The organism is Pseudomonas sp. HP_12 (assembly GCF_055283955.1).
On the sequence record NZ_JBTOQG010000002.1, the window covers coordinates 56,908 to 258,724 of the forward strand.

Sequence of the window (201,817 nt, forward strand, 5' to 3'; positions counted from 1 at the left end):
GAAGATTGCCAGTCTGTTGCAGGATCGCCAGACCTTCTGGACGCCCGAATATCGCGCCACCTACGACCATACCGAGCAGGCAGCGATTTCTCTGATTGCGGACCTGATGGCGCAGAGTACCCCTGATCAACGGCAGAAGTTGCTGGCGAAAATCGCCGATGTGCGCAAAGACTTCACAGATTTGAGTTGCTACAAGAGCATAAAAAAAGCGTCCTGATCAGGACGCTTTCAGGTCAGGCGATTTGCGCCTTGGAGGCCACCTCATCAAAGGTCGCCTGGTCCAGCGCATCGGCCTGTTCATCCAGCACCTGACGCGGATGGTCGTTGCCTGGAATGCTGCTGTCGATCATCGCCAGCAAGCTCGCGCCTCGAGGCGTAAGGGTCGCGCCTTCGCCATTCCCGCCATCACCACTCGTGTGGGCGGCAATGAACCCACGTTCGAGCAACAACGCTCTCAATTCTGCGGCAGACGCTTCTGATGCATCAGCGATTGCGACGCTGTTTTGTACGTGGTGCAACAGACGCTCGATCAGGTCCCAGTCGTATCGTTTAGACATGTTTCATCCTCCAGTGGGCCAACAGGGCAATACCCGTGACGTCCGGTCATCGGGCTTGATGCTCAGTGGTTGTGACCCAGTGGAGGGCCAGCCGTTCAGCGGGCTGGCCGGGAGGCAGAATGGGGTTATTCAGCGACTGGCGGACGCGTGACGCGCTTTTTCAGCGGCGCCATCCCGTCCTGGCTGACCAAAGGCTCGGCCTTCGGACGATTTACCGATTTGCGCTTGGTCGGGCCCTTGGCAACGGCTTTCTTTTTGTCGCCCTTCTTGTCACCTTTGCCATCGGTTTTTTTCTTCTTCACGCCGACCGCCTTGCCCGACGCCTTGACCTTCTTCGGCCCGGTGTAGGTGCCTTTGACTTCCTTGATCGTGCGGCGCTCGAACTTCTGCTTCAGGTAGCGCTCGATGCTGGACATCAGGTTCCAGTCACCGTGGGTGATCAGCGAGATCGCCAGACCTTCGCCGCCGGCACGGCCGGTGCGGCCAATGCGGTGAACGTAGTCGTCGCCCGTGCGCGGCATGTCGAAGTTGATGACCATGTCCAGGCCGTCGACGTCCAGACCACGGGCCGCGACATCGGTCGCCACCAGGATCTTCACGCCGCCCTGCTTCAGACGGTCGATCGCCAGCTTGCGATCCTTCTGGTCTTTATCGCCGTGCAGCACGAACGCCTTGTACTCGAGCGCCACAAGGCGACCGTAGATGCGGTCGGCCATGGCGCGCGTGTTGGTGAAGATGATTGCTTTCTGGTAGGTCTCGTTGGCCAGCAGCCAGTTCAGGACCTGCTCTTTGTGCACGTTGTGATCGGCAGTGATGATCTGCTGACGGGTGCCCGGAGCCAGTTCGCTGACACTGTTGACCTGCAGGTGCTGCGGGTCTTTCAGGACTTTGCCGATCATTTCGCGCAGGCCCGAACCACCGGTGGTGGCCGAGAACAGCATGGTCTGCTGACGGTTGGCGCATTCGCCGGCCAGACGCTCGACGTCTTCGGCAAAACCCATGTCGAGCATGCGGTCGGCTTCGTCGAGAACCAGCAGTTCGACCTGCTTGAGGTCGAGGTTGCCGGCGTTGAGTTGCTCAAGCAGGCGGCCCGGCGTACCGATGAGGATGTCCGGCACTTTGCGCAGCATCGCGGCCTGGACCTTGAAGTCTTCGCCGCCGGTGATCAGACCGGCCTTGATGAAGGTGAACTGGGAGAAACGCTCCACTTCCTTGAGCGTCTGCTGGGCCAGCTCGCGGGTCGGCAGCAGGATCACGGCGCGGATGTCGACGCGAACCTTCGCCGGGCCCATCAGGCGATTGAGCATCGGTAACACGAACGCGGCAGTCTTGCCGCTGCCGGTCTGCGCCGTCACCCGTAGATCGTGTCCTTCCAGCGCCAGCGGAATGGCCGCTGTTTGCACAGGCGTAGGCTCGACGAAATTGAGTTCGGCCACGGCTTTTAGCAGGCGTTCGTGCAGGGCGAATTGGGAGAACACGGGTGTTACCTCGGCGTAATACAAAAAAACAGTCGCATAGGGTACCGGTTTAAGCCGGATTCGCCGAGTCTCTTTAGCTCAAAGGGCCTATTTTGTTACCGGATTTGGCCTACCCTGCCCTCGCTTCCCTATCAATGCTCTAATCGCGCCCCCCATTTTTGATCAGGAGATCCAGCGCCCATGGACACCCATTCGCTTTGGCTACGTGCCCAGGAAATCTGGACGCTGCTGGAAAACCAGCCAATGCTGCGCACGATCACCGGATTGACGCTACTGCTCATCGCCGCCTTCGTGCTCGGGCGGCTGGCGCGATGGATGATCCTCTACGCCATGAAAGCCCTGAGCCGCCAGCCCTCGCTGTTCTGGCTCAATGACTTTCTGCACAACAAAGTCTTCCACCGGCTGGCCCAGGTCACGCCGTCGGTGGTTATTCAATTCGGGCTTAATCTGGTCCCGAACCTCAGCACTGCTGCCAACCACGTGCTCGGCAACATCGCGCTGGCGTTCACCATCCTCTTTCTCATGCTCACCGTCGGCGCGCTGCTCAACGCGTTGCTGGACATCTATGCTCGCACCGAACACGCCCGCACCCGCTCGATCAAGGGCTACGTGCAGCTCACGAAAATGATCCTGTACGTGTTCGCCGGAATCATCATCGTCGCCACGCTGATCGACCGATCGCCGTTATTGCTGCTCTCCGGGCTCGGCGCGATGTCGGCGGTGATTCTGCTGGTCTACAAAGACACACTGCTGTCCTTCGTCGCCAGCGTGCAACTGACCAGCAACGACATGCTGCGCGTCGGCGACTGGATCGAAATGCCACAAGTCGGCGCCGACGGCGACGTGGTGGACATCACCCTGCACACCGTCAAGGTGCAGAATTTCGACAAGACCATCGTCTCGATCCCGACCTGGCGCCTGATGTCCGAGTCGTTCAAGAACTGGCGCGGGATGCAGCAGTCCGGCGGGCGCAGGATCAAGCGCAGCCTGTTCATCGATGCCAGCGGCGTGCGGTTCGTCTCCGATGAAGAAGAACAGAAGCTGACCCAGGTCCGCCTGCTGACCGACTACATGGGCCGCAAGAAAGCCGAGCTCAAGGCATGGAATCAAGCCCAGGGCAACGTCGCCGAGATGTCGGCCAACCGCCGCCGCATCACCAACATCGGCACGTTCCGCGCCTACGCCCTGGCGTACCTGAAAAGCCACGCCGACATTCACCCGGACATGACCTGCATGGTCCGCCAGATGGAAGCCACGGCCCAGGGTGTTCCGCTGGAAATCTACTGCTTTACCCGCACGACCAGTTGGGGTGACTACGAGCGGATTCAGGGGGATATCTTCGATTACCTGCTGGCGGTGCTGCCGGAGTTCGGGCTGGGGGTTTATCAGCAGCCCAGTGGGGCTGATTTAAGAACAGGCTTGGCGAAGATGTCACACGAGCGATTGACTGAAGGCCTCTGACTACTCTCCTTCCACGTTTCTGACGCGCACCGCTCCTGGGGACATGCCCACCGACCGTTTGAACGCGCGGCTGAACGCGGCCAATGACCCATAACCCAGCTCGCTGGCGACGGTTTCAACCGGTTGACGTTGGCGACTCAACCGGAGAACCGCCAGACGCATTCTCAAGTCCGTCAGGTATCGAAGCGGAGTGACGCCGGTTGCGAGGAAAAACCGCTGAGCAAACACCGAGCGGGATTGCCCGGCTTCCTTTGCAAGCATTGCCACGGTCCAGTGTCTGCCAGGGTGTTTGTGCATCATGACAAGCGCCCTGCTGAGCCGGGGATCCTGTAACGCGCTCAACCAGCCCGAGGCGCCGCCGCATCCGCCAGCCACCCAGCCTCGTACGATCAGGGCGGCGACCACTTCGGCAAGGCGCGAGAGGATTCCCATGTGCCCCGCTTGCAGGGTCAGCGACTCGCGCTCCATCGCATCGAGCATGGGCCGGATCTCGGGCGATGATTCAAGCAGCATACTGACCTGCAACACCTCTGGCATGGCTGTCACCAGAGGCTGCATGCCACCGAGCTCCAGCGTCATGCAACAACTGAACATAGCCGGCGCCTGGTTCTTTCTGTCCTGATCAACGAGGGGCGTTTCACCGCAGTCACTGCCAGCCAAGGCGTCCAGGGTGAAGGGCTTCACATCGGTTGCGCGCGTCTCCTCCGAAGCCAATACCGCGTGCGGCCCTCCGTGGGGGATGAGCACGGCGTCCCCGGTATCGAGCCGATGAAGATGGCCGCCGGGGCTTCGCAACCAGAGCGGCCCGCGCCCGACGAAATGAAACTGAGCCCGGCCCACTTCGTTGCTGAAGCCAATGCCCGGCGTGCCTTCAACTTGCATTCTGCGGAACTGCACGCCGAACAAGCGCATGCCTGACAGCAATTCGCTTACAAGGGCATTGGAAGAAGGATGCATAAAAGGGGAGCCACATCAGGACGAATGATCAAGCAAGAATCGCTTTGGATCATAGAACGTCCCGACGACCCTGCCTAGACTTTGCTTCCCACTTTGAAGTCAGGAAGCAGTGCCATGAATTCCCCCCGTTTTACCCGACTGCTGCGCGGCACCTGTGCAGTCCTCTTGTTGGGAGGCCTCTCCTCGCTGACCATGGCCGCAGATCGCAGCTACACCGTCACCGCACCCGACGGCGTCAAGCTGGCGGTGCAGGAGTCAGGCAATCCGCAGGGCCCTGCCATCGTCTTTATCCACGGACTGCTGGGCAGCCGGCTTAACTGGCAGAAGCAGACCAGCGATCCCGAGCTGCAACGCTATCGCATGATCACCTACGACCTGCGCGGTCATGGCCTCTCCGACAAGCCGGAAAATACCGACGCCTATACCGACGGACGCCGGTACGCCGATGATCTGGCGGCCGTGCTCAAAGCGACCGGTACCAGAAACCCCGTATTGGTCGGCTGGTCATTGGGCGGCGTGGTCATGTCGAACTATCTTGCCGCCTATGGCGACGCTGATATCGGCGGGATGATGTACGTCGACGGCGTCATCGAACTCAACGCCGCGCTGATCACTGCCCACCCCGACGTGTACGCAGGCTTGGCGTCCAAGGATCTGAAAACCCATCTGGACGCCGTGCGCAGCTTTCTGGCGCTCTGTTTCCACACCCAGCCGGATGCACCTACCTTCGAGCGGCTGTTATCCAATGCTTCCATGGCTTCATGGCCGATGACCCGCGCCACGCCCTCAATGACCGTTGCCGTGGCGCAAGGACTGCCCAAGGCGCGTGTGCCGGTCCTGATGGTGTATGGCGATAAGGATGCGCTGGTTCAGGTTCAGCCCAGCATCGCCCGCGCCAAGCAGTTGAATGCTCGCATACAGACAAAGCTGTACCAGAACTCGGGCCATGCGCCGTTTCTGGAAGAGACCGCGCGCTTCAATCGGGATCTGGTTCGGTTCATGGACACCTCTGTGAACGCAGCCCGGGGTCGCTAGAGGCTGATAAGGAGGCTGCTTGATGTCAGAGCTGACACGTACAACACCCACACCCTTTTTTCCTGACTTCAGGCCACTTGACGTGGAAGCGGGGGGCGTTCGATTCGCCGGGGTCATCGGTGGTCATGGCCCGCCAGTCCTGCTGCTCCACGGATATCCGCAGACCCACATTGCCTGGAGGCGGGTTGCTCCAGCGTTGGCGCTGAGCCACACCGTGATCATCCCGGATCTCCCGGGGTACGGTTCGAGCCAAATCAGGCAAACAACGCCACGATGGACCAAGCGACGTGTCGGGGATGCACTGGTCGCCCTAATGGAAAAGCTTGGGCACGAGCAATTTTCAGTCGTGGGTCATGACCGAGGGGCGCGGGTGGGGTATCGCATGGCCCTTGATTACCCTGAACAGATCACCGCGTTCGCCTCCCTCGCCGTGGTGCCGACGCTGGATGCGCTGGCGTCAATGGATTTTCGCGGCGCCAGCAAGGCCTTCCACTGGTTTCTGCTTGCTCAGCAGGCGGACCTGCCAGAACGCTTGCTGGCTGCTGATCCGGATGCATTCATCGATTTTGCGTTGGAGAAAATGACGGCGGGCCAAGCAGTGATCGAGGCAGCGGCCATGGAGGCTTACCGGGCAGCATTCCGAAGACCTTCGGTGCGTCTGGCCATGATTGAAGACTACCGGGCTGCGCTGGATGAGGATCTTGCGATGGACGAGGCAGACTTCTCGGCGGGCCGGAAGCTGCGATGTCCGGTGTTGGTGCTATGGCCTGATGCTGACCACGCCGATGACCGCCCTACTCCGACCGAGATATGGCAGCGCTGGGCAACCGACGTTACCGGCAGCTCGACGCGGGGTGGGCATTTGCAGCCAGAAGATGCTCCGGAACAAGTACCGGCAGCACTCGCACCCTTCTTGCAGATACAGAAGATCCAATAACGTTCGAAGGGAAGTTGATATGAGTTGAGCGTGAATAAGGAGTAACCCGACGCAATTTAATTCAAACAACAAAAAGCCCGGCATCTGCCGGGCTTTTATTGTGGGTCTCGTTACACCCAACGACTTACTGATAACGCTGATAGCTCGAACCAAACTCTTTGCGGTTTTCAGCAACGGTTGCGGTGCCGGAAGTCTGAGTGGCGAAAGGCTTGGCCGCCTCTTTGCTGGCGACTTTGCTGTCCAGAACGATAGCGCTGGAAGCGTCGACGATGGCGCGTTGGTGGATGTGCTCAGGGCTGGCGAAGGCAGAACCGGCAGCCAGGATGGACAATGCGAAACCGAAGGCAATGGACTTTTTCATGATGTAGATCTCCGCGTAGTTGCTGGTAAGTGGGTTAAGTCGTTTCGTTGGGGCCAATCTATTCGCTTGATCCCAACATGAAAAACCACGCATGAAGATATCTAACATCACCCTCGCTGATGTCGGTGACGCGGGCGTCTAACCCGGCTGTTTCAGAGAATGGCCCGGCGTTGAACAAGACCGCGCCGACTGATCCACACCGAAGAAACAATCACCAGCCCGCCTAAAAACAGCTTGCCCAGGTCCTCGTTCTGCCCCCAGATCAACAGATTGATCAGCAGCCCCACCGGCACGTGCAGGTTATTCATCACCGCGAGTGTGGCGCCGTTGACCAGACACGCGCCTTTGTTCCACCAGTACATGCCGAGGGCGGTGGAACACAGGCCGAGGAACAGCAGCACAACCCACTGTTGAGGCGCGTCCGGCAGATGCTGCGGATTGCCGAACAGCAGAAATGCTGGCAACGCCACGGCCAGGGCGCCGAGGTAGAAATAGCCGAAGCGACGGTAATGCGGGAGATCGCTGGGGTAACGGGCCACCAGGTGTTTGTAGAGCACCTGCCCAGCGGCGTAGGTGAAATTCGCCACCTGCAGCAGCAGGAAGCCGCCGAGGAAATTCGGATCAACCCGGTCGTAACGAATGATCACGGCGCCGAGCACCGCGACCATGGCCGCCAATAGGCCCCACGGATTGAAGCGCCGGTTAAGAGCGTCTTCGATCAGCGTGACGTGGAGCGGCGTGAGGATGGTAAACAGCAGCACTTCTGGGACCGTCAGCACGCGAAAGCTCAGGTACAGGCAGACGTAGGTGACGCCGAACTGAAGCGCGCCAATCAACAGCATGCCGCGCATGAATTGAGGCTCGACGCGACGCCAGCGCGTCAGCGGGATAAACACCAACCCAGCCAGCACGACGCGCAGCAGCACGGCAAAGTAGCTGTCGACGTGCCCGGCCAGATAGACGCCGATCAGGCTGAAGGAAAACGCCTGAATCAGCGTCACGAAAAGTAGATAGCCCATGGTTGCCCCTTTTTTGAAGGCGGCGACCTTAGCCGGTTGGCCATGGCCTGTCTATTAAGCAGTCGGCTCGCCACCGTTTGCGGCGACTCGGGACACGGAAAGAAAAAACCCGATCGACCCGGCGCAGTCCTGCGGGTCGATCGGGCAATGCACTCAGGAGCGAACGAGTGCCAATGGAGTGTCGATGAACGCGAGCATCTTCAAGGGGTGGGATTAACGGGCGATTAAGGCGTCCAGGCGGATGCCGCGCCAGCGTTCGGAGGGCAATCCCCTCGCCGTACCGACGGCAGGCATATCGATCAAAGAAGCCAGCTTTCGCCCCGAACCCATCCAAGAATTTGTTTTATCGACGAAGCCGACGTACGCTCCGTCGACGCTGATGCGTGGGTTACAGAGGCTCGCAGCTCAGGGAGATGCGCAGTTTGACGATGTCGCGGGTGAATTTCGCGGTGACTTCGGTGCTGCTTTTCGGCGCGACCTGAACCCGGCGCGTGCGCGGGGCTTCCGGCCCGTTGCGAAAGACCACGCTGCACTTGGCAGGAACATCGCCAAAGTTATTCAGGGTGATGTTGCCGATGTCGTAGGCAACGTCATGACTGTTGTAGTCCACCTGCACGCCCTTGATGTCTTTCTCGACGTCAATCGGGTAGGCAAACGCGCTCAGCGGCAGCATCGCCAGCAGCACACAACAGATTCTTTTCATGGGGCAGTCTCCATTCAGGGACCGCCAGCTTAGGACAACAGGAGCGAGAGATGAAAGCGCCCCGCGTGACCCTTGATCAATGGCGCACGCTGCAAGCCGTTGTCGACCATGGCGGCTTTGCTCAGGCCGCCGAAGCGCTGCACCGTTCGCAGTCCTCGGTCAGCTACACCGTCGCCAGGATGCAGGACCAGCTCGGCGTTCCGCTGCTGCGCATTGACGGCCGCAAAGCCGTGCTGACCGAGGCGGGTGAAGTCTTGTTGCGGCGCTCGCGGCAACTGGTGAAGAACGCCAGCCAACTGGAGGACCTCGCCCATCATATGGAACAGGGTTGGGAGGCCGAGGTGCGTCTGGTGGTCGACGCCGCTTACCCGAACGCCCGGCTGGTGCGAGCGCTGACAGCTTTTATGCCGCAAAGCCGCGGATGTCGGGTGCGACTGCGTGAGGAAGTGCTGTCGGGGGTGGAGGAAGTGTTGCTGGAAGGTGTAGCCGATCTCGCCATCAGCGGCTTCAGCATTCCGGGGTATCTCGGGAATGAGATGAGCAAGGTGGAGTTCGTCGCCGTGGCCCATCCCGGCCATGCCTTGCATCAACTGCAACGTGAGTTGAATTTCCAGGACCTGGAAAGCCAGTTGCAGGTGGTGATTCGTGACTCCGGGCGCAATCAGCCGCGCGACGTCGGCTGGCTCGGCGCCGAACAGCGCTGGACGGTGGGCAGCCTTGCGACGGCCGCTGCGTTTGTAAGCAGCGGGTTGGGCTTTGCCTGGTTGCCGCGCCACATCATCGAGCGGGAGATCCAGGAGGGCGTGCTGAAAATCCTGCCTCTTGATAAAGGCGGCAGTCGGCATCCCACGTTCTATCTGTATTCCAGCAAGGACAAACCGCTCGGGCCAGCGACGCAGATCCTGATTGAGCTGATCCAGAGCTTCGACACCGCGCCGCTGGACGCGCCCTTCCCGGCGCCGCAGCAGATGCTGTAAACAACGCGTGCAGTCAGTGGGACCGGCTTTAGCCGGGAATGCGTCGGGTGTCACACCGCAAATATGAGGGTGCTCCATCCGGCCTCTTCCCGGCTAAAGCCGGTCCCACAAGAACAGCGCGTGCACCTGTAGGACTGGCTTTAGCCGGGAAGGCATCGGGTGTCACACCGCAGGAGTGAGGGTGATAAAGCAGGCCCCTTCCCGGCTGAAGCCGGTCCTACTGAAATCAGCGCGCGCCAAACCCCCCACTGTCCAAATCCGCGCAAACGTGCTTCCCTTACGCCTGTTTTTTCGCAGTCGACATCAATTTCAGGACTCTGCCCATGCTGAAGAAAATCGCCCTCTCCGCCGCTGCCGTGTTGTTCGCCGGCAATCTGATGGCCGCTCCGGCGCCTCACGTTGTGCTGACCACCAGCTTCGGCGATGTGGAAATCGAGCTGAACCAGGACAAGGCGCCCGTCAGCACCCAGAACTTCCTCAAGTACGTCGACAGCAACTTCTACAACAACACCATTTTCCACCGCGTTATCCCGGGCTTCATGGTGCAGGGCGGCGGCTTCACGGCGCAGATGCAACAGAAATCCACCAACGACCCAATCAAGAACGAAGCCGATAACGGCCTGCACAACGTGCGCGGCACCGTCGCCATGGCGCGGACCTCGGACGTGAACTCGGCCACCAGCCAGTTCTTCATCAACGTCGTTGACAATGCCATGCTCGACCACGGTGCCCGTGACTACGGTTACGCCGTGTTCGGCAAGGTCGTGAAAGGCATGGACGTCGTTGACCAGATCGTCAACGTCCAGACTGGCAACAAAGGCGGGATGCAGAACGTGCCGGTTGACCCGATCTACATCAAGACGGCCAAGCGCGTGAACTAAGCTTGCCGCAAGCGCAAAAGCCGGGCGTCTGCCCGGCTTTTGCATTTTCAGGCCCCGGCCCTTGAATCAGCGTGAGCAATCGCGTTTTCATGCGGTCTGAACCGAAGACTGTCATTGAGCTGCTCTCAAGCCGCTGTGTTCAATCCCCACCAAAAGGAGAGCCCGCTCAAGCGTGGGCGTCATTGCCAATGCTCTATCGCCGTTTTGAACAGCTGATCGATATCTTCCGCGAAGCCCCCACCGCCGCCCCGCCCAACACTGTCACGTCGTTCTACGTGTATTACCTGCGTCAGGTGTGGCCCAGCTTTGCCGCGTTGCTGGTAGTTGGATTGATCGGCGCGCTGATCGAGGTGTCGCTGTTCAGCTACCTGAGTCGCATCATCGATCTGGCCCAAGGCACACCCAACCCGAATTTCTTCCGCGAACATGCGTTCGAGCTGACGTGGATGGTCATCGTCGCGCTGGTGCTGCGCCCGATCTTCGTTGCCCTGCACGACCTGCTGGTGCATCAGACCATCAGCCCCGGCATGACCAGCATGATCAACTGGCAGAACCACAGTTACGTGCTCAAGCAGAGCCTGAATTTCTTCCAGAACGACTTCGCCGGGCGCATCGCCCAACGCATCGTGCAGACCGGTAATGCGCTGCGTGATTCCGCGGTGCAGTCGGTGGACGCGTTGTGGCACGTGCTGATCTATTCGATCAGCGCGCTGGTGCTGTTCGCCGAAGCCGACTGGCGCCTGATGATTCCGCTGCTGAGCTGGATCATCGCGTTCGTCCTCGCCCTCCGGTACTTCGTGCCGCGGGTGAAAGCGCGCTCCGTTATGTCTTCCGATGCGCGCTCCAAACTGATGGGCCGCATCGTCGATGGCTACACCAACATCGCCACGCTCAAGCTGTTTGCCCACACCAATTCCGAGCAGCAGTACGCCCGCGAGGCCATCAGCGAACAAACCGAGAAGACCCAGCTGGCCGGCCGCGTGATCACTGAAATGGACTCCGTGATCACCACGCTCAACGGCATTCTGATTGTCACCACCACGGGCCTGGCGTTGTGGCTGTGGACCCAGTCGCTAATTTCGGTGGGAGCGATTGCGCTGGCGACCGGTCTGGCGATTCGCATCGTCAACATGTCCGGCTGGATCATGTGGGTGGTCAACGGCATTTTCGAAAACATCGGCATGGTCCAGGACGGTCTGCAGAGCATCGCTCAGCCGGTGGGCATCACCGATCGGGACGCTGCGCCGAAGCTGACCGTCAGCCGTGGCGAAGTGAAATTCGAAGACCTCAACTTCCAGTACGGCAAGGGCAAGGGCGTGATTCACGGCCTGAACCTAGACATCAAGCCGGGCGAGAAGATCGGATTGATCGGGCCGTCGGGCGCCGGTAAATCCACGCTGGTGAATCTGCTGCTGCGTTTGTATGACGTACAAGGCGGGCGGATCCTGATCGACGATCAGGACATTTCCCACGTCGCCCAGGAAAGCCTGCGTTCGCACATCGGCATGATCACCCAGGACACGTCGCTGTTACACCGCTCGATCCGCGACAACCTGCTTTACGGCAAACCGGACGCGACCGACGCTGAATTGTGGGAAGCCATGCGCAAGGCCCGCGCCGATGAGTTCATCCCGCTGCTGACAGATTCCGAAGGTCGTACCGGGCTGGATGCCCATGTGGGCGAGCGCGGCGTGAAACTGTCCGGTGGTCAGCGTCAGCGCATCGCCATCACCCGCGTGCTGCTCAAGGACGCGCCGATCCTGATCATGGACGAAGCGACGTCCGCGCTGGATTCGGAGGTGGAAGCGGCGATTCAGGAGAGTCTGGAAACGCTGATGCAGGGCAAGACGGTGATCGCGATTGCTCACCGGCTGTCGACCATCGCACGGATGGACCGCCTGATCGTGCTGGAAAACGGCGTGATTGCTGAAAGCGGGACCCATGGCGAGCTGCTGGCCCACAAAGGTCTGTATGCACGGCTGTGGGCGCATCAGACCGGTGGGTTTGTCGGGGTGGATTGACCCTTGAAGAAATAGGCCCGGGGCGGATGTCCTGGGAGGTTCCGATGCCGCCTTCGTGAGCAAGCTCACCCCCACAAGGGTTGAGCTTGCCACGAGACAGCGTTGTCAGGGCAAAGCCAACAAAGCTGTTCACGCTTGATCGGACCCAGACAGATCGGGCTACTCCTGCCGATACGGCAAGGCCCCGCGCGCTTCTTCGGCGTACGCCAGAATTCCTGCCCGTTCCTGGGTCAGAAAATCCGCCACTGCCTCTCGCAATCCCGGGTGAGCCAGGTAGTGCCACGAGTGGGTGATGACCGGCTCGAAACCGCGAATCAACTTGTGCTCCCCTTGGGCGCCAGCGTCGAAGCGCTTGAAGCCATTGGCAATGGCGTAGTCCATGCCCTGGTAGAAACACGTTTCGAAGTGCAGCCGATCGAACTCGGCCAGGCAGCCCCAGTAGCGGCCGTAAAAGCTGTCGCCGCCGATCAGGCTGAACGCCATCGCCACCGGCCGTGAACCCTGTCGCGCCAGCACCACACGAATCGCGTCGGGCATGCGCTCGGCCACCAGGCTGAAGAATTCCCGCGTGAGGTACGGCGTTTGCCCACGCACTTCGTAGGTATTGGAATAGCAGGCGTAGACGAAATCCCAATGCGCTTCGCTCAGCTCGTGCCCTTCCAGCCAGTCGAAATCAAAGCCCTGACCCGCCACTTGCTCGCGCTCTTTGCGCATTTGCTTGCGCTTGCGTGAGCTCAAGGCATCGAGGAAATCCTGAAAATCCCGGTAGCCGCGGTTCTGCCAGTGGTACTGGCAGCCGATGCGCTGCAGCCAGCCGGGTTGTTCGGCAAGCAACGCGTCGGCGATCGGGTCGGTGAAGTTGACGTGAACGCTGGACAGCTCCTCGCCCTGGGCATAGCCCGGCAGGCAGGCGAGCAGTTCGCGGCCATCTTCGGGGGTCTTTGCCAATAGGCGCGGCCCGCTGACCGGACTGAACGGCACAGCCACCAGCAGCTTGGGGTAATAGGCCAGACCGGCGCGACGGCAGGCGTCCGCCCAGGCGTGATCGAAGACGTACTCGCCGTAAGAGTGCCACTTGCGGTACGCCGGCAGCGCGGCAATCAGCTGCTCGCCCTCGTAATGCAGCAAGTGCTCGGCGCGCCAGCCGGAACGGGGCCCGAGGCTGCCGCTGTCTTCCAGCGAACTGAGAAAGGCATGGCGCAGAAAGGGTGAGTCGCCAGGTATCAGGGCGTCCCACTGTTCAGGGGCAAGGTCCGACAATTTATCCAAACGGTGTAACGACATCTCGCCACTCCTGGTGCAGTCGTGTGGTCGCGCTAACGTCTGCGCAGTATCACTTATTCACAGGGTCTGCACGTGAATTTACTCGACAGAACGCTCTAGCCTGCGGCTTCAACAAAATTTTCACATGTCATCCACATGCCATCACCTTGCCACTGTTTCGTCATAAACGGCCGCAATACTGGCGCCTGTTTTCAGAACATCAGGTTCTAAGCGCTCTGACCTTTCCCCGCCCGCCAATGGTCGGTTGATTCCTGGATGATTCGGTCATCCCTTCTCAGTTACGGAGATTGATATGCGTCTTGCTTCCACGAAAACTGCGGCAGCCCTGTGTGGTGGTGTGCTGCTGGCCATGAGCGTTCCGGCCAGCGCCGCAGTCGACGCGAAACTGCTCGACATGCTGAAGGCCAACGGCTCGATTTCACCTGCCCAATACGCCGAACTGCAAACCGAGCTGACCAAAGACCAGCTGGCTCAGCAACAGGCCCAGAAAGCGACCTCCGACCAGATCGCCGCCGCCACCGCTGCCAAGTCCTCCGAACTGTCTGCCTTCGAGCAGAAAGTGGCATGGGCAGCGAAGACTCAATTCAAAGGCGACGTTCGCGTTCGGCAAGAGACGGTCAAGATCGACGACCAGAACAACAGCCAGGACAAAAACCGTCAGCGCATCCGTGTGCGTCTCGGCGCCTACAGCGAGATCAACCCGCAAGTCAGCACCGGTATCCGTATCGCCACCGGTGGCGACAACAAGGCCAACTCCACCAACGTTGACCAGAACGACTACTTCACCAAGAAAGACCTGTGGCTGGATCAAGGCTTCATCGACTACCACCCGACCGCCATCCAGAACCTGCACGTCATCGGCGGCAAGATGGCTCAGCCATGGGTCAGCGAAGGCGACGTGATCTGGGACAACGACATCAACCCTGAAGGTCTGGCCGCGACTTACAGCCTGCCGATCAACAAGGGCTTCGAGCTGTTCGGCAGCGCCGGTACCTACACCCTCAAGGACAACATCAGCGGCGAAGGGACGCAGTTCAAAAACGACCTGCGCCTGAACGCCGCTCAGTTGGGTACGCGGATCGCCATCACCGACAACGTGAAGATGACGGTCGGTGGCTCGGTCTACAACTACGAGAACTCCAACGACTGTAATCCGGCCGCTGCCAGCACCAGCACGACGTTCTGTGGCTTGAGCATCAACGGCAACAACACCACTGACTTCCGCCTGTATGAAGGCTTCGGGCAACTGGACCTGACCGGCTTTGTCGTGCCGGTCGGCCTGTACGGTCAGTACGTGGTCAACAGCGCCACCAACAGCGACGAAGACACGGCCTGGCTGGCCGGTGTGAAAACCAAGGTGTTCGGTTTCGGTCTGGACTACAACTACCGCGATACACAGCGTAACGCTGTGGTGGGTGCTTTCACCGACTCCGACTTTGCCAACGGCACTACCGGTTCGCGCGGTCACAAGCTGGCTATTTCCTACGACATCGACAAGAACTTCGCAGTCGGCGCGACGTACTTCCTGACCAAAGCGGACTTCGCGACTTCTGCGCTGCCGCGTGATCAGGATGCGAACACGCTGCAACTGGACGTGCTGGCGAAGTTCTAAGAAAGGCAGTTACGAGCTATAAGCTGCAAGTGACAAGCTGAAAGCTTCAAGCGGCGTGTTCTTGCCGTTTGGAGCCGCTACAGACCTCAAGCCCGCCGTTGCCCTGTCGGATCCCCATCATCCGTTCCGACAGAGCAGCGCCGGGCTTTTTTTGTGGACCCTAGGATCTTCTGCGGATCCCACAACTGTACGAGAGATTCCCTCTCGCGCAGCTGGCACAGTCCCACATGTTTAGCCGGCAGTCATGCCGCACGCATCACTTCTTGCGCAGAATCACGCTACCAATCGAATACCCCGCGCCGAACGAGCTGAGCACGCCCAGCGCGCCGCTTGGCAGGTCGTCCTGGTGTTCGTGAAACGCGATCACCGAACCGGCGGAGCTGGTGTTGGCGTAGCGGTCGAGGATCACCGGGGCTTCCTCGACCGTGGCGTCGCGGCCGAGCAGTTTCTTCACGATCAGGTGGTTCATGCTCAGGTTGGCCTGATGCAGCCAGAACCGTTGCACGTCGCCGACGTTCAGCTGGTTCTCGTCCAGGTGCGCAGCCACCAGTTCGGCGACCATCGGGCAGACGTCGCGGAACACCTTGCGGCCTTCCTGCACGAACAGTTTGTCCGCCTTGCCTTCGCCCTCTTCCGCCGTGCGGTTGAGGAAACCAAAATTGTTGCGGATGTTATTGGAGAACGTCGTCAGCAGCCTGGTGCCGACTATGTCGAACTGGTGCGCGGAAGTCGCCAGGTCAGCGCGCTCGACCACCACCGCCGTGGCTGCATCGCCAAAGATGAAGTGGCTGTCGCGGTCGCGGAAGTTGAGGTGCGCCGTGCAGATCTCAGGGCTGATGACCAACAGCGCCCGGGCCTGGCCCAGCTTGACGCTGTTGCAGGCGGTCTGAATGCCGAAGGTGGCCGAGGAGCACGCCACGTTCATGTCAAAGCCGAAGCCCTGAATGTCCAGCGCCGCCTGGATTTCGATGGAGATCGCCGGGTAAGCACGCTGCAGGTTGGAGCAGGCGACGATGACGCCGTCGATGTCAGCGGCGGTCTTGCCGGCACGCTGCAGGGCCTGTTTGGCCGCGGCAACGCCCATCTCGCAGAGAATCGACCATTCGTCATTGGAGCGCTCGGGCAGGCGAGGCTTCATGCGCTGGGGGTCGAGAATGCCGTCCTTGTCCATCACGTAACGGCTTTTGATGCCGCTGGCTTTTTCGATGAACGCCGCGTTGGATTCCGTCAGTGCCTGAACCTCTCCCGCTTCGATCGCGGCGGCATTTTCGGCGTTGAACTGGGCCACGTAGGTGTTGAAAGACTGCACCAGCTCATCGTTGGAAATACTGTTGACGGGGGTGAAAAGCCCGGTGCCACTGATCACGACTTCGTACACGGTCGTTCCTCTCGAGATAAAAGCAGCTCACTGACGGCAGCAGCTGAACAGCCAGCACAAGCAGGGCGTCGGTGGTTCTGGGACGAAAGTCCCAATGCAACGAGGCAGCAACCCGCTTGGCGGACGACGGATGTTTATGACGCTATGAAGTTTAGCCGCGAAGTTTGCCATAACGGCCGCCATTTCGCGCTATCGGGTAATGTAATCGGGACTGCGGGCCGAGGGGATCAACCCTCGACCTGGGTCCATTGCTTGTTCAGGCGCTTGTCCGAGATCGGTACTTTGGTACCCAGTTGCTGGGCAAACAGCGACACGCGGTATTCCTCCAGCCACCAGCGATACACCACCAGTTCCGGGTCGCGCTTACCTTCCTGAGCGTGTTTGTCGGCGCGGGTCTGGTACTGCGCCCAGAGATTGCCCAGTTCGATGCTCCAGACCCGGTCCTTTTGCGCCTGGCTGCCGAGCTTTTCAAGACGGATTTCAATGGCCTTGAGGTAACGCGGCAGTTCCTTGAGCCACACCGCCGGCGTCTCGCGGACGAAACCGGGATACACCAGCTTGCTCAACTGACCTTTGATGTCATTCAGCGCCACGGCCTGGGCCAGGTCGATCTTGCCCTTGAAGCGCTTTTGCAGGCCATGCCAGAGCTTGAGGATTTCCAGCGTCAGCCTCGCCAGCCGCTCGGCATGCTCGGTCAGACCGCCACGCTTGCGCTCGGCCAGGGACAGCAGGCCGGCGCCGTCTCGGGGCAACGTCGTTTCGCCTTCAAGAATGCAGCTGTCGAGGCTCGCCAGCAGGATGTCTTCGATCAGCCCATCGACCCGACCCAAGTCGCGGTACAGCAAGGCCAGCTCGGTCTGTCCCGGCAACTTGCTGCGCAGGAACTTGGTCGGCTCGGCCAGTTGCTGCAACAACAGCCGTTGCAGCGCTCGACGGTGTTGATATTCGGCTTCGGCCTGGGTCGAGAAACGCCCTTCCTTGACCGCGCCGCCCTCTTCCACCAGCGCCGGATACACCGTCATCGACAGGCCGGCGATCTGCTGTTGAGTCTTTTCGGCCACTGCCGCAAAGCCCTTGGCCTCGACCGGCTGCTGACCTTTCGCCGATTGAGGCACCGCCAACGCGGCTTGTCCGGCCTCGGCGAAACGGGCGGTCAGCTCATCCAGCTCACGGCCTTCACCGAGGAACTTGCCGTTGGCGTCGACCACTTCAAGGTTCATTTTCAGGTGGCTTTCCACCTGTTGTGCCGCTTCGGCCCAAGCTTCGTCGGTCACTCGCACGCCGGTCATGCGCAACAGCTCACGGCCCAACGCCTGGGGCAACGAGCCTTCGGCGAAGACCATCCGTTGCAACGCGGCTTTGACGAAGTCAGGCACCGGCACGAAATTCTTGCGCAGCGCCTTGGGCAGATTGCGCACCAGCGCCACGCATTTGGTTTCCAGCAGCCCCGGCACCAGCCATTCCAGGCGCTCGGCCGGCAACGACAGCAACAGCGGCGCCGGCACCCGCAGGGTCACGCCATCGCGCGGGTGGTTGGGCTCGAAGTGGTAAGTCAGCGGCAGGGTCAGTTCGCCGAGGCGCAAGGTGTCCGGGTACTGATTGGCCGTGACCTCGCTGGCTTCCCGGGCGAGCACATCTTCCTCGCGCATGATCAGCAACTGCGGGTTCTTCTGGCTTTCCATCCGGTACCAGGCGTCGAACGTCGCGGTCTGGTGAATCTCCGCCGGCAAGCGTTCGTCGTAATACCGATACAGGGTTTCTTCATCAGCCAGGATGTCGCGGCGCCGCGCCTTGGCCTCCAGTTCGTCGAGCTGTTCCAGCAGCTTGGTGTTGGCGGCGAGGCATTTGGCCCGGGACTGGATCTCACCGCGCACCAGCCCTTCGCGAATGAAGAACTCGCGGGACACCACCGGGTCGATCGGCCCGAAATGCACCGGCCGACGCCCCACGACGATGAGGCCGAACAGCGTGATCTGCTCGAAGGCGACGACCTGGCCGCGCTTCTTTTCCCAATGGGGTTCGAAGTGGTTTTTCTTGATCAGGTGCCCGGCGAGGGGTTCGATCCAGTCAGGCTCGATCTTCGCCACCATGCGCGCATACAGCTTGGTGGTTTCCACCAGCTCGGCAGCCATGATCCATTGCGGGCGCTTGCGGCCCAGCCCCGATGACGGATGCACCCAGAACCGCCGCTGACGGGCGCCCATGTAATCGCCGTCTTCGGTCTTCTGACCGATCTGACTGAGCAGGCCCGAGAGCACCGCCTTGTGGAATTTCGGAAAATCGGCGGGCTCTTTGTTGACCGTTAATTGCAGGTCGCGGCAGATCAGGCTCAGTTGGCGATGGGAGTCACGCCATTCCCGCAGGCGCAGGTAATTGAGGAAGTTGCGGCGGCACCAGTTGCGCAGCGGGCTGGCGGTCAGGGCCTGGCGCTGTTCTTCGAAGCCACGCCACAGATTGACCAGTCCGGCAAAGTCGGAGTCCTGATCTTTCCACTGCGCGTGGGCCTGATCGGCGGCCTGCTGACGCTCCGGCGGACGCTCGCGCGGGTCCTGAATCGACATGGCGCTGGCGACAATCAACACTTCCTGCAAGCTGCCCTGCTTCGCGGCTTCCAGCAACATGCGGCCCATACGCGGGTCCACCGGCAGGCGGGCCAGTTGTCGACCCATCGGCGTCAGGTTGTTTACGCGGTCGACCGCCGACAGCTCCTGCAACAGGTTGAAACCGTCGCTGATTGCCTTGCCGTCCGGCGGCTCGATGAAGGGGAAATCGGTGATCTGACCCAGTCGCAGATGCAGCATCTGCAGGATGACCGCCGCGAGGTTGGTGCGCAGGATTTCCGGATCGGTGAATTCAGGCCGCGAGAGGAAATCCTCCTCGCTGTACAGGCGCACGCACAGGCCCGGCTCGACCCGACCGCAACGGCCCTTGCGCTGGTTGGCGCTGGCCTGGGAAATCGCTTCGATGGGCAGGCGCTGCACTTTGGCGCGGTAGCTGTAGCGGCTGATGCGCGCGGTGCCGGTGTCGATGACGTAGCGAATACCCGGTACGGTCAGCGAGGTCTCGGCAACGTTGGTCGCCAGCACCACGCGACGGCCCGGGTGCGACTGGAAGATGCGCTGCTGTTCGGCCGGCGACAGGCGCGCGTACAGCGGCAGGATTTCGGTGTGCTTGAGTTGCGCCTTGCGCAGCATCTCGGCGGCGTCACGGATTTCCCGCTCGCCGGGCAGAAACACCAGCACATCGCCGGGGGACTTGCGCTCGCTGCGTTCGAAGGCGGCCAGCTCGTCCAACGCGGCGAGGATGGCCTGATCGACGGTCAGGTCTTCCTCAATGCTGTTGCCCTCTTCGTCCTGCTGGGCCGTCATCGGCCGGTACCAGGTCTCCACCGGGAAGGTCCGGCCCGAGACTTCAATGACCGGCGCCTTGTCGAAGTGCTCGGAGAAGCGTTCGAGGTCGATGGTCGCCGAGGTGATGATGACCTTCAGGTCCGGACGGCGCGGCAGCAGGGTTTTCAGGTAACCGAGGAGGAAATCGATGTTCAGGCTGCGTTCGTGAGCTTCGTCGACGATGATCGTGTCGTAGCGCTCAAGATAGCGGTCGTGCTGGGTTTCGGCGAGCAGGATGCCGTCGGTCATCAGCTTGATCAGGGTGTTTTCGTCGCTCTGGTCTTCGAAGCGCACCTGATAACCCACCAGACCGCCCAGCGGCGTGCCGATTTCTTCGGCAACGCGGCTGCCGACGCTGCGCGCGGCGATTCGACGCGGCTGGGTGTGGCCGATCAGCCCGTGCTGCCCGCGACCGATTTCCAGACAGATTTTCGGCAACTGCGTGGTTTTGCCCGAGCCGGTTTCGCCAGCGATGATCAAGACCTGATGTTCAAGAATCGCTTTCTTGATCTCGTCGCGCTTGGCGGCGATGGGCAGGTTTTCGTCGTAGCGCATCGTCGGCACGCTTTGGGCGCGACTCTGCACACGGGCGCACGATGCCCGCACGCGCTCGACCCATTGCGCCCGCTTCGTCTCGTCCGGTTTCTTGCGCAGCTCATGCAATTGCCGGCGCAAGCGATGACGATCGCTGATCATCGCGTGGTCGAGGTTTTTGAAGAGTTGGTCGATGGAAGTCGAATCGTCGGTCATCAGGGCGCGGAATCTTTCTATCTGAATGCAGGGCGCGGATTGTCGCAGATTTGGTGGGGTGGAGGCAGGTCTGCATATCTACGCCTTCATAGATCATGTGGCAGGCCACCCAATGTGGGACAACGCGAACCCTGTGGGAGTGAGCTCACGAAGGGGCCGGGGGCGTTCAGCCACTTTCTCCAGTGAATGAAACTAAGCCTTCGCGAGCAAGCTCGCTCCCACAGGATCGCATCCAATTCGAGGTCTTTTACCAACCCACAGGATGGGGATGGACTCAGTCTCGGGAAGGCCGCTGGACCAGTGGGAGTGAGCTTGCTCACGAAGGGGCCAGGGCATTCAGCGATACCGCCGTGACAATCCATGCCCGCCTTAAACAACAAACCCCGCACGCTGGCGGGGTCTGTGGTTGTCAGGGCTGACTTACGCCGGCTTTTTCAGCGCCAGCTTTTTCAGCTCTTCGTCACGCAGTTCGCGGCGCAGGATCTTGCCGACGTTGGTCGTCGGCAGGGCGTCGCGGAATTCCACGCTGCGCGGCACCTTATAAGCGGTGACGTTGGCGCGCATGTGCTCCATGACCTGATCCTTGCTCAAGGTCGTGCCCGGTTTGCATACCACGAACAGCTTGATCGCCTCGCCGGATTTCTCGTCCGGAATACCGATGGCCGCGCACTGCAGAACACCCGGCAGGGTCGCCAGTACGTCTTCCAGTTCATTCGGGTACACGTTGAAGCCGGAGACCAGAATCATGTCTTTCTTGCGATCAACGATGCGCATGTAGCCATCCGGCTGGATGATCGCGATGTCGCCGGTTTTCAACCAACCGTCGGCATCGAGCATCTCGTCGGTGGCGTCCTGACGCTGCCAGTAACCCTTCATCACCTGCGGGCCCTTGATGCACAGCTCGCCCACTTCACCCAACGGCAGCTCTTCGCCAGCGTCATTGATGGTCTTGCACAGGGTCGAGGGCACGGGAATGCCGATGGTGCCCATCTGGATTTTCTGGAACGGGTTGACCGACGCCACCGGGCTTGTTTCGGTCATGCCGTAACCTTCGCAGATCGAGCAGCCGGTCACTTCTTTCCAGCGCTCGGCCGCGGCGGTTTGCAGGGCCATGCCGCCCGAGAGGGTGAGCTTCAGCGAGGAGAAATCCAGGTGGCGGAAGTCGGCGTTGTTGCACAGCGCAACGAACAGCGTGTTGAGCCCGACGAAGCCGGAAAACTTCCACTTCGACAGCTCTTTCACCATCGCCGACAGATCACGCGGATTGCTGATCAGCACGTTGTGGTTGCCGCTCAGCATCATCGCCATGCAGTGAAAGGTGAACGCATAGATGTGGTACAGCGGCAACGGCGTGATCAGAATCTCCGTGCCTTCGTTGAGATTGGCCGCCATCAGCGCCCGGCATTGCAGCATGTTGGCGATCAGGTTGCGGTGGGTGAGCATCGCGCCCTTGGCCACGCCGGTGGTGCCGCCTGTGTATTGCAGCACCGCGACGTCGTTGCCGTTCGGCGAAACATCCTGCACCGGCTGGCCGTGACCCTTGGCCAGCACGTCGTTGAACTTGACCGCCTTGGGCAAGTGGAACGGCGGGACCATCTTCTTCACGTACTTGATGACGCTGTTGACCAGCAGGCGCTTGAGCGGCGGCAGCAGGTCGGCAACTTCGGTGACGATGATGTGCTTGACGCCGGTCTTGGGCACGACCTTCTCGGCCAGATGCGCCATGTTCGCCAGGCAGATCAGCGCCTTGGCACCGGAGTCATTGAATTGGTGTTCCATTTCCCGCGCGGTGTACAGCGGGTTGGTGTTGACCACGATGAGCCCGGCACGAATGGCGCCGAACACCGCGACCGGGTACTGCAGCACATTGGGCAACTGCACGGCGATGCGGTCGCCGGGTTGCAGGTCGGTGTGCTGTTGCAGATACGCAGCGAAGGCACCGGACAGCGTGTACATTTCGCCGTAGGTGAGGGTCTTGCCCAGATTGCTGAACGCAGGTTTGTTGGCGAAACGCTCGCAGGACTGTTTCAATACGGCCTGTACGTTCGGATACTGATCCGGATCGATATCGGCGGCGATACCTGTCGGATATTTATCCTTCCAGAAGTTTTCGAGCATAAAAGCCGACTCCTCAGCGACAGCGTTTCTACACACCGCTTGATGCGATGATTTCTTGTGTTTGGAATTTTGTAGTCACCGCTTTTTGTTGACCCATGGCACAAAAAGCGGGGCGAGCGTATCAGCTTTGCCAGAGGCCGCCTAGAGCCAAAAGCGGGCTCTCCAGTCACATATCTGACTCTTGAATATGCGACGGTCACGTTTAGAGCAATGAACCTAAATTTCGGAAATGTCCTACGTCGATGTTCATTTAACGCGGTCCGATTAAACCCAGCAGCAAAATACCAGGCAAAAAAAACGGCGTGATCAACACGCCGTTTTCCTGGGATTGAAGCTGATGAGCAATCGCCGCAGAATCAGGCGATATCCCGCAACTCCCGCCGCAGGATTTTCCCCACCGGCGTCATCGGCAACGACTCACGCAGCACGATCTGCTTGGGAATCTTGTAGCCGGTGAAGTTCTCCTTGCAGTATGCCTTCAACTCCTCGCTTGTCAGCGTTGCATCCCTCGGCACCACGAACAGCTTCACAGCTTCGCCCGAACGGTCGTCGGGAACGCCGATCACTGCACAGTTCGCCACTTTCGGGTGCCGCGAAACCACGTCCTCGATCTCGTTCGGGTAGACATTGAAGCCCGAAACGATGATCAGGTCTTTCTTGCGATCGACGATGCGGATGAACCCGTCCGGGTCGATCACCGCGACATCGCCGGTTTTCAGCCAGCCTTCGCTGTCCAGCACCTCGGCGGTGGCCTCTGGTTTGTTCCAGTAACCGCGCATGATCTGCGGCCCCTTGAGGCAAAGCTCGCCGCGCTCACCGACGGGCATTTCGATCCCGTCGTCGCTGATGACCTTCGCCGTGGTGCCCGGCACCGGCATGCCCACCGTGCCCAGCCTGGACTGATTGCCATAAGGATTGGCGGTGGCGACGGGAGAGGTTTCAGTCAGGCCGTAGCCTTCGACGATCGGGCAGCCGGTCAGTTGCAGCCAGCGCTCGGCGGTGGCTTTAACCAACGCGGTGCCACCGGAGTTGGTCAGGCGCAGCGTAGAGAAATCGAGGTTTTTGAATTCGGGATGGTCCATCAGCGCCACGAACAGCGTGTTCAGGCCGAGCATCGCCGAGAACTTCCACTTCTTCAGTTCCTTGATGAAGCCGCCGATGTCCCGCGGGTTGGTGATCAGCAGGTTGTGATTGCCGCTGACCATCATGCACATGCAATTACAGGTGAACGCATAGATGTGATAAAGCGGCAGCGGCGCCACCATGATCTCGCTGCCCTGCTTGAAGATCGGCTGCCCGTCCGGCCCATGCTGCTGCATGCAGGCATAGACCTGCTGCATGTTGGCGACCAGATTGCCGTGGGTCAGCATCGCGCCTTTCGGCGAACCGGTGGTGCCGCCGGTGTACTGCAATACAGCAACGTCTTTCAGCGCCAGCGGCATCTGCTGCAGACGATCGCCCTTGCCGAGCTTGAGCACACGTTTGAACGGGATGGCCTGGGGCAAGTGATACGCCGGCACCAGCTTCTTGACCTTCTCGACCACCGTGTTGATCAGCCAGCCTTTGGCCGCCGACTGCATGTCGCCCATTTTCACTTCGATGAGGTACTGAATATCGGTGTCCGGCAGCACTTCCTGCACGTTCTTGCCGAAAACGTTGAGGTAGACCAGTGCGCGCGCACCGGAATCCTTGAACTGGTGGCGCATCTCCCGGGCGGTGTACAGCGGGTTGGTGTTGACGACAATCAGGCCGGCGCGCATGGCACCGAACACGGCGATGGGGTACTGGATCAGGTTGGGCATCTGCACGGCGATGCGGTCGCCGGGTTTGAGGTCGGTCTGCTGTTGCAGGTAACCGGCGAACGCCGCCGATTGGCGTTCAAGCTCTGCGTAGCTCAGGGTGACACCCATGTTGCTGTAGGCTGGGCGATCGGCGTGTTTGCGGCAACTGCGCTCGAAGACCTCGACCACCGAATTGTACGCCTGAAGGTCCACCTCAGAAAGAACGCCAGCGGGGCGCTTGTCGTTCCAGAAGTCAGGTTGCATGTTGTTTTTATCCTCTTACCTGAGTGTGCTGGCCCCGTGGAATTTAAACGGGCGTTTGCCGGACGTTAGCAGCTATGGCATAGAAGGCAAATAGTCGTCGCCGCGTCATCACCGGTGTGAATCTTGCGGGTAACCAGCCTGCCATCCGGCTACCGCTATACACTCAAGCGAAGCGCTCGCCACTGCGTTTTTTGAGACAACTTTTTACAGGGGCCAGGGAACCGCGATGGAACACGAAGCTTTTTGGCTGGACGCTCAAGATCACAGTCGACTCTATGTGCATGCCTGGAGGCCGATGGGCAATGCCCGGGCGGTGGTCCTGTTTTCCCACGGCATGGCTGAGCACGCCGGGCGCTATGACAGATTGGGCAAGGCATTGATGCGAGCAGGTTTCGCCCTGTATGGCGCCGATCAGCGTGGCCACGGCCATTCGGCGACCTATGGCACCCTGGGCCATTACGCCGACCAGGACGGCTGGAACAAAGTGGTCGGCGACTTGGCCACGCTGAAAGCGTCGATTGCGGTGCGTCATCCGGGGGTGCCGGTGTTCCTGCTGGGTCACAGCATGGGCAGTTACATCGCCCAGGGTTATTTGCTGCACCACAGCGCCAGTTTGCAGGGCGTGATTCTCAGCGGTTCGAATTACCATCCCGTCACCTTCTATCGCTCGGCGGCGCTGGTCGCCCGTATTGAAAGCTGGCGGAAAGGCCCGACCGGGCGCAGTGCGCTGATCGAACACTTGTCGTTCGGCTCCTTCAACAAACGCTTCAAGCCCGCACGCACCTGCTATGACTGGCTCAATCGCGACCCGGCCGAGGTTGACGCCTACAGCAATGACCCGCTTTGCGGCTTTCGCTGCACTAATCAACTGTGGATGGACCTGCTCGGCGGCCTGCAGCAGATCAGCAAGCGTTCGAACCTGGCGCAGATCGATCCCGGACTGCCGATCCTGATTATCGGTGGCGAATGTGATCCGGTGAGCGATGGCAAGCGTCTCACGCATCTGGCCGACGCTCTGAGCGGCACCGACCACCCGTTTGTTACGCTGAAGGTCTATCCGCAGGCGCGTCACGAGATCCTCATCGAGACCAACCGTGAAGAGGTCACCCGAGACCTGCTCGCCTGGCTTGAACAGGCGCTGCAGAAGCCAAGGCCGCGCCGCAGCGAATGACGTCAGTGGTTCATCTTTCTTAATTGTCACAGGACACCCCATGACCCAAGTCACCAACACGCCGTACGAAGCCCTTGAAGTCGGCCAGACCGCCAGCTACAGCAAAACCGTTGAAGAGCGTCATATCCAGCTGTTTGCCGAGATGTCCGGCGACCGCAACCCGGTGCACCTGGACGCTGAATTTGCGGCCAAAAGCATGTTCAAGGATCGCATCGCCCACGGCATGTTCAGCGGCGCATTGATCAGCGCGGCGGTGGCTTGCGAACTGCCTGGCCCGGGCACGATTTACCTGGGTCAGCAGATGACCTTCCAGAAGCCGGTGAAGATCGGCGACACCCTGACCGTGCGCCTGGAAATCCTCGAGAAACTGCCGAAATTCCGCGTGCGCATCGCCACTCGCGTGTTCAATCAGAACGATGAACTGGTGGTGGATGGCGAGGCCGAGATCCTCGCGCCACGCAAGCTGCAGACCGTGACCCTGGCCGATCTGCCACCCATCACCGTGGGTTGAGCCGGCGCCAGCATCCTCCCGGCGCAGCAATCAGCACGCACAGCCATAACGCAAAAAAAATGGGCAACCGAAGTTGCCCAATATGCCTTGCGTGCTCTTTGTGTAGAAGACTCAGCGTCTTCCGCGCCGGGGTGAGTCTCTCCAGATGAACAGTCCGACGCTTGAATAAATCACCATCGTCAGCCCCACCGTCATGACGCCGGCTATCACTGCGTGGTCGAGAAACATGCGCACTCCTTCTGCCCGAGTCTGTTTGATGGGCGCAGAGTAATCAGTGGGGTGGCGAGAGGAATTGACTCAGGTCAATGCCGGCGTGAATCACAAACAGCAGCCGGCAGACGGGGGACGAACGGAAGGCGGGTCAGCGTTTTTTCGGTTTGCTCTTGGCTTTCTTCTTGCCCTTGCCCAGCGGCATAGCCTGCTCGAAAGCGCTGCGGACTTCGTTCAGGCGTTTGTCATTGAGGTCGTGAACACGCTTGGCGCGCTCGGCGCTCAGGTCTACCAGTTTTCCGTCATCGCTCATGGCGTATCGCTCGTGAATAGCTGTTGCCGCCAATAATGCGCAATCGAGGCGGCGCTGACCAGCGCCTCAGACTTTCAGATCGACCCACAAACCCTGACGCGGCTCGTCGTCGATGATCGGCACCACCGGCACGGTGTCGTCGGCATTGAGGAAATCCCCGGGAATGGCCGGGCCTTCTTGAAGATCAGGGTGACGGTCGGCCACGCGCCGGTCGCTGCGGCGGCGTTGGTGGCGACGTTGTTCTTCGCGCAGCAGCAATTCGGCCTGCTCGCGGTCACGTTCGCCCAGGTCGATGTTGGTTTCGCTCGAACTCTTTTGAATCGGCGTTACCGGCGGGATGTCCGGGGTGGGTTTGACCGGGTCCAGCTGCGAAGTCACGGGGGCCGCGCTCAGTGGGATCAGCGGTGGCAGCATGGTAATGGTCTCCTGTTATCAAGCTGTCGGCTGCCGTTTCGTCGACTTGAGCCGATTCAAGCGCGAGTTTCGACTATGTTTTTCGCAGCAAGTGCCCGCCTCAGGCGCGCTACCCACTATATACGGGCGTTTTTACAATGTGGCTTTGGCCTGGGCGCCTTGTTCCGTTAACATAGTCGGCTTTTTCAAGGCGGGAGTCAGGCAGCATGTCGCAGCAGTATCAACCGGGGCAACGCTGGATTAGCGACAGCGAAGCCGAGCTGGGTTTGGGCACCGTTCTGGCTCAGGACGGCCGCTTGCTGACCGTGCTCTATCCGGCCACTGGCGACACGCGCCAGTATGCTTTGCGCAATGCGCCGCTGACGCGGGTGCGCTTCTCGCCGGGTGACACCATCACCCACTTCGAAAACTGGAAGATGACCGTCCGCGAAGTCGACGACGTCGACGGCCTGCTGGTCTACCACGGCCTCAACGCGCAGAACCAGCCCGTGACCCTGCCGGAAACCCAGCTGTCGAACTTCATCCAGTTCCGTCTGGCCACTGACCGCCTGTTTGCCGGGCAGATCGACCCACTCCCGTGGTTCTCCCTGCGTTATCACACCCTCGAACACACCAGCCGCCAGCTGCAATCCTCGCTGTGGGGCCTGGGCGGCGTGCGCGCACAACCGATCGCTCACCAGTTGCACATCGCCCGTGAAGTCGCCGACCGTATCGCGCCGCGGGTCTTGCTGGCGGACGAAGTGGGGCTGGGTAAAACCATCGAAGCCGGTCTGGTCATCCACCGCCAGTTGCTGTCGGGCCGCGCTAACCGGGTGCTGATCCTGGTACCGGAAAACCTGCAGCACCAGTGGCTGGTGGAAATGCGCCGCCGCTTCAACCTGCAGGTCGCGCTGTTCGATGCCGAACGCTTCATCGAAAGCGATGCCAGCAACCCGTTCGAAGACACGCAACTGGCGCTGGTGTCGCTGGAATGGCTGGTTGAAGACGAGAAGGCCCAGGATGCGCTGTTCGCGGCGGGCTGGGACCTGCTGGTCGTCGACGAGGCCCACCACCTGGTCTGGCACGAAGAAAAGGTCAGCCGCGAGTACTCGCTGGTCGAGCAACTGGCCGAAGTCATTCCCGGCGTGCTGCTGCTGACCGCAACTCCCGAGCAGCTCGGCCAAGACAGCCACTTTGCCCGTCTGCGCCTGCTGGACCCGAACCGTTTTCACGACCTGCACGCCTTCCGCGCCGAGAGCGAAAACTATCGCCCGGTGGCCGAAGCCGTTCAGGAGCTGCTGGACCAAGGCACGCTGTCGCCAAAAGCCAACGAGACCATCCGTGGTTTCCTCGGCGCCGAAGCCGAAGCGCTGCTGACCGCTGTTGCCGCCGGCGACGCCGAAGCCAGTGCCCGCCTGATCCGCGAACTGCTTGACCGTCACGGCACCGGCCGCGTGCTGTTCCGCAACACCCGCGCCGCCGTGCAAGGGTTCCCGGAGCGCAAACTGCACCCGTATCCCCTGCCCTGCCCGGCTGAATACCTGGAGCTGCCGATTGGCGAACACGCCGACCTGTACCCGGAAGTCAGCTTCCAGGCCCAAAGCGAGCTCAGCGAAGAAGAGCGCTGGTGGCGCTTCGATCCGCGCGTTGACTGGCTGATCGACACCCTGAAAATGCTCAAGCGCGTGAAGGTGCTGGTCATCTGCGCCCACGCCGAAACCGCGATGGACCTGGAAGACGCCCTGCGCGTGCGCTCCGGCATCCCGGCGACGGTCTTCCACGAAGGCATGAACATCCTCGAGCGCGACCGCGCGGCAGCGTACTTCGCCGACGAAGAGTTCGGCGCCCAGGTGCTGATCTGTTCGGAAATCGGCAGTGAAGGCCGCAACTTCCAGTTCTCCCATCATCTGGTGCTGTTCGACCTGCCTGCGCACCCGGACCTGCTGGAGCAGCGGATCGGACGTCTGGACCGGATCGGCCAGAAGCACATCATCGAGCTGCACGTCCCTTATCTGGAAACCAGCCCGCAAGAGCGGCTGTTCCAGTGGTATCACGAGGCGCTCAACGCATTCCTCAACACTTGCCCGACCGGCAATGCGCTGCAACATACATTCGGTCCGCGCCTGTTGCCGCAGCTGGAAGGCGGCGACGAGGACGACTGGCAGGCGCTGGTGACCGAGGCGCGCAACGAGCGCGTGCGTCTGGAAAGCGAACTGCACACTGGCCGCGACCGTCTGCTGGAGCTGAATTCCGGCGGCGCCGGCGAAGGCGAAGCGCTGGTGGAAGCCATCCTTGAGCAGGACGATCAGTTCACCCTGCCGATCTACATGGAAACCCTGTTCGACGCGTTCGGCATCGACAGTGAAGACCACTCGGAGAACGCGCTGATCCTGCGGCCGAGCGAGAAGATGCTCGACGCCAGCTTCCCGCTGGGCGACGACGAAGGCGTGACCATCACCTACGACCGCAATCAGGCGCTGGCCCGCGAGGACATGCAGTTCATTACCTGGGAACACCCGATGGTGCAGGGCGGCATGGATCTGGTGCTGTCCGGCTCGATGGGCAACACCGCCGTGGCACTGATCAAGAACAAGGCGCTGAAACCCGGGACCGTGTTGCTGGAATTGCTCTACGTCAGTGAAGTGGTCGCGCCGCGCTCGCTGCAACTGGGCCGCTACCTGCCGCCGGCCGCGCTGCGTTGCCTGCTGGATGGCAACGGCAACGACCTGTCGGGCCGCGTGTCCTTCACCACCCTGAACGATCAGTTGGAGAGCGTGCCCCGGGCCAGCGCCAACAAGTTCATTCAGGCACAGCGCGACGTGCTCAACCCGCAGATCAACGCCGCCGAAAGCAAAATCGCGCCGAAGCACGCTGAACGTGTGGCGGAAGCCCAGCGACGTCTGGCGGCAGACACCGAAGAAGAGCTGGCGCGTTTGACCGCGTTGCAAGCGGTCAACCCGACCGTGCGCGACAGCGAACTGGCGGCATTGCGTGAGCAACGTGAGCAAGGCCTGGCCATGCTGGAAAAAGCCGCGCTGCGCCTGGAAGCGATTCGGGTGCTGGTCGCCGGCTAAACCCACGAGACTGGCCGTAAAAGGGGACTGATCTTATTTACAACGCTTCACCGTAAATAAATCTGTCCCCTTTTCGGTCACGCCACGGACGGCTTCACCCCCTGCCCCACCGGATCATCCGCCACCATCCCCTCGCGCATCCGCTGCGCATCAGCGCTGAAGCACTTCGACGCGCGCACCAGAAACACCAACACGAAAAACAACGCCACCGGTATCAAGTACATCGCGTCGTGCAGCCCCACCGCCTTGAACGGTTCGGTCATATACTCGACCTGCGCGGCGTACATGGCGGAGTGAGCGAAATGGTCCGACAGCAGCCCCACCACCACCGGTCCCAGCCCGCCGCCCAGCAGATACAGACCAGCAAAGAACAGCGCCATGGCCGTGGCGCGCAGTCGGGGCTGCACCACGTCCTGAATCGCAGTGTAAACGCAGGTGTAGAAGTTGTAGGAAAACAGCCAGCCCAGGCTGAAGACGCCAACGAACACGCCGATCTCGATGCGTCCGGCGTGCAGCGCATAACCGGTGCACAGCGTCGCGACCACCATGCTCATCGCGGCAAACATCAGGCGGCCGTTGCTCCAGCGTTGATGCAGCTTGTCCGCCACCCAGCCGCCGACGGTCAGGCCAACGAGACCGGTCACGCCGACGATCATGCCGGTGGCCATCGCGGCTTCCTGCAAGGGCAGTAAGAAGTAGCGCTGCAGCATCGGCACCATGAACGAGTTGCACGCGTAGGTGGCGAAGTTGAACGCCAGACCGGCGAGCACCAGCCAGCGGAACGTAGGAATCGACAGCACGCGGCGGATCGGCCGGTCGATTTTCTCCTGGGAAATGGCCACGCTTTCAGCGGCGCCCCGGGCCGGCTCGCGAATGAAGAACATGAACACCGCCAGCACTAGCCCCGGCACCGCGGCGATGAAGAACGGCGCGCGCCAGCTGCCGAACGCCTGCACCATCGCGCCGATGGTAAAGAACGCCAGCAGCAGCCCCAGGGGCAATCCCAGCATAAAGATGCCCATGGCTCGGGCGCGGCGGTGGGCGGGGAACAGGTCGCCGATCAACGAGTTGGCCGCGGGCGCATAGCTCGCCTCTCCGATCCCGACGCCCATGCGCACCAGCAGAAACGCCCAGAAGTTGCCGACCAGACCGTTTACCGCCGTCAGCCCGCTCCACACCGCCAGCCCCCAGCCCATCAACTTGCGCCGCGAGCCGTTGTCGGCCATGCGCCCCAACGGCAGCCCGGCCACTGCGTACACCAGGGTGAAGGCGGTGCCGATGATGCCGAGCTGAAAGTCGCTCAGCGACCACTCCTTGCGGATGGGCTCGATGATGATCGCGGGAATCGTGCGGTCGAAGAAATTGAACAGGTTGGCCAGAAACAGCAGAAACAGAACGCGCCAAGCGTTCCTTGCCTGAGTCGATTGATCCATGGGGCGCTCTCTTTCTTGTTATAGGAGGCTATCCCGGCTGACGCCTCCGGTTTGCCTGAAATCTAGTCACGCCTTGGCACTCTGTCTGTGAACATTCGCCCCGCTGATACCCATCCATTGAACGTCCGCCAGAAATCCCGGAGCGACCCTGATGGTTTTCCCAAAATGAAGCACCGATTCGGTGAGACATTCCGCTACCGACGACACACCGGCAGTTACCGCATTACCCACTTTGCCATCATCCGACGCACCATTTTTGAGCAGTGACCAGCGTCACGCCCTCTCGTGGATCAATACCCATGGCGCGACAACCACTGCCCAGAGGGGCGGATTGCGCTCGAAAAGATCCAGAGCCTTTGATTCAGAGACCTTGCCGACGTCCCCACTCTTGAGCCACGCCGCCACTTGCGCCTCACTGTTCTCGGCAAATGCCTGGGCCACGGCGATCAAATCCAGGCTGGGCTCGACCCACAACAGGGCACCCTTCGCAAAAAATGGTTGCAATTCATTCCACGTAATCGAAGCCGTTTCGCCAAGCAGTTTGGCATAGAGGGTGCTAGGTTCTTGCGTCATGGGTTTTCACCGTATTGGAAAATCGGCGCAATGATAGCGCCGCCCTCCGTACCGACAAACCCGGATTCAAGTGATTGATTGCAGGGAAGTTCGCCCAAGCCGACCGGTTCGTTGCCCGACAGGGTTATAGAGCTGGCTTGATTGTGTATCTTTCTGTCGATTAAGCGACATCCACAGGTTTTGCCCCCCGCAGACAGCTATTCAAGCGATCGACCGGCGCTCTAAACTGTTCCGGTACAGTTGCTGGGGGATGGGGCCTTAAGATTCAATCCGGTCCTGCAGCTTTGGCCGTCAGGATTATAAAAACGACAACGCAAGAGTGGAGCATCATGACTAAGGGTATTAATCAGATTTCCAAGCTGTTTGCCGCACTGGTTCTGGCGGGGGTTGCCAGTCACTCGTTCGCAGCTGACACAATCAAGATCGGCATTGCCGGCCCTAAAACCGGTGCTGTGGCCCAGTACGGCGACATGCAGTTCAGCGGCGCCAAGATGGCCATCGACCAGATCAACGCCAAAGGCGGCATCGACGGCAAGAAGCTTGAAGCGGTTGATTACGATGATGCCTGTGACCCGAAACAAGCGGTCGCCATCGCCAACAAAGTGGTCAATGACGGCGTCAAGTTCGTGGTCGGTCACCTCTGCTCCAGCTCCACTCAGCCTGCTTCGGACATCTACGAAGACGAAGGCATCATCATGGTGACCCCGGCGGCCACCAGCCCGGAAATCACCGCCCGCGGTTACAAAATGATCTTCCGCACCATCGGCCTGGACAGCGCCCAGGGCCCGGCTGCCGGCGACTACATCGCCAAGCAGGTCAAACCGAAGATCGTTGCGGTCATCCACGACAAACAGCAATACGGTGAAGGCATCGCTACTGCCGTCAAGCAGACCCTTGAAAAAGACGGCGTGAAAGTCGCCCTGTTCGAAGGCATCAATGCCGGCGACAAGGATTTCTCCTCGCTGATCGCCAAGATGAAGCAAGCCAACGTCGACTTCGTCTACTACGGCGGCTACCACCCTGAGCTGGGTCTGATCCTGCGTCAGGCACAGGAAAAAGGCCTGAAAGCCGGCTTCATGGGTCCGGAAGGCGTGGGCAACGCCTCCATCTCGCAGATCGCTCAGGACGCGTCCGAAGGTCTGCTGGTGACCCTGCCGAAATCCTTCGATCAGGACCCGGCCAACAATGAACTGGTCGCCGCGTTCAAGGCGAAGAAAGAAGACCCAAGCGGTCCGTTCGTGTTCCCGGCCTACGCTGCCGTGGAAGTGATTGCTGAAGCGATCAAGACCGCCAAGTCCGAAGACACCGCGAAAGTGGCAGCCGCCATTCACGCCGGTACGTTCAAGACCCCTACCGGCGATCTGAGCTTCGACGCCAAGGGTGACTTGAAAGACTTCAAATTCGTCGTTTACACCTGGCACAAAGATGGCACCAAGACTGAAGCCCCTGTGAAATAACGCAGCCTTCATGCTTACCCGAAGCCCACTGCAACCGCAGTGGGCTTTGTTTTAGCTGGGCAGCGAATTTCACAAGAATTCCGACCCCTGAACATCTTGAAACCGCACCAGTGAAGCACTGGGCTCGTGCCGGACGCGGACGTAGATCACGACGCGCGAGCGGGAAAGAGACACCACCAGTGAAACACCAGGCAGGTTTTTAGGAGCACTCAGCAATGCCGATAGATCTCTATCACTTTCTTCAACAGCTGGTTAATGGGATGACCATTGGCAGCACTTACGCCTTGATTGCCATTGGCTACACCATGGTTTACGGCATCATCGGCATGATCAACTTCGCCCACGGCGAGGTGTACATGATCGGCTCGTATGTGGCGTTTATCGCCCTGGCCGGTCTGACCATGCTTGGCCTGGACAGCCTGCCCCTGCTGATTACCGCAGCCTTCGTCGCCAGTATTGTGGTGACCAGCGCCTACGGTTACGCCATCGAGCGAGTTGCCTATCGCCCGTTGCGCGGCAGCAACCGTTTGATCCCTCTGATTTCCGCCATCGGCATGTCGATTTTCCTGCAGAACACCGTGCTGTTGTCGCAGGACTCGAAAGACAAATCGATCCCCAACCTCATTCCCGGCAACTTCGTTTTCGGCCCCGGCAGCACCCATGAAGTGGTGATCTCCTACATGCAGATCCTCATCTTCATCGTCACGCTGGTGGCCATGCTCGGTCTGACCTGGTTCATCTCCCGCTCTCGCCTGGGTCGCGCCTGCCGTGCCTGCGCTGAAGACATCAAGATGGCCAACCTGCTGGGGATCAACACCAACAACATCATCGCCCTGACCTTCGTCATCGGTGCCGCTCTCGCTGCGGTCGCTGCGGTGCTGCTGAGCATGCAGTACGGCGTGATCAACCCCAACGCCGGTTTCCTCGTCGGCATCAAAGCCTTTACCGCCGCAGTACTGGGCGGTATCGGCAGTATCCCGGGCGCGATGCTCGGCGGTCTGGTGCTGGGCATCGCCGAAGCCTTTGGCGCCGACATCTTTGGCGACCAGTACAAGGATGTGGTGGCGTTCGGTCTTCTCGTATTGGTGTTGTTGTTCCGGCCAACCGGCCTGCTCGGCCGTCCGGAGGTTGAAAAAGTATGACCAGGAATCTCAAATCGGCCCTCTTCAGCGCAGTGCTGGTGCTGGCCGTCGCTTACCCGATCCTCGGGCTCAAACTGGACATCGTCGGGATCAATCTCGCGGTGGTCGGCGCCAGCACCACCACCGTGCTGCTGATTTTTGCCGCGGCGTTGCTGATGTTCCTGCGCGTGCTGTTCAACGAACAGATCAGCGCCATGTGGCGCTCGCGTCCGCAGAAACAGCTGATGTCCGACAAAACCAGCAACTTTCTGACCCTGCCGTCGACCCAACGCTGGTTCCTCGGCGCGCTGGTGATTGCTGCGCTGGTGTGGCCGTTCTTCGGCTCGCGCGGCGCGGTGGACATCGCGACCCTGATCCTGATCTACGTGATGCTCGGCCTGGGCCTGAACATCGTCGTCGGTCTGGCGGGTCTGCTTGACCTCGGTTACGTCGGCTTTTACGCCGTGGGCGCGTACACCTACGCCCTGCTGCAGCACTACTTCGGCTTCGGTTTCTGGATCTGCCTGCCGCTGGCCGGCCTGGCGTCGGCGACGTTCGGCTTCCTGCTGGGCTTCCCGGTCCTGCGACTGCGTGGTGACTATCTGGCGATCGTGACCTTGGGTTTCGGTGAAATCATTCGCCTGTTCCTGCGTAACCTGACCGACATCACCGGCGGCCCGAACGGCATCAGCAACATCGAAAAACCGACGCTGTTCGGCCTGACGTTCGAGCGCAAGGCTGCAGAAGGCATGCAGACGTTCCACGAATACTTCGGTCTGGAATACAACTCCATCAACAAGGTGATCTTTCTCTACCTGATCGCCCTGCTGCTGGCGCTGTTGGCGCTGTTCGTGATCAACCGGCTGTTGCGCATGCCCATCGGCCGCGCCTGGGAAGCCCTGCGTGAAGACGAAATCGCCTGCCGCGCGCTGGGCCTGAATCCGACCATCATCAAGCTGTCGGCCTTCACCCTCGGTGCTGCATTCGCCGGTTTCGCCGGCAGTTTCTTCGCCGCGCGTCAGGGTTTGATTACACCGGAGTCGTTCACCTTTCTGGAGTCGGCGATCATCCTCGCCATCGTGGTATTGGGCGGCATGGGCTCGCAGCTGGGCGTGATCCTCGCTGCGGTCGTGATGATCCTGTTGCCTGAACTGCTTCGCGAATTCAGCGAATACCGGATGCTCGGCTTCGGCGCCTTGATGGTGCTGATGATGATCTGGCGTCCTCAGGGCTTCCTGCCGATGCAGCGTCCCGTCATGAAACTCAAGGGGGAGCGCTGATGAGCCGTCCACTTCTGCAAGCGTCCGGCTTGTGCATGCGCTTTGGCGGTCTGCTGGCCGTCAACGGCGTCGGTCTGACCGTCAACGAGAAGCAGGTCGTGTCGATGATCGGCCCGAACGGCGCCGGCAAGACCACCGTTTTCAACTGCCTGACCGGCTTCTACAAACCCACCTCCGGCACGATTCTGCTGGACGGCGAGCCGATCCAGGGGCTGGCCGGTCATGAAATCGCCCGTAAAGGCGTGGTGCGAACGTTCCAGAACGTGCGCCTGTTCAAGGAAATGACCGCGGTGGAAAACCTGCTGGTGGCCCAGCATCGCCATCTCAACACGAATTTCCTGTCCGGCCTGTTCAAGACCCCCGCGTACCGCAAAAGCGAGCGCGAGGCGATGGAATATGCCGAGCATTGGCTCGAAGCGGTTGACCTGAAGGAATTCGCCAACCGTCCTGCCGGAACGCTGGCCTACGGTCAGCAACGCCGTCTGGAAATCGCCCGCTGCATGATGACGCGCCCGCGCATCCTGATGCTCGATGAGCCGGCGGCCGGTCTGAACCCGAAAGAAACCGAAGACTTGAAAGCGCTGATCGGCGTGCTGCGTAACGAGCACAACGCGACGGTGTTGCTGATCGAGCACGACATGAAGCTGGTCATGAGCATTTCCGACCATATTGTGGTGATCAATCAGGGCACGCCGCTGGCCGATGGCACGCCCGAGCAGATCCGTGACAATCCTGAAGTGATCAAAGCCTATCTGGGGGAAGCGTAAATGCTGCAGTTCGATAACGTTTCCACGTTCTACGGCAAGATCCAGGCATTGCACGGTGTCAGCATTGATGTGCAGCAGGGTGAGATTGTCACGCTGATCGGCGCCAATGGCGCGGGCAAGTCGACGCTGTTGATGACGCTGTGCGGTTCGCCGCGCGCGCACAGTGGCAGCATCCGCTATATGGGTGAGGAACTGGTCGGTCTGGAGTCGTCGGTGATCATGCGCAAGAGTATTGCGGTGGTGCCGGAGGGCCGTCGTGTGTTCGCCCGTCTGACGGTGGAGGAGAATCTGGCGATGGGCGGGTTCTTCACGGACAAGGCTGATTATCAGGTGCAGATGGATAAGGTGCTTGAGTTGTTTCCGCGTCTGAAGGAGCGCTTCAATCAGCGCGGCGGCACGATGTCCGGCGGTGAGCAGCAGATGCTGGCGATCGGGCGTGCGTTGATGAGCAAGCCGAAGCTGTTGTTGCTGGATGAGCCTTCGCTGGGTCTGGCGCCGATTATTATTCAGCAGATTTTCGAGATTGTTGAGCAGTTGCGGCGGGATGGGGTGACGGTGTTTCTGGTGGAGCAGAATGCGAATCAGGCGTTGAAGATCGCTGATCGTGCGTATGTTCTGGAGAATGGCCGGGTGGTGATGCAGGGGTCGGGGGCGGAGTTGCTGGTTGATCCGAAAGTGCGGGATGCTTATTTAGGCGGCTAAAGCAGGATCAAGGGCGTCTGCCTGGGGGCAGACGTTTCGCCTTCGGCGAGTTACTTGGAAAAGCACCCCAAGTAACCAAGGGTGCCTGCTCCTGGCTAGGTTCCTCCTGCGTCGGAATTCCCTCACTTCGACGACGCTCCGTGGGCCCGCGCCGAACGGACATCCATGTCCTGACGGCGCTCTCGCCGCATCCATGCGGCTCGACCCACTCCGCGTCGTCTGCGTTCAGCCTGCACCCAAGTCGCGTTTTGCGGTGCCTGGGCTTTTTGTGTTCAAAGATCAAAAGCAACGGCAACGGCAACTGCTTCCCGGCTAAAGTGTTTACAGGGGACTGATTTATTTACAGCGCTTCACCGTAAATTAATCTGTCCCCGCTCGATTTGATAACCCCAGAAGTCAGAGCTGTTCCAGCGCCGCAGTGCTGCGCTCGAACCATTCGCCTAAATAATCCGCCATGACTTGCACCCGCCTCGGCAGCCGTCCTTCAAAAGGGTGAACCAGGTACAGGGACGAGACCGGCGTCTGGTAATTACGCAGCAACCAGTGCAACCGTCCTTCTTTCAGTTCCTCATGGACCATGTACGACGGCAGGCGGGCGATGCCGGCGCCGACCAGGGCGGCTTTTTTGAGGAGGCCGTAGTGGTTGCTGGCGAAGGTGCCGCGGACGTTGACGCGGGTCAGTTCGTGTTTCTGGTGGTAGCCCCAGGATTCGCGGCCGGCGTGATGGCTGTTGAGCAGGCATCGGTGGACGCGCAGTTCTTCAGGGGTTTGCGGGGTGCCGTGTCTGGCGAGGTAGTCCGGGCTGGCGCAGGTCAGCTCCTGTAGCGACAGCAACGGCTTCGCCACCAGGCGTTCGTCGATCCCCACGCTGGAACGTATGCCCAGGTCGAAGCCATCACGGCGCATGTCGCGGAAGTGGTTGTTGAGGTCCAGTTCCACCTGAACGTCAGGGTAGGTGTGGGCGAATTCGGTGAGCAGGCCTTCGAAGAAGGTTTCGCCCAACGACACCGGCACGGTCAGGCGCACGGTGCCGATCAGGCTTTCGCCCAGGTAGGCCATGGCGTCGCGGACGCGGTCGCGTTGGGCCAGTAACGCGCGGGCTTCGGGCAGGAGAATGGCGCCCGCCGAGGTCAGCGTCAGGCTGCGGGTGGTGCGATGGAGCAGCGTCACGCCGAAGTTTTTTTCCAGTTTGCTGATGCGCTTGGACAGTTGGCTGGTACTGGTGTCCAGCCATTGCGCGGCCAGGGTGAAGCTGTTGGCCTCCACCAGCATCGCGAACGCGGCCAGGTCGTCCATTTCGCTCATGATTGTTTCCTTTCTGACAAACCGGGATTGCCGTTTAGCCCCTGTTTCGGTGGGAAAAGGCGACTCACACTGAGCGCCTGATCCATACCAGGGGAAAACCGCATCATGAAAATTCTATTGATTGGCGCCAGTGGCACCATCGGCTCGGCGATCGAGAAAGAGTTGGCGCCACGCCACGAGATCGTTCGCATCGGCAGAACCGCCGCAGACGAGCACGTCGATATTAGTGACAGCGACTCGATCCGCAAACTATTCGAACGGACAGGCCCTTTCGACGCATTGATCTGCGCCGCCGGCAATGTCACCTTCGCGCCGCTCGGCGAGATGACGGCCGAGTCCTTCTCCCTGGGCCTGCGCGACAAGCTGATGGGTCAGGTCAATCTGCTGCTGATCGGCCGGGAATTCGCCAACGACGGCGCGTCCTTCACCTTCACCACCGGCATCACCAGCGTCGATCCGATTCGCACCGGGGCGTCAGCCAGCCTGGTCAACGGCGCCATCGACGCCTTCGTGCGGGCCGCCGCCATCGAGATGCCGCGGGGCATGCGGGTCAACTCGGTCAGCCCCAACGTGCTGGTCGAAGCCATGGGCAGCTACGCGCCGTACTTTCGCGGCTTCAAGCCGGTCCCCGCAGCGGATGTAGCATTGGCGTACGCAAAAAGTGTCGAAGGGCTACAAACCGGACAGACGTATCGCGTTGGCTAATCGCCCCTTGTGATGAGCGAGCAGGCTGAGTAACGTGGCGGCACTTGTCTGGAGACCGCCCCATGTCCGCTGCTCGTTCCGCCCTGATGTTCGCCCTGTTGCCTTTGTTTGCCGGCTGCCAGTTGATGCCCATGTCCTCCAATGACAGCAAGGTGTCGACCGCTGGCATGATCCGCATGCAGGGCACCCTCAGCGGTGACGGCGGCAAGCTGTTCTTCGCCCCATGCAACGAACAGCGCCGCTATGCAGTCACCGACAAGGGCAACACCGGCGTCCTGCAGGAAGCCGCTTCGGTGGTGGACAAGAACGGCAAGGCGTTCGCCGATGTACGCGGCAACTTCGTCGCGAGCAAAGCACAGGGCAGTGACGGTCAGGCTGACATTTACCAGCTCTACCGCGTCGAGCGCCCGAGCGGTGCCTGCGAGGACCCCAACTTCAAGCGCCTGACAATTCATGCCAGCGGCAACGGCCCGAAATGGAACCTCAACGCCAGCGGCAAGGGTCTGGTGCTTGAGCGCGAAGGCCAGGAGCCGTTCGCTGTGCCGTACATGGAAGAGCAGATGCCCGAGGGCCGCTTCAACCTGATCACCGACGCCAACAATCAGCACGTCGAGCTCTACGTCGCGCCGTTGCGCTGTGTGGACCCGTCGAACGGCTCGGTGCAGCACCTGACCGCCGAACTGCGGGTCAACGGCCAGGTTCAGCGCGGCTGCGCGTATTTCGGGGCGATGCGTAACGATTGATAGCCTTACGCTGAACCTGAAACCTCAAACCTGAATCTGTACAGGCGCAACACTGGTGGGAGTGAGCTTGCTCGCGAATGCGGTAGGTCAGGCGCTCACAGCGCTGACTGACAAGACGCTTTCGCGAGCAAGCTCGCTCCCACCTGTTCCCCATCAGCCTCGAGAATCAAGTTTTCCCAACTGACTCGGTGCAAAGCTAAACGGCGGCTGCGCGGCGGATGTCGTCGCTCGGGCCACCGCTCCCTGCTCAATGTGGCTTATAATCGCGCGCTCTTGTAGTGCTGCCGGGCCGATCCTGCGGCCCGAAACCGGATCTTTCAATGTTACGAATCACCGAATTCAAACTGCCGCTGGACCACGCGGACGACGAACTGCGCCCCGCACTTCTGCAACGCCTGGCCATCGGCAGCGACGAGCTTCTGGATTTCACCCTGTTCAAGCGCAGCTATGATGCGCGCAAGAAATCCACCGAGCTGCAGTTCATTTACACCATCGACTTCCAGGTGCGCGACGAAGCCGCCCTGCTCCAGCGCCTGAGCCACGACAAACACATTGGCCCGGCGCCAGACGTCAGTTACAAAGTGGTCGGCCACGCCCCTGCCGATCTGAGCCAGCGTCCGTTGGTGGTCGGCTTCGGCCCGTGCGGGATTTTCGCCGGCCTGTTGCTGGCGCAGATGGGCTTCAAGCCAATCATCCTCGAACGCGGCACCGAAGTCCGTCAGCGGACCAAGGACACCTGGGAGCTGTGGCGCAAGAACGTGCTCAACCCGGAGTCCAACGTGCAGTTCGGCGAAGGCGGCGCCGGGACGTTCTCCGACGGCAAGCTCTACAGTCAGATCAAAGACCCGAAATTCATCGGTCGCAAGGTCTTGCACGAGTTCGTCAAAGCCGGCGCGCCGGAAGAGATTCTCTACGTCAGCAAGCCGCACATCGGCACCTTCCGGTTGACCGGCGTCGTCGAGAACATGCGTCATCAGATCGAAGCGCTGGGCGGCGAAGTGCGTTTCCAGCAGCGGGTCACCGATGTGCTGATCGAAGACGGCCAGATGCAGGGCGTCGTGCTCGATAGCGGCGAGCGCATCGACTCGCGGCACGTCATTCTGGCGCTGGGCCACAGCGCCCGGGACACCTTCCGCATGCTTCACGGGCGCGGCGTGTTCATGGAGGCCAAGCCGTTTTCGGTCGGCTTCCGCATCGAGCACCCTCAGGGCTTGATCGACCGCGCGCGACTGGGCAAGTACGCCGGTCACCCCAAGCTGGGCGCTGCCGATTACAAGCTGGTGCACCACGCCAAGAACGGCCGTTCGGTGTACAGCTTCTGCATGTGCCCCGGCGGCACCGTGGTGGCGGCAACCTCTGAGCCCAACCGCGTGGTCACCAACGGCATGAGCCAGTACTCGCGCAACGAGCGCAACGCCAACTCCGGCATCGTCGTCGGCATCACCCCTGAGCAGGATTATCCGGGCAGCCCGCTGGCCGGCATCGAACTGCAGGAGCGACTGGAGTCCCACGCCTACATCATGGGCGGCGAAACCTACGAGGCTCCGGCGCAACTGGTAGGCGATTTCATCGCGGGCAAGGCGTCAACGGCGTTGGGCGGCGTAGAACCTTCCTACAAGCCGGGCGTCAAGCTGACCGACCTTGCCGACGCATTGCCCGCCTTCGCCATCGAAGCCATTCGTGAGGCGCTGCCGGCGTTCGAGAAACAGATCAGAGGATTTTCGCAGCACGACGCGATCCTCACCGGCATTGAAACGCGCACCTCCTCCCCCCTGCGCATCACCCGTGGCGAGGACCTGCAGAGCCTCAACGTCAAAGGCCTGTTCCCGGCAGGCGAAGGCGCAGGCTATGCCGGCGGCATCTTGTCGGCCGGCGTCGACGGGATCCGCATCGCCGAAGCGTTGGCCCGAAATATCTTGGGCATCACTGAATAAGCCACTTAAAGGCATCGCCCTACAGCACTCGGAAACGAATCCATACGATTCGTGAGCGGTGTCTGTAGGGCGTTATTTTTGATTACAAATTCGGCTTCAGATCCTGTTTTCAGACACCAGAACGCGCGTTAGGGTGGCGCTCCTTTTCAGGCTGCCCTTGGAGCGTCACCTTGCCCGTACGCAATACATTCAGACGTTTCTTCCAGCTGGAAGCCGCCGGTGGCTTGCTGCTGATCGCCGCCGCGGCCCTCGCCCTGATCATCAACAATTCTCCCCTGTCCTGGCTGTATAACGGCTGGCTGGAAACGCCGGTCGTTTCCCAGATCGGCGCGTTGCACATCGCCAAACCGTTGCTGCTGTGGATCAACGACGGCCTGATGGCGTTGTTCTTCCTGCTGATCGGGCTGGAGGTCAAGCGCGAGGTCCTGCAAGGGCATCTCTCGCGGCCCTCGCAAATTGTCCTGCCGGGCGCGGCGGCCATTGGCGGCATGGTTATCCCTGCCCTGCTCTTCCGGGCGCTTAACTCAGACAATACAGCCGCCCTGAGTGGCTGGGCGATTCCCATGGCCACCGATATCGCCTTCGCCCTGGGCGTGCTGGCGTTGCTGGGCAAACGGGTGCCGGTGTCGCTCAAGCTGTTTCTCATGACCCTGGCGATCATCGATGATTTGGGCGCGATCATTGTCATCGCGCTGTTCTACTCCGGCGAACTGTCCAACCTGGCATTGGCGCTGGCAGCCGCGTCGATTGCCGGGCTGATCACCATGAACCGCCTGGGCGTGACGAGACTCGCGCCCTACTTGCTGATCGGCACCGTCTTGTGGGTCTGCGTGCTGAAGAGCGGCGTCCACGCCACGCTGGCCGGCGTTGTGCTGGCGTTCTGCATTCCGCTGCGGACGACCAAAGACGTCGCCTCCCCCCTGCAGCAACTCGAACACGCCCTGCATCCCTGGGTGGCGTATTTCATTCTGCCGCTGTTCGCGTTCGCCAACGCCGGCGTCCCTTTGGCCGGCGTGACGCTGGAGAGCTTCACCCATCCCGTACCGCTCGGCATCGCACTGGGTCTGCTGCTGGGCAAAGTCATCGGTGTGTTTGGCCTGACGTGGCTGGCAATCAAGACAGGGCTCGCATCACTGCCGACCGGCGCAAACTGGGGGCAGGTGCTGGGGGTTTCGATGCTGTGCGGGATCGGCTTCACCATGAGCCTGTTTGTCGGCTCACTGGCGTTCGTGCCGGGACAAAGCGAGTTTGCCGGGATGGATCGAATGGGGATTTTGACGGGGTCTGTTCTTGCCGCGGTGATCGGCTACGGCATCACCGCAATGGCCAGTCGCAGCACGCGCTCAGCAGCGTTGAAATGAAACGCTGAAATGCAAAACGCCCCGAATGATCGGGGCGTTTTCGCTGGCGGACATTTTACGCCCAGCTTCGAGACATGCAGCGCGGCTTAGTGGCTGACGCGACTGGTGCCGTTGACGGTCATGATGCGAACGCGCTCACCCACTCGGAAGATCTCGTTTTCCTGAACTTCCTGCACATAAGCACGCATGGTGCCATCGTCTTCACGCACGGTGATCTCGACGCCTTGAGCTCGGGTCAGGCCGCCTTCCGCTGCCGAACCCAGCAGACCACCAGCGACTGCACCGATCACGGCCGTCACGATGCTCCCGCGACCGCCACCGATGGCGCTGCCACCCACGCCACCGACGATGGCACCGGCGCCTGCGCCGATCGGGGTTTTGGTGCCTTCAATCTTCACCGGACGCAACGATTCGATCGTGCCCAGCCGTACGGTCTGCACCTGACGAGCTTCGTCGCGCGAGTACGAGTCGCCGGTGAGGCTTGAAGTACAGCCGCCCAGCGTCAGCGCCATGGCGGTGAACGAAGCAACCAACAGAACAGACTTACGCATAACAGTTATCTCCAGAGGTACAGGTAGCCATTAGACTCTGCCACGCCAATCGATGTCACGGTCCTGTACCGATAATTTACGTTTATTCAGGCGTGATACAGCAACCCGCCGACGTCTACTTCAGTGGACGACGCCGCCGGAAATTGATTCAAAGAAAAGTGTGACAGAGACCTTGGTGCTAACAGCCTGGCAGTCCGAAGACCCGCACTCAGGGCGCGAGGCGCTCGCGCTGCCACTCATCTTCCAGCAGACGATAGTTCAGGCGGTCATGCAGACGGCTTGGACGTCCCTGCCAGAATTCGATGCGATCCGGCACCAGACGATAGCCGCCCCAGTGATCGGGACAGTCAGGCTGGGCGTCCATGAAACGCGCCTCGGTGGCTTTGAGCAAACCTTCGAGCTCTTCACGGTCGGCGATCACCCGACTTTGCGGGGATGCCCAGGCACCCAGGCGGCTGCCGAGGGGGCGTACCTGAAAATAGGCGTCGGATTCTTCGTGGCTGACCCTGGACACGCGGCCTTCGATGCGCACCTGACGTTCCAGCGAGGGCCAGAAAAACGTCATGGCGGCAAAAGGACGGGCGCTCAACTGCTGGCCTTTGGCGCTCTCGTAGTTGGAAAAAAACGTGAAGCCCTGAGCGTCCAGGCCTTTGAGCAGCAGGACGCGGCAGTGGGGGCGACCGTCGGCGTCGACGGTCGCCAGCGTCATGGCGTTGGCCTCGACCGGCGCTTGCTCGGTTTCGACCGCTTCGTTGAACCAGCGATGGAACAGTGCGAAGGGCTCTTCCGGAGCCTGGGCTTCGGTCAACCCTTCGCGGGCATAGTTGCGACGCATATCGGCCAGACGCTGGCTCATCACTGCCTTCCTTAATCGAGATTCGTGAACAGAATCCCGATCTTAACCTCAGTTGCTGGCTTGAGCATCCGGGGCAGGTTTTTTGGCCGCTGCTTTCGCAGGCGCTGCCTTGGCTTTCACCGGCGCTGCTTTCTTCACAGGTGCTTTCTTGGCCGCAGGCGCTTTGGCGGCGGAAGCCTTGGTAGCAACGGCTTTCTTGGCCGGTGCAGCCGATTTGGCAGGCGCAGCAGCCTTGGTCGGCGCAGCAACCGGTGCCGGCGCCGGCGCGTTGGCGGTCTGCACGGCCAGCAGGGTCGGCGCTGGCGGCAGGTTGTACTTGGCCATTTCGGCAACCATGGTGTCCTGCGGCGTCAGGATGATTTCCACGCGACGGTTGAGTGCGCGACCCGGCGCGCTGTCACCGGCCGCACGGGGCATGTCGGCGCCCATGCCACGCAGGTTCAGACGATTACGCTGCAGGCCGCTGAGGCGGAAGATCGCCGCAACCGACTGGGCGCGCTGCTGGCTGATCTTGAGATCGGCATCGCTGGAGACGTCGCTGTGGCCCAACACCAGAACGGCGGCGCGCTGGTCGACTTCGACGATCTTGGCCATGCGGCTGATCGGGCCGAGGTTGGTCGGCAGTAGCATTTCCGGACGCTTCGGGTTGAAGGTGCTGTCGACCGGCGCGGTGACCACGAGGATGTCGTCACGGCGTTCAAGCTGGAACTGGCTGTCCTTGATCGCTTCGCGAATTTTTGGCTCGTTCAGATCCAGCCAGGCCTGGGTCACCTTCGGGTCGACTTTGGGAACAGCCGGCGCGGCGTCTTTTTTTGCTTCGGTTGCGCCGAACGGCCACCACCACTTGTTGGCGTCGCCGGCCTGGGCAACCGCCGGGGCGGCAGCCGGTTGGGTGGCGGCTACTTCTGGCTTCTTCTCGGTTTCGCCGTGGTCAGAACCAAACGGCCAGTACCAACGTGTACCGGTCTCGGCCTGGGCCTTTGCCACTTGGGCAGCCGCCGGGTTTGGCGCTGGGGCTGCAGGCGCTGCATCGGCGCCCTTGCTCGAACCGAACGACCACCAGTGGTCATTGCTGGCCGACTGATCCTGAGGGGTTTGCGCACAGCCGGTGACGGCGATGCAGATGGCGAATGCGAGGCTTTTGTTAGCTGACATGGGTGACCCACATGAATAATTGATCAGAAAATGAACGAAGCAGCGCTCATATAACACGCATAAAGACCGTTTTGGAAAAAGAAACCGCCCTACGGCTCGGTTATCCAGATTTAACTGACAGTCGGTAGAACAAGCACTTAACGGCGATAGTTATTGCAAACACTCACCAAGCACGCGCACCAGACCCTGAGCCCGCGGATCCATCAGCACATAAGGACCAAGGGTGTTCGTCACGAACCCAAACGCTACATCGCGCTCGGGATCGGCGAAGCCAACCGAGCCACCTGCGCCGGGATGGCCAAATGACTTGGCACCCAGCCCGAACGTCGCGTTAGGCACCGCGGGTTGATCGAGCATGCAACCCAGCCCGAAGCGGGTCTGGGTCAGCAGTGTCTTGTCCTGGCCGATGCTGTGCTCGCGCGTGAGCTCGTTGAGCATGTCGCCGTCCAGCAGGCTGCCGTCGAGCAAGCCGCTGTAGAAGCCGGCCAGACTGCGTGCGTTGCCATGGCCATTAGCGGCAGGTTGCTGCATGCGCCGCCATTCCGGCTTGTTGGTGCTGGTCATGATCGACGGCGGGTTGGTGAACGCCCTCGCCGTCATGGACGCAGGTTCGCGCATCGTGGTCTGCAGCAGTCGCTGCGCGGCCTCATCACCGGCATTGCCCTTGCCTCTGGCAATGTGGGCGACGCGGTGAAACTCCTCGTCGGCAAGACCGACGTGGAAGTCCAGGCCCAGCGGACGTGAAATACGCGCAGCGATGGACTCACCCGGCCCGCGGCCGTCGGCGCGACGAATCATCTCGCCCACCAGCCAGCCGTAAGTGATCGCGGCATACCCGTGGCCCTGACCCGGTGTCCACCAGGGTTCCTCGGCAGCCAATACGCGGGTCATGGCCTGCCAGTCGTAAAGCGCTTCGGCCGGCAATATTTCACGGATCGCCGGGAGCCCGGCCTGATGACACAGCAACTGGCGCAGCGTGACGGACTGTTTGCCGTTGGCCGCAAACTCAGGCCAGAGACGGGCGACAGCCTCATCCAGATTCAGCTTGCCCTCGCCCACCAATTGCAAGGCCGTGACCGCCGTAAAAGTCTTGGTGCAGGAGAAGAGATTGGCGATGGTGTCGCTGTGCCAGACCTCGCCGCCGTCCTTGTCTGCCGTGCCCGCCCACAGATCCAGCACCGTCTCGCCGCCAATCTGCACGCACAGCGCAGCGCCACGCTCCTGCGGGTCGTCGAACAGCGCGGCGAACGCTTCGCGTACGGCCTCAAACTGAAGCTCGAAATGGCCTTGAATCTGCACGGTCTGGCTCTCCGGTCGGGCTGCAAAAATGGCGAACATTGTTCCAGCGATTGAATGCTTTGGGAACCGCCCGGTTAAGGGCGTTTGCCGATCACATCCACGACCTGTCCATTGGCCTTGCGCACTGCCTCAACGAAGCCCTGGTACGGCACGTCGGTGATGCCCACCAGCCCGAGATGGCCGTTTTCGCCGTCGAGCAAGCGGCCGGTGACAGGCTGATCCAGATACTGGAACCAGTGCACGCCGACGATGGAGGGCTCGGCCAGCGCGCTTTTCAGGAAATTGGCGTACGCCGGGCCGCGATCTTCCTCACGGGGCACTTCGAGCACTCCGCCCCAGAATGGCCCGCGATCACGGGAGCCGAAATGAAACTCGGTGACCATCACAGGCTTGTCGAGCACGCGCAGTTTCGCGAAGTCCACGCCGTCCTGGGGTTTGAGGGTGTAGACGTTGAAGCTCAGCACGTCGCAGAACTTGGCGCAGGCTTCAACCGCCTCGGGACTGGTGACGCCAAAGCGGCCACCGAGCAGCAGATGGTTCGGCGCATGCCACTTGAGCGCGTCGGAAATGGTTTTGAAATAGGTCTCGGCGAACACGCGCTGGAAATACCGGAAGTCGTTTTCGATCTCCGGGTGCTCTGCGCTGGGCAGCGGCGGCTCGAAACCCGGGTCTTCCATCAACTCCCACGCGGCGAGATGGATGCCCCACGCCTTGGACAGCCCTTCTTCGTTGCGGTACTTGTCGCGCAACTGCTTGAGAAACGCGCGCTTGGCCGGCACATCGGTGGTCAACTTCAGCGTGCCGTAGGCCAATGCGTAGCGATCCTTCGGATCGTTGCCCGGCGCCGCCCAGGCCAATTCGTTATCCGCGAAGTAACCGATCAGGTACGGATCATCGCGATGGTCGCGTGCAGCGATGGCAACGGCCCGCTCGGTGGCCATGGCGAAGCGCGGATCGAACGGGTCAGGCATGCCGCCCCACCAATCCAGACCGGTGCTGATGCTCACGTAGTCGCCCACGATGGACAGCGGCAGCGTGTAGGGCACGCGGTCTTTTTTGCTGCTTTCCAGGTTCTGCAGCGACGAATCGCTCCAGTTGCCAACGGTGTTGAAGCCCCAGGCCTGCAAGCGTTGCAGGGTGTGATCAACCCAGCGCTTGCTGTCCACGATCACCGGCTTGCATTCAATGGCAGGCGCGGGCGTAGCGGGCTTTTCCGGCTGAGGCGCCGGCGCGCTCTGCTCGGCAGAGCTGTCGCCAGTGGATACGGTCGTTGCAGGAGTGGCAGCCGGGCTTTCGTCTTCGTCGTCAGCCGGCTCGACCGGCTTTGAGACTTCCACGCACTTGGGCACGCCGTACGTGCGTTGCAGGTTGGCGCCATAGAAATCGAACCAGCGGCCCTGATCGAATTGACGGTTGCGGTTGGCCCCCGTCTCGCGGTTGTCATCGCCCTTGCCGTAGAACACGGCGAGCGGATCGTCACTGCCGGGCAGGCCGGTGAACATGGCTTCGCGGCCTTCGACGTAGGTCTGGCTGTCGTCAGCGGAGACGGCGTTTACCCCCAGCGAGTAGAACGGATGGCCTTCCGGCGTCACCAGATACCAGCGATCGTCGCGCTTCTCGGTGCGGAAAAAGCCCTTCGCTTCGAAGGACGGGCCGCTGAGCAAACCACCGTATTTGTCGTGGGCCGGGCGGTCTTTCAGCCAGGTTTGCAGTTGTTGCTGTTCCTTGGCCGCCAATGTCTTGAGCTGGTCGTCGCTGGTGACCTTCTCCGGCCACTTGCCCCGGGTGAACTGACCGTAGCCGTCGACCAGGTTGCTGTAGGCCGCGGTTTGCAGCGCGTCGCCCTCTTGCACGCCGAACTTCTCGATCAAGACGGACTGGGCAACGTTGGGTTGAGACATCGACACGGTGACCGATGAAACTTCAGCGCTGTTCAGCTCACCTTCGGTGTTGGCCAGCAACACGCGCTGCCCTTCGTACATCCATGGCATCGGTGGGCCGGCGCGCATACCCTGGGTCATCGGCGAACTGGCCTTGAGCGGCAGCACCAGGGTTTGCGCCGGGCCGGCCGGCAGGTCGATGCGGCTGGTGAGAATTTTGCCGTCGCGGCTTTCGATCTGCACGTACACCGTCAACGCCCAATCCATCGCGCTTTGCAGGCGCAAGGTCATGGCGCTGTCGTGGCTCCAGTCCCAGACGCCGGTCTGCGGGGTCAGTTGCAGGCTGGGTTTTGCGACCGGATTGAAGACCACCCGGCGCAGCACTTCGCCTTCGGCGGTCTGTTCGGCGTTCGCCTGGGGAAACCCGGCATCCTGGGTCGTGACCTTCACCACGTCGGCGGGCCGCACGAAATTGAACAGCGTCTGCTGCACGTCAGGCGCGGCCTGGGCCATGCCGGCGCACAGCGTGGCAATGATGGCGGACAGTGAACGGCGAATCATGTGATCGGAAGCTCCTTGATCATCTGAGGCCCGGAGCACGACAGAGGTCGCGCGCATCCGGACGGACCAGGAATAAGACCCGGTCAACCGTGTTTCATTTGCAACACGGGCTCAGGAAATTTCGCGCCGGAATGGCGGCAGTGCATTGAGGATGGCTTTGCCATAGCGCTGGGTTACGACCCGGCGATCCAGCAGCGTGATGATGCCGCGGTCCTGTTCGGTGCGCAGCAGACGACCGCAGGCCTGGATCAGGCGCAGCGAGGCGTCGGGAACGGCGATTTCCATGAACGGATTGCCGCCTCGCGCTTCGATCCACTCCGCCAGTGCGGCTTCGACCGGATCATCCGGCACGGCGAAGGGAATTTTGGCGATGACGACGTGCTCGCAGTAAGCGCCGGGAAGGTCGACCCCTTCAGCGAAGCTGGCCAGCCCGAACAGAACGCTTTCATCGCCACCGTCGACCCTCGCCTTGTGCTTGTTAAGGGTTTCCTGCTTGGACAGGTTGCCCTGGATGAACACCCGCTTGCGCCAGTCCCGCTCCAGCCCGTCGAACACTTCCTGCATCTGTTTGCGCGAGGAGAACAGCACCAGCGTGCCTTTGGAGCCTTCGACCAGATTCGGCAGTTCACGGATGATGGCGGCCGTATGTTCGGCCGCGTTGCGGGGGTCGGCCTTGAGGTCCGGCACGCGCAACACGCCGGCGTCGGCATGGTGAAACGGACTCGGCACCACGGCAGTAACGGCGTCTTTTGGCAACCCGGCACGCATGCGGAAACGGTCGAACTTGCCCAGCGCGGTCAGGGTGGCCGAGGTCACCAGCGCGCCGTAGGCCACATTCCACAGGTTGCGGCGCAGCATTTCGGCGGCAAGGATCGGGCTGGCGTTGACCTCGATGTCGAACAGCGAGCCGCTGTCGGCCAGGGTCAGCCAACGCGCCATAGGCGGGCTGTTTTCCGGGTCTTCAGCGGTGAAGGCGGTCCACAATTCCCAGTTGCCATGGGCGCGGGCCAGCAAGCTGCCGAACAACGGATACCACTCTTCCGCCTGATGGCTGGCGATGCCAATGTTGACCTCGCCGTCCATGCCTTCTTTCAGCAGCTCGGTCAGACGCGTGAACAGGTCGTCGAGTCGGGCAAAGCCTTTTTTCAGCTCGATGCCCATCTCGCGCATGTGTTCGGGGACCACGCCGCCGACGAAGCGATGGCGCGGACGCTCGCGGCCTTCCATGTCTTCGCCTTGCTTGAAGTCGGCCAGTTGCTCGCAGGCGGTGAACATGAATTGCTGCTGGGTCTTGATCTCCCGGGCCAGCTCGGGGACCTGTTCGATCAGTTTGCCCAGGTCGCCCGGCAGCGGGTGCTGGGCGAGCAATTTGGTGAGGTTCTTGGCGGTTTGCTCCAGCCAGTCAGCGGTGGAGCGCAGGCGACTGAAATGGGCGAAGTGGCCGATCGCCTTGTCTGGCAGGTGATGGCCTTCGTCGAAGACATACAGAGTGTCGCGAGGATCGGGCAGGACCGCACCGCCGCCCAGCGCCAGGTCGGCCAGGACCATGTCGTGGTTGGTGACGATGACGTCGACTTTGCCCATGCCCTCGCGGGCTTTGTAAAAGGCGCACTGCTGGAAGTTCGGGCAGTGGCGGTTGGTGCACTGGCTGTGATCGGTGGTCAGGCGCGCCCAGTCCTGGTCGGCCAGTTCCTGAGGCCAGCTGTCGCGGTCGCCGTCCCATTTGTTGCCGGCGAGCTTTTCGATCATGGTGGTGAAGAGCTTCTGGCTGGCCTCATCCACTTCGATCTTGAAGCCTTCTTCTTCGAACAGCTGCGCGGTCGCGCTCTGGGCGTCGCCTTCCTGCAGCAGCATGTCGAGCTTGGACAGGCACATGTAGCGGCCACGGCCCTTGGCCAGCGCGAACGTGAAGTTCAAGCCGCTGTTGCGCATCAGGTCGGGCAGGTCTTTGTAGACAATCTGTTCTTGCAGCGCGACGGTCGCGGTGGCGATGACCAGGCGCTTGCCAGCGGCCTTGGCGGTCGGAATGGCCGCGATGGCGTAGGCAACGGTTTTGCCGGTGCCTGTCCCTGCCTCGACCGCCACGACGGCGGGATCACCCGAACGGCGGCCTTCTTCGTCGGTATCGACATCGCCCAGCACCTTCGCCACTTCAGCGATCATCAGGCGCTGGCCGTACCGAGGCTTGAGGCTCTTGGCTTCGAGGAAACGCGAGTAGGCGCCCTGAATCTGGGATTTGAGTTCGGTGCTGATCATGGGCTGGGTCGTTGGCTCGGCGTCACGGGTGCTGAATGAAAACACGAAAACCGCTGGATATATCTTCAGTAGTCGCAGCGGGCGGCTATCATACCGCGCTAATTCTTTCTGCGCAGATCGGAGTTCTCGATGTCACCTGTAGCCTTTGTCTACGCCTTGCATGTGCTGGCAGCGATTGTGTGGGTAGGAGGCATGTTTTTCGCCTGGATGATTCTTCGACCGGCGGTCATCGCGGCCCTTGAAGGCCCGGCCCGGTTGAAGCTGTGGCTGCAGGTGCTGCCGCGATTCTTCGTATGGGTCTGGTGCGCGGTGATCATGCTTGCGGTGACCGGCATTGGCATGATCAACGTCAACTTCAGCGGCTTTCAGACCGCGCCCCGCTATGTGCAGGTAATGATGGGTCTGTATGTGGTGATGGTGGCGCTGTTTCTGCGGGTTTCGACGCTGAATCTGCCGCAGTTGCGCAAGGCTGTGCTCGCCGAGCAATGGGCTGAGGGTGCCGCTGCGCTGGGCGGGATGCGGCGTCTGATGGGGATCAATCTGATGGTGGGGGTGGCCGTTGTGGCGATCGCTGCCATCAGGCCAATGCTTTGAGAGTTGGGGAAGAGCTGCTCGCGAAAAGGCGGTCCACCCGCTGGATATCCGGCGGCTGAAAGGCCGTCTTCGTGAGCAAGCTCACTCCCACATGAACCGTGTCGGCTCCACGAAAGAGAGCCGTCTGGACGGTATATAACGCCTGTGGGCTATCGGGCTTATAAGTTACGAACCACGATAGCGCCCGTTGGCCCTGCTGCGCCGGACTGGCCCTTGTCGCCGTTCTTGCCGGACTTGGCGCCGTCAGCGCGATAGACCACGCAGCCTTTGGACGCGCCGCCTTTACCGCCGCGACCGCCGTCGCCGCCGATACCACCGGCACCGCCCTGTACGTTGACCTTGATGCGCTCATTGCCGAAGGTCGCTGGCAGCTCAAGACGAACGAGCGCACCCGGCGCGCCGTCACGGCCGTTGCCGCCATTGTCGCCGTCGATCCCGCGACTGGCGGAACCCCATGTGCAGCCCGGATCGATGCCGTTGCCGCCGTCAAGGCCGACGTAACCGGGCGAGCCCGCACCACCGCGTGCGTCGACGAAGAGCTGGTCAGCGTTGAGTTGTTCGATCCGCAGGTTGAGGTTGCGGCCTGGGGTCGGCGGTTTTTTGAAGGTGCCCGGGGCGCCCCGCGCGGTGATTTCGGCGCCGCTGCCCAGGTCGGCCTGTTTGACCTGCAGGCTAAATGCCTCGCCACTCGGGACGATGGCAATGCGTGATTCATGGCCCATGACAAGTTGGCCGACTTTGACTTCGGTAAGGCCGGCCGGGATCAGCAGGGTGCCGTAGTCGGCGACTTCGAGTCGGTCCAGTTGCAATACGCTGGTTTTGGAGGGCAGGCGCATGAGCGAGTGGGTTTCGACGGAGATGGTCTGGGCCATGATCCAGGGGCTGGTCAGGGCGGACAGCAGGCCTGCCGTCATCAGCATCGCGTTACGCATGGTGTACCTCCGCCTGTGGGCGTTTGAATGTGTTCAGGTGAAATAGGCCGAAGAGCAGAATCTGAAGGCGATCCCGCCAGGGATGGGGGCGGCCGCGCAGGCTGGCGTTGTAGCTGATCAGTTCGATGATGTGGGTGAGCAGCAATAGGCCGCCAGCCAGTTTGAACAGCAGGTCGAAGGGGTGTGGCATGGCGATGGTGAGGCTGGTGATTATCAGTAGCCAGAATGCTGTTGTCAGTACTTTCCCTGTTCCCCAAATCACACTCATGTGGTGCCTCTGCTGTTTTTGGTTTTGTGCGGTGAAAACGGTTTGCGCACAGTACGGTGAGGCGGGGGACTATGCCAGAGGCAGGTTTCAAAAGTTGGCCGCGGCCAAGAAAAAGCAGATCAAGGGCTTCCCGGCTGAAGCCGGTCCCACTGAATGCACGCGCGGCTGATTAGTGGGACCGGCTTTAGCCGGGAAGGGGCCGGTCTGGACAATGGTTTTTCTGAACATCAAAACTGAGTGCCGGAAATAGAAAAGCCCCGGCTTTCACACCGGGGCTTCCTTTGAAGCATCAACCTTGTCTCAACGGTTGATTTTGATCTCGACGCGGCGGTTCAGCGCTCGGCCGTCGGCGGTTTTGTTGTCGGCCACAGGGCGCGCTTCGCCATCACCTTCAACGGACACGAACGAGGCACGCGGGATGCCGGCGCTGACGAGGTAGTCGGTCACCGATTGCGCGCGTTTTTGCGACAGTTTCTGGTTGTACGCATCGCTGCCTACGCTGTCGGTGTGGCCGCTGACGTGGAGTTGCACGTTCGGGGCTTCGGTTTTGAGTTTGGTCGCAACCATGTCCAGCTGCTGTTTGTCACCCGGTGTCAGCGTGGCTTTGTTGAACTCGAAGTGCACGTCACGAATGGTGATGATTTCTTCTTTCGGCAGCACCACCGGAGCAGCAACTGGCTCAGGCGCAGGTGTCACGATCGGGCAACCGGTCGCATCGACCGGGGTGCCTTTCGGCGTGTTCGGGCATTTGTCCTTGCTGTTGAGGACGCCGTCGCCGTCATCATCACCGTCCCCGTGGGCCCAGCAGTACGCGCCGGCCATCACGCCCACCGCACCACCGAAGCCTGCCGCCACCGAGGCGGTCTGGAAGGCGCCGATCGCGGCGCCAGTCAGCGCGCCACCGGCCGCACACAGTGGCCAGTCGGTCTTTTGCAAGCCCGCACAGCCCGTCAATACACTGGTAACCAAAATCAGAGGTAACGCTGTCCGAATCATGCTCATACAGTTCTTCTCCTTTGGTATCGGCTAAAACCGACTGAAATGCAGTAAAGACGCGTGTGGGGCCGTTCGCCACCCCGATTTCAGGGGTTTATGGGATTTCACCGCACAATCCGGACTCTTCTTTGGGGAATAGCCTTTTGCCTTCACTCCGTACGCTTTGTTATATCGCGAAATGAAAAAGTTCAAGCACTAGGCCATCGAAGTTCAGCGCGCTACCCTTGCCCGCCTGACCGAGGAACTCCAATGACTGATCGCTTCTCCAGCCGCACGCCGCAACAGGCCCTCGCCGCCCTGCTCGACCTCTATGCGCCGAAGCGTTTGCTGCTGGTGGGCGCCGAGGAATTTCCGGCGTTGCAGGCTTTTCGCGAAGCGCATCCGCAAACCGAACTGGCCCAGGCGGCACCGGGCCTTTTGCCCGCTGATCTGGCCGGGCAGCGTTTTGATCTGGCGCTGGTGGTGGACTGTCTGGAGCACATACCCAAGCGCGCGGGGCTGGAGCTGTTGGGCGGGATCCGCAATCTCAATGCCAGCCGGATCGCCGTGCTGGCCGACCTTGATGCCTGCGGCTGGCAATCCACTGATTTCTACTCGCTGGCACTCCAGGCCAGTGAACGGTTTTCCCGGAATGAGCAAGTGCTCACGCTGTTCACCTACGATCTGCGGGAATACAAACAGGTGCCGGACTGGCTGAACGCGAAGTTCTGGGCCAATCCGGAGAATTACGGCAAGTACTGGTGGTGAGAGACGCATCATGAGCAGCGCAATTTGCCCCTGCGGCAGCGGCAATCTTCTCGACGGTTGCTGCGGCCGCTATCACGCCGGTCAGCCTGCCCCTTGCGCCGAAGCGCTGATGCGTTCGCGCTACAGCGCTTATGTGCTGGGATTGGTGGACTATCTGTTGGACACCACATTGCCGGCGCAGCAGCCCGGGCTGAACCGAGATGCCATCAGCCAGTGGAGCGCCCAGAGCACTTGGCTGGGCCTGGAAGTGGAAGGCGCCGAGTTGATCGGCGGCCAGCCAGAACACGCGTTCGTGACCTTTAGCGCCCGCTGGCACGATGCCGAGGGCGAGCATTGTCATCGCGAGCGCTCGGCGTTCGTGCAGCATGAGGGACGCTGGTATTTCATCGACCCGACGGTCTCGCTCAAAGCCGGTCGTAACGACGCCTGCCCCTGCGGCAGCCGGCAAAAATTCAAGAAGTGCTGTTCGGCTTATCTCGCCTGACCTGTCAGCGGCAACGCCAGTAACCTCTGTGACAGGCAGTCCTCAGGCCAGGCGGATGTGGGAAACGTCCGGCACCAGCACGTGCTCAACCGGCTTGTCCTGACCCAGATCAGCGCCCGCCGGGGCCAGGCTCAAGCCGGACAGGTCCAACTGCGGCGCACGCGTCGGCATTCTCGGATCCTGCACGTCCTCGCCCGGCTCGGAGAGCGTGTAGTCAGGCGCCTCGACGTCCACAAACGCAGCCATGTAAACATCACGCGGCTTGACACTGGCTTTACGCGTCGGCGTGGCGTCGTTGGGCGGCGCCGTCAGGCTTGAGGGCTTGCGCGTCCAGCTCGGCTCGTCGGGCGGCGGTGCCAGTTCGACCTCTTCCACTTCAACCTGGGCGGACGCTTCTGCAACAGGGGCCTCCACGACGTGCGCCATGGGCACGACCTGGGCCATGGCTCCGGCACGTTCGAGGGTCGAGCGGTACTTTTCGGCGGCCGTCTCATCGAGGTTGTTTTTCAGCACCAGCCGACGGCCGGAGAACAATAACGCGATGCGCTGAGCGTCCGCCTGAAACAGCTTCGCCAGGTTGGCCTTGACCAGATCCGGCTGCGCGCCGGGCACCAGTTGGCCGGAAAATACGATTTCGTAGAGCTTCATGGTCAATACTCCTTCGACACATGGCGCGAGTATGGCGCAGGCTGTGGAGAACGGCGAGTCACGTGCAGTGGCGGTCAGACCGGGCCTATCAGACCGGACACAAAGGGAGCGACCCATGATGTTTGCAGCACACGTCCTCAGAATCGCAGGCCTCCTCGCGCTCCTGGCGCTGTCGGGCTGCTCGACCTGGATAACCGGCGGCTTCGAAGACCCCGACGTCAAGCTGCTCAAGGTCGAGGTGGTCAAGGCCAAGTTGCTGCGTCAGGACTTCAAGCTGCGCTTTCGGGTCGACAACCCCAACGACTCCAGCCTGCTGGTCCGCGGCCTGCGCTACAAGATCCTGCTCAACGACATGTTGCTCAGCGAAGGCGTCTACAGCGACTGGTTCATCGTCAAAGCCAACAGCCACAAAAACTTCTCCGTGCCGATCCGCACCAATCTGTGGGAGCACCTCAAGGACATCTCCAAGGTGCTCGGCAAAGCCAATCAGCCAGTGCATTACCGGTTGGAAGGCAAGCTCAAGACCGGATTTTTATTCGGACACAGCGTGCGCATCGGGCGCAATGGCGACATAATCCCCGGCGATTTGATTCCGGAGTAACCCCATGAACCAGCAAGCCCACGTGCACGGTCCCGATTGTGACCACGATCACGACCATCACGATCACCATCATGACCACGGCCACGTGCACGGCCCGCATTGCGGCCACGCACCTCAAGAGCCGGTCCGCAACACGCTCAAGGATGTCGGCCGCAACGACCCTTGCCCGTGCGGCAGCGAGAAAAAATTCAAGAAGTGCCACGGCGCGTAACGCACCCGGCTCCTTCCACGGCCTGATCTTCAGGCCGTTTTCATTTGTACGCTGGACGTTTGAAGGCGTAAAACAGGTGCAGCCTTAATGGCAGTCGTGATGACTTCACCTGGAGCGCGCAATGATCGATCTGCACTACTGGACCACCCCCAACGGCCACAAAGTTTCGATTTTCCTCGAAGAAGCGGGTCTGCCGTACACCATTTTCCCGGTCAATATCGGCGCGAACGAGCAGTTCGAATCCGATTTTCTGAAGATCTCCCCCAACAACAAAATTCCAGCCATCGTCGACCACCAGCCTGCTGACGGCGGCGAACCGCTGAGCCTGTTCGAGTCCGGCGCGATCCTGCTGTACCTGGCCGAGAAGACCGGCCGGTTCATTGCGACAGACCTGCGCGGCCGGCAGGAAACTCTGCAATGGCTGTTCTGGCAAATGGGCGGCCTGGGCCCGATGGCCGGCCAGAATCACCATTTCAACCGGTTCGCCAAAGAAAAAATCCCCTACGCGATCAAGCGCTACGTCGACGAAACCGCGCGTTTGTACGGCGTGTTGAACGAGCGTCTGGCCGATCGCACCTTCGTTGCGGGCGAGGACTACGGCATCGCAGACATGGCGATCTACCCGTGGATCGTGCCGCATACGTTTCAGGAGCAGAACCTGGATGACTTCCCGCACTTGAAGCGCTGGTTTGACGCGGTGGCCAATCGCGATGCGGTGAAGCGGGCCTACGCACTGGTGGACAAGATCAATCCCCCGAAGCCGTAATCCCAGCGTCGACAGGGTTCAGGGGGACGCGCTGATGTCCCCTCTGAAATCCGAAAATAAACTCCCTCCCCCTGCTTGCGTGACGCCCGCCTGCTCTCTAACGTAGCGCCTTTTCTACGTCCACCCCCGCAGGAGCTCCATCATGGCCTCGCCAGCCCTTTCAACTTTGAAGACGCGCATGAGCGCGGCCGCTGCCATGATTGGACTTTTGAGCCTGGCCGGTTGCCAGCTGGGCGGTGAAGACCGCGACAGCCTGCCGCCTGCCAGCGGGGTGTTTGCCATTAAAGGGCTGGCGCAGAACGTTTCCATTCGCCGCAACAATCTGGGCTTGCCGCTGATAGAAAGCAGTACGTTCCATGACGCGCTGTTTACGCTCGGCTATGTCCACGCCAGCGATCGCATTACGCAAATGATGCAAATGCGCCTGCTCGCCCAGGGCCGACTGTCGGAAATCGCAGGGCCGGGCGCCCTCGATCTGGACCGCATGATGCGCGCCGCCAACCTCAAACAAACCGCCGGCCAGTTGTATGCCGCCTCGTCGCCGCGCCTGAAACGCTTCTTCGAGGTGTACGCGCGCGGCGTCAACGCTTACCTGTTCCGCTACCGCGACAAACTGCCGGCTGACCTCGCCGACTCGGGCTACAAGCCTGAATACTGGAAGCCCGAAGACTCGGCGCTGATCTTCAGCCTGCTCAACTTCAGCCTGTCGGTGAACCTGCAGGAGGAGATTTCCTCGCTGGTGCTGGCGCAGAAAGTCGGCGCGGACAAGCTGGCCTGGCTGCTGCCGACCTACCCCGACGAAGCGTTGCCCTTCGCTGAAGCCGACAAGCTCAAAGGCCTGAACCTGGGCAGCCAACTGCCGGGGCTGAGCGATCTGGACAAAGCGGCGCTGCAGCTTTCGGACCTCAACCTGCTGGGCGTTTCGGCGTCGAACAACTGGGTGATCTCGCCTCAGCGCGCCCGCGCCGGCAAGAGCCTGCTGGCCACCGACAGCCAGTTGGCCCCGACACTGCCGTCGATGTGGAATTTCGTGCAGATCCGCTCGCCGAAATACCAGGCTGCAGGCGCGACCGTTGCGGGCTTGCCGCTGGTCTTGTCCGGTTTCAACGGCAAACTGGCCTGGGGCACGGGCCCGGCGATGGGCGACAATCAGGACCTGTTCCTGGAGAAGCTCAAGCGCGAGAACAACCGCCTGATGGTCATGGCCGACGGCAAATGGGTCGCGGCGGGCGCCCATGAGGAAACCTACTTCGTCAAAGGCCAGAGCCCGGTGCGCGAGCCCGCCTACGAAACCCGTCATGGCCCGCTGCTCAACGCGAGTTCCGCGCAACTGGCCAGCGGCCTGGGCATCGCCCTGCAGACGCCGGATGCCAAAGACGACAAAACCCTCGACGCCCTCTTCGATCTGACCCGCGCGCAAAACGTGCAGCGGGCGTTCGACACCACCCGGGAAATCCGCGCAATCACCCTGAACATGGTGTTCGCCGATGCCTCGAACACGGGTTGGCAAGTGACCGGCAAATACCCGAACCGCCGCGACGGGCTCGGCCTGATTCCTTCGCCGGGCTGGGACGGCCGGTTCGACTGGGACGGCTACGCCGACGCGATGCTGCATCCGTACGATCAGGATTCGCAACAAGGCTGGATCGCCACTGCCAACCAACGCACCGTGCCAAAAGGCTATGGCATGCAGCTGTCCAATTCCTGGGACTATCCGGAGCGCGCCGAACGCATCGCCGAACTGGCCAATGCCGGCAAGCAGGACACCCGCAGCACCGTCGCCATGCAATACGACCAGACCACGACCTTCGCCGCCAAACTGAAGAAAATGTTCTCCGAGCCCGGCATGTCCGCGCCGCTGAAACAGGCCATCGACGCCCTGCCCGCGCCAGAGCGCGACAAAGCCCGCGAAGCGTTGACCCGCCTGATGGCGTTCGACGGCAGACTGTCGCCGGGTTCGGCAGATGCGGCGATTTACGAGCTGTTCCTGCAAGAAAGCGCCCGCCAGACCTTCCTCGACGAACTCGGCCCGGAAACCAGCCCTGCCTGGAAAGCGCTGGTGCAAAGCGCGGACCTGTCCTACTCGCCCCAGGCCGATCACCTGCTGGGGCGTGAAGACAGTCCGTATTGGGACGACGTGAAAACGCCGCAAAAAGAAGACAAACCCGCCATCCTCGCCCGTAGCCTGGCCGCCGCCATCACTGTTGGCGAAAGCCAGCTGGGCGCCGATCACAAGGCCTGGCAGTGGGGCAAGTTGCACCAGACCACCTGGACCGCCCAAAGCGCCCAACTCACCGCTGCGCTGGGCGGCAGCAAGGCAAGCGTGATCAAAGGCCCGATCGCCACCGGCGGCGACCACACCACGCTCAACGCCTCGGGCTTCCACTGGGGCCAGGACTTCAACGCCGCTGTTGTCCCGGCCATGCGCATCATCGTTGACTTCGCTCAACAAGAACCGATGATGGCGCAAAACGCCGCGGGCCAATCCGGCAACCCCGCGAGCCCGTACAACGCCAATGGCATCGACCCCTGGATGAAAGGCCTGTACATGTCCGTGCCAATGCAACCGGAAAACTTCGAAAAAGCCTACGGCAAACAACGCCTGACGCTGACGCCCGGGAAGTAAATGGCCGAGCCATCCGGGATGACGCGGAGCGTCTCGGGATCATTCCCTCGCAGAGCGTGGGAATGATCAAAGAAGTGGCGCCTGAATTGACCCCTTCCCGGCTGAAGCCGGTCCCACTAAAAGCGATGCGTGCATCCAGATTGAGGGTGCCCATACCGGCCCCTTCCCGGCTAGAGCCGGTCCCACTAAAAAGCACACCGCGTACCGTCAGTGGGACCGGCTTCAGCCGGGAAGCCCTTGATCTGCTTTAGATCTTTCGAACACAAAAAGTCCAGCCACCGCCAAACGCGACTTTGGTGCAGGCTGAACGCAGGTCTTGCGCAGTGGGCCGAGCCGCATGGATGCGGCGAGAGCGCCGTCAGGACATGGATGTCCGTTCGGCGCGGGCCCACGGAGCAAGACCGGAGTGAAGGAACCCGACGAAGTCGGGCCCAACCGAGAGCAAGCACCCTTGGTTACTTGGGGTGCTTTTCCAAGTAACTCGGCGAAGCCGAAACAGTCTGCCCCCAGGCAGACGCTCTTGATCTCGAGATCGGGACCCAAAATCCCAACCGAACTTCTGCGCCCCGCCACCGCTCTACCTGACAAGTCCCCAAACCCGGTCAAACCATGGATCTCGTCATTGCCCGCCCCGAAGGCCTCTACTGCCCGCCCGGTGATTTCTACATCGATCCGTGGCGCCCGGTCGAACGCTCCGTCATCACCCACGCCCACGGCGACCACGCCCGCACCGGCAATGAACACTACCTCGCCGCCGCACCCGGCGAAGGCATACTGCGCTCCCGACTGGGCCAGGACATCAACCTCCAGACCCTTGCCTACGGCGAAAGCATCACCCACCACGGCGTCAAACTCAGCTTTCACCCGGCCGGCCACGTCCTCGGCTCCGCCCAGGTCCGCCTCGAATACCAGGGCGAAATCTGGGTCGCCTCAGGCGACTACAAAGTCGAAACCGACGGCACCTGCGACCCCTTCGAACCCGTGCGCTGCCACACCTTCATCACCGAATCCACCTTCGGCCTGCCGATCTACCGCTGGCAGCCCCAATCGGAAATCTTCGCCGGCATCAACGAATGGTGGCTCGCCAATGCCGCCGCCGGCAAAGCCAGCGTCCTCTTCGCCTATTCATTCGGCAAAGCCCAACGCATCCTCCACGGCATCGACCCCAGCATCGGCCCGATCCTCGTCCATGGCGCCGTCGAACCGCTGAACCGCGTCTACCGCGAGGCCGGCGTGCGCATCCCGGAAACCCACTACGCCGGTGACTTCAAAAAAACCGACCCCGCGTTGCGCAGCGCCCTGATCGTCGCACCGCCGTCCGCCGGCGGCAGCACCTGGATGCGCCGATTCGGCGAATTCAGCGACGCCTTCGCCAGCGGCTGGATGATGCTGCGCGGCACACGACGTCGGCGCGGCGTCGATCGCGGCTTCGCCCTTTCCGACCATGCCGACTGGCCCGGCTTGCTCTGGGCCATCGAAAACACCGGCGCTGAACGAGTGATGGTCACCCACGGCTCGGTGGCCGTGCTGGTGCGCTACCTGCGGGAACTGGGCCTCGACGCCCAGGGTTTCAGCACCGAATACGGCGACGAAGAGGACGACGCAGCGGCCAAGACCGAACCCGCACCCGAACCTGCATCGACAGGCGAGGCCTCGTCATGAAGGCCTTCGCCGAGCTGTATTCCGACCTGGACGCCACCACCTCCAGCAACGCCAAACTGGCGGCCATGAAAGCTTATTTCAGCAATGCCGCCCCCGAAGACGCCGCGTGGGCGGTGTACTTCCTGTCCGGCGGACGCCCACGGCAACTGGTGCCGACGCGCATGTTGCGTGAGCAGGCGCTGTTGCTGTCCGGACTGCCGGAATGGCTGTTCGAGGAGAGTTACCAGGCGGTAGGCGATCTGGCGGAAACCCTGTCGCTGTTGCTCCCTAAAGCCGAGCACAGCTCAGAGGAAGGCCTGGCCAGCTGGATGGAAAACCATCTGCTGCCCCTGCGTGGCCTGCCCCCGGAAGAATTGCTCGAGCGCCTGCCGACGTTCTGGTCGCAACTGGACCCGCAAAGCCTGATGGTCTGCTTGAAGCTGATCACCGGCAGTTTCCGGGTAGGTGTCTCGAAGCTGCTGGTGACCCGTGCCCTCGCCGCGCTGGCCGATATCGACAGCAAGCGCGTGGCCCAGCGACTCGTCGGGTACACCGATCTTTCCCATCGCCCCAGCGCCGAGGGCTATTTGAAGCTTATCGCCGAAGAGTCGGCCGACGAACACGCACAGCGGGGTGGCCAGCCCTACCCCTTCTTCCTCGCCCATGCGCTGCAGCAGCCGGTCGATCAGTTCGAGAACCTGCTGGGCGCCGCCGAAAACTGGCAGGTGGAATGGAAGTGGGACGGCATCCGCGCCCAGGTGGTCAAGCGCGAAGGTCGCCTGTGGATCTGGTCGCGGGGCGAAGAACTGGTCACGGATCGCTTCCCGGAACTGCACAGCCTGACTCAATGCCTGCCCGACGGCACGGTGATCGACGGCGAGATCGTGGTCTGGAAAGCCGCGACCCCGGAGAATGCCGAGGAAGGCGAATTCGCTCTGGACACCCCAGCCCCAGGCACGCCCGGCGAAGCGACGCCGTCGGTGCAGCCCTTCGCTCTGCTGCAACAGCGGATCGGCCGCAAGACCCTCGGCAAGAAGATTCTGGAAGACGTGCCGGTTGTCGTGCTGGCTTATGACCTGCTGGAATGGGAAGGCCATGACTGGCGCAGTCGCCCGCAACATGAGCGACGCACGCAGCTGGAAAAGGTCATCGCCAACGCCCAGAGCCCGGTGCTGATGCCCTCTCCCGTCCTGACCGGCACCGACTGGCTCGACCTCGGCCGGCAGCGCGAGGCCTCCCGCAGTCTTGGCGTGGAAGGCATGATGCTCAAGGCGCGGGATTCGCTGTACGGCGTCGGACGCACCAAGGACATGGGCGTGTGGTGGAAGTGGAAAATGGACCCGTTCAGCGTCGATGCGGTGTTGATCTACGCCCAGCGCGGTCACGGCCGCCGCGCCAGTCTGTATAGCGACTACACGTTCGCGGTCTGGGACGGCCCGCCGGAATCCAGCGAACGGACATTGGTGCCCTTCGCCAAAGCGTATTCAGGCTTGACCGACGAGGAGATGCGCAAAGTCGATGCGATCATCCGCAAGACCACCGTCGACAAGTTCGGCCCGGTCCGAAGTGTTACCCCGACCCTGGTATTCGAGTTGGGCTTCGAGGGCATTGCGCTGTCGAAACGGCACAAAAGCGGCATCGCCGTCAGGTTCCCGAGGATGCTGCGGTGGCGCCTCGACAAACCCGTCGCCGAAGCCGACAGCCTGGCGACGCTTCAGGACCTGCTGGCCTGAGCACCGTCGCGGTGCGCGAGGCTGGCTCGCGCCCGCGTCGAATGCGCTGAAATGGGGCGCACTACAAGCCCCAGTCTCTCAACGGCACGCCCCACAAGGCGTTTCGAATCTCCCCTCCGCTGTAAAAAGCACCGCTGCAGACCTTTGAGGCTGCAACTTTTTCGCCCACTCTCAACGGGATACGGCTACTCTGCCGGTGCCTGCGGGGCCTCAAAAAAAGTCAAAAGATGGCTCTAAGTCATCATTGCGACAACTCCGTACATTTAAAACGCGCGTTCGTTTGTTTGGTTCGGAAATTGCTGTCTATTTGCGGTCTGGCTTTTGCCGGTAGCAAGCCTTCGCGTGTTCCCAACGCTCAATTTGGTTTTAAGGACTGAACGATGAAAAAAGCATGGCTGACCCTTTCCGCACTCGCCATCTGTCTGGCCGCCGGTAACGCAATGGCCAAGGAATACAAGGAGCTGCGTTTCGGCGTCGATCCTTCCTACGCGCCATTCGAATCCAAAGCCGCCGATGGCAGCCTGGTGGGCTTCGATATCGATCTGGGCAACGCGATCTGTGCTGAACTGAAGGTCAAGTGCAAGTGGGTCGAAAGCGATTTCGACGGCATGATCCCGGGCCTGAAAGCCAACAAGTTCGACGGCGTGATCTCCTCCATGACCGTGACCCCGGCCCGCGAGAAAGTCATCGACTTCTCCAGCGAACTGTTCTCCGGCCCTACGTCGCTTGTCTACAAAAAAGGCTCCGGCCTGAGCGCTGACACTGCGTCGCTCAAAGGCAAAACCGTGGGTTACGAGCAAGGCACCATCCAGGAAGCCTACGCCAAGGCCGTTCTGGACAAGGCGGGCGTGAAAACCCAGGCCTATGCCAACCAGGATCAGGTGTATGCCGACCTCGTTTCTGGTCGTCTGGACGCCTCGGTTCAAGACATGCTGCAAGCCGAGCTGGGCTTCCTGAAGTCGCCACAAGGCGCAGACTATGAAGTTAGCAAGCCAATCGACGATCCCCTGCTGCCAGCCAAAACGGCCGTCGGCATCTCGAAAGGTAACAAGGACCTGAAAGCGCTTTTGGACAAAGGTATCAAAGCGTTACACGATGACGGCAAGTACGCCGAGATCCAGAAGAAGCACTTCGGCGATCTGAATCTGTACAGCGGTAAATAAGCAAACAGACGCCCGTTGATTTCAGCCAGAATCCGCTGCTGAAGTTAACGGGCGTTTTTATTGACTGTATAGGTTGCACATGTTCGAAACTCTCCTGCAAAACCTGGGACTGTCAGCATTCAGCCTGAAAGGCTTCGGCCCGCTGTTGCTGCAAGGCACCTGGATGACCGTCAAATTATCGGTAATGTCGCTGCTGCTGGCCATTGTGCTCGGCCTGCTGGGCGCCAGTGCCAAACTGTCAAAAGCCGCGGTACTGCGGGTCCCGGCCCAGATCTACACCACGCTGATCCGGGGTATACCGGACCTGGTGCTGATGCTGCTGATCTTCTACAGCCTGCAAACCTGGCTGACCACGCTTACCGAAGCGATGGAATGGGATTACATCGAGATCGACCCTTTCTCTGCCGGCGTCATTACGTTGGGCTTCATCTATGGCGCGTATTTCACCGAGACCTTCCGCGGCGCGATCCTTGCCGTACCGCGCGGTCAGGTCGAAGCCGCCACGGCTTACGGGCTCAGCCGTTCGCAACGGTTTCGCATGGTGGTGTTTCCGCAGATGATGCGCTTCGCCCTGCCCGGCATTGGCAACAACTGGCAAGTGGTGCTCAAGGCTACGGCGCTGGTGTCGATCATCGGTCTGGCCGATCTGGTCAAGGCCGCGCAGGACGCGGGTAAGAGCACGTATCAGCTGTTTTACTTCCTGGTACTCGCCGCACTGATCTATCTGGTCATCACCAGCGTGTCCAACTTCGCCCTGCGCTGGGCCGAACGGCGTTATGCCGCCGGCAGCCGGGAGGCTCAACGATGATCGAGTTGCTGCAAGAGTACTGGCGCGCCTTCCTTTATACGGACGGCCAGAACATCACCGGCCTGGCCATGACGATGTGGCTGCTCAGTGCCTCCATCGCCATTGGCTTTGTCGTTTCGATTCCGCTGTCCATTGCCCGCGTGTCGCGCAATCCGCTGGTGCGCTGGCCGGTGCAGTTCTACACCTACCTGTTCCGCGGAACGCCGCTGTATATCCAGTTGCTGATTTGCTACACCGGCATCTACAGCATCGCCGCCGTACGTGAGCAGCCAATGCTCGGCGCGTTCTTCCGTGACGCGATGAACTGCACCATCCTCGCCTTCGCCCTGAACACCTGCGCCTACACCACCGAAATCTTCGCTGGCGCCATTCGCAGCATGAACCACGGCGAAGTCGAGGCGGCCAAGGCTTACGGCCTGACCGGCTGGCGCTTGTACGCCTACGTGATCATGCCGTCGGCGCTGCGCCGTTCGCTGCCTTATTACAGCAACGAAGTGATCCTGATGCTGCACTCGACCACCGTGGCTTTCACCGCCACCGTGCCGGACATCCTCAAGGTCGCACGTGACGCCAACTCGGCCACCTTCCTGACGTTCCAGTCGTTTGGCATCGCGGCGCTGATCTACCTCACGGTCACGTTCATTCTGGTGGGCCTGTTCCGACTGGCTGAACGCCGCTGGCTGGCCTTCCTCGGCCCGACTCACTAGGAACCCTGCATGCGACACCAGACCCATGATCTGCTGGCCCCGGTGCCCGGCACCGCGCGGCAGATCCACAGCTTTCACTACGGCCCGGAAAACGGCGCCTGCAAGGTTTACATCCAGTCGTCCCTGCACGCCGACGAACTGCCGGGCATGCTGGTGTCCTGGTACTTGAAGCAGCGACTGGCCGAGCTTGAAAACGCCGGCCAGTTGCTCGGCGAAGTGGTGGTCGTTCCGGTGGCCAACCCGGTCGGCCTGGAACAGGTCCTGATGGACATGCCGCTGGGCCGTTACGAGCTTGAGAGCGGGCAGAATTTCAATCGCCGCTTCGTCGACCTCGGCCAGCAAGTGGGGGATGAAGTCGAAGCGCTGCTGACCGATGACCCCAAGGGCAACATCACGCTGATCCGGAAAACCCTGCTGGCCGCACTGAATAACTGCGTCGGCAGCACCCAACTGGAGTCCCAGCGCCTGACGTTGCAACGGCTGGCCTGTGACGCTGATGTGGTGCTGGACCTGCATTGTGATTTCGAATCCGTCGAGCACCTGTACACCACGCCCGAGGCCTGGCCGCAGGTCGAGGCGCTGTCGCGCTATCTCGGCGCCCAGGCGAGCCTGCTGGCGACCGACTCTGGCGGGCAGTCATTCGACGAATGTTTCACGCTGGTCTGGTGGCAACTGCAGCAGCGGTTTGCCAAGCGCTTCCCGATCCCGCTGGGCAGTTTTTCCGTGACCCTGGAGTTGCGCGGCCAGGGGGATGTCAATCACGCTCTCGCCAGCCGCGATTGCCAGGCGATCATCAGTTACCTGATGCACCATGGCGCTATTGCCGGCGAGCCGGTTGCGCCCCCTGAACTGATTTACCCGGCGACTCCGCTGGCGGGCGTCGAACCTGTTGCCACGCCGGTCGGCGGTCTGCTGGTGTTCTGCACACTGCCCGGCGAATACGTCGAGGCGGGGCAATTGATCGCTGAGGTCATCGACCCGATCAGCGACACGGTGACCCCGATCCACACGGCCAACGCTGGCCTTATGTACGCCCGCTCATTGCGACGCATGGCGACCGCCGGCATGGTCATCGCCCATGTCGCCGGCACCGAAGCCTACCGCAGCGGCTACCTACTTTCTCCTTGAGGACTGCCCTTCATGTACAAACTGACCATCGATGGCCTGCACAAAAGCTACGGTGACCACGAGGTGCTCAAAGGGGTGTCGCTCAAGGCCAGCGTCGGCGACGTGATTTGCCTGATCGGCGCCAGCGGCTCGGGCAAGAGCACCTTCCTGCGCTGCATCAATTTTCTCGAACAACCCAATGACGGCGCCATGAGCCTGGACGGCCAGCCCGTGCGCATGGTCAGCGACGCCGGCGGTATGCGCGTTGCCGATCCGGCCGAGCTGCAGCGGATTCGCACGCGGCTGGCGATGGTGTTCCAGCATTTCAACCTGTGGAGCCACATGACGGTGCTGGAAAACATCACCATGGCCCCGCGCCGGGTGCTGGGGGTGTCAAAAGCCGAGGCCGAGGCCCGCGCGCATAAATACCTGGACAAGGTCGGGCTGCCCGCGCGCGTCGCCGATCAATACCCGGCGTTTCTGTCCGGCGGCCAGCAGCAGCGTGTGGCCATCGCCCGCGCCCTGGCGATGGAACCGGAAATCATGCTGTTCGACGAGCCTACATCGGCGCTCGACCCTGAATTGGTCGGCGAAGTGTTGAAGGTGATTCAAGGCCTCGCAGAAGAAGGCCGGACCATGATTCTGGTGACCCACGAAATGGGCTTCGCCCGCAAGGTTGCCAATCAGGTGGTGTTCCTGCACCAAGGCCAGATCGAAGAAATGGGCCACCCGGACGACGTGCTGGGCAGCCCGAAGAGCGAGCGTTTGCAGCAGTTTTTGAGTGGGAATTTGAAGTAATTGCGGGCCTGACGCCTCACCGTTGTAAGGCGCGCACGCATAACCTGTGGGAGCGACCGGGGTGGCGTTCCACCTTGTTCTCGAAGGCATTCTGTCAGTCAGCCCACCTGTTGCTGACCCGCCGAATTCGCGAGCAAGCTCGCTCCCACAATGCCCGATACAGCCGGTACATCTCTGCTCGACAACAATCGATCCAAACGGATATTCCATCAAACTATTGCACCCTCCCGACGGTCTCTGACTTAACCCCTCCCAGAGCCTGCGCATGCCAAAAGCCGTCAATTTCGCCAAGCGCTGGTTTGCCGAGCGCGGCTGGAAACCCTTCCCCTTCCAGAAAGAAGTCTGGGCCGCCGTTGCTCGCGGCGAGTCGGGTCTGCTGCACGCCAGCACCGGCGCGGGCAAAACCTACTCGGTGTGGTTCGCCGCCCTCAACCAGTTCGCCCGGTCCGCGCCCGAACCAACCGAGCATAAGCCGCGCAAGCGCAAGCCCGTTGCCGCTCCCCTGAGCGTGCTATGGATTACGCCCATGCGCGCCCTCGCTGCCGACACCGCACGGGCGCTGGAAGGTCCGCTGCAGGATTTGCAGATTCCCTGGAGCGTCGGCCTGCGCACCGGCGACACCAGCAGCAGCGAACGCGCCAAACAGGGCCGGCGCCTGCCCTCCGCGCTGATCACCACGCCGGAGAGCCTGACACTGCTGCTGACCCGCGCCGATGCTCAGGCGACGATGTCGACGCTGAAGATGGTCGTTGTCGATGAATGGCACGAGCTGATCGGCAACAAGCGCGGCATCCAGTTGCAACTGGCGCTGGCCAGGCTGCGCCAGTGGAATCCCGAATTGGTCATCTGGGGCCTTTCCGCGACCCTCGGCAATCAAGATCACGCGCAACAGGTGCTGGTGGGCGACCACGGCACCACCGTTCACGGCAAAGTGGTCAAGGAACTGATCGTCGACACGCTGCTGCCGCCCTCCATCGAGCGCTTCCCCTGGGCCGGGCACATAGGCTTGCGCATGCTGCCCCAGGTGCTGGCCGAAGTGGACAGCAGTTCCAGTTGCCTGCTGTTCACCAATACCCGGGCGCAGTCGGAAGTCTGGTATCAGGCGCTGCTGGAAGCGCGTCCTGACTGGGCCGGGCTGATCGCGCTGCACCACGGCTCGCTGTCCCGCGAGGTCCGTGACTGGGTTGAACGCGCCCTTAAAGAAGGCCACCTGAAAGCCGTGGTCTGCACCTCCAGCCTCGATTTGGGCGTGGACTTTCTGCCAGTCGAGCGCGTGCTGCAGATCGGCTCGGCCAAGGGTGTCGCGCGGTTGATGCAGCGTGCGGGACGCTCGGGCCACGCGCCAGGCCGCCCGTCACGGGTCACGCTGGTGCCGACCCACAGCCTGGAACTAGTGGAGGCCGCCGCCGCCCGCGACGCCGTCAACGCCCGCCTGATCGAACCCCGCGAATCACCCCACAAACCGCTGGATGTCCTCGTACAACATTTAGTGAGCATGGCCCTCGGTGGCGGCTTTACCCCCGACGCGTTACTCGCCGAAGTTCGCACCGCATGGGCCTACCGGGACCTGACCGACGAAGAATGGGAATGGGCGCTGGCGTTCGTGCGCTACGGCGGCTTGTCGCTGACGGCGTACCCTGATTATCGACGCGTCGAGCCGGACGAAGACGGCATCTGGCGCGTCCCCGATGCGCGCCTTGCCCGCCGCCACCGCATGAGCGTGGGCACCATCGTCAGCGACGCCAGCATCAATGTGAAGTATTGGAGCAAGGGCGGCGGGGGCGGATCCCTCGGCAGCGTTGAAGAAGGTTTCATCGCCCGATTGAAGCCGGGCGACGGCTTTTTGTTCAGCGGTCGTCTGCTGGAACTGGTGCGCGTTGAGAACATGACCGCGTACGTGAAAAAGGCGACGAGCAAAAAAGCCGCCGTCCCACGCTGGAATGGCGGACGGATGCCGCTCTCAAACGAGTTAGCCGATGCCGTTGTCGAGAAATTCGATGCGGCTGCCCGGGGCGATTTCAGCAGTCCCGAGATGCACATCGTCAGCCCGTTGCTCGAAGTGCAACGGCAATGGTCAGCGTTGCCGCGCAAGGACACGCTGCTCGCGGAAGTCCTGAAGTCCCGGGAAGGCTGGCATTTGTTTCTGTATCCCTTCGCCGGACGGCATGTTCACCTGGGGCTGGCGAGCCTATTGGCCTGGCGACTGAGTCGGGACACGCCACTGACCTTCTCCATCGCCGTGAATGACTATGGCTTCGAACTGCTCAGCGCCACCCCGATCGACTGGAATGAACGTCTGACGACTCAGCTGTTTTCCGAAGACGAGCTGCTGGCCGATATCATTGCCAGCCTGAACGCCGGTGAACTGGCCTTGCGCCGCTTTCGCGAGATTGCCCGCATCGCCGGGCTGGTGTTCTCCGGCTACCCCGGCGCCCCCAAAAGCAACCGACAACTGCAGGCCTCCAGCGGCTTGTTTTTCGAAGTGTTCAAACAGTACGACGCCAGCAACCTGCTGCTGACCCAAGCGCAGGAGGAAGTACTGCGACAGGAGCTGGACGTGGCCCGTCTCGAACAAACCCTCAGCCGCATCAATAACCGGACCCTGGATTTGCACGTGATCAAACGCCCCACCCCGATGGCCTTTCCGCTGCTGGTCGAACGCATGCGCGAAAGCCTCAGCACCGAAAAACTCTCCGACCGCATCGCACGCATGGTCAGCGATCTGGAAAAAGCCGCCGGACCTGAGGTTATGACGTGAGGCCGTATCTTTCGATTCAACTGGCAGGTGCGGAGTTGTGGTTACTGGCGGACAAAGCCATTTATTACCCGGCGGAGCGCGCGCTATTGATCGCCGACGCCCACTTTGGCAAGGCCGCTGCCTACCGAAGGCTGGGCCAGCCAGTGCCCCATGGCACCACCGACGATAACCTTCAGCGCCTGGATGCACTGCTGGCGAGCTACGACTGCGATCGGTTGATCTTTCTGGGGGATTTTCTTCATGCTCCGGAATCCCATGCGGCGCGCACACTGTCGGCCATTCAGGCTTGGCGTGACAAACACCACGATCTGGCAATCACCCTCATTCGGGGGAACCATGACAAGCGAGCAGGGGACCCGCCACCGGCGTTGCGCATGGACGTCGTCGAGGAGCCGATGTTTCTGGGGCCGTATGCCCTGCAGCATGAACCTGCCCCACACCCTGACTTTCACGTACTGGCGGGCCATGTTCACCCGGCGTACAGGCTATATGGACGTGGACGCCAGCGATTGCGGCTGCCGTGCTTCTACGTGCTGCCACGGGTGAGCCTGCTGCCGGCATTCGGCGCGTTCACGGGGGGAATGAATATTGATCGGGCTGAGAACAGCAAAATCTATGTCGTGGGGGATGGGGCGGTGTGGGAGGCGGTTTGAGAAAAGCGGGCAGTTTGAGATCGCGGGTCGACGTGCGCCGAGGCACCGCTGGTCATTAGCTGACGACCAAACCGGGGACAGATTATGCCCGCCGATGCCGCGGCACCGACGGGACATGAATCAGGCGACCGGCGCGGGTGGCGGCTCGTCCGGGATTGTCGGCACGCCGCCTTCGTCAGGCTGGGGGTACTCGTTTGGACTGTCCGGGTCTGGCTGCCCGGGAATGCCCCCGGCGACCATATTATTGAGGTGTGGATGCGCTAACAGCGACCAAGCCAGCAAACCAACCTGATTGGCACTCGGGTCGGGTTCCTTGCTGCTGGTGTTGATGTGTCTCTTCATAGGGCACTCCTGAGCGTTGGCCCCATTCGCATGGTGCGGATGGGAACAGTTCAGTCAATAGAGTGCGAATTCCGAGACAAATTCAGTAACTGGCTGACAAATGGCGCTATCAGGTACGCGGCAGCGTCACACCGCGCTGGCCCTGGTACTTGCCGCCACGGTCCTTGTAGGAGACTTCACACTCTTCGTCGGATTCCAGGAAAAGCATCTGTGCGACGCCTTCATTGGCGTAAATCTTCGCCGGCAGCGTGGTGGTGTTGGAGAACTCCAGCGTCACGTGGCCTTCCCATTCAGGCTCAAGGGGGGTCACGTTGACGATGATGCCGCAGCGCGCGTAAGTGCTTTTGCCCAGACAGATGGTCAGCACGTTACGCGGAATGCGGAAATATTCGACGGTGCGCGCCAGTGCAAACGAGTTCGGCGGGATGATGCAGACATCGCTTTTAATATCGACAAAACTTTTTTCATCGAAATTTTTCGGGTCCACCGTCGCCGAATTGATGTTGGTGAACACCTTGAATTCGTCGGCGCAACGCACGTCGTAGCCGTAGCTGGAGACACCGAAAGAGATCACTCGATCAGCGCCTTCGCCGCGCACCTGACGCTCCACAAACGGCTCGATCATGCCGTGTTCCTGCGCCATGCGGCGAATCCACTTGTCCGATTTGATGCTCATGGCGGTGTCCTGAATAGCGAGGTGAAAAAGATGTCCGGCATCTTACCGGTCGAACGCTCCGGGTTCAAAGATTGCGCGCCGTGTGCATTAAGGTCGTTGAGCCACCTCAAGAAAAAATCGCAGACAGCCCCTTTGCACATCTGAAAAAGTGGGGTAAGGTGGCTCCACTGTGTTGCTTGTGTCACTGAGAATATCTACACGATGTTGAATTTCGATCCAACCATCTCCAAGAATTTTTCCTGCTCTTTGCACTCAGTCTCGGCCAGGGCATTTCCTGAGTCGCAGTTAACTTTGTCCAAGGAGATACACCATGTCTAATCGCCAAACTGGTACCGTTAAGTGGTTCAACGATGAAAAAGGCTTCGGCTTCATCACTCCACAATCCGGTGACGACCTGTTCGTTCACTTCAAAGCTATCCAATCCGACGGCTTCAAAAGCCTGAAAGAAGGCCAACAGGTCTCTTTCATCGCTACCCGCGGCCAGAAAGGCATGCAAGCTGAAGAAGTTCAAGTTATCTAACTTGTACTGATTCGCTTAAAAGACCCCGCCCTCAAAAGCGGGGTTTTTTTATGCCTGTTAAAAAAGCACTTCTGCACATCCCGCCCGCAACCTCCACCTGAAACCCCATCACCGCGACATGCCGAGCATCCGGCACATCGCGTATCTCGCCTTCTGGCTTAGGCCTCAATCGTCGCTGACAGAAATGCTCGGTATCTCCGCCATGGCAGCTTCCTGCAGCACGATCCGCGCGCCCACATGGCGCGCCAGCTCCTGATACACCATTGCGATCTGACTCTCAGGCTCGGCAATCGCCGTGGGCTTGCCGCCATCGGCCTGTTCTCGAATCAACATGGACAGTGGCAGCGAGGCCAGCAGCTCGACGCCATACTGGGTCGCCAGCTTCTCCCCTCCGCCTTCGCCGAACAGATGCTCGGCATGGCCGCAGTTCGAACAGATGTGAACGGCCATGTTTTCAACGACACCCAGCACCGGAATGTTGACCTTGCGGAACATCTCCACGCCTTTCTTCGCGTCCAGCAATGCAAGGTCCTGCGGGGTCGTGACGATGACGGCGCCAGCGACCGGCACCTTCTGCGCGAGGGTCAGCTGGATATCGCCGGTGCCAGGCGGCATGTCGATGACCAGATAATCCAGGTCATTCCAGGCGGTCTGGGTCACCAGCTGCAGCAGCGCTCCCGAAACCATTGGCCCTCTCCAGACCATCGGTGTGTTGTCATCGGTCAGAAACGCCATGGACATCACTTCAATGCCGTGGGCCTCAATGGGCACGAACCACTTCTGATCCTTGATCTTCGGACGGGTGCCTTCGGCAATGCCAAACATGACGCCCTGGCTCGGGCCGTAAATATCGGCATCAAGAATGCCCACACGCGCACCTTCCCGGGACAGCGCCAACGCCAGGTTGGCCGCGGTCGTGGATTTACCGACGCCGCCTTTGCCCGACGCAACCGCCACGATGTTCTTTACGTTGGCCAGGCCGGGGATTTGGCCGAGGGCTTTGTGAGGGTGAATCACCGACGTGATCTGGACGCTGGCCGAGGCGACGCCATCCAGCCCCTCAATCGCCATCTGCAGCATCTGCGCCCAGCCGTTCTTGAACAGCGCGGCCGCGTATCCCAACTCCAGCTGGACGCTCACGCGACTCCCGTCGATCTCGATGGCGCGGACACACCCGGCACTGACCGGGTCCTGATTCAAGTACGGATCGATGTACTGGCGAAGGACGGCTTCCACCGTTGCGCGATTGACAGCGCTCATGGGTGACTCCTTAAAGACTGAGTAAAACAGGCGGCCATCCTACCTTGTATGCCCGATAAAGAGCGCAGCGACGTTTTTCTTTCAAGCACATCGGCAGATTCCGACATGCAGCGCGGGATGAAAAAAAACGCTCAGGCCTTTATAGTGGCCGACCTCCGTTTCACTTCAAGTAGCCGAGCCCAATGTCCGAGCCACGCAAGATTCTCGTCACCAGCGCCCTGCCCTATGCCAATGGTTCCATTCACCTTGGCCACATGCTCGAGTACATCCAGACCGACATGTGGGTGCGCTTTCAAAAGCACCGTGGCAACCAGTGCATTTATGTGTGCGCGGACGACGCCCATGGTTCGGCCATCATGCTGCGCGCCGAAAAGGAAGGCATCACGCCCGAGCAACTGATCGCCAACGTGCAGGCCGAGCACAGCGCCGACTTCGCTGACTTTCTGGTGGATTTCGACAACTTCCACTCGACCCACGCCGAAGAAAACCGCGAGCTGTCGAGCGAGATCTACAAACGTCTTCGCGACGCCGGGCACATCGTCACGCGCTCCGTGACGCAGTATTTCGACCCGGAAAAGAAAATGTTCCTGGCCGACCGCTTCATCAAAGGCACCTGCCCGAAATGCGGCACTGAAGACCAGTACGGTGATAACTGCGAGAAGTGCGGTGCCACCTACGCCCCGACTGACCTGAAAGACCCCAAGTCCGCGATTTCCGGTGCAACCCCGGTGCTCCGAGACTCCAAGCATTTCTTCTTCGACCTGCCTGCGTTTGACGCCATGCTCAAGAGCTGGACGCGAAGCGGCACGTTGCAGGACGCCGTGGCGAACAAGATCGCCGAGTGGCTGGATTCCGGCCTGCAGCAGTGGGACATCTCCCGCGATGCGCCGTATTTCGGTTTCGAGATCCCCGACGAGCCGGGCAAATATTTCTACGTATGGCTGGATGCGCCGATCGGCTACATGGCGAGCTTCAAGAATCTGTGCGCGCGCCGTCCGGAGCTGGACTTCGACGCGTTCTGGCGCAAGGATTCGACCACCGAGCTTTACCACTTCATCGGCAAAGACATCGTCAACTTCCACGCGCTGTTCTGGCCAGCAATGCTCGAGGGTTCGGGATTCCGCAAGCCTACCGGCATCAACGTCCACGGCTACCTGACCGTCAATGGCCAGAAGATGTCGAAATCCCGAGGTACCTTCATCAAGGCACGCACCTACCTCGAACATTTGTCGCCGGAATACCTGCGTTACTACTACGCGGCCAAGCTGGGCCGTGGCGTCGATGATCTCGACCTGAACCTTGAAGACTTCGTGCAGAAGGTCAACTCTGACCTGATCGGCAAGGTGGTGAACATTGCCAGCCGTTGCGCGGGATTCATTCAGAAAGGCAACGCAGGTCTGCTGGTGGCCGGCAATGCCGAGCCCGAGTTGACCGACGCTTTCCGCACCGCAGCGCCGAGCATTGCCGACGCCTACGAGGCACGTGACTTTGCCCGTGCGATGCGCGAAATCATGGCGCTGGCCGACCGCGCCAACGCCTGGATCGCCGAAAAGGCGCCGTGGTCGCTGGCCAAGCAGGAAGGCAAACAGGACGAGGTTCAGGCGATCTGCGCCCTGGGCATCAATCTGTTCCGTCAGTTGGTGATCTTCCTCAAGCCTGTGCTACCGAATCTGGCCGCAGACGCCGAGCGGTTTCTCAACGTCGCGCCACTGACCTGGAACGACCACCAGACGCTGCTGAGCAATCATCAGCTCAACCCGTTCCAGCCGCTGATGACCCGCATCGACCCCGTAAAATTGGAAGCCATGACCGACGCATCGAAAGAAGACCTCGCCGCCAGCGCCACCGACACAGGTGCGGCACCGCAGGGCAATGGCGAGCTGACGAAAGACCCGCTCTCTCCGGAGATCGACTTCGACGCCTTTGCGGCGATTGACCTTCGCGTCGCGCTCATTGAGAAAGCCGAGCACGTCGAAGGCGCCGACAAGCTGCTGCGCCTGACGCTGGATATCGGCGACGAGAAGCGCAACGTCTTCTCCGGCATCAAAAGTGCCTACCCGAACCCGGCGGAGCTGGAGGGTCGGTTGACCATGATGATCGCCAACCTGAAGCCGCGGAAAATGCGCTTTGGTATCTCGGAAGGGATGGTGATGGCAGCGGGTCCTGGCGGTGAAGAGATTTACCTGCTGAGCCCTGACAGCGGCGCCAAGCCCGGTCAGCGCATCAAGTAACCCGACCCGAACCGTAACATTCTGCACGTTATCGACGGCCCGCTCGGGTCGTCGATCTGGTCCAAGCATGAGCCTGATTCAGCGCATCGACGCCTTGCTGCCGCAAACCCAGTGTGGGAAGTGCGGCCATCCAGGCTGCCAGCCCTACGCCGAAGGCATTGCGAGCGGCGAAGCCATCAACAAGTGTCCACCCGGCGGCGACGAGACCATCGCAGCACTGGCTCGACTGCTGAAAGTGCCGGTGCTGCAACTGGACATCGAACGAGGCCGCGCGCCGGCGCAAGTCGCGTTCATTCGCGAGGCCGAATGCATCGGTTGCACCAAATGCATTCAAGCCTGCCCCGTGGACGCCATCGTTGGCGCCGCCAAGCTGATGCACACCGTCATCGTGCAGGAATGCACCGGCTGTGATCTGTGCGTTGCGCCCTGCCCGGTCGACTGCATCGACATGCTGCCGTTGCCAGTGACCTCCGTGCCGTTCATTGGTGATTGCGCGATGGATGAAGAGCAGCGATCCGTCAGGGCCGTCAAACGCAGTCGTGCGCGGCAACGCTTTGATGCGCGCTCGGCCCGCCTGCAGCGCGATGAGCAGCGACGCCAGGCCGAACGCCAGGCTCGCCCGTTACGGACCGTCACGCCGGCCGTTCTCCAGCCAGATCCGGCGCAAGCCGCCCTGGCGCGGATTCGCTCAAAACCGTCGACAAGCAGTGACGCGGCGTTGAAACAGGCACGCGCCCAGGTCGCCATGAGCAGAGCTCAACTGCTGAAGTCGTTGAAAGCCTTTGGTCACCCGCCGATTGCCGAACAAGCTGCGCAACTCGTGCAACTGCAGCGTGGCCTCGACGAGGCAGAGCATGCGCTGGCCCAATTGCAGAACCCGGCGCCCGCAGCACCGTCTTTTCAGGAAAAGCCCACCCCATGAACGCCGCCAAACGCCTTGAGATCTTTCGTCGCTTGCACGAAGACAATCCCGATCCCAAAACCGAACTGGCCTACACCACGCCGTTCGAGCTGCTGATCGCCGTGATTCTCTCGGCACAGGCCACCGATGTCAGCGTCAACAAGGCCACGGCGCGTCTCTACCCGGTCGCCAATACGCCTGAGGCGATTTACGCGCTGGGTGTCGAGGGTTTGTCTGCCTATATCACAACCATTGGCCTGTACAACAGCAAGGCCCGAAACGTGATCGAAACGTGCCGTTTGCTGATTGAATTGCACGGCGGCGAGGTGCCTCAGACCCGAGAGGCCCTCGAAGCCCTCCCCGGCGTGGGCCGCAAGACCGCGAATGTGGTCCTGAACACCGCGTTCCGCCAGTTGGCGATGGCAGTCGACACGCACATCTTCCGCGTCAGCAACCGTACCGGCATCGCGCCAGGCAAGAACGTGGTGGAAGTTGAAAACAAGCTGATGAAATTTGTGCCCAGGGATTACCTCATGGATGCGCACCATTGGCTGATCCTTCACGGGCGTTACGTGTGTATTGCGCGCAAGCCCCGGTGTGGCAGTTGTCGGATCGAAGACCTGTGCGAGTACAAGGCCAAGACCTCTGACGATTGAACGATAGCGTCTCAAGGCTTTGATCGATTAAAAAAATCTTTTTTACCCGCGCAGGGTTTGTCGTTATAAGGAGCGCCAACGACCGTTCACGCCTGAGGCTGAATCATGAGCGATGAAAAAGACACCATCGAAGTCGAAGTTGACGACGACTTCGTGATCGAGGACCCGGACGAAGTCCCGCCCGCGCCGGTAGAAACCGCCAAGACCAACCTCAGCAAGCGCCGCACGATCGACAACCTTCTGGAAGAGCGTCGCCTGCAACGTCAGCTTGCGGATTACGACTTCGATTTCTGAGCCGGCCTGGACGGCACTCGAGCAGCAGGCCTCTCCCGACAGAGAGGCTTGGCGGCATCAGCTGATGACGCCGCCCTCAGATACCGTCCTCTCACGGCCATCAGACCAACCCGTTTCGTTGCGCGAGCTCGATCAAGTCGACCAGCGAATGCGCATTGAGCTTGAGCAGCAGGCGCGTCTTGTACGTGCTGACGGTTTTGTTGCTCAGGAACATACCGTCGGCGATTTCCTTGTTGGTCTTGCCACGGGCCAACTGCTGCAACACCATCATTTCTCTTCCCGACAGACGATCCACCATCTCCGCCTCACTGGCATTGCCGAGACTGGAGCGCACTGTGTGCAACGCCTGGTTGGGGAAATAACTGTAGCCGGACAACACCGCCTTGATGGCGCTGAGCAACTCGGTCAGATCCTGCTGCTTGCAGACATAACCTGCAGCACCCGCCTGCATGCAGCGCATTGAAAAATGCCCCGGCGCTTGGGAAGTCAGGATCAGCACCTTGAAGGCCAGCGTCATAGCCGACAATCGGGCGATAACCTCAAGGCCATCGAGCTTGGGGATACCGATGTCCAGAATGACAATGTCCGGCAAGTGCTCGCGCGCCAGTTGTAACGCATCCACACCGTTATCCGTCTCGGCAATGACTTCGTAGCCATGGCGTTCCATCAACATGCGTACGGCGAGCCTGATGACAGGGTGATCATCCACGATCAACACTTTATTCATGAGCAGTCCATTCTTCGCTGTTCGAATTTTCAGAGCCCGCACAATAGCTTAGTCGTTTAGTGCTTTGCATGGCGCTCCTCCCTGCAGATCAGCAGGCAAAGACCTTTCTCACTCAACCAACAGAAAAATCCTACAAAACCTGCCCTATCCGCTCTATTTTTTACGATGTTCAATCCCGTCTCAGTACGTGACCGCATAATGTCCGAGACCGCAAGTGGTAATTTTTGAATCCTGAATACGCTGAGCATTTCTCACTATATGAATGCGGTTTGATAGCGCGATTTGTCCTAAGGCAGGTCGGCGACCCGCTTGGTCCGCCGACGGGTTTGAATGCGCGGAAATCCAGGGCTTTCCTGCACGCTCGGGAAAAATGGTTATCTCTGTGAGCACTGGCTCAGGCCAATGGGTTTAAGCCCATTCACCTTGGGCGTATGGCTTCAGCATATGCCCATATTGCCGGGCCGCCAGCAAACAAAAATCATAAAATATTGCAGGCCATGGGAACCGTATGCGACCGCACACACTTGGTTAAATGACACAGGCAAACTCGAAGAGTTTGATTACATCTTAAATACTCGAAAGGACCTACACCGTGTTCAGAAATTTCTGAACAGTCCGGATTAACTTTCAACTGGTCGCGCCTTGATACGGGGTATCGGGAGGGCACAGATAGTTACGTCACTTACCCTCCCTCGAGCCGGGTTACCCAACTTATAACGACCGCCTCACATCACCGCCCTATTAAAACGAGGGGCTGGCCCGCCTCTCACGTAATACCATTCAGACGATAACATCCAGCACCCTCAGGCCATTCCAGAAAAATACTACATAACTAACGGATTATTATTACCGCAAAGAACTTCACCGAAAGGAATTAAAAAACAAACACCCTATTTTTTGGCTTTTTACTTGCCAAACCTATTACCAGTCGTTACTTTTTGATGAGCGAATGGTTCAGCCCACTAATAGTTAGTGGCTCTTATCACAATATAAGATTATTGCACACATAAATACTGGCGCTTCTATATGACAGTAATCCGTGCGCAGGCCGCTCTTCGGCTTGAATAAGCCATTCAGTGTTTAAACGCTCTTAAGCGTGAACGTCCCCGCAGTGAAGGCTGTTTAGTTGATATGTTCAAAGGAACCTACCATGACCAAGAAAATAAAATACTCCATTGGCGCAAGCAGTGACCCTATCAAACTGGCGGAGGCGGTAGAGCGCTATGTTTCCCAGGGCGGCGTCATTAACGTCATTGCAGAAGGAGAGTCGCGGGAGACGGAAGCGTCGAGGCAAACCCGAGAGGCCGATCCGGAAGCCGAGCTGTGCACCAAGGTCGACCTGCTTAAGGGCCTTGTGGCCAAGGGAGCTGGTGTCGCCGCGCTGCAATACTCGCTGCGCATGAACCAAAAGGACATCAAGCGTTTAGCCAGCGAGAACGGCCTGAAAATCCGCTACTGCCAGCCTGTTCGCCGGTCACGCGCGCCCCGGCAACGAGAGCCGGTTACCCTGGACGACGCCATTGCCGGGCATGCCATGCATTACTCGGCGCTGGGTTACACCGTTCCGGAGATCGCTCAACTACTGGGTGTCGGCGTACGCGATATCTGGGACATCGGCAAAGCCTATCGTTTTGAGTTTCGAACAACTTCGCAGGGGGGTACGGCTGAGAAAGCCGCTGGCGGGGAGACAGATTTGCCAGATTGAGGCAGGAGATAACGCACGGCGCAAGAGCGTCTATTACTGCTCTTGAACGACGGCAACAACCGGCCGGTGTCGGATCAGTAAAGGTTGCAGGTGAAGCGGCAGCGGCATACGGAGGACAGGTGTAATGAGTGCAGCCCTGAACAAGGGCTGCACATCAATCACGACAACGATCAGAACAACTTGCGGCCTTTGTTCGCTGCAATCCGCATGCGCAATGCATTGAGCTTGATAAAGCCCGCAGCGTCTGCCTGGTTGTAGGCGCCGCCGTCTTCTTCAAACGTCGCGATATTGGCATCGAACAGCGACTCGTCAGACTTGCGACCGGTCACGATGACGTTGCCTTTATACAGCTTCAGGCGCACGACACCATTCACGTGGGCCTGCGACGCATCGATCATCTGCTGCAGCATAAGACGCTCAGGGCTCCACCAGTAGCCGGTGTAGATCAGGCTGGCGTATTTCGGCATCAGCTCGTCTTTAAGGTGAGCGACTTCACGGTCCAGGGTGATCGACTCGATCGCACGGTGAGCGCGCAGCATGATGGTGCCACCCGGGGTCTCGTAGCAGCCGCGGGACTTCATGCCGACGTAGCGGTTCTCGACGATGTCCAGACGACCGATGCCGTGCTCGCCGCCAATGCGGTTCAAGGTGGCCAGGACAGTGGCCGGAGTCATTTCAACGCCGTCCAGTGCCACGATGTCGCCGTTGCGGTAGGTCAGCTCCAGGTACTGCGGCTTGTCCGGCGCGTTTTCCGGCGACACTGTCCACCGCCACATGTCTTCTTCGTGCTCGGTCCAGGTGTCTTCCAGCACGCCGCCTTCATAGGAGATGTGCAACAGGTTGGCGTCCATCGAGTACGGGGATTTTTTCTTGCCGTGGCGCTCGATCGGGATCGCGTGCTTCTCGGCATAGTCCATGAGCTTCTCGCGGGACAGCAGGTCCCACTCGCGCCATGGGGCAATGACTTTTACCCCAGGTTTGAGCGCATAGGCGCCCAGTTCAAAGCGGACCTGGTCGTTGCCTTTACCGGTAGCGCCGTGGGAAATGGCGTCGGCGCCGGTTTCGTTGGCGATTTCGATGAGGCGCTTGGCGATCAGGGGGCGCGCGATGGAAGTACCCAGCAGGTACTCGCCTTCGTAGACGGTGTTGGCGCGGAACATCGGGAACACGAAATCACGCACGAATTCTTCGCGCAGGTCGTCGATGTAGATTTCTTTGACGCCCATGGCTTGTGCCTTGGCGCGTGCTGGCTCGACTTCTTCGCCCTGACCCAGGTCAGCGGTAAAGGTCACCACTTCGCAGTTGTACGTATCTTGCAGCCACTTGAGGATTACCGAAGTATCCAAGCCACCGGAATACGCGAGAACTACCTTGTTTACGTCCGCCATGCCATCACTCCAACGCGTTGTACGGAAAACCGACGAGTTTACCGATCACGCGCAGGAATTTACAGTGTCGCGACAGCTTCTGACGACAAAGCGACAGATTCTGTCAGTCAGACGACTTGGCGGCGCATCATCAAGACGCCTTGGCGGGGGTCGCACTGGCTGCTGTCACAGGCGCAGCGCCGGGGGTTGGCGTTGCGGCAGGCCCAGGCAATGGAGCCGGCGTCGGAGCGGGTGCAGCAGCGGGCGGTATGGCCGGAGTCTGCTGCGCCACACGCTCCAGGTGAATGTTCACCCGGCGGTTGCGCGCGCGATTGGCGTTGTTGGTGTTGGGCGCCAGCGGGTACTGCTCGCCGTGGAAGCGCAGAGTGATCTGTTCTTCCGGGATGCCCTGGGCCTTGAGGTAGTCCATCACCGACAGCGCACGACGCCGCGACAGATCGCGGTTCGTCAATCGGTTACCACTGTTGTCGGAGTGACCATCGAGTTCGACGTGATTGACCGTCGGATCGGCCTTCATATAAGCCAACACGGTGTCCAGCTGTCGTTTGGCCCTGGCGTCCAGCTCGATGCCGCCGCCAGGGAAGCCGATCTCGGACTGACGCACTTGCTCGAAATTCATTGGCAGCAGCTTCGCCGTACACTCTTGAAACTCGCCGTAGGCCTTGCTGAATTTGACTGGCAACAGACGGACTTCCATCGCGCCGCCGCCATCGCGCAGAGAATGACGAAACACCGGGCTGCGCCCTTCCATCAGGCCCGCGATCAGGCGTGTGGCCTGGGCCTGATTGGTATTGAAAGGAATCTCGCCGCCGCTGACTCTCACCGCGCCAAGATTGAGGTCACTGCGACCCGGCTGCCACGGCGCCGCGGCGGCAATCAACATGGCCGAACCGGACGCCAGACTGTAGCCATTGGCTTTCAAGCGAAACGTCGGCTGCTCACCCGCGCGACGCACGAACTCTCCGGCACCGAAATCGGTGATCGGCTGCGTCAGTCTGCACTCGAACTGATCGCCTTCCACCTTCCACTCAATATTCTCCAGACGGGTCTGGAAGGTGAGCGCCATGGCCGGCAGGCTGGCAAACGCGCTGAGCAGAGCTAGATATCGCTGGCGCACGGGAGGCTCCACTGAATTTACGTGTAACAGGATTTATGACTTACACGTGGCTATCGGTAACTTCCCGCAAAACTTGATAGCGAGTGCCTGGAGGAGTCTTTTCCGGTAGCATTCCCAGCGAGTTTGACCCGCCTGGAATCCCCAATGTCCGAACGCCTGACCCTCCTGCGCCCCGACGACTGGCACATCCATCTTCGAGATGGCGCTGTTTTGCCCCACACCGTCGCCGACGTAGCGCGCACTTTTGGCCGCGCGATCATCATGCCGAACCTCGTGCCGCCGGTACGCAACGCCGAGCAAGCGGACGCTTATCGTCAGCGCATCCTCGCTGCGCGCCCGCAAGGCAGTCGCTTCGAGCCGCTGATGGTGCTTTACCTGACCGACCTGACGCAGCCCGAAGAGATTCGCGCCGCGAAGGCCAGTGGTTTCGTCTACGCCGCCAAGTTGTACCCGGCAGGCGCCACCACCAATTCCGATTCGGGCGTGACCAGCGTCGACAAGATCTTCCCGGTGCTCGAGGCGATGGCCGAAGTGGGACTGCCGCTGTTGATCCACGGCGAGGTGACCCGCGGCGACATCGACGTGTTCGACCGCGAGAAAATTTTCATCGATGAACATATGCGCCGTGTCGTCGAGCGTTTTCCGACGTTGAAAGTGGTGTTCGAACACATCACCACCGCCGACGCCGTGCAGTTCGTCAATGAAGCGTCAGCCAATGTCGGCGCGACCATCACTGCGCACCATTTGCTGTACAACCGCAATCACATGCTGGTGGGCGGCATCCGTCCCCACTTCTATTGCCTGCCGATCCTCAAGCGCAACACCCACCAGGTTGCCCTGCTGGATGCCGCCACCAGCGGCAGCAGCAAGTTCTTCCTCGGAACGGACTCGGCTCCCCACGCGCAGCACGCCAAAGAAGCGGCATGCGGTTGTGCCGGCTGCTACACCGCGTTCGCCGCCATCGAGCTGTACGCCGAGGCATTCGAGTCACGCAATGCGCTGGACAAGCTGGAAGGTTTCGCCAGTCTGCACGGCCCGGCCTTTTATGGCCTGCCGGCCAACACCGACACCATTACCCTGGTTCGTGACGAGTGGACGGCCCCCGCCAGCCTGCCGTTTGGCGAGCTTTCTGTTATCCCGCTGCGCGCCGGTGAAAAACTGCGCTGGCGCCTGCTGGAGGAACACGCGTGAGTGAAGAACATTACGAAGACGAGCAGGAAGGCTCCGGTGGCGGTACAGGGTCCCGGCACCCGATGGCTGCCCGTTTTCGCGGTTACCTGCCCGTTGTCGTTGACGTAGAAACTGGCGGCTTCAACTGCGCCACCGATGCATTGCTGGAAATCGCGGCCACGACGATTGGCATGGACGAGAAAGGCTTTGTCTTTCCGGACCACACCTACTTCTTCCGCGTCGAACCTTTCGAAGGCGCCAACGTTGAAGCGGCGGCACTGGAGTTCACCGGCATCAAACTGGATCACCCGCTGCGCATGGCCGTGAGCGAAGAAACGGCGCTGACCGACATCTTCCGCGGCATCCGCAAAGCGCTAAAGGCCAATGGCTGCAAGCGCGCGATTCTGGTGGGCCACAATGCCAGCTTCGACCTGGGCTTTCTCAACGCAGCGGTTGCGCGGCTCGACATGAAGCGCAATCCGTTTCACCCGTTCTCCAGCTTTGACACCGCGACCCTGGCGGGCCTGGCGTACGGTCAGACTGTCCTGGCGAAAGCCTGCCAGTCGGCGGACATCGATTTCGATGGCCGCGAAGCCCATTCGGCCCGTTACGACACCGAGAAGACCGCCGAACTGTTCTGCGGCATCGTCAACCGCTGGAAAGAAATGGGCGGCTGGCACGACTTCAACGATTGAGTCGCCCCTGATACGCAATGAACGAACCGGCCCAAGTGGCCGGTTTTTTATGCGGTGGGTATATGGGGATGGTGATTGCGCTAGCCGGGGACAGGTTAATTTACGGTGAAGCGTTGTAAATAAATCAGTCCCCTCACCAAGCCCCGGCTGGCCCCTTCCCGGCTAAAGCCGGTCCTACTAAAAAGCCCACCGCGTAACAACCCGTGGGACCGGCTTCAGCCGGGAAGCTCTTGATCTGCTCTTGATCTGCTTTTGATCAGTTTTTGATCTTCGTACACAGAAAGCCCACTCACTGCCAATCGCGACTTGGGTGCAGGCTGAACGCAGGTCTCGCGGAGTGGGCCGAGCGGCATGGATGCCGCGAGAGCTCCGTCAGGACATGGATGTCCGTTCGGCGCGGGCCCACGGAGCGAGACCGGAGTGAAGGAACCCTGACGAAGGAAGGGCCAAACCAGGAGCAAGCACCCTTGGTTACTTGGGGTGCTTTTTCCAAGTAACTCGCCGAAGGCGAAACGTTCTGCCGTTAGGCAGGACCTATCTATGCATCTCTGCGTATGGGGAATCAGCATTGGGACTCGGCTGACCACTCATCGGAGGTCACATCCAGAAGGCTGAGTAGTTTTGACAAGCATTCTCATTAACATTAGTATCCCTCGCATTGAGCCAATCACTCAGCGACGGTTTCTTATATGTATGTCTGCCTCTGCCAAGGTGTTACCGACGGACAAATCCGTGAAGCAATCATGGAAGGATGCTGCAGTTATCGTGACGTCCGCGAGACCCTGGGTGTCGCCAGCAAATGCGGCAAATGTGCCTGCCTGGCGAAGGAAGTGGTGCGTGAAACCCTGACCGAGCTGCAAACCAGTCATGCCGCCCTCGCCTACCCCGCAGAATTTTCAGCTGCCTGAATTACCGATTTCAAACAAAACCGGACACTGTCCGGTTTTTTTATGCCTTTAATTCAATCGCTTAGCAACAAGATGCGGAACACAAACATTCTTATTCCTATTTATTTTCACTTATTATTCAATAACTTAGGTTTGACAGAGTTATAGAGGGGGCTCAGACTTGCCGCCTGTATTACCTATACCTTCGACAGGACCCGATCATGAAAGGCGACATCACAGTCATCCAGCATCTCAACAAGATCCTCGGTAACGAGCTGGTCGCGATCAATCAGTACTTCCTGCATGCGCGCATGTACGAAGACTGGGGCCTGAACAAGCTGGGCAAACACGAGTACCACGAATCCATCGACGAGATGAAACACGCTGACAAGCTGATCAAGCGCATCCTGTTCCTGGAAGGCCTGCCAAACCTGCAGGACCTCGGCAAGATTCTGATCGGCGAGCACACCAAGGAAATGCTTGAGTGTGACCTGCGCATCGAGCGCAAGGGCCACGCCGACTTGAAAGCAGCCATCGCGCACTGCGAAACCGTTGGCGACTTCGGCAGCCGCGAGATGCTGGAAGACATCCTGGAATCGGAAGAAGAGCACATCGACTGGCTGGAAACCCAGCTGGGCCTGATCGACAAGGTTGGTATCGAAAACTACCTGCAATCGCAGATGGGCGAAGAGGACTGATTCCAGTCCCGGACATCGTCTTAAAGCCCAATAAAAAGCCCCGCGTCTCGGCAGAGAGCGGGGCTTTTTTACGACTGCCGAAATCAGGCAGTCGCGTTCTTCGCAACAGCGTCTTTCACCAGTTTCTGCAGCGAACCGTCAGCCTGCATTTCAGTGATGATGTCGCTACCGCCGACCAGCTCACCACCGACCCACAGCTGCGGGAAAGTTGGCCAGTTGGCGTACTTCGGCAGATTGGCGCGGATTTCAGGGTTCTGCAGGATATCGACGTACGCGAACTTTTCGCCACACGCCATCAGTGCCTGAGAAGCCTTGGCCGAGAAACCGCACTGCGGGGCATTCGGAGCGCCTTTCATGTAAAGCAGAACGGTGTTGCTGGCAATCTGATCTTTGATCGTTTCGATAATATCCATGGAGCACCTCGGCTAAACTTTACGACTGTATGTGTCGACACGGTGGCGCATTCTAAACGATTCCCGAGCATAACGCTCGGTCTTGGCCTTGATCGCCCCGATGACCGTCATGCCGCCGCAACCGTAACCGGCACCCCGTTCAGCACGGCGTTCCCGGAAATTCCGTCCAGCGCCCGCTCGTCAGTGAGGTCATTCGCGCTTTCACCTGGCTGTGCCGCCGCGATGTCCATTTTCACGCCCGGACGACCGTGGCCCCAGCCATGGGGCAGGCTGACGACCCCGGGCATCATGTCGGCGCTGCCCATGACTTCGACCTCGATCACGCCGACCCGCGAGCTGACCCTGACCCGCTGTCCGTCTACCAACCCTCGGCTGAGCAAGTCGTCGGGGTGCATCAGCAACTGATGCCGCGGCTTGCCTTTCACCAGACGATGGTAATTGTGCATCCATGAATTATTGCTGCGCACATGGCGCCGACCGATGAGCATGAGGCCATCGGCGTGCGGAGCCGGCTGCGCGGCGAAGCGAGCAAGATCGGCAAGGATCACCGGCGGCGCGGCCTGCACGCGCTGATTGACCGTTTTGAGGCGCGCAGCGAGGTTGGGCTTGAGCGGGCCGAGGTCCAGGCCGTGGGGATACTGCGCCAGTGTTTCCAGGGACAACTTAAACGGCGAGGCATCACCATACAGCCCGGCGCGCAGACCACGATTGACCATCTGCGCCGGCGGCATTGTCGGTTTCAGCTCGCGGCCGGTTTTCAGTGCGAACGCCTGGGCGAGGCCGACGAAGATTTCCCAGTCGTGCAGCGCGCCTTCGGGCTTGGCCAGGATCGCGCGGTTGAAGCGGGTGACGTTGCGCACGGCGAACATGTTGAACGTGGTGTCGTAGTGGTCGTTTTCCAGCGCGGACGTCGATGGCAGGATGAGGTCCGCGTGCCGCGTGGTTTCGTTGATGTACAAATCGACGCTGACCATGAATTCCAGCCCTTCAAGGGCGGTGTCGAGCTGACGGCCGTTGGGCGTCGACAACACCGGGTTGCCCGCGACCGTAACCAGCGCCTTGATCTGCCCTTCCCCCGGGGTCAGCATCTCCTCGGCCAGCGCAGACACCGGCAGCTCGCCGCCGTACTCAGGCAACTGCGAGACGCGGCTCTGCCAGCGATTGAAGCTGCCGCCGGAGGTCGACGCCACCAGATCCAGCGCGGGCTCGGTGCACAGCGCACCGCCTGCACGGTCGAGATTGCCGGTGACCAGATTGATCAGTTGCACGAGCCAGTGGCACAGCGTGCCGAACGCCTGAGTGGAAATACCCATACGCCCATAACACACCGCACTTTCGGCAGCGGCGAAGTCCCGCGCGAGCTGCCTGATCTGCTCGGCAGGCACACCGCATCGAGGGCTCATGGCGTCGGCATTCATCTCGCTGACCGCCGCGCGGACCTCCTCCAGGCCATCAACGGCAAGGTGGCTTTCACGGGTCAGGCCTTCGGCAAACAGGGTGTGCAGCACGCCGAACAGAAACGCCGCGTCGCCGCCCGGACGGATGAACAGGTGCTGATCGGCGATCGCGGCGGTTTCACTGCGTCGCGGATCGACCACGACGACTTCGCCGCCACGGGCCTGAATCGCCTTGAGGCGCTTCTCGACGTCGGGCACGGTCATGATGCTGCCGTTGGACGCCAGCGGATTGCCGCCGAGGATGAGCATGAAATTGGTGTGGTCAATGTCGGCGATGGGCAGCAGCAGGCCGTGGCCGTACATCAAATGACTGGTCAGGTGATGGGGAAGCTGGTCTACAGACGTTGCGGAATAACGATTGCGGGTTTTCAGCAGCCCTAGAAAATAATTGCTGTGGGTCATCAGCCCATAGTTATGCACGCTGGGGTTGCCCTGATACACCGCCACCGCGTTCTGACCATGGCGCGCCTGAATGTCGGCCAGGCGCTCGGCGATCAGATCAAACGCGGCCTGCCACTCGATCGGCTGCCAGTCGTTGCCAATGCGCTGCATGGGCTGCCGGAGGCGATTGGGGTCATTCTGGATGTCTTGCAGCGCGACGGCTTTGGGGCAGATATGGCCGCGACTGAAGGTGTCCTGCGCATCGCCCTTGATCGAGGTGATCAGGGTGGTGGCATCGTCCTGCAGGGTGGTTTCGAGGGTGAGGCCGCAAATCGCCTCGCACAGGTGACAGGCACGGTGGTGGAGAGTCTTGGTCATCGCCAGTCTCGAGTTTTTATAGGGCGATCAAGCCGATCGCGGATACAAAACTATGGGACCTGTCCGGGCGATGCGCCAGAAACTTCAGTGCCGTGAATCGGGCTGCATCAGGCGAGCCGATAGCTCACCCGATGAAGGAAGCGTCACTCAGGAAGCAGCGCCACCGATGGGCGTGACCACCTTGCGCTGCATCTGCACCTCATGAACCGTTTCGATCTGCTCCTGAGACACCTGGATGCCGGTGAGTTCGCCGATCAGCCGCCAGTGCTCGTCGAGTCCGGCGCTGATGGTTGCCATGCGATCGATCATCCGACGCCCCGCAGAACGTGTGACCTCGTCTTCGCTGCGCATCAGTTCGAACGACATCGACGTCATGGACGCCGTGAGGTGCGTAAGGGTTCGAGCCGTGAGCCCGAGCAGTTCCGTCAGTTGTTGCTCTTTTGAATCCATTCCCCACCTCTTTGGAGGACATAAGCGGCCTTTATAACCCACGCCGATGGTTTAGGAAACGTCCGGGTTTCCGCGGCGTGAAGCATGTCGCATAAGGCTGCACAGTGGTTTGCGACTGTTACGGATCAGGCAGTAATCGCAGCGACGCCAAAGGGTGTCACATGCGAGCGATCTGATCAGGACTAATGCGATGGCGAAAGGCCTGCGCAGAAACATGACTGTAGCACTTCGTTACATGAAAAGCGTCCTGCGAACGCCGCTTTCAGGCTACCGAACGTCCGACGACGATTTTCCGTCACGGCGGGCCTTGGCATCAGGCGACATTTTCTTATACCCTCGCGCCTTCCCTATTCGTCGCCCCGTGCGGCTTTCGCCGCAGGTCTCGCCCGTTTTTCCGAAAAAAACCCGGCTTTGAGGATCTGCGGTCTGTTGCAGACAAGGTAGTTAATGATGAGCGCAAGGCACTTTCTCTCGATGATGGACTACACCCCCGCTGAGCTGGTCGGGGTGATTCGTCGCGGCGTTGAGCTGAAGGACCTGCGAAATCGAGGCGTGCTCTTCGAGCCGTTGAAGGGCCGCATCCTGGCGATGATCTTCGAGAAATCCTCGACGCGGACCCGTGTCTCGTTCGAGGCCGGGATGATCCAGCTGGGCGGCCAGGCCATCTTCCTCTCTCCTCGGGACACCCAACTGGGCCGTGGCGAGCCGATTGCCGATGGCGCCCGGGTCATGTCGCGGATGGTCGATGCCGTGATGATCCGGACCTTTGCCCACAACAACCTCACCGAATTCGCCGCCCATTCCCGCGTGCCGGTCATCAACGGCCTGTCCGATGACCTTCATCCCTGCCAGTTGCTCGCAGACATGCAAACATTCCTCGAGCATCGCGGTTCCATTCAGGGCAAGACCGTGGCGTGGATCGGCGATGGCAACAACATGTGCAACAGCTATATAGAAGCAGCGATTCAGTTCGACTTTCAGTTGCGGGTCGCCTGCCCGGAAGGCTACGAACCCAGCGCCCATTTCCTGGCCCTGGCGGGTGATCGCGTGACCCTGACCCGTGACCCCCACGAAGCGGTGAAAGGTGCGCATCTGGTCTCCACCGATGTCTGGACGTCGATGGGGCAGGAAGAGGAAGCCGCCAAGCGTCTGGCCCTGTTCAAGCCGTTCCAGGTCACCCGCGAAATGCTCGACCGCGCGGCTGAAGACGTGATCTTCATGCACTGCCTGCCAGCGCACCGTGGCGAAGAGATCAGCGAAGACTTGCTGGATGACCCGCGTTCGGTGGCGTGGGATCAGGCCGAGAACCGGCTGCATGCGCAGAAAGCCCTGCTCGAGTTCCTCGTGGCCCCGGCCTTTACTGCCCCATGAGCCAGCCCCTGCTGCTGACCCTGCATAACCTCGCCTGCGGTTATCAGGACCAACGGGTGGTGCAGAACCTCAATCTGCACCTGAATGCCGGCGACATCGGTTGCCTGCTGGGTTCGTCGGGCTGCGGCAAGACCACCACCCTGCGCGCCATCGCCGGTTTCGAGCCGGTACACGAAGGCGAGATCACGCTGGCCGGCGAGGTCATTTCCCGGGCCGGGTTTACGCTGGCCCCGGAGAAGCGCCGCATCGGCATGGTGTTTCAGGACTACGCGCTGTTTACGCACCTCACGGTCGCCGACAACATCGCCTTCGGCATCCGCAACCATCCGCGCAAGAAGCAGGTGGTTCAGGAGATGCTGGAGCTGGTTAACCTGGGCGCACTGGGCACGCGTCACCCCCACGAACTTTCCGGTGGACAGCAGCAACGTGTGGCGCTGGCCCGCGCACTCGCGCCGGAGCCGCAGTTGTTGCTGCTGGATGAGCCGTTTTCAAACCTGGATGGCGAGTTGCGTCGGCGTCTGAGCCACGAGGTGCGCGACATTCTCAAGGCCCGTGGCACCAGCGCGATTTTGGTGACCCACGATCAGGAAGAGGCTTTTGCCGTGAGCGACCATGTCGGCGTTTTCAAGGACGGTCGGCTGGAACAGTGGGACACGCCCTACAACCTCTATCACGAGCCGGCGACGCCTTATGTCGCCAGTTTCGTCGGACAGGGTTATTTCATTCGCGGGCACTTGATCGATGCCGAGTCGGTGCAGACCGAATTGGGCGTGCTGCGGGGCAATCGTGCCTACGCCGGCGCGCGCGGCACCCCGATGGATGTGCTGCTGCGCCCTGACGACCTTATTTATGCGCCCGACAGCCCGACCAAGGCCCGCGTCGCGAGCCTGACGTTTCAGGGCGCTGCCACTTTGTATCGCCTGCAACTGCCGACCGGCACGCAGCTGGAGGCGTTGTTCCCCAGCCACGTGGATCTGCGCGCCGGGGATCAGGTCGGCTTCGAAGTCTCGGCCGAGCATCTGGTGCTGTTTCCAACCTCGGGCAGCGTGCCGGTGCAGCGAGACGTCGCGATCTGAAGGCCTGTCATTCTCGATCAGGCACCTTCAGCCCCGCATCAACTATCCGAGTATCAACGCGCCGCTGGCCACCAGCGTCGCGTGCCCACCGATCTTCACTCGGTCACCCTCCAGCCGGCAGAACAGCTCCCCTCCCCGCGCCGATGCCTGATAACCCGTCAGGCTGAACTTGTTCAGGCGCGCCGACCAGTAGGGAATCAGGCTGCAGTGGGTCGAGCCCGTGACCGGGTCTTCATTGATGCCGATGCCCGGCGCGAAGTAGCGCGAGACAAAATCGTAGCGTTCGCCGTCACCCTTGGCGGTCACGATCACACCCGGCCACGGCAACCGCGCGAGGGCGGCAAAGTCGGGCTTGCAGTCGCGAACCGCCTGCTCGGACTCCAGTACCACAAGCAATTCCGCAGCACTCAGCACGTCGACGACGGCGGTGCCGAGAGCCCGCTCGATATCCAACGTCACCCCCTGTTCGGCGGGCGGCATCGACGGAAAGTCCAGGACCAGCCGATGACTTTCACGGCTCACGCTCAGCGGCCCGGATTTACCGGTGAAGTGAATGACTTCAGCCTTCTCGCCGTACTTTTCGAACAGCACGAAGGCGCTGGCGAGGGTCGCATGCCCGCAGAGCGGCACTTCATGGGTCGGGGTGAACCAGCGGATGTGCCAGGCCGGGGCTTCACGGACCAGAAAGGCGGTCTCCGACAAATTGTGCTCGGAAGCAATCTGCTGCATCAATTGATCGGAAAGCCAGGCGTCCAGGCGGTAGACCATTGCCGGGTTGCCTGAGAACGGGCGGTCGGTGAAAGCATCGACCTGATGGAATTCAAGCTGCATGGAAGGCATCCCCGTGTAAAGAAATGCGGCGACCCGGTTCGGGCGCTGCGGATCTGCGGCCAGCATCACCGCATGAAAGGGTCAGGCATTTCTGACGAACCTGGCAAATCATTCCCGGCCAATCCGGGCAAAGGAGGCACCGGTGTGTTGTGCAAGTACGGCGGCGGGCAGCTCGACTTCAAGCCCGCGTCGACCCGCGCTGACAAAAATCGTCGCGAAGGGTTGAGCGGACTCATCGATGAAGGTGCGCAGCCTTTTCTTCTGTCCCAGCGGGCTGATCCCGCCCAGGAGATAACCGGTGGCACGCTGGGCGGCGGCCGGGTCAGCCATTTCTGCTTTTTTTGCGCCTGCGGCATGGGCCAGCGCTTTCAGGTCCAGCGAGCCCACGACGGGGACCACCGCGACCAACAGTTCGCCTTTTTCGGTGCTAGCCAGCAGGGTCTTGAACACCTGGGCGGGGGCCAGATCGAGCTTTTCTGCCGCTTCCAGGCCATATGAGGCGGCTTTGGGATCGTGCTCGTAACTGTGCACGCGATGTTCGGCGCGAACCTTTTTCAGTAAATCCAATGCAGGGGTCATGCAGTGCTCCAGACAGCCAGACACTTTCTTGTTTGCTGCCGATACTTTAGGCCATCGGTTATCGAAATGCCTGCGTTTGCGCAGGACTTATCCACTAATATCGGCGACTTGAAACTTTCATCGATAAGGTTCGCTTTCGACCTTTGACAAGGTTCGTTTACGTCTATATTTTTTCGAATACGAATATCTCGCTTGCTTCCTTGACGCCATCCCGGTATTCAGTGCGCAACGGCACTTGGCACAGGCAACAAAACGGACGGCAGTTTCCGGAATCTCGTTTCATCACAGGCATTCACCATGACCGACACCGAAAATAAGAATTACATCATCGCTCTGGATCAAGGCACCACCAGTTCCCGCGCCATCATTTTTGACCGTGACGCCAACGTGGTGAGCAGCGCCCAGAGCGAGTTCGTTCAGCATTATCCCCAGCCTGGTTGGGTCGAGCACGATCCGATGGAAATCTTCGCCACCCAGACTGCGTGCATGACCAAGGTGCTGGCCCAGGCCAACCTGCACCACAACCAGATCGCCGCGATCGGTATCACCAACCAGCGTGAAACCACGGTGGTCTGGGAGAAAGACACCGGCCGGCCGATTTACAACGCCGTGGTCTGGCAATGCCGCCGCAGCACCGAGATCTGCCAGCAGCTCAAGCGCGACGGTCTGGAAGACTACATCCGCGACACCACCGGCCTGGTCATCGACCCGTACTTTTCCGGCAGCAAGCTGAAGTGGATTCTTGATCACGTTGAGGGCAGCCGCGAGCGCGCCCGCCGTGGCGAGCTGCTCTTCGGCACCGTCGATAGCTGGCTGATCTGGAAATTTACCGGCGGCAAGGTGCACGTCACCGATTACACCAACGCCTCGCGCACGATGATGTTCAACATCCATACGCTGGAGTGGGATCAGCGCATGCTCGATGTGCTCGACGTGCCCCGGGAGATGTTGCCGGAGGTCAAGTCGTCGTCCGAAGTCTACGGCCACAGCAAAAGCGGCATCCCCATCGCCGGGATCGCCGGCGATCAGCAATCGGCATTGTTCGGCCAGATGTGCGTCGAGCCGGGTCAGGCGAAGAACACCTACGGCACCGGCTGCTTCCTGCTGATGAACACGGGCAAGAAAGCCGTGAAATCCAATCACGGCCTGTTGACCACCATCGGCTGCGGTCCACGCGGCGAAGTGGCGTATGCGCTGGAGGGTGCTGTATTCAACGGCGGCTCCACCGTGCAGTGGCTGCGCGACGAGCTGAAGATTGTCAACGATTCCATGGACACCGAATACTTCGCCACCAAAGTGAAGAACAGCAATGGCGTCTACCTGGTGCCTGCGTTCACCGGCCTGGGCGCGCCCTACTGGGACCCGTATGCACGGGGCGCCTTGTTCGGCCTGACCCGTGGCGTCAAGGTCGATCACATCATTCGTGCGGCGCTGGAGTCCATCGCCTACCAGACTCGCGACGTGCTGGACGCCATGCAACAGGACGCTGGCGAGCCGCTCAAGGCTCTTCGCGTTGACGGCGGCGCAGTGGCCAACAACTTCCTCATGCAGTTCCAGGCCGACATTCTCGGCACGCCGGTGGAGCGCCCGAAAATGCGCGAAACCACCGCACTGGGCGCGGCGTATCTGGCGGGTCTGGCGATCGGTTTCTGGAGCGGGCTGGACGAGCTGAAGGGCAAGGCGGTCATCGAGCGCAAGTTCGAGCCGCAATGCGATGACGCCGAGAAGGAAAAACTGTACGCCGGCTGGCGCAAGGCGGTGGACCGTACGCGCGACTGGGAACCCCACGAAGAAGCTGAATAAGCGCGATCCTGAACGGAGCGGCGGAGGCATTTTTTCCGGCTGACAGGTAATGGCTGCCTGCGGCATCATGGGCGCCCGTGCCCGAAGGATAAAAAATGAATCTGCCACCCCGTCAACAGCAGATCCTCGAGCTGGTCCGTGAGCGCGGCTACGTCAGCATCGAGGAAATGGCGCAGCTGTTCGTCGTGACCCCACAAACCATTCGCCGCGACATCAATCAGCTCGCGGAAATGAACCTCCTGCGTCGCTACCACGGCGGCGCGGCCTACGACTCCAGCATCGAAAACACCGCTTATGCCATGCGCGCCGATCAGATGCGCGATGAGAAACAGCGCATCGCCGAGGCGATCGCCGCGCAGATTCCGGATCACGCGTCGCTGTTCATCAACATCGGCACCACCACCGAATCCATCGCCCGGGCACTGCTCAACCACAACCACTTGAAGATCATCACCAACAACCTGCACGTGGCGTCGATTCTCAGCGGCAAGGACGACTTCGAAGTGCTGCTGGCAGGCGGCAATGTGCGCCGGGATGGCGGCGTGGTCGGTCAGGCGAGTGTGGATTTCATCACGCAGTTCAAGGTCGATTTCGCCCTTGTGGGCATCAGCGGGATCGACGAAGACGGCAGTCTGCTGGATTTCGATTATCAGGAAGTGCGCGTTTCCCAGGCGATCATCGCCAACGCGCGTCAGGTGATTCTGGCTGCTGACTCCAGCAAGTTCGGCCGTAACGCGATGGTTCGCCTGGGGCCGATCACGCTGATCGACTGCCTGGTGACTGACCAGACGCCTGTGCCCGCACTGGCGCAACTGCTGACGCAGAACAAGATTCGGCTGGAAGTGGTTTAACCCTCGATCCATGGGCGAGCGCGATTCCAGCGCTCGCTTCACTTCCGATGTTCACTTTTGTTCCTTTCCTCGCTCTCCCATCAGTATTTTCAATGAAAACTGAGTGGCTGTGTTCGCCTTATTGCGCTACTATTTTCGGAAATGAACATAAATGTTCGAATTCGCCCTCCCCATAGCGCAGCATTCGAACGCGATCGAACACTCAGGAGGCCCCGATGGCCCAGTCCAGTTTGCCGACCCCACCCCTTTCCGAGGTCTACGACGTTGCCGTGATCGGTGGTGGCATCAATGGTGTCGGTATCGCGGCAGACGCATCGGGCCGGGGCCTCTCGGTCTTTCTCTGCGAGAAGGATGACCTCGCCAGCCATACGTCATCGGCCAGCAGCAAGCTGATCCACGGCGGCCTGCGCTACCTGGAACACTACGAATTCCGTCTGGTTCGCGAAGCGCTGGCTGAACGCGAGGTGCTGCTGGAAAAAGCGCCGCATATCGTCAAGCCGATGCGTTTCGTATTGCCTCACCGCCCGCACCTGCGCCCTGCGTGGATGATCCGCGCCGGGCTGTTCCTGTATGACCACCTTGGCAAACGCGAGAAGCTGGCAGCATCAAAGACCATTCGCTTTGGCGCCAACAGTCCACTGAACAGCTCGATCACCAAGGGCTTCGAGTACTCCGATTGCTGGGTTGACGATGCGCGTCTGGTGGTCCTCAACGCCATGGCCGCCCGTGAAAAAGGCGCGCACATTCATACCCAGACCCGCTGCCTGGGCGCCCGTCGCAGCGGCGGCGTGTGGCACATGAACATGGAACGTGCGGACGGCAGCCTGTTTTCCATTCGCGCCAAAGCGCTGGTCAACGCAGCCGGTCCATGGGTCGCCAAGTTCATTCGTGAAGACCTGAAGCTCGAATCCCAGTACGGCATTCGCCTGATTCAGGGCAGCCACTTGATCGTGCCGAAGCTGTATGAAGGCGAAAACGCGTTCATTCTGCAGAACGAAGATCAGCGAATAGTGTTCGCCATTCCGTACCTGGAACGCTTCACCATCATCGGTACGACCGACCGCGAATATTCTGACGATCCCGGCAAAGTAGCGATCACCGAAGGTGAGACCGACTACCTGCTAAAAATCGTCAACGATCACTTCAAGAAGCAACTCAGCCGCGCCGACATTCTGAGCACGTGGTCGGGTGTGCGTCCGCTGTGCAATGACGAGTCTGACAACCCGTCGGCGATCACCCGCGACTACACCTTGTCGCTGTCGGGCAGTGCTCAAGAAGCGCCGATCCTCTCCGTGTTCGGCGGCAAGCTGACCACCTACCGCAAGCTGGCGGAATCGGCGATGCAGCAACTCGCGCCGTTCTTCCCGCAGATGAAGCCAAGCTGGACCGCGAAAGCCAGTCTGCCGGGCGGTGAAAGCATGACCACGCCTCAGGCACTGGCCGCCGAGCTGCAACAGCGTTGCACCTGGCTGCCGGCAGAGATCGCCAAGCGTTGGGCCATTACTTATGGGTCCCGCAGTTGGCGCATCGTGGAGGGCGTTCAGACACTGAGCGATATGGGCGAACACTTGGGCGGCGGTCTGTACAGCCGCGAAGTGGATTACCTGTGCAGCGAGGAATGGGCGACCAAGGCCGATGACATCCTGTGGCGCCGGACCAAGCTTGGTTTGTTCACCAATGCCCAGGAGCACGAGAACGTTCAGCGGTACCTGGACAATGTCGCAAGCAGCACCGGGGCGATTGACCGGCTTGACTGGTCAGTCTCGGCACCAAAGATCCACGCGTAATTTGCCAGACCAAATTCCCGGCTAAAGCCGGTCCTACTGAAATGACGCGATTTTGTAGGACCGGCTTCAGCCGGGAAAGCGTCAGAAGTCACACGGCAAAACCATTGGTTACCCACTCTGAAACCCCTGCGATACCATTCGGATTCCCGAACACCCTCCCCCTCCCGATTCGGAATCCCGGACGGCCGAGTTCCTGCTCACACATCCCTTCTGCGTAAATATCCCTAACTTTCATGCGCTTAGCCCCAGTCACCTCTCTGGCATGACTCATGCTCTACACTCTTGCACGATTGCTTCGATGTAGCGTGTCGCCTGACTGGGCCGCCGTTGAAGCGCTCTGAAACGATAGGGCCGTCCAACACCGGCCCAATAAAAAAAACAATGTCGAGGTAAACCAGATGCGCATCGTTCCCCACATCCTGGGCGCAGCCATTGCTGCCGCTTTGATCACCACCCCTGTTTTCGCCGCCGAACTGACGGGCACTCTGAAGAAAATCAAAGAGTCCGGCACCATCACCCTCGGTCACCGCGACTCCTCCATTCCTTTTTCCTACATCGCTGACGCTTCCGGCGTGCCAGTGGGCTACTCCGCTGACATCCAGCTGAAGATCGTCGAAGCGATCAAGAAAGACCTGGACATGCCTGATCTAAAGGTCAAGTACAACCTGGTCACTTCCCAGACCCGTATCCCGCTGGTGCAGAACGGTACCGTCGACGTTGAATGTGGCTCGACCACCAACAACGCCGAGCGCGCCCAGCAAGTCGACTTCTCCGTCGGCATCTTCGAAATCGGCACCCGTCTGCTGAGCAAGGCTGACTCGTCCTACAAAGACTTCGACGACCTCAAAGGCAAGAACGTCGTGACCACGGCCGGCACCACGTCCGAGCGCATCCTCAAGGCGATGAACGCCGACAAGCAGATGGGCATGAATGTCATCTCTGCCAAAGACCACGGCGAGTCGTTCCAGATGCTGGAATCGGGCCGCGCCGTTGCTTTCATGATGGACGATGCCCTGCTCGCCGGCGAAATGGCCAAGGCCAAGAAGCCGACCGACTGGGCCGTGACTGGCACCCCTCAGTCCTACGAAATCTACGGCTGCATGGTTCGCAAGGAAGACCCTGCGTTCAAGAAAGCCGTCGACGACGCCATCGTTGCGACCTACAAATCGGGCGAGATCAACAAGATCTACGACAAGTGGTTCACCCAGCCGATTCCACCAAAAGGCCTGAACCTGATGTTCCCGATGAGCGAACAGCTCAAAGCGCTGATCGCCAACCCGAACGACAAGCCGGCGCCGGACAAGAAGGCCTGAGTCCTTCGCTCCGCCATTCTGACAACGTGAAAAGCCTGACTTCCGAAGACGCCCTGCGTCTTCGGAAGCCGCTACCTGGCGTGTGCGTGCATAACGATCGATAAGGGGGAGACCCTGATGAATTACAACTGGGACTGGGGCGTGTTCTTCAAGTCCACGGGCGTCGGCAGCGAGACCTACCTGGACTGGTACATCACCGGGCTGGGCTGGACCATCGCCATTGCCGTTGCTGCCTGGATCATTGCGTTACTCCTGGGCTCGGTGCTCGGGGTGATGCGTACGGTGCCAAACCGCATCGTTTCTTCCATCGCCGCGATTTACGTGGAAATTTTCCGTAACGTGCCACTGCTGGTGCAGCTGTTCATCTGGTACTTCCTGGTGCCGGATCTGCTGCCTGAGAATCTGCAGGAGTGGTACAAGCAAGACCTCAATCCGACCACCTCGGCGTTCCTGAGTGTTGTCGTGTGCCTGGGGCTGTTCACCGCCGCACGTGTCTGCGAACAGGTGCGCACCGGTATTCAGGCGTTGCCGGTGGGGCAGGAATCCGCCGCCCGCGCCATGGGTTTCAAGCTGCCGCAAATCTACTGGAACGTGCTGCTGCCCCAGGCGTACCGGATCATCATTCCGCCGCTTACCTCCGAATTCCTCAACGTGTTCAAGAACTCGTCCGTGGCGTCGCTGATCGGCCTGATGGAATTGCTCGCGCAGACCAAACAGACCGCCGAGTTCTCCGCAAACCTGTTCGAAGCCTTCACCCTGGCGACGCTAATCTACTTCACGCTGAACATGAGCCTGATGCTGCTCATGCGTCTGGTCGAGAAGAAAGTCGCGGTCCCGGGCCTGATCTCCGTGGGAGGTAAATAATGGACTTCTCTGGAGTGATCCCTGCCATCCCGGGCATGTGGAACGGCATGCTCATGACGCTGCAATTGATGGCCATGGGCATCGTGGGCGGCATCATCATCGGCACGATTCTGGCGCTGATGCGGTTGTCGTCGAACAAGCTGGCGTCACGCGTTGCCGGCGCCTACGTCAACTATTTCCGTTCGATTCCGCTGCTGCTGGTCATCACCTGGTTCTACCTGGCGGTGCCGTTCGTGCTGCGCTGGATCACCGGCGAAGACACGCCGATCGGCGCGTTCACCTCCTGCGTCGTGGCCTTCATGATGTTCGAGGCGGCCTACTTCTGTGAAATCGTGCGGGCCGGCGTTCAGTCGATTTCCCGTGGCCAGATGGGCGCCGCTCAAGCATTGGGCATGACCTACGGCCAGATGATGCGCCTGATCATCCTGCCCCAGGCGTTCCGCAAGATGACCCCGCTGCTGTTGCAGCAGAGCATCATCCTGTTTCAGGACACCTCGCTGGTCTACACGGTCGGTCTGGTCGACTTCCTCAACTCGGCACGCTCCAGCGGCGACATCATCGGGCGCTCCAACGAGTTCCTGATTGTCGCCGGTCTGGTGTACTTCACGATCAGCTTCGCCGCGTCGCGCCTGGTCAAGTTCATGCAAAAAAGGTTAGCCGTATGATTTCCATCAAAAATATCAACAAGTGGTATGGGGACTTCCAGGTGCTGACCGATTGCAGCACTGAGGTCAAAAAAGGTGAAGTGATTGTGGTCTGCGGCCCGTCGGGCTCGGGCAAGTCCACGCTGATCAAGTGTGTCAACGCGCTGGAGCCGTTTCAGAAAGGCGATATCGTGGTCGATGGCACATCGATCGCTGACCCGAAAACCAATCTGCCGAAACTGCGCTCGCGCGTCGGCATGGTGTTCCAGCATTTCGAGCTGTTTCCGCACCTGACCATCACCGAAAACCTGACCATCGCGCAGATCAAGGTCCTGGGCCGCAGCAAGGAAGAAGCCACGAAAAAAGGCCTGCAACTGCTCGAACGTGTCGGCCTCTCGGCCCACGCCCACAAGCATCCGGGGCAACTGTCGGGCGGCCAGCAACAGCGTGTGGCGATTGCCCGCGCGCTGGCGATGGACCCGGTGGTGATGCTGTTCGACGAACCGACCTCCGCGCTCGACCCGGAAATGGTCAACGAAGTGCTCGACGTGATGGTGCAACTGGCCCACGAAGGCATGACCATGATGTGCGTGACCCACGAAATGGGCTTCGCCCGCAAAGTGGCGGACCGGGTGATCTTCATGGACAAGGGCCAGATCGTCGAAGACTGCGAGAAGGAAGAGTTCTTCGGCGACGTCAACGCGCGTTCCGAGCGGGCTCAGCAGTTCCTCAACAAAATCCTGCAGCACTAAAAGCATTAGCCCTTCTAGGGCGTAAAAACCACCGGCCGCTCGTTCATGAATGATGAAACGAGCGGCTGGTCGGTCCAGGACGACTGTGATGAAATGCGACCCCCCTCTTTACCGCGCCGCGCCGCCATCACTCGCCGTGAAACCCCGACTGATCCGCCATCTGTTCGTGCCGCCGCTGATCATCCTGCTGATCATCCTGCTGATGATTGCGCTGGGTTACGTCACGTATCTGTACAGCGAGAAGAACGCCATCAAGGCGTTGGGTGAAAACGGTCAGCGTCAGCTGGAGCTGCACGCGCGCACCGTCGAGAGCGAGATCAACAAGTACAACTACCTGCCCAGCGTGCTGGAGCTGGAATCCAATGTTTCCGACCTGCTCAACAATCCGTCTGCGGAGTTGCGCGCCAAGGTCAACGATTACCTCGAAGGCCTGAACCGGCGCAGCCGCAGTCGGGCCATCTATGTGCTGGACACCACCGGCCGGGTGCTGGCGACCAGCAACTGGCGCGATGCCGACAGTTACCTCGGTGAAGACCTGTCCTTCCGTGCCTATTATCAGGACGCGATTCGCGGTCTGCCGGGCCGCTTCTACGGCATCGGCAGCACCACCGGCGAACCGGGTTATTACCTGGCCCACGGGCTGGAAGAGAAAGGCAAGATCATCGGCGTCGCGGTGATCAAGGTGCGGCTTGAAGCCCTGGAAGAACGCTGGCAGCGCGCGCGCCTGGAGGCGTTTGTCAGCGACGAGAACGGCATCATCATTCTCTCCAGCGACCCGGCCCGACGGCTGAAATCAGTCCGCCCGCTGACAGCCGAGATCAAAGAGCGGCTGGCGCGCAGCCTGCAGTATTACTGGTGGCCGCTCAACGAGCTGGTGCCGCTGGAACGTGAATCGATTGCCGACGGGGTCGAGAAGCTGACCTTTCCTGCGAACACCAGCGTCGATCACGAACACACGGTGGTGAGTTATCTGGCGCAGACCCGCGAACTGGCTGACACGCCCTGGCACCTGACCCTGCTGACGCCGCTGGAAGACTTGCGCCGGGAAGCCGCCAATCAGGGAATGCTGGTCGCCGTCGCCTGCGCGCTGGTGGCGTTTCTGCTGATTGCCTGGAACGAGCGCCGCAAGGTGATTTCCACCCGCCTCGCCGCCCGTGAAGCGCTGGAACAGGCGAACAACGAGCTGGAACGGCGCATCACCGACCGCACCGCCGACCTTCGCGCGAGCAACGAACGCCTGAAGGGCCAGATTCGTGAACGTCGCCAGGCCGAGGAAACCCTGCGCCAGGCCCAGGACGAATTGATCCAGGCTGGCAAACTCGCCGCCATCGGCCAGATGTCCACCAGCATCGCCCACGAACTGAATCAGCCACTGGCCGCGCTGCGCACGTTGTCGGGCAACACCGTTCGGTTTCTCGAACGGGGCGCGCTGGACACGGCGAGTGCAAACTTGCGCACCATTAACGATCTGGTGGATCGCATGGGCCGCATCACGGCCAGCCTGCGTGCCTTCGCCCGGCGCGGAGAAGACAAGGGCCAGGCGTCCCTGAGCAAGGCGGTCGAGGCTGCACTGCAGTTGCTGGCGGCGCGCCTGGACAATGCGTCATTGGAGCTGCATCAGCAGATCGACGACGTTGAGCTGGCGATTGATCAGACCCGGCTTGAGCAGATTCTGGTCAACCTGATCGGCAACGCACTGGACGCCATGCAGGCGCAGCCGCTGCCGGTTCTGTGGCTGGAAGGTGACGTGTTCGAGGGCCGCTATCGGCTGCGGGTGCGGGACAACGGCCACGGCATCGACGCCGAAGCGCGCAAGCATTTGTTCGAACCCTTCTTTACCACCAAGCCCGGCGAACAGGGACTGGGGTTGGGCCTGACGCTGTCCGCCAGCCTCGCCGCTGCGGCAGGCGGCACGCTCAACGCTGAAGACCCGGTCGAGGGCGGCACGATGTTCGTGCTGGTGTTGCCTCTGGTTGATCGCGGGGCGGCGGGTGTATGAGAGGTCAACGCATTGCCGGACATTTTCGGAGCCTGTTTGCTCGGGAAAGAACTGGGGCAGTCACCCTGTCCAAAAACCTGACACGCCGCTTCGCGGGCACGCACTGGAATACACCATGAACACTGATCTGACGGTCCTCATCGTCGAAGACGACCCGCATGTCCTGCTTGGCTGCCAACAAGCGCTGGCGCTGGAAGACATTCACAGCCAGGGCGTGGGCAGCGCGGAAGAAGCGCTGGCGTTGGTCAGTGAGAACTTCGCCGGCATCGTCATCAGTGACATTCGCCTGCCGGGCATGGACGGGCTTGAGCTGCTCAAGCGCCTGAAAGAACGCGACCGGACCCTGCCTGTGGTGCTGATTACCGGCCACGGCGACGTGTCGATGGCCGTCGGCGCGATGCGCGATGGCGCCTACGATTTCATGGAAAAGCCCTTCTCTCCCGAGCGCCTGGTCGACGCCGCCCGCCGCGCCCTGGAGCAGCGCGGTCTGGCTCGGGAAGTCTGGTCGCTGCGCCGGCAACTGGCCGAGCGCAACTCCCTGGAAGGCAAGATCATCGGTCGCTCCCAGGCGATGCAGACCCTGCGCGCGCTGATCGCCAACGTCGCGGACACCTCGGCCAATGTGCTGATCGAAGGCGAAACCGGCACCGGGAAAGAACTTGTCGCTCGCTGCCTGCATGACTTCAGCCGCCGCCATGACCATCAGTTCGTAGCACTGAACTGCGGCGGCCTGCCGGAAAGCCTGTTCGAGAGCGAGATATTCGGTCATGAGGCCAACGCCTTCACCGGCGCCGGCAAACGCCGCATCGGCAAGATCGAACACGCGCACAACGGCACGCTGTTTCTCGACGAAGTGGAAAGCATGCCCATCAACCTGCAGATCAAACTGCTGCGGGTATTGCAGGAGCGCACGCTGGAGCGACTGGGTTCAAATCAGAGCGTAGCGGTGGATTGCCGGGTGATTGCGGCGACCAAGTCGGAGCTGAATGCGCTGAGCAAAGCGGGCCAGTTTCGCAGCGACCTGTATTACCGGCTGAACGTGGTGACCCTCGAACTGCCGCCCTTGCGCGAGCGGCGCGAAGACATCCTGCAGTTGTTCGAACATTTTCTGCAGCAGTCGTCGCTGCGTTTCGACCGTGAAGCGCCACAGCTGGATGCACAGACCCGCTCGGCGCTGCTGGCCCACGACTGGCCGGGCAACGTGCGCGAGCTGCGCAACGTCGCGGAGCGGTACGCGCTGGGGTTGCCGGCTTTCAAGACCGCCGGTGCGGAAGTCGCCACCCAGAGCCTTGATTTCGCCGAAGCGGTGGAAGCGTTTGAGAAGAACCTGCTGGGCGAGGCGTTGCAGCGCAGCGGCGGAAATCTCAGTCAGGCCAGCCAGGAACTGGGCATGGCCAAGACCACGTTGTTCGACAAGGTGAAGAAATACGGGTTGGGGTGACTGTGTGGGCTCACCCCCAACAGCTGTCATCTAACGTGCCGATACTTCCGATCTTCCTGCCGATGCACGAACCGTGGGAGCGAGCTTGCTCGCGAAGGGGACAGTACATCCGCTTAATCTTCAGCGGCTGAAATACCGTCTTCGTGAGCAAGCTCACTCCCACAAGGACCGCGTTATCTGTCCCACAGGTCGGCGTCTGAACGACCGGAATTTCTAAAAGTCAGTGCTGCCAATGAGCGCATCCACCTCTGCCGCCGTCGGCGCAGTCGCCGGGCCCCAGCGGGTGACGGCAATGGCCGCAGCCGCATTGGCGCGCAATGCCGCTTGCGACGCTGAAAGCCCTGACGCCAGCCCGGCCAGCAACACCCCCGCATGGGCATCGCCGGCGCCGTTGGTATCGATGGCCGTCACCGGAAACCCCCGAACGTGTCGGACCTCGGAACCCTGACGGATCCAGCAGCCGTTCGGTCCGTCGCGCACAACAATCAGCGCGTCAGTGCGCACCCAGTGCGCCAGCGTGTCGAGAGCGACATCGATCGTCTCGCACCCGGTGAAGCGCAGTGCCTCTTCGGCGTTGCTCGTCCACAGCGTGATCAATGGCAACACCGCCGGCATGCCGGACGCCTCCGGCGAGTCGATCAGCGGCCCCGGATCGAACACCACGCCCGCCCCTGCCGGCAACCGCGCGAGCCAATCCAGCAGCGTCGACACCTTGCCTTCGTGCAGCAAGCTGTAGCCACTGACGAATACACAATCCTCAGGCTGCACATCGACGCCGCGCAGATCCTCAGCCGACAAACCGCCCTCGGCACCGACATAGGAAATGAACGAGCGCTCGGCCGAAGGCTCGATGAGCGCCACCGACAGGCCCGTGTCCTGCCCCGTCGACGCCGCCGCCGCGATGTCGATGCCTTCCGCCGCCATGGCATGCCGCGCCAGATCGCCGAAACGCCCCGCGCCGTGGCGACCGAGGTACACCGTCGGCATACCGCTGCGCCGTGCCGCGGCCATCACGTTGAATCCGCCGCCGGTTTCGAAAGCCGCCGAACGGGCAAGCACATCGCCGCCGGAACGTGGCAAAGCGTCAAGGGCCATGACCAGATCGACCACGACCTGGCCCGTGTAGAGCAATCTAGCGGGCATGAACAACCTCTTTTGCAACGACACGACGGTCACGGGCACCGCCGAGCAAGGCATACAGACCACCCGCAACCAGGAAGGTGACGATCCAGCCCAGCCCGTTATGGCCAAACCATGAGTCCGACAGCAAGCCCTTGAATATCACGTTCTCCGGCGTGGTGGCGACGGTGGTGAAACTGTAACCGAGCACGATGGCCAGGGCCCACGCACCCAGCGCACGCCACTCGATGCCGCCGCGATACCAATAGGCGCTGCGCGGCGAAACGTCCATCAAGTCAGCCGGTGAGTAGTAGTGGCGATGCATCAGGTCGACGACGAAGATCCCGACCCACGCGGTGATCGGCACGGCGAGCATCGAAATGAAGGTGATGAAGGGGCCGTAAAAACTGTCGGCGATCAACATGAAGTAAATCGATCCGGCGAAGATTGCCACGATGTCGACAATCACCGCGTGCACGCGTTTGATCTTCAGGCCCAGGGTCAGCGTGGTCAGCCCTGCCGAGTACACCGACAGGTTATTCGAGAGCAGCAGCCCGCCGAACGCCGTGATCAGGTACGGCACGGCCATCCAGGTCGGCAGCAGTTCGCGGATCGCGATGATCGGATCGGTGGCCGACGCCAAGTGGTCATTGCCCACCGACAGCAGCCCGCCGAGGGTAATGAGCAGCACCAGCGGGATGCCCGCGCCGAAAGCCGCCGACGCCACCAGCCGCGTGGCCTTGACGCTGCGATGCTGGTAGCGCGACATATCAGCGCCTGCGTTGGCCCAGCCGATGCCCGTGCCTGCCGCCATGGTGCCGATCCCGATGATCATCGCGCTCACCGGTGCAGGCGCAGCGTTGAACACAGCGGCCCAGTCGATGTGCGCGATCAGGAAGCCGCCGACGATCACGTTCAACGCGCCGAAGATGTACGTCGCCCATTTCTGGATGACCAGCAAAGTGGCGTGGCCGAGGCCGGAAACGGTCAGTGTCATCAGTACGAAAATCGCGATGAACACCAGGGTCAGGCCCGGCGCACTCTTGGCTTCCACGGGCGTGGCGAAAAGGATCGAACACAGCGACAGCAGTACGAAAGCGGCGGTCGTGGTGTTCACGGTTTCCCAGCCCAGACGTGACATCAGCGAAACGATGGTCGGACCGATATTCCCGCGCACCCCGAAGATGGCCCGCGAGAGCGTAAGACTCGGCGCCCTGCCCCGGCGGCCGGCAATGGAAATGACCCCGACCACCGCAAACGAGCCGGCCGCGCCGAGGATCGCCACGATGATCGCCTGCCCGATCGACAGCCCGCGAAAGGCCACGAGCGTCGCCCCCAGCGGCAGACCGAGGATGCTGATATTGGCCGCGAACCACACCCAGAAAAGCTGCAACGGGTGGCCGTTGCATTCGTTTTCCGGAACCGGTTCGATGCCGCGTGTTTCAAGCTGACCTGCGCCTTGAGCGGCGTTGGATGACGTCATGTGAATGCTCCTGTGCCATTTGTTCTGGTTGTGGGCAGTGCGCAAAGCAAACGACATCCGTGTCAGCGTGGGCTTTTGCAGGCTGCAAAAAGCCCTGACTCGCCGCTGCATAGAGCCGCGAGGTAGGTCTTGTTCTTTATACGGGCTGGCGTGGGTCGGATCAGACCCCGCGCAGGGACAGCAACTGCTCGACAACCGGATACAGGTCGAGTCCGTTGACGGTCTGGATCTGTTTGATCAGCGGCTCAGGCCAGGCGCCCATGCCGGCGCAGGCACCGAGCATCGCCCCGAGAATGGCGGCGATGGTGTCGGTGTCGCCGCCCAGACTGGCGGCCATGCACAGCGCATCGAATGCCGAGACCTGCCCGCGAGCCACTTGATGCGCGAGGGCAAAGGCCGCGACCACCGATTCCTGGGAGGCGACCGACGTGCCGATCACGTCATAAATCAGATCGGGCAGCTGTTCGTTGCTGCACCCGGCGCACAGGTCTCTGGCCCAATGGATGCGCGCGGCAATGCGGCCCCCGGCGATCCAGTAGCCGAAGCCCTCGGCCTCTCGGGCGATGCTCGCGCCGACTTCCAGGGCTTCGCCGAGGCTGGCACCGCTGATGCCCGCCGAGACCACCGCCGCCACCGCCGCTGCGCTGGAGATGCCGAGAGTGGTGTTGTGGGTGACCTGGCAGGCCTGTTTGACCGCCTCGATGAAGCGCGCTTCTTCGCGCACATCTAAGGCAATGCCCACCGGCGTAATGCGCATGGCGGCGCCGTTGGTGGTGCCGAAACGCCCGGCCTCCTCAGGGCTGTGCCCGGCCAGAATCATCTCGATGGCGCGCTTGGTCGAAGGGCCCAGCAGGTCTTGCGACCCTTTGGCCTGCATCACCGCCTCCCAGTCAATCAGGTGTTGCGCCAGGTCCGAAGGCTCGATGCGCCCTTCCCCGGCAACCAGCAATTCGGCGACCAGGACCGCCTGCTCGGTGTCGTCGGTGATCGACCCGGCGGGCATGTTCGGCGCAATCGGCTGATCGGCACCGGCGGCCTGCAAGGTTGTGATGCGGTCGAATCGCTGCCTGATCTGCTCGCGACTGAGGGACTGCGTTGGCATGCCCAGCGCATCGCCCAGTGCCAGTCCGTAGAAAGCGCCGAGGCCTCGGTCGCGGGTGTCGATCAGTGCGGTCATGTAGACGATCCAAAAGCCAGATGCAGACGAAAATGCACGGGGTCCAGAAGACTTTCCACGTGCTCCATGAAACGTTCGCGGCGATCGAACGTGGTGCGCGTCGCCTTGAGAAACACTGAGCCAGGCTGCCGCAACATCAGCGCCGCGTCGTCGTTGCTCAGGGGCTCGGCGCCGATCCACTGATCGCCCCGATCACCGACATAGCCGTGGGCGGCCAGCGTGACTGTCAGCGAATCTTCGATCAGCCCGTCGCGGGGCAGATTTTCCAGGCCGTCACAGGCCGGAATCAGCACACGCTCCAGGGAAACCACGCTGCCATCCCCTGCGGTTCGACGACGATCCAGCGCGATGAACTCGGCTGTGCCAAACCGACCCGCCAGATCAGGCCGCTGCACCGCCACCAGACGCAGAATCTCGGTGCTGACCTTGGCGCCGGTGTCGGCCAGGGCCTGTGCCCACCCGGCACGCTGATCCAGCGAGATGCCGTCATAGGTCACGATCGAACCGACGCCGGTTTGCGTGGCGATGTAGTTGCGTCGCTTGAGCTCGGACAGCGCTTCCCGGAGCGTGCCACGGCTGACGTTGAATTCCTGCGCGAGCAGGTTCTCACCAGGCAACAATTCGCCCGACCCCATCTGGCCGCTCTCGATGCGTCGCGCCAGCTCATCCACCACGCGTTTTTTCTTGTCGAATCGAACCTGTCTAATCATGTACAAATTGATATCCGAAAGTGGCTGGGAGGAGCAAGTGTTTTTTGAAATGCAATGGTCGATGAGTAACAGCAGATGACGGTCAGCAGCGCGCGTGTTGATAAGTGTCCAAAACCTGAGAGCCCGGAATACCCACACGCGCGCTGCCCGTCATGGTCGACTACCCGCTTTAGTCGACCGGGTTAACCACGCTCGATTCTTCGCCCACGATCTGACGAATGGCGCTGACGAACACGTCGACAGGCTGCCCACCGGAAACGGCGTACTGGTCGTTGAAGACGATTGTCGGCACCGAACTCACGCCCCGCGACACCCACAATTGTTCCAGTTCGCGGACTTCGCTGGCGTACTGGTCGCTGCCCAGCAAGGCCTCGGCGCGCACTCGATCCAGGCCCACTTTCTGCGCGACATCCGCCAGTACCTGATGGCTGGATACGTTGGCATGCTGGCTGAAGTATGCGGTGAACAGCGCTTCTTTCAGCGCGTGTTGCTTGCCTTCCAGCCCGGCCCAATGAAGCAGTCGATGGGCGTCGAAGGTGTTGAAGATGCGTCGCTCGCCCTGCTTGAAGACGAACCCGAGCTCAGCGCCGCGCTCACGGATGTTTTCGGCATTGGCCTGGAATTGTTCGGGCGTCGAACCGTACTTCTCGGCGATGTGCTCGAAGATGTCCTGGCCTTCCGGCGGCATCTGCGGGTTGAGTTCGAAGGGCTGGAAGTGGATGTCGGCTTGAACTTCATCGCCCAGATGCTCGAGCGCCTGGTCCAGCGCGCGCAGGCCGACGATGCACCAGGGGCAGGACACGTCGGAGATGAAGTCGATTTTCAGCGGAATGCTCATGGCAGCCTCGTGCAAGGGAGGAAAAGCTGCACGATACGCCGATCACGCGGGCGCTCAAACCCTACACCGGCGCGTTTGTTCTCAAGCAGCGGATCAAGCCCGCCGCTGCATCAGAGCTGGGCGACGGGGGAAGCGTCCTCGCGATGCTCGCGCAAATACGGCAACACCGCCGCCAGCAACGGGGCTTTGAAGGCTTCCTGAAAACGGTGGGCCAGGCCGGGAATGAGCTTCAGTTGACTGCCCTGAATGTGCGCCGCTACATGAATGCCATGCATCACTGGCAACAGCGGATCCGCCGTGCCGTGCACGACAAGCGTCGGCACCCGCAGACGATTCAACAGCTCCACGCGGCTGGGTTCGGCGAGGATCGCCAGAATCTGCCGTTTCACGCCTTCAGGATTGAACGCCCGGTCGTAGGAAACCGCCGCCTGATGCAGCAGCATCTGTCGATCATCCTTGACCTCCGGGCTGCCCAACGCAGCCAGCAAATCAGCCTGCTGCTCAAGGGCGGTCTGCCGGTCCGGCGCGCCACGACGGGCCAGCAGTTGCAGCAACGCCGGGCTGGGCATCGGCAGGCCGGGCGCGCCGGAGCTGGTCATGATCAGCGTCAGACTTTCCACGCGCTTGGGCGCCATGTCGGCCAGATGCTGCGCAATCATGCCGCCCATGCTCGCCCCCAGCACATGGAATTGCTGAACATGCAGCGCATCCATCAGGCCTAGCGCATCCTGAGCCATGTCGGTCAGGGAATACGGCGCCGACACCGGCAGGCCGATCTTGTAGCGCAGCACTTCATAGGTGAGGTTGGCGCTTGAGGGAGCCTGGACCCAGGTCGACAATCCGACATCCCGGTTGTCGTAGCGAATGACCCGGAAGCCCTGCTGACACAGGGCGACGACCACCTCATCCGGCCAGTGGATCAACTGCCCGCCAAGCCCCATGACCAGCAGCAGCGCCGGATCGGAATCACGCCCGATGCTCTGATACGCCAAGTGCACGTCATCAAGCTCGGCCACTTGCGTGGGAACGTCAACATCGCATCGAGAGGCCGCAAAAGACGGCAGGCTGCACAAGAGCGCAGCCAGAAAAAGTAAAACCCGCATGGAAAAACACCGACACACAGAACCCCAGTAGGCCGCGAGTCTGATGAAGTTTGCTCAAGCGCGCTGCCACAGTTGCGTGACAGTTTGATGAAGAGGGCTGAGCGGTAGCAAAACGGTCATCTCGACCTGCATTCACGCGGCCGCTGTGGCCGGGGTGCTGATCGAATCCGAGACCCAGAGGTTGTCGGCGAAGCGCAACTGAGCCTCCTTCACAACTTCCAGCGCAGCTTCAGCGTTGGCGCTGGCCGCGTCCAGTTCACCCACAACGCCCAATGACAGCACTTTGTAGGTCGGCAGGCGATCCAGCACCAAGGGCATTTGTTCAGGCGCACTGAGCACATCGACATGCAGGCCTTGCACAGGCAGGCACACCGCGAGGCCGAGGTTACTGCCCAGCCCAAGACCGCCACACGAAACCGCGAGCAGCTTTTTAAGCGGCGAATATTGCAGGGCGTGGTAGGCGCGCTCGAAGGCGTTCTTCCAGTCCTGTGGCAAGTCCAGGGTCAGGATCGGCTCATCGATCTGCACCCACTCGACGCCCTTGCCCGCCAGCCGACCGAGGATCTCGCCATACACCGGCAGCAGACGATCCAGCAGGTCGAGCTTGTCGAAGCCCTCACCCTCCGCTTGCCCCAGCCAGAGGTACGTCAACGGGCCGATGAGCTCCGGCCGGATCGTTTGGCCCTGCGCGCGGGCTTCATCAACCTCATCGAACAGCGGCGCCCAGTTCAGGTTAAAGCGTTGGTCCGGGGTGAACGTCGGCACTGAACCCATTTCAACGCCGTCACCCAGCTTCTCGAGGATGTGCTTGAAGCCCCTGGTCACGCCGATGTGAGGAAAATTCGAGTTGTTGACCTGGCCCATGCTGACTGCTTCCTTCAAAAGATGGCGCCATTGTCGACACTTCTTCTTACATGAGACAAACTCATTAAATTCGTGTTGATCACAAAATTTACTCATGGAGCGCCATCGGTGCTGGAAATTCGCCACCTGAAAACCCTGCATGCATTACGCGAAGCAGACAGCCTTGTCGACGCGGCTGACCGATTGCATCTGACCCAATCGGCGCTGTCGCACCAGTTCAAGGAGCTGGAAGAGCGCATGGGCATGCCGCTGTTCGTGCGCAAGACCAAACCGGTGCGGTTCACCAGCGCGGGCTTGCGCCTGCTGCAACTGGCTGACTCGGTGCTGCCGCAACTGCGCCATGCCGAGCGCGATATCTCGCGGCTCGCCGGCGGTGTCGCCGGGCGCCTGCACATGGCCATCGAATGCCACAGTTGCTTTCAGTGGCTGATGCCGACGATCGATCAGTTCCGCGATGCCTGGCCGGAGGTGGAGCTTGATCTGGCGTCGGGTTTCGCTTTCGCGCCCCTGCCCGCCCTGGCCCGTGGCGATCTGGATCTGGTAGTGACCTCGGACCCGTTGGAACTGGCAGGCATTACCTATGTGCCGCTGTTCACCTACGAGGCCATGCTCGCAGTCGCCAACCAGCATCCGCTGGCAGCCAGGCCTTATGTGGTGCCGGAAGACCTGATCAATGAAACCCTGATCACCTACCCCGTCGAGCGCGACCGCCTGGACATCTTCACGCGTTTCCTTGAACCAGCCGACATCGAACCGGCGCAGGTGCGCACGTCCGAACTGACGGTGATGATGATGCAACTGGTCGCCAGCGGACGCGGCGTCTGTGGGATGCCGCACTGGGCGCTGCATGAATACAGCTCACGCGGCTACGTGAAGGGCAAGCGGCTGGGGGAAAAAGGATTGTTCGCCACGCTGTACGCGGCGATTCGCGCAGACATGCTGGACGCGCCCTACATGCGTGACTTCCTGCTGACGGCGAAGGACACGTCGTTTTCGACACTGGATGGAGTGAGCGCGGTTCGTTAATCCGCCCCGCTGCTTACCCCATGCAATGCAGCCCTGCAAATCAGGCGTTTTGCAGGCTTCGGTACAGCGGCAATATCGAATCCCGTGTCAGCGGCGCCAGATGCAACTGGTCGATATTCCCGCCGTCGACCCAGATTGCTTCCTCGATCTCGGCCGCCGGATTGACCGGGTCCTCAACCTGAACGCCATAGAGCTGGCAATTCACTTCGAAGCCCGGTTCATTCGCCGCTACCGCCGAAAACTCACCCAGGAATCGCGTTTGCTCCGGCGCGATGACCAGCCCCAATTCCTCGTTCAGCTCACGGGCCAGCGCATCGAGCGCCGACTCACCGGCGTCGATCTTGCCGCCCGGCTGCATGAACGCTTCGGTCCCGCGTTTGCGCACCAGCAATGTTTTGCCATCGGCACGGGTCAGCAGCGCGGCGGCGATACGGAGGGTTTTCACCGTCACAGCACCACCTCGGTCTTCAGCGCGCGGGTTTCTTCGGCGCGTTCCAGCGCCAGCGTGATCAACCGGTCGATCAGCTCGGCGTAGCTCAATCCGCTGGCCTGCCAGAGTTTCGGGTACATGCTGATGGAGGTGAAACCGGGGAGCGTGTTGACCTCGTTGATGATGATTTCCCGTGCCTCAGTGACAAAGAAATCCACCCGCGCCAAACCGGCGCAGCCCAGCACGCGATAGGCCTGCAGCGCCACTTCACGCACGGCTTCGCTCATGTCTTCGGGCATCTGCGCGGGGATCGCGATGCGCGCCTGACCGTCGTTCAGGTACTTGGTGTCGTAGGCATAAAATTCGTCATTGGCGACGACTTCACCGCACACGCTGACCTTCGGTTCGTGGTTACCCAGCACGGCGCATTCCACCTCACGACCGACGATGCCCTGTTCGATCAGCACCTTGTTGTCGTAGTCAAAAGCCAGTTTCAGGGCAGCGGCATAACCGGCTTCGTCGACGACTTTGCTCACGCCGACCGACGATCCCTGGCACGCCGGCTTGACGAAAAGCGGCAGGCCCAACTGTGCGGAGACGCTGACGAAGTCCACCGTCTCGCCACGGTGAAGGACCACGAACGGCGCAACCGAAATACCCGCATCGCGCAGCAGCCGTTTGGTCACGTCCTTGTCCATACAGGCCGCGGAGCTCAGCACATCCGGGCCCACGAACGGAATGTCCAGCAGGCGCAACATGCCCTGCAGGCAGCCGTCTTCCCCGAAACTGCCGTGGATCAACGGGAACACCACGTCGATGCGCGGCACCTCTGCGCCGGTCTGCACTTCCACGAACTGCGGCCCGCTGGCGCCTGGCATCAGCGAAAGAAGGCGGCCGGATTCACTGAGTTTGATGTGCGCAGGATCGGTGGGGTTCTGCAGGTAATCCTGCTCGTCGAAGCGCAGCCAATGGCCCTGCTTGTCGACGCCGATAAGGGTGATGGAGAAGTTGGTGCGATCAATCGCGTTGATCACGTTGCGCGCCGACTGCAACGACACTTCATGCTCGGAGGATTGCCCACCGAAAACGATGGCGACTGACTTTTTCAAAGGGGGATGCTCCTGAATTTCAGGCCGCAGAGCTAAAAGCAATTTGGCCCGATAGTCCAGTGCCAAGGTGGCCTGCAAGACGGAATACAGTGAAAAAACGGCAAAAAAAATCCCGCGCCCGGGTGATCGACTGGCGATGCCCGGAGCGCGGGAGGTGCTGCTGTCATTCCTCTTTCTTGGCGCCGGAGCCGAAGGTGGCGAAGCGCTTGTTGAAGCCGGCGATACGGCCTTCGGTGGTGGTCTTGCGCTGTTGGCCGGTGTACATGGGATGCGACGCGCTGGACACGTCGAGGGCAACGTAAGGGTAGGAGTTGCCATCGGTGTGGGTGTGCGTGCGGTCGGTGTCAACCGTGGAGCCGATCAGAAAAAACACATCGGCAGCGGTGTCGTGGAACAGCACTTGGCGGTAGTCGGGATGGATGTCGGCTTTCATCGTCTTTCTCCAGAATGTAAGCAATCATGTAATACGTTATACAGTATCAATTCAGCAAAGTTCAATCGGAAACGATTTTGTAACCGTTACAACTTTCGGCTTTTCCGGCGCCTCCCCTGCCGCTAACGTTCGCGCCCTGACGACCCAGCCCGGTCCTCAACGGGAACGGAATGAACAACAACACCAGGAGGTGGTGCCATGCACCTGATCGATCGATACGAAATGAGCGTCCCCGCACACATGAAGCTGATTGACGCCCGCAGCGCGTTGAATCATCTGCAGCGTCTGGTCCAGGCAACCGACGGCAAGCCTGACGCCGAGCAACTCGTCAGCCTGATCGGCACGATCGTGGAGGCTTTTCACGAAGCCGCTGACGACGTCATGCCGGTCAACGACCACGACGTGTTCATGCGCCAGGCGTGCGAGTGGAACTACATCGGGCTATCTCCCAAAGAGCGCGAAGTGCTCCACGAGATCCGCTGCTGCAATGACGACGGCAAAGAAGACATCTATCGAATGGTCAGCGAGACGCTGGACCGCAAGCCGATGCTGATGCCAGAAGCTCAGTAATCCAGGGTTGCGTTCAGGATCTGCTCGCACAAAAAGGGCTCCTGTGGGTGGCGCCCGCGCTGCATCGCCCGCCGTGTCACTAGGCCGCTTCTTGAAAATCCATTTCCGGCGGCTGACGACGGAATCCGCCGGTCAGCCATGCCAGGTACACACAGCCGATGGCCAGCCAGGCCAGACCGAGCATGATCGCCAGTTTGTCCAGGCTGATCATCAGCCAAAGATCGGCAATCAGGCCAATCAGTGGGCAGATCAGGAACAGCAGCAGCTCGCGGGGCCCGCGTTTCTCGCCCGCAATCCAGTAGTGAAAAATGACCGACAGGTTGACCAGACTGAACGCCAGAAACGCGCCGAAGTTGATGAACGAGGTGGACGTGGTGACGTCCAGTTTCAGCGCCAGCAAGGCCACCACCGCGCACAACAGAATACTGTTGACCGGCGTGCCGAATCGTTCGCTCAGGCTGGCAAAGAACGACTTGGGCAACACCCCGTCGCGGCCCATCGCATAGAGCAGGCGCGAGCCGCTGGCCTGGGCGGAAAGCCCTGACGCGAACTGCCCGACGATAAGGCCAATGAGGAAGATCGTCACAAACACGTCGCCGCCGATATTGCGCGCGATTTCATAGGCGGCCGAGTCGACGTTTTCGAACTGAGCCGAGGGATGGGCAAGCTGCACAAAGTACGACACGCCGACAAAGATCAACCCGCCGATCAGCGTGATGAGCATGATCGCCCGGGGAATGGTGCGACGCGGATCGCGGGTTTCTTCGGTCAGGGTGCTGACGGCGTCGAAGCCCAGGAAGGAATAACAGGCAATCGCCGCTCCGCTCATGATCAACGGCATCTGCATGTCACCGTTCAGGAAGGGCGACAGCGTCCACAACGGTTTGCTGGCATCGCCGCCGATGTAATGGATGCAAAGCGCCACGAAGGCGGCGAGCACCAGGAACTGCACGATCATCAGCAAGGCGTTGATGGTATTGGCGAGCTTGAGGCCCACGATGTTGATCAGGCTGGTCACGACGATGAACGTCAGCACCCACACTGGCTGTGGCACAGACGGGAACGCAGAGCCCAGATAAGCGGCACCGATCAGCCAGATCGCCATGGGCAAGAACAGGTAATCCAGCAGCACCGCCCAGCCGGCAATAAACCCCAGCTTGGGGCTGATGGCTTTGCGCACGTAGCTGTAGGCAGAGCCGGCCACCGGAAACGCAGCCGCCATGCGGCCGTAACTCATGGCCGTGAAAAACATGGCAACCAGAGCGGCCAGGTACGACGCGGGGACCATGCCCCCGGTGGTTTGCGCGAGGATACCAAAGGTGCCGAGCACAATGATGGGGGTCATGTAGGCGATGCCGAACAGCACCACCGACCCTAATGAAAGGGTGCGTTGCAAACGAGCCATGAGCGACTACTCCGAAATTTATAGGTTTTATGGCAGAGAAAAGTGCGGCAGAACAAAGGCGTATTTTTTAGTTGGAGGGCGTGCACCCACTGCCGCGATCGACGCAGCAGTGAGGGTTCATTCTTCTTATTAGGCTTGTTAGGGATGTCTCTTCTGACGCTTCAGGGAATGATCAGCTCGCGCACGCCGTTGGCATGTTCGATGACTTCGCCCGGCAGTCGCAGGCGCTGGTCATCCAGGTAGCGGTAATCGCGACGCGCAGCCTGAAGCTGCCGAAGGTCGAGTTCGACGGTGAGTTGCGTGTCTTCCCGACCCGCCTCGTGCAACAAAGCCCCGAATGGGTCAACCAGTGCGCTGCCGCCCGCGAATACCAGCCCGCCCTCGCCTTCGCCGACGCGATTGACCATGAGCGCGAACGCCTGATTTTCCTGAGCGCGGGCCATGATTGCGGTGCGGTGGGTCGGACCGTAGGGGTCCATGTTGCCGTTGGTGACGATGATCAGATCAACGCCAAGTTGGGCCAGCGCGCGGGCCGACTCCGGGAACTCGATGTCGTAGCAGATCAACAGGCCGACCCGCAGCCCGTTCCACTGACAGGTGGCGTATCGATCGCCCGCGCTGAACACGCCGCGATCGGACGCCCACAAATGCGTTTTGCGGTAACGCAGGGCGATGCCTTCGGGGGTAATGAGCAACGTGGTGTTGAAGAACGCGCCGTTGTCATTTTCGGCCATGCCGATCACGACGGAGACGCCGCGCGCCCGCGCCGCCTCACGAATGGCGGTGACACTGGGGCCGTCCAGCGCTTCGGAAACCCGGGCAACGGTCTCGCTGGAGGGGAAGCCCATCAGGTGCGTTTCCGGGAACACGATCAGCGCAGTGTCGTCAGCGCATGCGGCAATGGCATTCAGCGCGCGCTTGAGATTGTGGACGGTGTCGTTGTCCTGGCCCGTCAATTGGGCGAGTTCCACCTTCATGGGTTCTCCTTATAAGGTCGCGGGCCGGTCAGGCACAAAATGCTGGCCTGATGATTGGCTCTGCGGGCAGTATGCGCATCAGTAAGTGTTACGGGGAATTACGCAGCTGTAGTAACCCAATAGGGGTAGAGGATGACAATCGCACTTCAGGACATGGCCTGGCATCGCTCGGTCGGGCAGTTGATTGAAGCGCTGGACCGCCCCAATTTCTGGGCCCAACTGGTGCGGCTGCTTGATCAGTACGTCAGTTTCGATAGCTGGGTCGCGCTGCAATTCAGCTCCGGGCAGCGCCCGCAGGTGTTCGCCGAGAGCCCGGCTGAAGATGGCAGCCCCGACCAGCTGTTTCAGGATTACCTCAAAGGCCTGTACCTGCTCGACCCCTTCTACGTCGCCAGCCGCGAGCGCTCGCAAAGCGGCCTGTTCCGCCTTGCCGAAGTCGCGCCCGAGCATTTCGAACTCACGGAGTATTACCAGCGCTACTTTCGGCTGAACGTCGTCGCCGATGAAATTCAGTTCAATTGCCAGATCGACCAGGACCGCACCCTGTGCCTGTCCCTGGGATCAACCCAACGATTCAGCGCCGATCAGATTGCCCTGCTGTCGATGATCCAGCCGTGGGTCATCGCCCTGTTACGCCAGCGTCTGCCCTTCGAAATTGAAGCTGCGGCAACCGACCAAGAGCTGCTCGATACGCCGTTGCCGATGAGCAACTGGCGCAAACAGCTCGAAGCATCGGCTCAGCACAGCCGTGGCGCGCAGTTGACCGCGCGGGAGCTGGACGTCGGACGACTGATGCTCAGCGGCTGTTCGAGCAAGGAAATCGCCCGCAAGCTCGCCATCTCTGCGGAAACCGTGCGCGTCCATAAAAAGCACATGTACAGCAAACTTGGCATCAAATCGCAATCCGAGCTGTTTTCGATTTTTCTGCAAGCGCAGAGTGCTTGAGTCGCAGCACTGGCTTGCCTGATTGAAGCAATCGCGACGGTGCCAGCCAAGAAGGGTCTGTCTCGCTGTGTGAAGCGTCTCAAATCGAGACATCCTGCAACATCCACCCTTTGCTTTTACCCCGCAAACCCGCCACCCTGCGCGCCGCCGATCAGACCCTGCTGACGGCAAGGAACCACGGCCGCCACTGGCCCCTCTTCTTTAAACACCTTTGCAAGGCCACCGTCATGACGAACGGACGCGACCATCGCATCGACTTCTTTCGGGGTCTAGCGCTGATTTTCATTTTTTGGGATCACGTGCCAGCCAACCCTTTCGCGCAACTGACGCTGCGCAATTTTGGTTTCAGCGACGCCGCCGAAGTGTTCGTGTTTCTCGCCGGCTACGCCGCCGTACTCGCTTATGGCCGCGTGGCGCAACGGGACGGTTACGTGGTGGCTTGCCTGCGTATCCTGCGGCGCACATGGGTGCTGTACGTCGCACACATTTTCCTGCTGACACTGCTGATGGGCATCGTTTTCGTCGCCAACAATCACGTCGAAACCCGCGACATGGTGCGTGAGATGGGCCTGGAGTATTTCGTCGGCAACCCGCAGCAGGCGCTGGCCGATGAACTGTTGTTGCGCTTCAAACCCAACCTCACCGACCCGCTGCCGCTGTACATCCTGCTGATGGGCGCGTTGCCGCTAATCCTGCCTATCATGCTGCGCAACGCAGCGCTGGCGATCGGCCTGTCGATTGCGCTGTACATGATGGTGCCGCTGCTCGGCTGGAACCTGAGCGCCTACGAAGGCGGCGGTTACTGGTATTTCAATCCGGTCGCCTGGCAGCTGATCTTCGTGCTCGGCGGCGCCTTCGCCCTGCATACCCAACGGGCGCCAATCGTAATCGCCCCTGCTCGGCCGCTTTGGCAACAGCCGCTGTTTCTCATAGCGGCGGCTTACCTGCTGATGGCCGGCGTCATCACCGTGCTGTGGAAATTTCCTGACGTGCATGACGCGCTCCTGCCTACCGCGCTCACTGAATTGATCTACCCGATCAGCAAGACAGACCTGTCTCCGGTGCGCCTGCTGCATTTCCTTGCGCTGGTGTATGTCGTCGCAAAAACGCTGCCGACGTCGGTAACCTGGCTCGACAACTGGCCTGTCCAGCAGACCTGCCGAATGGGTCGCTATTCGCTGGAAATTTTCTGCCTCGGCGTCCTACTCGCCCCGCTGGCCGACATGGCGAACGCGCTGGCGGACGACGCCTGGCAAATGCGCGTGATCACCGCGTTGCTTGGCCTGGGGTTGATGCTGCTGTTGTCGAACTGGTTGGAGTTGAACAAGCGGTTGGGCAGCCCGAAGGCGGCGCGGGTGGTGAAGGTTTGATGGGGCTGTCGCGCACTGCCTGACGGACAGCCTCTCACCACGGTTCGTACCGTTCCGAGTCTCCATCCGCTCGTCAAATAAGCTCCACCTCGATCCGGAACCAAGGTTGCAGATCGGAAAGATCTTACGCCCCTGCGCACAAAATCCCCTCCGTGCCCACCAGCGTCTACGCTTGTAACAAGTGCGATGTGCAGGTTTGACCGGGCCAACGATATGGGCGCTTTTTGGCATTCCGATACGAAGAAGGCTGCGGTCAAGGCTGACGGTCAGGGGAACGGATCAATGCCAGCCCATGCTCGCCCACGGCGTTACGTGTGGCGGTTTCTGCTGGTGGCGGTGCTGACGGCAGCGGTGATCCTGGGATTTGTGGTTTCGACCGAAGTGCGCAGCTCCCGTTTGCAGGCCCAGGAGTTCAGTCACCTGGCCCAAGGCCTGAGCTACCGCGTCGAAGCCGGTCCCAGCGACGCGATTGTGTATCCCGGTGACGGGCCTTTCGACAAGCGTCTGGGCTATTCCGCTCTCGGCGAATTCCTGCCGCGCTTGCTCAAGCGTGACTACCTGATCAGCGCCCAGGCGCGTTTCTCCCCCGATCTTATGGCCTACGCCAAGCGCGGCTTCTTCGTGCCGTATCAGGAGAAGATTCAGTCCGGCCTGACCATTACCGACTGCCGCGCCGAGCCGCTGTATCAGTACACCTACCCGCAGCAGCTGTATCCGACCTTCGCCGCCATCCCGCCCGTGCTGGTCAACAGCCTGCTGTTCATCGAAAACCGCGACTTGCTGGACGCTCAGCGCCCGCTCGCCAACCCGGCAGTGGACTGGCCAAGGTTTTTCAAAGCGGCGCTTTCCCAAGTGGCGAAGGTGGTGGGGTTGCCGGGGCAATCGGCCGGTGGCAGCACGCTAGCGACTCAATTGGAGAAGTACCGGCACTCGCCGGACGGCCTGACGCTGTCGGGCAGCGAGAAGATTCGTCAGATGGTGTCCGCCAGCGTTCGCGCCTATCAGCCGGGGCAGCAGACCCTCGAAGCCCGGCAGCGAGTGGTGCGTGACTATCTCAACAGCGTGCCGCTGTCGGCGGTTCCTGGTCATGGCGAAGTCCACGGCATGGCCGAAGGTTTGCGGGTCTGGTACGGCGCGGACTTCGACCGCACCAATCAATTGCTGGCTTCGACGGCCAAAGACGATAAAACCCTGGCGGCGAAAGGGTTGGCGCTGCGCGAAGTCCTGTCGTTGGTGATCGCCCAACGCAGGCCCTCACACTTTCTGGCGAAGGGTCGCAAGGAGCTCGCGGATCTGACTGACAGCCATCTGCGCGTGCTCGCACAGAACAATGTCATCGATCAACCGTTGGCCGACGCCGCACTGGCGGCCAGCGTGACCTATCGCGACTGGGTGCAGCAGCCGACCGTGCAGCCGATTGAAAGCAACAAAGGCATCACTGTCGCGCGCACGCGGCTGTCGAACATGCTCAACCGTTCGCTTTACGACCTCGATCGCCTGGATCTGTCGGCCACCAGCACGCTGCAGAACGACCTGCAGATCAGCGTCGGTCAGTATTTGCGCGACCTTGCCAAACCCGAATTTGCCGGTCAGATGGGCTTGATCGGCGAGCATCTACTGACACCCACCGGCACCCAGGCGGTGCGTTACAGCTTCACGCTGTTTGAGCGCGACCCGGATGGCTCGCGGGTGCGGGTGCAGACCGACAGCATCGATCAGCCGTTCGACATCAACGAGGGCAGCAAACTGGAGCTGGGCTCCACGGCCAAGATGCGCGTGCTGACCACCTACTTGCAGATCATTGCCGAGCTCCACGACAAGTACGCCGATCTGCCCAATAGCGCCCTGAAAAAAGTCCCGGTCGAGGAGTCCGACCTACTCAGCCGCTGGGCCGTGGATTACCTGATTCAGAACACCGATCGCGACCTGTCGAAGATGCTCGCTGCTGCCCTCGACCGTCAGTATTCGGCCAGCCCCGGGGAGAGTTTTTTCACCGGCGGCGGCCTGCATCATTTCAATAATTTTCGCCGGGAGGACAACGCCCGTAATCCGACCCTGCGCGAAGCGTTGCGGGAGTCGATCAACCTGCCGTTCATTCGCCTGATGCGCGATCTGGTGCGCTACACCACCTATCAGGGTCCCAACAACAGCGCGGTGTTGCTCAAGGACGACAGCGACCCGAGACGGCAGGAATACCTGGCCGATTTCGCCGACCGCGAGGGCAAGTCATTCATGTTGCGCTTCTGGAAGCGCTACAAAAACAAATCCACCCAGGACCGGCTCGACACCTTTCTCGACGGGGTGCATCCCGCTGCGAGCCGGCTTGCCGCCGTGCACCGCTATCTGCTGCCGGACGCCACGCAGAGCGCGTTCAATGCGTTTGTTCGTGCGCACATGGCCGGGGAAAAAGGCAAAACGGCGCTGACCGAAAAGCGTCTGGACGAACTCTATTTCGCCTATGGCCCTGGCAAGTTCGATCTGCCGGATCAGGGATACGTTGCCCGCGTGCACCCGCTGGATCTGTGGCTGGTGGGGTATCTGCTGCAGAACCCGGACGCCACGTTCAAGGACGCCGTCGCGGCCAGCCGTTTCGAGCGGCAGGAAGTCTACAGCTGGCTGTTCAAGAGCCAGCACAAGAGCGCGCGCGACAGCCGTATTCGCACGATGCTGGAGATCGAAGCGTTCCTCGATATTCATCAGCGCTGGCAGCGGCTGGGCTATCCGTTCGATCATCTGGTGCCTTCACTGGCGACCGCGATCGGCAGTTCTGGTGATCGACCCGCCGCGCTCGCCGAACTCATCGGCATTCTCCAGAACGATGGTATTCGGCTGCCGGTGCTGCGCATCGACAGCCTGCACTTCGCCGCGCAAACACCTTACGAAACCCAACTGATCAACAACCCCGAGTTGGGCAAGCGGGTGCTGCCCTCGGAGGTCGCTGCCGCGATGCGCGAGGCGCTTTCCCAGGTGGTCGATGCCGGCACGGCGAGGCGCGTGTCCGGCAGTTTCAAAACTCAGGATGGCAGCGTGCTGGCCATGGGCGGCAAGACCGGCACGGGCGACAACCGTATCGAAAGCATCGGCGCAGGCGGGCGAATCTTGGCGTCCAAGGCCATCAATCGCACCGCGACCTTCGTATTTTTCATCGGCGATAACCATTACGGCACGCTGACGGCGTACGTCCCGGGCCGCGCCGCCGAGAGCTTCAAATTCACCTCAGCCCTTCCGGTGCAAGTGCTCAAAGGCATGGCGCCGATTCTCAATCCCTACCTGGAGCCGGGCACTTTCACGCAGTGCAAGGCGCCCGTTCCTACGCAGGTGACAACGCGTCTTTAGCCGGTTTTTCATTGAAGTCATCGCGTTCGTCTCCTGAAAACCGGGAGACAACCGTTCGTCTTAACGCATCTTGCGGAAAACTTAAGATATATCTTAAGGTATATCTAACTTGTACCAAGAGATGAAAAAAATGAAAGACCACTCACACGATCACCCCCACCACCATCGTCCTCACTTCGGCGAACACGGCGACGGCCGCGATGGTTTCGAGAAACGTACCGGCCGTGAACGCGGCGGCCGTGGGCCTCGGGTATTTGCCCCGGGCGACCTGAAATTGCTGCTGCTGGCGTTGATCGCCGATCAGCCGTGCCACGGGTATGACTTGATTCGCCAGATCGAAGCGCTGTTCGACGGCGCCTACAGCCCGAGCCCGGGCGTGATTTACCCGACGCTGACCTTTCTGGAAGAGAGCGAGTTGATTCAGGGCGATGCCGACGGCGGCAAGAAGCGCTATGGCATCACTGAGGCCGGTCAGCAGTTCCTGACGGAACAAGCCGTCGCGCTGGATGGCGTGAAAATGCGCATCGAGGTCAGCAAGCGCTCGTTGCGTGGGCATGATCGTCCGCCGGAAATCCACGAGGCCGTGCACAACCTGCGTCATGCCTTGCAGATGCACCACGGTCGCTGGAACCCTGAGGAAATCCTGCGGGTTCGCGACCTGCTGAACGACACCGCGAAAGCCATCGTCGACGGCCAACAACCTGCGTCGGAGAAACCGGAATGAATGCACCCCAGGGAATTCACCGCGTCAGCCACGAGATCAAACGTCGCAAGCTGCAAGTGTTGAGGGTGACCGACATCACCCCGCGCATGCGCCGCATCACCCTGAACGGTCCGGAGCTTGCGGGGTTCATCAGTCTGGGCACGGATGACCACGTCAAACTGTTGTTCGCCACCACGCTCGAAGAGCAGGCGGCGCTGGACAGCGATGCGCCGCTGCAAAACGCTGAAGGCCCGCGCCCGACGATGCGCGACTACACCCCGCGTCGTTACGACCCGCAGACCGGCGAATTGGACATCGATTTCGTGCTGCATGGCGACGGTCCGGCGGCAACCTGGGCGGCTCAGGCGCAAGCCGGGCAAACGCTGAATATCGCCGGACCTCGGGGTTCGATGATCGTGCCGGACATGTTCGACAGCTATCTGCTGATCGGCGACGAAACCGCCCTCCCCGCCATCGGTCGTCGGCTGGAAGCATTGCCGGCCGGTCGACGTGCGCTGGTGGTCGTTGAAATCGACAACCCGGCGGAGCGTCAGGCGCTGACCAGCGATGCGAAGATTGAAGTGATCTGGGTGGTGCGTGGCGAGCACGATCTGCTTGAAGTCACGCGCCAACTGACCCTGCCGCAAGGCAGTTTGTACGCCTGGGTAGCGACCGAATCGTCCCTGTCACGCAAAGTGCGGCGCGTGCTGCTGGATGAGTTCAAGCTGGACGAAGCGGCCGTCAAGGCAGCAGGCTACTGGCGCGCGGACGGTTCGGGCGAGGAATGAGGCGGTTGAGGTCGCCGGGAATAATTGAGTGCTGCAGGCGCGCCAGATTCGGGGCGTCTCAGCATGATTGAGGTTTACGACTGCCCTCTGCGGCCCGAAATCCTGTCTATCCCATACACGACTGACCCAATCACCACAAAACCTGCCAGCACGCCCAACGCATTGGTCAGCGCCTTGGCCACTCCAAGCGTGCCGATGTCCAGGAATGGATAGAGATAGTCGCCGAAGATATTCCCGCGCAGCAGCAAATAGCCGAAGTACACAACGGGATACAGCGTCCAGATCAGCACATGTCGAGGTCTCAACAGACCTTTGGGCACGAAGAATAACCAGTAGCCGAGGAACAGCAGCGGCATGACGTCGTGCAGCAATTCATCGGCGATCCACTGCCAGCCCTCGGGCGTCCACAGATGGCGCAGCAGCAGGTTGTAGGCCAGGCTCACCAGAATAATGCTGGTGGTGATGCCCGCGCAGACAACGGGGGAACGGAAGAACCGATACCCCGCCGAGTGCCGGTCGATGACCGCACAGCTCAGTGCCACCGCCACCAGCGTGTTAGTCACCACGGTGAAGAAGCTGCAGAAGCGCACCAGTCCGCCGAGGAGGCTGGCATGGTCGATCCATCGCCCCCAGAGAATCAGGTACAGCTGCACCGCGAGCCCGAACCAGCCCAGCATGGCGGCCGTGATGACAAAGCAGCGCCCGCCTGGAGACAGGTGCAACGTGGGGCTGGGCATCTCGATCAAATCCTTGGCAGGCGGCAAGTCAGCTCGGGCGCCTGGTGCGCGCCAGCTTGATGTACAACCCTTCGACCTTCTCCCGCGCCCAAGGAGTCTTGCGCAGAAACGTCAGGCTGGACTTGATGCTCGGGTCGCTCTTGAAGCAGCGAATGTCGATCCGCTCAGCCAGCCCCGACCACTCGTAATGCTCGACCAGCGCGATGAGGATCTGCTCCAGCGTCACGCCGTGCAGCGGGTTGTTGTTGGGTGTGGTCATGGCGGGCCTATGGACGCTGATTGGATCGGACAGTTTCGCGAGCTGCGCACCTTAGCGGACGCACCGGCGGGTGTGAAGGGTTGGGTGATTTTCAGGATTTTAGTGGGACCGGCTTCAGCCGGGAAAGCGTCATTCGCCACGCCGCAAATTTCCGGGTGACCCAACCGGCCTCTTCCCGGCTAAAGCCGGTCCCACAATTGAATTGCGTGCATTCAGTCCATTCTCGCTGGCACGGCGCAGGCTCTTAGTGGGACCGGCTTCAGCCGGGAAAGCGTCAGCCGCCATGTCGCAGAATCCTGCGGATTGGATGCCCCTGACTAAACACTCATCCATGCGCTGCCTGCAAAGGTCAGCGGCAAATCTCCCTTCCCCGCAGCACCGTTAACAGGCGGGTTGAACAGTGGACAGCGCTGCCCTGCCTGCCCGCCACTGTTACGCCAATCGCAACGATCCATGTCGCAATTTCGACTTTTTAAAAAATCGTTAGGGCCCTATCATCGCCGCCCTAAACGCTGAAACGGTTAATTCGTCATTTGTTAAGACCTTGCAATGCGCCTTCAAAGCGTTGCGAGCGGCATCGCCTTTTGCTCTCGAATAACTCAAAAAGACCTCCCGCCCTATGCCCAGTCATCTGAAACGCCTGACCTGCACCCCGACCTGCAAATCGTCCCGAGCCCTTCGTCACGCCAGCGCGCTGAGCCTTGCGGCGCTGGGGTTCGCGACCTGCGCCCATGCCGCGCCGGCGTTCGACAGCACGTCGCCGTGGATGCTGGGTGACTGGGGAGGCAAGCGCAGCGAGCTTTCCGAACAGGGTTACGACTTCAAGCTCGATTCAGTCGTGGAAGTGGGCTCCAACCTGCACGGCGGCTACAACCATGACAAGGCAACCCGCTACAGCGACCAGTTCGCCCTCGGCGCGCACATGGACCTGCAGAAAATCCTCGGCTGGCACGACGCCGAATTTCAGCTGACCCTGACCAATCGCAACGGCGACAACATCAGCAACGACCGCGTGGGTGATCCGCGCACCGGCACCATTTCGTCGTCCCAGGAAGTCTGGGGCCGTGGCAACGTCACGCGCCTGACCGACCTCTGGTACCAGCAGAAATTTCTCGACCAGACGCTCAGCGTAAAAGTCGGCCGGTTCAATGAAGGCGAAGACTTCAACACCTTCCCGTGCGACTTCCAGAACCTGGCGCTGTGCGGCTCGCAGGTCGGCAACTGGGGCGGCGGCATCTGGTACAACTGGCCGATCAGCCAGTGGGCGATGCGCGTCAAATACCAGCTGAACCCCGAACTGTTCGTGCAGGTCGGTGCGTTCGAGCAGAACCCGTCAAACCTGGAAAACGACAACGCCTTCAAACTCAGCGGCAGTGGCACCCAAGGCGCGGTATTGCCCGTCGAGGTGGTGTGGTCGCCGAAGGTCAACGGCCTGCCGGGCGAATACCGCGCCGGTTACTACTACAGCACCGCCGACAGCAGCGACGTTTACAAGGACAGCAACGGTCGATACGCCGCCCAGAGCGGCGATGACTACGCCTCGTCGTCCAGCAAACACGGCATGTGGCTGACCCTGCGCCAGCAAGTCACCAGCCAGGCCAGCGATAACAGCCGCGGCCTGAGCCTGTTCGCCAACGGCACGCTGCACGACAAGAAAACCAACATGATCGACAACTTCGTTGCCCTCGGCGCGACGTACAAAGGCCCGTTTGATGCGCGCCCCGAGGATGACATCGGCGTCGGCATCAGCCGCATCCACGTCAACCCGGCGTACCGCAAGAACATCAACCTGCGCAATCAGGCCGAAGGCGTCTCGGACTACAACGACCCGGCTTTCCTGCCCGTGCAGGACACTGAATACAACGCCGAAATCTACTACGGCGTGCACGTCGCCAACTGGCTGACCGTGCGCCCGAACCTGCAATTCATCCGTCATCCGGGCGGCGTGAATCAGGTCGATGACGCACTGGTCGCGGGGTTGAAAATCCAGTCCTCGTTCTGATCAGCCCCGCTCGTCCGGCTGCACCCAGGCATCGGCATTGAAGGCATGGCTTAGCCGCCCCGCCTTCACGCCAACACGCGTTAACCACCACATCGTTACGGAGTACAACACTTATGAGCACTGAGGGTGCTTTCGGTAAGGGTCGCCTGCTTCCGAGCTTGCTCGGGCTGGTGATTCTGATAATGGGTCTGGCCTTGCTGGTCGGGGGCATCAAACTGCTGACCCTGGGCGGGTCGCTTTACTACCTGCTGGCCGGCATCGGCTTCGCCATCACCGGCGTCCTGCTGATGATGGGTCGCAGCGCGGCCTTCGGCCTGTACGCACTGGTGTTGTTCGCCAGTACCGTGTGGGCGCTGTGGGAAGTGGGCCTGGATTGGTGGCAGCTGGTGCCGCGTCTGGCACTCTGGTTTGCCCTGGGCATCGTGATGCTGCTGCCATGGTTCCGTCGTCCGGTCCTGCGTGGCCAGGTCAGCGATACCGGTACGCGCGCATTGGGCGCTGCCGTGATTGTCGCGGGCATCGCCGCGCTGGCCAGCCAGTTCACACACCCCGGTGAAATCAAAGGCCAGCTGGACCGCGAAACCGCCGGCACCACCAGCGCCGCGCCGGCCATGCCTGACGGCGACTGGCAGTCCTACGGTCGCACGGCCTTCGGCGATCGCTACTCGCCGCTGTCGCAGATCACCCCGGACAACGTCAGCAAGCTGGTCCCGGCGTGGACCTATCGCACGGGCGACATTCCGGGTCCGAACGATCCGGGTGAAACCACGGCCGAAAACACCCCGCTGAAAGTCAACGGCATGCTCTACGTCTGCACGCCGCACAGCCAGGTCATCGCACTGGACCCGGACACCGGCAAGGAAATCTGGCGCTTCGATCCGAAGATCAGCAGCGGCAAAGCAGCCAACTTCAAGGGTTGGGCGCACATGACCTGTCGTGGCGTGTCGTATCACGATGACGCCGCCTATGCTGCCACCGCGCCGACCGACGCTGCCGCCCCTGCGCAAAGCCCGGCCGCTCCGGCAGTTGCTGGCGCAGCCAATGCCTGCCCGCGTCGGATCTTCCTGCCGACCGCCGACACCCGTCTGATCGCCCTGAACGCCGACACCGGCAAAATGTGTGAAGACTTCGGCAATCACGGTTCGATCGACCTGAGCGCCAACATCGGTACGTACGCACCGGGCGGTTACTACTCGACGTCGCCACCGGCCGTAACCAAAGACCTCGTGGTCATTGGCGGTCACGTCACCGACAACGTGTCCACCGACGAGCCTTCGGGCGTGATCCGTGCGTTCGACGTGCACACCGGCCGTCTGGTCTGGAACTGGGACAGTGGCAACCCGGACGACACCACGCCGATTGCCGAGGGCAAGACCTACACCCGCAACTCGCCCAACATGTGGTCGATGTTCAGCGTCGACGAAAAGTTGGGCATGCTCTACCTGCCAATGGGCAACCAGATGCCTGACCAGTGGGGCGGCAACCGCACCGAGGCGTCGGAGAAGTTCAGCGCCGGTCTGGTCGCGCTGGACATCGCCACCGGTCACGTGAAATGGCATTTCCAGTTCACCCACCACGATCTGTGGGACATGGACGTCGGCGGTCAGCCAACGCTCATGGACATGAAAACCGCTGACGGCGTGAAGCCTGCTGTTCTGGCCTCCACCAAGCAGGGCAGCATCTATGTGCTGGACCGCAGCAACGGTCAGCCCATCGTGCCGATCAACGAAATTCCTGTTCCACAGGGCGCGGTTGCCGGCGATCACACGTCGCCTACCCAGCCGAAGTCCGACCTGAACTTCATGCCGCCGCCGCTGAAAGAGCGCGACATGTGGGGCGTGACGCCGTTTGATCAGATGCTCTGCCGGATCGACTTCAAATCCCTGCGTTATGAAGGCCCGTTCACCCCGCCGTCGCTGCAAGGCACGTTGGTGTATCCGGGTAACTTCGGCGTGTTCGACTGGGGCGGCATTTCGGTCGATCCGGTGCGTCAGATTGCTTTCGTCAACCCGAGCTACATGGCGTTCCGTTCCAAGCTGGTACCGGCAGCAGAAGTTGAAGGCGGCCCGGGTCGCAAGAGCGAAACCGAAGGCGTGCAGCCGAACAAAGGCGCGCCGTACGGTGTGATCCTTGAAGCGCTGTTGTCGCCGATGGGTCTGCCTTGCCAGGCGCCAGCATGGGGTTACGTGGCGGCGGTCGATCTGACCAACCACCAGACCATCTGGAAGCACAAGAACGGCACCGTGCGCGACAGCTCGCCGGTTCCGATCCCGCTGACCATGGGCGTTCCAAGCCTGGGCGGCACGTTCATCACCGCCAGCGGTGTGTCGTTCCTCAGCGCCACACTGGACCAGTACCTGCGCGCCTACGATGTCCGTAACGGCAAGCAGTTGTGGGAAGGTCGTCTGCCAGCAGGCGCCCAGACCACGCCGATGACCTACACCGGCAAGGACGGCAAGCAATACGTGCTGGTCGTTGCAGGCGGTCACGGTTCGCTGGGCACCAAACAGGGCGATTACGTGATCGCCTACAAACTGCCGGATTGATCAGTTTCACTGATTAGCGTCGTGCAGTAACAGAAAAGGCGGTCCCGTGAGGTGACCGCCTTTTTTGTGCGCGCTGTAGATCAAAGGGACTGATTTATTTACAGCGCTTCACCGTAAATTAATCTGTCCCCTTTGCCCCGAAGCACACATCCCTACTTCTCGATCACTTCCCCACGCTGAGGCGCCAGCCGGGCAATGAACCGGTTCTGCGTCGTGACCGGAATGTGCTGCTCGTTCATCGCATCGATGAGGTCCTCGACCAGCGCATTGAAATCGCTGCGGCTGAGTTTCATGCCCTTGTGCACTTCTTCCAGAGAGTCACCCGTGTACGTGCACGGCCCGCCTGCCTCGACGCAGAATCTCTCCACCAGCTTGTCGCGCACCCGGACGATGTCGACCTTGGCGAAGTATTTATAGATGCGGTCATCCTGGGCGATGTGCAGCAGCATGCCTTCGACGATTTTCTGGATGCCGGCGCGCTGGCCCAGGTCCTGATAAAGGCTGTCGTCCTTGGGCGGCTGTTGGGCGCACCCCACCAGCAGCGACAGACTGAGCCCGACGATCAGCCACAAAGACCGCTTCATCAAAAGCTCCCTTGCACGGAAAGGTAGGTGCCGTTCTGGTTGTCCAGCGTGGCGATTTCACCGAGATGCGCGTAGGCCAGCACCACGGAAACATGCTTGTTGGGGAACCAGCCAACAAAGAAGTCTGCCCAGTCGCTTTCGCCGGCGAACGACAGGTTGTCGGGCTTCTCGCGGTAGTCCATGCCCATCGCCCAGTGCGGGTTGAACAGGATGGCTGCGCCGCCCTCTTTCAGTACGCTGCGGGTATCGCGGCGGTCGCCGCCAAAGCCCATCAAACCGGTTTCGTTGGCGCGGCTGTAACGCAAACCGGCATTGACCACCACGTTGTAGCCAAAGGCCGCGCCCATGAACAGACGGCTCGCCGTGACGTAGCCCTCGACATCCGAATCCCGCTTCGCGCCCACCAGGCTGGGGATGAGGAAATCGTTCTGGTGTTTGTATTCCAGCCCTGCCGAGACCTGCGGCAGTTGATCGTAGATCAGGTCGCCAAACAGGCGAACCTTCACGCCGAAGATATCCTGAGTGAGGTTGTCCTCCGGAAGGTTGTACTTGCTGACCAGTGACCCCAGATCGAAACGTTGATGGGCGTAGGAAACCTCCACGCGATTGCCATAGGACGCCGCTGCGCCGACCACATCCAGGGTGTAGTCCGGCAAGTCGACGTGGGTCGTGAAAGCATTGCCGCCCCACTCGCCCTGCTCGTCATACCCGGCGAGCATGGCCCAGGGAATGATCCCGCCGCCTGCGCCGCCTTCAATGCTGCTGGCGCCGCCGGTGGCGATCAGCCGGCCCTGTTCGGCTTCAGCCGTTGGCGCAACCCACGCTGCGCAGGCTCCCACCACACTGGCCAGTACCACGGGGTTTACGTACATCGAAAGACTTCGTGCCATAAATCTCTGTTCCATCAGTGCATCGTCATGCGGGGTGGGAGCTGGGCCTGCGCGATCCAGGCTTCGAAGGCGATCGCATTCAGCGGCCGGCTGATCAGGTAACCCTGCGCGGTGTCGCAGTGCCAGCGCTCCAGCAAGCGCAGGCTGTGTTCGTACTCGACGCCTTCGGCGACCACCTTCAGGCCCAGGTTGTGGCTCATCTCGATGGTCGAGCGCACGATCACGGCGTCTTCGCTGGTTTCATCCAGGTCGCGCACGAAGGACTGATCGATCTTCAATTCCTGCACCGGCAGCCGCTTGAGGTGGGCCAGCGAGGAGTAACCGGTGCCGAAATCATCCACCGACAGACTGATGCCGAAATCACGCAGGCGATTGAGCACTTTCAACGACTGCTCGGGCTCGCGCATGATCGCGCTTTCGGTGATCTCGAAAATCAACTGTTCAGCCGGCACGCGGTAGAGCTTGAGCAGCGCAGCAACGCGGTCAGCCAGATCGTTGCCCAGCAGGTCGTCCGCCGAGATGTTCACCGAGACCTGCAGAATGAGACCGCGCTGCGCCCACTCGGCGAGCTGGCGCAGCGCATCTTCGATGACCCAGTGGGTGAGGATCTGAATGCTCCCGGTGCGCTCCGCCAGCAGGATGAACTCGGCGGGCGATACCGAGCCGAATTGCGGGTGCTGCCAGCGCAGCAAGGCCTCGGCCTGAGTGACCCGGCCGTTGCGAATATCCAGTTTCGGCTGGTAATGCAGTGAAAGCTCGCCGTTGCGGGCGGCCTGGCGCAAGTCGCGGATCAGACTGATCTGGCGCAGGTGAGCCACATCGCGACCGTCCACATAGACTTGCAGACGGCCCGGCAACTGCGCCGCGTCCTGCCGCGCAATGGACGCACGCCTGAGCAGCTCGGTCGCCGAATCGCCATTGGCCGGATAGGCCGCGATGCCGATGCAGGCATCCATCGCGATGTCTTGCTCGCCGATGCGCTGGGGCTTGACCAGTAAACGCTGCAGCCGGTCAGCCACCGCGACGGCGCTGTCGGTCTCGGCGTTTTGCACCAGCAGCAGAAACTCGTTGTCGGAGAGCCGCGCCACCGTGTCGCCGGGACGCAGCGGCTCTTGCAGTTGTCCGCTGATGATCCGCAGCAGTTGCTCAACCCCCTCCAGACCGACGTTGGTGCTGATCGCGCGGAAGTTATCGATGCCCAGATAAAGCAGGGCCACCGGTCGCTGTGCAACGACCGCGCTGCCGAGGCGCTCCATCACCAACGCGCGGTTGGGCAGCCCGGTCAGTGGATCATGCAGGGCATTGTGAGCCAGTTGCAGCTCACGCTCGGCGATCCCGCTCTGCATCGAATTGATGGCGCTGGCGAGCAGGCCCAGTTCGTCTCGGCGATCCAGCACCACGGGCGTTGCGTAATCACCTTCGCCAATACGCCGGGCGGCCTGAGCCAGGGCATTCACTGGCCGCGACAGGCTGCGCGCCAGTAACAACGCGCCGACCAGCGAACACGCCAACGCCACGACAGTGATCCAGAACAGCGTCTTATCCAGCGGCGCGAATGCCTGCATGGCTTGATCCAGCGGGCTCTGCAGCAGGGCCACGACCTCGCTGTCGCTGTTGCTGCCCAGCCGCAGGGTTTTGCTCAGAAAACTCTGGCTGTGGTGCTCGGTCATCTGCATCTCGTTGGTGGGCGGATTCATCATTACGCTGCGCAGGCTGTCAAACAGCGTCTCCGGCTGGGTACTGATCATCTGACCCGGCTGCTTTTGCACGAGCGACAGAAATGACACCTGCAAACCGCTCAACGAGCGCAGTTCCTGCGCCAGATCACCGTCCATGCTGAAACCCATCACCACGCGGGCAATCGGCAGCGGTGCGAGCACGGTGCTTTCGACCAGCAAGTGCGGCTGCCCCTGCAACGGCACGATCAGCATCGATTGATTCTTGCCCTTGAGGTCACGCAACGCCTGGATGTACGGGAACGGCGAACCTTCTGGGATCTGCGCGACGGTGCTGGCCATCACCGTGCCGTCCATGCCCAGCAGGAACATGTCATTGGCGTTGATTCGGGCGCCGTGGTTGAGCAGCACCGAACGAATGGTTGCCGAGTCCGCGGATGCCACGGCGTCACGGAAACCGAAGTCTGTGGACAACAACTGCACGGCGTCGCGCAGCCGCTTGCCGCGCATTTCCAGCAAGCCTTCAAACACCCGGGTGCCGACTTCGAGCTGCGCCTGGGCCTGTTTGCGCACAGCGTCCTGGGTGGCGGCTTTCACCGCAATAAACACGGCGAAGACCACGATCAGCAGCAGCATGATCAACACGCCGGCAATCCGCGCCTGAAAGCTGATGCGCACCTTCATTCGTGGGCCGCTTTATGGAAGGCGTCGCCGAACGCACTGGAGGGCGGCGCGGCGGGGGTGTTCTCGGCGTTGGGCTGTACGGCGATGCTGAACCGCTGCTTGAGGCCACCGGTCGGAATGTCGATCTCGCCGCCGGACACCGGCAGCATGTCGGGGGCCTGCGGGTGCCAGAGGGTGGCAGTGTAGTGACCGGCGGGCACTTGATCCAGGGTCAGCGCACCTTTGTCATTGCTGACGCCGAACCAGCCATCGTCGGTGACGTACACGTAACCGAGCATGTTGTCGTGTACGTTGCAGCCGAGCACCACCACGCCCGGCTTGTCGAACAGCACGGGGGCCGACGGTGTGCCGCCATACAACCGCAGTTCGAAACGCTTGGGCGTCGAGAACGAATACACCTGATGGCGGATCTGATCGCTGTTGGGAAAACTGATTTGGGTACCGGTGCGCACCGCCAGCACATGGGGGGCAAATTGCACATCGCGCTGGTCCATGTCGGCTTTCAGCGACCCCGCAGGCGGCAAAGTAGCACCGCGCAGGGTGAGCACCGCGTCCGGAAGCGGCTTTCCCTGGCCATCGACGAACTCGGCGGTCAGGCTGGCCGCATGGGCGAAGGTGCCATACAGAGCGGTTACAACCAGCAACAACGACATAAAAACACGGCGCATGACAGATGTTCCAGACAGCGAGGCCCGCAAAGAGAGCCTACTTGGCGATGATTTCCAGCGTAGCCCACGGATCGGAGGTCGGCGATATCAGACGGACTTCCGGCAAAGCACATGGCCATCACCTATTGGAGGCCACGGCCTGGCGCAACGCCACATATGCTTTTAAATCGGCCTGCTTAGTCATTGCTATCGACCGGCGCTATTGAAACCTGAGGCCTTGCGCCCCATCTAAGGCTCATCTCCATTTATGCAGGTGCCCCATGAGCGACCAGCAGTCCGACGCCAACCAGCCGCACCCCGACGACGATCATGAGCACGAAATCCTCGGCTCCGACAACAAGCGCCTCGCCCTGCCCGGCCAGAACCTGCCGGATCAGGTGTACATCATCCCGATCCACAACCGTCCGTTCTTCCCCGCGCAAGTGCTGCCGGTCATCGTCAATGAAGAGCCCTGGGCCGAAACGCTGGAGCTGGTCAGCAAGTCTGATCACCACTCGCTGGCGCTGTTTTTCATGGACACCCCGCCCGACGACCCCCGTCATTTCGACACCAAGGCGTTGCCGGAGTACGGCACGCTGGTCAAGGTGCACCACGCCAGCCGTGAAAACGGCAAGCTGCAGTTCGTCGCCCAGGGCCTGAGCCGTGTGCGCATCAAGACCTGGCTCAAGCACCATCGCCCGCCGTTTCTGGTGGAGGTCGAATACCCGCACCAGCCCAACGAGCCGACCGATGAGGTCAAGGCCTACGGCATGGCGCTGATCAATGCGATCAAGGAACTGCTGCCGCTCAACCCGCTGTACAGCGAAGAGTTGAAGAACTACCTCAATCGCTTCAGCCCCAACGATCCTTCCCCGCTGACCGACTTCGCTGCGGCCCTGACTTCCGCCACGGGCGTCGAGCTGCAGCAGGTGCTCGATTGCGTGCCCGTGCTCAAGCGCATGGAAAAAGTCCTGCCGATGCTGCGCAAGGAAGTCGAAGTCGCGCGCCTGCAGAAAGAAATCTCCGCGGAAGTGAACCGCAAGATCGGCGAGCACCAGCGTGAGTTCTTCCTCAAGGAACAGCTGAAGGTCATCCAGCAGGAACTGGGGCTGACCAAGGACGACCGCAGCGCTGACATCGAACAGTTCGAAGAGCGTCTGGTGGGCAAGACCCTGCCGCCCCAGGCGCGCAAGCGCATCGACGAAGAGATCAACAAGCTGTCGGTGCTGGAAACCGGTTCACCGGAATACGCCGTCACGCGCAACTACCTGGACTGGGCAAGCGCGGTGCCGTGGGGCGTGTTTGGTGACGACAAGCTCGACCTGAAACACGCGCGCAAGGTGCTCGATCAGCACCACGCCGGCCTTGATGACATCAAGAGCCGCATTCTCGAATTCCTCGCCGTCGGCGCCTACAAAGGCGAAATCTCCGGCTCCATCGTGCTGCTGGTCGGCCCGCCGGGCGTGGGTAAAACCAGCGTCGGCAAGTCGATTGCGGAATCCCTGGGCCGGCCGTTCTACCGTTTCAGCGTTGGTGGCATGCGCGACGAGGCCGAGATCAAGGGCCATCGTCGCACCTACATCGGCGCCCAACCGGGCAAGCTGGTGCAGGCGCTGAAAGACGTGGAAGTGATGAACCCGGTGATCATGCTCGACGAGATCGACAAGATGGGCCAGAGCTTCCAGGGCGACCCGGCCTCGGCGCTGCTGGAAACCCTGGACCCGGAGCAGAACGTCGAATTCCTCGACCACTACCTCGACCTGCGTCTGGACCTGTCGAAGGTGCTGTTCATCTGCACCGCGAACACCCTGGACTCGATCCCCGGCCCGCTGCTGGACCGGATGGAAGTGATTCGCCTGTCGGGCTATATCACTGAAGAAAAGCTCGCCATCGCCAAGCGCCATCTGTGGCCCAAGCAACTGGCCAAGGCCGGCGTGTCGAAAAACAGCCTGATGATCAGCGACAGTGCATTGCGCGCGGTGATCGAAGGGTATGCGCGGGAAGCCGGTGTGCGGCAGCTGGAAAAACAGCTGGGCAAACTGGTGCGCAAGGCGGTGGTCAAGCTGCTGGACAACCCGGACACCGTGGTCAAGATCGGCCCGAAAGAGCTGGAAGCTTCGCTGGGCATGGCGGTGTTCCGCAACGAGCAAGTGTTGTCGGGCACCGGCGTGATTACCGGCCTGGCCTGGACCAGCATGGGTGGCGCGACACTGCCAATCGAAGCGACCCGCATCCATACGCTCAACCGCGGCTTCAAGCTCACCGGCCAGCTGGGCGACGTGATGAAGGAGTCTGCCGAAATCGCCTACAGCTACGTCAGCTCCAATCTGGCGAAGTTTGGCGGCGACAAAACCTTCTTCGACGAAGCCTTCGTTCACCTTCACGTGCCGGAAGGTGCGACGCCGAAAGACGGGCCAAGTGCCGGTGTGACCATGGCCAGCGCGCTGCTGTCGCTGGCGCGTAACCAGGCGCCGAAAAAAGGCGTGGCGATGACCGGAGAACTGACCCTGACCGGGCACGTACTGCCGATTGGCGGCGTGCGGGAGAAGGTGATCGCGGCGCGGCGCCAGAAGATCTACGAGCTGATCCTCCCGGAAGCCAACCGTGGCAACTTCGAAGAACTGCCGGATTACCTGAAAGAAGGCATTACCGCGCACTTCGCCAAACGCTTTGCGGATGTGGCGAAGATATTGTTTTAAGCACTGACCTCGCCTCAACGTGTGGGGGCGCCACCCTGGCCGCCCTCACACGTCTTGTGCGGCCCACCTGATTAGCATCTCTCCCGTCTTCGGTTATGCTCCCCCCATGTTGCCTATGACCGGAGCCTTCATGACCGCTGCCCGCTTGCTCGTCCCGTTCAGCCTCAGCCTGCTTGCCGCTTGCGTCCAGGCGCCAAAACAGATCGTCTCCCTGGACGATCAGCAAGACTGTCCCCTTTCTCTCAAAACCGGCCAGACCCTCATGCTGATGCTGCCCAGCAATCCCACGACCGGGCACCGCTGGCTGATGCAAAACCCTGCGCCGTCCATCCTGAGCAGCCTGGGGCCCGAGGTGTTCAATGCCTCCAAAGACGTAGGTTTGGTCGGTGAAGGCGGTCAGTCGGTCTGGCGCTACCGAGCCGCCAATCCGGGCACGGGTCACCTGATGATGGTCTACCAACAACCCTGGGCGCCGGAAGTGGCGCCAGCACGCACCTTCGATTGCGTCATTACGGTGAACTGATCGCCCGCTCATTCCACGGCTGCTCGCGCAGGAAAATCCTTGCCGGCGAAGGGCTGATCAGTCGCTGAGCACTGGCGTGAGCCTCTGTCACTCGGCCAGTAATTGCGCAGCGTCGAAGCCCATGCGCAAGTTGCCCCAATGACGGCCTTCGAAGAAGAACGGCACGTCGATCTCGGTCATGATTTCGCCGGTGTCGCGCAGGTAGGTTTGCAGCAGGAAGCGCTGTTGGTTAGCGGCTGCGCGCAGGCCGATGGGGTCAGCGAACATGCGCTTGTTCCGGCACACCGGTAGGTCGATAGCTCGGTCGCCCGTAGGTTTTTTCGACACCCAGCTGTTGTTCACCGGGCAGTAACCCTTGCTGTCGACGATGAAGGTGACCTTACCGCCCCGCGTGCCTTTGGTGAGCGCGTCGCACTCCTCCTGACAGATCTGCGCGAAGCGCTCGGTGTAGCTGGTCGTGTATTGCTTGGGATCAGTCCCGGGAATCAATTTGTAGTTCTGATCGAACAGGTTGAAGCCCTCACGTTGCAGCACGGCCAGACGCACCTGGAGCCGGTCGCGGCAATGACTGGCGCGGGTAATGCCAGCGTCCAGCGCGCCATGCCCGAGGACAAACCGGCCCAGCAGCGCCTGAACCTTTTCCGCCACGCCCGACAGGTCTCGGGTGGCCGTGGCCGAATGCTGCATGCGCTGGTCGATGGACTGGCTGTCCGCATGAATCTGCGTGACGCGGTCGTTGATGCCGGTGTTGCTGTCGGCAAACTGCTGGATGTGCGAGGCGATGTCCTCAAGCTTCGTGTGGGTGGATTCGAAGTCGCCGATCATGCTCTCGAAATGCCCAGACGCGCGCTCGACCACTTTCTGGGTCTCCCGGGCGCTGTGGCTGATCTGGGTGGTTTGCTCGTGGGTCGAGCTCACTTCCAGCAACATGGCGTCGATGTTCTGGGAAATGTCCTCGGTGGCGCGGCTGACGTTCTGGGCGAGGGTCCGGACTTCGTCGGCAACCACCGCGAAACCACGCCCGCTCTCCCCTGCACGCGCCGCCTCGATCGCCGCGTTGAGCGCCAGAAGATTGGTCTGGGAGGAGATTTGTTGAATCAATCCGACAATGGATTTGATGCTCGACGAACGTTGGTTCAGCGCCGAAACCAGGGTGCCGAACTCATTCAGGCTGCTGGAAATCTCACTGATATTGCCGGTCACTTCCAGCAGTTCAGTGTAGGAGTCGCGGGCCATGCTGAGGTTCTGCGCGGTGGTCCCGGAAATGCCCTGAGTCTGCCGGGACACCTCGGCAATCCGACCCACTGCGTCGTTGCTCTGCTCCATGACTTCCTTGGCGAAGCGCGCCTGATGGGTCGCGCTGTCGCTGGAATCGCTGATGTTTTTCAGCGAGCGCGCGGACTCCACGGCAATGTGCACGGTCAACGCCTGAACGCTGCTGATGATCTCCCGCTGTTTGGCCAGAAACCGGTTGCAGGTACTCGCCAGCACGCGAATTTCATCGTGGGTTAGCAGCGGCAAGTCCTTGGACAGGTCGCCCTCGCCGTTGGCAATGCCTTCCAGCGCCAAGCTCATCTGGGTCACCGGCCGCACGATCAAGTGCCGGAAATACCAGACCATGAAGCTGACCAGACACAGGGTAAACAGCGTGCTGCCCAGGATGGCATTGCTCAGCACATCGAGTTTCCCCTCGATCATGCTTAGCGTCTCCGCCGGCAACTGCGCGCTGCGCAACTGCAGAAGAATGTCCGCGCGCAGGCTCACGGCCACCCAGTACACCACGGCGCTCACCACCACCATCAGAAACAGGCTCGACAGCTTCTTGGTCAAAGAATTGAAAAACTGCCTTTCGATGGACTCGTACAACGCCTTGAACGCATGCATGCCACGGTTCCCTGTGCCAGTAATGAAATGAGTTGCGAATTAAGGTGTTTCGACTGCCGGGGGGAAAGCTTTAACGCTGGGGGAAGGCACCCGATCATGGCCAGCGTTGCAGCCAACACCGACGAATGCAATAAATGACATTGATTCTCAATTGTAACTTGCCGATAATTGAGAACCATCACCATTTGTTACATTCGCCGGAGCGTTGCCCGCCATGCGTCACTCGATCCCCTTTTGCCCAAAGGCCCTTTCGTTAATCGCCCTGAGCGTGCTCAACACAGCGAATGCCGAAGAGACAGCGCTCAGCCTGCCGGCCACTGACGTGACGTCAACCGCCACCTACGGCGACACCGGCAACCCGCAGGGCTACCAGGGCAAGCCCAGCAGCACCACCACCCGGCTGGACCTGACCAACCAGGAAACGCCCCAGGGTGTGACCAACATCAAACGCGAGCAAATGGATGACTTCAAGCTCAACAGCATCCGCGATGTGTTGACCAGCACCCCCGGCGTCAACGTGCAGAAAGTCGAAACAGACCGCACTTACTTCACCGCGCGCGGTTTCGACATCAACAACTTCCAGTACGACGGCACGGCCATGCCGATGACCAATGGGTTGCTGGTGGGCGATATCGACCTGGCGCCCTACGAACAGGTCGATATCGTTCACGGCGCCAACGGCTTGATGTCCGGGGCCGGCAACCCCTCGGCCACGGTCAACTTCATCCGCAAACGCCCGACTTACGATCCCCAGGCAAAGATCGACGTGACCGCCGGTTCCTGGGACAAACGCCGGGTGGACATCGACGTCTCCGGCCCCCTGACCGACTCGGGCAACGTGCGGGGGCGGGTCATCTACGCCAACGAAAACGGCAACTCATACCTTGATCGCTACTCCCGCGAGAAGAACATCTTCAGCGGTCTGCTGGCATTCGACCTGAGCGACAGCGACACGCTGACCCTTGGTTACGAGGACCAGAAAACCAACGCCAATGGCTCAAGCTGGGGCGCACTGCCGTTGGTCGATGGCAATGGCAACTCCATTCATTACAGCAGCACCCATTCCAATATTTCCCAGCCGTGGGTGCATTGGGACGTTCACACGCAACGTGCGTTTGCCGAGTGGGAACACACCTTCGCCAACGACTGGAAGTCGAAGCTGACCGTCGCCGGCGCCGAGCACCGCGAAGACACCGAGATGTTCTACATGTACGGCGACAGCACTTCACCCACCGGTTACACCGGACTGGGCTCCAAGTACAAAGACAAGAACCTCGAACTCAGTGGCGATTACTCGCTGAGCGGCCCCTTCATGCTCGGCGGTCGGGAACATCAACTCACGCTGGGGGCGAACGCTGCACGCCAGCGCAATCGCGAATCCTCGCAGTACGGTGACGTCCTCAACTACTCGCCTGTGACCCTTGAAGATGCGCTGCATGGCTACCTGCCGCAGCCGAATTACGTCGCTGCGTTACCCGCTGCGACCTCGAACTACACCGATCGCCAGAAGAGCGTTTACGCCGGCGCGCGTTTCAGCCTGACCGACGATCTGCATGTGATCACCGGCGCCCGCATGCTCAGCGCGGACAGCAATGGCGAAAACTACGGCTCCGCGCGCGAGGTGCGCATTCACGGCAAAGTCACGCCGTATGCCGGTATCGTCTACGACCTGACCCCCGAATACGCGCTGTACGCCAGTTACACCGAAGTCTTCAATCCGCAGTATTACCTCGACGGTCAAGGCCGGGTGCTCGATCCGCTTGAAGGCAAAAGCTATGAAGCGGGCATCAAGGGCCAGTTGCTGGACAAGAAGCTCAACGTCAGCGCAGCGGTGTTCCATGCCAAGCAAGACAACGTGCCGGGCAGTTCGACCTATGATGCCAACCTGGGCGGCTATGTCTACGAGGCGATGTCCTACGACAGCAGCGGCCTGGAGCTGGAAGCGTCGGGCGAAGTGGCGCCGGGGCTGCAAGTCAACGGCGGGTACACCTACGTCTATATCACTGACAACAACGACAGCCGTGCGCGCAAGTTCATCCCGCGCCACGCCTTGACGTCGTCGATGACCTACCAGTTGCCGATGGCGCCGAAGGTCAAGGTCGGCGGCAGCCTGAGCTGGCAGAGCAAGACTCAGAACGACGACTCGCCCGCCGCCCGCCAGGACGCCTACGCGCTCATCGGCCTGATGACCCGCTACGACATCGATCAGCACTGGAGCACCCAGCTCAACCTCAACAACCTCACCAACGAGAAATACCAACAGAGCCTGCGCTACAACCAGAGCAACTTCGGGGATCCACGCAACTTCACCGCGTCGGTGAGCTGGAAGTACTGATTACATGGCTTGAGCCCTGGCCGCGCCCCGTAACCGGGCGCGGCTTTTTCAGCGGCGGGGCAAAGTCGGCACACGAGCGATGAGATGAGGTTCCAGCCGAGGGACGGAATTGGCTAAAATGCCGCACTTTTCGCTTCGTACCCCGGAATCGCCGTGAGCCCAGAACCCGACCGCCTATTCGCCCAGCCGCTGCCCCAGGTGCCCGACTTCGCCTTCAACGAAGACGTCGTGCGGGTGTTCCCGGACATGATCAAGCGCTCGGTGCCGGGCTATCCGACCATCGTCGAAAACCTCGGCGTGCTCGCGGCGCAATTCGCCCAGCCCCACAGCGTGCTCTATGACCTGGGCAGTTCACTGGGCGCCGTCACTCAGGCATTGCGTCGGCATGTGCGCACTGAAGATTGCCGGGTGATCGCCATCGACAACTCGTCGGCCATGGTCGAACGCTGCCGCGAGTACCTCAACGCTCAGGACTCGATGTATCAGGAGTTGTTGCCGGTGGAGGTCATCGACGGCGATATCCTGAATCTCGAGTTTCAGCCCGCCTCGGTGGTCGCGCTGAACTTCACCCTGCAATTCATCGCGCCGGAACAACGCCTCGCTCTGCTGACGCGTATCCGCCAGTCGCTGCTGCCCGGCGGCGCGCTGATCGTGTCGGAGAAGCTGCGCTTTGATGACACCGAAGAGCACGCGCTGCTCACCGATCTGCACGTCGCCTTCAAACGCGCCAACGGTTACAGCGAACTGGAGATCGCGCAGAAACGCAGCGCCATCGAAAACGTGATGAAACCCGACAGCCTTGAGCAGCACCGCGAACGCTTGCTGGCTGCCGGATTCAGCAAAGTCGTGCCCTGGTTCCAGTGCCTTAATTTCGCCTCGTTGATTGCCCTGCCATGATTGATCTCGCTCCCCTGGTCCGCCGTCTGGCGGGCACGCCACTGTATGCCTGGGCCCAAGGCCTGCAGGCGCAACTCGACGCGAAGATGGAAAAGGGTCACGGCGACCTGGAGCGCTGGCAAGGCGCGCTGAATGCCTTGCCTGACCTCACGCCAAGCCGCATCGAGCTCAAGGACGATTTCATCCTCGACGCCGACTGCGATGACGCCACCCGCGAGCAGACCCGCGCTGCGCTGATGGGGCTGTCGCCGTGGCGCAAAGGCCCTTTTGATGTGTTCGGCGTGCACGTCGACACCGAATGGCGCTCGGACTGGAAATGGTCGCGGGTCTCGCCGCACCTTGATTTGAAAGGCAAGCGCGTTCTAGACGTCGGCTGCGGCAACGGCTATTACCAGTGGCGCATGCTGGGCGCAGGCGCCGACAGCGTGATTGGCGTCGATCCCAACTGGCTGTTCTTTTGCCAGTTCCAGGCCATGCAGCGCTATCTGCCGGACCTGCCGGCGTGGCACCTGCCGTTCACCCTGGAAGATCTGCCGGCGCGGCTCGAAGGTTTCGACACGGTGTTTTCCATGGGCGTGCTCTATCACCGCAAATCGCCCATCGATCACCTTCTGGCGCTGAAGGACTGCCTGGTCAAAGGCGGAGAGCTGGTGCTGGAAACCATGGTGGTGGAAGGCGACGCGAATCAGGTGCTGGTGCCGGAAGACCGCTACTCGCAGATGCGCAACGTGTGGTTTCTGCCGTCAGTGCCCGCGCTGGAACTGTGGCTGCGCCGCGCGGGCTTTGTGGATGTGCGCTGCGTTGACGTCAGCACCACCACGGTGGAAGAACAACGCGGCACCGACTGGATGCGCTTTCAGTCGTTGAGCGACTTCCTCGATCCGGCGGACCACAGCAAAACCGTAGAAGGCCTGCCGGCGCCGCGGCGTGCGGTGATCGTGGGGCGCAAGCCGTAACCCGACAAAAGCGCTATTGCGCGCGCTCATTGAGCATGACAACACCGCAGATGTCAGTGCGGACAAATCACCCGTGGGAGCGACCGGGGTGGCGCTCCACCTTGCTCGCGAAGGCATTCTGTCTGCCGACATAGTGAGTGAGAGTGCCGGCCTCTTCGCGAGCAAACTCGCTCCCACGAAGTTTGTGTCTGCTGCACGAAAGCGGAGTGTCAAGACGGTGCGCAATCCCCTATCTGTCATTTGTCCTGAGCAGAACCCGCCGCTGCCAGAATCAGCGCCTTCATCTCCGACACTGCCGACTTGAAGCCGACAAACAAAGCATGGGCCACCAGCGCGTGGCCGATGTTCAGCTCGTTGATGCCCTTGATCGCCGCGACGGCTTCAACGTTGTGATAGTGCAAACCATGGCCGGCGTTGACGATCAGGCCCTGGGCCAAACCGAAGGCGACACCATCGGCAATGCGCTTGAGTTCTTCGGCCACAGCGGCCGGGGTTTCAGCGTCGGCATAACGGCCTGTGTGCAGTTCGATGGCCGGCGCGCCAACCCGGGCCGACGCTGCGATCTGGCGCTCATCGGCGTCGATGAACAACGAGACTTCGCTGCCGATGGCCGACAACCGCTCCACCGCCGCCTTGATGCGCGCTTCCTGACCGGCGACATCCAGCCCGCCCTCGGTGGTCAGCTCCTGACGGGTTTCCGGTACCAGGCAGATATGCGCAGGCCGAATGCGCTCGGCAAACGCCATCATCGCTTCGGTGACGCCCATCTCGAAGTTCATGCGCGTTTGCAGCACGTCTTTCAGCAGCAACACATCGCGCTCCTGAATATGCCGACGGTCCTCCCGCAAATGCACGGTGATGCCGTCGGCGCCTGCTTCTTCAGCATCCAGCGCTGCCTTGACCGGATCGGGATAGCGCGTCCCGCGGGCCTGACGCAAGGTAGCAACGTGGTCGATGTTCACGCCGAGCAGAATGCGAGTGCTGTGGGTCACGGGGTTCTCCTGATTACTGTGGCGGTGCCAGCCAATGGGTGGCTGATTACGCACGCGAGGAAGGATTTTCTAGGTTTGTGCCGCCGGACGCTAGAGTTTGCGAAACAATTCACGGCTGACCAACGGGCGCCCGCCCAGATGCACGGCCAAAGCCTGGCGCATCAGACGCTTGGCCGCAGACAGCGCCCCCGGCGAACTCCAGTCCGCTTCAGACATCGCCTGCAATTCGGCGCCCTGAAACAATCCCGGCTGAAACAGATAAACCCGCTCAAGGCCGGCATCCACCTGAAGCCGGTACAGGCCGTCGCTGGCCAGTGGATCGCCGTTGACGTCCGCGTCCAGCGCAAAACCGTAACCGAGATCGTCCAGCAGCCGCCATTCGAACGAGCGCAGCAACGGTTCCAGCGCACGCCCCTCGGCCAACGCCACAAGCGTCGCGGCGTAATGTTCGAACACGCCCGGGTGCGGGTCTTCGGCGGGCAGCAGGCGAATCAGTAGCTCATTAAGATAAAGACCGCTGAACAGCGCCTCGCCTTCCAGCCACGTGGCGACGCCAGCGCCTTCCATTCGCCCCACATTCTTCAACTCGCCCCGCCCGCGAAACTCGACTTCCAGCGGCACAAACGGCCGCGCCATCGTCCCCGCCTTCCCCCGTGCGCTGCGCAACACCGCACGCAAGCGACCCTGCGGGGTAATGAAGTCGACCAGCGCGCTGTTTTCGCGGTACGCACGGCTGTGCAGCACATAGGCGAGCTGACCGACGGGAGGGGTTTGTGACATGGCTATCTCGATGAAAGAACGCGGCCGGACGGGCAATCTTAAACGACTGTGGGAGTGAGGTTACTCACGAAAACCCGGCTCCATCCGCTGGATAGTCAGCGGCTGAAATACCGTCTTCGTGAGCAAGCTCACTCCCACAAGGTTGGATCTGCTGCGCGGCAGTGTGGGATTTCCCCACAGAGCAGCGGTGTCGATCGGCGTCTTACAAGTCGCCGTAACCCAGCGAACGCAACGCGCGCTCGTCATCAGACCAGCCGCCTTTGACCTTGACCCACAGGTTGAGCATGACCTTGGAGTCGAACAGCACTTCCATGTCGCGGCGCGCATCCGAGCCGATACGCTTGATGCGCTCGCCCTTGTCGCCAATGATGATTTTCTTCTGCCCGTCGCGCTCGACCAGAATCAGCGCGTGGATGTGCAGCGTCTTGCCCTGCTGCTTGAATTGTTCGATCTCGACAGTGATCTGATACGGCAGCTCGGCGCCGAGCTGACGCATGATCTTCTCGCGCACCAGTTCCGCTGCAAGAAAACGGCTGCTGCGGTCGGTGATCTGATCTTCCGGGAAGAAATGCTCATTCTCCGGCAGATGATCGGCGATGACCTTTTCCAGCGCTTCCAGGTTATGCCCCTGCTGCGCCGAGATCGGGATGATCTGTGCGTTCGGCAGCTGCTCCTGCAGCCAGGACAGATGCGGCATCAGCGCGCTCTTGTCTTCGATGCGGTCAGTCTTGTTCAAGGCCACGATCAACGGGCCGGTCACGTACTGCACGCGCTCCAGGACCATCTGGTCTTCTTCGGTCCACTTGGTGCGATCGACCACGAAGATCACCACGTCGACGTCTTTCAACGCTGCCGAAGCGGTCTTGTTCATGTAACGGTTAAGCGCTTTGTCGCTGTTTTTGTGCATGCCGGGCGTATCGACGTAAACCGCCTGTACGGCGCCTTCAGTCTTGATCCCGAGCATGTTGTGCCGGGTCGTCTGCGGCTTGCGCGACGTAATCGCCAGTTTCTGGCCGAGGATGTGGTTCAGCAGTGTCGACTTGCCCACGTTTGGCCGGCCAACAATGGCAACATAGCCACAGCGTGTTGCAGGTGAATCAGTCATTGCCATTCTCCACACCCAGGGCGATAAGGGCTGCGGCCGCTGCTACCTGTTCGGCGATGCGACGGCTGACACCTTGTCCCCGGCTTTTTTCATTCAATAAAGAGATCTCGCATTCGACGAAAAAGATTCGGCAATGCGGCTCGCCCTGGATGTCCACCACTTCATAGCGCGGCAGGTCACAGGCGCGTGACTGAAGGAATTCCTGCAGCCGTGTTTTCGGGTCTTTGTTGGTGTCGACCAGCGTCAGGGTTTCGAACTCGCTGGCCAGCCAGGCCAGCACGCGATCCCTTGCCATGTCCATGCCGGCGTCGAGGTAGATCGCACCGATCAGGGCTTCCAGCGCGTCGGCCAGAATCGACTCGCGGCGAAAGCCGCCGCTCTTCAGCTCACCCGAGCCCAGGCGCAGGTACTCACCCAGATCGAAACCACGGGCCAGCAGCGCGAGGGTCTCGCCTTTCACGAGGCGGGCACGCAGGCGGGACAACTGACCTTCGCGCGCCTGGGGGAAACGCTCGAACAGCGCTTCGCCGGCGACGAAGTTGAGAATGGCATCACCGAGGAATTCCAGACGCTCGTTGTTGCGTCCGGCAAAGCTGCGGTGGGTCAGGGCCAGGATCATCAGTTCCTGATCCTTGAAGGTATAGCCGAGCTGACGCTCCAGGCGACTTAATGAAACGCTCACGGTTTACCCACGCTGAATTCGTGGTCGAACTTGACCACCAGATCGATGTTCTGGATCAGTGGCTCACGTTTTTCATACTTCAAATGGGCGAGGAACCTGTTGTTCTCCGTCGTCACAGTTAACGCCTTGTTCAAATCCAAATCCCGAATGTTATTAACCAGCATGCCTTTGGCCACGTAGGCGTTAAGGTCACCGGCGTTGGTGATGTCTGCCGTGCGATCAGTGCCGGCACTTTCGATGATTTTCTTCATCGACAGGTAGTCCATGTAGTGCGGCACGATCTTGGCGGCGGCACTTCCGACAAAGGCCAGAATCGCCAGCAACACCAGCCAGCCGATGAACGACAGGCCTTTTTGCGGACCGGCAGACGTCATGGTTGCTTTCAAGAGTAGCCCTTCCCTGTCACCTGCGAGATCGGCCACGCAACATGGCCCTGAATGACATACGGCGCTGCCAGTGGCAGCGCCGCATCGATTACTTGATCAGACCGACTCGCGAGAAGTTCGGAAAGTGGCTGAGTTTGGGTTCAGGCCAGCTCATCCAGACCGCGAAGGCCTTGCCGACGATGTTCTTGTCGGGGACCATGCCCAGCTCGTCCTTGGGAATGTTGGGGTCATCCCAGTAACGGCTGTCGTTCGAGTTGTCGCGGTTGTCGCCCATCATGAAGTAGTGGGCGGCCGGAACGGTCCATTCATGGTCAGGCGGCGCGCGGTAGCGGCTCATTTCCTGACGGATCTGGTGTTCCACCTCGCCCAGCTTCTCGTTGTAGAGTTCTGCGCTACCCAGCGTGCCCGGCTCCGAACCGATCAACTGCTTGGCCACCAACTGACCGTTGATGAACAACTGCTTGTCGTTGGTGTAGCGGATCACATCCCCCGGCAGGCCGACGACGCGCTTGATGTAGTTGACGTTGGGGTCGCTTGGGTAGCGGAACACCATCACGTCGCCACGTTGCGGGTCGCCGACCGGGATGACCTTGAGGTCGATCACCGGCAGGCGGATGCCGTACGAGAACTTGTTCACCAGGATGAAATCGCCCACGTCCAGCGTTGGCTTCATCGAGCCCGAAGGGATCTGGAACGGCTCGACCAAGAACGAGCGCAGCACCAGAACGATGAACAACACCGGAAAGAACGACTTGCCGTACTCGACCAGAAACGGCTCCTTGTTCAACCGCTCCACGACCGCGACATCAGGCTGGCTCACGCTGCCTTGATAGTTCGCAATCGCGTTGCGGCGACGCGGCGCCAATATGACCAGATCGAACAGGGCCAGCAAACCGCAGACAAACACGGCGACGACCAGCAACAGCGGGAAATTTAGTGACATAGGGCCTGACTATTCCAACCTGAGCACTGCAAGGAAGGCTTCCTGTGGAATTTCCACGTTGCCGACCTGCTTCATGCGTTTCTTACCGGCCTTCTGCTTCTCGAGCAGCTTGCGCTTACGGCTGACGTCGCCGCCGTAACATTTGGCCAGTACGTTCTTTCTGAGCGCCTTGACGGTTGTACGCGCGATAATCTGGCCGCCAATCGCAGCCTGGATTGCCACGTCGAACATCTGACGAGGAATCAGTTCTTTCATCTTTTCAGTCAACGCGCGGCCTTTGTAGGCTGCGTTGTCACGGTGCACGATCAGCGCCAGGGCGTCGACCTTGTCGCCGTTGATCATCACGTCCAGACGAACCAGATTGGCCGACTGATAACGATCGAAATGGTAGTCCAGCGAGGCATAGCCACGGCTGGTCGACTTCAGACGGTCGAAGAAGTCCAGAACCACTTCGTTCATCGGCAAATCGTAGGTCACTTGCACCTGCGTACCGAGGAACAGCATGTCGTGCTGAATGCCACGCTTCTCGATACACAGCGTAATGACGTTGCCCAGGTGCTCTTGAGGCACAAGAATGTTCGCCCGCACGATCGGCTCACGCATGTCCTCGATCGTGGACAGGTCTGGCAATTTCGACGGGTTGTCGACGTAAATGGTTTCACCGGTCTTCAACAGCAACTCGAAGATTACCGTCGGTGCGGTGGTGATCAGGTCCAGGTCGTACTCGCGCTCGAGGCGCTCCTGGATGATCTCCATGTGCAGCATGCCGAGGAAGCCGCAGCGGAAGCCGAACCCCAGCGCGTCGGAGCTTTCCGGCAGATATTGGAGGGACGAGTCATTCAGCGTCAGCTTCTGCAGCGCGTCGCGGAAATCCTCGAAGTCATCGGAGCTGACCGGGAACAGACCGGCGTAGACCTGCGGCTGGATGCGCTTGAAGCCGGGCAGCACCGGAACGTCCGGCGTAGTGCTCAGGGTCAGGGTGTCGCCCACTGGCGCGCCGTGAATATCCTTGATGCCGGCAATGATGAAGCCCACTTCACCGGCTTTCAGATCGGCGGTGGCGCTGTGCTTGGGATTGAACACGCCCACGCTGTCAACCAGGTGCATCTTGCCGGTCGACTTGACCAGGATTTTGTCGCCCTTCTTGACGCGGCCATGACGCACACGCACCAGGGAAACAACGCCCAGGTAGTTGTCGAACCACGAGTCGATGATCAGCGCTTGCAGCGGGTCTTCGATGTTGCCGGTCGGCGCGGGAATGGTGTGGACCAGACGCTCAAGCACTTCGTCGACACCCAGGCCGGTCTTGGCGCTACATACCACGGCGTCGGTGGCATCAATGCCGATGATCTTTTCGATTTCTTCCTTGACCCGGTCCGGATCGGCCTGGGGCAGGTCAATCTTGTTCAGGACCGGCATGACTTCCAGGCCCTGTTCGATCGCGGTGTAGCAGTTGGCAACGGACTGGGCTTCGACGCCCTGACCGGCATCGACCACCAGCAGCGCGCCTTCACACGCCGCCAGCGAACGGCTGACTTCGTAGGTGAAGTCAACGTGTCCCGGGGTGTCGATGAAGTTGAGCTGGTAGGTGATGCCGTCCTTCGCCTTGTAATAAAGGGTGACGCTGTGGGCTTTGATCGTAATCCCGCGCTCACGCTCCAGGTCCATGGAATCAAGGACCTGAGCTTCCATTTCGCGCTCGGTCAGGCCGCCGCACATCTGGATGAACCGGTCAGCCAGCGTCGACTTGCCATGGTCAATGTGGGCGATGATGGAGAAATTGCGGATATGACTCAAATCACTCACGGATCAACACTCGAAAAAGGTCGCAGGCAGACTGCCCGCCAAAAATAGCCGGGAATTGTACCTGAAGGAACGATCAGGCGTCACGCTCACGCGCAGAGCCTGCGCGCCATGCACCGCGGGAACACAAAAAAAGGAGCGGTCTGGCCGCTCCTTTTTGCCGTGCCCGACGGGTTATTCCGCCAGCTTGAACGTGATGAACGTCGCACGGCCCTGACGCAGTACGCGCATGGAGACAGAGCGATTCTTCGGCAGGTCCTTGGCCACTTCGGTGAACTGCTTCGACGAAGTGATCGCCTGGTTGTTCAGGTGAGTGATGACGTCACCCGCCTGCAAGCCGATCAGCGAAGCCGGACCGTCCTGGACTTCCTTGATGACGACGCCGCCTTTGAGGTCCAGCGACTTCATCTGCTCGGCGGTCAGATCGACGACCGAAACGCCCAGACGGTTGCTGCTGCGTTCGACACCAGTGTCGGCTGCGCCCATCTCTTCGCCTTCGGCCGGCAAGGCACCCACGGTCACAGTGAGCTTCTGACGCTTGCCATCCCGAATCACTTCAAGCTCGGCCTTGCTGCCGTCCTTCAGATTGCCGATCAGGTGAGGCAGGTCTGCGGACATCACGATCGGGGTGCCATTGGCGCTCAGGATCACGTCGCCAACCTGTAGACCGCCTTTGGCGGCGGGGCCATCTTCAAGCACTTGAGCCACCAGCGCACCGGCCGGCTTGTCCAGACCGAAGGATTCGGCCAGGTCTTTGTTCACTTCCTGGATCACAACGCCCAGCCAGCCACGGTTGACCTTGCCGCTGGCCTTGAGCTGGTTGGCAACGTCCATCGCCACGTCGATCGGAATTGCGAACGACAGGCCCATGAAGCCACCGGAACGGGTGAAGATCTGCGAGTTGATCCCCACCACTTCACCCGCCATGTTGAACAGCGGACCGCCCGAGTTACCCGGGTTGATCGCAACGTCGGTCTGGATGAACGGCACATAAGTGTCATTCGGCAGGCTGCGGCCCTTGGCGCTGACGATGCCTTTGGTGACCGAGTGATCGAAGCCGAACGGCGAACCGATCGCCAGCACCCACTCACCCACTTTCAGCTTGTCGGAGTTACCCAGCTTGACGGTTGGGAGGTCCTTGCCATCGATTTTCAGAACCGCCACGTCGGTCCGTGGATCGGTGCCGATCAGTTTGGCTTTCATCTCACTGCGATCTGAAAGACGCACGAGGATTTCGTCGGCACCGTCAATCACGTGGTTGTTGGTCAGGATGAAACCGTCCGCGGAAATGATAAAGCCCGAGCCGAGTGACTGCGCCTCACGCTGGCGATCACCCTTGCCGCCTCCTGGCGCACGGGAGCCTGGCGGCGTGCTGCGCTCCAGGAATTCGCGCAGCATCGGTGGCAGGCCTTCCAGATCAGGCATCTGACCCTGGGCAACCGCGCGGTCCGGCAGCTTCTGCCGCGTACTGATGTTGACGACTGCGGGGGAAGCCTGCTCCACCAGAGAGGTGAAGTCCGGCAAGGCTTCGGCCTGAGCGGTGACGACCTGTCCGAGCATCAGCACAGCGGCCATCCAGGCCAGGTAAGGTTTCAAGCGTGGTATCGACATATGGCTCCCGTTTACAACGAGCATGGTTAAGCGGTACGAGCCCGCAGGCTCGCGAAGCATCTGTGCGTCGCGACTTCCCGCGACACCTGTATCTGCTCCAGTTTCCTGGACCCTGAAACAACAAAGGCCACAGCTGTGAAGCTGTGACCTATAGAAAAAAACACATCCGATTGCAACCGACAAAGCGCACCAAACATTTCAGCAGTACCAGTGAAGCCCATATTTAAAGGCTTGGGAACGTGAAACGACCAAATGAAACCTTTTTCATCGTAGCCATCACCGGTGCGCAGAATCAGTTTTTGCTCGTAGCCGCAGCATCGTCCCGCATGGACAGCGCGATGCGCTCGGCCGTCCCGATCGGGATCTCGCCCACCACAGTCACCATGGCATCACCCTTCTGCGTGGTTACGCGACGGGAAACAGCAACGGTCGGGCCCAGCTGAGTACGAATATCGGTCACGGCCGCACCGCTGACCGGCTCGACGAATACCGAGAATCGAGCCAGGCCATCGTCATACATCAGACTCGTTACCAGACTCTTGGAATCCGGGTCCTTGCGTGCCGCAGCGCTGCTCAAGTCAAAACCCGGCGGCAGCCAGTCGGACCGCCACGCGACCTTTTGCTTGGGCGCATCAGTATTTGCTTTAACCACTTCGACCGGCTTGCAGTCAGCACCGGCGGCGAGCATCTGATCGGTCAGCGACTGCGAGGTATTGAGGTCAGTGAACTGAAAACGCTCGAGCAACTGGCCCTTGTCGCTGAGCAACAACGACTTCAGGGGCAAGCCGGTTTCACTGTCGAGGTGCAGTTCAATGCCGTAACGGTGCTGATCCCGGGGAGTCAGCGTCACGACATTGGCGAGACGTCCAGCAACACGCGAAGTGCCTGCCGATTTGATGTCGTACCAGGATGACAACCTGGCAGCATCGAACGCTCGGGCCGGAGAGTCAGGAACGCTGGACACCCCTTCTTCGAGGGTACCGCTGACGCATTGGGTTACCCCATTGACGCGCAGCACTTCCTGAGGAGAGCCATCCAGTTGCAGAAGATGCTCACGAACCTTGCCGTCGGCGACCCGCTGCCAGATTCGGTGAGTAGAGAAACTGCCATTTCGCTCGTAAACGAATGTGCCGGTGTAGCTTTGCTGCTGCTCAGCCTGCGCAAGACGTTTCAGCTGGTCTTGCGCGTCGTCGGCATGAGCGGGAAGGACCAGCCATCCACCCAGCAGAAGCGGCAGTAGAGGGATGGCGCGCATGATCCTCCTTAACGGTTTTCCAGGCTTGCAGCGCGAGAGTACGGCAGAGCGCCTTCAGCGCCTTTCATCGCAGCTTGCTGAGCATGTTGACGCAGATAACCTGGCAGACGCTGGTCATGCCAGCCGGCCTGGTTCTGCAACACACCGCTTGCCATCGGGCCCGGGGACTGTTCGCCCTCGGTATAGCCCGCCAACACTGCCGGCCCTTTGGCCTGCGGCATTGCGACGTTGCTCGGCTGGGATTGCTGAGCCAATTGCGCCCCTGCAATTTCGTCCTGGTTATACAGACGTACACCGGCCAGCACAGCAACCGTCACCGAGGCGGCTACGGCCAGACGGCCCAGCGTGCGCCAAGTACCGCGGCCGGCCTTCAGCGGGCTGACTTCACCAGCGATCCCGGCAGCAACAGCGGCCGAAATATCCAGATGAGGCATCACTAATTCTTTATGCATCGCTGCACGGGCAATCTGATAACGCGACCAGGTGGCTCGTGTGTCCGCATCTTCAATAGCGCTAAGCACGCGACGCAGTTCCAATTCGTCCGCTTCGTTATCCATCACCGCGGACAGCGATTCCTGCAGGGCTTCACGACTCATGGCGGTTCCTCTCTTGTGGCTATCGCCGCTGTCTCAGGTTTCCTGCAACAGAGGTTGCAAGGCTTTGTCGATGGCTTCCCGAGCGCGGAAAATGCGAGAGCGCACGGTACCAACGGGACATTGCATGACGCTGGCAATGTCTTCGTAACTCAGACCGTCGAACTCACGCAACGTTAAAGCTGTACGCAAATCTTCTGGCAGTAGCTGGATGGTTCGGTGGACGGTGCCCTCGATCTCATCCCGCAGCAATGCCCGCTCTGGCGACTCGATGTCCTTGAGGCCGTGATCGCCGTCATAGAACTCCGCGTCTTCCGATCTGACATCGCTATCCGGCGGCCGCCGACCTCGCGACACCAGATAGTTCTTCGCCGTGTTAATGGCGATACGGTACAGCCACGTATAAAACGCGCTGTCACCGCGGAAGTTACCAAGTGCGCGATAGGCTTTGATGAACGCCTCTTGCGCAACGTCCTGGGCTTCGTGGGTGTCGTGAACGAATCTCACGATCAACCCAAGAATCTTGTGCTGATATTTCACCACTAGCAGATCAAAGGCTCGCTTGTCGCCGCGCTGTACGCGTTCAACCAGCTGCTGATCTTCTTCCTGGGTTAGCATGAACACTCCTCATAAAGCTTAAAGGAGCATCGCATCGGCTCTTTCGCAGGCTTGCAAACATAGACTCGGGCTTTAAGCAAAAGTTCTCCCCCCTTCAAGCAAGTTTCCGGCGAGCGTCTGCTGCCCGCACGGAAAACGCCGCTCGAACCAGGTCGGCTGCGTAAATAATCTTGTCGTCAGAAGCGTTCGTACTGGCTGAAAACCGCCATTGCGTAACGTCGACGCTGTTCCTTTATGGGCAACCCACTATTGAACGTGCGGGTTCGTGAAAAGTTCCCACCGTCCATTATTGGGTGTAAGACACACGTCCCGTCAGCTGTAGGACTCAATCCGTATGAAGCTGTAGGAAAGATCGCGTCCATCAAACGGGGTGCAGGACGTCGCAGGGTGGCGCACACTCCGCTCCCACTGTGATTCACCGTTGCCATAAAGCGCGGCCATTGTGCCGTTCCACCCTTGCTTATACTAGTGGCCATTTAGATACCGGAAGCAGAGATGAGTCAGCATTTCCAGCACGACGTATTGGTAATAGGCTCCGGCGCAGCCGGTTTGAGCCTTGCGCTGACATTGCCCGGGCATCTGCACGTGGCGGTCCTCAGCAAAGGCGATCTGGCGAACGGTTCGACTTTCTGGGCCCAGGGCGGCGTTGCGGCGGTACTGGATGACGCCGACACCGTTCAGTCCCACGTCGAAGACACGCTGAACGCAGGCGGCGGGCTGTGCAACGAGGACGCAGTCCGGTTCACCGTCGAACACAGCCGCGAGGCCATTCAGTGGCTGATCGACCTTGGCGTGCCCTTTACCCGGGATGACCCATCAAGCGTTGTGGACGGCGGGTTCGAGTTTCACCTCACCCGCGAGGGCGGGCACAGCCACCGTCGAATCATTCACGCTGCGGACGCAACCGGCGCGGCGATCTTCCGTACGTTGCTGACCGAGGCCAAGGCACGCCCGAATATCGAACTGCTGGAACAGCGCGTGGCGGTTGACCTCATCACCGAGTCGCGGCTGGGCCTGGAAGGACAGCGTTGCCTGGGCGCCTATGTACTGGATCGCTCGACGGGCGAGGTCGACACCCACAGCGCACGCTTCACCATTCTGGCGTCCGGCGGCGCGGCGAAAGTCTACCTGTACACCAGCAATCCCGATGGCGCTTGCGGCGACGGCATCGCGATGGCCTGGCGTTCGGGATGCCGCGTGGGCAACTTGGAGTTCAACCAGTTCCACCCTACCTGCCTGTACCACCCGCAAGCCAAAAGCTTTTTGATTACCGAGGCCCTGCGCGGCGAAGGCGCTTACCTGAAGCTGCCCAATGGCGAGCGCTTCATGCAGCGTTTTGACCCGCGCGCCGAACTGGCGCCCCGGGACATCGTTGCCCGCGCCATTGACCACGAGATGAAACGCCTGGGCGCCGACTGCGTGTTTCTGGACATCAGCCATAAGTCCGAAGACTTCATCAAGAGCCACTTCCCGACGGTGTACGAGCGTTGCCTGACATTTGGCATCGACATCACGCGTCAGCCGATTCCTGTGGTCCCGGCGGCGCACTACACCTGTGGCGGCGTTCTGGTTGACCAGCAAGGCCGCACCGATGTGCCCGGCCTTTACGCCATCGGCGAGACCAGCTTCACCGGCCTGCACGGCGCCAATCGAATGGCCAGCAACTCGCTGCTGGAATGCTTCGTTTACGCCCGCTCCGCTGCGGCGGACATCGTGACTCAGCTCGAGCAAATCCCGCAGCCGCAAAATCTGCCGGCATGGGACTCGAGTCAGGTGACCGATTCCGACGAAGACGTGATCATTGCCCACAACTGGGATGAGCTGCGACGGTTCATGTGGGATTACGTGGGGATCGTTCGCACCAACAAGCGTCTGCAGCGCGCCCAGCATCGGGTGCGGCTGTTGCTGGACGAGATCGACGAGTTCTACAGCAACTATAAGGTCAGCCGCGATCTGATCGAGCTGCGCAACCTGGCCCAGGTGGCAGAACTGATGATTGCGTCGGCGATGGCGCGCAAGGAAAGCCGCGGGCTGCACTACACGCTGGATTACCCGGACATGCTGCCCGAGGCGCTGGACACTATTCTGGTGCCGCCCACCTACGCCGGCTGAACTTCAGGCGTAGACGCAGGCGCCGGTGGCTGTCCGGCCCCATGGCGTCTGCCGGGATGCACAGACTCCGAACCCACAAGCGGCTCAGCCAAGAGCCCTTCGCAACCTTGAAGCGCAACACGACCACCTTAGGAAGCGCCAGGCTGTCCGGGCGTAGCTGCACGGGTTGCCAGCCGCCCGCCTCGCTCCACAACGCCCAACCGCTGCTGTCACGCCGCAGCCCGGTGAGCGACTGCGGCTGATCGAGCAGAATGAATGGGCGAAGACTGCGGGATGCGTGCAAGGCGCACAGCAGGACGCCGATGGCTTTCGCCCACAGGGGAATTGAAAGGAGGACTATTGACGCCAGCGCAAGGATTTGCGTGACGAGGTACGCCGTCAGCAGCGCCCGGGAGGGTTGCCAACGGCATTCGAAACGATCACTTCGGCTGGACACGGTCCAGAATCATCCGAACCATGCGCTGCAGCTCCGGGTCTTCCGACTCCGCGCGCTGCATGAACCAGCCAAACATGTCCTGATCTTCACAGGTCAGCAGGCGCACGTAGAGGTCGCGATCGACCTGATCGAGCGTCGGGTAGACTTCTTTGACGAATGGCACCAGCAATACGTCCAGCTCGAGCATGCCGCGACGGCTGTGCCAAAAGAGGCGATTGAGTTCAACATCTTCGACCATGGAGGGCTCCTCGAATTTGCCGGCGAGTATACAGGCGCATCGTCCCGGGGCGTACTTGCAGTTGGTCGCAGCTTTTTGCGTATACCCATTAACGACACGCGGCACTATGATGGTGCCCCAGACTTCTACCCTGCGATGACTCATGGCCGCTCCAGCATTTTTCTGCCCCCTGTCCCATGAAGGTGTGCTCGCCGTTCGCGGCGTGGATGCCGGCAAATTCCTGCAAGGCCAACTGACTTGCAACCTCGATTACCTCAGCGAAGCCAAGGCCACCCTCGGTGCGCGCTGCACGCAAAAGGGCCGCATGCAGTCCAGCTTTCGCATCCTGCTTGAAGGCGACGGCGTGTTGCTGGCAATGGCCAGCGAGCTGATCGAAGCGCAATTGCTGGACCTGAAAAAATACGCCGTCTTCTCCAAATCCAAACTGACCGACGAAAGCGCCTCCTGGGTGCGATTCGGCCTGCAGGACGGCGACGGCGCACTCGTCAGCCTCGGCCTCGACCTGGCGCAGGAGACAGACTCGGTCGTCCGCGCCAATGACCTCATTGCCATTCGCGTCTCCCCGGCCCGCGCCGAATTGTGGGTACGTGCCGAGCAGGCCGATGATGTGCGCAGCCGGCTGATCGCCCACGTCCCGGAAGCACCGCTCAACGACTGGCTGCTGGGGCAGATCCGCGCCGGCATTGGCCAGGTGTTCGGGCAGACCCGTGAAGAATTCATTCCGCAGATGATCAACCTGCAAGCCGTGGGGGGTGTGAGTTTCAAGAAAGGTTGTTACACCGGCCAGGAAATCGTGGCGCGGATGCAGTACCTCGGCAAGCTGAAACGCCGGCTGTATCGCCTGACTATGGCCGGCAACGAGCTGCCCGAGCCCGGCGCTGCGTTGTTTTCGCCAGTACATTCAAGCGCGGTAGGCAACGTTGTGATCGCGGCCCGGTCTGATGTCGGGATCGAGGTGCTGGCGGTCTTGCAGGCGGATGCGGCGGAAGATGGTCGGATCCACCTTGGTGGGGCAGAGGGCGAGGCCCTGCACTTGAACGAATTGCCCTACACCCTCGACGCGAAGCTCGAAACACAGCGTTGAACCCGGTTGAAGCATGTGCGAGACGTCAGCGTAGTCACCAGCGCCGTCCCCTCGAGTGGGCGGCCGCTGGCCGGAATGCAATGTCCAGAGATCCAATATGAGTAGCATGGCTGACGAAGTGCAGAGGGATCTGATCAAGGCGATCGACAAGGATGCTCTGTTTCTGCCAACTCTCCCTGAAGTTGCACTGAGGATTCGCCTGGCGGCGGAAGACTCGGAAATCTCCATTGCAGCGCTGAGCAAGGTCATCGGCAGCGACACCGCGCTGTCGGCCCGGCTGATTAAAGTCGTCAACAGCCCACTGCTGCGGCCGAACTTTGAAGTCAGCGACGTGCTGACGGCGGTTCGACGTCTGGGCGTGAACTACAGCTGTAACCTGGCCATCGGGCTGGTGGTGGAGCAGATGTTTCACGCCAAGTCCGATGTCATTGAAAACAAGATGCGCGACATCTGGAAACTCAGCATGCAGGTGGCCGGGGTGTGTAATGTCCTCAGTTACCGCAGTGCGCGTTTAAAGGCTGACCAAGCCACCCTGGCCGGGCTCGTTCACCTCATTGGCGTGCTGCCAATCCTGACCTACGCCGAAGACAACTACGAGTTGCTCGCCGACCCGATCAGCCTCAATCACGTTATCGAACGCATCCATCCAGTCATTGGCGAGCGGCTGCTGCGCTCGTGGGATTTCCCGGAAGGCCTGGCGATCGTGCCCCGGCAGTTTCAGAATTTCAGCCGTGTTTCCGATCAGGCCGACTACGTGGATCTGGTGCAGGTGGCGACGATTCACATTCATGAGATGAACGGCACGCCGTACTCCAATCTGCAGTTTCAGTCAGTGCCGGCCGTGTCGCGGTTGGGCCTGAACATGGCTGACGGCGCGCTGATCAACGAGATGAATCAGGCGATGACGCTGCTGTATTGATCGCTTTTATGGGCCCGCTCAGCCGAGTCCCACCAATCCCGACTCCGGCACCATAAAGCTCACCCTCACTTTCAGGCCCCGCTGTGCGCCGTCATGCAAGGTGATGCGCGCCAGATGTGCCCTGCAGATTTCACCCACAATGGCCAACCCCAGGCCCGAACCCTTGCTCTGCTGATTGCGTCGATAGAAGCGCTCGAACACCCGGTCGCGCTCGTGAGCCGGAATGCCGGGGCCGTCGTCCTCGACTTCCAGCGTGCACGGCGCATGGACGCGCAAGATCACGTTGCCGCGCGCAGGGGTGTGGGCCAGGGCGTTGTCCACCAGATTGCTCAGCAGCTCGTTGAGCAACGTGGGTTCGCCGCGCATCCACACCGGCTCGTCGGCTTCCAGCGCCAACGCCACACCCCTGGCGTGGGCAAGCGGCGCCATAGCCATGCCCAGTTCCCGCGCCAGTTGGCTGAGGTCGAGCAATTGCGCGCCGCCCTCCGCGATGGCCCGCGCGCCGTTTTCAATGCGTGCCAGCGACAGCAACTGATTGGCCAGATGGGTCAGTTTGTCGGTGCCGGAGGCGGCGCTTTCCAGGGTGTTGCGCCACGCGGCGGGCTCCTGATCACGCAGCCCCAGCTCCAGTCGCGCTTTTAATGCCGCCAGCGGCGTGCGCAATTCATGGGCCGCGTCGGCGATGAACTGCGCCTGGCGCTCGAACTGCATGCGCAGCCGCTCGGTGAAGTGGTTGAGGGAGCTGACGAGCGGGCGCAGCTCGTGCTGCACTTCGACCAGCGGCAGCGAACGCAAATCGTCAGGCTGGCGTTCTTCCACCGCCGTGCGCAGGCGATCCAGGGGCCGCAACGCGGCACTGACCGTGAACCAGACCAGCAACAACGCGCCGCTGCCGAGCATGCCCAGACGCAGCAAGGTGTCGGCCATCAAGGCCTGAGCCATGTCCACCCGGGCTTCTTCGGTTTCCGCCACGCGAATCTCAGCCATGCCGTTCATGTTCGGCTCGCTCACGGCCTTGAGCAGGCTGACCACCCGTACGTCCTGGCCTTGATAACGGCCGCTGTAGAACTTGGCGAGGGCCGGATAAGCGTCGGTGCGCGGCGTGCCCGGCGGCGGCGCGGGGATGTTTTCGTAGCCCGAAATGAGCTTCTGATTGATGTCGTTTACCTGGTAGTAAATGCGGCCCGCGCTGTCGTAGGCGAAGGTATCCAGGGCCACGTAGGGTACGTCGGCGCTGAGGGTGCCGTCGCGCTCCGACAGCCCGGCGGCGATGGTCCGCGCCGAGGCCAGCAGGGTGCGATCGTAAGCGGTGTCTGCTGCTTCGCGTCCGTTCCAGTAGGCGCTCATGCCGCTGGCGATCATCAGCACCACCAGCAGCAAACCCAGGTTCCACAGCAAGCGCCAGCGCAGGCTGTTTTCCGCTGAAGGAAACGGATTAAGCATCCCGGCTTTCCAGCAGGTAACCCAGCCCCCGGAACGTGACGATCGCAATCGGGTGCCCGTCGAGCTTCTTGCGCAGACGGTGCACGTAGATTTCGATGGCGTCGGCGCTGGCCTCTTCGTCCAGGCCAAACACCTGCGCTGCCAGTTGCTCCTTGCTCATGACCCGACCGGGGCGAGCGATCAGCGATTCAAGCACGGACTGCTCGCGGGATGTCAGCGTCAGGAGTTCTTCGCCGAGGGTGAAGCGGCGGGTATCGAGGTCGTAGACCAGTTCGCCACAGCGTTGCTGGCGTTCGCCGCCGAGTACGCTGCGGCGCAACAACGCCTTGACCCGCGCCTCCAGCTCGGACAGTTCGAAGGGTTTGGCCAGGTAGTCGTCGGCGCCGAGGTTCAGGCCGTGGACCCTGTCCTTCACGTCGCTGCGGGCGGTCAGCATCAGCACCGGGGTGTTCTTGCCCCGCGCCCGCAGACGCGCCAGCACCTCAAAACCGTCCATGCGCGGCAGGCCGACATCAAGCACCACCACGGCATATTCTTCGCTGCTCAGGGCCAGATCAGCTGCAACGCCGTCGTGCAGAACGTCAACGGTCAGGCCGCTGCTCTTGAGTGCCAGCGCGACGCTTTCCGCCAGTTGCAGATGATCTTCGACGAGCAGGACACGCATCGATTTCTCCCCAGTGAGCATTTTATGGGCGGAGTTTACAGGCGCGCCGTCGTCTGTGAAGGCCCGGCGCGCAGGAATGACTCCGGCGCTGACGAGCAACGTCTCTGCAACGGTCCAGCCGAACGCAGCCTGAGCGCTTCGTGAAAGGTAGTTGAAAGGTTGATGAAAGCTTCGCTGATTAGGATCCCGTTACGACTTGTCACGATTGCGTCCCGCGTGACGCTGCTGATGCCAGGGTCGTGACGAAAAACGCCTCGATGCGTTTTCAACAATAAGAACAATATCGGAGTTATCAGTGATGCCCTCACTGCAATCATCGGCCCTCGCGCCGTCTGAATCCCATTATGTTTTCTGTTCACCTCGCAGCCCTGTTGCGCGGTGTTTCGTCACGTCTGCACGTTGGCTGCCCGCAGTTTTGCGAAGGTGTGACACGACTGCCTGACGAACGTACGACCGCCTGCCCCCATTAAAACAACAACTCCTCTGGAGACGGACCATGAACCTATCGTTGCGCCATATCAGCGTCGCCGCCAGCTGCATGCTGATGGCCACCCAATTGTGGGCCGCCGAGCCCAATCGTCCTGAATGCATCGCGCCGGCCTCGCCCGGTGGCGGCTTTGACCTGACCTGCAAACTGGCGCAAAGCGCGCTGATCAACGAGAAGATCCTCTCCAAACCGATGCGCGTCACCTACATGCCGGGCGGCGTCGGCGCCGTGGCCTACAACGCGGTGGTCGCTCAGCGTCCGGCCGACGCCGGCACGCTGGTGGCCTGGTCCAGCGGCTCGCTGTTGAACCTAGCCCAGGGCAAGTTCGGCCGTTTTGACGAGAACGCCGTGCGCTGGCTGGCCGCCGTCGGCACCAGCTACGGCGCGATCGCGGTCAAGGCCGATTCGCCCTACAAGAACCTCGACGATCTCGTTAAAGCACTGAAGGCCGACCCGGGCAAAGTGGTCATCGGCTCCGGCGGTACCGTGGGCAGCCAGGATTGGATGCAGACCGCGCTGATTGCCAAGGCCGCCGGCATCAACCCACGGGAACTGCGTTATGTCGCCCTCGAAGGCGGCGGTGAAATCGCCACTGCCCTGCTCGGCGGGCACATTCAAGTGGGCTCCACCGACATTTCCGACTCCATGCCGCACATTCTCAGCGGCGACATGCGCCTGCTGGCGGTGTTCTCCGAAGAACGTCTGGACGAGCCGGAAATGAAGAACATCCCGACCGCCAAAGAACAGGGCTACGACATCGTCTGGCCGGTGGTGCGCGGTTTCTATCTGGGGCCAAAGGTGTCGGACGAGGAGTACAACTGGTGGAAAGCGGCGTTCGACAAGCTGCTGGCCTCGGAAGACTTCGCCAAGCTGCGCGATCAGCGTGAGCTGTTCCCGTTCGCCATGACCGGCGAAGAGCTCGACAAGTACGTGAAAACCCGCGTCGCCGAGTACAAGACGCTGGCCAAGGAATTCGGCCTGATTCAGTGACTGACCCCATCGAAGCGTACTTGATTGGCTGAGGATTGCGCCGCCTGTGCGGTGGCGTGATCCGGGAGTTTTCCATGGTGATACAACGCATTTTCGCCGTCGTGCTGCTGCTGGTCTGTATCGGCCTGGCAATGATGGCCTGGCCTTATCAGGCGCCCTTTTCCTACGAACCCGTCGGCCCCCGCGCCTTTCCGCTGCTGATGCTGGCGCTGATGGGCATTTCGCTGCTGTACATAGCGATTCGTCCGACGCCGATCGTGCATTCCGAGGAAGAGCCGGCGCTGGACCGTCCCACACTCATCAAGATCGGCATCTGCACTGTGCTGCTGCTGGTGTTCGCCGGGCTGTTCGAGCCGTTGGGTTTTGTGCTGAGCAGCATTCTGATCGGGATTCCCATGGCGCGTCTGTACGGCGGCCGCTGGCTGCCGAGTGTCGTGATCATCACCTTCATGAGCATCGCGCTGTACGTGCTGTTCGACAAAGTGATGGATGTGCCCCTGCCCCTCGGTCTGCTCGACGTGATGGAGAACTGATATGGACACTCTCGGCTATCTCGGCCAGGGCTTCGGCGTCGCGCTGACCCCTTACAACCTGATCACCGCCCTGTCCGGCACGCTGATCGGCACTGTCGTCGGCCTGCTCCCCGGCTTGGGTCCGATCAACGGTGTGGCGCTGTTGATCCCGATCGCCTTCGCATTGGGCCTGCCGCCGGAGTCAGCATTGATCCTGTTGGCGGCGGTGTACCTGGGCTGCGAATACGGCGGCCGCATCAGCTCCATCCTGCTCAACATTCCGGGCGAAGCATCGACCGTAATGACCGCGCTGGACGGCTACCCGATGGCGCGTCAGGGCATGGCCGGCGTGGCGTTGTCGCTGTCGGCATGGAGTTCGTTCATCGGCGCGTTCATCGCCACCTGCGGCATGGTCATGTTCGCGCCACTGCTGGCGAAATGGGCGATTGCGTTTGGTCCTGCGGAGTACTTCGTGCTGATGGTTTTCGCGATCGTCTGCCTGGGGGGCATGGCCGGTGATCGACCGCTGAAGACCTTTGTCGCTGCGTTGATCGGGCTGTTTCTGTCGAGCATCGGTATCGACGCCAACAGTGGCGTGTACCGCTTCACCGGCGACAACATCCATCTGGCTGACGGCATTCAGTTCGTCGTGCTGGTGCTGGGTCTGTTCTCAATCAGTGAGATCCTGTTGTTGCTGGAGAAAACCCATCGCGGCCAGGAAGCGGTGAAAGCCACCGGCCGCATGATGTTCAACTTCAAGGAGGCCAGTTCGGTCTTTTGGGTGAACATCCGTTGCGGTCTGATGGGTTTCATCATGGGCGTGTTGCCGGGTGCGGGCGCGACGCTGGCCAGCGCCGTGACCTACATGTCCGAGAAACGCATCGCCGGGGCAAGCGGCAAATTCGGACAGGGCGACATGCGCGGTCTGGCAGCGCCGGAAACCGCCATTGGCGCGACGGCCTGCGGCGCGCTGGTGCCGATGCTGACGCTGGGCGTGCCGGGTTCGGGCACCACGGCGGTGATGATCGGCGCCCTGTCGCTGTACAACATCACGCCGGGGCCGCTGCTGTTTCAGCAGCAACCGGACATCGTCTGGGGCCTGATCGCGTCGTTGTTCGTCGCCAACATCATGCTGGTGATCCTCAACATCCCGATGATCCGCATCTTCACCCGCATCCTGTCGGTGCCGAACTGGGCACTGGTGCCGGTGATCGCGATCATCACCGGGATCGGCGTCTACGCGGTACATGCCACCACCTTCGACCTGTTCCTGATGGTCGGCATCGGCATCTTCGGCTACATCCTGCGCAAGCTGGATTTCCCACTGTCGCCGATTCTGCTGGGGTTCATCCTCGGCGGGCTGATGGAGCAGAACCTGCGTCGCGCGCTGTCGATTTCCAACGGCGGCCTGGAGATTCTGTGGTCGAGCCCGATCACCCTGGGCATGTGGGTCGTGACGGCGTTCATGCTGGTGTTCCCGCTGATCCGTATCTGGCGCAAACGCTCCAGGCAGCGTCGCGCGCTGGCCGATGTCTGACCGGCCATTCAGCACGTGGTGGGGCACACCGCTGGTCGGCCTGCTGGGGGGATTTCTCGCCAGTCAGGTTGGCTGGCCATTGCCCTGGATGGTCGGCTCGTTACTGGCGATCATCCTGGTCCGCTGCCTCACGCCCTGGCAGTTGGTTGAAATTCCCGGCGGCCGCAAATGCGGCCAATGGGTGGTCGGCATCGGCATCGGCCTGCACTTCACCCCCGTGGTCATCGAACAAGTCCTCTCGCATTTTGGCCTGATCTTCATTGGCGCACTGGTGACCAGCGTCTCCAGCGTGGTTGGCGTGTGGCTGATGCTGCGCACCGGCGAGGACCGCGCCACGGCGTTCTTTTCCAGCATGCCCGGCGGTTCGGGCGAGATGGTCAACCTTGGCGCTCGGAACGGCGCAATCCTCAGCAACGTCGCCGCCGGGCAAAGCCTGCGGGTGCTGGCAGTGGTGCTCTGCGTGCCGGCGATCTTCAAGTATTTGATGGGCGATGGCGGCCCGCCTTCCCACGCGACGGTGGTGGATTGGCGGTGGCTGCTGCTGTTGTTTCCGCTGGGCGCGTTAGTGGCCTGGGGCTGGGAGCGTCTGAAACAGCCCAATCCATGGCTATTCGGCCCGTTGCTGATCAGCGCGGTAATCAGCGTCAGTTTCGATTTGCACATCGGCCTGCCCCAGGGCGGCAGTCAGCTGGGGCAGTGGCTGATCGGCAGCGGCCTGGGTTGCCACTTCAACCGGGCGTTCTTTCGCCGTGCGCCGTCGTTCATCGGCCGCACGTTGCTGGGGACGGCGCTGACGATGAGCATCGCGGCGTTGTGTGCACTAGGGCTGAGCACGCTGACCCATCTGGATTTGCGCTCGTTGACGCTGGGGATGATGCCGGGCGGGATCGCCGAAATGAGCCTGACGGCGGAGGTGCTGCAACTGTCGGTGCCGCTGGTGACGGCGATGCAGGTGATGAGGTTGTTGTTTGTGTTGTTTCTGGCCGAGCCGTTGTTTCGGTATTGGGATCGACGGCTGGGTTAACGACTCACTCAACATGTGGGAGCGAGCTTGCTCGCGAAGAGGTCAGTACATCCGCTAAATTTTCAGCGGTTGAAATACCGTCTTCGTGAGCAAGGTGGAACGCCACCCCGGTCATTCCCACAAGGTCTGCGTCTGTCCAGGAATGATCCGGTGTCAGGAGTACCCCAACTTCTGACGTCATACCGCGCTAGACAACAGCCGGCAATCGCCACTCGATCGGCGCCAGGCCGTTCTGCTCCAGAAACTTGTTCGCCAGACCAAAATGCCCACATCCGATAAACCCCTTGTACGCCGACAGCGGCGACGGGTGCACGGCGGTGAGGATCAGGTGCTTGGACGCATCGATGAGCTTTTTCTTGCTCTGGGCATGGGCGCCCCACAGCAGGAATACCAGGTGCGGCTGATGAGCGCTCACCGTTTCGATGATCTTGTCAGTGAAATGCTGCCAGCCTTTGCCGGCATGGGACGCGGCGTTGGCGCGCTCGACGGTGAGCGTGGTGTTGAGCATCAACACGCCCTGCTCCGCCCACGACTGCAGATAGCCGTGACTGGGGATGTCAATGTTCAGGTCGCGCTTGAGCTCTTTGTAGATGTTGACCAGCGAAGGCGGCGCCGGCACGCCCGGCTGCACCGAGAAGCACAGGCCGTGGGCTTGGTTGGGGCCGTGATACGGATCTTGGCCGAGGATGACCACTTTCACGTTATCCAGCGGCGTCGAGTTCAGCGCATTGAAGATCAGCGGCCCCGGCGGATAGATTTCCTTGCCCGCCGCATGCTCCTGACGCAGAAATTCGCGCAGCTCGCCCATGTAAGGCTTTTCGAACTCGTCGCGCAGGGCCTGCTTCCAGCTGGCCTCCAGTTTGATGCGGTCGTCGTTTGTCATGGTGTGATCCGGCAGAAACAATGCGCAACTTTAGGGACTGTGGCTGATTATTTCCAGCGCGGCGCCGTCGGATCTTCCTACACTCGTTCACAGCCGCCGGTTTGCAACTTCCGGGCGTCGCGGGGACTCACAACTCTCGATAGATCCCCGTACCACTGACAAGAGGTCACGATGAATCTGCAATTTGAAGAGCTCACCACCACGGACGGCGCCCGCCTGGGCATCGCCACGCTGGATGCGGAAAAATCCCTGAATGCCCTGTCGCTGCCGATGATTCTGGCGCTGCAGGACCGCCTTAATGAGTGGGCCAGCGACCCGCAAATCGTCTGCGTATTGCTGCGCGGCAATGGCGAAAAAGCCTTCTGCGCCGGTGGCGACGTGCGTGCGCTGGTCGAGGCCGGGCGTGGGCAGCCGGGCACGGTTCCGCCACTGGCTGCTCAGTTTTTCGCCGCGGAATACCGGCTGGATTACACGCTGCACACTTTTCCCAAACCGCTGATCTGCTGGGGCCACGGCTATGTGCTGGGCGGCGGGATGGGTTTGCTGCAAGGGGCGAACATTCGTGTCGTGACGCCGAGCAGCCGGCTGGCGATGCCGGAAATCAGCATCGGCCTGTTTCCTGACGTCGGCGCCAGTTGGTTCCTGTCGCGACTGCCGGGCAAGTTGGGGCTGTTTCTTGGATTGACCGGCGCGCACATCAACGGCCGTGACGCGCTGGACCTTGGTCTCGCGGATCGTTTTCTGCTGGACGATCAGCAAGAGGAGATGATCGACCGGCTGCTGCAGCTCAACTGGCAGGAGCAGACCAAGGTGCAACTGACCAGCCTGTTCAGGGCGCTGCAACTGGAAGCGGTGGATCAGATGCCCGCCGCGCAATGGCTGCCTCGGCGCGAGACGATCGATGAGCTGCTGGATGTCGCCGACGCACCGAGCGCCTGGAATGCGTTGAAACATCATTTGAATGCTGATGACTTGTTATTGGCCAGGGCGGCGAAAACGCTGACCGATGGTTGCCCGATGACGGCGCATCTGGTGTGGGAGCAGATTGAGCGGGCGCGGCATTTGTCGCTGGCCGAGGTGTTTCAGATGGAATACGCCATGGCCCTTAATTGCTGCCGCCATCCCGAGTTCGCCGAGGGCGTGCGGGCGCGGCTGATCGACAAGGATCAAACGCCTCACTGGCACTGGCAGGACATCGTCACGATTCCGCTGGCGGTGGTGGATGCGCATTTCGAGAAGGCCTGGGAAGGACGGCACCCGCTGGCGGATTTGTCGGAGTATTGAGGCTTGAATTCATGCCTGCATGGACGGTGTTCAAACGGGCGCCTTCCCGGCTAAAGCCGGTCCCACTAATGGAATGCGTACTTCCTGTGGGACTGGCTTTAGCCGGGAATACGTCAGGTGCCACACCGCAAATGTGAGGATGAATGGACGGGCTTCTTCCCGGCTGAAGCCAGTCCTACATTCGAATCGCGTGCATTCAGCGGGATTGGCGGAGATCTCATTGTGGGACCGGCTTTAGCCGGGAATACGTCAGGTGCCACACCGCAAATGTGAGGGTGCCCACACTGGCCTCTTCCCCGCTGAAGCCAGTCAGACATTTGGATGTGCGCCCACGCTGGTGGCTCGGGTCATCCATACAACTCATAAAAAACGGCGCTCGTCGGAGCGCCGTTCTTGTATCACTCAGCGATTGCCGCCACCCGGCCCGCCGTGTCCGCCGCGACCGAAACCGCCGTCTTCGCGGTGATTGCCGCCAGATCCGCCGGGGCCTGGACGTGGACCACCGCCACCCCCGCCGCCCCCGCCTGGATTGCCATGCCAACCGCCGCCGGGCCCTGGGCCATTGCCGCCTCCGGGTCTCGGGCCTTGGGGTGGCGGGCGATAGCCGTTGCCACCACCGTTATAGCCACCCCCTCCGTGGTACCCGCCGCCTCCACCATTCCAGTTGCCGCCGCCATAACCCGGGCGGCCGCCGTAGCCGGGACGACCTCCGCCGTATCCAGGCCCGTAATAACGCGGTGGAGGCGCGTAGTAACGGGGTGGCGGCGCGTAGTAGCGGGGCGCCGAGTAGTAACGCGGCGAGGAGTAATACACCGCCCCTCCGGAATACACCGGAGCGACCGGGCGATAACTGTCGTACACGTAACCACTGCTGTAGCCACTGCTATAGATCGGCTGCGTGTAGCTCTCTGATTCGTAATAACCTCCGTAACAACCTGCCAGGGACAACGTCATCAAAGCGGTAAGCAATCGTCGATACATGGCGGCCTCCCGGACCGCGGTAGAGCTCGAACCAGCGGCGCTGGTCGGCGTTCCCGAAACTGCCGAGAACGTTAACTGAGACTGCGAATTGCAGACCTAGTGCCCCACCGCGGTCCCCAGGCGCCAGACGGCGCCCTGCATTAGTGCACGTCTCGCCCGTCGTCAAACCACCTCCGCCCGCCCAGCTCAGGCGCCACAAGGGTTTGCGCAACTTGGCACAACTCTCGCTTGGAAGAGGATGTGCAGGAGTCACTACAGGTTCGCGGCACCACAATTTGCAATAGCCGACTAGGGTTCCGGCTCGCGTTTCGCGAGTGGCTGGTCCGAGAGTTGGCGACCTCCAGTAGAGGTTACACGGCGGGATAAAAGCCCGGGAGACAGGACACCAGTGGTGTCGCCGTGCTCCTGACCGTCCCTTTTCGCTACTGGAGACACCCCATGCAAAAGTCCCGTCTGTTCAGCCTGCTCACCGCGGGCGTCTTTGCCGCATTGAGCCTCTCGGCCACCGCCGCCCCGAAAAAAGATTTCGACGTCTGCTGGACCATTTATGCCGGCTGGATGCCATGGGAATACGCAGGGACTCAAGGCATCGTCGACAAATGGGCCAAGAAGTACGGCATCCACATCAAAGTCACCCAGCTCAACGACTATGTCGAATCCATCAACCAGTACACCGCTGGCCAGTTCGACGGCTGCACCATGACCAACATGGACGCCCTCACCATCCCGGCCGCCGGCGGCGTTGAAAGCACCGCGCTGGTGGTCAGCGACTTCTCCAACGGCAACGACGGCATCGTCATCAAGGGCGACGGCAAGAAAGTCACCGACCTCAAGGGCATGGACGTCAACCTGGTCGAGCTGTCGGTGTCCCACTACCTGCTCGCCCGCGCTCTGGACTCGGTGGACCTGACCGAAAAAGACCTGAAAGTCGTCAACACCTCCGACGCCGACATCGCCGCCGCTTTCAACACCAGCGAGGTCAAGGCCGTCACCACCTGGAACCCGATGCTCTCGGAGATCAAGGCCAAGCCCGGCGTCACTGAAGTGTTCGACTCCAGCAAGATCCCCGGCGAGATCATGGACATGATGGTGGTCAACACCCAGACCCTGAAAGACAACCCGGCACTGGGCAAAGCCCTGACCGGCGCGTGGTTTGAAGTGGTGGCGCTGATGAACGCAAAATCCGCCGAATCCAAAGCCGCGCTGGAGCACATGGCCCAGGCGTCGGGCACTGATCTGGCTGGCTTCCAGTCGCAACTGGACACCACCAAGCTGTTCGCCACGCCCAAAGAAGCGCTGGAGTTCGCCACCAGCAAGCAACTGCCGACGACCATGCGCAAGGTCGCTGACTTCTCCTTCGACCACGGCCTGCTAGGCGAAGGCGCCAAAGACGCCAGCGCGGTCGGCATGACCTTCGCCAACAGCGTGACCGAAGGCGACAAGGCCAACCTCAAGCTGCACTTCGACCCGAGCTACGTGCAGATGGCTGCCGACGGCAAGCTGTAAAAACCAAAGGTCTTTGCCATGCGCTTGATTAACCGCCGCCCGGATCGCGCCAGTCGCCTGATCCTGGTGCTCCTGCCGTTCGCCCTGTTGCTGTTCGCCTATTTCACGGGCTCGGCGACGCGGCTGACGGAAAACCCCAACGACAAGCTGCTGCCCAGCGCCGTGCAGATGACCGATGCGATCAAACGGGTGGCGTTCGTGCCCGACCAACGCACCGGCGAATACCTGCTCTGGCAGGACACCGGCGCCAGTCTGCAGCGCCTCGCGGTCGGCCTGGCCATCAGCGCCATTGTCGGGCTGTGCCTGGGCATTGCGTCGGGGGTGGTGCCGTTGTTCAGCGCGCCGCTCTCGCCGTTACTGACCGTGGTGTCGATGGTGCCGCCGCTGGCGATTCTGCCGATCCTGTTCATCGTCTTCGGTCTGGGCGAGCTGTCGAAGGTGATGCTCATCGTCATCGGCATCACGCCGGTGCTGGCCCGTGATCTGGAGCAGCGCGCCCGGGAGATTCCGGTCGAACTGCTGATCAAGGCGCAGACCCTGGGCGCCTCGACCTGGACGCTGATCCTGCGGGTGGTGCTGCCGCAATTGCTGCCGCGCCTGTTGATCTCGCTGCGGCTGGTGCTGGGGTCGGCGTGGCTGTTTCTGATCGCGGCCGAAGCCATCGCGTCTACCGACGGGTTGGGTTACCGGATCTTTCTGGTGCGGCGCTATCTGGCGATGGACATGATTCTGCCCTACGTGGTGTGGATCACCCTCCTCGCCTGGCTGATGGACTGGGGCCTGAAAGCCCTCACGCGCAAGGCGTTCCCGTGGTACGAGGGGGCGCGCCCATGAGCTTCATTTCGGTCAAAAACGTCTGGCAGCAATATGGCGATCAGGTCGTGCTAGAAGGCTTGAACCTGAGCATTGCCGAAGGCGAGTTCTGCACGCTGGTGGGCGCGTCGGGCTGCGGCAAATCGACGTTCCTGCGCTTGCTGCTGGGCCAGGAAGTCGCCAGCAAAGGCACCATTCTGCTGGACGGCAAGGCGCTGGCGAAAGAACCTGACTCGACCCGGGGCGTGGTTTTTCAGCGTTATTCGGTGTTCCCCCATTTGTCGGTGCTAGACAACGTTGCCCTGGGCTTGGAATTGCCGCGCTCGGCGTTGCTCGGGCGGCTGTTCGGCGCCGCCAAGCGTGACGCCCGGGAGCAGGCGGCGGCGCTGTTGCACAAGGTCGGCCTCGATCACGCGCTGGACAAGTACCCGACTCAACTGTCGGGTGGCATGCAACAGCGTCTGGCCATCGCCCAGGCGCTGATCATGAAGCCAAGGGTTTTGTTGCTGGACGAGCCGTTCGGCGCCCTCGACCCCGGCATCCGCAAGGACATGCATGCCCTGCTGCTGGAGCTATGGCGCGAAACCAAGCTGACGGTGTTCATGGTCACCCACGACCTGTCCGAAGGCTTCAACCTCGGCACCCGGCTGCTGGTGTTCGACAAGGTCCGCATCGACCCTCACGCCCCCGGAGCCTATGGCGCGCGCATCACTTACGACATTCCCCTGAACAGCGACCGCCGCGCCGCCCGCGTGGCGCTTGATTCGCTGAAAACGGCTTGAAGGACATTGCCCATGACTGATTCAACCACGCTGTTTCCCGTGTTCGCCGAAGAGCTGCTGCCCGGCGGCGGTCACCTCTCGTTTTTGCTCAAACGGGGCGAACTGCTGCGCCTGACCGACCTGAACGGCAACGCCAACGTGAGCCTGACGATGTTCAACGCCCACGAAAAAACCGAGCGCCTGAACCTGCCTGACAGCCTCAAGTGCCAACACACCGCAAAGCTCACCAGCGGCCATTGTCTGTATTCGGACATGGGCCGCGTGCTGGCGGCGATCACCGCCGACACCTGCGGCTGGAGCGACAGCATTGGCGGCGTGCTGTGCGCCGAAGAGGTCACCGAGAAATACGGCCAGGGCCGCTATCAGGAACTGCGCAACGGCTTCTTCCGCAACGGCGCCGACAACCTGCTGGTGGAGATGGGCAAGTGGGGCCTGGGCCTGTCGGATCTGTTGATGACGCTGAACCTGTTCAGCCGGGTCAACGTCGACGATCACGGCGCGCTGGCCTTCGTCCCGGGCAACTCAAAAGCGGGCGACAGCATCGAGCTGTACGCGCCGATGGACACGCTGGTCGTGATGACCGCCCTGCAACACCCGATGGACCCCAACCCCGAGTACGCGCCGCAGCCGGTCCAGCTGAGCTGGATGAAGGCCGATCCCAGCGTCGCCGAGCACTGCCGCACGTCCCGCGAAGAAAATGTGCGCGGTTTCATCAACACCGATCGCCTGTTCGCCTGAGGAGGCTTGCCATGAGCACCGCACAAAAAAACGCCCCCGTTTCCATCACCCACATCCCGGCCGGCGAGCCCTCCCTGACCGAACTCAAGGCCGGGCAGACCCTGCGCTTGCTCGATCTCGAAGGCAATCAGGCGGTCGACACGCTGTTTTACAGCCTCGCCAACCCACGCGAACGCTATGACGTGCAACGCACGTTGCGTCGGCAGAACAACGTTTACCTGAGCAAAGGCAGCGTCCTGTATTCGAACCTGGGCAAGCCGATGCTGACCATCGTCGAAGACACCTGCGGGCGCCACGACACACTCGGCGGCGCCTGCGCCCAAGAGAGCAACACCGTGCGTTATGCGCTGGATAAAAAGCACATGCACAGCTGCCGCGACAGCTACCTGCGCGCCTGCATCCACGACGGTCGGCTGGGCAAACGCGACATCAGCCCGAACATCAATTTCTTCATGAACGTGCCGGTCACGGCTGACGGTGGGCTGACGTTCGAGGACGGCATTTCCGGCGCCGGGAAGTACGTCGAACTGCGCGCCGAGATGGACGTGATCGTGCTGATTTCCAACTGCCCACAGCTGAACAACCCGTGCAACGGCTACAACCCAACGCCGGCAGAACTGCTCGTCTGGGACTGACCGCTGAATACCGCTTCAAAGGTTTAAGGCTTCGGCGCGAAGGACGGCCTTCGTGCAACGCGTACCACAGCGGGACGGCCCGCTACCCAGTGAGGGATTGATCGCTATCGATCCCCGGGGTCTATGCCATGTTCGACAAACTGCTGATTGCCAACCGCGGCGCGATTGCCTGCCGCATCCTGCGTACCCTTCGCGACCTGCAGGTCGGCGGCGTTGCGGTGTACGCCGAAGCGGACGCTGCCAGCCTGCACATTCTGCAAGCCGATGAAGCGCACAGCCTGGGCGAAGGTGGCGCCGCCGGCACCTACCTGGCGGTGGACAAGATTCTCGCCATCGCCCAATCCACCGGCGCCAAAGCGATTCATCCGGGTTACGGCTTTTTGTCCGAAAACGCGGCCTTTGCCCAGGCCTGTGAAGACGCCGGCATCGCCTTCGTCGGCCCGACACCCGAGCAACTGCGGGTCTTCGGCCTCAAGCACACCGCCCGCGCGCTGGCCAAACAACACGGCGTGCCGATGCTCGAAGGCACCGAACTGCTGGACAGCGTGGACGCCGCCTTGACCGCTGCTGAAACCATCGGCTACCCGGTGATGCTGAAAAGCACGGCGGGCGGCGGCGGGATAGGCATGCGCGTGTGCCGCAGCGCCAGCGAACTGAGCGAGTCGTTCGAGGCCGTCAAGCGGCTGGGCCAGAACAACTTCAGCGACGCCGGCGTGTTCATCGAGAAGTACATCCAGCGCGCTCGTCATCTTGAGGTGCAGGTGTTCGGCGACGGTCGTGGCGAAGTGATCGCCCTCGGCGTGCGCGACTGCTCGGTGCAGCGTCGCAATCAGAAAGTCCTCGAAGAAACCCCCGCGCCGAACCTTCCCGCCGGCATGGCCGATGAGCTGTGCGCTGCGGCGATCAAGCTGGCAAAAGCGGTCAACTACCGCAGCGCCGGCACCGTGGAGTTCGTCTTCGACAGCGATGATCAGCGGTTTTATTTTCTGGAAGTGAACACCCGTTTGCAGGTCGAGCATGGCGTGACCGAGCAAGTCTGGGGCGTGGACCTGGTGAGCTGGATGATTCAACTGGCGGCCGGCGATCTGCCGCCGCTGGTTGAATTGCGCGCGGTTTTACAGCCAGTCGGCCATGCGATTCAGGCGCGTTTGTACGCTGAAGATCCGGGTCGGGATTTCCAGCCCAGCCCGGGTCTGCTGACCTCGGTGCACTTCCCCGCCGCCGACGGCAAACACCTGCGCATCGACACCTGGGTCGAGGCCGGGTGTGAGATTCCGCCGTTTTTCGATCCGATGATCGCCAAGGTCATCAGCTGGGCGCCGGACAGGACGTCGGCCAGTGACGGTCTGGCCCAGGCCCTGAGCAAAACCCGGCTGTATGGGATCGAGACCAATCGCGACTACTTGCGTCAGATCATCGCGGACGTGCCGTTCGCCAGCGGCCAGCCGTGGACGCGGTGCCTTGAGGGGCTGACCTATCGCGCCGACACGTTCGAGGTCCTGAGCGGCGGCACCCAGACCAGCGTTCAGGATTATCCGGGGCGCCTGGGTTACTGGGCAGTGGGCGTGCCGCCGTCGGGTCCGATGGACAGTCGCTCATTGCGTCTGGGCAATGCTCTGGTGGGTAACGCTGAGGGCTGCGCCGCACTGGAAATCACCATGAGTGGGCCGACGCTGCGCTTCAACATTGATGCGGTCATTGCCGTGACGGGCGCGGTCATTCCGCTGACGCTGGATGGCGTAGCGCTGCCGATGAATCAATCGTTGCTTGTTTCTGCTGGATCGACCTTGGTGCTTGGCACCATCGCGGGCGCCGGTGCCCGCAGTTATCTGTGCGTGCGGGGCGGGCTGGACGTGCCGGATTATCTGGGCAGCAAGAGCACGTTCACCCTGGGCCAGTTTGGCGGGCACGGCGGACGGGCATTGCGCGCGGGGGACGTGCTGCATATCGCGCCTTTGTCTGACCGCAGCGCAGGCGAACGGCTTGATCCGAGCCTGATTGCCGCGCTGCCGGAGGTACGAGACATTCGGGTGATCTACGGCCCCCACGGCGCGCCGGAATACTTCACCGAGCGCTACATCGAGACCTTCTTCGCCACCGACTGGGAAGTGCATTTCAACTCCAGCCGCACCGGCGTGCGCCTGATCGGGCCGAAGCCGGAATGGGTGCGTGCCGACGGCGGCGAAGCGGGTCTGCACCCGTCGAACATTCATGACAATCCATACGCCATCGGCGCGGTGGATTTCACCGGGGACATGCCGGTGATCCTAGGGCCGGACGGGCCGAGCCTGGGCGGCTTTGTCTGCCCGGTGACGATCATCGAGGCGGATTTGTGGCAGCTCGGGCAGCTCAAGGCCGGGGACAAGGTGCGGTTTTATCCGGTCAGTCTCGACGCGGCCCGCTCGCTAAAACTGAACACCGATCTGTGTAGGAGTGAGCTTGCTCGCGAAGGGGCCGGTACATCCGATGGATCTGTGGCGGCTGGGCCATCGCATTCGCGAGCAAGCTCGCTCCTACAGGGTTTAGCGTTGACCTCACCTGTTGTGTTGCCACAGGGAGCAGCGTTGACTTCGCCGGTTGTGCTCGACATCGGCAAAGACGATACCCGCCTCGTTGCTCGCCTGTCCGGCGACACCCATCTGTTGCTGGAGATCGGCGCGCCGGAGTTGGATCTGGTGCTGCGCTTCCGCGGCCATGCGCTGATGCAGGCGCTGGAAAGCAAGCAGCTCAACGGCGTGATCGACCTGACGCCGGGCATTCGTTCGCTGCAAGTGCATTACCAGCCTGAGCAACTGCCGCTGAAAACGCTGCTCGATGTGGTCGCCGGCGAGTGGGACGGCGTCTGCGCCAGCAAGAATCTGGAGGTGCCGTCGCGCATCGTTCATCTACCCTTGTCCTGGGACGATCCGGCCTGCCAGTTGGCCATCGAGAAGTACATGACCACCGTGCGCAAGGACGCGCCGTGGTGCCCGAGCAACCTGGAATTCATCCGCCGCATCAACGACCTCCCAAACCTCGACGAAGTGCACCGCACGGTCTTCCACGCCAGCTACCTGGTGATGGGGCTAGGCGACGTCTACCTCGGTGCGCCGGTCGCCACGCCGCTGGACCCACGGCATCGGCTGGTCACCACCAAATACAATCCGGCGCGCACCTGGACCGCTGAAAACTCTGTCGGCATCGGCGGCGCGTACATGTGCGTCTACGGCATGGAAGGCCCGGGAGGTTATCAGTTCGTGGGCCGCACGTTGCAGATGTGGAACCGCTATCGCGCGGTGGCGGCGTTCGATGGCAAACCGTGGCTGCTGCGGTTTTTCGATCAGATTCGCTTTTATCCGGTCAGCGCCGACGAGCTGCTGACCATCCGCCGCGATTTCCCCCTCGGTCGGTACCCGCTGCAAATCGAGCACAGCACGCTCAATCTGACGGAGTACCAAACCTTCCTGGCCGAAGAAGCGCAGAGCATCGCGGCATTCCGCAACCAGCAGCAGAGCGCGTTCAACGCCGAGCGCGAACGCTGGATCGCCAACGGGCAGGCCTCGTTCGAGAGCGACGAAGCGGTGGCCGAATCCACGGAAGAAGCGCCGCTGCAAGACGGGCAGACCAGCGTCGACAGCCACATTGCCGGTAATCTCTGGCAGGTGCAGGTCAGCGTCGGCCAGCGGGTCGAGGCAGGCGAGACGTTGGTGATTCTGGAGTCGATGAAAATGGAAATCCCGCTGTTGGCGCCCCACGCCGGTGTGGTCAGCGACGTCCGCGTGCAGCCTGGCTCGGCGGTGCGCGCCGGGCAACGGGTGGTCGTGCTGGACGTCGGCTGATTGGCGCTTGATGTTCCTTGCAGCTTGCGGCTTAACGCTTGCAGCTTTCATAGAGGCATAAGACGCGGTGGCATACGCGATACATAGTTACCGCCATTGCCACCCGGCATCGCGCCATAGTGGGCATCTTTCCACGTGGCGCGATTTTTCATGAACGACCGCAGCAGCTCTGATTCCGCGAGCGGCCTTGATCTCCTTTCCAACGACACCCTGCCCAATGGCGGGGATTTCAGCGTTTCGCCGTTCGCGGAACCTTTGCGCCCGGCTGAATCCCCGGTTCCCGTCGCCGCGTCCGCCAGCGAAGCTTACGGGATTAACCACAAGCGCTTGATGCGCCAGGCCGTCAGCCCGGTCGCCGAGTTGTTGTACGGATCGGTCTGGGTGTTGAAGGCCTGGCAACTCGATCTGGCGTTTCCGCCCTCGGTCGTCCGCCATCTGGACCGGCGGCTGGAGGAAACGCTACAGGCCAGATTTGGCACGCCCATTGACCTTGATGAGCTGCACGTCAGTTTTAGCACCGCGCTGGAGCCGGCCGTGGAAACCGACGGTCGGGAGCGTTTCGAGCTGCGCCTGACGTTACGCGAGCTGGGCCGGGAGACGCTGAATCCGCCCGGACTCCTCGCCCTTCGACGCTGCGCCGAGGCTGATCGCCCGCTGTCGGCGTCGACGCCCACCCTGACCGTCTCGGCGTTTTTCGAGCTGCTCATCGAAGCCCGATGGACACTGGAATATGAGCAGGTGCAACGTCAATTCTGGGAGCATCACGGCGACACATGGAAGAGGCTCGCCGAGCTGGCGTTTCTCGATGGTGTGACCCGTTTGCATTCGCGCAAGCGCATGGATAACGAGGGCCATACGCTGGCACTTGATGCGCTGGGGCTCACACGTTTCCCGCTTGGTGTTCAGGACCTGCAGTCGGCCGGACCGCCGGCACGCTCGGTCGTGCGCGGGGTGGCGCTGAAAGGCGAGATCATCCCCGGTATCTTCCATCTGCGCTCCAATACCACGGGGCATTGCTATGTCCACGTGCTGGGCAGCGCGCCCCTGTGCCATGAGTACATCAGCGATGAGGCGCCCTGGAAAGCGGACAAGGTGCTGGAGGCGATCAACGCATCGGCCTGGCATCGGCTGAATCTTTCGCTCGATGGCACGCAAATCACCCTCACGCTGGCGGCGCCTTCGGACGACGTATTCACTCAACTGCGTGTCGCCCAGCAACGCTTTTGCGCTGCGCGACTGACGGGCATCGATGCGGTTGAATCAACCGACGCATTCATCGACGACGACCACGCGGCGCTCATGCCCATCGAGCCGGCACTGGCACTGGTCAGCGCCCTCGATCACTGGCAGCACCATGAGCCGCTGCTGGCGCGAATCCCGACCCCGCTCGGGTTCGCAAACCGGCTCATGGGCCAGTGGCTCAGGCAGGTGTCCCCCCGACTCAAGCCCGTCCCGTTGAAGCAAACGCACACGCCGATCACAGACCCCCGGCGTGTATTCATCCGCTACCTGCCCGGCACGTCAAGGACGCCGTGGGGCCACCCGCGAATCGCAGCGGCGAACGTGATCGTCGCGCCGGATGAAACGCCCGTCACGCTGAGTCAGGCACTGTTGAGCCGGTTCAGGGCGCTTCAGCCCCAGGGCTACGATGATGAAGGCGGTCGCTGGGTCGTCTACGCAGATCCGAGCGGAAACGGGGCCTGGTCGCCCGAGGCGGAATTGAACATCAGCGCCGCCAGCGTCGAGGCGTACATTCAGGGCGTCGATTTTCTGGGACTCATGCAGCATCGACTCAATCAGTTTTGGCGGCAGCAACGCACTGACATCGAGCGTTCGCTCTGGTCGACCTTCGTCAGCCAGGCGCTGCTGGCCCTCAAGAGCGGCGATCTTTCCATGGACAGTTTCCAGAGGGTGATCGATGCCGTGGAGCAGGCCCAGCAGGTGCCTGCGCCAGAGGCGCCGATTCTCGTTGCAGAACGGATCCGCTGGAGCGCTGTGGGCTTTCACGTCAGCAGCGGACTGCCACTGAACTCCCACTGCCCTCCCTGCGTGGGCTTGCTGATGATCAGCGCGCCCGACCAGGAAGGCGGGGTGCTTTATCAGGCCGGGCAGTCCACGCCGTTCGTACCATTCAGTGATCGTCAGCAGCTCATCGACCACCTGACTACCGCTGCAGCCAACCCTGCATGGCGCGAGACCGTGCTCAATTACATGCCGCGCCGTTTTCACGCCAGGCTCGGTTATATCCTCGAACTGTGGGGCGGGGTCCGAGTGCCGGCCGAACCGGTGTCGATCCTGCGCCCCTGGACCGAGCCGCTCTACAGCCCGGACACCCATGCCGCCCGGCAGCGTGAGCTGTGCGAGCAGGAAGTGTCCGGCTCGCCCATGGCGTTCATCTGTGAGGGCCTGCGTCTTAACAGCCAGTACGACGCCGAGGACAGCATCGTGACCGACCGCGAGCAGGCACTCGGCGCCTGGATTCAACACCTCAATCGCCTGCAACTGTTATTGGCACCCATGGCGCTCGTGCTGCCGGCGGCCTCCATCGCGGCGCTGACGGCCAGCGCGGCCAGCGTTGCGCTGGGCATTCAGGCCGCCAACCTCCCCGGCGACCGTCAGGAGGAACGGCGCCAGGTGATGTTCGCCATTCTGTCCTTGGGGTTATTGCACATGGCACCGGCCACGCCACGACTTTTTCAGGCGTTCCGCAAACTCGCAGCGCCTGCCACAGCACTGGGCCGAGGGCTGAGTCGAGTGAAGACTGCGCTACCGGCACGCAATTTCGGCGACTGGCTGCGCAGGGCGACCCACCCACGCAAAACGCTGCTCAAGCCGTTCTTCAATGGAGCGGGCCTGATGAAGACGTGGAGCGTGGCGGGTAATGCCGAATTCGGCACGTCGTCGGTTCAAGTGTGGAAGCTGGGGCGCAAATTTCTGCTGTGGACATCGGACCGGACCCAGGCACGCACCCTGGTCGTCAGCAGCCACGGCTACTACTTGCCATGGACGCGCACGACGGCCATTCCCAACGGCACCGAACTGCGAACTTACGCGCCCCACGGTCACGAGCTGGTCGACCCGATGCTGCACCGGATCGCCAGCCAGTCGGTGCGGCCCTACGCCCTGCTGAACACTGCGCAGCCGGTGCCCGGCCCCGGCGTCGGGCCCTTTCCGGACATGTTCGCCCGGGACACGCTGATGGCCGGCACCTCGCTGCCCGGGCGCATCAAGAATTACACCCTGGCGAAATTTCAGAGCGAACACTATGAAAGTTATCGGGACATCAGCCAGATCGTGCGCAACAGTCATCAACCGCCGCTGCCCAGCCTGCTCCCTGCAACGCCCATGGATGTGCTGACCGTGCGCAACCGGTTCGGTATGACCCGCCCGACCCTGGAGGATCTGTTCGGCGAACTGAGTCGGCAGGGCATTCACTACGACAACATCCTGCTGGTGCATTGCCGCTGTCCTGCCGTGGGTTCTATGCTGGGGCGCGCGCCCTCTTTCGTCGCCCCGCAAGGCCAGTCGCCGATTACCCCGTAGGCGCGTTGCCCGGGATCACATGCTCATGGCGCGAGGCAGGGCCGCGCGCTAGCATTGGCGGCACTCAAAGGCGGCGCTCTACATGGACACTCACATCATCGACACGAGCATCTGCCCCGTTTGCGGCGCCAGTAACCGCTGCACCCTGGCTGATCCGCGCACAGCGGATCAAGCCTGCTGGTGTTTTACCGCCGAGATCGACCCGGCGGTACTGGCAGCTCTACCCGAAGAGGTCCGTGGACAGGCATGCCTCTGCCCGCGATGCGCGGGCCTTGAAGCGGCGAGTCGCGATGCGTCTTGACCGTTTCCTCAGCAACCTGCCCCGCTTCAGCCGCAAAGAGGTACGACTGGCACTGATCGCAGGCCGTGTGCAAGTCGACGGGTTGCGGGTAAAAAACCCGCTGCATGAGGTCCGCGAGTTCAGTCAGGTACGGATCGACGACGAAGTCCTACAGCACGGTAAACCGGCGCGGTATTTCATGCTGCACAAGCCTCCGGGCTGCGTCAGCGCAACCGTCGATCCGCAGCACCCCACCGTGCTCGACCTGCTTGAGGAACCCGACAAGGACGACCTGCACATCGCCGGCCGCCTGGATTTCAACACCTCCGGGCTGATGCTGATCACCAACGATGGGCAGTGGTCGCGCCGCCTGACGCAGCCGATCACCAAACTGGCGAAGGTCTATGACGTCGAGACCGAAGACGACATCGGCGCGCACTACGTCGAGAAATTCGCTGAAGGGTTTTATTTCGCGTTTGAAGACCTGACGACACAGCCTGCCGAACTGACGATTCTGGGCAGTCACCGCGCCCGGCTGAGCATCGTTGAAGGGCGTTACCATCAGGTCAAACGCATGTTCGGCCACTTCGACAACAAGGTGACCCGGCTGCACCGCGAGAGCATGGGACCGCTGAGACTCGACCCGGCGCTGGCCCCCGGACAGTACAGAGCCCTGAGGCCCGACGAAATTGCGTTGATCTGAAACCTGCGTCCAATTGCCTACCTGTCACGAAACACGTGCAACGTGTCTACGCGCACCCCGTTTTTTCGTCAGGAGACATGGAGATGAAGCCAGAAATCACTGTGCTGGACATACAAGGCCAGTTCCGGGTTTACACGGAGCTCTATCGCGCAGACGCCGCCGAGAAGACCATCATTCTGGTCAATGGCTCGCTCGCCACGACCACCTCCTTCGCTCAAACCGTGCGCAACCTTCACCCGCAATTCAACGTCGTGCTGTACGACCCGCCTTACGCCGGCAAATCAAAACCCCACAATGCCCATGAACGCCCCCTGACCAAGGAGCTGGAAGGTCAGTTGCTTCTGGAGCTCATCGACCACTTCAACGCCGAACTGCTGCTGTCGTTTTCATGGGGTGGCGCGGCGGCGCTGGTCGCCCTGGCGCACCGGCCCAAGCGCATCGAGAAAGCCGTGATCAGCTCGTTCTCCCCTGTCATCAGCGACCCGCTGCGCGACTACCTCGAGCGCGGCCGGCAACACTTCGCCGCCTACAATCGCCATGGCGTCGGTGAGTTACTCAACAGCACGCTGGGCAAACACCTGCCTTCTCTGTTCAAGCGCTACAACCACAAGCACGTCAGCTCCCTGGATCTGCACGAGTACGCGCAGATGCACCACCACATCAACCATGTGCTGGACGCGAGCAATCATCCGCAGATGAAAGCGGCCAGGCGCATCAATGTGCCGGTGCTGTTCATGAACGGTGTGTGGGACGAGTACACCTCGGCTGCCGACGCCCGGCACTTCGCCCACTACATTCGCGACTGCCATTTCAGCACCATTCAGGATGCGGGGCACTTTCTCGACATGGAGAGCAAGGCCGCGTGCCTGGCATCGAAAGATGCCCTGCATGGGTTTCTGACGCCCGCGCCCGGACCCCGGCGCATTCATTACAGAACGGATCGGTCGCAACAGGCGTTTGCGGTGTGATTGGAATGGGAAATGATAGGGCAGCAGCCGGGGAAGGAAGGGTTTGCTGCAGAGCCTGATGAGTGCCATTGGACGGCAAATCAGGGGGCGGCCACACGGATTGGGTCGGTGAGGCATTTAACGCTTCAATTCACCCGCCGCATCTGGTACAAAGTCAGCCGCTCCAAAGGCGTCAGGTTAAAAGCGGGTATAGTTTAGTGGCAAAACGAAAGCTTCCCAAGCTTTAGTTGAGGGTTCGATTCCCTCTACCCGCTCCATCTCCCCCAGTGTTTCCGGGCTTTTCAGCCGCCCTCCTCGCTCTGAATCAAGCTCGATTCCTGCCTCGTCTTCTAAAAGACCGACTCATACCGCCGCCTTCTCAGGCACCGATTTCGTTACCGTTAATCCCCTGCCCTAAATCCGCAGAACAGATTTCTCGCACCCTGCCGATACAGAGAAACCAGTTGCTCAAAATTCATCCATCGAGCGACGAAATCTCAAGGCAGTGACGATCATGCAACATATCCCCTTGGCAACCTTCGAATCCATTGGCTGCGCTGAGTGTCGAAATCTCGAAGGGCTGGGTTTCGACTTCACCATGGCTTTCCAACCTATCTTCAACGTCACCACCGGAGCGCCCTTCGCTTATGAGGCGCTGGTCCGTGGTCTCAACGGCGAGTCCGCCGCGTTCATCCTGGGTCAGGTCAACGACGGCAACCGCTACCGTTTCGATCAGGCGTGCCGGGTCAGGGCCATTGAGCTCGCTACCCAGCTGGGCCTGCCCGCGATTCCAGACTGCAAGCTGAGTATCAATTTCCTGCCCAAAGCGGTGTACCGCGCAGAGACGTGCATTCGGGCAACGCTTGAGGCGTCTCGGACGTTCGATTTTCCGGTGGATCGGCTCATGTTCGAAGTCACCGAAGGTGAGCGCGTGGATGATCCGAATCATCTCAAATCCATTTTTGAGGAGTACGAGCGGCAAGGTTTCACCACCGCTATCGATGACTTCGGATCAGGTTATTCCGGCCTCAACATGCTGGCGATGTTTCAACCACAGGTCCTGAAGATCGATATGGCGCTCACCCGTGACATCGATCAGGACGCCGTGCGTCGGGCGATTGTTGAAGGGATTGTGCTGGTTTCGGGGCGGCTGGGAATCACTGTCGTGGCCGAAGGCATCGAGACCTGCGAAGAGCGCGATGCCCTGCTGGATCTGGGCGTCGAGCTGATGCAGGGCTATCTGTTTGCCAAACCCATGATCGGCCGTTTGCAACCGATGCCGGTGGAGCTGATATGCGGCTCGGACGCTGTCGACGTGGCCTGATTCACAAGTGCCTTGGACGTTGCAAGGGTTGCAGGCCAGTCGTGGGTGCGATGCGTCAATCCGCCGCGTGGGTCGCTGCCTGTTCGATCAACGCGGCCACTTCCTGCGGTCGGGACTGGTACACCGAGTGACTGGCGCCGTTGATCTCGATGGTGTGGCTGTTGGCACGCTTGGCGTACATGCGCTCAAGGTCCGGGTTGATGATCCGGTCTGCCCCGGCCACTGCGTACCAGCTAGGCTTGGTTTTCCACGCGGGCACGCCAGCGGGGGTGGTGAACACTGACGCCGCGGTCAGCTCCTGGGAAATGGCTTCGAATTCAGCCTGAGCCTTGGGCAGGTCAGCCGCGAAGTCCGCCGGATAGAATGCTGGGTCAAGGGACAGGAAGCCGTCAGCGGTTTTCTTCACCGCTTTGGTGGCATTGGGGTACAGCTTGCCGTTCTGCGCTTCGGTTTCACCCTGATCCAGTGCGTGGGCGGCGATGTACACCAGGCCCACGACATGAGCGTCATTGCCGACATCCGTGATGATCGCGCCGCCGTAACTGTGGCCGACCAGAATCGTCGGGCCATCCTGCTGGTCAACAATGCGCTTCACCGCCGTTACGTCATCGGCGAATGACGTCAATGGGTGTTCAGCGATCGAGACGTTGTACCCGTCCTTGCGCAGGATCTCGTAAACCGGCTTCCAGCCCGCCCCGTTCACAAAGGCGCCATGCACCAGCACGATGTTCTTCACCGGGGCAGCCTGAGCCGCACCGGCAACGCCCAGCGCCAGGGCGCCCGCCGTAAAAACGCTTAGAAGTAATGACGCGTTGCTTCTTTTCATGGGGTGCTTCCTCAGTGTGCAGTCATGGTCGGGGGCTCGACCGGGATAGCTAACGCCTGGCCCCGCTCTTCGCTGTGAACCATTGAATGCGCTGCACGTATCTGCAATGTGTCGCTGAAGGCGAGCTTTCAGTCAGCACGTATCAGCAGGGGGTCTGAATACACAGGTATACAAAGCTCCCGTTTTTTGTGGGACTGGCTTTGGCCGGGAAGAGGCAAGTGTGTTCGCCATCAGCTTTGCAGCGTGACGGCTGACGCTTTCCTGGCTAAAGCCGGTCCCACAATGGAGGCCACCGCCAGTCCAGCTGAATGCATGCAATCCAAATGTAGGACCGGCTTCAGCCGGGAAGAGGCAAGTAAGTGCGCTGCACCAGTAAACCGGACTAAAACTTTCACCCACAAAAAAGCCCGGAAAACTCCGGGCTTGTTCATTCCACCAACGCTTACGCCGCAATGCTCGGCGACGACAGGGACTTCTTGTACTCAGCCTTCATCGCTTCCATCTGCGCGCCAAGTTCTTCCAGCTGCTTCTCGCCCAGCAGCTTTTCAGCCTGCGGGAACATCTCTTCCTCTTCTTCCTCGATGTGGTGTTCCAGCAGCTCTTTGACCACTTTCACACGACCCGAAAATTCCGGGGTGGCAGGGTCAGTTTGCTTGAGGTCCGGCAGCACCAGAGCGTCAACGGTGCGGTGCTCTTCCTTGGCTTCGTAGTACATGATGTCCTGCTCTTTGCCGCCCGCCTCTTTAAACGCCGGATAGAGAATTTCTTCCTCGATCTTGGTATGGATGGTGATTTCCATTTCCAGCTTGGCCAGCAAGTCAGTGCGCTTCTTAACGCCGCGCTCGGTGGACTCGCTCAGTTGAGTCAAGATGGCTTTTACACGTTCATGGTCGGCTTTCAACAGTTCGATGGCGTTCATGTTGTTTCCTCTGGATCACGGTAAGCGGATCGATCTAAGCGCCGACCCTGCAGGTTCGTGATGAGAGTTGCATCGACCGTGCCGATGTAGCGAGTTATCCAAAAGCTCAGTGAATCAAGCAGTTAGACGAACAGGGAAAATGCGAAATCGTGCAGGCTGCATGAAACTTCGCAAATGGATAGTGCAGTTCACGAGTTGCTATCCGGCCGATTGAGCTCCGGCAACACCAGAGCTCAAATGGCGACGAGTCGTGTCATTAGTGCGCTTTAGCGGCAGGTACTAACGCCGTTCGCTCTTGATAGGCTGGCAAAGAGGCCGCAAACGCCATGGCTTCTTCGCGTGTGGAGAATGAGCCTAATCGATCACGGTGGGTGCAGACCCGCCAAGGCCCGTTGTTCACGTTAATCACATCGTAACCGTTGAAGTGCGTCTTGCTGAGCATTGCGGTATGCATGGTCATCTCCTCTCATTCAAGAGAGTGTTATGGGTTGACGGATTAAACCTTACACCCGTCATTCACTCTATAGACGTTACCGAGACCAGCGGCACGCTCCTCAAATTGTTCGAAGCCGGGATGCCGCGTTGACAATGCCGACCTGGGTTTCTATAAGTCCCCTCCGTTCTGGCGTCCGGTCAGTACCTGCTCACCTGAAAGCGAAGCGAGATGATGGAATTCACGGATTTTGATGCCGAACTGGCCGACTGGAACACGCTGCAAGCCGTCAATCCCTGCTCGGGATTGCTGCTGGGCAACGGGGCCAGTCTTGCCGTGTGGAAGAACTTCGCCTACGACTCGCTATTCGAGCTGGCGCAGACCACGCGCAACAAACCCTTGAGCGCCACCGTGCTGGCGCTGTTCAAATCCATGGAAACGGAGAATTTCGAGCCCGTACTCAGCGGCTTGAAAGTCGCGATGCGGGTCAATGCGGCGCTGACGATTGGTTCGTCATCGCCACGCAACCGCTATTTCGCGATCAAGGAAGCCCTGATTCATGGCATCCGCTCGGCGCATATTCCGTGGCGCCTGATGGAAGCGTCGACCATCGCCAGGATCAGCGAAGCCCTGAGCCAGTATCAGACGGTGTACTCCACCAACTACGACCTGCTGGCGTACTGGGCAGCGATGCATGGCGCGCAGCCGTTCGATGATCTGTTCGACGATGACGCTGTGTTCAACCTGCACCGCACCGACAGCCACGCCACGCGCATTTTGTACCTGCATGGCGGCATGCACCTGGTGAAGAACTTCGATGGCACGGCGCGCAAGTTGCTGTCTTCGGAGAGCACGCTGCTGGGCAGTTTCGCGATCAACGCGCTGGAGGATGTGCCGCTGTTTGTCTGTGAGGGCCGTAGCGACGACAAGATGAAGATCATCCGCGGTTCGGACTATCTGTCGTTTTGCCACGCCCAACTGGCGCAGCATGAGGGCGCGCTATGCGTCTTCGGCCATTCGCTGGGCAAGCAGGATCGACACATTCTCAACGCCATTCTCCAGGCCCGTCCCAAGCGCATCGCCATCTCGGTATTGCCGCGCAGTGACGCCTTCATCCAGCACCAGAAACGCCGCTACAGCGAACTGTTTGAAGGGCAGCACATCCAGCTGACATTCTTCAACGCCACGACCCACCCATTGGGCGATCCGGCGCTTGCGGTGCCGGTGGGAAGGCTGAAGGAAGCGTTGGAGTTAAAGAAGAGTTGAGGGTTAGCGCGGCGAGTGCTCATATTCCCAACCCCGACAGGCCAATGCCACGTGCTTGGGGATAAGTGCAGCACCGCTGCTGTAAGCAGTAATGGTTCGACGCGTAAAGCCCAGCTCGATGGCCGCTGCCGAGAGCGAGAGGTTGTTCTTTGCCATCCACTGTTTGAAGTCGCGCGTCGGCATGACTTCACCGGCCTGCTCCAGCGCGAGCCGGTGAAGCGTCGATGTAGACAGCTCGATATCATTCCCCCACGACACGTCGAACCCCCAATCACCCACAGTCACCTGACTGAACAGCGTTTCATCCTTCAGCGGCACCAGCGCTTCAAATTGGTCGATGTAGGCCGACAAATCAACGGTATGACGCTTGCCGTTGTTCCAGTCGAGGATCAACGAGCGGCTGTTCGCGACAGGTTGCGCAGCGACGATGCGTAATTTGCTGGTCATGCCTCAAGTCCTCCGATTCTGCTCACACCAGATACGCCACAAGTCCCGGGTATGATTCCTGGCCCACTGCAGCGCTTCTTTCAGCGCCTTCCCCTCAGCGCCCCTGCCTAAGACCCTTAAACCGTCAATCTGCACGAGTGACTCCCCGTCAGGCGTCTGGACATGGAAATGGGGCGGGGCATGGTCGTCCGGATAGATTTTGATCTTCCAGTTGCGATTGTTATGTACGGTAGCCATGGCGGGATACTAGAGAAATTTTTTCCCCAGTACAAACTCTGATGACAAAAACAAAAACCGGACCCTACAGGTCCGGTCTTCCAATTACTCACCGCTTCAAATCTTCCCAGCCGCTGCCCTTTATTCGTTACCTTCCGACAACGACCCCACAACCACTGCCCCACCCTGCGTGTGTTTATTGACGCTGGTGGCGACCGATTCGGTGGTCAGGCGCATGCTGCTGAGAGCGGCGAGTCGGTCGCTGCTTGTCGTGTGCACGACGCTGCCTGACCAGTGAGCCGCCACCGTCGCCATCCATGCGAAAAGGAATACCACGACACCCTGCAACGCCCATTTTTCGATAACCGACACGATGGCTCTCCTGGCTGAATTCGACGGCACCAATTTGACCTTCAAACTGTTGCAGGAACGTTGCATTCAACTTCTGCACCAACATTTGAGTCGATTGAGTGCTCGTCAGGAAAATCCTCGAAAACGGCAGTTCCCCCCTTCAGCCGGGAAGCCTTTGAAGTGTACGGACGATTCCGCACGCATCTGTAAATGGCCCCCATGCCGCCTCTGTGGCTGAATGAGCACGCGTTTCGCACCAACAAAAACAAGGCACGCCTCCTTATGTCCTCTCGTGAAAACACCGGAATGGTCCTCGGACTGATCGGCGTGGTGATCTTCAGCCTGACGCTGCCCATGACCCGCATCGTGGTGCAGGAAATCCATCCCTTGCTCAACGGATTGGGCCGCGCCTTGTTCGCGGCAATGCCGGCGGCGGCGTTACTGCTGTGGCGCAGAGAAAAATGGCCGACCCCCGCGCAGTTCAAGGCGCTGATGGTGGTGGCGCTGGGGGTGATCGTCGGTTTCCCGGTGCTGTCAGCCTGGGCCATGAAAACCCTGCCCGCCTCCCACGGCGCGCTGGTCAATGGCCTGCAACCACTGCTGGTCGCCATCTACGCCGCATGGCTCTCCCACGAGCGCCCGTCGAAAGCCTTCTGGGCCTGCGCCGCCATGGGCAGCGTTCTGGTGCTGGGTTATGCGCTGATCAGCGGGGCCGGCAATCTTCAGGCCGGTGATCTGCTGATGGTCGCCGCGGTGGCGATTGGCGGGCTGGGTTATGCCGAAGGCGGCCGTCTGGCCAAGGAGATGGGCGGCTGGCAGGTGATCTGCTGGGCGCTGGTGATTTCGATCCCGGTGCTGATCGTGCCCGTCAGCTATCTGGCGTGGCAGCATCAGGGGCCGATTTCTCCCGGCACCTGGTGGGCCTTCGGTTACGTGTCGCTGTTCTCGCAATTCATCGGTTTCTTCGCCTGGTACGCCGGGCTGGCCATGGGCGGCATCGCGCGGGTCAGTCAGATTCAGCTGGTGCAGCTGTTTTTCACCATGGCCTTCTCGGCGCTGTTTTTCGGTGAGCACATCGACCCGACGACCTGGATCTTCGCCGCCGGTGTCGTGGTCACGCTGGCCATCGGGCGTAAAACGGCGGTGATCGCACCAAAGCCGGTCGCCGCCGCTCGCGTCTAACCCAGCAGGCCATCCGCCTGGAGCAAGCGCTCCAGGCACTGCTCCTGAATGCCGTAGAACACTTTCAGCTCCTGAATCTTCGCCAGCAGCTCAGCCGGATCCGCCGGAGTCGCGCGCTTGACCGCCAGAATCATCTTGTTCTTGTTGGTGTGCTCCAGCGAGATGAACTCGAAGACCTTGGTTTCATAGCCGCACGCTTCCAGCAGCAACGCTCGCAAGGCATCGGTGACCATTTCGGCCTGCTGGCCCATGTGCAAACCGTATTGCAGCATCGGCTTGAGCAGCGTCGGGCTCTGGATCTGCAGGCGGATCTGTTTGTGGCAGCACGGCGAGCACATGATGATCGAGGCGCCCGAGCGGATACCGGTGTGAATCGCGTAGTCGGTGGCGATGTCGCAGGCGTGCAAGGCGATCATCACGTCCAGTTCGCTGGGCGCCACCGAACGCACGTCACCGCACTTGAACACCAGCCCCGGATGCTCCAGCCGCGCGGCAGCGTTGTTGCACAGCGTGACCATGTCCTCGCGCAGCTCGACGCCGGTGACGTTGCCTTCAGCCTGCAAGGTGTTGCGCAGGTAATCGTGGATGGCGAAGGTCAGATAACCCTTGCCCGAGCCGAAATCCGCGACCGTCACCGGTTTGTCCAGCGTGATCGGCGAGGTCGCCAGCGCGTGGGAAAACACCTCGATGAACTTGTTGATCTGCTTCCACTTGCGTGACATCGCCGGAATCAGCTCGTGCTGCTTGTTGGTCACACCAAGATCGGTCAGGAATGGCCGGCTCAGTTCCAGGTAACGTTTTTTCTCGCGGTCATGCTCGGCGGTCGGGGCTTCGCGCTCCTGCTGGGCCTTGTTGCGGAATAGCGTGGTCTTGCCCTTCTTGCTGAACTCCAGCTGCACTTCATCGGTGAGCGACAGCAGATGAGCGTTCTTGAAGGACTCGGGCAGCAGGCTGGCGATCAGCGTCTGCGCCTCGGCGAGGGGGTGATTCTTGGTGATGTCGCGGGTCTTGTAGCGATAGACGAAGGACAGGCACGGCTGATCCTTGACCGTGACGGGCTTGATGATGACCCGCTGCAACTCCGCTTCGCTTCCGACGTACTTGGCCAGCACCAGTTTGATCAGCGAATTTTGCGTCAGGCAGGTGTCCAGCAAACTCAGGAACTGAGCGCGGTGATCCTGCGCAGGAACGGTGGCGGGTGCGGTAACGGACATCGGAAAGCGCCTCGGGAGCGGAAATGCGAGGCGCTATTTTAGGCGGGTCGAGAGCGGTAGGTGCAATTAAATGACGCGGAGGGTCAGCAGAGGCATTCCCCCGCGGAGCGCGGGAACGATCAGATCACTCCAACACCACTAACCGGTTTGGCAACTCGTTGCGCGCCTGGGTCACGGGCACCTGCTCGCTCAGCACCTCGCCGCACGAAGTAATGCACCCCATAAAACCTTCCACAATCCGGCCGTCCTTTACCTGCCGGGTGAAGGTCTCGACCATCGAGCGCCAGACTTCGTTGTCCACGCGCCGGGCGATGCCGTCGTCGACGATGATCTCGACATAACGCTCGGCCTCGCTGACAAAAATCAGCACACCGGTGGCATTGGCGGTGGCGTGCAGGTTCTGTTCAAGAAACTGCCGACGCGCCAGATTGCCCGCCCGCCAGTGCCGCACGCGAACAGGCACCAGCCGCGTGGTAATGCCCGGCAGCCGGCACACCAGCGCCACCACGATGAACGTGACAACCTGCACCAGCAGCAGATGATTGGCGCTGAGCCAGCCCGTCAGCAGGTTGATCAGCCCCGGCACGAGCAACGCGATGACCCCGGCCCAGATCAGCGGCACGTAGGTGTAGTCGTCGGCGCTGGTGGCTAGCACCGTCACCAGTTCCGCGTCGGTCTGACGCTCGACGGTCTCGATGGCGTGGGCAACCCGCTGTTGTTCGTCTTTATTGAGCAATGTCATGCAAGCAAACCCTTCCTGAGCGAACAACTACCAGCCACCGGAGGCACCGCCTCCGCCAAATCCACCACCGCCACCGCGCATACCGCCTGAGCCAGAGCCCCCGGAACCAAAGCCGCCTGAGCCGCCCAAGCCGCCGGAACCGAGACCCCCAAAGCCGCCCCCGGAGCCGATGGACCTGCCTCGCCCGGAACGGGCGCTGATGTAACTGATGACCACGAACAGCACCAGAAACAGCAGGGTCACTTTCCAGTCGACGCCTTCGTCCTCGCTTGCCGCCGCGCTGCCGGTGGCGCCGACCGCGGGTTCGGCAAGGGGATCACCGCCGAGCACCTGGACCATCGCCTCGGCGCCTTTGGTGATACCTCCGACGAAATCACCCTGGCGGAACGCCGGGGTGATGATCTGACTGATAATCACCGACGACTGCGCATCCGTCAGACGATCTTCAAGGCCGTAGCCCACTTCGATGCGCACCTTGCGCTCGTCCCGGGCCACCACCAGCAGCGCGCCATTGTCCTTGCCCTTCTGGCCGATGCCCCAGTGACGACCGAGCTGATAGCCGTAGTCCTCGATGGTCGAGCCCTGCAGGTCTGGCAATGTGACCACTACCACTTGCTCGGTGGTCAGTTCTTCATGGGCGCGCAGCATCTGTTCGAGATGCTCTTTGCTCGGGCCGTCGATCATCCCGGCGGTGTCAACGACGCGCCCGGTCAGCGGCGGAAACGTGAGGTCGGCTTGCGCCCACTGGGCAAATACGCCCACCGACATCGCCAGTAACGCGACCAGCACTCCCCGCCGCGCGCGTCCCATCAGAATTTCACTTGTGGCGCTTTGTCAGCGTCAGCGGCAGTGGCTTCAAAGTTCGGACGCACCGGCAGATCGCTGTACATCACGGTATGCCACAGACGGCCCGGGAAGGTGCGGATCTCGGTGTTGTAACGCTCGACCGCCGTAATGAAGTCGCGACGGGCCACCGCGATACGGTTTTCCGTGCCTTCAAGCTGGGACTGCAGCGCGAGGAAGTTCTGGTTGGATTTGAGGTCCGGATAGCGCTCCGAGACCACCATCAAACGGCTCAATGCGCCGGTCAGCTGACCTTGTGCATCCTGGAACTGCTTGAGCTTGGCCGGATCGTTCAGGGTGCTGGCGTCCACCTGAATCGACGTCGCCTTGGCACGCGCTTCGATGACTGCGGTCAGGGTGTCCTGCTCTTGCTTGGCGTAGCCCTTCACCGTTTCCACCAGGTTGGGGATCAGGTCGGCGCGGCGCTGATACTGGTTCTGCACCTGGGCCCAGGCAGCCTTGACCTGCTCGTCGTAGGTCGGAATGTTGTTGATCCCGCAGCCGGACAACAGGGTCGTCAGCAGCATCATCAACGCCAGTGACAATTTGTAACGACTGCCCCGGCTGTGGTCATAACGCTCTGTTTGCATGGCGTGCGTGCTCCCTGTACTCATCAATAGTTAGTCCTGTCAGTCATGACTTTAGCCAAACCGGACGATCCCCGGCATAATCCCGCCCCATCGCGTTGTCGGGGCTCTGGATTGCCGGGCCACAATCAGATAAAACTCGTTGCGCTACTGATGCTCATATGAGGCAGGAGTTCAGCGACGTTGCCGTCCTGACGACAATAAAAACCAAAGGTTCGACACCTATAACAACGGCTGACCGGTATTACGTGCGAGTTGCCGGCAACGCCTTGAGAAAACCATTCATGAATAAGCTGTGTTTCCTGAGTCTCGTCATCGGCCTTGTCAGTCAGTCCGCCTGGGCCGAAAACGCCACCACTGGCGTTGGCACCCCCTCCACGCTGCAAGCCAAGAATGCATTCATCGCCAACCTGATGAAGCAAATGACCCTCGACGAGAAGATCGGTCAACTGCGCCTGATCAGCATCGGCCCGGAGATGCCCAAGCCGGAGATTCTCAAGGAAATCACCGCGGGCCGCATCGGCGGCACGTTCAACTCCGTCGTGCTGCCGGACAACCGCGCCATGCAGGACGCCGCCGGACACAGCCGCAATAAGATCCCGATGTTCTTCGCCTACGACGTCGTCCACGGCCAGCGCACCGTATTCCCGATCAGCCTGGGTCTCGCGTCGACCTGGGACATGAACGCCATCACCCGCACCGGTCGCGTGTCAGCGATCGAAGCCGCGGCCGACGGCGTGGACATGACCTTTGCACCAATGGTCGACATCACCCGCGACGCGCGCTGGGGCCGCAGCTCCGAAGGCTTCGGCGAAGACACCTACCTGGTGTCGCGCATCTCCGCCACCATGACCCGCGCGTTTCAGGGCACCAGCATGCAGGCGCCCAACAGCATCATGGCGGTGGTCAAACACTTCGCCCTGTATGGCGCGGTCGAGGGCGGTCGCGACTACAACACCGTCGACATGAGCCCGGTGCGCATGCAGCAGGACTACCTGCCGCCCTATCGCGCATCGATTGATGCCGGCGCAGGCGGCGTGATGATCGCGCTCAATTCCATCAACGGCGTGCCCTCCACGTCCAACGCCTGGCTGCTGCAGGATGTCTTGCGCAGGGACTGGGGCTTCAAGGGCGTAACCGTCAGCGACCACGGCGCGATCAAGGAATTGATCGACCACGGCGTGGCCAAGGACTTCCGCGAAGCCGCCAAGCTGGCGATCAAGGCCGGCGTCGACCTGAGCATGAACGACAAGGCCTACGGCGAAGAACTGCCGGATCTGGTAAAGAGCGGCGAAGTGTCGGTCAAAGAAGTCGATAACGCCGTGCGTGAAGTGCTCGGCGCCAAGTGGGAAATGGGCCTGTTCGCCAACCCGTACCTGCGCATCGGCGCGGCAGTGGATGACCCGGCCGATCGCAACGCCGAAAACCGTCTGCACCGTGCCGAAGCCCGCGACGTTGCGCGCAAGAGCGTCGTGCTGCTGAAGAACCAGAACGACACCCTGCCGCTGAAGAAGCAAGGCACCATCGCTGTGATCGGTCCGCTGGCCAAGAGCTCGATGGACATGATGGGCAGTTGGTCAGCGGCCGGGCTGGCGCGTCAGACCGTCAACGCCTATGACGGCATTGCGGCGGCGGTCGGCGACAAGGCCAAGCTGGTTTATGCACTGGGCTCCAACATCACCGACAACCAGCACGCCATTACCTACCTGAACAAGATGGACGACCAGATCGCCATCGACCCGCGTCCCGAGCAGGAAATGATCGACGAAGCGGTCAAGGCCGCGCAGCAGGCGGACGTGGTGGTTGCCGTTGTGGGTGAGTCGCGCAACATGTCCCATGAAGCGGCGAGCCGTGTCGACCTGGTAATACCGGGCCGTCAACGGGACCTGATCCGCGCGCTCAAGGCCACGGGCAAACCGCTGGTGCTGGTGCTGATGAATGGCCGGCCGCTGGCGCTGGGTGAAGAAAACGAACTCGCCGACGCCATGGTGGAAAGCTGGTTCCTCGGCACCGAGGGCGGCAATGCCCTGGCTGACGTGCTGTTCGGCGACTACAACCCGTCCGGCAAACTGCCGATGACCTTCCCGCGCTCCGTGGGCCAGGTCCCGGCGTACTACAACCACCTGAACACCGGTCGCCCGTACCGCCCGAACGACTCGAACTACACCTCGAACTACTTCGAAGAGCCGACCAGCCCGCTGTTCCCGTTCGGTTATGGTCTGAGCTACACGCAGTTCAGCGTGTCGGACATCACCCTGTCGATCAACAAGATGACCCGCAAGGACAAGCTGACTGCCAGCGTCATGGTCAAGAACACCGGCAAGGTCGCCGGTGAAACCGTGGTTCAGCTGTACCTGCGCGACGTCGCCGCATCGATCAGCCGCCCGGTCAAAGAGCTGAAGAATTTCCAGAAAGTCATGCTGAACCCCGGGGAAGAGAAATCCGTGAGCTTCACCCTGACCGAAGAAGACCTGAAGTTCTTCAACCCGTCGCTGAAGTACGCGGCCGAGGCGGGCGAGTTCAAGCTGATGATCGGCCTGGATTCGGAGAACGTGAAAGAGACGACGTTCAATTTGCTGTAAGGCAGGAATCCGGGGCGAATGCGCCAGCCACTGAAAGGAGGTCATGCCCATGCCCCGTTCCGTCCGCCTCGTGCTTTACGTGGTGCTGATCGTCGCCGGTGCCGTGCTCGCGGCGACGCTGGCGATGCATCAGGCTCAGCGGCATGCCCTGGAAGACGACGCTGGCCGCTCTAAAGATCGGCTGGCGCTCTACGCCAACACGTTGCAGACCCTGATCGAGCGCTACCGGGCTCTGCCGGCTGTTCTGGCCCTTGATCCTCAACTGCGGACGGCGCTGAGCGGACCGGTCAGCGCCGACACCACCCAGGCGCTCAATCTCAAACTGGAGCAGATCAACGGCGCTGCCCAGTCCTCCACCCTCGAACTGCTTGACCGCAACGGCCTCGCCGTCGGCGCCAGCAACTGGCGTCTGCCGAGCAGCTACGTGGGCCACAACTACGGCTTCCGCCCCTACTTCACGCAAACCCGCGCCACCGGTGTCGGGCGTTTTTATGCCGTCGGCGTGACCAGCGGCATCCCGGGTTACTTCCTGTCGAACGCGGTGCGCGACGAAGCCGGGCAGTTCATCGGGGCGATGGTGGTCAAGCTGGAGTTTCCGGACCTTGAACACACCTGGGCGCAAAACGATGACCTGCTGCTGGTCAGCGACGCCAAGGGCATCGTCTTCATCGCCAATCAACCGGGCTGGCGCTATCGGGCCCTGCGGCCGCTGACCGAGCAGGACCGCGCCGAACTGGCGAGCACGCGTCAGTACGACAAGCAGCCGCTGACGCCCTTGCATCAAGAGCTACTGCGTACGTTCGGCGAAAACAGCCATCTCAGCCGTGTCGACGCCCCCAACGAGCAGACCGATTTCTTGTGGCAGTCAATGCCGCTGCCGACCGAGGGTTGGACCTTGCACCTCCTGCGCAAACCGCAGGCCGCCAGTGAAGACGTGCGCAATGCCGGACTGGCGGCGGCAGGCATCTGGCTGACGCTGGTGTTCCTCGGGCTGTTTCTGTATCAGCGCTGGCGCCTTGGCCGCGTGCGCCAGCGCAGCCGCGAAGAGCTGGAACGCTTGGTCGAGGAACGCACGCGGGACCTGCACACCGCTCAGGACGGTCTGGTGCAGTCGACCAAGCTGGCGGCCCTCGGCCAGATGTCCGCCGCCCTCGCCCACGAAATCAACCAGCCGCTGACGGCCCAGCGCATGCAGCTCGCCACCCTGCGTCTGTTGCTGGAGCATGGCCGTGTCGACGATGCGTACAAGGCGCTGAGCCTGCTCGATCAGCAATTGACCCGCATGGCCGCGCTCACCGGCCACCTGAAAACCTTCGCCCGCAAAAGCCCCAGCGGCCTGCGCGAACGCCTTGATCTGGCCACCGTGGTCGATCAGGCGCTGCTGTTGCTGGACGCACGAATTCGTGAAGAGCGCGTCAGTTGCGTGCTCGACCTGACGCGTCCAGCCTGGGTGCGCGGCGATGCGATCCGGCTGGAGCAGGTCCTGATCAACCTGATGCGCAACGCCTTGGACGCGATGGGCGACAAACCCCTCAAGCGTCTAGAAATTCGCATCGACGCGCAGAGCGAGCATTGGTGTGTTTCGGTCATCGACAGTGGTGGGGGAATTGCCGAAGAGCATCTGGCCAACGTCTTCGATCCGTTTTTCACCACCAAACCGGTGGGCGACGGTCTGGGCCTGGGCCTCGCGGTTTCGTTCGCCATCGTGCATGAACTGGGCGGCCGGCTCAGCGCCGAAAACGTCAACAACGGCGCGCGGTTTTTCTTCTGTCTGACCCAGGCCCCGGAGGCCGACGCCCCATGCTGAACGCGGTAATCGTGGTGGATGACGAGGCGCCCATTCGGGAAGCGGTGGAGCAATGGCTCACGCTGTCCGGGTTCGAGGTGCGCCTGTTCAGCCGCGCCGAGGAATGCCTGGCGCAGCTGCCCGAGCACTTTCCCGGCGTGATCCTCAGCGATGTGCGCATGCCCGGCATGGATGGTTTGCAGTTGCTGGCCGAGTTGCAGCGGCGAGATCGCGACTTGCCGGTGATTTTGCTGACCGGCCACGGCGACGTGCCCATGGCCGTCGATGCCATGCGCGACGGCGCCTATGACTTTCTCGAGAAGCCGTTCACTCCAGAGACCCTGCTCGGCAGTTTGCGGCGGGCACTGGAGAAACGCGCGCTGGTGCTGGAAAACCGCGCGCTGCATGTGCAAGCGGATAACCGCTCGCGTCTGGATGCAACGCTGCTGGGCATGTCGCCGACGATGCAGACATTGCGGCGGCAGGTCCTGGACCTCTCGCCACTGCCGGTTAACGTGCTGATTCGCGGCGAGACCGGCAGCGGCAAGGAAATGGTCGCGCGCTGCCTGCATGACTTCGGCCCGCGAGCGGACAAGCCTTTCGTTGCGGTCAACTGCGCGGCGATCCCTGAGCAGTTGTTTGAAGCCGAGCTGCTCGGCCACGAAAGCGGCGCGTTCACCGGGGCCCAGGGCAAGCGCATCGGCAAACTGGAGTATGCCCACGGCGGCACGGTGTTTCTCGACGAGATCGAGAGCATGCCGCTGGCGCAGCAGGTCAAGCTGCTGCGGGTGATTCAGGAGCGGCGGATCGAACGACTGGGTTCGAACCAGAGCATCGATATTGATGTGCGCATCATTGCCGCGACCAAGCCCGATCTGCTGGACGAAGCCAGGGCCGGGCGTTTCCGCGAGGATCTGGCGTATCGGCTGAACATCGCCGAATTGCGACTGCCACCGCTGCGCGAACGGCGAGAAGACATCCCTATGTTGTTCAGCCATTTCTCGCGGAATGCGGCAGAGCGCCTCGGCCGCAGCGCGCCGGTGCTGAGCGGTGAACAGCTGAGCCATCTGCTCAGCCACGACTGGCCGGGGAATGTGCGCGAACTGGCGAATGCCGCCGAGCGCCAGGTGCTGGGGCTGGACGGTCCCGCCGCAGAGAACATCCCGGTGGGTCAGTCGCTGGTGGCGCAGCAGGAAGCCTTCGAAGCCCATTGCATTCGCTCGGCGTTGCGACGCCATCGAGGCGATATCAAGGCAGTCATGCACGAGTTGCAACTACCCCGCCGCACGCTGAATGAAAAAATGCAGCGGCATGGGTTGGTGCGTGAGGACTTTCTAGCGGAAGACAGTCCTACAGGATGATTGCGGGGTGTCAGTGGGACCGGCTTCAGCCGGGAAATGGCCCGTTTGAGCACCATCGATTTCGCGGCGTAACATCCGACGCCTTCCCGGCTAAAGCCAGTCCCACTAGATGATCGCAGTCCGTCAGTGGGACCGGCTTCAGCCGGGAAGAAGCCAGCATGACACCCTCAATTTCGCGGCATGACACCCGACGCCTTCCCGGCTAAAGCCGGTCCCACTAGATGATCGCAGTCCGTCAGTAGGACCGGCTTCAGCCGGGAAGAGGCCAGCGTGAACACCCTCAATTTCGCGGCGTGACACCCGACGCCTTCCCGGCTAAAGCCAGTCCCACTAGATGATCGCAGTCCGTCAGTGGGACCGGCTTCAGCCGGGAAGAGAATTGCGGCGATGAGCGGATTTTCGCTCAGGCATCTTACGCAACAAGCGGATTTCCG

General features: G+C 61.0%; 177 protein-coding genes, 1 tRNA gene, 2 pseudogenes and 1 riboswitch (1 of these 181 cut by a window edge). Of the genes and pseudogenes, 96 read left to right on the forward strand and 84 right to left on the reverse strand.

Annotated elements, in window-relative coordinates:
* Window positions 1-217: the final stretch of a DUF6279 family lipoprotein gene (locus tag ACYASU_RS02635; RefSeq protein ID WP_346627531.1), read on the forward strand. It extends 656 nt beyond the left edge of the window; only the last 217 of its 873 coding nucleotides appear in the window; its start codon lies off the left edge, out of view; the stop codon is at window positions 215-217.
* Between the two features lie 16 nt (window positions 218-233).
* On the opposite strand, the gene ACYASU_RS02640 is transcribed toward ACYASU_RS02635, so the two are convergent.
* Window positions 234-557: a transcriptional regulator gene (locus ACYASU_RS02640; protein ID WP_346627530.1), complete on the reverse strand. Its 324-nt coding sequence runs from the start codon at window positions 555-557 to the stop codon at window positions 234-236.
* Between the two features lie 125 nt (window positions 558-682).
* Window positions 683-2,035 carry a DEAD/DEAH box helicase gene (locus tag ACYASU_RS02645; protein WP_074891698.1) on the reverse strand — a complete coding sequence of 451 codons (1,353 nt, stop codon included), beginning with the start codon at window positions 2,033-2,035 and terminating at the stop codon, window positions 683-685.
* 180 nt (window positions 2,036-2,215) lie between these two features.
* Between ACYASU_RS02645 and ACYASU_RS02650 the strand changes: the two genes are divergently transcribed.
* Entirely contained in the window at window positions 2,216-3,496 is a 1,281-nt protein-coding gene (locus ACYASU_RS02650) for a mechanosensitive ion channel family protein (RefSeq protein ID WP_463581877.1), read from the forward strand.
* Here ACYASU_RS02650 and ACYASU_RS02655 read toward each other — a convergent pair whose 3' ends face one another.
* Window positions 3,497-4,453 (reverse strand): cupin domain-containing protein, encoded by a 957-nt coding sequence (locus ACYASU_RS02655; RefSeq protein ID WP_463581878.1) that lies wholly within the window; start codon window positions 4,451-4,453, stop codon window positions 3,497-3,499.
* 114 nt (window positions 4,454-4,567) lie between these two features.
* Between ACYASU_RS02655 and ACYASU_RS02660 the strand changes: the two genes are divergently transcribed.
* Entirely contained in the window at window positions 4,568-5,488 is a 921-nt protein-coding gene (locus ACYASU_RS02660) for an alpha/beta fold hydrolase (RefSeq protein WP_463581879.1), read from the forward strand.
* Window positions 5,489-5,510: 22 nt separating this feature from the next.
* Window positions 5,511-6,425: an alpha/beta fold hydrolase gene (locus ACYASU_RS02665; RefSeq protein WP_463581880.1), complete on the forward strand. Its 915-nt coding sequence runs from the start codon at window positions 5,511-5,513 to the stop codon at window positions 6,423-6,425.
* Window positions 6,426-6,549: 124 nt separating this feature from the next.
* On the opposite strand, the gene ACYASU_RS02670 is transcribed toward ACYASU_RS02665, so the two are convergent.
* From ACYASU_RS02670 to ACYASU_RS02680, 3 genes are all read right to left on the reverse strand, one after another.
* Complete coding sequence (locus ACYASU_RS02670; protein ID WP_463581881.1) at window positions 6,550-6,786, reverse strand: hypothetical protein; 237 nt, start codon at window positions 6,784-6,786, stop codon at window positions 6,550-6,552.
* A 152-nt stretch (window positions 6,787-6,938) separates the two neighbouring features.
* Entirely contained in the window at window positions 6,939-7,805 is an 867-nt protein-coding gene (locus tag ACYASU_RS02675) for a carboxylate/amino acid/amine transporter (protein WP_192171535.1), read from the reverse strand.
* 388 nt (window positions 7,806-8,193) lie between these two features.
* Window positions 8,194-8,508, reverse strand: a complete 315-nt coding sequence (locus ACYASU_RS02680) for a 3-phosphoglycerate kinase (protein WP_065992674.1) — start codon at window positions 8,506-8,508, stop codon at window positions 8,194-8,196.
* Window positions 8,509-8,558: 50 nt separating this feature from the next.
* Here ACYASU_RS02680 and ACYASU_RS02685 point away from each other — a divergent pair, with 50 nt between their 5' ends.
* From ACYASU_RS02685 to ACYASU_RS02695, 3 genes are all read left to right on the forward strand, one after another.
* Window positions 8,559-9,485 (forward strand): LysR family transcriptional regulator, encoded by a 927-nt coding sequence (locus ACYASU_RS02685; RefSeq protein ID WP_346630691.1) that lies wholly within the window; start codon window positions 8,559-8,561, stop codon window positions 9,483-9,485.
* 323 nt (window positions 9,486-9,808) lie between these two features.
* Window positions 9,809-10,366, forward strand: coding sequence for a peptidylprolyl isomerase (locus ACYASU_RS02690; protein WP_463581882.1), 558 nt, complete (start codon window positions 9,809-9,811; stop codon window positions 10,364-10,366).
* 188 nt (window positions 10,367-10,554) lie between these two features.
* Window positions 10,555-12,387: an ABC transporter ATP-binding protein gene (locus tag ACYASU_RS02695; RefSeq protein ID WP_463581883.1), complete on the forward strand. Its 1,833-nt coding sequence runs from the start codon at window positions 10,555-10,557 to the stop codon at window positions 12,385-12,387.
* A 159-nt stretch (window positions 12,388-12,546) separates the two neighbouring features.
* Here ACYASU_RS02695 and ACYASU_RS02700 read toward each other — a convergent pair whose 3' ends face one another.
* Window positions 12,547-13,671, reverse strand: coding sequence for a GNAT family N-acetyltransferase (locus ACYASU_RS02700; protein ID WP_463581884.1), 1,125 nt, complete (start codon window positions 13,669-13,671; stop codon window positions 12,547-12,549).
* A gap of 292 nt (window positions 13,672-13,963) precedes the next feature.
* Between ACYASU_RS02700 and ACYASU_RS02705 the strand changes: the two genes are divergently transcribed.
* The gene (locus ACYASU_RS02705; RefSeq protein ID WP_192171541.1) at window positions 13,964-15,283 is read left to right on the forward strand and encodes a putative porin; all 1,320 of its coding nucleotides are present in this window, start codon (window positions 13,964-13,966) and stop codon (window positions 15,281-15,283) included.
* Window positions 15,284-15,539: 256 nt separating this feature from the next.
* Here the strand turns inward: ACYASU_RS02705 and ACYASU_RS02710 are convergent, their stop codons facing one another.
* The 4 genes from ACYASU_RS02710 to fadD2 form a co-directional block, all read right to left on the reverse strand.
* Window positions 15,540-16,661, reverse strand: coding sequence for a beta-ketoacyl-ACP synthase III (locus ACYASU_RS02710; protein ID WP_463581885.1), 1,122 nt, complete (start codon window positions 16,659-16,661; stop codon window positions 15,540-15,542).
* 227 nt (window positions 16,662-16,888) lie between these two features.
* Window positions 16,889-20,800, reverse strand: a complete 3,912-nt coding sequence (gene hrpA / locus ACYASU_RS02715) for an ATP-dependent RNA helicase HrpA (protein WP_463581886.1) — start codon at window positions 20,798-20,800, stop codon at window positions 16,889-16,891.
* A gap of 420 nt (window positions 20,801-21,220) precedes the next feature.
* Window positions 21,221-22,918, reverse strand: a complete 1,698-nt coding sequence (gene fadD1 / locus ACYASU_RS02720; protein WP_192171544.1) for a long-chain-fatty-acid--CoA ligase FadD1 — start codon at window positions 22,916-22,918, stop codon at window positions 21,221-21,223.
* A 356-nt stretch (window positions 22,919-23,274) separates the two neighbouring features.
* Window positions 23,275-24,963 (reverse strand): long-chain-fatty-acid--CoA ligase FadD2, encoded by a 1,689-nt coding sequence (fadD2, locus tag ACYASU_RS02725; protein WP_463581887.1) that lies wholly within the window; start codon window positions 24,961-24,963, stop codon window positions 23,275-23,277.
* Window positions 24,964-25,189: 226 nt separating this feature from the next.
* Between fadD2 and ACYASU_RS02730 the strand changes: the two genes are divergently transcribed.
* Together ACYASU_RS02730 and ACYASU_RS02735 are read left to right on the forward strand one after the other, a co-directional pair.
* On the forward strand, window positions 25,190-26,134 hold the full coding sequence (locus tag ACYASU_RS02730) for a lysophospholipase (RefSeq protein WP_463581888.1): 945 nt from the start codon (window positions 25,190-25,192) through the stop codon (window positions 26,132-26,134).
* A gap of 40 nt (window positions 26,135-26,174) precedes the next feature.
* The gene (locus tag ACYASU_RS02735) at window positions 26,175-26,645 is read left to right on the forward strand and encodes a MaoC family dehydratase (protein ID WP_192171547.1); all 471 of its coding nucleotides are present in this window, start codon (window positions 26,175-26,177) and stop codon (window positions 26,643-26,645) included.
* Window positions 26,646-26,756: 111 nt separating this feature from the next.
* Here the strand turns inward: ACYASU_RS02735 and ccoM are convergent, their stop codons facing one another.
* The 3 genes from ccoM to ACYASU_RS02750 form a co-directional block, all read right to left on the reverse strand.
* A complete protein-coding gene (gene ccoM / locus ACYASU_RS02740) occupies window positions 26,757-26,873 on the reverse strand; it encodes a cytochrome c oxidase subunit CcoM (RefSeq protein ID WP_463581889.1) in 117 nt (38 codons plus the stop codon).
* Window positions 26,874-27,006: 133 nt separating this feature from the next.
* Entirely contained in the window at window positions 27,007-27,168 is a 162-nt protein-coding gene (locus ACYASU_RS02745) for a hypothetical protein (RefSeq protein ID WP_192171548.1), read from the reverse strand.
* Window positions 27,169-27,234: 66 nt separating this feature from the next.
* A complete protein-coding gene (locus ACYASU_RS02750) occupies window positions 27,235-27,582 on the reverse strand; it encodes an aspartate-semialdehyde dehydrogenase (RefSeq protein WP_192171549.1) in 348 nt (115 codons plus the stop codon).
* A gap of 206 nt (window positions 27,583-27,788) precedes the next feature.
* On the opposite strand from ACYASU_RS02750, the gene rapA reads away from it, so the two are divergent.
* The gene (gene rapA, locus ACYASU_RS02755) at window positions 27,789-30,635 is read left to right on the forward strand and encodes an RNA polymerase-associated protein RapA (RefSeq protein ID WP_463581890.1); all 2,847 of its coding nucleotides are present in this window, start codon (window positions 27,789-27,791) and stop codon (window positions 30,633-30,635) included.
* A gap of 77 nt (window positions 30,636-30,712) precedes the next feature.
* Here the strand turns inward: rapA and ACYASU_RS02760 are convergent, their stop codons facing one another.
* Together ACYASU_RS02760 and ACYASU_RS02765 are read right to left on the reverse strand one after the other, a co-directional pair.
* On the reverse strand, window positions 30,713-32,068 hold the full coding sequence (locus ACYASU_RS02760) for a spinster family MFS transporter (protein ID WP_463581891.1): 1,356 nt from the start codon (window positions 32,066-32,068) through the stop codon (window positions 30,713-30,715).
* Window positions 32,069-32,341: 273 nt separating this feature from the next.
* The gene (locus ACYASU_RS02765; RefSeq protein ID WP_192171552.1) at window positions 32,342-32,641 is read right to left on the reverse strand and encodes a DUF2288 domain-containing protein; all 300 of its coding nucleotides are present in this window, start codon (window positions 32,639-32,641) and stop codon (window positions 32,342-32,344) included.
* A gap of 329 nt (window positions 32,642-32,970) precedes the next feature.
* On the opposite strand from ACYASU_RS02765, the gene ACYASU_RS02770 reads away from it, so the two are divergent.
* The 5 genes from ACYASU_RS02770 to ACYASU_RS02790 all read left to right on the forward strand — a co-directional run bounded on the left by ACYASU_RS02770 (window position 32,971) and on the right by ACYASU_RS02790 (window position 37,968).
* The gene (locus tag ACYASU_RS02770; RefSeq protein ID WP_463581892.1) at window positions 32,971-34,098 is read left to right on the forward strand and encodes a branched-chain amino acid ABC transporter substrate-binding protein; all 1,128 of its coding nucleotides are present in this window, start codon (window positions 32,971-32,973) and stop codon (window positions 34,096-34,098) included.
* Window positions 34,099-34,313: 215 nt separating this feature from the next.
* Entirely contained in the window at window positions 34,314-35,240 is a 927-nt protein-coding gene (livH, locus tag ACYASU_RS02775) for a high-affinity branched-chain amino acid ABC transporter permease LivH (protein ID WP_172609396.1), read from the forward strand.
* Complete coding sequence (locus ACYASU_RS02780) at window positions 35,237-36,499, forward strand: high-affinity branched-chain amino acid ABC transporter permease LivM (RefSeq protein ID WP_192171554.1); 1,263 nt, start codon at window positions 35,237-35,239, stop codon at window positions 36,497-36,499. The genes livH and ACYASU_RS02780 overlap by 4 nt, the downstream gene beginning before the upstream one ends.
* Entirely contained in the window at window positions 36,499-37,266 is a 768-nt protein-coding gene (gene livG, locus ACYASU_RS02785; protein WP_122536637.1) for a high-affinity branched-chain amino acid ABC transporter ATP-binding protein LivG, read from the forward strand. Before ACYASU_RS02780 ends, livG begins: the two co-directional genes overlap by 1 nt.
* Window positions 37,267-37,968, forward strand: coding sequence for an ABC transporter ATP-binding protein (locus ACYASU_RS02790; RefSeq protein WP_192171555.1), 702 nt, complete (start codon window positions 37,267-37,269; stop codon window positions 37,966-37,968).
* Window positions 37,969-38,364: 396 nt separating this feature from the next.
* Here ACYASU_RS02790 and ACYASU_RS02795 read toward each other — a convergent pair whose 3' ends face one another.
* Window positions 38,365-39,273 carry a LysR family transcriptional regulator gene (locus ACYASU_RS02795; protein ID WP_463581893.1) on the reverse strand — a complete coding sequence of 303 codons (909 nt, stop codon included), beginning with the start codon at window positions 39,271-39,273 and terminating at the stop codon, window positions 38,365-38,367.
* Between the two features lie 105 nt (window positions 39,274-39,378).
* On the opposite strand from ACYASU_RS02795, the gene ACYASU_RS02800 reads away from it, so the two are divergent.
* The 4 genes from ACYASU_RS02800 (at window position 39,379) to nhaA (ending at window position 44,016) form a co-directional block, all read left to right on the forward strand.
* Complete coding sequence (locus ACYASU_RS02800; RefSeq protein WP_463581894.1) at window positions 39,379-39,978, forward strand: short chain dehydrogenase; 600 nt, start codon at window positions 39,379-39,381, stop codon at window positions 39,976-39,978.
* Between the two features lie 62 nt (window positions 39,979-40,040).
* The gene (locus ACYASU_RS02805; protein WP_369307166.1) at window positions 40,041-40,721 is read left to right on the forward strand and encodes a hypothetical protein; all 681 of its coding nucleotides are present in this window, start codon (window positions 40,041-40,043) and stop codon (window positions 40,719-40,721) included.
* Window positions 40,722-41,041: 320 nt separating this feature from the next.
* Entirely contained in the window at window positions 41,042-42,655 is a 1,614-nt protein-coding gene (locus tag ACYASU_RS02810) for an NAD(P)/FAD-dependent oxidoreductase (RefSeq protein WP_463581895.1), read from the forward strand.
* Between the two features lie 170 nt (window positions 42,656-42,825).
* Complete coding sequence (gene nhaA, locus ACYASU_RS02815; protein WP_463581896.1) at window positions 42,826-44,016, forward strand: Na+/H+ antiporter NhaA; 1,191 nt, start codon at window positions 42,826-42,828, stop codon at window positions 44,014-44,016.
* Between the two features lie 86 nt (window positions 44,017-44,102).
* Here the strand turns inward: nhaA and ACYASU_RS02820 are convergent, their stop codons facing one another.
* The 6 genes from ACYASU_RS02820 to dinG form a co-directional block, all read right to left on the reverse strand.
* The gene (locus ACYASU_RS02820) at window positions 44,103-44,567 is read right to left on the reverse strand and encodes an outer membrane lipoprotein (RefSeq protein ID WP_037012225.1); all 465 of its coding nucleotides are present in this window, start codon (window positions 44,565-44,567) and stop codon (window positions 44,103-44,105) included.
* Window positions 44,568-44,775: 208 nt separating this feature from the next.
* Window positions 44,776-45,423 carry a pyridoxamine 5'-phosphate oxidase gene (gene pdxH / locus ACYASU_RS02825; protein WP_463581897.1) on the reverse strand — a complete coding sequence of 216 codons (648 nt, stop codon included), beginning with the start codon at window positions 45,421-45,423 and terminating at the stop codon, window positions 44,776-44,778.
* Between the two features lie 48 nt (window positions 45,424-45,471).
* Window positions 45,472-46,578 (reverse strand): OmpA family protein, encoded by a 1,107-nt coding sequence (locus ACYASU_RS02830; RefSeq protein ID WP_463581898.1) that lies wholly within the window; start codon window positions 46,576-46,578, stop codon window positions 45,472-45,474.
* Between the two features lie 150 nt (window positions 46,579-46,728).
* Window positions 46,729-47,877, reverse strand: a complete 1,149-nt coding sequence (locus ACYASU_RS02835; RefSeq protein WP_463581967.1) for a serine hydrolase domain-containing protein — start codon at window positions 47,875-47,877, stop codon at window positions 46,729-46,731.
* Between the two features lie 74 nt (window positions 47,878-47,951).
* Entirely contained in the window at window positions 47,952-50,318 is a 2,367-nt protein-coding gene (locus ACYASU_RS02840; RefSeq protein ID WP_463581899.1) for a beta-agarase, read from the reverse strand.
* A gap of 111 nt (window positions 50,319-50,429) precedes the next feature.
* Complete coding sequence (gene dinG / locus ACYASU_RS02845; protein ID WP_065992603.1) at window positions 50,430-52,574, reverse strand: ATP-dependent DNA helicase DinG; 2,145 nt, start codon at window positions 52,572-52,574, stop codon at window positions 50,430-50,432.
* 129 nt (window positions 52,575-52,703) lie between these two features.
* On the opposite strand from dinG, the gene ACYASU_RS02850 reads away from it, so the two are divergent.
* A complete protein-coding gene (locus ACYASU_RS02850; protein ID WP_192171564.1) occupies window positions 52,704-53,168 on the forward strand; it encodes a CopD family protein in 465 nt (154 codons plus the stop codon).
* Between the two features lie 158 nt (window positions 53,169-53,326).
* On the opposite strand, the gene ACYASU_RS02855 is transcribed toward ACYASU_RS02850, so the two are convergent.
* The 3 genes from ACYASU_RS02855 to ACYASU_RS02865 form a co-directional block, all read right to left on the reverse strand.
* The gene (locus ACYASU_RS02855) at window positions 53,327-54,100 is read right to left on the reverse strand and encodes a collagen-like protein (protein ID WP_463581900.1); all 774 of its coding nucleotides are present in this window, start codon (window positions 54,098-54,100) and stop codon (window positions 53,327-53,329) included.
* The gene (locus ACYASU_RS02860) at window positions 54,093-54,368 is read right to left on the reverse strand and encodes a DUF1145 domain-containing protein (RefSeq protein ID WP_192171566.1); all 276 of its coding nucleotides are present in this window, start codon (window positions 54,366-54,368) and stop codon (window positions 54,093-54,095) included. Before ACYASU_RS02860 ends, ACYASU_RS02855 begins: the two co-directional genes overlap by 8 nt.
* A gap of 300 nt (window positions 54,369-54,668) precedes the next feature.
* Window positions 54,669-55,370, reverse strand: a complete 702-nt coding sequence (locus ACYASU_RS02865) for a PA1041 family peptidoglycan-binding anchor lipoprotein (protein ID WP_133777092.1) — start codon at window positions 55,368-55,370, stop codon at window positions 54,669-54,671.
* A gap of 243 nt (window positions 55,371-55,613) precedes the next feature.
* Between ACYASU_RS02865 and ACYASU_RS02870 the strand changes: the two genes are divergently transcribed.
* Window positions 55,614-56,111 (forward strand): DUF6231 family protein, encoded by a 498-nt coding sequence (locus ACYASU_RS02870; RefSeq protein ID WP_463581901.1) that lies wholly within the window; start codon window positions 55,614-55,616, stop codon window positions 56,109-56,111.
* A gap of 10 nt (window positions 56,112-56,121) precedes the next feature.
* Window positions 56,122-56,595, forward strand: coding sequence for a YchJ family protein (locus ACYASU_RS02875; protein WP_282366862.1), 474 nt, complete (start codon window positions 56,122-56,124; stop codon window positions 56,593-56,595).
* A 42-nt stretch (window positions 56,596-56,637) separates the two neighbouring features.
* Here the strand turns inward: ACYASU_RS02875 and ACYASU_RS02880 are convergent, their stop codons facing one another.
* Window positions 56,638-57,243, reverse strand: coding sequence for a hypothetical protein (locus tag ACYASU_RS02880; RefSeq protein WP_463581902.1), 606 nt, complete (start codon window positions 57,241-57,243; stop codon window positions 56,638-56,640).
* 115 nt (window positions 57,244-57,358) lie between these two features.
* On the opposite strand from ACYASU_RS02880, the gene ACYASU_RS02885 reads away from it, so the two are divergent.
* The 13 genes from ACYASU_RS02885 to pdeM all read left to right on the forward strand — a co-directional run bounded on the left by ACYASU_RS02885 (window position 57,359) and on the right by pdeM (window position 72,815).
* A complete protein-coding gene (locus ACYASU_RS02885; RefSeq protein WP_463581903.1) occupies window positions 57,359-57,844 on the forward strand; it encodes an LEA/WHy family protein in 486 nt (161 codons plus the stop codon).
* 4 nt (window positions 57,845-57,848) lie between these two features.
* Window positions 57,849-58,055 (forward strand): SEC-C metal-binding domain-containing protein, encoded by a 207-nt coding sequence (locus tag ACYASU_RS02890; protein ID WP_065992586.1) that lies wholly within the window; start codon window positions 57,849-57,851, stop codon window positions 58,053-58,055.
* 121 nt (window positions 58,056-58,176) lie between these two features.
* The gene (locus ACYASU_RS02895) at window positions 58,177-58,821 is read left to right on the forward strand and encodes a glutathione binding-like protein (RefSeq protein ID WP_369307180.1); all 645 of its coding nucleotides are present in this window, start codon (window positions 58,177-58,179) and stop codon (window positions 58,819-58,821) included.
* A 142-nt stretch (window positions 58,822-58,963) separates the two neighbouring features.
* Entirely contained in the window at window positions 58,964-61,447 is a 2,484-nt protein-coding gene (locus ACYASU_RS02900) for a penicillin acylase family protein (RefSeq protein ID WP_463581904.1), read from the forward strand.
* A 609-nt stretch (window positions 61,448-62,056) separates the two neighbouring features.
* Window positions 62,057-63,109 carry a ligase-associated DNA damage response exonuclease gene (locus ACYASU_RS02905; RefSeq protein WP_463581905.1) on the forward strand — a complete coding sequence of 351 codons (1,053 nt, stop codon included), beginning with the start codon at window positions 62,057-62,059 and terminating at the stop codon, window positions 63,107-63,109.
* Window positions 63,106-64,821, forward strand: a complete 1,716-nt coding sequence (locus ACYASU_RS02910) for an ATP-dependent DNA ligase (RefSeq protein WP_463581906.1) — start codon at window positions 63,106-63,108, stop codon at window positions 64,819-64,821. Before ACYASU_RS02905 ends, ACYASU_RS02910 begins: the two co-directional genes overlap by 4 nt.
* 380 nt (window positions 64,822-65,201) lie before the next feature.
* The gene (locus ACYASU_RS02915) at window positions 65,202-65,984 is read left to right on the forward strand and encodes a transporter substrate-binding domain-containing protein (protein ID WP_346627501.1); all 783 of its coding nucleotides are present in this window, start codon (window positions 65,202-65,204) and stop codon (window positions 65,982-65,984) included.
* Between the two features lie 79 nt (window positions 65,985-66,063).
* Window positions 66,064-66,792 carry an ABC transporter permease gene (locus ACYASU_RS02920; protein ID WP_172609418.1) on the forward strand — a complete coding sequence of 243 codons (729 nt, stop codon included), beginning with the start codon at window positions 66,064-66,066 and terminating at the stop codon, window positions 66,790-66,792.
* Entirely contained in the window at window positions 66,789-67,499 is a 711-nt protein-coding gene (locus ACYASU_RS02925; RefSeq protein ID WP_192171576.1) for an ABC transporter permease, read from the forward strand. The genes ACYASU_RS02920 and ACYASU_RS02925 overlap by 4 nt, the downstream gene beginning before the upstream one ends.
* Before the next feature lie 9 nt (window positions 67,500-67,508).
* Window positions 67,509-68,627: a succinylglutamate desuccinylase/aspartoacylase family protein gene (locus ACYASU_RS02930; RefSeq protein WP_463581907.1), complete on the forward strand. Its 1,119-nt coding sequence runs from the start codon at window positions 67,509-67,511 to the stop codon at window positions 68,625-68,627.
* 12 nt (window positions 68,628-68,639) lie between these two features.
* The gene (locus ACYASU_RS02935) at window positions 68,640-69,404 is read left to right on the forward strand and encodes an ABC transporter ATP-binding protein (protein WP_192171578.1); all 765 of its coding nucleotides are present in this window, start codon (window positions 68,640-68,642) and stop codon (window positions 69,402-69,404) included.
* Between the two features lie 265 nt (window positions 69,405-69,669).
* Window positions 69,670-72,162, forward strand: a complete 2,493-nt coding sequence (locus ACYASU_RS02940; protein ID WP_463581908.1) for a ligase-associated DNA damage response DEXH box helicase — start codon at window positions 69,670-69,672, stop codon at window positions 72,160-72,162.
* Window positions 72,159-72,815 carry a ligase-associated DNA damage response endonuclease PdeM gene (gene pdeM / locus ACYASU_RS02945; protein WP_346627499.1) on the forward strand — a complete coding sequence of 219 codons (657 nt, stop codon included), beginning with the start codon at window positions 72,159-72,161 and terminating at the stop codon, window positions 72,813-72,815. The genes ACYASU_RS02940 and pdeM overlap by 4 nt, the downstream gene beginning before the upstream one ends.
* Window positions 72,816-72,935: 120 nt before the next feature.
* On the opposite strand, the gene ACYASU_RS02950 is transcribed toward pdeM, so the two are convergent.
* Together ACYASU_RS02950 and dcd are read right to left on the reverse strand one after the other, a co-directional pair.
* A complete protein-coding gene (locus ACYASU_RS02950) occupies window positions 72,936-73,157 on the reverse strand; it encodes a hypothetical protein (RefSeq protein WP_074889014.1) in 222 nt (73 codons plus the stop codon).
* Between the two features lie 109 nt (window positions 73,158-73,266).
* Window positions 73,267-73,833, reverse strand: coding sequence for a dCTP deaminase (gene dcd, locus ACYASU_RS02955; RefSeq protein ID WP_002554836.1), 567 nt, complete (start codon window positions 73,831-73,833; stop codon window positions 73,267-73,269).
* A 310-nt stretch (window positions 73,834-74,143) separates the two neighbouring features.
* On the opposite strand from dcd, the gene ACYASU_RS02960 reads away from it, so the two are divergent.
* The gene (locus ACYASU_RS02960) at window positions 74,144-74,353 is read left to right on the forward strand and encodes a cold-shock protein (protein ID WP_002554837.1); all 210 of its coding nucleotides are present in this window, start codon (window positions 74,144-74,146) and stop codon (window positions 74,351-74,353) included.
* 165 nt (window positions 74,354-74,518) lie between these two features.
* On the opposite strand, the gene apbC is transcribed toward ACYASU_RS02960, so the two are convergent.
* The gene (apbC, locus tag ACYASU_RS02965) at window positions 74,519-75,613 is read right to left on the reverse strand and encodes an iron-sulfur cluster carrier protein ApbC (protein WP_463581909.1); all 1,095 of its coding nucleotides are present in this window, start codon (window positions 75,611-75,613) and stop codon (window positions 74,519-74,521) included.
* Between the two features lie 182 nt (window positions 75,614-75,795).
* On the opposite strand from apbC, the gene metG reads away from it, so the two are divergent.
* The 4 genes and pseudogenes from metG (at window position 75,796) to ACYASU_RS02985 (ending at window position 79,695) form a co-directional block, all read left to right on the forward strand.
* On the forward strand, window positions 75,796-77,844 hold the full coding sequence (metG, locus tag ACYASU_RS02970; protein ID WP_463581910.1) for a methionine--tRNA ligase: 2,049 nt from the start codon (window positions 75,796-75,798) through the stop codon (window positions 77,842-77,844).
* Window positions 77,807-78,742 (forward strand): annotated as a pseudogene (gene rsxB / locus ACYASU_RS02975) (electron transport complex subunit RsxB); the annotation flags it as partial. The gene metG and the pseudogene rsxB, both read left to right, overlap by 38 nt.
* Window positions 78,743-78,762: 20 nt before the next feature.
* Window positions 78,763-79,401: an endonuclease III gene (gene nth / locus ACYASU_RS02980; RefSeq protein ID WP_463581911.1), complete on the forward strand. Its 639-nt coding sequence runs from the start codon at window positions 78,763-78,765 to the stop codon at window positions 79,399-79,401.
* Between the two features lie 105 nt (window positions 79,402-79,506).
* Window positions 79,507-79,695, forward strand: a complete 189-nt coding sequence (locus ACYASU_RS02985; RefSeq protein ID WP_192171584.1) for a PA3496 family putative envelope integrity protein — start codon at window positions 79,507-79,509, stop codon at window positions 79,693-79,695.
* Between the two features lie 100 nt (window positions 79,696-79,795).
* Here the strand turns inward: ACYASU_RS02985 and ACYASU_RS02990 are convergent, their stop codons facing one another.
* On the reverse strand, window positions 79,796-80,422 hold the full coding sequence (locus tag ACYASU_RS02990) for a response regulator transcription factor (RefSeq protein ID WP_037012286.1): 627 nt from the start codon (window positions 80,420-80,422) through the stop codon (window positions 79,796-79,798).
* 1,150 nt (window positions 80,423-81,572) lie between these two features.
* Between ACYASU_RS02990 and ACYASU_RS02995 the strand changes: the two genes are divergently transcribed.
* A complete protein-coding gene (locus ACYASU_RS02995; RefSeq protein ID WP_463581912.1) occupies window positions 81,573-82,127 on the forward strand; it encodes a hypothetical protein in 555 nt (184 codons plus the stop codon).
* Window positions 82,128-82,297: 170 nt separating this feature from the next.
* Here the strand turns inward: ACYASU_RS02995 and ACYASU_RS03000 are convergent, their stop codons facing one another.
* Window positions 82,298-83,515, reverse strand: coding sequence for an argininosuccinate synthase (locus ACYASU_RS03000; protein WP_007938916.1), 1,218 nt, complete (start codon window positions 83,513-83,515; stop codon window positions 82,298-82,300).
* 130 nt (window positions 83,516-83,645) lie between these two features.
* Complete coding sequence (locus tag ACYASU_RS03005; RefSeq protein WP_463581913.1) at window positions 83,646-84,632, reverse strand: flagellar protein MotY; 987 nt, start codon at window positions 84,630-84,632, stop codon at window positions 83,646-83,648.
* Between the two features lie 144 nt (window positions 84,633-84,776).
* Here ACYASU_RS03005 and pyrC point away from each other — a divergent pair, with 144 nt between their 5' ends.
* From pyrC to bfr, 4 genes are all read left to right on the forward strand, one after another.
* Window positions 84,777-85,823, forward strand: a complete 1,047-nt coding sequence (gene pyrC, locus ACYASU_RS03010; RefSeq protein ID WP_369307195.1) for a dihydroorotase — start codon at window positions 84,777-84,779, stop codon at window positions 85,821-85,823.
* Complete coding sequence (rnt, locus tag ACYASU_RS03015) at window positions 85,820-86,497, forward strand: ribonuclease T (RefSeq protein WP_122536107.1); 678 nt, start codon at window positions 85,820-85,822, stop codon at window positions 86,495-86,497. Before pyrC ends, rnt begins: the two co-directional genes overlap by 4 nt.
* A gap of 689 nt (window positions 86,498-87,186) precedes the next feature.
* On the forward strand, window positions 87,187-87,405 hold the full coding sequence (locus tag ACYASU_RS03020) for a bacterioferritin-associated ferredoxin (protein ID WP_065992556.1): 219 nt from the start codon (window positions 87,187-87,189) through the stop codon (window positions 87,403-87,405).
* A gap of 200 nt (window positions 87,406-87,605) precedes the next feature.
* Entirely contained in the window at window positions 87,606-88,082 is a 477-nt protein-coding gene (gene bfr / locus ACYASU_RS03025; RefSeq protein WP_065992554.1) for a bacterioferritin, read from the forward strand.
* A gap of 83 nt (window positions 88,083-88,165) precedes the next feature.
* Here bfr and grxD read toward each other — a convergent pair whose 3' ends face one another.
* From grxD to ACYASU_RS03040, 3 genes are all read right to left on the reverse strand, one after another.
* The gene (gene grxD, locus ACYASU_RS03030; RefSeq protein WP_065992552.1) at window positions 88,166-88,495 is read right to left on the reverse strand and encodes a Grx4 family monothiol glutaredoxin; all 330 of its coding nucleotides are present in this window, start codon (window positions 88,493-88,495) and stop codon (window positions 88,166-88,168) included.
* A gap of 107 nt (window positions 88,496-88,602) precedes the next feature.
* Window positions 88,603-90,711 (reverse strand): molybdopterin oxidoreductase family protein, encoded by a 2,109-nt coding sequence (locus tag ACYASU_RS03035; protein WP_463581914.1) that lies wholly within the window; start codon window positions 90,709-90,711, stop codon window positions 88,603-88,605.
* Between the two features lie 147 nt (window positions 90,712-90,858).
* Window positions 90,859-91,161: a hypothetical protein gene (locus tag ACYASU_RS03040; RefSeq protein WP_192171588.1), complete on the reverse strand. Its 303-nt coding sequence runs from the start codon at window positions 91,159-91,161 to the stop codon at window positions 90,859-90,861.
* 450 nt (window positions 91,162-91,611) lie between these two features.
* Between ACYASU_RS03040 and argF the strand changes: the two genes are divergently transcribed.
* Both argF and ACYASU_RS03050 read left to right on the forward strand, forming a co-directional pair.
* Window positions 91,612-92,532, forward strand: coding sequence for an ornithine carbamoyltransferase (argF, locus tag ACYASU_RS03045; protein WP_463581915.1), 921 nt, complete (start codon window positions 91,612-91,614; stop codon window positions 92,530-92,532).
* Window positions 92,529-93,608, forward strand: coding sequence for an ABC transporter ATP-binding protein (locus ACYASU_RS03050; protein WP_463581916.1), 1,080 nt, complete (start codon window positions 92,529-92,531; stop codon window positions 93,606-93,608). The genes argF and ACYASU_RS03050 overlap by 4 nt, the downstream gene beginning before the upstream one ends.
* A gap of 42 nt (window positions 93,609-93,650) precedes the next feature.
* On the opposite strand, the gene ACYASU_RS03055 is transcribed toward ACYASU_RS03050, so the two are convergent.
* A complete protein-coding gene (locus tag ACYASU_RS03055; protein WP_346627491.1) occupies window positions 93,651-94,439 on the reverse strand; it encodes a PhzF family phenazine biosynthesis protein in 789 nt (262 codons plus the stop codon).
* 108 nt (window positions 94,440-94,547) lie between these two features.
* The gene (ybaK, locus tag ACYASU_RS03060; protein WP_192171592.1) at window positions 94,548-95,018 is read right to left on the reverse strand and encodes a Cys-tRNA(Pro) deacylase; all 471 of its coding nucleotides are present in this window, start codon (window positions 95,016-95,018) and stop codon (window positions 94,548-94,550) included.
* A gap of 297 nt (window positions 95,019-95,315) precedes the next feature.
* Here ybaK and glpK point away from each other — a divergent pair, with 297 nt between their 5' ends.
* From glpK to aauR, 9 genes are all read left to right on the forward strand, one after another.
* Entirely contained in the window at window positions 95,316-96,821 is a 1,506-nt protein-coding gene (glpK, locus tag ACYASU_RS03065) for a glycerol kinase GlpK (RefSeq protein WP_192171593.1), read from the forward strand.
* A 95-nt stretch (window positions 96,822-96,916) separates the two neighbouring features.
* Window positions 96,917-97,672, forward strand: coding sequence for a DeoR/GlpR family transcriptional regulator (locus tag ACYASU_RS03070; RefSeq protein ID WP_074888955.1), 756 nt, complete (start codon window positions 96,917-96,919; stop codon window positions 97,670-97,672).
* 215 nt (window positions 97,673-97,887) lie between these two features.
* A complete protein-coding gene (gene glpD, locus ACYASU_RS03075) occupies window positions 97,888-99,459 on the forward strand; it encodes a glycerol-3-phosphate dehydrogenase (RefSeq protein ID WP_463581917.1) in 1,572 nt (523 codons plus the stop codon).
* Window positions 99,460-99,857: 398 nt separating this feature from the next.
* Entirely contained in the window at window positions 99,858-100,772 is a 915-nt protein-coding gene (locus ACYASU_RS03080) for a glutamate/aspartate ABC transporter substrate-binding protein (protein ID WP_122622341.1), read from the forward strand.
* Window positions 100,773-100,889: 117 nt separating this feature from the next.
* Window positions 100,890-101,636: an amino acid ABC transporter permease gene (locus tag ACYASU_RS03085; protein ID WP_065992535.1), complete on the forward strand. Its 747-nt coding sequence runs from the start codon at window positions 100,890-100,892 to the stop codon at window positions 101,634-101,636.
* The gene (locus tag ACYASU_RS03090) at window positions 101,633-102,301 is read left to right on the forward strand and encodes an amino acid ABC transporter permease (RefSeq protein ID WP_172612954.1); all 669 of its coding nucleotides are present in this window, start codon (window positions 101,633-101,635) and stop codon (window positions 102,299-102,301) included. The genes ACYASU_RS03085 and ACYASU_RS03090 overlap by 4 nt, the downstream gene beginning before the upstream one ends.
* Window positions 102,298-103,032 (forward strand): amino acid ABC transporter ATP-binding protein, encoded by a 735-nt coding sequence (locus ACYASU_RS03095; RefSeq protein ID WP_037012313.1) that lies wholly within the window; start codon window positions 102,298-102,300, stop codon window positions 103,030-103,032. Before ACYASU_RS03090 ends, ACYASU_RS03095 begins: the two co-directional genes overlap by 4 nt.
* 88 nt (window positions 103,033-103,120) lie before the next feature.
* Complete coding sequence (aauS, locus tag ACYASU_RS03100) at window positions 103,121-105,031, forward strand: two-component sensor histidine kinase AauS (protein WP_463581918.1); 1,911 nt, start codon at window positions 103,121-103,123, stop codon at window positions 105,029-105,031.
* A gap of 115 nt (window positions 105,032-105,146) precedes the next feature.
* Window positions 105,147-106,472 carry a two-component response regulator AauR gene (gene aauR, locus ACYASU_RS03105; protein ID WP_192171598.1) on the forward strand — a complete coding sequence of 442 codons (1,326 nt, stop codon included), beginning with the start codon at window positions 105,147-105,149 and terminating at the stop codon, window positions 106,470-106,472.
* A gap of 213 nt (window positions 106,473-106,685) precedes the next feature.
* On the opposite strand, the gene ACYASU_RS03110 is transcribed toward aauR, so the two are convergent.
* The 7 genes and pseudogenes from ACYASU_RS03110 to ACYASU_RS03140 all read right to left on the reverse strand — a co-directional run.
* Complete coding sequence (locus ACYASU_RS03110; protein WP_463581919.1) at window positions 106,686-107,615, reverse strand: PfkB family carbohydrate kinase; 930 nt, start codon at window positions 107,613-107,615, stop codon at window positions 106,686-106,688.
* The gene (locus ACYASU_RS03115; RefSeq protein WP_463581920.1) at window positions 107,605-109,074 is read right to left on the reverse strand and encodes a purine-cytosine permease family protein; all 1,470 of its coding nucleotides are present in this window, start codon (window positions 109,072-109,074) and stop codon (window positions 107,605-107,607) included. The genes ACYASU_RS03110 and ACYASU_RS03115 overlap by 11 nt, the downstream gene beginning before the upstream one ends.
* 160 nt (window positions 109,075-109,234) lie before the next feature.
* Window positions 109,235-110,251 (reverse strand): ADP-ribosylglycohydrolase family protein, encoded by a 1,017-nt coding sequence (locus ACYASU_RS03120; RefSeq protein WP_463581921.1) that lies wholly within the window; start codon window positions 110,249-110,251, stop codon window positions 109,235-109,237.
* Window positions 110,248-110,961, reverse strand: coding sequence for a GntR family transcriptional regulator (locus ACYASU_RS03125; protein WP_192171602.1), 714 nt, complete (start codon window positions 110,959-110,961; stop codon window positions 110,248-110,250). The genes ACYASU_RS03120 and ACYASU_RS03125 overlap by 4 nt, the downstream gene beginning before the upstream one ends.
* A gap of 169 nt (window positions 110,962-111,130) precedes the next feature.
* Window positions 111,131-111,799, reverse strand: a complete 669-nt coding sequence (locus tag ACYASU_RS03130; protein ID WP_463581922.1) for a DsbA family oxidoreductase — start codon at window positions 111,797-111,799, stop codon at window positions 111,131-111,133.
* 110 nt (window positions 111,800-111,909) lie between these two features.
* Entirely contained in the window at window positions 111,910-112,902 is a 993-nt protein-coding gene (locus ACYASU_RS03135; protein WP_463581923.1) for an alpha/beta fold hydrolase, read from the reverse strand.
* Between the two features lie 156 nt (window positions 112,903-113,058).
* Window positions 113,059-113,667 (reverse strand): annotated as a pseudogene (locus tag ACYASU_RS03140) (uroporphyrinogen decarboxylase/cobalamine-independent methonine synthase family protein); the annotation flags it as partial.
* Window positions 113,668-113,874: 207 nt separating this feature from the next.
* Between ACYASU_RS03140 and metR the strand changes: the two are divergent.
* Window positions 113,875-114,792, forward strand: coding sequence for a transcriptional regulator MetR (gene metR / locus ACYASU_RS03145; RefSeq protein WP_065992512.1), 918 nt, complete (start codon window positions 113,875-113,877; stop codon window positions 114,790-114,792).
* A gap of 40 nt (window positions 114,793-114,832) precedes the next feature.
* Here the strand turns inward: metR and ACYASU_RS03150 are convergent, their stop codons facing one another.
* The 3 genes from ACYASU_RS03150 to ACYASU_RS03160 form a co-directional block, all read right to left on the reverse strand.
* A complete protein-coding gene (locus tag ACYASU_RS03150) occupies window positions 114,833-115,237 on the reverse strand; it encodes an NUDIX hydrolase (RefSeq protein ID WP_463581924.1) in 405 nt (134 codons plus the stop codon).
* Between the two features lie 2 nt (window positions 115,238-115,239).
* Complete coding sequence (gene ddlA / locus ACYASU_RS03155; protein ID WP_463581925.1) at window positions 115,240-116,331, reverse strand: D-alanine--D-alanine ligase; 1,092 nt, start codon at window positions 116,329-116,331, stop codon at window positions 115,240-115,242.
* Between the two features lie 163 nt (window positions 116,332-116,494).
* Window positions 116,495-116,764, reverse strand: coding sequence for a type B 50S ribosomal protein L31 (locus tag ACYASU_RS03160; protein ID WP_122536087.1), 270 nt, complete (start codon window positions 116,762-116,764; stop codon window positions 116,495-116,497).
* A gap of 198 nt (window positions 116,765-116,962) precedes the next feature.
* Here ACYASU_RS03160 and ACYASU_RS03165 point away from each other — a divergent pair, with 198 nt between their 5' ends.
* Entirely contained in the window at window positions 116,963-117,334 is a 372-nt protein-coding gene (locus ACYASU_RS03165) for a hypothetical protein (RefSeq protein ID WP_463581926.1), read from the forward strand.
* Between the two features lie 79 nt (window positions 117,335-117,413).
* Here ACYASU_RS03165 and ACYASU_RS03170 read toward each other — a convergent pair whose 3' ends face one another.
* Complete coding sequence (locus tag ACYASU_RS03170) at window positions 117,414-118,739, reverse strand: APC family permease (RefSeq protein ID WP_192171609.1); 1,326 nt, start codon at window positions 118,737-118,739, stop codon at window positions 117,414-117,416.
* Between the two features lie 161 nt (window positions 118,740-118,900).
* Complete coding sequence (locus ACYASU_RS03175) at window positions 118,901-119,716, reverse strand: carbon-nitrogen hydrolase family protein (RefSeq protein WP_463581927.1); 816 nt, start codon at window positions 119,714-119,716, stop codon at window positions 118,901-118,903.
* Window positions 119,717-119,848: 132 nt separating this feature from the next.
* On the opposite strand from ACYASU_RS03175, the gene ACYASU_RS03180 reads away from it, so the two are divergent.
* The 5 genes from ACYASU_RS03180 (at window position 119,849) to ACYASU_RS03200 (ending at window position 126,858) form a co-directional block, all read left to right on the forward strand.
* Window positions 119,849-120,661, forward strand: coding sequence for a response regulator transcription factor (locus ACYASU_RS03180; RefSeq protein WP_463581928.1), 813 nt, complete (start codon window positions 119,849-119,851; stop codon window positions 120,659-120,661).
* A 227-nt stretch (window positions 120,662-120,888) separates the two neighbouring features.
* Window positions 120,889-122,031 carry an OpgC domain-containing protein gene (locus tag ACYASU_RS03185; RefSeq protein WP_423572217.1) on the forward strand — a complete coding sequence of 381 codons (1,143 nt, stop codon included), beginning with the start codon at window positions 120,889-120,891 and terminating at the stop codon, window positions 122,029-122,031.
* A 213-nt stretch (window positions 122,032-122,244) separates the two neighbouring features.
* Window positions 122,245-125,367, forward strand: coding sequence for a transglycosylase domain-containing protein (locus tag ACYASU_RS03190; protein WP_463581929.1), 3,123 nt, complete (start codon window positions 122,245-122,247; stop codon window positions 125,365-125,367).
* 130 nt (window positions 125,368-125,497) lie between these two features.
* Window positions 125,498-126,091 (forward strand): PadR family transcriptional regulator, encoded by a 594-nt coding sequence (locus tag ACYASU_RS03195; protein WP_463581930.1) that lies wholly within the window; start codon window positions 125,498-125,500, stop codon window positions 126,089-126,091.
* Window positions 126,088-126,858, forward strand: coding sequence for a siderophore-interacting protein (locus ACYASU_RS03200; protein WP_463581931.1), 771 nt, complete (start codon window positions 126,088-126,090; stop codon window positions 126,856-126,858). Before ACYASU_RS03195 ends, ACYASU_RS03200 begins: the two co-directional genes overlap by 4 nt.
* Window positions 126,859-126,932: 74 nt before the next feature.
* On the opposite strand, the gene ACYASU_RS03205 is transcribed toward ACYASU_RS03200, so the two are convergent.
* Together ACYASU_RS03205 and ACYASU_RS03210 are read right to left on the reverse strand one after the other, a co-directional pair.
* The gene (locus tag ACYASU_RS03205) at window positions 126,933-127,595 is read right to left on the reverse strand and encodes a Pr6Pr family membrane protein (RefSeq protein WP_463581932.1); all 663 of its coding nucleotides are present in this window, start codon (window positions 127,593-127,595) and stop codon (window positions 126,933-126,935) included.
* Between the two features lie 28 nt (window positions 127,596-127,623).
* Window positions 127,624-127,854 (reverse strand): VF530 family protein, encoded by a 231-nt coding sequence (locus ACYASU_RS03210; RefSeq protein ID WP_192171617.1) that lies wholly within the window; start codon window positions 127,852-127,854, stop codon window positions 127,624-127,626.
* 619 nt (window positions 127,855-128,473) lie between these two features.
* Here ACYASU_RS03210 and ACYASU_RS03215 point away from each other — a divergent pair.
* Entirely contained in the window at window positions 128,474-129,856 is a 1,383-nt protein-coding gene (locus tag ACYASU_RS03215) for a carbohydrate porin (protein WP_463581933.1), read from the forward strand.
* A 113-nt stretch (window positions 129,857-129,969) separates the two neighbouring features.
* A complete protein-coding gene (locus ACYASU_RS03220; protein ID WP_463581934.1) occupies window positions 129,970-132,402 on the forward strand; it encodes a glucose/quinate/shikimate family membrane-bound PQQ-dependent dehydrogenase in 2,433 nt (810 codons plus the stop codon).
* A 152-nt stretch (window positions 132,403-132,554) separates the two neighbouring features.
* Here ACYASU_RS03220 and ACYASU_RS03225 read toward each other — a convergent pair whose 3' ends face one another.
* From ACYASU_RS03225 to ACYASU_RS03240, 4 genes are read right to left on the reverse strand one after another with little or no spacing between them, the layout of a single operon-like run.
* The gene (locus ACYASU_RS03225) at window positions 132,555-132,986 is read right to left on the reverse strand and encodes a group I truncated hemoglobin (protein WP_192171620.1); all 432 of its coding nucleotides are present in this window, start codon (window positions 132,984-132,986) and stop codon (window positions 132,555-132,557) included.
* Window positions 132,986-133,858 carry a DUF3034 family protein gene (locus ACYASU_RS03230; protein ID WP_463581968.1) on the reverse strand — a complete coding sequence of 291 codons (873 nt, stop codon included), beginning with the start codon at window positions 133,856-133,858 and terminating at the stop codon, window positions 132,986-132,988. The genes ACYASU_RS03225 and ACYASU_RS03230 overlap by 1 nt, the downstream gene beginning before the upstream one ends.
* 32 nt (window positions 133,859-133,890) lie before the next feature.
* Window positions 133,891-136,236: a bifunctional diguanylate cyclase/phosphodiesterase gene (locus ACYASU_RS03235; protein WP_463581935.1), complete on the reverse strand. Its 2,346-nt coding sequence runs from the start codon at window positions 136,234-136,236 to the stop codon at window positions 133,891-133,893.
* Window positions 136,233-136,904, reverse strand: coding sequence for a methylamine utilization protein (locus tag ACYASU_RS03240; protein ID WP_463581936.1), 672 nt, complete (start codon window positions 136,902-136,904; stop codon window positions 136,233-136,235). The genes ACYASU_RS03235 and ACYASU_RS03240 overlap by 4 nt, the downstream gene beginning before the upstream one ends.
* Window positions 136,905-137,164: 260 nt before the next feature.
* Here ACYASU_RS03240 and lon point away from each other — a divergent pair, with 260 nt between their 5' ends.
* Window positions 137,165-139,582 carry an endopeptidase La gene (lon, locus tag ACYASU_RS03245; RefSeq protein WP_192171624.1) on the forward strand — a complete coding sequence of 806 codons (2,418 nt, stop codon included), beginning with the start codon at window positions 137,165-137,167 and terminating at the stop codon, window positions 139,580-139,582.
* Window positions 139,583-139,712: 130 nt separating this feature from the next.
* Window positions 139,713-140,105, forward strand: coding sequence for a protease inhibitor I42 family protein (locus ACYASU_RS03250; RefSeq protein ID WP_463581937.1), 393 nt, complete (start codon window positions 139,713-139,715; stop codon window positions 140,103-140,105).
* An 87-nt stretch (window positions 140,106-140,192) separates the two neighbouring features.
* Here ACYASU_RS03250 and ACYASU_RS03255 read toward each other — a convergent pair whose 3' ends face one another.
* Window positions 140,193-141,989, reverse strand: coding sequence for a methyl-accepting chemotaxis protein (locus ACYASU_RS03255; RefSeq protein ID WP_463581938.1), 1,797 nt, complete (start codon window positions 141,987-141,989; stop codon window positions 140,193-140,195).
* 214 nt (window positions 141,990-142,203) lie between these two features.
* Between ACYASU_RS03255 and ACYASU_RS03260 the strand changes: the two genes are divergently transcribed.
* From ACYASU_RS03260 to cmoB, 3 genes are all read left to right on the forward strand, one after another.
* Window positions 142,204-144,324, forward strand: coding sequence for a TonB-dependent siderophore receptor (locus tag ACYASU_RS03260; protein ID WP_463581939.1), 2,121 nt, complete (start codon window positions 142,204-142,206; stop codon window positions 144,322-144,324).
* Window positions 144,325-144,477: 153 nt separating this feature from the next.
* On the forward strand, window positions 144,478-145,221 hold the full coding sequence (gene cmoA / locus ACYASU_RS03265) for a carboxy-S-adenosyl-L-methionine synthase CmoA (protein WP_133772470.1): 744 nt from the start codon (window positions 144,478-144,480) through the stop codon (window positions 145,219-145,221).
* Window positions 145,218-146,177: a tRNA 5-methoxyuridine(34)/uridine 5-oxyacetic acid(34) synthase CmoB gene (gene cmoB, locus ACYASU_RS03270; protein WP_272630001.1), complete on the forward strand. Its 960-nt coding sequence runs from the start codon at window positions 145,218-145,220 to the stop codon at window positions 146,175-146,177. The genes cmoA and cmoB overlap by 4 nt, the downstream gene beginning before the upstream one ends.
* Before the next feature lie 236 nt (window positions 146,178-146,413).
* Here the strand turns inward: cmoB and pdxJ are convergent, their stop codons facing one another.
* The 11 genes from pdxJ to rpoE form a co-directional block, all read right to left on the reverse strand.
* Entirely contained in the window at window positions 146,414-147,169 is a 756-nt protein-coding gene (gene pdxJ, locus ACYASU_RS03275) for a pyridoxine 5'-phosphate synthase (RefSeq protein WP_423572243.1), read from the reverse strand.
* 90 nt (window positions 147,170-147,259) lie between these two features.
* The gene (gene recO, locus ACYASU_RS03280; RefSeq protein ID WP_282366177.1) at window positions 147,260-147,949 is read right to left on the reverse strand and encodes a DNA repair protein RecO; all 690 of its coding nucleotides are present in this window, start codon (window positions 147,947-147,949) and stop codon (window positions 147,260-147,262) included.
* A 202-nt stretch (window positions 147,950-148,151) separates the two neighbouring features.
* Complete coding sequence (era, locus tag ACYASU_RS03285; RefSeq protein WP_074888856.1) at window positions 148,152-149,054, reverse strand: GTPase Era; 903 nt, start codon at window positions 149,052-149,054, stop codon at window positions 148,152-148,154.
* A complete protein-coding gene (gene rnc / locus ACYASU_RS03290; RefSeq protein WP_037014347.1) occupies window positions 149,047-149,736 on the reverse strand; it encodes a ribonuclease III in 690 nt (229 codons plus the stop codon). Before rnc ends, era begins: the two co-directional genes overlap by 8 nt.
* Complete coding sequence (locus tag ACYASU_RS03295; protein ID WP_192171633.1) at window positions 149,733-150,110, reverse strand: DUF4845 domain-containing protein; 378 nt, start codon at window positions 150,108-150,110, stop codon at window positions 149,733-149,735. The genes rnc and ACYASU_RS03295 overlap by 4 nt, the downstream gene beginning before the upstream one ends.
* A gap of 100 nt (window positions 150,111-150,210) precedes the next feature.
* Window positions 150,211-151,065, reverse strand: a complete 855-nt coding sequence (gene lepB / locus ACYASU_RS03300) for a signal peptidase I (RefSeq protein ID WP_192171634.1) — start codon at window positions 151,063-151,065, stop codon at window positions 150,211-150,213.
* A 9-nt stretch (window positions 151,066-151,074) separates the two neighbouring features.
* Window positions 151,075-152,871: a translation elongation factor 4 gene (lepA, locus tag ACYASU_RS03305; protein WP_065992448.1), complete on the reverse strand. Its 1,797-nt coding sequence runs from the start codon at window positions 152,869-152,871 to the stop codon at window positions 151,075-151,077.
* Window positions 152,872-153,042: 171 nt separating this feature from the next.
* On the reverse strand, window positions 153,043-154,479 hold the full coding sequence (locus tag ACYASU_RS03310; RefSeq protein ID WP_197983661.1) for a DegQ family serine endoprotease: 1,437 nt from the start codon (window positions 154,477-154,479) through the stop codon (window positions 153,043-153,045).
* A 292-nt stretch (window positions 154,480-154,771) separates the two neighbouring features.
* Window positions 154,772-155,734, reverse strand: coding sequence for a MucB/RseB C-terminal domain-containing protein (locus ACYASU_RS03315; RefSeq protein WP_463581940.1), 963 nt, complete (start codon window positions 155,732-155,734; stop codon window positions 154,772-154,774).
* Window positions 155,735-155,742: 8 nt separating this feature from the next.
* Window positions 155,743-156,330 carry a sigma-E factor negative regulatory protein gene (locus ACYASU_RS03320; RefSeq protein ID WP_463581941.1) on the reverse strand — a complete coding sequence of 196 codons (588 nt, stop codon included), beginning with the start codon at window positions 156,328-156,330 and terminating at the stop codon, window positions 155,743-155,745.
* Between the two features lie 33 nt (window positions 156,331-156,363).
* Entirely contained in the window at window positions 156,364-156,945 is a 582-nt protein-coding gene (gene rpoE, locus ACYASU_RS03325) for an RNA polymerase sigma factor RpoE (RefSeq protein ID WP_037014368.1), read from the reverse strand.
* A gap of 495 nt (window positions 156,946-157,440) precedes the next feature.
* Here rpoE and nadB point away from each other — a divergent pair, with 495 nt between their 5' ends.
* The gene (gene nadB / locus ACYASU_RS03330) at window positions 157,441-159,057 is read left to right on the forward strand and encodes an L-aspartate oxidase (RefSeq protein WP_463581942.1); all 1,617 of its coding nucleotides are present in this window, start codon (window positions 157,441-157,443) and stop codon (window positions 159,055-159,057) included.
* Here nadB and ACYASU_RS03335 read toward each other — a convergent pair.
* Together ACYASU_RS03335 and ACYASU_RS03340 are read right to left on the reverse strand one after the other, a co-directional pair.
* Entirely contained in the window at window positions 159,026-159,493 is a 468-nt protein-coding gene (locus ACYASU_RS03335) for a protein YgfX (protein WP_463581943.1), read from the reverse strand. The genes nadB and ACYASU_RS03335 overlap by 32 nt on opposite strands.
* On the reverse strand, window positions 159,477-159,731 hold the full coding sequence (locus tag ACYASU_RS03340; RefSeq protein WP_346627461.1) for an FAD assembly factor SdhE: 255 nt from the start codon (window positions 159,729-159,731) through the stop codon (window positions 159,477-159,479). Before ACYASU_RS03340 ends, ACYASU_RS03335 begins: the two co-directional genes overlap by 17 nt.
* A gap of 142 nt (window positions 159,732-159,873) precedes the next feature.
* Here ACYASU_RS03340 and ygfZ point away from each other — a divergent pair, with 142 nt between their 5' ends.
* Entirely contained in the window at window positions 159,874-160,815 is a 942-nt protein-coding gene (gene ygfZ / locus ACYASU_RS03345; protein ID WP_463581944.1) for a CAF17-like 4Fe-4S cluster assembly/insertion protein YgfZ, read from the forward strand.
* Between the two features lie 97 nt (window positions 160,816-160,912).
* Window positions 160,913-161,734: an HDOD domain-containing protein gene (locus tag ACYASU_RS03350; RefSeq protein ID WP_192171641.1), complete on the forward strand. Its 822-nt coding sequence runs from the start codon at window positions 160,913-160,915 to the stop codon at window positions 161,732-161,734.
* Between the two features lie 18 nt (window positions 161,735-161,752).
* Here ACYASU_RS03350 and ACYASU_RS03355 read toward each other — a convergent pair whose 3' ends face one another.
* Window positions 161,753-163,177 carry a sensor histidine kinase gene (locus ACYASU_RS03355; RefSeq protein WP_463581945.1) on the reverse strand — a complete coding sequence of 475 codons (1,425 nt, stop codon included), beginning with the start codon at window positions 163,175-163,177 and terminating at the stop codon, window positions 161,753-161,755.
* On the reverse strand, window positions 163,170-163,841 hold the full coding sequence (locus ACYASU_RS03360; protein ID WP_192171643.1) for a response regulator: 672 nt from the start codon (window positions 163,839-163,841) through the stop codon (window positions 163,170-163,172). The genes ACYASU_RS03355 and ACYASU_RS03360 overlap by 8 nt, the downstream gene beginning before the upstream one ends.
* A gap of 496 nt (window positions 163,842-164,337) precedes the next feature.
* Between ACYASU_RS03360 and ACYASU_RS03365 the strand changes: the two genes are divergently transcribed.
* The 4 genes from ACYASU_RS03365 (at window position 164,338) to ACYASU_RS03380 (ending at window position 168,391) form a co-directional block, all read left to right on the forward strand.
* Entirely contained in the window at window positions 164,338-165,318 is a 981-nt protein-coding gene (locus ACYASU_RS03365; protein ID WP_346627459.1) for a Bug family tripartite tricarboxylate transporter substrate binding protein, read from the forward strand.
* A gap of 74 nt (window positions 165,319-165,392) precedes the next feature.
* Window positions 165,393-165,851 carry a tripartite tricarboxylate transporter TctB family protein gene (locus ACYASU_RS03370; RefSeq protein WP_423572252.1) on the forward strand — a complete coding sequence of 153 codons (459 nt, stop codon included), beginning with the start codon at window positions 165,393-165,395 and terminating at the stop codon, window positions 165,849-165,851.
* 1 nt (window position 165,852) lies between these two features.
* Window positions 165,853-167,367 (forward strand): tripartite tricarboxylate transporter permease, encoded by a 1,515-nt coding sequence (locus tag ACYASU_RS03375; RefSeq protein ID WP_065992418.1) that lies wholly within the window; start codon window positions 165,853-165,855, stop codon window positions 167,365-167,367.
* Entirely contained in the window at window positions 167,360-168,391 is a 1,032-nt protein-coding gene (locus ACYASU_RS03380; RefSeq protein WP_463581946.1) for an AbrB family transcriptional regulator, read from the forward strand. The genes ACYASU_RS03375 and ACYASU_RS03380 overlap by 8 nt, the downstream gene beginning before the upstream one ends.
* A gap of 187 nt (window positions 168,392-168,578) precedes the next feature.
* On the opposite strand, the gene ung is transcribed toward ACYASU_RS03380, so the two are convergent.
* Entirely contained in the window at window positions 168,579-169,274 is a 696-nt protein-coding gene (gene ung, locus ACYASU_RS03385; protein WP_463581947.1) for a uracil-DNA glycosylase, read from the reverse strand.
* Window positions 169,275-169,445: 171 nt separating this feature from the next.
* Between ung and ACYASU_RS03390 the strand changes: the two genes are divergently transcribed.
* The gene (locus ACYASU_RS03390; protein WP_463581948.1) at window positions 169,446-170,558 is read left to right on the forward strand and encodes an enoyl-CoA hydratase/isomerase family protein; all 1,113 of its coding nucleotides are present in this window, start codon (window positions 169,446-169,448) and stop codon (window positions 170,556-170,558) included.
* Between the two features lie 402 nt (window positions 170,559-170,960).
* Here ACYASU_RS03390 and ACYASU_RS03395 read toward each other — a convergent pair whose 3' ends face one another.
* Window positions 170,961-171,539 carry a hypothetical protein gene (locus ACYASU_RS03395; RefSeq protein ID WP_346627120.1) on the reverse strand — a complete coding sequence of 193 codons (579 nt, stop codon included), beginning with the start codon at window positions 171,537-171,539 and terminating at the stop codon, window positions 170,961-170,963.
* A gap of 277 nt (window positions 171,540-171,816) precedes the next feature.
* Window positions 171,817-171,918: riboswitch (guanidine-I (ykkC/yxkD leader) on the forward strand.
* Between the two features lie 59 nt (window positions 171,919-171,977).
* On the opposite strand from ACYASU_RS03395, the gene ACYASU_RS03400 reads away from it, so the two are divergent.
* The 12 genes from ACYASU_RS03400 (at window position 171,978) to ACYASU_RS03455 (ending at window position 186,628) form a co-directional block, all read left to right on the forward strand.
* Window positions 171,978-173,045, forward strand: coding sequence for a putative urea ABC transporter substrate-binding protein (locus ACYASU_RS03400; protein ID WP_192171651.1), 1,068 nt, complete (start codon window positions 171,978-171,980; stop codon window positions 173,043-173,045).
* A gap of 18 nt (window positions 173,046-173,063) precedes the next feature.
* Entirely contained in the window at window positions 173,064-173,879 is an 816-nt protein-coding gene (locus ACYASU_RS03405; RefSeq protein ID WP_463581949.1) for an ABC transporter permease, read from the forward strand.
* Window positions 173,876-174,640, forward strand: coding sequence for an ABC transporter ATP-binding protein (locus ACYASU_RS03410; protein ID WP_237250399.1), 765 nt, complete (start codon window positions 173,876-173,878; stop codon window positions 174,638-174,640). The genes ACYASU_RS03405 and ACYASU_RS03410 overlap by 4 nt, the downstream gene beginning before the upstream one ends.
* 12 nt (window positions 174,641-174,652) lie before the next feature.
* Window positions 174,653-175,378: an urea amidolyase associated protein UAAP1 gene (locus ACYASU_RS03415; RefSeq protein ID WP_346630747.1), complete on the forward strand. Its 726-nt coding sequence runs from the start codon at window positions 174,653-174,655 to the stop codon at window positions 175,376-175,378.
* Between the two features lie 11 nt (window positions 175,379-175,389).
* Window positions 175,390-176,013 (forward strand): urea amidolyase associated protein UAAP2, encoded by a 624-nt coding sequence (locus tag ACYASU_RS03420; RefSeq protein WP_282366121.1) that lies wholly within the window; start codon window positions 175,390-175,392, stop codon window positions 176,011-176,013.
* 128 nt (window positions 176,014-176,141) lie between these two features.
* Window positions 176,142-179,831, forward strand: coding sequence for an urea carboxylase (gene uca, locus ACYASU_RS03425; RefSeq protein ID WP_463581950.1), 3,690 nt, complete (start codon window positions 176,142-176,144; stop codon window positions 179,829-179,831).
* A 150-nt stretch (window positions 179,832-179,981) separates the two neighbouring features.
* A complete protein-coding gene (locus ACYASU_RS03430; protein WP_463581951.1) occupies window positions 179,982-183,374 on the forward strand; it encodes a dermonecrotic toxin domain-containing protein in 3,393 nt (1,130 codons plus the stop codon).
* Between the two features lie 82 nt (window positions 183,375-183,456).
* Window positions 183,457-183,675 (forward strand): cysteine-rich CWC family protein, encoded by a 219-nt coding sequence (locus tag ACYASU_RS03435; RefSeq protein ID WP_463581952.1) that lies wholly within the window; start codon window positions 183,457-183,459, stop codon window positions 183,673-183,675.
* Window positions 183,665-184,357 (forward strand): pseudouridine synthase, encoded by a 693-nt coding sequence (locus tag ACYASU_RS03440; RefSeq protein ID WP_463581953.1) that lies wholly within the window; start codon window positions 183,665-183,667, stop codon window positions 184,355-184,357. Before ACYASU_RS03435 ends, ACYASU_RS03440 begins: the two co-directional genes overlap by 11 nt.
* Window positions 184,358-184,440: 83 nt before the next feature.
* Entirely contained in the window at window positions 184,441-185,325 is an 885-nt protein-coding gene (locus ACYASU_RS03445; protein ID WP_463581954.1) for an alpha/beta fold hydrolase, read from the forward strand.
* Window positions 185,326-185,508: 183 nt separating this feature from the next.
* Window positions 185,509-185,582: transfer RNA gene (locus ACYASU_RS03450), tRNA-Gly, on the forward strand.
* A gap of 236 nt (window positions 185,583-185,818) precedes the next feature.
* Complete coding sequence (locus tag ACYASU_RS03455) at window positions 185,819-186,628, forward strand: EAL domain-containing protein (protein ID WP_463581955.1); 810 nt, start codon at window positions 185,819-185,821, stop codon at window positions 186,626-186,628.
* Window positions 186,629-186,683: 55 nt separating this feature from the next.
* Here the strand turns inward: ACYASU_RS03455 and ACYASU_RS03460 are convergent, their stop codons facing one another.
* From ACYASU_RS03460 to ACYASU_RS03470, 3 genes are all read right to left on the reverse strand, one after another.
* Window positions 186,684-187,454 carry an alpha/beta hydrolase gene (locus ACYASU_RS03460; protein ID WP_463581956.1) on the reverse strand — a complete coding sequence of 257 codons (771 nt, stop codon included), beginning with the start codon at window positions 187,452-187,454 and terminating at the stop codon, window positions 186,684-186,686.
* A gap of 442 nt (window positions 187,455-187,896) precedes the next feature.
* The gene (locus tag ACYASU_RS03465; protein ID WP_463581957.1) at window positions 187,897-188,373 is read right to left on the reverse strand and encodes a hemerythrin domain-containing protein; all 477 of its coding nucleotides are present in this window, start codon (window positions 188,371-188,373) and stop codon (window positions 187,897-187,899) included.
* A gap of 256 nt (window positions 188,374-188,629) precedes the next feature.
* Complete coding sequence (locus ACYASU_RS03470) at window positions 188,630-188,827, reverse strand: SPOR domain-containing protein (protein WP_346630759.1); 198 nt, start codon at window positions 188,825-188,827, stop codon at window positions 188,630-188,632.
* A 210-nt stretch (window positions 188,828-189,037) separates the two neighbouring features.
* On the opposite strand from ACYASU_RS03470, the gene ACYASU_RS03475 reads away from it, so the two are divergent.
* Window positions 189,038-190,072: a DUF4917 family protein gene (locus ACYASU_RS03475; RefSeq protein WP_463581958.1), complete on the forward strand. Its 1,035-nt coding sequence runs from the start codon at window positions 189,038-189,040 to the stop codon at window positions 190,070-190,072.
* Window positions 190,073-190,075: 3 nt separating this feature from the next.
* Here the strand turns inward: ACYASU_RS03475 and ACYASU_RS03480 are convergent, their stop codons facing one another.
* The 3 genes from ACYASU_RS03480 to ACYASU_RS03490 form a co-directional block, all read right to left on the reverse strand.
* Entirely contained in the window at window positions 190,076-190,519 is a 444-nt protein-coding gene (locus ACYASU_RS03480) for a DUF2442 domain-containing protein (protein ID WP_463581959.1), read from the reverse strand.
* Between the two features lie 3 nt (window positions 190,520-190,522).
* Entirely contained in the window at window positions 190,523-190,756 is a 234-nt protein-coding gene (locus ACYASU_RS03485) for a DUF4160 domain-containing protein (RefSeq protein ID WP_463581960.1), read from the reverse strand.
* Between the two features lie 120 nt (window positions 190,757-190,876).
* Complete coding sequence (locus tag ACYASU_RS03490) at window positions 190,877-191,107, reverse strand: hypothetical protein (protein WP_192171667.1); 231 nt, start codon at window positions 191,105-191,107, stop codon at window positions 190,877-190,879.
* A 261-nt stretch (window positions 191,108-191,368) separates the two neighbouring features.
* On the opposite strand from ACYASU_RS03490, the gene ACYASU_RS03495 reads away from it, so the two are divergent.
* The gene (locus ACYASU_RS03495; protein ID WP_463581961.1) at window positions 191,369-192,268 is read left to right on the forward strand and encodes a DMT family transporter; all 900 of its coding nucleotides are present in this window, start codon (window positions 191,369-191,371) and stop codon (window positions 192,266-192,268) included.
* Here the strand turns inward: ACYASU_RS03495 and ACYASU_RS03500 are convergent.
* The 4 genes from ACYASU_RS03500 to ACYASU_RS03515 all read right to left on the reverse strand — a co-directional run bounded on the left by ACYASU_RS03500 (window position 192,265) and on the right by ACYASU_RS03515 (window position 195,597).
* Complete coding sequence (locus ACYASU_RS03500; RefSeq protein WP_463581962.1) at window positions 192,265-193,482, reverse strand: class I SAM-dependent methyltransferase; 1,218 nt, start codon at window positions 193,480-193,482, stop codon at window positions 192,265-192,267. The genes ACYASU_RS03495 and ACYASU_RS03500 overlap by 4 nt on opposite strands.
* A 124-nt stretch (window positions 193,483-193,606) precedes the next feature.
* Window positions 193,607-194,224, reverse strand: coding sequence for a TPM domain-containing protein (locus ACYASU_RS03505; RefSeq protein ID WP_463581963.1), 618 nt, complete (start codon window positions 194,222-194,224; stop codon window positions 193,607-193,609).
* Between the two features lie 27 nt (window positions 194,225-194,251).
* Window positions 194,252-195,034: a TPM domain-containing protein gene (locus ACYASU_RS03510; RefSeq protein ID WP_346627107.1), complete on the reverse strand. Its 783-nt coding sequence runs from the start codon at window positions 195,032-195,034 to the stop codon at window positions 194,252-194,254.
* Window positions 195,034-195,597 (reverse strand): LemA family protein, encoded by a 564-nt coding sequence (locus ACYASU_RS03515; protein WP_420793016.1) that lies wholly within the window; start codon window positions 195,595-195,597, stop codon window positions 195,034-195,036. Before ACYASU_RS03515 ends, ACYASU_RS03510 begins: the two co-directional genes overlap by 1 nt.
* A gap of 341 nt (window positions 195,598-195,938) precedes the next feature.
* Between ACYASU_RS03515 and bglX the strand changes: the two genes are divergently transcribed.
* The 3 genes from bglX to ACYASU_RS03530 are packed head-to-tail and all read left to right on the forward strand — an operon-like array spanning window position 195,939 to window position 201,383.
* Window positions 195,939-198,236, forward strand: a complete 2,298-nt coding sequence (bglX, locus tag ACYASU_RS03520; RefSeq protein WP_282366081.1) for a beta-glucosidase BglX — start codon at window positions 195,939-195,941, stop codon at window positions 198,234-198,236.
* Between the two features lie 43 nt (window positions 198,237-198,279).
* Window positions 198,280-200,043 carry a sensor histidine kinase gene (locus tag ACYASU_RS03525; RefSeq protein WP_463581964.1) on the forward strand — a complete coding sequence of 588 codons (1,764 nt, stop codon included), beginning with the start codon at window positions 198,280-198,282 and terminating at the stop codon, window positions 200,041-200,043.
* A complete protein-coding gene (locus tag ACYASU_RS03530) occupies window positions 200,037-201,383 on the forward strand; it encodes a sigma-54-dependent transcriptional regulator (protein ID WP_463581965.1) in 1,347 nt (448 codons plus the stop codon). The genes ACYASU_RS03525 and ACYASU_RS03530 overlap by 7 nt, the downstream gene beginning before the upstream one ends.
* Window positions 201,384-201,817: the final 434 nt, after the last annotated feature.

Coding starts and splice junctions, on each gene's coding strand:
- ACYASU_RS02640 (WP_346627530.1), bottom strand. CDS start 557: ATGTCTAAACGATACGACTGGGACCTGATCGAGCGTCTGTTGCACCAC.
- ACYASU_RS02650 (WP_463581877.1), top strand. CDS start 2,216: ATGGACACCCATTCGCTTTGGCTACGTGCCCAGGAAATCTGGACGCTG.
- ACYASU_RS02655 (WP_463581878.1), bottom strand. CDS start 4,453: ATGCATCCTTCTTCCAATGCCCTTGTAAGCGAATTGCTGTCAGGCATG.
- ACYASU_RS02660 (WP_463581879.1), top strand. CDS start 4,568: ATGAATTCCCCCCGTTTTACCCGACTGCTGCGCGGCACCTGTGCAGTC.
- ACYASU_RS02665 (WP_463581880.1), top strand. CDS start 5,511: ATGTCAGAGCTGACACGTACAACACCCACACCCTTTTTTCCTGACTTC.
- ACYASU_RS02670 (WP_463581881.1), bottom strand. CDS start 6,786: ATGAAAAAGTCCATTGCCTTCGGTTTCGCATTGTCCATCCTGGCTGCC.
- ACYASU_RS02675 (WP_192171535.1), bottom strand. CDS start 7,805: ATGGGCTATCTACTTTTCGTGACGCTGATTCAGGCGTTTTCCTTCAGC.
- ACYASU_RS02680 (WP_065992674.1), bottom strand. CDS start 8,508: ATGAAAAGAATCTGTTGTGTGCTGCTGGCGATGCTGCCGCTGAGCGCG.
- ACYASU_RS02685 (WP_346630691.1), top strand. CDS start 8,559: ATGAAAGCGCCCCGCGTGACCCTTGATCAATGGCGCACGCTGCAAGCC.
- ACYASU_RS02690 (WP_463581882.1), top strand. CDS start 9,809: ATGCTGAAGAAAATCGCCCTCTCCGCCGCTGCCGTGTTGTTCGCCGGC.
- ACYASU_RS02695 (WP_463581883.1), top strand. CDS start 10,555: ATGCTCTATCGCCGTTTTGAACAGCTGATCGATATCTTCCGCGAAGCC.
- ACYASU_RS02700 (WP_463581884.1), bottom strand. CDS start 13,671: ATGTCGTTACACCGTTTGGATAAATTGTCGGACCTTGCCCCTGAACAG.
- ACYASU_RS02705 (WP_192171541.1), top strand. CDS start 13,964: ATGCGTCTTGCTTCCACGAAAACTGCGGCAGCCCTGTGTGGTGGTGTG.
- hrpA (WP_463581886.1), bottom strand. CDS start 20,800: ATGACCGACGATTCGACTTCCATCGACCAACTCTTCAAAAACCTCGAC.
- fadD1 (WP_192171544.1), bottom strand. CDS start 22,918: ATGCTCGAAAACTTCTGGAAGGATAAATATCCGACAGGTATCGCCGCC.
- fadD2 (WP_463581887.1), bottom strand. CDS start 24,963: ATGCAACCTGACTTCTGGAACGACAAGCGCCCCGCTGGCGTTCTTTCT.
- ACYASU_RS02730 (WP_463581888.1), top strand. CDS start 25,190: ATGGAACACGAAGCTTTTTGGCTGGACGCTCAAGATCACAGTCGACTC.
- ACYASU_RS02735 (WP_192171547.1), top strand. CDS start 26,175: ATGACCCAAGTCACCAACACGCCGTACGAAGCCCTTGAAGTCGGCCAG.
- ccoM (WP_463581889.1), bottom strand. CDS start 26,873: ATGTTTCTCGACCACGCAGTGATAGCCGGCGTCATGACGGTGGGGCTG.
- ACYASU_RS02745 (WP_192171548.1), bottom strand. CDS start 27,168: ATGAGCGATGACGGAAAACTGGTAGACCTGAGCGCCGAGCGCGCCAAG.
- ACYASU_RS02750 (WP_192171549.1), bottom strand. CDS start 27,582: ATGCTGCCACCGCTGATCCCACTGAGCGCGGCCCCCGTGACTTCGCAG.
- rapA (WP_463581890.1), top strand. CDS start 27,789: ATGTCGCAGCAGTATCAACCGGGGCAACGCTGGATTAGCGACAGCGAA.
- ACYASU_RS02760 (WP_463581891.1), bottom strand. CDS start 32,068: ATGGATCAATCGACTCAGGCAAGGAACGCTTGGCGCGTTCTGTTTCTG.
- ACYASU_RS02765 (WP_192171552.1), bottom strand. CDS start 32,641: ATGACGCAAGAACCTAGCACCCTCTATGCCAAACTGCTTGGCGAAACG.
- ACYASU_RS02770 (WP_463581892.1), top strand. CDS start 32,971: ATGACTAAGGGTATTAATCAGATTTCCAAGCTGTTTGCCGCACTGGTT.
- livH (WP_172609396.1), top strand. CDS start 34,314: ATGCCGATAGATCTCTATCACTTTCTTCAACAGCTGGTTAATGGGATG.
- ACYASU_RS02780 (WP_192171554.1), top strand. CDS start 35,237: ATGACCAGGAATCTCAAATCGGCCCTCTTCAGCGCAGTGCTGGTGCTG.
- livG (WP_122536637.1), top strand. CDS start 36,499: ATGAGCCGTCCACTTCTGCAAGCGTCCGGCTTGTGCATGCGCTTTGGC.
- ACYASU_RS02790 (WP_192171555.1), top strand. CDS start 37,267: ATGCTGCAGTTCGATAACGTTTCCACGTTCTACGGCAAGATCCAGGCA.
- ACYASU_RS02795 (WP_463581893.1), bottom strand. CDS start 39,273: ATGAGCGAAATGGACGACCTGGCCGCGTTCGCGATGCTGGTGGAGGCC.
- ACYASU_RS02800 (WP_463581894.1), top strand. CDS start 39,379: ATGAAAATTCTATTGATTGGCGCCAGTGGCACCATCGGCTCGGCGATC.
- ACYASU_RS02805 (WP_369307166.1), top strand. CDS start 40,041: ATGTCCGCTGCTCGTTCCGCCCTGATGTTCGCCCTGTTGCCTTTGTTT.
- ACYASU_RS02810 (WP_463581895.1), top strand. CDS start 41,042: ATGTTACGAATCACCGAATTCAAACTGCCGCTGGACCACGCGGACGAC.
- ACYASU_RS02820 (WP_037012225.1), bottom strand. CDS start 44,567: ATGCGTAAGTCTGTTCTGTTGGTTGCTTCGTTCACCGCCATGGCGCTG.
- pdxH (WP_463581897.1), bottom strand. CDS start 45,423: ATGAGCCAGCGTCTGGCCGATATGCGTCGCAACTATGCCCGCGAAGGG.
- ACYASU_RS02830 (WP_463581898.1), bottom strand. CDS start 46,578: ATGTCAGCTAACAAAAGCCTCGCATTCGCCATCTGCATCGCCGTCACC.
- ACYASU_RS02840 (WP_463581899.1), bottom strand. CDS start 50,318: ATGATTCGCCGTTCACTGTCCGCCATCATTGCCACGCTGTGCGCCGGC.
- dinG (WP_065992603.1), bottom strand. CDS start 52,574: ATGATCAGCACCGAACTCAAATCCCAGATTCAGGGCGCCTACTCGCGT.
- ACYASU_RS02850 (WP_192171564.1), top strand. CDS start 52,704: ATGTCACCTGTAGCCTTTGTCTACGCCTTGCATGTGCTGGCAGCGATT.
- ACYASU_RS02855 (WP_463581900.1), bottom strand. CDS start 54,100: ATGCGTAACGCGATGCTGATGACGGCAGGCCTGCTGTCCGCCCTGACC.
- ACYASU_RS02860 (WP_192171566.1), bottom strand. CDS start 54,368: ATGAGTGTGATTTGGGGAACAGGGAAAGTACTGACAACAGCATTCTGG.
- ACYASU_RS02865 (WP_133777092.1), bottom strand. CDS start 55,370: ATGAGCATGATTCGGACAGCGTTACCTCTGATTTTGGTTACCAGTGTA.
- ACYASU_RS02870 (WP_463581901.1), top strand. CDS start 55,614: ATGACTGATCGCTTCTCCAGCCGCACGCCGCAACAGGCCCTCGCCGCC.
- ACYASU_RS02875 (WP_282366862.1), top strand. CDS start 56,122: ATGAGCAGCGCAATTTGCCCCTGCGGCAGCGGCAATCTTCTCGACGGT.
- ACYASU_RS02880 (WP_463581902.1), bottom strand. CDS start 57,243: ATGAAGCTCTACGAAATCGTATTTTCCGGCCAACTGGTGCCCGGCGCG.
- ACYASU_RS02885 (WP_463581903.1), top strand. CDS start 57,359: ATGATGTTTGCAGCACACGTCCTCAGAATCGCAGGCCTCCTCGCGCTC.
- ACYASU_RS02890 (WP_065992586.1), top strand. CDS start 57,849: ATGAACCAGCAAGCCCACGTGCACGGTCCCGATTGTGACCACGATCAC.
- ACYASU_RS02895 (WP_369307180.1), top strand. CDS start 58,177: ATGATCGATCTGCACTACTGGACCACCCCCAACGGCCACAAAGTTTCG.
- ACYASU_RS02900 (WP_463581904.1), top strand. CDS start 58,964: ATGGCCTCGCCAGCCCTTTCAACTTTGAAGACGCGCATGAGCGCGGCC.
- ACYASU_RS02905 (WP_463581905.1), top strand. CDS start 62,057: ATGGATCTCGTCATTGCCCGCCCCGAAGGCCTCTACTGCCCGCCCGGT.
- ACYASU_RS02910 (WP_463581906.1), top strand. CDS start 63,106: ATGAAGGCCTTCGCCGAGCTGTATTCCGACCTGGACGCCACCACCTCC.
- ACYASU_RS02915 (WP_346627501.1), top strand. CDS start 65,202: ATGAAAAAAGCATGGCTGACCCTTTCCGCACTCGCCATCTGTCTGGCC.
- ACYASU_RS02920 (WP_172609418.1), top strand. CDS start 66,064: ATGTTCGAAACTCTCCTGCAAAACCTGGGACTGTCAGCATTCAGCCTG.
- ACYASU_RS02925 (WP_192171576.1), top strand. CDS start 66,789: ATGATCGAGTTGCTGCAAGAGTACTGGCGCGCCTTCCTTTATACGGAC.
- ACYASU_RS02930 (WP_463581907.1), top strand. CDS start 67,509: ATGCGACACCAGACCCATGATCTGCTGGCCCCGGTGCCCGGCACCGCG.
- ACYASU_RS02935 (WP_192171578.1), top strand. CDS start 68,640: ATGTACAAACTGACCATCGATGGCCTGCACAAAAGCTACGGTGACCAC.
- ACYASU_RS02940 (WP_463581908.1), top strand. CDS start 69,670: ATGCCAAAAGCCGTCAATTTCGCCAAGCGCTGGTTTGCCGAGCGCGGC.
- ACYASU_RS02950 (WP_074889014.1), bottom strand. CDS start 73,157: ATGAAGAGACACATCAACACCAGCAGCAAGGAACCCGACCCGAGTGCC.
- dcd (WP_002554836.1), bottom strand. CDS start 73,833: ATGAGCATCAAATCGGACAAGTGGATTCGCCGCATGGCGCAGGAACAC.
- ACYASU_RS02960 (WP_002554837.1), top strand. CDS start 74,144: ATGTCTAATCGCCAAACTGGTACCGTTAAGTGGTTCAACGATGAAAAA.
- apbC (WP_463581909.1), bottom strand. CDS start 75,613: ATGAGCGCTGTCAATCGCGCAACGGTGGAAGCCGTCCTTCGCCAGTAC.
- metG (WP_463581910.1), top strand. CDS start 75,796: ATGTCCGAGCCACGCAAGATTCTCGTCACCAGCGCCCTGCCCTATGCC.
- nth (WP_463581911.1), top strand. CDS start 78,763: ATGAACGCCGCCAAACGCCTTGAGATCTTTCGTCGCTTGCACGAAGAC.
- ACYASU_RS02985 (WP_192171584.1), top strand. CDS start 79,507: ATGAGCGATGAAAAAGACACCATCGAAGTCGAAGTTGACGACGACTTC.
- ACYASU_RS02990 (WP_037012286.1), bottom strand. CDS start 80,422: ATGAATAAAGTGTTGATCGTGGATGATCACCCTGTCATCAGGCTCGCC.
- ACYASU_RS02995 (WP_463581912.1), top strand. CDS start 81,573: ATGACCAAGAAAATAAAATACTCCATTGGCGCAAGCAGTGACCCTATC.
- ACYASU_RS03000 (WP_007938916.1), bottom strand. CDS start 83,515: ATGGCGGACGTAAACAAGGTAGTTCTCGCGTATTCCGGTGGCTTGGAT.
- pyrC (WP_369307195.1), top strand. CDS start 84,777: ATGTCCGAACGCCTGACCCTCCTGCGCCCCGACGACTGGCACATCCAT.
- ACYASU_RS03020 (WP_065992556.1), top strand. CDS start 87,187: ATGTATGTCTGCCTCTGCCAAGGTGTTACCGACGGACAAATCCGTGAA.
- bfr (WP_065992554.1), top strand. CDS start 87,606: ATGAAAGGCGACATCACAGTCATCCAGCATCTCAACAAGATCCTCGGT.
- grxD (WP_065992552.1), bottom strand. CDS start 88,495: ATGGATATTATCGAAACGATCAAAGATCAGATTGCCAGCAACACCGTT.
- ACYASU_RS03035 (WP_463581914.1), bottom strand. CDS start 90,711: ATGACCAAGACTCTCCACCACCGTGCCTGTCACCTGTGCGAGGCGATT.
- ACYASU_RS03040 (WP_192171588.1), bottom strand. CDS start 91,161: ATGGATTCAAAAGAGCAACAACTGACGGAACTGCTCGGGCTCACGGCT.
- argF (WP_463581915.1), top strand. CDS start 91,612: ATGAGCGCAAGGCACTTTCTCTCGATGATGGACTACACCCCCGCTGAG.
- ACYASU_RS03050 (WP_463581916.1), top strand. CDS start 92,529: ATGAGCCAGCCCCTGCTGCTGACCCTGCATAACCTCGCCTGCGGTTAT.
- ACYASU_RS03055 (WP_346627491.1), bottom strand. CDS start 94,439: ATGCAGCTTGAATTCCATCAGGTCGATGCTTTCACCGACCGCCCGTTC.
- ybaK (WP_192171592.1), bottom strand. CDS start 95,018: ATGACCCCTGCATTGGATTTACTGAAAAAGGTTCGCGCCGAACATCGC.
- glpK (WP_192171593.1), top strand. CDS start 95,316: ATGACCGACACCGAAAATAAGAATTACATCATCGCTCTGGATCAAGGC.
- ACYASU_RS03070 (WP_074888955.1), top strand. CDS start 96,917: ATGAATCTGCCACCCCGTCAACAGCAGATCCTCGAGCTGGTCCGTGAG.
- glpD (WP_463581917.1), top strand. CDS start 97,888: ATGGCCCAGTCCAGTTTGCCGACCCCACCCCTTTCCGAGGTCTACGAC.
- ACYASU_RS03080 (WP_122622341.1), top strand. CDS start 99,858: ATGCGCATCGTTCCCCACATCCTGGGCGCAGCCATTGCTGCCGCTTTG.
- ACYASU_RS03085 (WP_065992535.1), top strand. CDS start 100,890: ATGAATTACAACTGGGACTGGGGCGTGTTCTTCAAGTCCACGGGCGTC.
- ACYASU_RS03095 (WP_037012313.1), top strand. CDS start 102,298: ATGATTTCCATCAAAAATATCAACAAGTGGTATGGGGACTTCCAGGTG.
- aauS (WP_463581918.1), top strand. CDS start 103,121: ATGAAATGCGACCCCCCTCTTTACCGCGCCGCGCCGCCATCACTCGCC.
- aauR (WP_192171598.1), top strand. CDS start 105,147: ATGAACACTGATCTGACGGTCCTCATCGTCGAAGACGACCCGCATGTC.
- ACYASU_RS03110 (WP_463581919.1), bottom strand. CDS start 107,615: ATGCCCGCTAGATTGCTCTACACGGGCCAGGTCGTGGTCGATCTGGTC.
- ACYASU_RS03115 (WP_463581920.1), bottom strand. CDS start 109,074: ATGACGTCATCCAACGCCGCTCAAGGCGCAGGTCAGCTTGAAACACGC.
- ACYASU_RS03120 (WP_463581921.1), bottom strand. CDS start 110,251: ATGACCGCACTGATCGACACCCGCGACCGAGGCCTCGGCGCTTTCTAC.
- ACYASU_RS03125 (WP_192171602.1), bottom strand. CDS start 110,961: ATGATTAGACAGGTTCGATTCGACAAGAAAAAACGCGTGGTGGATGAG.
- ACYASU_RS03130 (WP_463581922.1), bottom strand. CDS start 111,799: ATGAGCATTCCGCTGAAAATCGACTTCATCTCCGACGTGTCCTGCCCC.
- ACYASU_RS03135 (WP_463581923.1), bottom strand. CDS start 112,902: ATGCGGGTTTTACTTTTTCTGGCTGCGCTCTTGTGCAGCCTGCCGTCT.
- ACYASU_RS03160 (WP_122536087.1), bottom strand. CDS start 116,764: ATGAAAGCCGACATCCATCCCGACTACCGCCAAGTGCTGTTCCACGAC.
- ACYASU_RS03165 (WP_463581926.1), top strand. CDS start 116,963: ATGCACCTGATCGATCGATACGAAATGAGCGTCCCCGCACACATGAAG.
- ACYASU_RS03170 (WP_192171609.1), bottom strand. CDS start 118,739: ATGGCTCGTTTGCAACGCACCCTTTCATTAGGGTCGGTGGTGCTGTTC.
- ACYASU_RS03175 (WP_463581927.1), bottom strand. CDS start 119,716: ATGAAGGTGGAACTCGCCCAATTGACGGGCCAGGACAACGACACCGTC.
- ACYASU_RS03180 (WP_463581928.1), top strand. CDS start 119,849: ATGACAATCGCACTTCAGGACATGGCCTGGCATCGCTCGGTCGGGCAG.
- ACYASU_RS03185 (WP_423572217.1), top strand. CDS start 120,889: ATGACGAACGGACGCGACCATCGCATCGACTTCTTTCGGGGTCTAGCG.
- ACYASU_RS03190 (WP_463581929.1), top strand. CDS start 122,245: ATGGGCGCTTTTTGGCATTCCGATACGAAGAAGGCTGCGGTCAAGGCT.
- ACYASU_RS03195 (WP_463581930.1), top strand. CDS start 125,498: ATGAAAGACCACTCACACGATCACCCCCACCACCATCGTCCTCACTTC.
- ACYASU_RS03200 (WP_463581931.1), top strand. CDS start 126,088: ATGAATGCACCCCAGGGAATTCACCGCGTCAGCCACGAGATCAAACGT.
- ACYASU_RS03205 (WP_463581932.1), bottom strand. CDS start 127,595: ATGCCCAGCCCCACGTTGCACCTGTCTCCAGGCGGGCGCTGCTTTGTC.
- ACYASU_RS03210 (WP_192171617.1), bottom strand. CDS start 127,854: ATGACCACACCCAACAACAACCCGCTGCACGGCGTGACGCTGGAGCAG.
- ACYASU_RS03215 (WP_463581933.1), top strand. CDS start 128,474: ATGCCCAGTCATCTGAAACGCCTGACCTGCACCCCGACCTGCAAATCG.
- ACYASU_RS03220 (WP_463581934.1), top strand. CDS start 129,970: ATGAGCACTGAGGGTGCTTTCGGTAAGGGTCGCCTGCTTCCGAGCTTG.
- ACYASU_RS03225 (WP_192171620.1), bottom strand. CDS start 132,986: ATGAAGCGGTCTTTGTGGCTGATCGTCGGGCTCAGTCTGTCGCTGCTG.
- ACYASU_RS03230 (WP_463581968.1), bottom strand. CDS start 133,858: ATGTACGTAAACCCCGTGGTACTGGCCAGTGTGGTGGGAGCCTGCGCA.
- ACYASU_RS03235 (WP_463581935.1), bottom strand. CDS start 136,236: ATGAAGGTGCGCATCAGCTTTCAGGCGCGGATTGCCGGCGTGTTGATC.
- ACYASU_RS03240 (WP_463581936.1), bottom strand. CDS start 136,904: ATGCGCCGTGTTTTTATGTCGTTGTTGCTGGTTGTAACCGCTCTGTAT.
- lon (WP_192171624.1), top strand. CDS start 137,165: ATGAGCGACCAGCAGTCCGACGCCAACCAGCCGCACCCCGACGACGAT.
- ACYASU_RS03250 (WP_463581937.1), top strand. CDS start 139,713: ATGACCGCTGCCCGCTTGCTCGTCCCGTTCAGCCTCAGCCTGCTTGCC.
- ACYASU_RS03255 (WP_463581938.1), bottom strand. CDS start 141,989: ATGCATGCGTTCAAGGCGTTGTACGAGTCCATCGAAAGGCAGTTTTTC.
- ACYASU_RS03260 (WP_463581939.1), top strand. CDS start 142,204: ATGCGTCACTCGATCCCCTTTTGCCCAAAGGCCCTTTCGTTAATCGCC.
- cmoB (WP_272630001.1), top strand. CDS start 145,218: ATGATTGATCTCGCTCCCCTGGTCCGCCGTCTGGCGGGCACGCCACTG.
- recO (WP_282366177.1), bottom strand. CDS start 147,949: ATGTCACAAACCCCTCCCGTCGGTCAGCTCGCCTATGTGCTGCACAGC.
- era (WP_074888856.1), bottom strand. CDS start 149,054: ATGACTGATTCACCTGCAACACGCTGTGGCTATGTTGCCATTGTTGGC.
- ACYASU_RS03295 (WP_192171633.1), bottom strand. CDS start 150,110: ATGACGTCTGCCGGTCCGCAAAAAGGCCTGTCGTTCATCGGCTGGCTG.
- lepB (WP_192171634.1), bottom strand. CDS start 151,065: ATGTCACTAAATTTCCCGCTGTTGCTGGTCGTCGCCGTGTTTGTCTGC.
- ACYASU_RS03310 (WP_197983661.1), bottom strand. CDS start 154,479: ATGTCGATACCACGCTTGAAACCTTACCTGGCCTGGATGGCCGCTGTG.
- ACYASU_RS03315 (WP_463581940.1), bottom strand. CDS start 155,734: ATGCGCGCCATCCCTCTACTGCCGCTTCTGCTGGGTGGATGGCTGGTC.
- ACYASU_RS03320 (WP_463581941.1), bottom strand. CDS start 156,330: ATGAGTCGTGAAGCCCTGCAGGAATCGCTGTCCGCGGTGATGGATAAC.
- rpoE (WP_037014368.1), bottom strand. CDS start 156,945: ATGCTAACCCAGGAAGAAGATCAGCAGCTGGTTGAACGCGTACAGCGC.
- nadB (WP_463581942.1), top strand. CDS start 157,441: ATGAGTCAGCATTTCCAGCACGACGTATTGGTAATAGGCTCCGGCGCA.
- ACYASU_RS03340 (WP_346627461.1), bottom strand. CDS start 159,731: ATGGTCGAAGATGTTGAACTCAATCGCCTCTTTTGGCACAGCCGTCGC.
- ygfZ (WP_463581944.1), top strand. CDS start 159,874: ATGGCCGCTCCAGCATTTTTCTGCCCCCTGTCCCATGAAGGTGTGCTC.
- ACYASU_RS03350 (WP_192171641.1), top strand. CDS start 160,913: ATGAGTAGCATGGCTGACGAAGTGCAGAGGGATCTGATCAAGGCGATC.
- ACYASU_RS03355 (WP_463581945.1), bottom strand. CDS start 163,177: ATGCTTAATCCGTTTCCTTCAGCGGAAAACAGCCTGCGCTGGCGCTTG.
- ACYASU_RS03360 (WP_192171643.1), bottom strand. CDS start 163,841: ATGCGTGTCCTGCTCGTCGAAGATCATCTGCAACTGGCGGAAAGCGTC.
- ACYASU_RS03365 (WP_346627459.1), top strand. CDS start 164,338: ATGAACCTATCGTTGCGCCATATCAGCGTCGCCGCCAGCTGCATGCTG.
- ACYASU_RS03370 (WP_423572252.1), top strand. CDS start 165,393: ATGGTGATACAACGCATTTTCGCCGTCGTGCTGCTGCTGGTCTGTATC.
- ACYASU_RS03375 (WP_065992418.1), top strand. CDS start 165,853: ATGGACACTCTCGGCTATCTCGGCCAGGGCTTCGGCGTCGCGCTGACC.
- ACYASU_RS03380 (WP_463581946.1), top strand. CDS start 167,360: ATGTCTGACCGGCCATTCAGCACGTGGTGGGGCACACCGCTGGTCGGC.
- ung (WP_463581947.1), bottom strand. CDS start 169,274: ATGACAAACGACGACCGCATCAAACTGGAGGCCAGCTGGAAGCAGGCC.
- ACYASU_RS03390 (WP_463581948.1), top strand. CDS start 169,446: ATGAATCTGCAATTTGAAGAGCTCACCACCACGGACGGCGCCCGCCTG.
- ACYASU_RS03395 (WP_346627120.1), bottom strand. CDS start 171,539: ATGTATCGACGATTGCTTACCGCTTTGATGACGTTGTCCCTGGCAGGT.
- ACYASU_RS03400 (WP_192171651.1), top strand. CDS start 171,978: ATGCAAAAGTCCCGTCTGTTCAGCCTGCTCACCGCGGGCGTCTTTGCC.
- ACYASU_RS03405 (WP_463581949.1), top strand. CDS start 173,064: ATGCGCTTGATTAACCGCCGCCCGGATCGCGCCAGTCGCCTGATCCTG.
- ACYASU_RS03410 (WP_237250399.1), top strand. CDS start 173,876: ATGAGCTTCATTTCGGTCAAAAACGTCTGGCAGCAATATGGCGATCAG.
- ACYASU_RS03415 (WP_346630747.1), top strand. CDS start 174,653: ATGACTGATTCAACCACGCTGTTTCCCGTGTTCGCCGAAGAGCTGCTG.
- ACYASU_RS03420 (WP_282366121.1), top strand. CDS start 175,390: ATGAGCACCGCACAAAAAAACGCCCCCGTTTCCATCACCCACATCCCG.
- uca (WP_463581950.1), top strand. CDS start 176,142: ATGTTCGACAAACTGCTGATTGCCAACCGCGGCGCGATTGCCTGCCGC.
- ACYASU_RS03430 (WP_463581951.1), top strand. CDS start 179,982: ATGAACGACCGCAGCAGCTCTGATTCCGCGAGCGGCCTTGATCTCCTT.
- ACYASU_RS03435 (WP_463581952.1), top strand. CDS start 183,457: ATGGACACTCACATCATCGACACGAGCATCTGCCCCGTTTGCGGCGCC.
- ACYASU_RS03440 (WP_463581953.1), top strand. CDS start 183,665: ATGCGTCTTGACCGTTTCCTCAGCAACCTGCCCCGCTTCAGCCGCAAA.
- ACYASU_RS03445 (WP_463581954.1), top strand. CDS start 184,441: ATGAAGCCAGAAATCACTGTGCTGGACATACAAGGCCAGTTCCGGGTT.
- ACYASU_RS03455 (WP_463581955.1), top strand. CDS start 185,819: ATGCAACATATCCCCTTGGCAACCTTCGAATCCATTGGCTGCGCTGAG.
- ACYASU_RS03460 (WP_463581956.1), bottom strand. CDS start 187,454: ATGAAAAGAAGCAACGCGTCATTACTTCTAAGCGTTTTTACGGCGGGC.
- ACYASU_RS03465 (WP_463581957.1), bottom strand. CDS start 188,373: ATGAACGCCATCGAACTGTTGAAAGCCGACCATGAACGTGTAAAAGCC.
- ACYASU_RS03470 (WP_346630759.1), bottom strand. CDS start 188,827: ATGCATACCGCAATGCTCAGCAAGACGCACTTCAACGGTTACGATGTG.
- ACYASU_RS03475 (WP_463581958.1), top strand. CDS start 189,038: ATGATGGAATTCACGGATTTTGATGCCGAACTGGCCGACTGGAACACG.
- ACYASU_RS03480 (WP_463581959.1), bottom strand. CDS start 190,519: ATGACCAGCAAATTACGCATCGTCGCTGCGCAACCTGTCGCGAACAGC.
- ACYASU_RS03485 (WP_463581960.1), bottom strand. CDS start 190,756: ATGGCTACCGTACATAACAATCGCAACTGGAAGATCAAAATCTATCCG.
- ACYASU_RS03495 (WP_463581961.1), top strand. CDS start 191,369: ATGTCCTCTCGTGAAAACACCGGAATGGTCCTCGGACTGATCGGCGTG.
- ACYASU_RS03500 (WP_463581962.1), bottom strand. CDS start 193,482: ATGTCCGTTACCGCACCCGCCACCGTTCCTGCGCAGGATCACCGCGCT.
- ACYASU_RS03505 (WP_463581963.1), bottom strand. CDS start 194,224: ATGACATTGCTCAATAAAGACGAACAACAGCGGGTTGCCCACGCCATC.
- ACYASU_RS03510 (WP_346627107.1), bottom strand. CDS start 195,034: ATGGGACGCGCGCGGCGGGGAGTGCTGGTCGCGTTACTGGCGATGTCG.
- ACYASU_RS03515 (WP_420793016.1), bottom strand. CDS start 195,597: ATGATGCTGCTGACGACCCTGTTGTCCGGCTGCGGGATCAACAACATT.
- bglX (WP_282366081.1), top strand. CDS start 195,939: ATGAATAAGCTGTGTTTCCTGAGTCTCGTCATCGGCCTTGTCAGTCAG.
- ACYASU_RS03525 (WP_463581964.1), top strand. CDS start 198,280: ATGCCCATGCCCCGTTCCGTCCGCCTCGTGCTTTACGTGGTGCTGATC.
- ACYASU_RS03530 (WP_463581965.1), top strand. CDS start 200,037: ATGCTGAACGCGGTAATCGTGGTGGATGACGAGGCGCCCATTCGGGAA.